This is a genomic window from Roseiflexus sp. RS-1 (genome assembly GCF_000016665.1).
GTDB lineage: Bacteria > Chloroflexota > Chloroflexia > Chloroflexales > Roseiflexaceae > Roseiflexus.
This window is the reverse complement of the sequence record NC_009523.1, coordinates 4846957-5077642: the sequence shown is the minus strand read 5'-3', so window position 1 is coordinate 5077642 and position 230686 is coordinate 4846957. Positions and strand designations below refer to the sequence as shown.

Genomic DNA, 230686 nt, shown 5'->3' with positions numbered 1-230686 from the left:
AAACAGGTACCGCGCGTCGTGCGGTCCCGGCGCCGCCTCAGGGTGGTACTGTACGCTGAAAGCCTGTTTGTCCGGCGCACGCAATCCTTCGACACATCCATCGTTCAGGTTGACATGGGTGATTTCAACACCATCGGGCAACGATGACGCATCGACGGCGAAGCCGTGGTTGTGGCTCGAAATTTCCACCCGCATGGTATCGCTGAAGCGCACCGGCTGGTTGCCGCCCCGGTGACCGAAGTGCAGTTTATAGGTTGTGCCGCCAAGCGCCAGACCGAGGATCTGATGACCGAGACAGATGCCGAACACCGGTGTTTTGCCCAGCAGGTCGCGCACAGCCTGCACGCCATACGTCACCGCTGCCGGGTCGCCTGGTCCATTCGAGAGAAAAACGCCGTCCGGTTCGAGCGCCAGCACGTCAGCAGCGGGCGTGGTGGCTGGCACAACGGTGACGCGACACCCATGTTCCGCCAGCAGGCGCAGAATGTTGCGCTTGATGCCGAAGTCGTAGGCGACGACGTGGAACGTCGGCTCGCCACGTTGCGCCGGTGTTTCGCCCCTACCCCACTCTCCCGGATTGCCCTCGACCCAGTGGTACGGTTCGGCGCAGGTGACATACGGCACCAGGTCGAGACCGTTCATCGACGGCGCAGCGCGCGCTGCTGCGATCAGGCGATCCGGTTCCGGGTCTTGGGACGAGATGACCGCGCGCATTGCGCCCTGGGTGCGGATATGCCGCACCAGCGCCCGCGTATCGACGCCGGTCATTGCCACGATGCCATGATCCGCCAGATACTCGTGGAGCGACTGCGCGGCGCGCCAGTTGGAGACGTATGGACTGGCAGCGCGCACAACGAACCCGGCAACCCACGGGTGACGGCTCTCCTCGTCTTCCCGGTTGACCCCAGTGTTGCCAATATGCGGCGCGGTCATCACCACGATCTGACCATAGTATGACGGATCGGTCAACACTTCCTGATAGCCGGTCATCGAGGTGTTGAACACCACTTCACCAGCCCGTTCGCCAATCGCGCCCAGCGCATATCCATGCCAGATCGTGCCATCTTCCAGCGCCAGCAGTGCGCGCGTCCGTGTCGTCATGAAGCAACCTCTTGATTGAGTGGAACTTGAAACGTTCAACATTCAACCTCTATCACCACCGCCGTCTCGTCACAGGCATGCTGGAGCGGGCAGATTGCACAGTCGCGCCAGACCTTTTCCGGGAAATCATCCTTCGATGTGATCCGGAAGCCCAATTTTTCAAAGAACGGAACCGCGCGCGTCAATGCGAACACTTTCGGAAATCCGCGCCGACGCGCCTCATCGACCAGCCCGCGCACGATGGTCTGTCCGATGCGCAACCCGCGATACTGCGGCAGAACCGCCAGCGAACGCACCTCGACCAGTGTTGGACTCATCTGCACCAGCGAGCCGATGCCCGCCACGGCGCCATCCACCTCTGCAACCAGCCACGACGAGAGGGTGGCGCGGATATTATCGGCGCTCCGCGGCAGCAGGTGCCCCTGGCGGGCATGTTCGGCGACAATAGCGACGATAGCAGCAACGTCGTCCTCTTCGGCGCAACGCACAATGATTTCGGGTGTGCGCGGCGGTACGACAAAAACCTGTGACTCGCGGACGTGGACGGTCATTCGTGTGGTTCCCTTTCCGTGATGATCGTTGTTCCCTGGTTCAGCAATCCCTCCAGATTGGTGATTCGCGCGGCATGTACGCCAGCGTCGAGTGCGGTGAGAGCAGCGCGCACTTTGGGGATCATGCCGCCGCTGATCGTGCCATCAGCGATTAACCGTTCGATCTCGCTGCGCGTCAAATAGCGCATGACATCGCCTTTGACCAGCACGCCAGGCACATTGGTGACGAATACTGCCTCGCTGACGCCAAGTGCTGCTGCAACGGCGCCGGCCGCTTCGTCGGCATTAACGTTGTACGGTCCATCGGGTCCGAGCGCAATGGGTGCAATCACCGGTATAACGCCGTGGTCAAGCAAGTCGCGCAGCACCTCGCCACGCACTGCGGTTGGGCGCCCGACGCGCCCCAGATCGCCTGCCGGATGCTCCTGTTTCACGACCCGGATCAGTCCGCGATCCACGCCGGAGATGCCGAGCGCATCAGCGCCAGCAGCAATGAGCGCCGCCACCAGGCGCGTGCTCACACTACCGCATAGAACCATCTCGGCCGCTGTGAGCGCAGTGGCATCGGTGTAACGCAACCCGCCAACGAAGCGTGGTGTGCTGCCCAGCGTCTCTTGCAGGATTCCGATCTCCTTGCCGCCGCCATGCACCAGGACGGGAAGTGGGCGAATCGCTGCCACGACACGCGCCAGTTCCGCAACGAATGTGGCGTCGTCGAGATCATTGCCGCCAACTTTGATGACCAGTGTCGGTCGATCATCGTGGTGTGCCGGGTCTGTCATCTCCTCTCTCCCCTGTATCGAGAACCGAGAACCGAGAACCAAGAACCAGGAACCAGGAACCAAGAACTGAGAACCGAGAACCAAGAACCGGGGTCAACGTTCAACGTTCAACGTTCAACGTTCAACCCATCAGCCCGGTCGTCTCCTCCAGATCGAACATCAGGTTCATGTTCTGGATCGCCTGCCCGGCTGCGCCTTTGACCATATTATCCTCGCTGGAGACCACGATGAGCAACCCGGGTCGCGCCAGGGTCAGTGAGATGGCGCAGACGTTGGTATGTGTCGTGTGCGCCAGGGTTGCCAGCGCGCCCGTCGGCAGCACCCGCACGAATGGCTCGTCAGCGTACTGTTCGCAGTACAGCGCCCGCACCCGATCTTCGCTCCAGTCGTCCGGTATGCGCAGGTAGATTGTGCTCAGAATGCCGCGACTCACTGGCAGAAGTTGTGGCGTGAAGACAATCTCCGGCGTTATGCCGCAGGCGATGCGCTGTGCTTCCTGCATCATTTCGCCGACGTGTCGGTGAACCTGACCGATGTTGTACGGCGCAAGGTTTTCGTTCACCTCGACGAAGTGCGTATTCTGTTTCGGCGCGCGGCCCGCTCCCGACACCCCTGACTTGGCATCGACGATGATCAGCGGATCGGTCAACGCGCCCATCATCAGCAGCGGCGCGATACCGAGCAGCACACCGGTCGGATAGCAGCCAGGATTGGCGATTAGCGGCGCGTTGCGCAGAGCGGCGCGATTGAGTTCCGGCAGACCATAAGGCGCTGGCAGCAACTCAGGCGCCGGGTGTTCATGCCCATACCAGCGCCGGTACGCTTCAGGCGTCGTCAGGCGAAAGTCGGCGGAGAAATCGATGACCCGCACCCCGGCGGCGCGTGCGCGTCGCGCCATCTTCCCGGCAGCGCCATGCGGTAGCGCAAGGAAAACCAGATCGACATCCGCCAGCGGCGCTTCATCGGGTGCAATCAATGGCGCGTCGAGCGGACCCGGCACAACATCGGCGAGCGACGCCCCGGCTGACGACTCGGACGCTGTGAACACCACGCGCGCTTCTGGATGGCGTCGCAGCCATCGCAGCAATTCGTAACCGGCATACCCGGTGGCGCCAAAAACACCGACGCGAATCATGCACCCTCCAAAGAAAAGCCCTTCGGACTGGTTTGTGTGTCCGAAGGGTGTATCATCACGCTGACGCTGTTTGCCCGATGCATTCGTGTGCTGCGCACGCGCGGCTAACCCTCCAGACCGGTGCATCCCGGACGACGGAAGCGACGCAATGTGCGCAGACTGTCAGGCATCTGATTCATAGCGAGGGTAATCATAGCGCCGATTATACGGGTTGTCAAGTAGTTCTTATTGTATCTCCCAGGGCGATTACATTGATTGCGCTGGAGCGCCAGATAGGGTAATGCCGCACTCAATGACACCTCCTTCGAACGTGTGCTCGGAATGGAAGATGCAATCGCCCTCATTGCCCTGGTTGCATAGCCCGATCGCATCCATTCAAAGGACCACACACTACGCGGTTGCGAACAACGGGCATCCAGTCCCCATTGACGTTGCGCAACGACAGGAGTCGCCGCGTATCCCGAATTGTACGTATGATATACTGGCAACTATTCTGGTGAAGGACAGAATGACGTATGGATGCGCTTCCCGAAGATCTTGATCTGATCACTCTCCGCCGCCGTATTGCAACCCGCATCATCGGCAATGTGCTGATGCGCTACGAGCGTGTCGCGTCAACAAACGACATCGCCAGAGAACGCGCGCGTAGCGGCGCTGCCGAAGGATTGATTGTTCTGGCGGAAGAACAATCGGCAGGGCGCGGGCGCCTGGGACGCAACTGGGTGGCATCTTACGGCGATGCGCTGCTGATGTCGGTGCTGCTGCGACCGGTGTGGCTGCCGCCTGGCGAAGCGTTTACCCTCACGATGCTGGCAGGTGTTGCGTTGTGTGAAGCAGTTGAGCAGGTTGCGGCGGTGCGCGCGCAGTTGAAATGGCCCAACGATCTCCTCCTGTTTGCCAATGGCGCATGGCGCAAAGGCGCCGGTATCCTGACCGAGATCAGCGTTGCCGGTGATGCTATCGAATGGGCGATCATCGGCATTGGACTGAACGTCAATCAGGCTCCAACCGGCGCTGTCAATGGGCGCAATCTCCAGCAGACGGCGACAAGTGTGAGCGCGGCGGCCGGTCAGCGTATTTCCCGCACTGCATTGCTGGAAACGCTGCTGACGAGCCTTGATGAACGCTACGCGCTCCTGCGATCAGGGGAGCGTGCGACACTGTTTGCCGACTGGCGCGCGCGTCTGGCGTACCTGGGAGAAACGGTGACGGTGACCCTGCCCAACGGCGAGTTGCGTGGCATTGCAGAGGACGTGGCAGCAGATGGCACATTGCTGCTGCGTGATGCTGCTGGCGTCCTCCATACGATTCACACCGGCGATGTGGGATTTTGAGCGCAAAACACCGGTTCTCCCTGGACGCACCTGTGGGAACAGCATGAACGATTGAAACGCCTGCTGCTGCTGCGGGTGCAGCCCTGACGAGAATCAATGAGGAGACAATCGCTCCGCAATCCTGGCGCTGTTTCCCCTATCGCCGTGATCATTCACCGGCGGCGCAACCGTTGCCTGCGGGATGCGCACCGCTGGAAGATGCGTCGGCACGGCGGCGATAGCGGTTCGTGCCGGGTACCGGCTCCATCACAACCCTCGGTCGTGGCTCGAAGAGGGTGTCGAGCGCCTCGCGGATCGTCAGATGATCGTGGGTCAGGGCATAGACTCTGGCGATCCGCAGCGCAGTTCGCTTGCTGGTCCGCTTCGTGCGCAAGACGCGCATATACGTGGCGTAGGGCAGACCAGCAAGCCGGCAAAACTCAACCGGCGTCGGAGCGACGGTTGCGATCCGCTCTGCAAAATCGGGACGCGGCGCATAGGTTTGTGCGAGTTCGTATGGGTATGGCATGGTTCCCACGCGCTCCTGATCAATGAAGACTAGCGATCCTGCACAACGAATTTATAGCCGAGGTTGCGTACAGTGATGATATAACGCGGCGCATCGATATCGGGTTCGATCTTGGCGCGCAATCGACGAATATAGACGGCGACCAGATTGCTTTCGCCTTCGTAGTCGTACCCCCATACCTTGCTGAGAATCTGACTGGCGCTCAACACGCGCCCGGTGTTCTGCATCAGGTAGTAGAGCAAACGAAACTCGATCGGGGTAAGGACGACGCTCCGCCCATCTTCAAACAGCACGGTATGTTCGATTGGATCGAGCGTCAACGGACCCTGCGAAATGCGCGTCACCGGGTTGACCAGGTCGCTGTTGCGTCGGCGCAACACTGCTTCGACGCGCGCCAGCAGTTCCGCCGGCTCGAAGGGCTTCACCAGATAATCGTCACCGCCGATCTGCAACCCGGTCACGCGATCCTGTAATTGACCGCTGCCGGTGACAAAAATGATCGGAACGTCCGATATGCGACGGATCTGGCGGCAGATGTCGAAGCCGCTCACCTTCGGCATACCCACATCGAGCAGCACCAGGTCGAGGGAACGCTGTTCCACCGCCTGCAACACGCCAGTGGCGTCGTATGCCTTAATGACCTTGTACCCGGCGTCTTCGAGCAGAAAGGACGTCAGTTTGACGCTCGCCAGATCATCGTCAGCCACCAGGATCTCCATCGGTTTCTCCCTTCCATTGTGCAATAATGGTCTCCCCAAATGAATAATCGCCGTATCGCGGTTCAGTATACGGCGGTCTATTACCAAAACATTACAAAGGATTCATAATCCAGGGAGCACCATACCATGGACGACGCAACAAAGGACGATGCAACCAGGGGGCGGACACGACGCAATAAACGGCAAACCGAAGATGAGCGTTTGCTGGCGCGTCCCCGCGCCAACACCGATTTCCTCAGCACCGACACCTGGCGGGTGCTGCGGATTATGGGGGAGTTTGTCGATGGCTTCGAGATGCTGGCGGATGTCGGTCCGGCGGTCACGATTTTCGGATCGGCGCGCGTCGGCGTTGATGACCCGATGTATCAGGCGGCAGTGGACGTGGCGCGGGCGCTCGGCGAGGCGGGTTTTGCGATTATTACCGGCGGCGGACCCGGCATTATGGAGGCGGGCAACCGTGGCGCGCGCGAAGCGGGAGCGCGGTCGGTCGGTCTCAATATCGAACTCCCCTTTGAACAACATCTCAATCCGTATGTCGATACATCGGTGACGTTCCGCTATTTTTTCGTGCGCAAGATGATGCTGGTCAAGTATGCTCAGGCGTTCGTGATCTTCCCTGGCGGATTCGGCACGCTCGATGAGTTGTTCGAGGCGTTGACGCTGGTGCAAACCGGGAAGGTGCGCAACTTTCCGATCATTTTGTTCAACAGCACGTACTGGAACGGGCTGCTGAACTGGATGCGCGAAACGGTGCTCCCGGCGCGCAAGATCGCCGCTGCCGACATCGATCTGTTGATTGTCAGCGACTCGGTCGATGAGGTGCGTGACCTGATTGTACGTTCGGCGTATGATACGCAGTGGCGCAGCGGCACAGAGGCGGCGGCGCATGAAGTGACCCGTCGCGTCCTCGGACGACGATCAGAGTAGCGGGACGGGCGCTCCTGCCGCTCCACGTGATCCGGGCGCCGCGGGCGGTCATTTCGCTTCTGCCTGCTTCTCCAGGGTGAGCAAGATGCCCAACCCGGCGTATATTTCCTGTGCCAGCGCCCAGGCTTTGGTTTCGATCACCAGGCAGTCGTCCAGTGTGTCGATCGCCATCTCGCGCAGCAGACGACGGTGTGGCGGCGGCAGCGGGTGCGCCGGAAGCACGATGCGTTCCCCGTCGCGTCGCGCCGTCAGGCGCGCCGGGGTCGCCCTGGCATACCCGTGTAGCAGCGCTTCAGTCTCGTCGATGGTGCGCAGCGTCGCGCCAGCGGCAACCAGCGCATAACGCGGGACGCCGCGCCCGCGCCGCCTCCGGATCACCTGTCCCTGGCGAATGACGCAACCGGCAATCCCGTCGCGCATCTCGACAGGGACAGGGGTCCAGTCGAGGTGTTGCGGATCGAACACGCTCCAGCGTTCGTCGTCCGGCAGTGGAAGCCAGAACGAAGATCCTGTTGGAAGCGGCGCCGGAAGCGGCGGAAGGCGACGGATGCGATCTTCAAGCGTCAGGACGCGAAATCCGCGCCCGCGCAACCGCGCCAGCAATCCCTCGCGGCGCCACGAGCGCAGCGTAAAGAATTGACCTTCCAGATCGCCCTCACGTTTCAGGATGGTATTTGCACGCGGGTCGCGCACGATAAACCGTCCCGGTGCAATCTCCTCGATATCGTATGGCTTGCCTTCACGTTCCATAGAACTGAGATGCTCACTCTCCTTCGTGCGAGCCGGTCACAACGATATCGGTCACTTCCGCTTCGCAATAGCGCCGATCGGCGGCGATCAGGTTATGACGGATCTGCGCCATTTCAACGAGATACGCACGTTCGTGCGATATAAGCCAGTTCGCCTGATGCAACAGATTGATCACTCCATACACCTCGTGGTCCCCTTCCCGATGCCACGCCGCGCTGGTCAATCCGCGCAGCAGGTTCAGGGTTTGCGCCCGCGTTGCGTGATAGGCTTCCATCACCCGGTCAATCGGTTGGTCACGATACACATCCGCCGATTCCAGGGTTGGAGGATGCGCTGGCGGAAGAACCGGTCGCACGGTCTCGAGCAGCAACCAGGCGCGCTGACGAAAGATTGCGTCCATATCGGCAAGATGCCCGATCACCTCTTTCAACGACGGTGTGGTTTCATTCAGGCGCCGGGAGAGCATCTCCTCGTCCAGCCCTGCCACCAGCGTTCGGATCGCCTCCTCCGTATGTTCCAGAAAGGTCATAATTGCGTGCGGACCAAGCGTTCCCATTGCTTCGATGGCGCGGAACGCTTTGTGCGCTTCAGGAACTGTGCCACAGCGCGGACACGCGCCTTCGAGCGCACCTTCGCGGATCTCGCCGCACGTGGTGCAGACGAAGAGATCACCCAGTTCGCCGGCGCGCAGATCGCGCCCTTCAGCCACGGCGCGCTGCGCCCGCGCCAGCAGTTCCCGCGCAAACGGCGTCACGCCGGTGATCCGGTCGGCAGGAATGTCGCCGATGCCTGCACCGGAAAAAGCGCTGGCAACATTCTCCGCCGTCGAACGCACAAGCCCCAGACGGCGGAAGGCGTTCCCGGCGCGCGCCAGACGCGCAGCGCTCAACGCCTCGAACAGACGCGCAATGTTGAAACAGCGATCCCGACGCGCCTGTTCCGCCCAGAGATGGTATGCGGCATGTCCCATGCTCGCAAGAGCGAACATCCGGGCAGCATCATTGGGAGTGTCGCTCATAGCACCAATCCGTATGTCTGGTGAAAACTCAACAATATCCATAGAAGCATCATACCACCATCCGCCGCCTGTCATCCCGACCGCAGGGATCGCACAGAGCAACTCTCTGTCGCATATATAATGCACCCTGTTGAGAAAAGCGAAAGATGAACCATGCGCGTTGCGATTATTCACGATTACCTGAACCAGTACGGCGGCGCCGAACGGGTACTTGAGGCGCTGCACGACCTGTTTCCCGAAGCGCCGGTGTATACGTCGATCTACGATCCCGCTGCGATGCCCGACGTCTACCGCACGTGGGATATTCGTCCGTCGTGGATGCAGCGTCTCCCCGCCTGGCGTCGCCTGTTTCGCGCGTATGTCCTGCTCTATCCGCTGGCGTTCGAGAGTTTTGACCTGAGCGCTTATGATCTTCTGATCAGCAGCAGCAGCGCCTTTGCCAAAGGCGTGATCCCGCAGCCGGATGCGATCCATGTGTGCTACTGCCACACACCGATGCGATTCGCCTGGCGCACCCCGGATTACCTGGCGCGCGAAGGATTCGGCGCTGCACGCCGCGCGGCGCTGACCCTGCCGCTTACGCTGCTGCGCCTGTGGGACGTCGTATCGACACAACGGGTGGATGCCTTCATCGCCAACTCGCACGCCGTTGCCCGACGTATCAGGCGCTACTACGGGCGCGAGGCGGTTGTCATTCCGCCGCCGGTCGATCTGCCGCCATTTTGCGACACGCCGCCTGGCGCTTACTTCCTGGCGGGTGGACGCTTGATCCCGTATAAACGGCTCGATCTTGCAGTTCAGGCATTCACGCGGCTGGGTTTGCCGCTCAAAATCTTTGGCGATGGGCGTGATCGCCCGCGCTTGCAGGCAATGGCGGGACCGAATATCACATTTTTGGGGCGCGTGAGCGAAGCAGAACGACGTGCGTTGTTCAGCGGTTGCCGCGCCTTCGTCTTTCCGGGTGAGGAAGATTTTGGCATTGCACCGCTTGAAGCGATGGCTGCCGGTCGTCCGGTGATTGCCTACGCCGCCGGAGGTGCGCTGGAAACGATGATTGAGGGAATAACTGGTCGTTTCTTCCGTGAACACACAGTCGAGGCGCTGATGGACGCAGTCGCCGCGATGCTGACGGAACGCCACGACCCACACGCCATCCGGCGCCACGCCGAGCGCTTCGGAAAGGAAGCGTTTCTTGCGCGAATGCGGTCGTTCGTTGCAGAGGCATATAACCGTTGAAGGTTGAAGGTTGAAGGTTGGGGGTTGAAGGTTGGAGGTTGAAGGTTGAAGGTTGGGGGTTGAAGGTTGTAAGGTTGAAGGTTGAAGGTTGTAAGGTTGAAGGTTGAAGGTTGAAGGTTGAAGGTTGAAGGTTGAACCCGGTTCTCGGTTCCTGGTTCTCGGTTCTTGGTTCTCAGTTCTTGGTTCTCGGTTCCTGGTTCCCGGTTCCCGGTTCTCTATGCCTGTTGCAACCTACATCTCCATTCTGCGGCATCGCTGGTTGCTGGTTCTCACTCCGGCGATCATCGCATCAGTGATCAGCCTGGGCGTGGCGTTTATCGAACCGCCGCGCTACCGGTCGTCCGCCGATCTCCTGATCACGCGCAGTGAGGATCGCCGTTTTGACACCGAAGACGCTCTGGCGTATGATCTACCTGCAATCATTAAGGGTGTGCCGTTCAGCATCGAGATCAGTAGCGCGTTAGCGCGCGCCGGTATCGTACTTTCGCCGGAACAGGCGCGCGCGGCGCTGGGTGCATCAAACCGGCGGCGTGTGGTGCAGATATGGGCGGAAACCGGGGATCCGGCGCTGTCGGAAGCACTGACCGTAGCAGCGGTCGAAGTGGTGCAGCGACGTGGACTGGCGCTGTGGGGCGATCCCTCGGCGACACCCGAACGCACCCTGGTCAACGTGGTTGTGCTCGAACCGCCCGGTCCGGCAGTGCGAACCAATGACTGGCGTGCAGGCGTCGTCTCGGCGGCATTGCGCGGATTGGCCGGGCTGGCAGTTGGCGCTCTGATCGCTCTCGGCGCGTACTGGCGGGAAATCGCGCACGCCTCGTCAGACCGGGCAACAGGAGGATGACATGCAATTGTCTGATTATCTTGCCGTGCTGCGGCGTCGCTGGTGGGTTATCCTGCTGACGATGGTGGTGGCAGTGGCAAGCGCGCTGATATTCAGTCGCCTCCAGGAGCGCATCTACCGCTCAGAGGCGAGTTACCTGGTCGTGCCAAACCGGATCGACAATGGGCTATCGATTGTGCTCCAGAACAGTATGAGCAGTTTCCGCGAGATGGCGCTGGCGCGACCGCAGTTGCAGAAGATCAGCGACGAACTCAAACTCGACCGGACGCCCGAATGGTTGCTGAAGCGTGTTGCGATCCAGCCGCGCCCGGACGAACGCAAGATGATTGTGCAGGTCGACTACCCCGATCCGGCAACGGCGCAGCGACTGGCGGACGCGATCGGCAACAATATGGTTGCGCTGGTCAGCGCACGGAACAACTTTCTTGAAGGAACGGATCGGATCAGCATGACGGTTCTGGAACCGGCAACGCCGCCGGTGCTCCACCGCCCGCAGACGCGCGTCAATATGCTTGCTGGCGCAGTGCTTGGTCTGGTGCTCGGCGTGCTGCTGGCATTTGTGCTGGAGGCGCTCGACGACACCATCAAAACGCCGTCTGATGTCGAACGGTATGTTCAACTGGCGACGCTCGGCGCTATTCCTGCAGTGAGCAGCGACTCCAGAGGAGCGACATTCACGGCGAGACGTGCGCGCAAAAATGAAGAGTTGGAAGTTGTTCCGTAGCAACAACGATTGCGTGCCGCAAGGATCGGCGTGCATTGTCGGTCTGACAGCGCAGCACTATGCGATGAGCGTTGTGGAAGCCAGGTTTCGTATGTTGCCCACATCAACGGGGCAAGACACAACGCAAGAAAGCGCTCAGGTTTCGGAAGAACGCCGCGTGCCCGGCGCACAGGCGACTGAAGTGCAGTGAACAGATGAATCACACCAACGGATACGCCGACTCTCCGCTGATCGCGCTGCGCGACCCGCGTTCGCCCGCAGCCGAAGCATATCGGACGCTGCGCACCAACATCCAGTTTTCCAGCCTCGACAAGCCGCTGCAAACCCTGCTGGCGACGAGTACTGCACCCGATGAAGGGAAATCGACTACGCTGGCGAACCTGGCGGTAACGATTGCTCAGGCGGAACAGCGGGTTATTCTGGTAGACTGCGATCTGCGCCGACCCTCGCTCCACACCCTGTTTGGGCTATCGAACGACATCGGGCTGACCAATATGATCCTGGCGCACAATGATGCGCCGCCGCCGCTCCAGGAAACAGGGGTGCCCGGGTTGAGCCTGCTGGCAAGCGGTCCTCTCCCGCCGCGCCCCGCCGATATCCTCGGATCACGTCGGATGGAAGCAATCATCCAGCGGTTGCGCGGGATGGCCGATATGGTCCTTTTCGACACACCGCCGGTCATCGCAGTCACCGATGCCGCTGTTTTGGCGACACGCGTCGATGGCGTGCTGCTGGTGCTCGAAGCCGGACGCACGCGCCGCGACCGGGCGCGACGGGCGCGGGAGATATTGGAGAAGGTCAAAGCCAACATTATTGGCGTGGTGTTGAACAGTGCGCGGTTTGACGGCGAATACGGCTACTATGCATGAGCCATACGGTTTCGGCATATTGCCCGACTCCGCGCCCTGTGATACAATAGCCGTACTGTCAATCGTGTGCGCCAGTTGTGAGACGAGAGTCGTTCGCGGTCGTGTTTTCGGCAGACTGGCGTTGCAATCCTGACGCAGAGCGATGGAGATCGCACCATGCCTGATTATTCAATCCGAAATCCGGCAGTTGTTCTGGTGGAGGATGAGCCTGATATTCTTATCATCCTTCATCGCCTGATGCGCGATCTCACCGGAGGATATGATATTGTAACGGTCAGCAGCGGCGCCGAAGCGCTGGCGCAAATCGCGCTGCGTCCGGTGCCCCTGGTTATCACCGACTATAATATGCCGGGGATGAATGGGTTGCAGTTAACCACTGCGATCAAAGAAACATCTCCCGATACGCGCGTCGTGCTCATTACGGCATACGCCACCCCCGAACTGGAGAAGCGCGCCCGTGAGCAGCGCGTCGATTATTACCTGCCCAAGCCCTTTCCCCTCGACCGGCTCGAACAGATTGTGCGCGACGTGCTGCACTGAGCGTCTGCTCGACGATCAGATGGCAGCGCATCGTTGCGAGCTCAGCAGTCTGATATGTTCACGTTGATGAGTTTGAAGAATTATAGCAGTTCTCATAGAGATTGAACCTCCTCGAACAAACACAGTCACGCTCACGCTCCCCGTGCGGCGACTGCCTTGCGTGGCGGTTGGAGAGAAGCCATCCGCCATCGTCCTTCGTCAGGCGCGCGACTCCGCTCGTGCGGGCTCAAACCCTCCCTGAGCGCATAGGAAGCCCTTGCGGGGCTGGCGTACCTGCCACCTTTCCCTATGCCGGGGGGCGCCGGGTTGATCCAGCCCGCAGGACCTACCCGACCTCAGCCAGGGCTTATGGTCTTTGAATAAATAATCCGATATAGCCCGCGCAGGCGGGCTTTGCCTTAGATAGCCGAGGGCTTCAGCCCCACGGCTAGCGCGGGATAGCGGAATAAATTCTCAATCTCCATTAAGCAGTTCTCACAGAGGTTCAACCCCGTGGACGAGGTTGAACTTTCCTGGAATCGCGCTCCCCACACGGTGACCGAAATGAATTTCGGTCTACGCTCTGCCGGAAGCGGGCGCCTCGCGCAACACGGCGGACCTGGACGATGGTCAACGTAATATATTGTTCTACGTTTCCGGTTCTCTCACCCGCTGCCGCCTCACCGCCGTTTGCGCTCCGCCAGGTAACTCTGGATCGCCAGGAACGAGGGGCGTGGACTCCAGTCGGGGTTCAGGATGCCAAACGACGCCTGCTCGTGATCCGGATTGCCCTGCGCTCCCCAGAGTACTGCGAAGTTCATATTCCACAGAAATGCAACCCCCACCCACGGCTTGCCGTCCGGCGCGCGATAGAGTTCATCGATGCGCTTCATTGCAGTAATGATATAGTCGCGCTGTTGTTCAAGCGATACATAGTTGCCGAACTCATAGCCGGGAGTATTGTTCGGCGTCGCCCATCCGAATTCGGTAATCCAGATTTGATGATCGCCAACCCCCTCCTCGACCATAAACTTGCGCACATTCTCGACATGGCGGAAGTAGTGCGTCGGATGGTCGTTCCAGCAGCGATCTGGCGCCGGTTTGCATCCCTGGATGTAACTCGGCTTTTCGGGCCAGAGGGTGTCGGGCGGATTGGCGGCGCCGCCGGGATGCACTGCCTGGGCATCGAAATAGTCCTTGATCAGCCCGCCTTTATATTCATACATCGCCCGGTAGTAACGCTCGTCGGAGACTGCCAGCGACGGCTCGTCAACGCCGCTTGACGAGGGTGCGCCCGACAGCACAAAAATGCGCGGCTCGACTGCTTTGATCCGCTTGTAGCATTCGACCAGGATTTCGACATAATGCCCGGCATCCTCGACAGTCACGCGGCCGCCGTTTTCGACCGCCAGATTCTGTTCGTTCCAGATCTCGATCGCCTTGATCTTTGTGCCATACCGTCGAACCATTGCCTCGACGAAGTTCCCCATAGTCACCGGATCACGCGGCAAGCCGTTCGTCGGATTGTAGAACGATGGCGCCTTGACGATGCTGATCAGCAGATTGAGGTTTCGCGCGGCAACGTCGTCGACGATGTTGTCGAGTTCGCCCCACTTGTAATCGCCCGGTTCCGGTCCTTCGATGTCCTTCCACTGGATCTGCTGGCGCACCCAGGTATACCCGGCAATTTCGGTGAGCGTCAACACCCGCTCACGATCGGTGTAGTAGAGGTGCGCCACGACTCCGTGTTCCGGCTGCGGCAAGCGGAGCGGGAATGTCAACTCAACCGGCGCTGCCGTGGGCGATGGAGGAACAGGCGTCGGCGCTGGATTATCTGAGGTTGCGGTGGGCACTGGAGAGATAGGATTGACCGTCGCCGCCACAGGCGGCAACGTTGGCGCATTGATAACCGCGGTCGGCAGCGTGGTTCCCTGTGATGCAGGCGCGCCGCCGCACGCGGCGAAGAGTGGCGTCAGCACGCCGAGCAGCGCAATAAGCGCTACCTGACGCCAGGAGAGAGGAATCTTCACTGCTTTGCTCCTTCGATCCAGACGAAAGACTGCCATTGAGCATCCTGCTGACTGTGCCGGCAACGGTGTCAGCAGACCGCCACTATTATAGTCGAGCGTGAGACATTTACCGATAGAAGCTGGCTGATACACGTGTGATTCATTGCTTGAGTCGTTCTGGAATGTTCCTGGCGCGCTGGAACAGCGCGCGTCTCTGCATCGCCTGGGTGAATGGGCGTCTCGCCCGCATGCAGCGATGCGACCGTGTCATGGGGGTGAGGGTATCGAATTTGGGAAGCCTCTGCGATCCTTCTCTCGTTTCAGTTATCAGGAAGCCCAAAATCCCCCTTCTCCCCTTGTGGGAGAAGGGGGTTGGGGGGATGAGGGGCAAAAACGCGCGAGAATGCAGAAAACCGCTCATCTCTTCCAGGAACTTCACCCTTGAGAGCCCACGCGGGCAGAATGCCCGCGCTCCCAGGTTCACAGCGCCATCCTGGGGATCAGACAAGACGCAGGATACAGGCGTGTCAGGACGAGGACAACCGGTCATGTCTTCACATGAGGTAAGAGACGTTCTCGCTTCCGCACGTATGGGAGCGATGCATCTCCTGAGTGAAACCGAATGCTGTCAGGCGGAAACATGTGTCGCCACCGCGTCGAGCAGGCGGCGCACCTGGGTCAACAGGGTATGGCGGCTGAACGGCTTCTGCAAGAAGGCGATGGTTGGATTGTCGACGCCATCCGGCAGTTGACGCGCATACCCGGACATGAACAAAATACTCGCGCCAGGATAGCGCGTTTGAAACCACGTTGCCAGTTCAACGCCGCTCATGCCGGGCATGACCAGATCGGTCAACAGCAAATGAACAGGTGCGCCAGCCAGCGTGGTAACAACCTGCTGCGCCTCGTGCCCGTTGCCCGCTTCGAACACGGTATAGCCATAATCACGCAGTATCCGCACCGCCAGTTGCCGTACCGTCGGTTCATCTTCGACAACCAGGATTGTTTCCAGTCCTCCTTCCGGTTGGGCATCGCTCTGGCTCTCGTCCACCTGTGTCGTCAGACCAGGAGCATAGGGGAGAAAGACCTCGAACCGACTACCCTCCCCTGGTTCGCTCTCGACGCGGATGAAGCCGGCATACTGCTGGACAATGCCCAGACAGGTCGCCAGACCAAGACCGGTACCCTGACCGGGGGCTTTCGTTGTGAAATACGGCTCAAAAATATGCGCCATGACCTCCGCATCCATGCCGACGCCGGTATCTTCAACCGTAATACAAACAAACGGCGTCTCTGCCGAATCTTCATCCCCGGCAGCCATCTCGGTGACGGATGTGGTGATCGTCAGTGCACCGCCATCCGGCATGGCATCGCGCGCATTGACAATCAGGTTCATCACCACCTGCTCGAATTGATGTGGATCGATAATGATTACGCAGGGATACGGCGCCGGGGCCCACACGAAGCGAATATCCTCGCCGATCAAGCGCCGCACGAGCGGGAGCATCCCTTCAATCACCTCGTTTGCATCAACCGTCTGGGGATGACCGGGCTGACGTCGGGCAAAGGCGAGCAACTGGCGCACCAGATTCGCAGCACGTCTGGCCCCCTGCTGGATCGTCTGCACATCTGCATATGCCGGAGAGTCGGGAGGCATCATTGCCAGCGCCAGGTCGGCGCTACCGCTGATGACCGTCAGGATATTGTTGAAATCGTGGGCGATGCCGCCCGCCAGCCGCCCCACGGACTCCAGACGTTGCGCCTGCATCAACTGCATCTGCAATTGCTCTCGTTCGGCTTCTTCCTGTTTGCGCGCGGTCATGTCGAAGAAGATCGTTGCGAACTGGTCTGGTCCAAGCGGTGAGACTGAGATGAAGAAGTGTTTCTGCATTGGCGCAAAATAAACCTCGAAATGCGCCGGTTGACCGGTCGCCGCCACAGCGCTGAACTCTGCCAGGTAGGGGGGTTCGGATGTGCCGTAGACGTCGGTTGCAAGGCGATGGACGACATCATCGCGGCGCAGATTGAGGATGCGCTCGTACTGATGGTTGACATCGATGATCTCATAATTGATGGCCCTGCCGCGCTCATCGTAGATCAGCCGGTGCAGCGCCACCCCTTCCAGCATATTGTCGAATAGCGAACGGAAGTACTGCTCACGCTGGCGAAGCGCCATTTCGGTGCGCTGGCGATGAATGGCACTGGCGATTAACTGGCCGGTCAACTGAAACGCCTCTATTGCGGCTTCAGAGAGCTCATATGCGTAGCTCATTGTGTCAAAGCCGATCCACCCGATGAACGTTGCACCAACAAACAGCGGAATAGCCGCCATCGTTTTGAGTTGGAGTGTATGGAGTGCCTGTCGCAGCACCTCATACTCAGGTGTTTCGGGAATATCGGCATACTGAAGCGCAACAACTTCGCCCCGCCGCAACTGTTCGACCCAGCGGGCGAACTTCGACAGGACAACCGGTTGCAACCGTTCATCGCTGTATGTCGCCGCCGGATGCAGCCACTCATAGGCAATGGTCGCGCGGTCGCCCTCTGGCGTAATCAGGGCGATATAACTGCGCTCGACGCCGGTGAAGACAGCGACTTTCTGCAGCATGGCGACGATCTGTTCGTCGATCTGCGTCACTTCGCAGCGCACGAAATCGTTGGCGGCGTGCTGGATCAACTGAATGAACCGCAACCGATCGCGGAGCAACGCCTGATTGCGCTTGCGCTGCGTGATATTGCGCCAGATCAGGAGCCGCCCGTTGATCCTGCCGCCGTCACCGACAAGCGGGCTGATTTTGACCTCGAAGAGCTGCCGGGTTGATCGGTCATATTCGACCTCTAACACCTGTTCGACCGGCTCGCGGCACGCCTGCTTCAGCACGGGCCACGGCGCCAGCAGCGTCTCGATCCGTTGACCGAAGAGTGAACTGCCATCAGGAGCGAAGAGGTGCTGCGCCGTCGGGTTCAGATCGATGATCCGGTTGCGCGCATTGACAACGATGACCGCATCGCTCATCATCTCGACAACATGCTCACGCGCAATCGGCGCCAGCGAAAAGAGCCGATAGCGAAACATACCCCACATAATCGCCAGCCCTGAACATGCAACAGCAAGCGGAGTGATGTCCAGCAGTATGAAGGGATGGAGTTCGAAGAGTTGCAGCAGATTGGCGATCCATGGCGCGAATGTGCTGATAGCAACCATGACGGAGCGTCCGCCCTGCAACGGCGACGTATCACGGGCTGCACGCCAGAACAGAACAGCGCCAAGTGCTATCGAGATGTAGCAATACAGAGCAAACACCCATAGCCACGCACCAGGCGTAACGCTGAGGAGCACAAGCGGTCCTTCGTTCACCAGTGTGACCTGCTGATAGTACAGACCATGGGCGCTATTCGTCCAGTTGAGCGCAATCGTGGCTATCGGAATGATGTACCAGGGTGCGCCACGCCAGCGCAGGAGCCATGTTGCGCGTTGAGTGTAGGCGATAATGAAGCGCAGGTAGAGAATGGGCAGAAATGCGACGCCAAGATACGCAATGCCGTTCCAGACCATTTTGATCGCCAGCGACGTGCTGACCAGTTCCAGACCATACGCCAGCGTCCAGATAATGGCCGCTGCCATCAGCGCCACCAGTTGCATCGCCCCGGCAGTCATGCGCTGACGCCAGGCGTACAGCGCAACTGCGGCTTCGATCAGGGCTGCGACAATGAGAAGCGAAACAAAAACCGGCAGCAACCAGACCATCGATGACCCCCAAACACAACAGGCCAAGACATTTGCCATTTCAGGCAAATATCTTGACCGCGTAGTCAGCGTACTGATCGCAGACCAGGCGATCAGCCGCTATTACACCTGATTGTATCACCAATACATAACCGGTGTGCACGTGACCATTTACACTGCCTCCAGCGCCTGCGCCAGATCAGCAATCAGGTCGTCTGGATGCTCGACGCCAACCGAGAGGCGGATCATTGCCGGGGTGATTCCCAGTTCCAGTCGCTCTTCCGGATCGACATCGGCGTGGGTCATTGTTGCCGGATGCTCTGCAAGCGACTCAGTGCCTCCCAGACTGACTGCCAGACGGATCAGTTTGAGCGCGTTCAGCAGTCGAAACGCCTCTGCTTCGCCACCGACGACCTCGAACGAGATCATACCGCCCGGAGCGCTGCACTGACGCTGGTACACCGCGTACTGCGGGTCGTCCCCGGTCAGATTGCCCAGGTAATAGACACGCGCCACCTTTGGATGGTCGGTCAGGAATGCGGCTACATGGCGTGCGGTTTTCATCTGCGCGGTCATGCGCAACTTGAGTGTTTCCAGGCTGCGCAGCAACAACCAGCCGGTATGCGGTCCGGCCATGGTGCCGAAGATGGTGCGCAGCACTTTGACCTGCGCCAGCAATTCGCGGCTTCCCAGGCAGACGCCGGCAATGACATCGCTGTGCCCGCCGATGTATTTGGTGGCGGAATAGAGCACCAGGTCGGCGCCGTACCTGAGTGGTTGTTGCCAGAGCGGACCCAGGAAGGTGTTATCCACGGCGGTGAGGATGCGGCGTGCACTGCTCAGTTGCCGCGCCAGCGCAGCGAAAGCAGCAATATCGACCAAGTCGTTCGTCGGGTTGGCGGGCGTTTCGATGAAGATCAGCGCCAGGCGTTCGATAAGCCCGAGGCGACGAAGGTGGAGTTCCACCTGTTCCGGCGGCGTACCGGCGCGAAATCCAACCACGCGGATGCCAAACTGCGGCAGAATGTGTTTGAAGAGGAAATCAGTGCCGCCGTACACCGGCTCGCTGTGGAGCAACACATCACCCGGACGCAGAAAGGTCAGCAGCGTGGTGGTGATCGCTGCCATGCCGCTGGCGAAGACTGCCGCAGCTTCTGCGTCGTCCCACAGGGTCAGGCGGTCTTCGAGAATTTCGAGATCGGGGTTGTTGAGGCGACTGTAGATCAGCCCCATCTGCTCCCCATCGCGTTGTGACCGCAGACCATACGCCAGTTCAAAGAACGCTTTGCCCTCTTCGGCAGACGTGAAGATAAATGTCGAGGTCTGGAAGATCGGGATCTTGGCGGCGCCTTCTGACCATTCGGGTCGGTAGCCATAACTCATCATCAGGCTTTCAGGGTGCAGCGGTCGTCCATTCAGGTATCCTTCCGGTTTGCGCTCTGCCATAGATGCCTCCTTGCAAACAGGCGAAACGTCGCTGTTCCGCCGCTATTCATGCCGTGGACCGAAACACCACTGCACAGCGCGCATTTCATCGGCTGCCACCCGTTGCCGCATGACCTCGGCATAGACAGCGTCGTGGTCGTAAGGAACGCTGCGCAACGAGACGGCGCCATCCTCGATGACGATATAGTGCGCCTCCCGATCCGGATCGTCCTGCCGACGGTAGGAAACGCTGCCGGGATTGAGCCAGACTTCGCGTTCGCCGAGGATCATCATACCCTGACGATGAGTATGCCCCAGGATCAGGCGATCAATCGCGCTGTCGGGAAAGCGGGTGCGGCAGAATGATCGATATGCGTGGCGACTCAGAATAAGATCGTAATTGCGGTAGAGATGGGTCATGCCATAGCGGATACCGTCGAGTTCAAACGTCACCGCTTCCGGCAGCGACATCAGAAAATCAACGTCGGATGCGCTCAATCGTCGGGCGTTGTGATGGCGCCACTGCAACGCGCTCTCAGGGACATGCCAGAGCGCCGGTTCCTGAAATGTCTCGGCGACCTGACGATCATGGTTGCCCTGCACGCACACGACATTGTGCGCGCGTATCCAGGCGAGCGTTTCGCGCGGATACACCCCGTAATCCACAAGGTCGCCAGCGCAGTAGATCGCGTCGGCATCGCCTTCGCGCGCCCAGATCGCTTCCAGTGCGATGACATTGCTGTGAACATCGGAAAGGATCAGTGCTTTCATCAAGATATAGGATACCAGAAGTTGGGGTAGTGTATGGTGAGAACCGAGAACCAAGAACCGAGAACCAAGAACTGAGAACCAAGAACCAAGAACCGAGAACCGAGAACCGAGAACTAAGAACCGAGAACTAAGAGCCTATCCGAACAACGGTAACCTTTTCGCCTGCGGCGTGATCGCCGTGCGCGCCGCCGGGTTCTTCGGATAGGCTCTAAGACGTGGAAGTCCGACGGGCTTGTCTACGGGCGAGCGGGATGCGCTCCCGCAAGCCCGCGCAGGCGGGCTTCCCGCCTGCCAGCCGCGACTTCAGTCGCCAGGCGGCGAGCGGAACCACCCTGTCGCACCAGGTTCGTCGTTCCGCCACGCGAAACCGTCATGCAACCCGGTGTGCTCAGCGCCTATCCGAACCACTGGAACCTTTTCGCCTGTGGCGTGATCGCCGTGCGTGCCGCCGGGTTATTCGGATAGGCTCTAAGAACCGAGAACCGAGAACCAAGAACCGAGAACCGAGAACCGAGAACCAGGAACCGAGAACTAAGAACCGAGAACCAGGAACCGAGAACCAGGAACCAGGAACCAGGAACCGGGAACGTACAGGCTCGGCGTTCGGGGCGCGATTGTCTCACCTGCTTCGATGAACGGCGACAGCGAGACATGGGAGTGCGGGAAATCCAGGAACTGAATGTTGGGTGTATGATAGAAGTGCACAGCAATGACAGAAAGTGGGATGTGCAATGATCCAGGAACAGGTAACGCCAGAGGAGTGGCGGACGCTTTGCGCAGCGCCGTGGGCGGTCGGATGGTATATGGCGACGGCGACTGGCGGCAAGGTGCAGGAAGTGCGTGAACTGCTGACGCTGCGCACGACGCTGCACCAGGCGCTGGAGCGCGATTGCGACGCGGCACCGCTGAACAACTCGAAGAAGAACCCCTCGACTGCCACAATCGAGTGCTGTGCGAGAACGCGCGCCAGCGCCGCAGCGAGCATCCCTATGCCAATAGCAGCCACCAGCGGGCGACGTCCAGCGCTGCGTTTCGCCGGTGGCAGACCCAGGTAGAACAGTATTCCCGGTGCGATAATCGTTCCCAGATACCCGAAGAAGATCAGGGGCGCCAGCGACTGGCTGATCGCCCATGCGCCTGCCCCAATTCCCCAGAGTGCGGCAGCAGCGCAGCCAGCGGCGATCAGCCGTGCGCGCAATGTCAGTGTGTGCATCCGGCGCCCCTTTCGTTCTACGTAGCAAACCGGCAGCCATAGGACGCGCCAATTGCCTCCAGGGTTTCATTGAGAGCGTGATCAAAGACTCGGGTCTGTGGTATTATGATGGTGAATATGGCTTTCTGATGCGGAGAAGCACATCCTTCCGAAACGTGAGCGTGCCTCTATCCGACGCAGGATGCGATTGATCTGACCGATGCGCAATGGGCTGCCATTGCGCCAATCGTCACAACTACCTCACCGAAGGGCGGCCGCCCCACCGGGATCGACAGTGCAACTGTAATCCATTGAGTTCGATACATGACATTTCTGGCTTTCAGTTGATTAAATCGAATACGGTATGTATGGTGTGACAGAAACCCGTGTAAGAGGGCGATCAGAAAACCGGATTTGTGGTATCATGATGGCGACCATGCCGTTCTGATGAGGAGCAATTTCGTATGCCACGACGTGCGCTTCGATCCTATCCAACCAAGGATGCGACCGATCTGACCGATGAACAGTGGGCCGCTATCGCGCCACTCGTCACCGCGCCGTCGCCCAACGGCGGGCGTCCGACCGAAATTGATCGCCGCGCGATCGTCAACGCGCTGCTCTCCAAAAATCGTACGGGCTGCCAATGGCGCATGCTTCCGAAAGATGTTCCGCCAATGAGTTCCGTTCGGTACTCTTTCGACAAATGGAATCGTGATGGAACATTCATCAAAATCAATGATACGCTGCGGAAACTGGCGCGACAGGCGTTGAATCGCGATCCGGAGCCGTCCATCAGCGTCCTGGACTCCCCATCCGTCACAACGACCGAAGCAGGCGGAGAACGCGGCGACGATGGGGGAAACAAAGGTCAACGGGCGCAAACGGCAATGCTGGGTTGATACAAATGGGTTCTTGTTGCGCGTGTTGGTCCATCCCGCCGATATTTCGGATACTGAAGGCGCCGAGTGGCTTCTCGCCGCGCATCATCACTCATTTCCCCGGATGCGCGAGATTCGCGTGGATGAGGGATACAAAAAAGGGTTAGATGAATGGCTGCAACAGAACACGGCGATACGCCTGAATGTTATTGAAAAACCGCCTGGACAAACGGGATTTGCGGTCATTCCGAAGCGATGGGTGGTGGAACGCTCGATTGCGTGGGCGGGACGCAATCGGTTGTTGCGGCGAATAATTATTCGCCGCAACAACCGCAACCCAGAATCAAGCGAAGCCTTTCTTTATCTCGGTTCTATTGCAATGCTCCTGAATCGGCTCTATCCGAGATGTTAGTTTTTGATCACGCTCTAAGCTGTGTAGCAATACAAATCAACAGTTTGTCAATGTGATGAGATATCAAGAGTGAGTGCATGGCGTTGCAAAAGGTGTCCCATCATGATAGATATTGGCAGCAGAATAAACAGGCCAAAATGTCACGTTAAAGATAAATCCCGTTGCGGTTCTAAACATCTCCGGTTCTACGAACTCACCTTGTTCTCTCAATACTTCATTACACTTTACCAGCTCATTACTCCACCTGACATGAAAAGCAAGACCGAGAGCAAAATAAACAATCAGAATAACAGAAAAGAAGGTAATCACATGTCTGATTTTCATTTGTGCCTCCATCGTCCAAACTGGCACAACATATGACCGTCCTGAGCAAATGCGCGTAGCTCACATGGAAAGGTGTCGCGAGGGGGGAGCAGGTCAAACACATTATCGGCTACGTCGTCTTGTAGAATATCGCCATTGACAAACACCGCTTCTACAGTAGACATCATCAAGATTTAGTGATATACTATTTTTGTACAATCTGAAAATGGAGAAAAACGATGTGTAAGTATCGATCCATTATCGAAAATCCGGAGAAATTACGCTCTATGACCGGACTGACCGTTGAAGAGTTCCACGCGCTGGTTCCGATCTTCCACGCCGCATTTGAAGCGTATATGAAACGTCGCACGATTGATGGCCGCGTCCGATATTGTCGTCGCTACGTCTCGTATGCAAACTCGCCGCTTCCGACAACAGAAGATAAATTGCTCTTTATTTTGACCTACTTAAAACAAAACCCAACGCAAGTGATGCACGGACACCTCTTTCAAATGAGCCAATCAAACGTAAGCAAATGGGTGCATCTTTTGCACGGAGCGCTGAACTATGCGCTTTCACAGCAAAATCTCCTGCCTGCGCGCACTGCCGACGACCTGGCGAGGCGATTGCAGGAAGAACCGTCGTGTGAAGAACCGTCGTGTGAAGAACCGTCGTGTGAAGAACCGTCGTGTGAAGAACCGTCGTGTGAAGAACCGTCGTGTGAAGAACCGTCGTGTGAAGAACCGTCGCATGCGACAAAAGCGCCCCCCTTTTTATCCATGACGGCGTAGAACGTCCCATTCGCCGTCCAAGCGACAAAGTCGACCGGGAGTTGTATTACAGCGGTAAGAAGAAACGACATACGCTTAAGAACGTTCTCATCATTGATGAGTTTGGCTCTATTCACTTTTTGAGTGACACCTACGAAGGAAGGGTCCACGATAAATGTATTGCGGATGAAGCGGGATACACCCTTCCAAACGCGAGCATTCTCTATCAAGACGCCGGATTTCAAGGATTTACCCTGCCTGGCGTCCAGATTATGCAGCCAAAGAAGAAGCCGCGCAATGGAACCCTCACGCCGCAGGAAAAGGAGGAAAACCGGCGTATCTCATCCGTTCGCGTTCGTATTGAACATGTTATCGGCGATATCAAGCGGTATCGAATCATTCACGACATTATCCGCTTCAGTTGTTCCGAATTTCGGGATATGGTCATGGAAACATGTTGCGGGCTGCATAACTTCCGAATTTGGCTGAAACGCAAAAAGCAGTCCAAAAATCAAAACGAATCTTGATGAAGTCTAGTGTGTATCCGGGCAGAGAGGCTAATGGTCTTTGAGTAATTACTCCGCTATAGCCCGCGCAGGCGGGCTTCGCATTCCATAGCCGAGGGCTGATGGTCTTTGAATAATTATTCCGGTATAGCCCGCGCAGGCGGGCTTCGCCCTGGCTAGCCGAGGGCTTCAGCCCCACGGCTAGCGCGGGATAGCGGATTTATTTCTCAATCTCCATTAGCCCGACGGCTAGCGCGATATAGCGGATTTATTTCTCAATCTCCATTAGCCGTACACAAGAGCAAAAGGCCCCGCGCTGCCAGTTCCATATGCATATTGGAGCATTTGCCCTGGCGAGGGGGGATCGCTCAGGTCATCGAATCCACCGCCCCCAACGGGATGCCATCCATCAGGAAGATGCGGATCTCGCTCGATGATCTGGCACATAAACATTCGCAGGAGTTGACCCGCTCCTTTCCAATCAGCACGTACTACGCCGCGACATGGTTCTCGCAACTGATGCCACAGAGTTGAGAGAACCACCTGCGCGAAATAGCGTCTCGGCCCTCCTACGCTGCATCGATACGCATCGCCGTCAGCAATGCTCCCCTGCGCCCCTCGATTACGCCGCCCCGCCCTGCCACGCTGCATCGATGCGCATCGCCGTCAGCAGCGCGCGGGACAGATCGGCGCCGGTGGCGTACCGGCGCGACAGAGGACCGGTCGCGCGGGCGATGACCTGCGCCAGCGCTGGCGGCGGCGCCGGGATAACGGCTGCCAGCGTCTTCCCGACAGCGTACAGGTCGTTGCCCGGCAGCACCAGTCCGCGCAACTGCTCCGGGCTGGCAAATTCCGGCGTGCAGGTGATCGCGCCCGGATCGTAGGGGATATGGATGCGCCGCGCCGAACCCCAATCAATGACCGCCAGCGAGCCGCCGGGTTCCAGGATCAGATTGGCGGGTTTGATATCCTGGTGCGCATACCCGGCGCGGTGCAGCACGTCGAGCGCCACACACATCCTCGCCAGCAGCCGGACGATCACCGGAGCGGAAAGCGTCCCGGTCGCCGACAGTTCCTCAACCGTGCGTCCCTCGATGTACGTCATCACCAGGGTGCTGCGCCCATCGCGCTCCTGGTAATCGATATAGCGCGGCGCCGGGATCGGCACACGCTCCAGTTCAAGCCAGACGAGCATTCCCGCCTCGCGTTTCAGATCACGATTTGCAACGCCGGGCAGCACCCGCTTGATGACCACGCGCTGCCCGGTATGTGCATTGCGCGCCATCAGCACCTCGTGCAGCGCTGTTCGGCGGAGATGCGTCATCTCACGGTACTCCGGCAAGCGACGCGACACGGACGCATGTTGGAGCGCCGCCTGCGACGCACGCCGGAAGAGGGGAACGGTCACTCCCTCCGACGCCTGATGGCGACCACGCTGCCTGAACGCGCACGGTGAAGGCGTTGAGCGACTCGACGCGCGCGTACAGACGTCAGACACCAGACAGGACGACACATTGCAGCGGATGCGGTCGGACAGTGCGACGATCCACTCGATCCCCAGCAGACCGAGACCGACCGCGAGCAGAAACGCGAAATCTGCTGCGCGCCGCGCCTCCTCGCCCAGCACCAGCACGATCAACGCCACCACTATCAACGCGAACGCAAATTGTCTCGCCAGGTCTTGCACAAATCGCTTCATGAGGACCTCCACAGGGCTGGAATGCGTTGTAACCGAGCGAGTTCCTCCTGCAACCGTCGAAATTGAGCAATGTTGCGCACCTCAACCGTTCGATCATCGCAGGTAAACGTGATGTGACCGTAATCCAGCAGGCGACCTGCCAGACTCTGCGTTGTCATCACGTCGGCGCGATAGAGGGCGATGCGTTCTTCCCGGCGGAGGATCCAACCAGACCGCAGCAACAGTGTGTCGCCCCGCACGATCAGGCATGTCGCCAGTTCCAGATACGCGATGCGCAGCGCCAGCGCCAGCGCGACGATCACTGCTGGCAGCGTCAGTACGGAAGCGTGAATGATGCCCGCCAGGAGCATGCCGCCGCCAATTCCCAGGAGCGCAACAATCTTGCTGGCGACAATGTGCGGATGTGGACGAAAGACCAGATCACGAGCGAAGGAATGTGCGGATGGTGTCATCGCAGCCCCCTCTCTGCCACCGGAACGGCGTTGCTCAACGAGCAATGCCCCCTGCGGTGACAGTTTCATTCTAGGTATGCTGCTGAGAAATGACTGAGATACGGACGAGAAATATCGGTGATCTCGAAAATTTAGAGATAAACAAAGATTTTCTAATGTTTCTAGAAGGAGGAGGGTAAGCGATCATCCCTGGACGGATCGGCAGCGCTGAAGCAGATGATTGTCCTGAAGACGCTGCGCAACATCCAGTACCAGGCGCACCATCTCTGGATCATCTTCATTCCGACTCAGAATAGCGTCTGCAATATTTGGAGCATGCTGCCTGGCGGAGAGGTCTGGCAGGCGCAGGTAAGACCTGAGCAGGAACTTCTCGATCTGCACCCGTTCACGCTCCCACCTTCGTTGTTCGTGATCAATGCGATAGTCAGGGGCGTCGTACTGCGGCAAATAATCGCCGTGGAAGAAACTGAGCGCTTCTTCGAGCGCCGCCACAGCCGCCTCAATCCGACCCTGCGCGATATCCTGTTGGGCGCTGTTGCTCAACGCCAGCACCTGATCGGTATCGGTCGTCCAGGACGGATGGCGTTTCAGCGTGACAGTTTCGGCAGTCACCTCCAGTGCATCGCCCATCCCCCAATGCTGCAAGGTTGTGCGCAATCCGGAGATGTAGTGCGATTCGTCCGGCAAATCATCTTCGTGTTTGCGTCCACGGCGATGCTCCAGCGCCACCTCGACCAGCACATCACGCCGAACGGGACGCCCTGTGTGAGCGACGAGATACATCAACATCCCCTGGAACATATGCCGCCCAATGCGCATACGCCGGTACTGCGCCGATGTTCCGTTGACCTGAACCTCGAAGCGTCCCAGCGTTGTTATGACCACCAGGGGCGGTTGCACATCGCTCAATGCGGCGTGCAGTTGCTGCACATCGCGCGCCTGCTCCTCGAGGCGGTGAATGCGCTGCGGGATGGTCACCGGCTCGGAGTGGGAGTGATCGATATATGCCGCCAGCAACATGCCGAGTGTACTGAGTTGCTCGCGCTCGCGGGGCGACCATTGCCCATAACCGGGACTGCTGAGCAACAGCGCGCCACGCTGCTTTCGAGCCACACGGAGCGGCAGCAGATAGGTGTAGTCAGCGCATTGATCGAACGGTTGCATCCGCACGGCGAGAAGATCGCTCTGTTTGGGCGCATATGACGGTGTATGCCCGTATGATGCAAGCAACCGCGCTTCGTCCTCTTCGAACCAGAACAACGCGCTGCGCGATACGTCGGCGACACAGGCGAGCGTTTGCAGACACTCCCGCACCACCTGATCGCACGGTTTTTCCGTGCCGATCTGTCTGGTGAAGGAACGCATCATACTGCGCAGCAGGCGCGACGACGGATCGAAACGCAACCAGTCGAGCGCATCCCGCAGTTGATCGAACCCGAAGTGGGTGGCAATGAGCACCGGCACAAGGATGATCCCTAACGCCAGCGCCTGTTCCGCTGTCAACACGCTCCGGGTTACGTAGTGAAAGGCAATCAGGATAAGCTCGTACACTGTCACAATACCCAGGCTGGCAAGTCCGCTGACCAGATAATCACGACCGCTGTTGCGCCCTGCGTGCCGACGCGTGTAGATGAGCGCCCCATACCCCAGCAGCGCAATGCCGCCACAGAGCATCCCTTCACCTGCCTGCACCAACATCCCGGCGATCTCCGACGGCGTTGATTGCAGCCACGCGACTGCTGCCAGCGTCACCACACTGATGCAGATGATTGTGGTCGCAACGAGCAACGTTCCGGCTGCCCGCTGCGCTGGCAGGATCGTTTCGCGTCGGTACAGTCGCCAGGTCCTGAACCAGACGCTCGCCAGCGTGACGGCGAGGTACCCGCCGATGATGATCACAGATGGCACAAGGGTGAGCGCAGCGATCAGCGCACATCCGACCGCCAGAGCAATAGAGATCCAGCGAGCCCGACGCTCTGCACGCGTTATGCCGCGCACGCCGATCACCCAGCCGTACCAGCATGCCAGCGCAACCAGCGCCAGCGCCAGTTGTATTTGTGCGAGGAGTTGGGCATGATGATCGGGAAAGGATTCAATCGCTCTGAGGAGGAAGTAGCAACCGGTGAGGACAAACGTCAGGCGCAACCATCGCGTCGAGGGATGATACGCGGTGCGATTACCCAGAAACAGACCGACCCAAAAACTGACGACACTTCCGCCAACATGGATCAATAACGGGATGTCCACGATGAGGCTCCTTCCATAGTGATGGGAGGATACGGACAACCTCGAACTTTACCCGTATCATGTTCGCCTCGTCGGAGAAAACCAGGAATTGAGCCGGAGTACTGTGCGCTTATCTACGCACTTCTATCGTATATCAGGGAAACACCAATGTCAAGTTGATATTTTTTAAAAAAACCGGATGAGATCGACGAGACGTTGTCCGCCTTCACACGTTCGCTGTAATTCCATTAACATCAGGATAGACGATGTTTCAAAAATGACTTCGCTGCAAACACGCACCGCTGAGACGCCGAGGGCACAGAGAACCCTCCAAACGAACCATGATGCAGGCCTGCGCAACATACGGGTGCGTGACTCGCGATGGAATCCGCCGCTGCGAACGCTGCGCCGCAGTGGTGACCTGCCCTTTTTGCAGTGGACGCAAAAATGAAAAAGCAGACAGGTGACCGCATTGCGTTCACCTGTCGGGGTACGAGGCGCCGCATCCCGGGAGCGCGGACGTCGCGCTCGCATAACGTCGATGCGCTATCAGCGGGAGCAGAACGAGCGGCAACGATCAGGAGACATTTTCCCAGACGCCATTCTGGAACACGCGAATAGTTCGTTCCCATCCATGGGTCTGCTCGTACAGCGTATCGATGATCGAGATCAGACTGGACTTCAGCACATCCCGATCGTGGTGCGAAAGGTCGTAGAGTTCCTGATACGAAAGCGTCTTCAATGCGGCGCTGATCGTGATCGTGGTGCGTTCAGACCTGCCGGCGATCACAACCGGCACCATCTGCACCCGGCTGGCGATCCGCCTGATCAGCACAACCGCCTCGTCGAGCGAACACCCATCGAGCACCAGCAGGGTATGATCATTCTTGAACCAGTATCCCCGCACACCGGGGAGAATCTGCTCAACCGCTTTTTGCACGTGACGCTGCGCCGCCAGCAGGAACGGTTCATCCCCTCGATCGTGATAACTGCGGCAGCGATCAATATCGAGCACTGCCAGGGTCACATACTGACGCGACATACGTTCCACAACCGCGCGTCCGCTGCCCGCCTCGCTCATTGCAGCAGCACGTTCCCAGATATGCTCGATCTGTTCCACACCCTCTTCGAACTCAGGACCGTGCAGATCCATCCCGTTGAACCAGCGGATGTACTCGGTCACATAGTCGTGCAGCAACGTATCGTGCTTGCGACGCAGACGGGTGAGCCACCAGCGCCCAAGCAACTCACTAAGGATATTGCTGAACACCAGCGCCACAAACGCCGTTTCACTCAGCAGAGGCGACGCAGGACGCCGCGACGCCAGGTAGAGCACGCCAAACGGATAGGTATCCCAGTGGGAGAGGAGCGGCACAGCCAGCGCCACTTTGCAATCCTCATGCTGAGCGCCGTACACGCGCTCGTCGTGCGCAGCATCACGCGTCAGAAACGGCTCACGCGTCAGAAATGCCCGACCGCTCAACCCCTCCCCTTCGCCGGAGAGACTGAGTCGCACACGGCGCGCGATCTCTTCGGAGTAGCCGGCATGCGCCAGGATCGAAAGGTGCGAGGGCTTGTACAGATCGTTGGGGAGCAGCAAACAAGCCATACTTGCGTCTGCATCGTCGCCGAAAATCAAGCTGCGCATGCGCTGCATCAGGCGATTCAGAGCATCGCGGGTGTGCGCCAGCCGATACCCGTCGGAGCGGTAACGATACCCGTGCGCATGGGTCGCCTGGCGAAATTCCGGGAAGATGATGCGACACATGCGCACCATCCAGTCGAGCAAATGGGCGCGTGCAGGGAGTGCGACATTGAGCGCTGGCGGAATGATTTCCGACTCAACCTGCTGAACTGCAAACACGACCGTCGTTTCAGGCGCCGACGGCGGACGATAGCAACAAAACGCCGTGTTGTCCGGCAGGGGAACGCTCCACGACTCGCGGCTGTAGAACAGCACAATGCTGCTTTCATCGTCAGACCATAGACTGTCGCCGCTTTCAGACTGTTCACCGACAATGGTCGCGCGATCCAGAGCGACGAGCATATCCCGGGCATCTGCCGCGAGTTCCCTGCCGATGCGGGTCACATCAGCGGTCGAAGCGGGATCGATGACCTGCTCGACGACAAACATCGCCGTAATTCCAGCTTTCGGCGCTCGCTCGCGCAGTTCGAGTTGGGCAGCAAAAATAACCTGACTCGCCAGGCGCGAAAGGAGAAAACCGTCGGTGATCGCATCCCCTTCACGACGCAGGACATCGGCGATGTTGCGCGTTGCTCCCCGGTCGATTAAGTGCGCACATGAACGTACAACCTCAGCTGCCTGCGCCGGGCGGTACCCCTGCTTCAGCAGTTCGGCAAACACCGCCAGCCGGCGGAGGTCAGCCAGCGAATAGGAGCGTGTCGCGCCGGCAGGGGTGGAGGTATCGCGCTCCTGCCTGTACAATTCTTCAAAGTAGCGAATCTGGGTGTCTTTGAGACCGGTCAGTTCCGTTGCGCGCCCGATGCTGACGGTCAGATGCTCGCGCCATGTTTCGACCATGGGAAGGACGCGATCAAGCAATGCGGCTACTTCCGGATCGGAGGAAACGATGTTTGGAAATGGAAGCGAACCGTTACGGTAGATTCCAGCGCCATTCTGACCTGTGCTGCGTGCCGGTCGATCAGCAAGCAGTTTTGTGGCCATCGGATCCTCCTGTCAAGTAAGGAACCCGTCCTGGCATGGTTGAAGACCGCGCCGGGACGGGTTGACCACAACCCGCGGTACCACCCCGCTTAGCAGAACACGGTCGCGTTCTGCTCACTCGAAACGCTTAACGCGCGTGAACGGCCAGGTTCGCCCTGCGAGGCAGGTTTTCCCTGGCGAGCATCACAGCCGAACACAGGCGCACAATGCACTTCGGCTTCCACCCTCCCGAAGTCGCTGTTGCACGTTTACGCCCTTTTGCTGTGACGATGCGCCTTTCCGGTTCTGAACGTCCCTTGCGTGAAAGGGAAACGTATCTGACACGGTCAGGCGCATCACACTTCTGTTCTATTTCCTCCGTAGTATACACCTGCTCTGCGCTCTTGTCAATATCTGCTCGAGAAATTGGATTATCTATCGGCATATCTTCGACATACGATAATAAAATGTATTCGATATATTCGACATAATTTGAGGTGATTGAGAAAAAAGGGTTGACACTTCCGGCAACCTCCGCCCTCAAACCCTGGTATCATCCAGAGTACAGGCTGAAGCGTATCCGAGTCGTAGATCGAATATGACTCCCGACCGGCGGGAGAGGTATAGTAGAACAGGAACATCCATGAACCAGAAACCTATCTGTCTCATCACCGGTGCGACGTCGGGCATTGGCGAAGTGACCGCGCGTGAACTGGCGCGCCGGGGAATGCATGTTGTCATCGTCGGGCGCAGCGCGGAGCGGGTTGCTGCGACGGTTGCGCGCATCAAACAGGCGACCGGCGTTGAGATCGAGACGCTGATCGCCGATCTGTCATCACAGGCTGGTGTCCGTTCGGTTGCGGAAGCATTTTTGCAACGGCATCGACGCCTTGATGTGCTGATCAATAATGCGGGCGGTTTTTTCGCCTCGCGCCAGGTCAGCGCCGATGGCATCGAACTGACATGGGCGCTGAATCATATGAGCTACTTTCTGTTGACCAATCTGTTGATCGACACTCTGCGCGCCAGCGCGCCAGCACGGGTGATCAACGTCTCATCAGACGCGCACCGCGGCGGCGTCATGCGCTGGGATGACCTCCTGTTCACCCGCGGCTACAATGGCTGGGCGGCTTATGCACAGTCAAAACTGGCGAATATCCTCTTCTCGAACGAACTGGCACGTCGTCTGGAAGGCACAGGCGTGACCTCGAACGCGCTCCATCCCGGATTTGTGGCCACCCGTTTCGCACATAACAATGGTATCATCTGGGGCGGGTTGATGGCGCTGATGCAGCGCCTGTTCGCTATCACTCCAGAAGAAGGTGCGCAAACGTCGATCTACCTGGCTACAGCGCCTGAGGTTGCGGCAATCAGCGGCAGGTATTTTGTCAAATCACGCGAGACTTCGCCCGCGCCGCAGGCGCAGGACATGGCAGCAGCGGCGCGTTTGTGGGAGATAAGCGAGCGCATGCTCGTCAACTCTGCGCCAGTTCTTCAAGGCGGCGCACATTCACCAGCGTAATGCTGGAGCGGTCGATTTCGAGAAGACGCGCATCGCGAAACTGGTTGATGACCTTGGTGACGGTTTCGCGGTAGGCGTTGATCATTTCCGCCAGCTGGCGATGACTATGGCGCGGCATGCTGGCAGCCTGCGGTCCGCCGTGGCGCCGGGCAAGATCGAGCAGCAATGAAGCCAGACGCGCTGGCACCGACTTGAACGCCACTTCGTCGAGGCGACGGCTGATCACGGCACGGTGCTGCGCCATATCTTCCACCAGCGCAATGCCCAGTTCTGGCGTGCGCGCCAGCAGGCTGGCAAGTTCGCTGCGCGGAATGCGGACGTAGCGCACCGGTGCGGTCGCTTCGGCAAATGTATCGTAGTGCGTGTCATCACCGGCGCCAGCATGCCCGAACAACTGCCCGGCTTCGACAATGCGCAGCGTCAATGCCCGCCCTTCGCCGGATCGCAGCTGCAGGCTGACAGCGCCCGATTGAAGCACATACAGATGATCGGCGACATAGTCAGGCGCGTAGATCAGCGCTCCGCGCTCCGCACGCTCAGTTGCGCGTCCATCGGTCAGGATCGCCCATGCGGTATCAGCATAAGAAGAGGGTGTCGCGCTCATGGTTGCTCCATCGAATGAGGATTGCGTTCTGGATCGTCGCTGCTGTTGACAACCTGCTGGCAAGGGACGCTGGCGAACAGTGGACTCATCGACAGGATACGTGCAATGTGTCACAATGATATTGTACCATATCTGGTTTCGTATCAGGCGCCATAGATGGTGCACGATGGCGAATGCTCCTGAGAAGTATGCGGTAGAATAGCGCCCGATCCGTCCCGGTGTTTGCGGACGAAGGTTCTACATCGGTATCTTCCGCCGGGTCTGCACAGTGAGGATACGTATGACAACCGTTGCAAAACCTGTTCCCGTCGTCACCACCTATCTCGAACTGCCAGACCGGGCGGCATTTCGTCCCTGGTGGACAACTGACCCGGATGTCACCGTTGTCGAGTCCCATATTCCGTTTCCGGCATTCTACCGCTTTCTCTATCGGGCGGTTGGCGAAACGTACCACTGGACGATGCGGCTCGATTGGAGCGATGAACAGTTGCACGACTATCTTTCCCGCCCGTCGGTCACCCTGCTGGTGATGTATGTCAAAGGCACACCTGCGGGGTACATCGAACTCAACGCGGAGTCGGAAGAACCGGATGTCGAGGTTGCCTATTTTGGGCTGGCGCCGATGTTCCACGGGCGTGGGTTGGGGAAACATCTGCTGTCGGTGGGAGCGCAGCGCGCGTTTGATGATGGTGCGCGGCGCGTATGGGTTCATACGTGCACCCTTGATGGTCGCTATGCGCTGGCAAACTACCAGGCGCGCGGGTTCCGTCCGTACAAAACCACGACTGAGACGGTGATGATACCGGTTGAAGGTTGAACGTTGAACGTTCAACGTTGGACGTTCAACGTTGAAGGTTGGATGTTGAAGGTTGACGGTGAAAGTTGAAGGTTGAAGGTTGGGACGGTGAAGGTTGAAGGTTGAAGGTGGGACGGTGAAAGTTGAAGGTTGAAGGTTGGGACGGTGAAGGTTGAAGGTTGAAGGTGGGACGGTGAAGGTTGAAGGTTGAAGGTGGGACGGTGAAGGTTGAAGGTTGAAGGTGGGACGGTGAAGGTTGAAGGTTGAAGGTGGGACGGTGAAAGTTGAAGGTTGAAGGTTGGGACGGTGAAAGTTGAAGGTTGAAGGTGGGACGGTGAAGGTTGAAGGTTGAAGGTGGGACGGTGAAAGTTGAAGGTTGAAGGTGGGACGGTGAAAGTTGAAGGTTGAAGGTGGGACGGTAAAGGTTGAAGGTTGAAGGTGGGACGGTGAAAGTTGAAGGTTGAAGGTGGGACGGTGAAGGTTGAAGGTTGAAGGTGGGACGGTGAAAGTTGAAGGTTGAAGGTTGGGACGGTGAAAGTTGAAGGTTGAAGGTGGGACGGTGAAAGTTGAAGGTTGAAGGTGGGACGGTAAAGGTTGAAGGTTGAAGGTGGGACGGTGAAAGTTGAAGGTTGAAGGTGGGACGGTGAAAGTTGAAGGTTGAAGGTGGGACGGTGAAAGTTGAAGGTTGAAGGTGGGAGATGTACCAGTTTCTTCTCCTGATACGCATTGCCTGTTTTGCTCTCTGGATGGGCGCTGTTGCTGCATCGCGGCTGGTCGTGTGCACGCTTGAGCTGCGACCGACGGGCTTGACAGGTGACGCAACGCCGGATGCCGGTCTTCTGCGTGCTGAGCGCCGATCCGAATCACCCGGCGGCACGGAGGGCGATCAAGCCACAGGCGAAGTGGAGAACGGCAGAATAGTGATCACGCGCCCTCGCCCCTGCGCCCCCGTCGCCGCACCCCTGCGCCTCGTCGCCCCCGCCCCCGCGCCCCTACCCCACCACATCAAACAGCCACACCCGCCCAGACACATCACCGCATACCAGCAGTTGACCATCGCCGGAAAGGGCCAGGCTGCGGATGGCAGCGTCGTTCCAGAAGAGTACGCACGACTCGCCGCTTTCCAGATTCCAGGCCCTGATCGTGTGGTCCCACGACCCGCTGACGATGGTGCGCCCGTCGGGGCTGACCGCCACCGCGTTCACTCCGCCCGTATGTCCTTCCAGGGAGCGCAGCAGGCGCCCGCTTTCCGCCTCCCACACCTTCACCGTGTTATCCCACGACCCGCTGACGATGGTGCGCCCGTCGGGGCTGACCGCCACGGCCCGCACCGAACCCGTATGGCCTTTCAGGGAGCGCAGCAGGCGCCCGCTTTCCGCCTCCCACACCTTCACCGTGTTATCCCACGACCCGCTGACGATGGTGCGCCCGTCGGGGCTGACCGCCACGGCCCGCACCCAATCCGTATGGCCTTCCAGGGAGCGCAGCAGGCGCCCGCTTTCCGCCTCCCACACCTTCACCGTGCGGTCATCCGAGCCGCTGACGATGGTGCGCCCGTCGGGGCTGACCGCCACGGCCAGCACCGAACCCGTATGGCCTTCCAGGGAGCGCAGCAGGCGCCCGCTTTCCGCCTCCCACACCTTCACCGTGCGGTCATCCGAGCCGCTGACGATGGTGCGCCCGTCGGGGCTGACCGCCACGGCCAGCACCGAACCCGTATGGCCTTCCAGGGAGCGCAGCAGGCGCCCGCTTTCCGCCTCCCACACCTTCACCGTGCGGTCATCCGAGCCGCTGACGATGGTGCGCCCGTCGGGGCTGACCGCCACCGCGTTCACTCCGCCCGTATGTCCTTCCAGGGAGCGCAGCAGGCGCCCGCTTTCCGCCTCCCACACCTTCACCGTGCGGTCATGAGAGCCGCTGACGATGGTGCGCCCGTCGGGGCTGACCGCCACGGCCAGCACCCAATCCGTATGGCCTTCCAGGGAGCGCAGCAGGCGCCCGCTTGCGGCGTCCCACACCTTCACCGTGCGGTCATGAGAGCCGCTGACGATGGTGCGCCCGTCGGGGCTGACCGCCACGGCCCGCACCGAACCCGTATGGCCTTCCAGGGAGCGCAGCAGGCGCCCGCTTTCCGCCTCCCACACCTTCACCGTGTTATCCCACGACCCGCTGACGATGGTGCGCCCGTCGGGGCTGACCGCCACGGCCCGCACCCAATCCGTATGGCCTTCCAGGGAGCGCAGCAGGCGCCCGCTTTCCGCCTCCCACACCTTCACCGTGCGGTCATGAGAGCCGCTGACGATGGTGCGCCCGTCGGGGCTGACCGCCACGGCCAGCACCGAACCCGTATGGCCTTCCAGGGAGCGCAGCAGGCGCCCGCTTTCCGCCTCCCACACCTTCACCGTGCGGTCACGCGACCCGCTGACGATGGTGCGCCCGTCGGGGCTGACCGCCACGGCCAGCACCCAATCCGTATGGCCTTCCAGGGAGCGCAGCAGGCGCCCGCTTTCCGCCTCCCACACCTTCACCGTGCGGTCATCCGAGCCGCTGACGATGGTGCGCCCGTCGGGGCTGACCGCCACGGCCCGCACCGAACCCGTATGGCCTTCCAGGGAGCGCAGCGGGCGCCCGCTTTCCGCCTCCCACACCTTCACCGTGTTATCCCACGACCCGCTGACGATGGTGCGCCCGTCGGGGCTGACCGCCACGGCCCGCACCGAACCCGTATGGCCTTCCAGGGAGCGCAGCAGGCGCCCGCTTTCCGCCTCCCACACCTTCACCGTGCGGTCATGAGAGCCGCTGACGATGGTGCGCCCGTCGGGGCTGACCGCCACGGCCAGCACCGAACCCGTATGGCCTTTCAGGGAGCGCAGCAGGCGCCCGCTTGCGGCGTCCCACACCTTCACCGTGCGGTCATGAGAGCCGCTGACGATGGTGCGCCCGTCGGGGCTGACCGCCACGGCCCGCACCGAACCCGTATGGCCTTCCAGGGAGCGCAGCAGGCGCCCGCTTTCCGCCTCCCACACCTTCACCGTGCGGTCATGAGAGCCGCTGACGATGGTGCGCCCGTCGGGGCTGACCGCCACGGCCCGCACCGAACCCGTATGGCCTTCCAGGGAGCGCAGCAGGCGCCCGCTTTCCGCCTCCCACACCTTCACCGTGCGGTCATGAGAGCCGCTGACGATGGTGCGCCCGTCGGGGCTGACCGCCACGGCCCGCACCGAACCCGTATGGCCTTCCAGGGAGCGCAGCAGGCGCCCGCTTTCCGCCTCCCACACCTTCACCGTGCGGTCATGAGAGCCGCTGACGATGGTGCGCCCGTCGGGGCTGACCGCCACGGCCAGCACCCAATGCGTATGGCCTTCCAGGGAGCGCAGCCAGAGCGGCGGTTCGGGCCGCGGGTCGAGGCGGGAGCGCAGGTAATTCGTGCGGTGGAATGCAGCGGTTTCGCACAGCCGATGCAGGGGACCACCATCCGGTGCATCTAGCCAGCGCAGATGGTTGTAGAGAGCGGGGAAGAACCATTCGGGCGCCTGGGCAATGCGCGAGGCTTCCAGGCGCAGGCGCTCCTCGAAAGCGGACAGCACCTCGCGCCGTGCGGTATCTTCCTGCGGCCAGGCGTTCAGCGCCAGTCGGTAATCGGCTTCCAGCTCGAAGACGGTCGTCGCCCGGCAGCGCGCTTCCAGGAAGTCGAAATCGGTCAGCAGGGCATAGATGGCGTCCCAGGCGCCAGCCTGTAGGTGATGATAGACCAGCCGATCCCACAGGTAGTTGGGTTGCGATGGCAGCCGATGCCAGGGCAGCCCTTCCAGCGTTTCACCGGAGGCGCCCAGGAAACTCCGGGCGCAGGCGAGCAGGAAGCGACGGTGCAGGACGGGCAGGTTCGCTCCCGCGCAGGCGCGCAGGTAGTCGTGCTGCAGGTCGTGCAGGCGCAGGCGTCCATCCTCGTCCCGACGCGCCAGCGAACGGTTCACAAAGGTCTCCGCCAGGTCGGCTACGTCATCTTCGTCCAGCCCCAGCGGCTGCCAGAAGGCGTGCAGGACGGGAAGCGGAATCGCGGCCTCTTCAGGGAAGACGGCCAGGTCCAGGTAGCGGGCGCGGTCGGTCGCTGCCATCGCCTCGACGCTCACCTCGAGCGCCGCCAGCAGGGTGGGGTGCTCGTAGCCGGGGAAGAGGCGACGGAGTTTCGCCAGGTCAGCGGTCTGCAGGCGGTGCAGCGCCCGCTCCCAGCTTTCGGGGTTCTGGCGAACGAAGGCGCCTACCATCGCCAGCGCCAGCGGCAGGTAGCCACACTCCCGCGCTACCTCGCAGGCTATCGATGGCAGATTCGCAACGGGTTGCCCGGTCCAATCGGCCAGCAGACTCAATGCCTGATCCGGGCTGAGTACGTCCAGCGAAACGGGGGGCGCGTTGAGCGTCTGCAAGACCTCGGCGTTACGGGTGGTGATCAGGTAACGGGTCGCCGAACCGGTCACCACGGGAAAGGCTTCGGCGTGGCTGGAGTCCCAGACGTCGTCCAGGATCACCAGGCAGGTCTTGCCCTCCAGTGCAACGCTCAAGAAGCTGCGGCCCTGGATCGCGTCGCGAAAGTTCTCGCGCTGACCGGTCAGAAAGAGGTAGAGTTCTTCCTGGCGGGCGGGCAGGTTTGGCTCGCGACCGATGGGCAGCCAGACGATGCCATCGGGAAAGGCGGCCTGCACGGCAAGATCACGGGCCAGGGCAGCAGCCAGCACCGACTTGCCAATGCCACCCATGCCCTTCACGCCGACAATGCCCAGGGCAACGGCGCCATTGTTCAGCAGCGCCTGCCGCAGCCGTTCCAGGTCTGCTTCACGCAGGACATAGTGCTCCGGCAGCGAGGGGAGGTTATAACGGCGGGTGGTCAGCAGGCGCTCCAGGTCGGTGCGCTGTTGGACATTCAGCACCTGAACGATATTGCCGTCGCCAGTAACGATGACCACGCTGTCGGCGCTGCTACCGAGAGCCACGGCGCGCTCGCCGGTCGCCAGAGCGACCTGACCATCGCGCAGCGCCTGCCGCAGGAGATCGAGGTCGGCTGCCGTTTGCCGGTTGTGCGCCAGCGCTTCTAGCGCCCGGCGAATGGCCCCGGTGTGTTCGGCAATGCGCTCCAGCGCACGGCTGTCGAAGAGGGGTTGCAGAGCGTCCTGGCGTGCCAGTTCGCCCTCCAGCCAGGTCAAAAAGTCGGCGGCGGCGCGGGTGGCATCACCCAGCCGTTCCCAGCGGTCGGGGTCGGGATGCCCGAGGTGTGCGGCGAACAGACGCGCCAGGTGCGCCGGGTCCGGTTGACCGCGGCGGGTGAGCAGTTCAGCCAGCAGCGGAACGACGGTTGGACTGGTGAGAAACGGTTGATCGAAGAGGGTTGTCGTCCATTCCGGGTAGTGGCGGGCGAAGACAGTGTATGCCCGTGCCAGCGCGGTCTGGAAGGCGCGGCGCGTTGGGTCAAGACCAAGGGTGGCGCGGATGCGCTCTGTCAGGGTGCTCTCCTGGAGCAGGTAGACAAAGACGGCTTCGGCGATAGCGGCGAAGAGCGGTTCCAGCAGCATGGTTGCCTCCCGTGGCACAGGATTCATGCTGTGCTGCCCGATGTGGTTATTGTCCGGTCATTATACCAATCGCCTGTTGAAAGGTTGAGTGTACCTTGCCGCCTCTTGCCAAAACCTCACTGCAATGCCGCCCCTTCGGACTACGCCTTCGCAACAAGTGCAGCAGGTTTCCACCACACGATCACGCAAATTATGACACGCTTTTGAGGTTTTGACGAGCCAGTTTGTCAGCGATAGCAAGGGACACTAGCTCGAAAACGGGGTGCCTCCGGCGCGAACGGCGACTATTCCTTCACCTGCCGCCCATTCGTGCAGGTCTTCCCGTTTGATGGCTGCAGCCATCAGACCGGGAAACTGATCAGGAGTGCAGGCAAAACAAGGGATGCCGAGTGCAACCAGTCTGGCGGCAATCTGGTGATGGAAAGAAGGGCGGCCCTCGTCGCTGAGAGCCAGCAGGGTGATGACCTGGACGCCAGCATTGACCAGTGAAGCTGCATGGCGCAGGAGACGATCAGGATGACCGCCTTCGTACAGGTCACTGATGAGGATCAAAATGGTGTCGTTCGGGACGTGGATAAGGCTCTGACAATAGGTCAAGGCTTGCCCGATATCTGTTCCACCCCCCAGCTGGGCGCCAAACAATACGTCCACCGGGTCGTGCAATTCAGGAGTCAGATCTATGACTGCTGTGTCGAACAATACCAATGAGGTCTTAATAGCCGGGAGCGAGGCCATGACTGCCGCATAGATCGAGGCATAAACCACTGAGGAAGCCATGGAGCCGCTCTGATCCACGCACAGAATGATGTCGCGCAATCTGGAGGCCGACTTTCGGCGCTCATAGCCAATGCGTCTTTCGGGGATGATGGTCTTGTAATTCGGTTGGTAGTGCTTCAAGTTGGCGCGGATGGTGCGATTCCAGTCCATGTCGGCGTAGCGCGGACGGCGATGATGAGCAGCGCGGTGGAGAGCGCCGCTAATAGCCTGGCGCAGGGGTCCTTCCAGTTTTTTCTCCAGTTGTTCGACCAGGGCGCGCACCAACTGACGGGCGGTGTGTCTGGTCTGTTCGGGGATAACTTTGCTGAGTGAAAGGATGGTTGAAACGAGATGAATATCGGGGGTGACGGCTTCCAGCATTTCGGGTTGGAGTAGCATTTGACGCAGGTTGAGCCGTTCCAGGGCGTCTTTTTGCATGATATGGACAACCGGGGCGGGAAAATACGTGCGAATATCTCCCAACCAGCGCGCCACGTGGGGAGCGGAAGCGCTTAATCCGCCTCGCCCCTTCTGTTCGGCGCGGGAATAGAGCGCGGCCAGCGCTTGATCCATACCCAGGTCGGTTTCGTTGCTCAGAGAAAAGCCGGTGCCATCCGCCTCGCCGCCCAGGATGAGACGCCAGCGGCGCAACCTTTCCTGAGCGGGATCAAAAGAAGACGGGTTATCGCTCCTCATCGTTCGTTGCTCCCAGAATCACATTGACCAGTGCCAGAGCTTTCTCTCCACGGACGGGGTCGAGTTTCATCTCGCTGGTCGAAAAGAGGCGGCTTCCTGCGTTTCTGGCGAGCTCACCTATCTGGCGACGTTCCGGATCAGAAAAGGCGCTGAAGGTACGGCGCAGGATCGGCAGAATGGTGATGAAGGAAGCCTCGGACAGAGATAATACCCACTCATCCAGCAATTGCCACAGGGCAGGATCGTGAATCAGAGCCTGACCGCCGCTATGGAGGAATCCCTGCAGCCAGGCGGCAGCGTCGGCAGCGGGTGCGCCAGGGGAGAGTGCCAGGCTCATGCGGATGATCGTCTCATCGTCAGCATGGGCATCGTAGAGGAGGCGGGAGGCAAGTCCACGAATAAGCCCGTGCCCGGCCGACAGTGTGGCCAGGGTCGTCAGGGTGCGCAGCCAGGCTTGTGTGTGATCGCCGTTCCCCATCCCCTCTATCAGATCAATACCCCGATTGATCGCTCTAATGCGCGCGAACATCTTCTGGGCGGCATCCTCATTGAGGGCAGAACAGGCAGCGGGCAGGCCAATGCAAACGCGAGTGATCAGTTCATCCACAATGTGACGAACCAGAGCGGTGTCGGTTTGGCGAACGTTGCCATAGCGACTGATGTTGATGAGTGGCGGGAGAGCATCCATCAGATGTGAGAGGTCGGTGCTGGAAGCAGCGAGGGATTGGGTGCGCTCCAGGAGGGGTGGGATCACTTCGGGCAGGTCAGCCAGCAGAGCGACCTCGACCAGGCGAGTGATCGCTGGCAACTCGGTGGCACGGCCAGCTTCGTCCTGGACTTTGTTGGTCGCGGCTTCAAGGAGGGTATTCCCCCACATACTGGCTTCGATGATGTTGACGGCAAATTCAGGCTTCCATTCAATGTGCCAGATCTCGTGGAAGGTGCCTTTGCCCCCAGACGCCGATTGTAATCTGCCCCAGGGAATGCCCAACAGGGTGAGCCGGTGCAAGAGGCGGGAACGTTCGAGCAGAAGCGGTTTGCGCAGATCGAGGTCAAGAGTTTGAGGTGTGGCGGAGGGTTCGAGACGGGTGCGTCTCTGGGCGGCGAAGAGGTCGCGCTGGAGGGGAACAGTGGGTGCAGCCAGTGGCACTTTGCCCATTCGCTGACCCACGATTAACTTCTCATACATGAGGCGCAAGGGAACATCGTCGCCAAAACAAAACACGGCCCGGATGGCTTCTTCCACTTCGGGCAAGCCGGGGAGAGGAAGATCGCGCAACGCAGCCAGCGTTTCGGCCAGGCGTGTCCCTTCGATGGCATGGGCAGGCGAGACCTCCAGCCCTTCCGCGCGCATCTGTTGCGCCACTTTGACCATCCAGCCTTCGACGATGTTGCTTTCACTCTGCCAGAGATGCTCGTACCAGCCGGGGGAATCTATCCCTGCGCCATACCCGGAGCGGCGGGCAAGGCGGTCATATGTCCAGGGAATGAGGCTTACCGCCGGCTGACCGGTGGATGAACCGGCCCGGCGATCGGGAACAATGGAACGAAGAAAATCAGCCAGGAGCGTCTCATCTGCCTGGTCCGTATCGAGATGGGTAAGAGCCGGAGCGTGCCAGGCCCCACAAACCACTGCAATGTTCTCGTAGCCTTCGACCTGGGCAGCACGGATGATGTTTCGCATCGCCGCTTCGCGGACAAGGTTCTGGGGTTCGTTCTGTCCCAAACTTTCCGCTTCGGCGCGCAGGGCGCTCATCAATTCGAGAATGCCGCTAAAAATGCCTTCCGTGGTGCGTCGCTGTTCGATGAAACGTTCCCACCAGCGTTCGCTGTCTGAATAGCCAGCGGCCTGAGCCAGGATTTGAAAAGGATCTGAAGACGGGAAAACAGGCGTCGGGGATTGTTCTGGATCAGGACGGTGAGCAACAAGGAGATGCCTTTGTTCCAGGTCCATGAACCTCACCGTGATCTTGTTTGCCAGGGCGTAGCGAATGGCTTGCCATTCGGGAGAAAATTCGGCGAAAGGGTAGAAAATGGCATATTGTGGGTTGTCTGGCAGGTAAATCAACAGAGCAAGCGGCGGAATCGCCTCCGGGTCGGCGAAAAGGGGCAGCAAGGCGTCAGCTTCGGGAGGTCCTTCGACCAGGACACAATCGGGACGCAGTTTCTCCAGCGCTGCGCGCACGCTTCTGGCAGAGCCAGGCCCGTGGTGACGAATGCCGAGAAGGGTGACCATAGAGGCTATTCCATCTCTTTGCAGGCTCGATACAGGTCCTTCCAGTCTTTTCTTTCTTTTGCCACCGTCTCCAAATATTCCTGCCAGACGATTCGGTCCTGGAGCGGGTCTTTGATAACAGCGCCGACCAGCCCGGCGGCCACGTCTCCGGCGCGAAGTTTCCCATCGCTAAAATGGGCCGCGAGGGCCAGGCCATTGATGACGACGGAGATGGCCTCGGCTGTGGAGAGCGTGCCACTTGGCGATTTGAGCCTGCTCTTCCCGTCTGCGGTCATTCCGGCGCGCAGTTCGCGGAAAATGGTCACGATGCGGCGAATTTCCTCCAGCGCGGGTGGCTCAGCCGGCAGTTCAAGAGCACGTCCAAGCGCCTCTGTACGGTAGCGAACGATTTCCACTTCCTCTTCCAGCGTGGCTGGCAGCGGCATGACCACGGTGTTGAAGCGCCGTCGCAGAGCAGAGGAAAGATCGTTCACCCCTTTATCACGGTTGTTGGCGGTGGCAATCAAGTTGAAGCCCTTAACTGCCTGCACTTCGCTCCCCAGTTCCGGAATGGGGAGGGTTTTCTCTGAAAGAACCGAAATCAGCGTGTCTTGCACCTCCGAGGGAATGCGCGTCAGTTCCTCGACACGCGCCAGTTTGCCCCTTTGCATGGCGATCATAATCGGGCTGGGAACAAGCGCTTTCTCGCTCGGACCTTCTGCGAGCAGGCGAGCATAGTTCCAGCCATAACGGATAGTTTCCTCTGTTGTGCCGGCTGTTCCTTGAATGAGCAGGGTTGAATCACCGGAAATGGCGGCTGCCAGGTGCTCGGAGACCCAGCTCTTGGCTGTGCCCGGTACGCCCAACAGCAACAGCGCCCGGTCGGTGGCCAGCGTGGCTACGGCCACCTCGATGATTCGACGGCTACCGATATACTTCGGCGTAATGGTAAAACCATTTTCCAGTTTACCTCCCAGGATGTAGGTGGTTACTGCCCACGGGGAGAGTTTCCAGTTTGGAGGACGCGGGCGCGTATCGACCTTTGCCAGTTCTGCCAGTTCTTCGGCAAATTGTTGTTCGGCATGTTCGCGTACAATCAGGTTCATGATGATTGTTCCTCCAGGCTGGATTTGATCTCGTTACGGAACTTCAGGATTTGCAAAAAGGACCCGATTTTCTTGTTCCAGCCGCTTCCAGGTTCATCTTCCCAACCCTGCGAAAATTCATCGGACAGTTCAGGAGGCATCCAGCGGGCAAAGCCGGGTAGCGCCTGGAGTAAGCGCTGATGGAAAACGGTGGATTGCTGCTGTACGCTCTTCACGACCCAGCGCGAGAGGTTTGCTGTCCATGGCCGATGGTACATTTCTAACAACGCGATTGCTCTTGTGCTGCGGGTATCGCTGACACCGGGTTCGATAGAGGTGACCCACCCCTCAATTTTTTCGGCGCGCAGGAGAGGAACCAGTGCCGAAAGCGCGTTCATATCCAGGAAAGATTGTGCCTCCTCCTGTGTCATCCATAGCAGGATCAGCGACTCGGCCCAGTCTGCATCTGCTGTTCCGATGGCAGCCATTTGCCAGCCGAGAAGGAGCGGCTCTTTCCATTCGCAGGTGAGCGCCATGGCGATCCATCGGTCAGGTGAACGGTTAAATTCACGGCTCCATAACACTGGCGGGGTCAGTGCGATCAGTTGCGCCAGTCTGCTGGCTTTTTCACCCATCTTTTTGGGCAACGCAAGCTCACCCACACCGTCCCGTTTTGCAGCGGAATCCAGTTCTTCGGGCAAAGTCACTTCCAACGTTCCCTTGTTTAGAAAAGAGGAGCGGACGCGAACGATCAGCTTGACCCGCGTCCACATCCGTTTCACGAAGCGTGATGTTTCCAGCCGCAGGAGCAATCTGCGCGCCGCCTGGCGCACTTCTTTGCGTTTGTCATCAAGGCAGGCTTCGAGAAAGGGTTCATCGTCCATGCTCAATCCGATCGCAAAGGTAGCCAGGAACGCGGCACGGTCTTCGGGTGAATCTGTTTCCCAACAGGTCTGTACCCATTCGCGCCCTCTGGCCGGGTCAGTGGTACGTATGCGTTCCAGGGCGAAGACCCGCTCGGCGCGAGTTCCGTTTTCCCAGGCTTCTAGTGGCTCACGTTTGCGAGCATAGTCCCAGGCTGGATTGTGCGCGGCCAGCCAGCTCCCGCGTTCACCGATGACGGGGAGGATCAGGGAATGCCATGCGTTTCTGCCAGGACTCAGGAGCGCAGGCAAGGTTTCGGGGGGAACGATATAGCCGCGTTCGGCGGCCCCTTGCAAAAACTCCGGTAGCAGTTCATCCATTTCTTCTTCCAGCATGCGTTTGAACAATCTCCCCGCTCTCTCCGGCATTCGCGGCCGGCTTTCTGTGCCACAGATTGCCCTTTCTCCTGTAAAAGCTACCGGGACATATCCTCCCAATTCAGCGATCCCCACACGGATCGCCGAAGCGAGCAGCGACTCGTCGGTCGAACCCAGCATGGCAGATTGAGCAAGGGACTTGAGGGTAGTCATAGGCGAACAAACCTTTCGTTCTCCCAGGCCGTCATGGGGAAAAATGAGAATCCGTCCCACAAGCCAAAAACGGTGAGAGGGTGACCGCCAGAAAGAGAAAGAAGTTCCCAACAGTGGGAACGGGAGGATACGGGGATTGCCTGATTCTCACCATCACACAAAAGCCAGTTTGTTTCCAACCTTTCAATGGTCACATGTTCCAACACGACAGGAAAATGCTCTAACCATGGGTTGAGGCCGAGCGCGGTAGAATACGCATCGAGAAAGGCGAGAAAATTCGGCAAGCCAGCAGGAACAAAAGTGGATTCCAGCCTCCGGTAGCTTTTGAAAACGGCTCGCAAGGGGTATGCGCTGGGGAAGTAAACCAGATCACCGCGCAAGGTCAGGCCAGGGAAAAGGTGATCTTCGAAGGGTCTGGTTCTGAAAGCGAAGAGGATAAGTTGAGCAGGTTTGCGGCTGGTTTTGCCCCACAACCAGTTGATTTGGGTGCGCAACCCACTTGTCTCGTCTTCCTCGAGGGTCTGAGCCACTACCAGCCAGTCATCGCTCAGGGCGGGAGAAGAGAGGATCAACTCCTTGCGATTGATAGTCCAGCCGAGCAGGGTGCGCACATCGGTGCGTGAGGGTTCGGGCAGGCTTTCCAGACGACGGTAGGCCTGGATGAGCAGGTGGAGTCGCGCCATTTTCAGGAGCAGAATTTCCGTCCAGTTGGGGGAGGCGCCGGGAATGTCCCGCATCTCGCGTACCATCCGCGCCGCACCAGGCAATTGGGCATCTACCAGGCGGGCAGATTGCTGTTCCCAAAACGAAGCCGGCGCACTCTGGGCGAAAGCCAGGCCCTGGCGGATCAGGTCTTTGAGCCAGAGGTCGAGCGTTTCGAGACCCGCAGCAACCAGTTTTTCACGTCTGGCGGCGCGGCGTGCAGCGTCTTTCTGACGCGACTGCGACGAAGCAGTGTCGGGTTCAGCCTGTCCCGCGTGATCCGACGTCTGGTCGGTGCGTTTTTCCAGCCATTCAGAGACCCAGGCAGGGGGTGTGGCATCTTTCAATATGGTTGGCGAAGCCGATGCCAGCAGCATCAATCCCAGGACATGTTTACAGGGAGATTTGCGACTTGGACAGGTGCAGGCAAAGCCGCGATTGGACAGATCTACCTGCACCTTGTATGGCTTTTGTGCACTGCCCTTGCATTCACCCCACAAGGCTGCTTCGTTGGCGCCCAGGCTGACCCAATGACAAATATCTGCCAGTTCCTGAGCGGCTTTAAGCGAAGCCAGGTCAGGGGCAAGGGCTTTGGCTTCTTCGGCAGTGATGGACGACATACATCAATTATACTATTGATACTGACCCACTTTGATGGAAAGAAAGCGATGTGAGGTCATGTCAGCAACCCGCGTTGCGTGTGGCTTTCCGCCCCCACTGCTTGTGAGTCGTGAGCATTTCTTCATCACAGCCCTTTCGGCAGCCCCACCTTCTATCAAATCGGGGCAATATGAGAGGGTGTAAACGCAGCAGGACGTCTACACTCCCCCTTCTCCCGTGTGGAAGAAGGGGGTCGAGGGAATGAGGGACGCGCTTACTCCCCCACCCATTCGATCCGCTGTTCACCGGCGTACACATTCAGCGACGCGCCACGCAGGAACCCGATCAGGGTCATATTGAAACGCTGCGCCAGTGTGACCGCCAGTGTCGAGGGCGCGCCCACCGCAGCCACCACCGGTATGCGCGCCGTCAACGCTTTCTGCATGATCTCGAACCCGGCGCGTCCGCTGACCAGCAGAATCGCCTGCGTGAGCGCCGATAGACGTCCCTCCAGCAGATGCGCGCCGATCAGTTTGTCCACGGCGTTGTGCCGTCCAATATCCTCGCGCAGCGCCAGCAGCGCGCCGTCGGCGTCGAACAGCGCAGCCGCGTGGAGACCGCCGGTTTTGTGGAAGAGCGCCTGCGCCTGTCGGAGCGCAGCGTCGATGCCTGTGAGCGCCGGCAGCCCGACGCGCAGCGTATCATCGGACAGCGGGGCGCAACCGCGCGCAAGCAGCGTCTCCAGCGACGCTTTGCCGCAGACGCCGCACGAAGATGAGACGTAGAACATGCGTTGAGCGCCGGTCAGGTCGGGGTGGGCATCGGGGTGAAGATCAACGGTAATGGTGTTGAACCTCGCTTCATCGCTGATCGTCGCATCGTTGCAGTAGCGAATCGTCGCAATCTCGCGCCGTTCGCGCACAATCCCTTCGCCAAACAGAAACCCGGCGGCGAGTTCGAAGTCTTCGCCCGGCGTGCGCATGATCGTGGTCAGCGGGATGGTCTGGCGACCATCGGCGACGGAGACCGTCAGGCGGATCTCCAGCGGTTCCTCAACGACCAGCGCGTCCTTCTCACGGCGCCACCGTTTGTCGCGCACTTTGACGATGGTGCGCCGTTGCACGTTTGGCTGCGTCAACAAGGGTTCTTCCTTTCTGTCGTTGCCGATCCGCTCTTCCCCGCGCCGCTGCGTTTCACTGTTCCCTGTGCGATTCCGCGTCTCCGGCGCTCGCGCCCTGCGGTCCAGCAACGATGGGTGTGGTCTGGTTCGCAATGCGGATCGGGTGCAGCGTGACGACCGCTTTGTACGCCGGTACGCCGGAACCCGGATCGCGGCGACGAGGGGCGATCAGCACATTCCCTTCGGGCCAGTGAACCTGCACATTGCGTGGCTTCATCGGCGCGTACTTCACCCGCGCCCGCATTTCCCCTGCCTCCGACCGGATGAGCACCGGATCGCCTTCGCGCACACCGAGCGCAGCCGCATCGTCCGGGTTGATGAGGAGATCATCACGTCGCGCCCCGTTGAGCGGATCGCGCTCGCTGTGGATGAGCGAGTTGAACTGTTTCCCGCGACGGGTTCTGAGCACGAATGCTCCATCGGGCAACGTCGGGTCTGGCGGCGTGAGCGGCGTCATTACCGCGCGACCGTCGGGTGTGGCGAAGATGCCGTTGCGACACAGGATGCGCCCGCCCCACTGCATATGGTCGCCGGTGCGATGCAGCCGCTGGATGCCGTCGTATTCCGGCACGATGCGCGCTATTTCTTCCCGGATCTGCTGCCCGCTCACATAGTGGATAAGAGGTGCGCGATCCGGCGCCGCCCGTTCCGCCACGCGCATGAAGATTTCCCATTCGCTGAGCGCTTCCGCAGGCGGCGGTACAATTTCTGGTGAGAAGATGACTTCGCGCTCGGTGCTGGTCTCGGTTCCGCCATCGCGCTGCTCGTAGCGGGTGGCAGCGGGCAGCAGAAGCACGGTATCCGCCGGATCAACCAGCATCTGTGAAGAAAGGATGATGTCCTGGTGCACCCGCAACGCCGGACGCTCCAGTGCGGTGCGGATGTACTCCGGATCGGGCAGCGTGTCGAGAAAGTTGCCGCCTGCGGCATAGAACACGTCGATCTCCCCGGCATATGCTGCGTCGAGCATGTCGCCGCAGGTAAGTCCTTTCCACGCCGGTACATCGAAGCCCCACTGCTCGCTCAACCAGCGCGCGTGCTCAACAGTGATCGGACGACCGCCGGGGAAGGTAGTGGCGGTGCATCCCATCTCGCCGCCCCCCTGAACGCCGCTGTGCCCGCGGATGGGCATAACGCCGCAGAACTCGCGCCCGATGAACCCGCGTGCCAGCGCCAGGTTCAGGATTGTCTTGACATTCTCGACGCCATACTCGTGCTGGGTGATCCCCATGCTCCAGACGAAGACGGCGCTTTTCGCCTGCGCCAGAATTTCTGCAAATGTGCGCATCTCTTCGCGGCTTGCACCGCTGGCGTGTTCCAGCATATCCCACGATTGCGTCTCCAGATGCGCCTTCGTCTCTGGAAAGCCATTCGTATGCGCCGCAACGAACGCGCGGTCGATCCAGTCATTTTCGATCAGATGTTTGAGCGTTCCATTGAGAAAGGCAATGTCGCCTCCGGTATGTATCTGGAAGAAGCGGTCGGCGAGTCGGGTGCCGAACAGCGCGCTTTCAAAGACGCTCGGCACCCAGTAGCGTTCCAACCCTGGCTCGCGGTACGGATTGATGACGAAAATGCGCGTGCCCTTCTGCTTCGCATAGTAGAGATACTTCGTCGTCACCGGTTGATTGTTCGGCGTGTCGCTGCCGATAAAGACCAGCGCATCGGTTCCGATCCAGTCGCGGTAACTGCACGTGGATGCCGCCACGCCGAGCGTCTGCTTCATCGCCGTCGTGCTGGGAGCATGGCACAATCGCGCGGCGTTGTCCACATTGTTCGTACCGAGAAAACGCGCCGCCTTCTGCGCCACGTAGTAGGTCTCATTCGTGATCCCCCGCGACGTCAGGTAAAACGCAATACGTCGCGGATCGGTTGCGCGAATGCGGGCAGCAATCAGGTCGAGCGCCTCGTTCCACGAGATGCGCCGGAATCCGGCGTCGCCGCGTCGTCGCAGCATCGGATAGGGCAACCGACCGAGGGCGCGCAATTGTCGGCTGTTCAGGGAACGCAACCGGGAAACATCGTCGAGGTGGCGCAGATCGAGCGGCGGCATGGTATTGAGCCGGAGCAGGTTCAGGCGCACCGTACAGAGGTGGATGCCGTCCATCGTAAAATCGCGCAGTCCGGTTGTGCCGAGGGCGCACCCATCGCACACGCCATCGCGCAGGATCCGCCACGCCGTGCCCAGGTTGTCGCGGTTCTCCCAGATGGTGCGCACGATCTCCCAGTAATGGTTCGGCTTCACGTGCCCCAGCCCATTGGGAACCAGGCTGACCCACGTTGCGGAGTTGAAGCCGCGTAGTTTCATAGCGCCTCCTTTGCGGTTCGGGGAACATGAGGGTGATAATCTGATTATACCCACAGACGCTGCCGGTTGTCATTTCCTGCATTCCGGTAGAGCGATCTTGACAGCCGTTGGAGCGAGTATTATAATTAGTATCTTTATCATAATTGATAATAAGGGGGTGCCATGTATGAACAAAAGTTCGATGCCATCAACCATCCGGTACGGATGCGCATCTTCCAGTTGCTGTACGGCAATCAACTGTCCATCCATCAGATCGCCGACCTGCTGACCGACGTGCCCAGGCCCTCCCTGTACCGCCACGTCAGAAAGTTGCAGGAATCAGGACTGATCCGTGTAGCCGCGACCCGGCGTATCAATGGCATCGAGGAGCGCTTTTATACATCCGTTGAAGGATTGATCGATCCGGCTGAACTTGAAAAGCCAGGCGGCATAGAAAAGTTCGCCGCGCACGTGAGCACGTATGGCGCAGTGGTTGCGCAGGCGCTGGCGCAGTATGTGATCCGGCGCGGTGTTCCTGATCTGACCAACATTGCAGCGCGCGATTATATTTTCTATGCCACCGAGGAGGAGTTTACCCGTTTGCGCAAGGCAATCTACGCTTTGCTGCAGGAGATGGAACAACAACCGCCTGCGCCGGGACGCACGCAACGGCGCATGTTCGTTATTGCTCATCCAATGTTGACCACGACAATGAACCAGGAAAGTGAGCATGGAGATGTCGAACCCGTTTCTTGAACTTGCCGCCACGGGCAAAAACGCCTGGTGGCGCTATGTACTGGGAGTGCTGCTGGTGCTGATGATGTGGATGATTGGCACGGCGATCATCCTCATCCCGGTGACGCTCCAGATCGTCAGTGAAGCATCGCCCTTTGGTCTGGCGCTTGCGCTGCTGACGTTCGCGCCGATGTTGTTGGGACCGATGCTGGTGACCCGCTGGCTTCATGGACGCCCGGTTGCGACGCTGGTGGGTCCGGAGCGGCGCCTCAACTGGCGACGCATTGGTGTCGGCGCGTTGCTCTGGCTTGTGCTGGCGGGGTTGGCAACCCTGGTTGATGCCCTCCTCCGTCCCGGGCAATACATGTTGAACCCGGCTTTCTTCCAGAATCTGTCATTGCTCCTGGTGGGGCTGTTCCTGATCCCCCTTCAGACCAGTGCTGAAGAGGTATTCTTTCGCGGGTATCTGTTGCAGGCCACCGGTCGTCTGACGCGCAACGTGTGGATGTTGAGCGTCATCAACGGCGTGGTGTTCACCCTGCCGCACCTCGCCAATCCAGAGGCGGAAAGCAATGCTGTGCTGGCAGGTCTGAACTGGTTTGTCTTCGGCTTTTTTGCTACACTCATCACGCTGCGCAGCGGAAGTCTCGATTACGCGCTGGGCATTCATGCTGTCAATAATCTGTTTGGTCTGATCATTGCCGGGTATGAGGGCGGGGCATTACCGGCGCTGGCATTGTTCGTCGCTTCTGAACTGGACGCAGCGTATGCGCTTCTTTCGCTGCTGGTCGCCGCGCTGGCAGCCTCCCTGTTCCTCAACCGTCTGGAGGCGCCGGGGGTTCCAACGGCTTCGAGACAGGAACAGCGATATGGATGACCGGATGGTACGTCTTCGGTCTCGATGTTTCTGCCCGACAGAGGCGGCGCCTGACGTTGAATTGTGAGGCATCAACCGTTCCGTCTGCGGCGAAGCGCTTTCGGCTGAGGAGGCGGGGTGCGATTCCCCCGCCTCTTCGCGTTATTCCCGGTGTGTCGTTTGGTGGTTCGCACGTCACGCGAAATGTGTTCGTATTCGTGCAGGTACGAGCAATGGGTCGCACGCACGGGCAACATGCGTGTCTGACCTTCAGGAAGAAGCGCACGCCGATATGCTATAATGCAGCACGCGCCGTCGGATAGCGGATAGGAGGGCGCAATGAATCTGATCGATATTCTGTTTTTGCTTGGCGTGCTCGGCGGTCTTGCCCTTGGATTCTTCCAGGGAACCATCAGGCTGGCAATAGCCATTATTTCGTTCTATATCAGCATTATCCTGGCAAGTCTCTACTTCCAGTCACTCGGGCGTTTCTTTCGCGAGCGTTTTGGCACAACATTCGATGTAGCGCAGATTGTTGCGTTCGGCATTATTTTGCTGGTTGCCTTTTTGTTGATAACAACTGCCGGTCTCTATACATTTCGTTATGCAAAAATGCCCGCCAGTCTCGATTTCGTCGATAAAATCGTCGGAACATTGCTTGGTCTGGTGCTTGGGGCGCTCTTTTTAGGAATGCTTGCGATTCTGCTCGAACAACTGTTTGTCTTCCGCGATACTGCGGGCACGGTGACATTTCCGATTGTAAAAGCATTTCAGAGCGGTGTGCGCGGCTCAACGCTGGTGAGTTTCTTCGCCAATAATATTCTGCCGTTGATCTACGCAACGGTGAAGCCAGTTTTGCCGCGTGAAACCGAGATCATCTTTCTCATCCGATAAATAATCCCGGCGGAACGTTTCCTGCCGGCACGGTTGAGGTCATTTCCGTGGCTATCGCTCTCCAGACGCTCGAAACCCTCGAGTTTCCCAAAGTGCGCCTGCAACTCGCGCGGTACACGGCGTTCTCCGCTTCACGTGAACTCGCACTCAATCTGACGCCGTCGGTCGATCCCTTCGAGGTGCGTCGTCGTCTGCGCCTGACCGATGAGGCGCGTCGGCTGCTCGACGCGATGCCTGATGTGAGTATTGGCGGGGCGCGAGATGTGCGTCCAGCGGTTGGTCTGGCGCGACGCGGCGGGGTGTGTGATCCGGAGGCGCTGATCGAAATCGCCGCCACACTTGCAAGCGCCCGCCGTCTGCGCGCCACGTTGCGGAAACTCGACGCAGCATCCTTCCCGCTGCTGCACGAGACTGCCGTCGATCTGCCGCTGCTGCCGGAGGTTGAGGATGCCGTCGCCCGCGCAATTGGCGAGGACGGTCAGGTGCTCGACAGCGCCAGTCCGAAACTGGCGCGATTGCGCTCTGAGGTGCGCACGGCGTTCAACCGCCTCCAGGAAAAACTGCACAACCTGATCATGACGCACGGTGATGTGTTGCAGGAACCGATCATCACTGTGCGCAACGGGCGATATGTTGTGCCGGTGAAAGCCACACACCGCCGCGCCATTCGCGGTCTGGTGCACGACCAGTCGGCCAGCGGCGCGACGCTGTACATCGAGCCGCTGACGATCGTGGAACTGAACAATGCCTGGCGGGAACTGCAACTCGCCGAACAGGCAGAGGTCGAACGCATTCTGGCGGAACTTTCTGCGCTCGTCGGCGATCATGCCGGTGCGATCACTGCTGGCGTCGAGGCGCTGGCGACGCTCGATCTGGCGTTCGCAATGGCGCAGTATGCGGCGGCGATGCGCTGCGTAATGCCGGAGATTGTCGATCCGCCGCTGCCGCCTGATGAACCGTTGCTGCTGCTGACCGCTGCGCGCCATCCGCTCCTCGATCCGCAAAAGGTCGTCCCGATCGATATGCGCCTCGGCGGTCGGTTTCGCCTGCTGCTGATCACCGGTCCCAATACCGGCGGCAAGACCGTGGCGCTGAAAACAACCGGTCTGCTGGCGCTAATGGCGCAGGCGGGGATGCACATCCCTGCATCCCAACCGTCGCGCCTGCCGGTGTTCGCGCAAATCTTCGCCGACATTGGCGATGAGCAGAGCATCGAGCAGAGCCTTTCGACCTTCTCGTCGCATATGACGAATATCATCCGCATTCTGCGTGCGCTTGAAGACGCACCGGACGTGGCGCCTGCCGAAACATCCGTCTCCGGCTCAACCCAAACAATGCCTCCTGACACGCAGCGCTTGGGGCGCATGCCAGCGCTGGTGCTGCTCGATGAACTCGGCGCCGGCACCGATCCGGTCGAGGGTGCGGCGCTGGCGCGCGCGATCATCGAGCGACTGCTCGAACTCGGTGTGCTGGGTGTGGCAACGACGCACTACGCTGAATTGAAGGCGTTCGCCTATGCCACACCCGGCGTTGAGAATGCGTCGGTCGAGTTCGACGTCGAAACACTTGCACCAACCTACAAACTGACGATCGGTTTACCAGGGCGCTCGAATGCACTGGCGATTGCGGCGCGCCTGGGACTCGCCCCCGACCTGGTTGAGCGCGCCCGTGCAACAATGGCGCGAGAGGATGTGCAGGTCGAAGATCTGCTGGCGGGTATCCATCGTGAGCGCGATGCTGCGGCGGCAGAGTTGCAGCGAGCAATGGAAGTGCGCGCCGATGCCGAGAAGTATCGTGACCGACTTGCCGCTGAGTTGCGCGCATTTGAGGAGCAGCGTGATGAGGCCTGGCAGGCTGCGCGTGAAGCGATCGAGGCAGAACTGCGCCAGGTGCGCAACGAGGTGCGCCGGTTGCGCGACGAGTCTCGCTCGGTAGCGGCGTCGCGCCGATGGCTCGAAGAGGCGGAACGGCGTTTGCAGGAAGCGCGTGCAAGCCTGCCTGCTGTTCCGCCCGGTAAACCCGCCGGACACCCGGCGCCCGCTGCTGAACAGGTCGCGCGTCTGCAACCCGGTGATGTCGTCCGCGTGCGATCGGTCGGGTTAACCGGAGAAATCCTCTCGATCAACGAAGAAGATCAGACAGCCGAGGTGCAGGTTGGAGGCTTTCGGATGCAGGCCGATCTCGCCGAACTGACGCGCGAAAAGCGTGCGGCCGGGAACGGTGGCGGTCAACCTGCCCGTCCCGCCTATGAGTCGCGTGGCACATCGCTTCCGGCGCCGCGTGACGTGTCGCTCGAACTCGATATGCGGGGATGGCGCGCGGCTGATGTCGGCGAACGACTCGACCGGTATTTGAACGACGCTTACCTGGCTGGCCTGCCGTGGGTTCGTATCATTCACGGTAAAGGCACCGGCGCGCTGCGTCAGGCAGTACGCGATACGCTCAAAGACCACAAACTGGTCGCGTCGTTCAGCAGCGCAAGCGCCACAGAAGGCGGTGAGGGCGTTACGATTGTGCGCCTGCAGGAACGGTGACCTGAATGCCACAGTGGATGCTGTTTGCGCTGATCGTTGTTGCGCTTATCCTGCCATTCATTGGCGCAATTGCGCTACGGTTAACACGGCAACGCCTGGAGGAGCGGGAGCGTCTCGCGCTGGCAATCATTGTGTTCGGTGCAGCGTTCGGTGCAGTGTTCGTCCTGGCGCGCAGCGATATATCCAGCCTGCGTATTGCCGGTCTGACGGTTATGCAACCGATCGCACCGCCTGTCGCCCCCGCGTCGCAACCGCCGGCAATCGCCCCGACGGTGAATGTTCCACCGGTGACTCCAACCGCGACGCTGGAACCGACAGTGACGCTGGAATCGACAGTGACGCCGGAACCGACAGCAACGCTGGAACCGACGGCAACGCTGGAACCGACGGTGACGCCGGAACCGACAGTGACGCCGGAACCGACGGTGACGCCAGAACCGACCGCGACGCTGGCGCCACAGTCGGGTTCACGACGGTATGTGGTGCAACCGGGAGACACGTTGCGCGCAATCGCCGAGCGCAACGGCGTGACAGTTGAGGCGCTTCTGCGCGCCAACAATCTGACGCCAGCCGCTGCCGATAATCTGCGTGTTGGACAGGAGTTGATCATTCCATGACGGCGACGACTGCAAGCAGTTTCACGCTGAACTATACCCACACGCTGGACGAACAACTCCATGCGTGCCGGCTCTACCAGCGTTCGACCCGTAAGCATCTGATCTACCGCAGTATCGGTTTTCTGGCGATTTTTGGCGGCGTCTGGATTGCAATAACGTCCGGCGTTAACCCGCAAGCGCTGTTGCTGCTGGCACTGGGGTTGTTCACCTGGTTCGATCCTGTGCCGCTGCTCATCGTCTGGTCCACGTTCCGCAGCAGCCCGCCCCTGCGCCAGACCGTTGAAGCCATGTTCGACCAGCGCGGCGCCCACTTTCGTTTCGGTACGGAGCGCGTCAGTCGCCCGTGGGATCGATACCTGTCGTTTGTCGAGAGTGATCGCGTCTTTGTTCTGATCCACGGTCGCTGGGCGTATTCAGTCGTGCCGAAGCGCGCCTTTGCCAGTCCGCAGGCAATCGACGCATTTCGGGAACTTCTGCGGGCGAAGATTCGTCCATCGACGCAGAACAGGTAAAAGACGCGCGCGACTGCGCTGCTGGCAACGCTTGCCTGCGCCGGTGAAGAAACATCCGCGCGCAGCGCAACCATGGACGGGGGAATGGAAAAGAACAGTACAAGCCTTCCACTCATTCTTCTCACCCTGCTGACAGGTATTGCGCTGGGATGGTTGCTCAACGACCTGATGCGGCAACCGCCAGCGCCGCTGGCGGTTGCCCCGACGCAAGCGCCGACGGCGACCGCTCGTGCAACATCTGTACTAACCGCACCGGTTCCATCGTCAACAATCGCACCCCAATCGCCGGTCCCTTCACCGCCACCTGCGGCGACGCCTCTGCTGGCGACCGCCATCCCGCCAATTCCTACCGCATCCCCCCAACCGCAGGTCATTGGCTACGTGGGGCATCGCGCTGCTGCTGGTGAAACCCTGGAACAGATCGCAGCGCGCTACCGCACCTCCCCGGCACTGATCAAAGCGTACAATATGATCAATGCGCCGCTGCGCACCGGGAGAGAACTCGTCGTGCCGCTGATCGAACCGGGCGATGCTGGCGAAGCGCTGCTGGTCCAGCGTGGCAATCCGATGCGCCCGTGGGTTGCGCTGACCCTCGACGCTGGCGCAGGTGCAGCGCCAACGCCGCGCATCCTTGATGCGTTGCGCGTGCGCGGGATCACTATCACCTTCTTCCTGACCGGGCGCTGGATACGTGACAATCCCGGTCTGGTTCGCCGCATGGTGGCAGATGGGCACGAACTCGCCAACCATACGATGAACCATCCTGATCTGACAACCCTGGACGACGAGGCGATTCGCCGCGAACTGAGCGAAACCGAGGCGATCCTGCACGACATCGCGCCGGATGCCGTCATACGCCCCTTCTTTCGACCGCCGTATGGCGCGTACAACGAGCGGGTCCTGCGTGTGGCGCTATCAGAAGGATACCTGCCGGTCTACTGGTCGCTCGATAGTCTGGATTCGGTTGGGGAACCGAAGACGCCAGAGTTCCTCATCGCGCGGGTGACGCAAAAACTCAGCCCCGACGACCTGCGCGGCGCAATTATTCTGGCGCACTGCGGCAGTGATGCAACCGCCGATGCGCTGCCGGACATCCTGGACCGCTTTGCGGCGATGGGCTTCGAGGTGCGAAAACTCTCGGACGTCATGCAGTGATGCGATGGCGAAACGAATAATGACTTCGCTGCAAAAACGCACCGCTGAGACGCCGGGGGCGCAGAGAACCCTAAAAACGAACCGTGATGAATGGATGGCGAAGCATGCGTGTGCGTGACTCGCTCTGGAGTCCGCCTCTGCGAACGCTGCGCCTCAGTGGTGACCTGCCCTTTTTGCAGTGGACTCATAATATCAAACGTGATCGATAGGATACATTCCTGCCAGGACGCCCCATGGTCGTTCTGGAATGTTCCTGGCGCGCTGGAACGATGCGCGTCCCCGAACCGCCTGTGTGCGCGAGCGTCGCGCGTGCGAGCCGCGCTGCGCCTCATCACAGAAGCAAGGGGCGGAAGTGCGCGTTCCTGCACCACCTGTGTGCGCGAGCGTCGCGCGTGCGAGCCGCGCTGTGACGCATCACAGGAGCAAGGCATCACGCCCTCAACAACAGGGACGCGGCACGCCGCGTCCCTGTTGTGATCTCTCCTGCTGCTGGTTGTGGGGAGCGTGTCACTTATTGTAGGCGTAGTTGGTGTACCCGGCTTCGTTCACCTTGTTCCACTCATAGATGGCCTCGCGGAACGCCTTCCACTCCTCGTAGATTTCCTTGAAGTCGGCGTCTTTCGCGGCGAACTCATCGTACAGTTCGAAGGCGGCTTTCTCGGCTGCGGCAAGGATTTCCTTGCTGTACGGGCGCAGTTGCGCGCCGCCGTCCACCAGGCGCTTGAGCGCTTCACGGTTGCGCGCATCGTACCGCGCCAGCATCGTGATATTCGCCTCGGCGGATGCGGTCTTAATCGCCTCCTGGTAGACTTTTGGCAGTTCGTTCCACCTGTCGAGGTTGACCTGCACCTCGAGTGTAGGACCCGGCTCCCACCAGCCCGGATAGTAGTAGAACTTCGCCGCCTTGTTCAGTCCGAGTTTCTCATCGTCATACGGCCCGACCCATTCCGCCGCGTCGACCGCGCCGGTCTGCAACGCCTGGAAGATCTCACCACCCGGAATGACCTGAACGGTGACTCCCAGTTTGGTCAACACCTGCCCGCCGAGACCGGGGATGCGCATCTTGAGACCCTGAAGGTCGGCGACGGTGTTGATCTCCTTGCGGAACCACCCACCCATCTGGACGCCGGTATTGCCCGCCGGGAACTGAATAACATTGAACAGTTTGGCGTACACCGCCTGCAATTTTTCCAGCCCGCCGCCGTCGTACAACCAGGCATTTTGCTGCTGTGCGTTGAGACCGAAGGGCACCGTAGTGCCAAACGCGGTCACCGGACTCTTGCCGACATAGTAGTACGATGCGGTGTGACCGATCGGCACGGCATCCTGCTGCACCACATCAAGCACCTGCAAGGCAGGCGCCAGTTCGCCCGCAGCGCGTGGCGTGATTTTAAACTTACCGTCTGTCAATGCCGCCACACGGTCAGCAACTGTCTTCGCTCCGCCGAAAATCGTGTCGAGCGCCACGGGCCAGCTGGTAGCCATATCCCACTCAAGAGAGGGCATCTCGCTCGTTTGCGCTGGCGCCTGCGGTTGTGGCGCAGTGGCGACCGGCGCCTGCGTTGCCTGCTGTACCGGGGCGGTCGTCGCCTGCTGTGCCGGGGCGGTCGTCGCCTGCTGAACTGGCGTCTGCGGCGCCTGACCACACGCTGCCAGTGTGGCTGCTGTCAGGGCTGCGCTGCCCGCCGCGACGCTGCGAAGAAACACTCGTCGTCGCATGCTTTCGTTGCTCCTTGCTTCAGAACCATCTGTTGACCATTAAGAGGGGGATGTGAGAAGTATACTTGATAACGTTTAGATATGCAAGTGTGGCGCAGGAAATGGAGAGGGAGCGGGAAGGTTGCAGGTTGCAGGTTGGAGGTTGTACGTTACAGGTTGCAGGTTGCAGGTTGCACGTTACAGGTTGCAGGTTGCACGTTACAGGTTGCAGGTTGCAGGTTGCAGGTTGCAGGTTGCAGGTTGCAGGTTGCTTATGTCTCCCTTTTCCGGGGGCATGATTGCCGAAGCCGGGGACAATCGTATTCCATACCGGCTGGTACATTTCGATGAGCAACGTCTCGGCCAGCGGAATCCAGATATCATCAACAACCAGATATCGACATCGGAAGTCTGTCAGATCGAGGTCTTGCGCCTGTTCAATTGAGAGAGCGTGCTCTCTCAGGCGATTGAAGAGAACAGCACCCGGTGGAGTGTTAAGCCCATATCCGCCGATCCTGGCGCCAGGGGGCACGGCTTTTCCTACATAGATGGGTTTCTCTTCCTTTCCAGAAGATAGAGCCAGAGATGCATACAAGTCATGACTTCCACTATAGTATAGGGCATATACTCCCGCTCCTTCAAAGATAGGAGGCGGTAGCGGATGGATATTCTGTGACAAAAGTTCTTGTACGATGCTTTTTGCAAGATTTATTTTTTCGAGAGGATTAAGATACGGAGGTGATGTGATAACGATATCAATGCTCGAATCAGGCAGTATATGACGCACCTGTCGTGAGTCGTCGTTGATGACCTTTCCCTCGGGAAACGGTTGAAATTGCATCATGTCGCGGCGATAGACGATAATATCGTGTTCCATGTCGTAAAGCCGGGCGCTGAGCAGACCGGCCACGTCTGCGTTCAGGACATCAGCTTTCCCAACGGCAGAGCGTGATCCGAGACTCGGCTCGTATGAGTAGTTCGATACGTGAACCAGGATGGAACCGAATGCAAGCAGCATCAGATCACGCACCTGCGGATCGGGTACGGCGTGAATGAGATCGAGACAATGCAGGACTTTGCGTTCGACTGCCGGACTGAAGAAGGGAACACGGGATCGAAAAGCGGCCGGTGGACGGGACGCAGGCGCAGGGAGAAGCCGTGCGAGGTCATCGCCGCACGCCCACGCTTGATCAATCGCTTCTGTTATGCGCCTGGCGCGCTGTTCAAATGCCACGATATGCGCTCGTACCGACGCGGGATCGAGCAGAAACGCTGTGCATTTCACGCGAGCGGCAAGCGCTGCGAAGGGGTTAATCTCGAATCCAATCGCGTTGTGTCCGTGACGGATGCTTTCGACCAGGGTTGTTCCTACTCCAGCGAATGGATCGAGGACGCACGTGTTTCTTCCGGCTCCATCCGGAAGATAGCGCCGCAAGGCATCGACGACGAAATCAGCGGAAAACCCGGCAATCCACGGAACCCAACGATGAATGGCATGCCGCTTGTTCTGCTCGAATGCCGGATCACGGAAGATCACGACATCCTCCTGGTCTTCGAAGATGAAAGAATGTTGTATCATATGTTCTGCATGCACCGATCATGAACGGATAGCAGGCGACTGTACCCGGCCATCATACGTTGAGTCTCCCGGACGTGCAACCCCATGCGGCTCGCGCGTGACAAAACTCCTTTGCAAATGATGATGCCGGCGAATGCCTCGCCGGCACAGTGTGCATTCGTGGTCAGAACTGTGCGACTCAACTATCCTTCACCGCGTTCTTCAACGTGCTGCTGGCGCTGAAGCCAGGGGTTTTGGTCGCCGGGATCTGGATTTTTGAGCGGGTCTGCGGGTTCACCCCTTCGCGCGCCTGACGCTGCCGCACTTCGAATGTGCCGAAGCCGGTCAGGGTGACTTTCTCGCCGCGCTTCAGCGCTTCGGTGATGACTTCCAGCGCCGCATCGACGATCTCCTTGGTTTCCTTCTGCGACCGGTTCGCCCGCTCGGCGACCGCTTTGATGAAGTCAGTCTTTTGCATACCGGTTCTATCCTTTCCTCCAGAGGATGATGAAGCGTTTTCCTCTTCAATATGCAGTATACTGCGTTTGTCAAGTGGGGTTCCTCATCAGGACGCTGCAAAATGCCTCTGAACTTTTTCACGTCGAGTTTAAGGCGTGCTGATGCGATCTTTTCTGACGCCCGCGCAGGTATTCGGCGGCAGCCAGCACCCGCGGACGCGCCGCATAGAGACGCGATAGCCAGCGTTGACGTTCCAGTCGGTCGGCGATACAACCGGGATGCGCAAGGATGTGCTGCCGTTGAACGTGCCTGATCCGCTCCCACCGCCGCAGAAGTCGCTGCCAGTCGGCGTCGCTGAGGTGCGCCAGTTCATTGGCGGCAGTTGCGCCTGTACCGGCATCGTAGACGACGCGCGCAATGAACCGGTCCGCCGGATCGGCGTCGTCGGGCAGAACGTCGCGCCACGCCGGTCCCTGGTATGGCGGCGGCGACTCGTCGTGCACAGCGGGCCAGGGGAGCGGTTGCATCGAAAAAGGTCCGGCCACCACGCCCCGGCAGCGCAGGACGGCGTACTGATGGTCGTTCGGCGGTTGCCCGCTCAGATCGGCGGCGGTGAGACCGCTGGCGCCGTAGGCGCGCGCATAGATGCTGGCATCGGGTTCCTGGGTTTGCAGCATGATGCGGTTCCCGGCATTGATCAGCATCAGGTCGCGGAGATCACCCAACTGCGCCAGCGCCTGATGGGCGTAGATCGTCGGAATGCCGAGCGACCGCAGGCGCGTGATGGCAGTCGCTATATCGGTTGTGTCGCTGTTGCCGATCAGCACCTGGAGTTCATCGATGATCAACGGATAATCGTGGCGGGTGCGGTCGCTGCCGCTACGGCTGAAGGCGGCACGCACAAATGCCTGGGCGATCAGCATGCCGACCGCGCCTGCCAGCCCGCCAAGCGCCACATCGGGAAGCGGAACCAGCACGATCATCCGGTCGGCAATCATCTGCGCCAGATCGAGCGTGGGGCGTGCCTGCGCCACCAGATAGCGCGTCGTTTCAGCGGTCAACAGCGCATCGAAACGCCTCAACAGCGCGTCGCAACTGGATCGCTGCCCCTCACCCAGGCGCGGGTATGTCTCAAGCCAGAAACTGGCGACCTCGATGTTCCGCGCCGACCGGAGCAGTTCCTGGCGGTACGCTTCGTCGATCAGCGCCTGTTTGACGTGCGCCAGTGTGGGATGCGTTTCGCCCTCCAGCACCAGCAGCGCTGCCATACGCGCGAACTGCTGCATGCCCGGCGATCGCGCCCACGTATCAGGATCGATGCGCGCGAAGGTTGCCAGGATTTGCCCCAGCGCCAGATCGGCGCCGCCCGGTTGCGTGACATCGGCGCCCGCGAGCGGGTTCAGTCCGATGGGCCATGCCGTGTCGAGCGGATCGAGCAGGATGAACCGTCCTTCGTCCACCGTCGGAATCAGTTGACGCACGACATCAACCAGACTACCGCCACGATCATCGCCTTTGCCGTCGATGAGCATGAATCCGTGTGGGATCAGTTGCTGACACAGGTTCGCCAGCAAACGACTCTTTCCGGCGCCCATACCGGCGGTCAGGTGCAGAATCTGACGCAGATCGCGCAGCGTCGGTCCAACCGGTGCGCTGTGTCCATCGGTATGCGCGGCGTATCCGACGATGATACGCTCCGGATCGTCGGCGCAGAAGGCGTGAGGCGGCGCTGCAATCCGGCGGCACGGATCACAGCGCATCAATCCGTTCGACTGAGGATTGGAAAGATTCCACAGATACCCCACTTCTCCGGCGCTCAAAATGTCCGGTCCACGCCAGAGACGGAACGGCAGTAGCAGCGTGGGGGGATGTGAGACCGGCGGCGTGCGCAGGTGCGATACGATCTGCATCTCCTGACCCACGGTTATCTGACGGACCGACGCACGGGCAAGCGGGACGAGACGCTGCAAGCGGCTTGCGGTGCGTTGCTGGAATGCGCCAAGCGCATCACCGATGGCGCGGAGCGCAGTGATTGCGTCATCACGCTGCCCGGCGACGGCGGTTGCCACGATGGTCGCCTCGAATGCGGCATCGCCCAGTTTTGCCTCGATGGCGGCAATATCCGGCGCAAGCGCATAATCCTGGCGCTGTTCAAGCGTCAGTTTCAACGCCATCGCACGTGCGCGCCATTGCCTCCCCAGCGCCCATCCGGTCATGCCACCCTGCGGGCGCAGGGCGATCTCCAGCCCGGCGTGCACTACGCTGCCGTGGGGTCGGACTGCCGCCAGCAATACTCCTGCCAGTTCATGTTCAACAACGAGCGCCGGTGTATGGAGCGGATAGGCTGGCGGCAGCGCCAGACCGAAGCGCTGCCAGGCGATCCAGCGTCCAGGAGTTGCCGCTGCAATGAGCGGATCATCGGTGGCATCGATCTGTGCGCCCGGAGCGCTGCTGCGTACTGCGCCGTCCAGCACACCCATAGCGCGTTGTTGATCGTCTGGCGTGCCGCTGATCAGCGCCCCCAGTTCTGCGGGGAGATCTGGCGCGCCGCTGATGATCAGGGTATACGGTGGAGCAGGATGCATCCAGAAACGCTTCGCCATGCCGCCATGAATCATACGCATAAGCGCGCCTGGTCTGGCGACCGATGCGCTCGTCCCGGCGAGGGTATGCGCGGGGCGAACCCGCAGGCAGATCGTCGAGCGCGTAGCGCGACGTGCAGCGTGGCGCGCCAGGATCGCCGCGATCAGCGCCACGCTGAGTTCCCCCGCAAGGATGCACAGCGACGCCACTGCCACGGCGCTGATCATCGGGAACAGCGGCGGCTCGAATGCACGCCGCAGCAATGCTGGCGCAACGACTCCTGGCTCGTGCAAGACACGGGGTAACAGGATCGCCTGGAATGAAGGCGAGTCGGCAACCTGCGGCAGCGCCAGCGGTTGGACAAGCGCCAGCACAATGCAGATCAACGCCAGCGCGCGCACGAGATGGAACGGCAGGTCGGGACGCGGCGGACGGGTCGCCGGCGGCGGGTTTGAAGGCGAGGGACGGAGTGCAACGCGGCTCATTGGTCCTCCATGCGGCTCGAACGCACCTGCGCTACGATCCAGTCACAGTCGTCCCGGCAAAACGGGCGCGGCTCCCGCCAGCGCAACGCTTCGGCGCGTGGCTCAACCAGCACTCCGGCGCGGTCGAGCGCTTCCATCACCGTCCCGGCGTAGCGCCGTTCATCTGGCGGTAACAGCGCTGCGATGCGCCCTTTGGTGACACCGGGCGGAACGACTGCCACAATCGATGGCGCCGTTGCCAGCATTGTAGCAATCGCCGCCAGCCGCTCGACCGATAAGGTTTGAGGAACATTTTTGGGTGCGCCGGTGCTGTCATCGTCTGGCGGGTCACTCGCGGATGCCGGTTCCAGCGCGCGCAGCAGCGCAGCAATCAACGAATCGGACGTCTCACTGCTGGCAGATCTCATTGGTCTTCCCCTGTTTCTGGCGAACTGTTTGACGCGGAACTCAGAAGCGGACAGGCGCCGTTCCTTGCGGAGAGCAGGATAGCATGCATCCCCCTGCCATAAAAGAGGTCATTGTATCCAATTGCAGCGCGTCAAACGGGTGGGAGGCGCATGGGACTGAAGGGACAGGGCGAGGCGAATCTGTGACATGTTCGGACGCTTTTCACTCCGGCACGCGCCGTTTTACAAAGAGCGAAAAAGATGGTATATCATGCAAAATCCGCAAACAGATTCTCCAGAGGACAGGAAAGGACGTGAGCCATGAAACGTGCGCTCGGATGGCTGCTTGTTATTCCGCTGTTGCTGGCAGCATGCGGTCAGCAGGCAGCACAGACGGGGCAACCCGTCGAAGTCACCCGCATTGTCGAAGTCACCCGCGTCGTTGAAGTCACCCCTGCAGGCGGAGCGGCTCTGGTTCAACCGGCAGCAACCCCCGCTCCCGCTCCGGCGCCTGCCGCGCCAGCCGGTTTCGGTGAGACGCTCAAGGCGATCCAGGCGCGCGGCAAACTGATCTGCGGCGTCAACAGCCAGGTGCCCGGTTTTGGTTTCGTTGACCCGACCGGTGCGTTTAGCGGGTTCGACATCGACTACTGCAAGGCGCTGGCAGCAGCGATCTTCAACGATGTCAGCAAAGTGGAGTATCGCCCGCTGACTGCCGAGCAGCGTTTTGCCGCACTCCAGAGCGGTGAAATCGATGTGCTCATCCGCAACACCACCTGGACGCTCACCCGTGATACCGATAACGGCGGCAACTTTGTCGCTACCACGTTCTACGATGGTCAGGGCATCATGGTACCGAAAGCCTCGAACATCACGAAACTCGAAGATCTGAACGGTGCGACCATCTGTGTGCAGAAGGGGACCACGACAGAGTTGAACCTGGCGGATCAGATGGCGGCGCGTAAACTTCAGTACACCCCTGCCGTCTTTGAAGACGCCAACAGCACCTTCGCCGCATATGCAGAAGAGCGCTGCGATGCGGTGACAACCGATAAATCCGGTCTGGTATCGCGCCGGTCGGTGCTGCCGAACCCGGATGATCACGTCATCCTCGATGTCACCCTGTCGAAGGAGCCGCTCGGTCCAATGGTGCGCCAGGGTGATGATCAATGGTTCGACATTGTGCAGTGGACGGTGTTTGCCACCTTCGCCGCCGAGGAGTTCGGCATCACGTCACGGAATGTCGATCAGGCGAAGGAGAGCGATACGCGCCCCGAAGTGCGGCGGTTGCTCGGCGCCGATCCGAATGTGGACCTGGGCGCCAAACTGGGCTTGAGCAAGGATTGGGCTGCGAATGTGATCAAGTCGGTCGGCAACTATGCCGAAATCTACGACCGCAACCTGGGACCGAATACGAAGACGGCGATTCCGCGCGGTATTAATAACCTGTACACGCAGGGCGGGTTGCTCTACGCGCCGCCGTTCCGGTAAGCCGAACGATGCGATCTCGCAGGTTTTTCCTGCCTGCGAGATCGTCTTCCAGCACATACACACAGAGCCATGGAACACCCTCCGCGTTCGACATCCCCAATGCGGTTGAGTCGCGCTTTCTGGCGTGATGAGCGCGTCATCCAGGTCGCTGCCCAGATCCTGTTTCTGGCGCTGGTTATCTGGGTGGGATCGATTGCGCTGCGCAACATGCTGACGTCGTTGCAGCAGCAGGGTTTGGTGCTGGGGTTCGACTTTTTGAACAGCGGCGCCGGGTTCGATATCAGTGATGCTCCAATCCCGTACAGCAGCACCGATACGTTCGCTCGCGCCCTTCAGGTCGGGTTACTCAACACGATCCTGGTGAGTGTGCTCGGCATCGTTCTGTCAACGCTGCTCGGCATTGTGGTTGGGGTGGCGCGTCTTTCGAGCAACTGGCTCGTCAACCGCATGGCGTGGGTGTTTGTCGAGGTGATGCGCAATGTGCCGCTGCTGGTGCTGCTCGTGTTCATTTACACGGCATTCTTTCTGAAACTTCCCCGCGCGCGGCAGGCGGTGAGCCTCGGTCCGATCTACCTGAGCAATCGTGGGGTGGCGATACCCTGGGGCGAGCCGACCGACACCTGGTCGCTCTATGTTTCGGTTCTGATCGGCGCCCTGATCGCCGGTGCAGTGGTGGGTCTGGCAATGCGCTGGTGGCAGAACCGGAGTGGTCGTCCGCGTCCGCAGGTTGTGCCATCACTGCTGACGATGACGCTGATTGCGCTGATCGGATGGTTCGCCCTGCCGCAACCGCCGCTTGCGCTTTCACTGCCGGAGATCGCCGGCTTCAACTTTCGCGGTGGTCAGGTGCTCTCACCCGAATTTATGGCGCTCCTGATCGGTCTCGTTATCTACACCGCAGCATTTATCGGCGAAGTGGTGCGAGCCGGCATTCAGGCGGTGCCGAAAGGTCAGGTCGAAGCGGCGCGGGCGCTGGGTCTCAACCCATCGCGCACGCTGCGGCTGGTCGTGTTTCCGCAGGCGTTGCGCGTGATCATTCCGCCGGTCACCAATCAGTACCTGAACCTCACCAAAAACTCGACGCTGGCGGTCGCCATCGGATACCCTGATCTGTTCGCAATATCGGGAACGATCATCAATCAGACCGGGCGCGCTGTTGAGATGATTGCAGTGGTCATGGCGGTGTATCTCATGCTGAGTCTGATCACGTCGCTGGTGATGAACTGGTACAACCGTCGTGTACGTCTGGTGGAGCGTTGATGCATGGGTGCCAATACGCCAACAGTTTCTAAAACGGCGGAGGCGCTGCCGCCGCCAACCGAACGCTCCAGCATTGTTCGCTGGCTGCACAAGAACCTGTTCAGCACCTGGTACAACGCGCTGCTGACGGTGGTGATGCTGTTTCTGGCGGCGCTGATCGTGCGTGGCGTGCTGGAGTGGGCATTCACCCAGGCGCGCTGGGAGGTGATCACCGCCAACCTGCGCCTGTTTATGGTCGGGCAGTATCCGGTTGCGGCGCTCTGGCGCATCTGGGCATGTGTTGCGCTGCTGGCGCTGCTGATCGGGATGTCGTGGAGTATCTGGGGCGGAGCGCAGCGCGGCGGGGCGATTGCGTTTGGGGCGCTGCCGTTTATCCTGGCAATCATCACGTCCGACGAAACAGCGCGCCTGGCGCTGCTGATCACCGGGATTGCCGGTGTCGTCGGGTATGCGCTGAGCTGGCGATGGAGCGCCGCACTGCGACGGATCAGCATCGTCGGCTGGATCCTCTACTTTCCCATACTCTTCGTGCTGGTCAGCGGGGTCGGCGCCGACGATAGCCCCATTCCACCGGTACCGACCAATCTGTGGGGCGGATTGTTGCTCACGCTGTTGCTCTCGGTAGTTGGCATCGTCTTCTCCTTTCCGCTTGGCGTCCTGCTGGCACTGGGGCGGCAGTCGAGTCTGCCGGTGGTGCGATGGCTCTGCGTGGCGTACATCGAACTCATTCGCGGAGTGCCGTTCATCAGCGTCCTGTTCATGGCGCAGTTGATGCTGCCACTCTTTCTTCCCGGCATCACCATCGACCGGGTCGTGCGCGCGATGGCGGGCGTGGTCATTTTCAGCGCCGCCTATCTCGCCGAGAATGTGCGCGGCGGCTTGCAGTCGATCCCGCGCGGTCAGTACGAAGCGGCGCGCGCGCTGGGGTTGAACCCGTGGAAGATGACACTGCTCATCATTCTGCCACAGGCGCTCCGAGCGGTCATTCCCATCCTGGTCGGGCAGTTCATCGCGCTCTTTAAGGATACCTCGCTGGTGGTGATCGTTGGTCTGCTCGACCTCATGGGCATTGCCAGAACTGTCCTGGCACAGCCCGATTTCCTTGGATTGCAGGCGGAAGTGTACACATTCGTCGCATTCATCTATGGCATCTTCTGTTACCTGATGTCGGCGTTCAGTCAGCGCCTGGAAGCAAAACTGCACACCGGACGCTGAAGCGCGAAGCGAGCGTATGGGCACGAACGTACCGTCAACAGCCGACCCAATAATTATCTGTCGCGATGTTCACAAATGGTACGGCAACTACCACGCCCTGCGCGGGATCACCATGGAAGTGCGTCGCGGCGAAGTCGTGGTTGTGTTTGGTCCATCCGGATCGGGGAAATCGACCTTTATCCGCACCATCAATCGCCTGGAAGATCATCAGCGCGGACAGATCATCGTCGATGGCATCGAACTGACCCATGATGTGCGCAACATCGAACGCATCCGCATGGAGACCGGCATGGTCTTTCAGCAGTTCAATCTCTTCCCACATCTGACGGTGATCGACAATATCACGCTTGCACCAATCTGGGTGCGTGGATGGACGAAAGCGCAGGCGGAAGAAGTGGCGATGCAGTTGCTGAAGCGAGTGGGCATCCCCGAACAGGCGCGCAAATATCCGGGGCAGTTGAGCGGCGGTCAACAGCAGCGCGTCGCCATTGCGCGCGCCCTGGCGATGCAGCCGAAGATCATGCTCTTCGACGAACCGACATCCGCCCTCGACCCGGAGATGATCAAAGAAGTGCTGGATGTGATGGTCGAACTGGCTGAGAGCGGCATGACCATGATCGTCGTGACGCACGAAATGGGGTTTGCGCGCGCCGTCGCCGATACAATGTACTTTTTCGATCAGGGACAAATCGTTGAGAGCGGAACACCAGAGCAGATCTTCGGCGATCCACGTGAAGCGCGCACGAAACTTTTCCTGTCACAGGTGCTGTCGCACTGACCGCGTGCTGCTCGTGAGGAAAGCGGCGATCAGCGCGGTGATGCCAGTGCATTGCGCACGGCAGGTTCTTCGGCAACTGCGGCGGGCGCTGGCGGCAGCGCGGTACAGAGGTGCAGGCGCCGGTCGCGCAGTTCGGCGCAGGTATGCTGTGCGCTGGCGCTGAACATGCCGCCGATGGCGAGCAAAATCCCCATCGTCGGGTTCCGCAAACGCACGAATTCCGCCAGGTCCTGCACATCGGCAGAACCGATCAACGGACGCGCCTGCGCCAGCACAAGCACTGGGTGACCATCCCCGTCCACCAGCGTGACTAACCAGCGATTGCTGCGGAGGCGCTCGATCTCCACAACTCGATATCCGGCATCACGCGCCATCCGTTCAAAATCGGGCATTTTGGGGCGATGTTCCACGGGTGGCCTCCTGGCGAGTGCGACGCCAGCACAACTGGCAGGCTGATGCCGCAGAGACGGTGCGAGCGTGGCGTAGTCGGGATAGTGTCGTGGGATACTGCTTGCTCACAGTATATCACACGTGTGAAAAGTAAACAAATCGTGAATGACCCGCCCCATCCGCCCGGACCGCCGCACCCGCCCGAAGCGGCGACCGGCGCAACGATCCGGATCAACGTCACGCAGGCGCCCGATGCCTCTGCACCCGCCGATGAACCGGCGCAGGCGACGGCGCCTGAGCAGGCTGCGCCGTCCTCCGGTGCGACGCTCGAAGATCAGCGCGCCGCCATTCTGCGCATGGTCGCCGATGGGCGGATCACGCCAGAGGAAGCCGATCTGCTGCTCGAAGCGCTGGGGACGGATCAGGAGCGCCCGTTCCGGAGTGATGATCGCACCGGCATGTGAGGAGCATGCTGCCACATCCCGACGCCCTTTTTCCCTCATCCCCCCTCCCCCCTTCTCCCCTTGTGGGAGAAGGGGGGAGTTTGAGCGTTCTGATGGCTGAAACGGGAGATGGCGCGCAGGGGCTTGCCAAAACATCTACCCCTGAGAGATCCCCCGACCCCCTTCCTCCTGCGCGCGGGAGAAGGGGGGAATTGGGCTTCCTGATGCTCCACATAAGGAGTGCGAGACCAGAAGGCGCCAGAAAACGCTCTATCTGTGAGCCTGGCGCCCCGTCGTCATCCTAACAGCGAAGGCGCAGCGCACTCCTCCACGCTCCCCGGCGGGAGTGCGCTCACCACGCACCGGCAGGCGAACGGCATCGGAACGCGCACATGCGCCCGGCAGCCGAACAGCGCATCGTTCATCAGCAGCGCCGCGCGCCGCTTCCCCGTTGCCCCATCCTGCGCAGGGAGGTCTCGCCATGCACAGCCGCCAAAATGAATGATGTGAACGCGCGTCAGGGATGGGCTGCACACGAGAGAACAGGCGCATTCCTGACTCCTTGACAGATGGCAATTCTTGTGTTGTAACATGGTGGAGTATTGTGCGTATGGATGAGCATAGCCGTTGCCAGGGGTTACGATACAGGATGATCTCTGCACATGCACCCCTGGAGGCGGATGATACGGAATCTGTGTAAGGCGCCCTGGAGGGGAGAAAGCGGAATCTGTATAAAGTTGGGCGCAGCGTCAAGAAGGGGCAAACGCATGAGTGTCTATGATATGACTGTAACCAAGATTCGTCAGTTGCCCGAATCGCTTATCCAGGAAGTGAGCGATTTCGTAGATTTCTTACTGATGAGACAAGACGCTACTCGCTGGCAACTGTGGAATCAGTTTACGGAAGCACTGGAACTTTCCGAGTCGGGTTTCTCCGATTACCTGGCCGGACTTGAAGACTATGAAAATCGTCTGGCACGCGGAGAAATTGAATGGTAACCGTAACTGAAAAGGCAAGAAGGCGCCGGGTTTCAGCCACCATGTCAACCTTTTCAGGCAGGGCAGGTTTATTCTCCCACGAACGGGCCAGCGAGCACACGCATCAAGCCGACCCGCAACGCTCGCACCGCTTGTCCGGCGCGGTTGAAGCGCAAGCTGTTAGCCAGCGCATTGTGTGATATGTCTTCGCAAATTAAGGAGAGAAACATGGCGCATACAACAATTGCCGACATGACTGTGGACGACTTGAGAAAGCTCATCCGCGAAACAGTTATTCAGACATTGTCTGAAATGCTGGGCGATCCTGACGAAGGTCTCGAACTCAGAGATGAGTTTAAGCTCGAACTTCAACGTGCTCTGGCTACAAATGAAGCAGGTAAAACAATTTCTGCTCAGGAGGTTGCCGCCAGACTTGGTCTGACGTGGTGAAACATGGCTCAGGTAGAGTTTACGGAATCGGCGCAAAGTGATCTGGCCCGCCTTGACAAGCCTATAGCGCAACGAGTGCTGAAAAAGTTGCGTTGGTTGGCGGAAAATCTTGAAGTTGTCACCCCGGAAGCACTCATAGGTCAGTGGCAAGGCGTATTCAAATTGCGTGTTGGAGATTATCGAGTGCTGTACACCAGCGATTTGGAGAAGCAAAAGATTATTGTGCGCTTTGTCAGGCATCGTCGTGAAGTTTATAAGAGCCGATCCGAATAACCCGGCGGCACGCAAGGCGATCACGCTACAGACGAAGCGAAGGAAGGCAAGATACTGCCTGGGTTTCTTCTTCCAGCGCACCAGCAAGCGGCGAAACCGATTGAGCCAGCTCTGACCGCGCCTGACCACCCGACGCTGTGCGTGCGATCTCCCCGGCTTCCTCGTTGCGACTGTGCATGGGCGCGGTACAGCCACATTCGCGCAAGGTTGCACGCACGTCTTTATCATCGTAGCCTTTGTCCAGGCACATACCCTGCGCACTGCATCGGTAGGGGCGGGTTCCAAACCCGCCTGCCAGGACGTTCTGATGCTGCTCGAAATGTATATCGCACATGTTTTCTGTCCACTCTTGAAGACATCGAGGTGAGACTCGTAGAGACGGAGATCTGACCGAGGTGGGTGTGGATTCACATCGTACCCGCTATACGGCATGACAACTGTTCGTACACTCGTAGAGACGGGGGACCTGACCAAGGTGGGTGTGGAGGCGTTGGAGGAACTCCTGGTCGTCGGGCAGGCAGGTCAGGCAGTCGCAGTTGAACCTGGTGTCGCAGACAGTGATGAGGGAGTTCTCGAAGTCGAAGTCCTGGATACGCAGGCGCAGTGCTTCGAGCAGCAGGCCGCTGCCGCAGAGAAGGCAGGTGACAAGGTAAAGCGCGCTGCCAGGTTTAGCGAGGACGTACAAGCATTCGTCATGGCTGTAGAAGCAGACGAAGTGCACGCACCGGTAGAAAGAGGCTTTCTCAGTGCGGATGGAATAGCCGCGCAGGCAGACGTTTTTGCAGAGGCGATCGGTGATTTTCTCCTGCGCATATTGCTATTGCTCTCCCCTTGCTGACAATGTTTTTTTGTGGTACAATATCCGTAAAGGTTAGAGATTTAAGTATATATTAAGCCTAAAGTGGCTGATTCTCGGAACGTTTTTCTTGACATGTGTGTAAAAAAGTTTCTGTAGTCTCTCCAGAAAGTATTGTTGAGAAAACGAAAGAAGTCCTTGACTGGTATACCAGAGACCCGATAAGCCGGAGTGACTTAATGCCGAGCGGTATACATCTGCCCGTTGTACAAGAAGCCGTCGAGTCTAATGAAAAACGTCATTCCAAAGCTCTTTCGCTGGCAACCTTCCCGTGAGACGCTTATAGTACTGGTTGCTGGGGCGGTTGTTGTTGGTTTGTCAGCAGCAATGCTACTTTTCGAGAACTGGCCCTGGGTAAGGATTGCGATTCGCGATGTCGGGCAGATCTTCCTCGTGGGTATTCTTCTCCCTCTAGCATACATTCAACGTTCTGGCAAAGACTGGGCCGAGTTTGGCTTTAGCTCAAAGAAGTGGCCTGTCTTTCTTCTAATCAACCTTGTCCTTGGAGTGCTTTTGTTCTTCTCGTTTCTGTCTGGGAGTCCGCCTCCGGCAGATTTCCGTCTCAGTGCGTCAACTGTATGGTCAGCAGCTTACGTCATGCTGGCCTTATGTTTTGAATTGGTTTTCTTCTACGCTTTTCTGCGGACTTTCTTCGAGCAAGCTTTTGGCATCGTGCCTGCGATTATCATGACGGCGTTGTTTTACGCTTTTCATCATATAGGATTCCAACCAGAATATGGCAAATTGATTTTCGTTGGTTTGCTTTACGCTACCACATATCGGCTAGGTAACAGCGCTTTGTTGATTTTTCCGTTTTTTCTGGGAGTTGGTGGAACCTATGATGTTCTTATCCAATCGCAAGAGGTTTCACCTATTTTGTACCCGGAAATACGCACCTTGTATCTTGCGGTTGCCATTTTAGCAACGGTGGTTTGGGTCTGGCGAAAGGTGAAAGGAGAGAAGCCGTGTATGAACGGCCCGGTTGCGTGACCGCCTATGCTATCCTTCTTGGCATCGCCGCCGTAGTAAGTTGCATGGCTGGCTTTTTTTTACTTGCCAACAGCAGGGACGGGATACAGGGTTTGTCCTCCATAGTGTTCGCCGCCGTGATAGCCGCCTTGTATTTCGTGATTGCCAGAGGACTCTGGTTGCTGAGAAACTGGGCGCGCATCGTCGTCATTGTTCTGCAAGTCTTAAGCGTATTGGGCATTCTGTCCCAGCTACCCAATAACTCCTCGGGACTTGTTCTTATCGTGGCAGTATTTGGATTAGCAATAGCAGCCTACATTCTGTACTGGTTTGCATCTCACGGTGAGTATTTTGAGTAAGCTGCCCAACATCGGGTGAGACCGACGTCGCTATTGTGACCCTGGATTGGTGTGGGTTTCATTGTCGTAATGTGTCTTGAGGCGAGGGAGGTTCAGCCAGGTCGCAGCGCAGCTTGCCGAGCCGCCGGACTGCAACTCCCCTTCCTGCCTTTCTACGCTTCTCCTTAGCCCTGTTCAGGTGTTGACGAAATGCCCCCGGCTGTTCGACAAGTTTGTCAGTGCGTGTTTACGGGGTCAGATAAGCCGTCCAACCTTTTGCCGCAGCGGACGCCGTTTCGCTGCGCCTGGCGCGGGTGATGCGCAAGCCATTGAGCGGCGGTGCGGAAACCCATTGCGTCAGTAGGGAGAGTTTACAGAAGTGGCGCAAAGTGATCTGGTCTGCCTGGACAGGTCTCGCTCACCCTGACCTTCTCCTCACCAGCCTTACCGACCCTGACCCATTAATCCGTGACGCAGGCGTGGAGGCGCTGGGTGCTCTCGGCGATGCCCGTGCCTTTGAAGCAGTACTCAGTTGCCTCATCGACCTTGACACCCTGACAAAGAGTGTTCCCTCACCCGTCAAGCGCCGTCTGACACTGCATCCGCCCGACGCAGCTTCCGCCTCGCAATTCCGGCGAGTCCTGGTCGCATCGATGCTGGCAGAGCAGGCGACTCGACCTTGACCCGTCGCGCGGGTCATGCTCACGTTGGGGCATTGATCACACACGGTTGTCGCGACCAAAGCAGGACATCGTTTCTGACACATATGCTGTCGCATTCTTATTCTGTATGGTATGATCAACGTGACTGGCCAGATAGGACCCGTAGAAAGGAAGCGCGACAATGGCCATCCATATCGCGCGTCGGCAGTTCACGGTTGATGACTATCATCGGATGCGGGAAGCGGGCATCCTGACCGAAGATGACCGGGTGGAACTGATCGACGGAGAGGTGCGGCGTATGAGTCCTGTTGTCCCATTGCATGCCGCGATCGTGAAACGCCTCAACACCTTGTTGATGCCCCATATGGGCACCTTGATGCTGATCAGTGTCCAGGATCCGATCCAACTCAATGACGTTAGTGAACCCGAACCGGACATTGCGATTCTGCGGTACGACGCGAGTTATTACGCGCAGCACCATCCCACGCCAGAGGCGGTCCTCTTCGTGATAGAAGTGGCAGATACGTCGCTTGACTATGATCGGGACGAAAAACTCCCACGGTATGCGGAGGCCGGTATTCGCGAAGCCTGGATCGTGGATGTGGAAGCGGAAATCGTCGTACAATACACGCAGGCGATAGGGTGCCAGTATCTGACCAGGCGGGAATATCGACGGGGCGACAGCATCACGTCTGTGGCAGCGCCCGGTATTACCCTCCAGGTCACCCACATTTTCGGATAACGAATGTCCCACGTCGTGTTTAAAAGCCCTGCGCGTATCGCTGCATACCCTGCGCCCTGCAGGTGAACGTGGTATAATGCACTTTGCAGCATCACATCGCAGGAGCGTGGTATGGATTCACCCACACCAGACGACATCAGCGCCGAGCTGGAGCGTTTGGCTGAAGAGCAGATCACCGACCTCGACTCTGACGCGACGGATCGTGTTCGTCGAGGACGGCAGCGTCGCGCTCGCGTGGCAACGTTGTACGCTCAGGGGAAACTCCAGAGTTCGCGCGACTTCTACCACGCGGCGCTGGTGATGCTCTACGGCGAAGAACTGGCGCATTGGGAACTGGCGCGTACCCTTGCCCGTCGCGCTGCCAGTCTGGGAGACCCGCGCGCCTGGTCGATCATCGCTGCGGCGTGGGATCGTGCGCTGCTTGCGCGTGGCTTGCCGCAACGTTTCGGCACACAGTTTGTGCGCGAAAACGGGCGCTGGACGGTCGGAGCTGTGGATCCGAATGTTACCGATGCCGAACGCGCTTTCTACGGCATACCGCCGCTCTGGGTTCAGCGTCAGAGCGCCGAACAACTCCAGCGCCGCGAAGAGAACCGGTGAGGGTCTTCCCACGCCGCCGTTCCTCTCCCCAATCTTTAGCGACGCTTTGCGCCGTCCACCTGTGCAATAAACATTGTTGCCTGCTCCTCGTACCGCTCCGGCGTCACAACATCGATCGACGTCAGCACATCTACCAATTCAGCGCGCGTGTACCCCTGCGACTCAACCCGGAGCGCATAGCGCGCCTGGTATGGTGAAAGATCGACAATCGCCCGGTAGCGCCATTGGAGACCGGGATGCAGCACGACAGCGTAGTTTTTCACAATAATCCGTTCTTCATCAGGGTCATCGGACGTTCTGTCCGCCTGCGCATCGGACAACGGGACCAATCTGACCGTTAATCGACGCCCCGGCGCATGGTAGAGCGCCACGTACCCTCCGGCTGTCTCCCCATCGCGCACCAAAACTGCCTCGACCGTACCGGGTGGCGGATCGGGCAACAGGATGGACGAGCCGATCGCATCATCAAGCGGAATGACCGATTCGGACGGGATCAGCGGGATATGCGGCGTGGCAATGTCGTCCAGGCTGAGAAAGGTTCCCTGACCATTCCAGGCAAATGCGATGCCAAACGTTCGCGTCTCTTCACGTGGATCGACTTCACGCCCGCCATCGAATGCCCAGACGGTGCGACTCACCTGTTCGCCTTCGACGGGACCGATCAACTCACGAATTTCGCGCAGCAGTCCGGTCGCACTATCGATGGCGAGAAGGATCGTGGCATCGGCGTCGCCTGCATCCGGCGCATCGGGTGGAAAGCCAGGCAGGCTGACACCGCGAAACCCAACAACTTCCACCTGTGTTCCATCATCCATCTGGCGTTGTCCCCAACTTTGCAATTCGGCAGCACGTGCCTGTGCCAGGTAACGTCGGGGCAACGCCCATGCCCCGCTTTCCAGTCGCGCCTTTAGCAAACGATGTCGCCGATCGGCATCAGCAGGAAAGCGAACCCCGGACACATCCTCACGATCAAGCGGAACTCCTATTGTCGCGCTATAGGCGGGCGTTATCGCATACCAGGCCTGGCCACGCCGATCAGCAAGTTGAAACTCGTAGGGACCGCCTCCCTGCTGATGCACGAACTGGATACGATGCTGACCATTCTCCCGATCGATCCAGAGATCACCCCGTAGATTCGCATAGGTCTGATCAGCGAAGGTCCAGCGAATAAGGTAGCTTCCCCGCCAGACGCCTTCACCCGGCGGGGGAGTGTACAGGGTTTCTCCGGCACGCTCGACCAGTTCGCGGAGCGAGTAGGGCGAGACGGCTGGCGGCGGAGGTTCGTCGCGCGCGCGGGGCCAGACGATCAGCATCGTCAGAAGCAGCACCGCCAGCGGCAGAATCGCGCGATGCGTCCATTGACTCTCCATCAGGCGACGCAGCGGCGGTCGTGTATCCGGGTGCGCTGCTGCAACTGTTTGCGCTGCAACGTCCGCTGGCAGACGTACCGGGCGCAACGCATCGCGCAGCACCTCGTTCACCTGCACCGTCAGGCGGCGCCACTCGCGCAGCGCAGCACGGCATGTTTCGCAGAGCGCCAGATGCCCGCGCACATCGGAACTGGTCTGTGCGACGGTCGGATCGAGAAGCAACGCCATCCGCGCCATACGACACTCCTCCGGCGCCTGATCCGGATCGAACAATGTCGGATCAAGGTCGGGATCGAGAACTGGCAACAGCGCCCTGATCGCGTCTCGCACCCGAACACGCCACTCCTGCCCGATCGGCGCCAGATTGTCGGTCGTGAAAGCGTGCAGCGCTGCCAGCCCCAACGCCAACCGCTGCGCGCGCGGCAGGCGTGCGATCGCTGTAACCAGCGGCGCATCTTCGGTTCGCACCATTCCTGCCGTCACCCAGGCAGGAACGCCTCTTCGCCTGAACAGACCGCGTTCCACAGGCAATTGCTCGTACAGCGCGATTGCAATCGTGAGCACATCTGCAGCGACGTGATTGCGAAACTGCCGGGCAGTACGCACCAGCAGCGCATTCGCTGCCGCCTGATCGGGGGACAACAACACCGCCAGACGGTACAGGTCATCACCGTACTGTTCCAGCGCTTGCTCGAAGGAGGTTGCAGACATTGGAAAGACCTTTGCCGGTTACGCCACCATCCTCAACGCTGTTCGACTCGAACCAGATGATCGGCGTACCCCACGTTCCCTGCGCTATCGCGCGCCGTCAGACGAACATGGTACTCGCCCGGCGCGAGATTGTCGAGAAATACTGTCTGTCCCGTTCCTACCGATACGCCATTGACCTGCCAGGCAGGATCGTCGAGCGCGCCATCATCGCGATCCGACGCCCTTCCATAGAGCAGCAGCGGCGCACCAACCGGCAGCGTCGCAGGACCATCGATCCACGCCTGTGGTTGGGCGTCATCGGCAGCCGCCGGTGTTCCGTCAACAACGATGATGCCACGGCTGTCAGCCAGAACGATCTCGAACCTGCCATGCCCGCCGCCGGGAAGCATCTGCGGATTGAGCGACAGACGTCCGCCGACCAGATCGACTCCCAGCGTCGTCCAGCGTCTGCCGTCGTGGGTGTAACGCACCAGCGCCGGAACAGATGTATTCGACCAGGAGAGCGTCCATGTCGCATTGTTACGGGCGATGGTTGCGGAGGCTGCGACTGCTGGCGGCACAGCGTCAGTTGCCCGTTCCGCAATGACCACCCCATTGCGGATCAAACGGAAACTGGCAACCGGTCCAGCAGGCGTCGGCACAACTGTGGTAATGCGACGATAGATATGCCCATGATCATGATCATGTGCGACAGACTCTTCGCCATAGCGGTATGGTCCTTCCGCTTCGACAGCAGCGACCGTATGGGAAGCGAGCAACGCTCCGGCAGCGTCCCGCAGTTCGACCGTGTATTCGCCGCGCTGTGGAGCATCCGGCGTCACGCCATCGAGCGCATACACCGGTTCCAGTGTGGTGCCGTCGTCCGTCAGCACGGCGCGCACCAGATACCCGGCGCCGCTCTGCATCACGCTGGCGCCATAGATGCGCTGATTATTCAGCAATCCCTGATACGTAAAATCCGAAACCCACTGCGGTTGACAATAACTCATCAGGTCCTTCGTATTGTCCGGTGCAACCGGACTCCAGACGCGCGCCCGGCTGATGTCGAGACCATAGACATCCGGACCGATCGAAGCATTCGAGTATGGAAAAGGTTGACGTGGATCGCCACTGACGCCGCACGGCGCATGGAAGCGACCCAGATTGTGCCCGATCTCATGGGCGGCAAGGCGACCGGCGGCATCGGTGGAACCCGTCAGATCCAACCCCACCGATGCACGCAACCCGACCCACCCGATCCCGGCGATCCCGCTGCTGAACCAGCGATCACTCCCATTTGCGATCGGTATCAAGCCGTAGTAGACCCGCGAAGACGGTGCACCGTCGCTCAATTTGACATCCGTTATCAGATCGAGCAGACGTTCCCATTCATTGCCGCTCCGCAAATCACCGGTGAAGGAAATCGGCGCACGCAGTCGAACGTTGATGCCAGGGATGGGATAGGCGCGCATCACCCAATCGCTCACAGTGTCGCGGGTCGGCGCCGGGTAGGTGCGCCCGTTGGGGGTGTGGGTGTACTGAACCGGCACAATCGTGAGATCGAGGCGCGGTACGGCGAGAAACTCCAGCGTCTGCGTCAGACTATTGTTGGTCTCGTTCACTTCGGTGATCCGATTGTCGGGATCAACGACGATGCTGAGTCGCACATTGCCCGACAACCATTCAGCGGGCAAAGCCAGGTTGAAACTGCTGGCATAGTTTCCACGCGACACACCGGTTGTCACCGTGCGTGGATCCGAGCGGCGCGGCGAGCCGGGCAGGGGAATGCCGTTGCGCGATGCTGAAGCTTCAACAATCACGTTAGACGCTTCCGTAACGCCGGATACGGTTACATACACGCGCGCTACTGTTGGACGACCCGCAACCATCGGCACAGTGTTGCTGCTATTCTGCACCGACTGGGTTATCTCGACCTGATTGAGAACGAGATCGATCGTCGCAGGGCGCGTAATCAGCGGCAGATAGACTCGCCTGTCCGACGAAGGAGACGACAGATCGGCGCGCGCTGCCGGATAGTCGTGCGTTGCCAGGAATACGGGCAGCAGCACCAGGATCAGCGCCAGCATAGTATGGTGATGCATGGTATTTGCTCCTTACGGATAGTGTGCCGCTTCTCTCAGTATCACAACGTTCAACGTTCAACGTTCAACGCCCAACATTACAACGTTCAACGTTCAACGTTCAACGTTCAACGCCCAACATTACAACGTTCAACGTTCAACGTTCAACGTTCAACGCCCAACCTCCTCCCCCCCGCCACACCTGCCGCCAGCGCCGTACTGACCAGCAACCCGGCGACAGCCAGCGCACGAATGAAACCGATCTCGCTGCGCAGCAGATACCCGATCCACAGGTCGGTCGTGTGGCGAACGGTTGGAACGAAATACCACCCCCAGCGGTAGCGCGGACTTGCCGGCGGCGGTTCGATGGCTGCATCAGAGAGCGGCAATCGAATGCCACGGTCATCGACGGCGGTGATCGCATCGATCCGCAACCCGACCATTCGCTGCCGCTCCGTTCCCGGTATCGTCTGCACAAACGGCTGCGCCCGCAGTACCAGCAGTGCGCCCGGCGGTGCAAGCACATAGAACAGGCTTCCCTGGCCATCACGCAACGCAACCTGACGACCGGCGATGTCGAGCGTCGGGTTACCCGGCGGCGCGCCGGTCGGACGATCATCGTTGATGCGGAGTGTGAGCAGTGTCGGTCTGTCGCTCCGGCAGGATAGTGTTCCGTATGCGCCGGTCATGCGCGGCAGTAGCGCATCGCGCATCTCCGGGAAGTAAAACCCGTCGCCGATCACGCATTGCCCGCCGCCATACCGCGCCTGCCAGCGTTCCGCCGCAATGCGCCAGTGCGCCAGCAATGGCGAGTGTGCCGCCTCGAAATAGATCCGGCGGTGCGGAATCTCCATATTGAGGTAGATCGCCGGGTTGACGAGAACGCCTGCCAGTGCATTGATTGTTCCAAACACCAGGATCGCGCTGACGATAAGGCGTATCCCGATGCCGCCACCTGCGGCTGCGCGCTCGAACACCGGCGTTGCCAGCACCGCCAACAACGGCACGATCGGCAGCAGCAATCGGGGTCCCCAAACCCCGCCGCCATCCCAGGCATGCCAGCGCGCATACAGCACCACATGCACAATGACCAGCAGCAGCAGCAGCGCTGTTTCCAGACGCCAGCGCTGCCACAGCAACGGCGCGCCCGCCAGCGCCAGCGCCGCAACCGGCGCGTACAGGAACAGGCTTTTGCCAGGACTGAGCAACAACCCGGTCAATCCAGTCAGCAGCGGTGTGGTAAAAGCGCTCGCTTCATCGCCATAGCCGCTCGCCAGCGGTACACCAAAGCGCGCCAGATTGTAGCCGATAACCAGCGCCACACCGGGAACCAACCCCAAACTCCACAGACCCAGGTGCGCCGCCATCACACGGAGTCGCTCCACCATTCCACGCGACGCACCCGGGCAGGAAACCGTTGCTGCCGCCACATACAACATCAAAAACGGCACAGCAACCAGCGCAGCGATGCGCGTGACGAGCAGCAAACCGGTCGCAACGCCGGAGATCAGCAGCGCTCGTCGGTTGTGACGCACGGACGCGCTGTACGCCCGTTCGACCGCCAGGATCAGCAGGAGTCCCGCCAGTGGCTCGGAGAAGAAGGTGCGGGCATAGGGCCACGCCAGGCTCGCCACGCCGAACGCACCCGCTGCCAGCCATGCTGCCCGCCTGCCATACCCCAGAGATACCACACATGAGAACAGAACCGCACCGGTAGCAGCAGTCACCGGTGCATTCAGCAGACTGACCGTGAAACGGGTGAGGTACTCGTAGACCTCGACCGACGCACCGCCAGCCAGCAGCGCGCCGAGGGCGAAGAATGGCAACGCCGCCAGCGAAGGAAGGATGCCATACGGCGAAACCATGCGTCCATCGCGCCCTTCCCGCAACGGCATCGGCACGAGATCGTCCCCCTCGATAGCGATGTCGCCGCGTGTCGCCAGTCCGCGTGTCACATAGTACATCGCCTCTTCGTCGGGCGAATAGAGATGACCGCTCGCCGTCAGCAGGTAGAGCGCGAGCAGAAACAAAAAAGCGGCGAGCGGCGTGCGCCGATGCGCCGCTCTCTCCGCAATCCGTGAGGTATCCGGCGAAAAGGTCGATTGCATCTGATCATTCACGACGGGCATGATACTGCATGATGTACTGCTGAACCGCCCGATACGCCGGGCGCGGCGAGTAATCGGCGTTGATGATGCTGAACGACGCCTGTTCGTGCCAGGGTTCGCCGTTGCGCGCACGCAGGGGAGCGAAGTTCAGGTTCCACAGAAACATGGCATCGACCCACGGGTACCGTTCGGCAGTCCATTCCATCGCTCCGACGATATACTGCGCCTGCTGCTCATATGATACCTGATTGCCGAACTCGAATCCGGGCGTATTGTTGCGCGTCGCCCAACCGAACTCCGTAATCCACACCGGCAGGTCCGCCAGACCATACTCCTCCATCAACCGACGAATACGTTCCACATTGCGGAAGTAGAACGTTGGATGGTCGGTCCACCCCTGCGCCGGACTCGGCGCGTCGGGCCAGAATGTCTCCGGCGGGTTGGCGGAGCCGCCAGGATGCACGCCAAGCGCATCGACATAGTTGCGAATGATGCCGTTCTCATAGGAGAACATTGCACTGTAGTAGCGAATGTCGGAAATGGCAATCCCAGGACTGTCAACCGCTGTTGATGCTGGCGCGCCGCTCACAACGATGATCGTCGGATCGATCGCTTTGATACGGGTGTACGCCACTTTGAGGATTTCGACATAGCGCTGTGCGTCTTCGGTTGAGACATATCCGCCATTCTCATACGCCAGGTTCTGCTCGTTCCAGATCTGAATGGCGTGAATGCGCCCCTTGTACCGCTGCGCCAGCGCCGCCACGAAGTTCCCCAGCGTTTCGGGATTCTCCGGCAACCCATCGCTGCCGCCGCGCCCGTAGAAGTGCGGCGACCGGACGACCGAGATCATCAGTTTCAGCCCGTACGCATTGACATCGGCAATCAGCGCGTCGAGTTCCGCGCCCCAGGCATAGAAGCCAGGAGGACCCTCCTGGTCCTTCCAGTGGATCTGCTGGCGAATCCAGCCAAACCCTGCATCCCGCGCCAGGCGCAACGGCGTAGCGCGATCAGTCCAGAATAGATGGGCATGAACGCCGAACTGCAACCGACGGACGCGCAACGGATGCGGCAGACCGCCCGGACCAAGCGGTTGCATGGTTGGCGGAATGGGTGTTGGGAGCGTCGTGGGAACCGGTTGCAGCGTTGGTGATGGAGTCACATTTGCTTGCGAAAACGCTGGCATGCCAGCAGGCGTCACCTGCAACGACGCGAGCGTCGGCGCACGCACAGCCGCAGTCGGCATTGCACCATCTGGCGGCGGCGCCGTCACAAACGCCGGGGTTGCGACACATGCCGCCAGCAGTGATGAGATCAGGATTGCAATGATGGTGAAGCGCGTACCCATGCCACTCCTCCTGCGCACACGAAACGATGAACGACTACTGTCACTGTAATCTCTCATCAGTGTGCGGACAATCCCCGCAGATAACGCAACCGTTACGCAAACATGGCAGATGCCTGAGACGTGCGTGATACAATGAGCGCCAATGGTTCCGTACTGAAATGTGGGGAGAGACAGGCGTATGGATCAGCGTGAACGTGTTGGATTCATTGGTCTCGGCATCATGGGGCGCGGCATGGCGCGCAATATCTTGAAGGCAGGGTTCCCATTGCGGGTATGGAATCGCACTGCCAGCCGCATGGACGAACTGGCGGCGGAAGGGGCAGGACCCGCCAGCAGTCCCGGCGATCTGGCATTCCACAGCGACATCATTATCACCTGCGTCAGCGATACTCCCGATGTCGAACAGGTGCTTCTCGGCGAAGGCGGCGTCATTCATGGCGCACGCCCCGGTTCGCTGGTGATCGACATGAGCACGATCAGCCCGCGGGCGACACAGCGGATCGCGGCGCACCTGGCAGAACGTCACATTCATATGCTCGATGCGCCGGTGAGCGGTGGATCGGAGGGCGCGGCACGCGGGACCCTCAGCATTATGGTCGGCGGCGATGTCACCCAGTTTGAGCGGGCGCTGCCGGTTTTCCAGGCAATGGGAACAACCATCACGCACCTCGGACCGATTGGCGCCGGACAGACAACCAAACTGGTCAATCAGATTCTGGTGGTGGGGCACGCACTGGCGATGAGCGAGGCGCTGCTGTTCGCTCAGGCTGGCGGCGTTGATCTGCGCAAAGCGCTGGAAGCAGTGTCGGGCGGAGCGGCGGGCAGCTGGATGTTGAGCAACCGCGGACCGCAGATCCTGGTGCGCGACTGGCGCCCCGGCTTTACCATCGACCTTCAGCAGAAAGACCTCCGTCTGGTGTTGCAGGAAGCCGACCGCCTCGGCGTACCGTTGCCGGGAACAGCGCTGATCCACCAACTCTACCGCACATTGCAGGCGCGTGGTCTTGGTCACGAAGGGAACCATGCCCTGATCAAGGCGTTGGAAAACCTGGCAGGAATCGAAATCGGCGTATGGGACGAAGGGGGGTAGCAAGCGCCGTCACAGGCTCACCAGCAGGCAGCGCGGTCACTCTATGCGTCGGCGCTGCGCGTCGCTCCACCCTGTGCTATACTGTGCAGTACCGGGAACATCATTCGAGACGTGGTATTACGCCGAAGCAGGCATTCGTCAGTCGTGGAAAAATTTATTGCCGTCCGCAAGCGAACACGAACCGCAGCATTTGCGCTGCACAATGTCGCAACTGCGGAAAAGCGCTCGGAGATCATGCGCGATGCGCAGACATCGCGCCGCATGATGGAGTTGATCCGTCTCGGATTAAGGCCCCACCTGCCGGGTCAGCGGAAACCGGTCGGTCATGGGTTCGAGCGGCTGGGACACGTGAGTTGTTACATCGTCAACGCGCCAACCGATCGACAGGCTGAACAGGCGCGCGAGATACTCGCAGACGACTACCTGATCGTTCCCGATGTGCCGCTCTCACTGCCGGTTGCGCGCACCGGCGCCGAAACCAGGTTTCGCCGTCCGCGCGCACCGGAGTGGCCCGACGTGAGCGGGATCCAGGAAGCGCATCGCAGAGGGATTACCGGCGAACAGGTGATTGTCGGCATACTCGATACCGGTTGTGACGCCGACCACAACGAGTTTGCCGGGAAACGGATCGAGTTCCGGTATGTGCCATTCGTGCCAACGCCCGAAAGTATGCGCGCAGTCAACGGGTTCGACACCCATGGTCACGGCACCCACGTGTGCGGCATTATCGCCGGGCGCAACGTCGGCGTCGCGCCGGGTGTCGAACTGCTGGCAGCGGCGGTGATCGAAAGCGAGACGGTCAAAACCAGTCTGGAACGGATCGTCGTCGCGCTGGACTGGATGCTGTCCCATTTCAGTCTGGCGGAAAACCAGCACAAACCGATGATCATCAGCATGTCGCTCGGTTTCCGCCCGGAATGGATCAGCGCACCGGCGTTCAAAACGGTGACCGATGGGATGCGACTGTTGCTGCGCACGCTGGTGGAGGATTTCGACGTGCTGCCGATCGTCGCCATTGGCAACGACGGTCCCGGCGTCATTCGCGCACCCGGATCGTATGCCGAAGCGCTGGGGGTCGGCGCAGTCGATTTCGATCTCAACCCCTGGCCCGGCAGCAGCAGCGGGCAGACGCCCGACGGACGCCACAAGCCGGATATTGTCGGTTTTGGCGTCAACATTCTGTCGAGCCTGGAACGAGATCTTCAACGTCGCAGTCTATACGCCAGGATGAGCGGCACGAGCATGGCAGCGCCATACGTGGCGGGCATCGCAGCGCTGATTGCTTCGGCAAATCCCGGATTGCAGGGAGCGGCGCTGCGTCAGCGATTGCTGGAAACGGCGCTGCCGTTATCGGCGCCCGCCGAACGGGTCGGCGCCGGGCTGGCGAGGTTTGTTGTATGAGTGAGCAACAGAATAACAAGAAGTCTGAGCCGGAACTGAAGAATCGACTGAAGCGCCTCGTCCGTTCGGTTGTGACCATCGAGCGCCCGGATGCCAAAGCGCTGGCGCATTGCAATCGCGCAGAGAAATATCGCCGGTTGCGGGAACATAACGGGCAGATGCGCACCCAACTCCTGAACTGGATCGACGAGCACGGTCTCAGTGAAGAAGTGCTCCAGGTGAGCGAGCCGACCGCATTCAACACGCTCTTTGTTGTCGCCACCCGACACGCCCTCGACGAACTCTCCCAGGCGCCCGGCGTTGTCCAGGTCGCCGAAGATGGCGACATCACCACCGATCTGCCACGACCGGAAGCGGCGGAGTGAGACAGACACACAATGCTGCGCTTGCCGGGTAAGGAGAGCCAGGGTATGGCATCCGTCAAAATACCCGTCGCCTTACTGATCTTGATCGGCGGCAGGCAGACGCCAAATGTGCTCAGCGCCCAGTTCCTGCGCCCCGACATTATTGCGCCGATTGCTTCACGCGAGGCGATGCGTCCAGGCGAAGCATGGGAGAAGGTCAGGCGCGTCCTTGAGCAACTCAGTCCACGGGTGCTTGACCCGCACACCGTCGATGCGTTCGATCTGAACGATATTCGCGAGCAATGCGCTGCGGCGATGGATCGCTTTCCCGATGTCCGTTGGGTGTGCAATATCACCTGCGCCACCACGATCATGAGCATTGGCGCATATGAGGTGGGACGGATGCGCAACGCCAGCGTCTGGTATTTCGACACAGCCGGAAGGCGCGTTGTGACGCTGGCCGGTCAACCGCCGGACGGCGATCCATACCGGCTTTCGGTGGAGAACTATCTCCAGATATACAATCGTGCGGCTCAACCGACGCCACCTCCACCGGTGTCGTGGGTGGCACTTGCACGACAGATGGCGCAGGCGCCTGATGACGCGATTGAATTTCGTGAGATACTACGCCGTGCGAACGCCGACGCCAGATTCACACAACCGCGCCGTCTTGCAGTGCTCTCCCTGACGCCGACAATGGTTCAGTGGTGCGAACAGGCGCAGGCTGCCGGTTTCATCTCCGCCATACACCAGCACTCGAACCATCACGAGATACTTCAGGCAGATGGCGCATTCTGGGATTTCGTCAACGGCGCATGGCTGGAGATCTACGCCTGGGATGCAGCGCAACGCGCCGGTTGCTTCGATGACTGTTGTCCTGGCATCGAAATACCTGCGCAGGGCGGGCTTTCGCCGATGAATCAGATCGATCTCGCGGCCACCCATGCCGCCTCGCTCCTGATCGCCGAATGCAAGACAGAGGCGCGACCGTTTCGCACCGAGCATCTCGATCAACTGCGCGCGATCACCAGCATGATTGGTGGCTCATTCGTGGGCGCATTGTTCATCACAGCGCGCAGCCAGCACAAAGCTGATGCACAGGCGCTCGCTGCCTTCCGTGCGCAGGCACAGGCGCGCCAGATTGTGGTGGTCACAGGCGATCAACTGAATCAGTTGCCGGATATTTTGACGCGCGAGGCGACCAGGCCGACATTTCCGCGAGGTTAAGTCACACGACCTGCCCTGTCCGCTTCCTCCCCCGCCTCAGCCTGCGTCACATCACACACGGCGATATACCCCGCCACCTCGCGTCCCAGCGCATGCTCAACATCTTCCAGCCGCACGGTCAGCGGGCCGCCGAAGGGTGCAACGGCGACGACGGTCACATCAACACCGGGGCGCAGCCCCAACTCGGCGAAATAGCGCAGCATCGCCGGGTCGTGGTCGCTCACTTCGGCAACCGTTGCCGACTGGCCGGTTTGCAGATCGCTCAGGCGGGTGGCATGTGGCGGCGGCAGCGCGCCGTCGCGCGTCGGGATCGGCGCCCCGTGCGGATCGGTCGTCGGGTAGCCAAGCACTGCATCGATCCGGTCCTCCAGGTCTTCTGACAACACATGTTCCCACTTTTCCGCCTCATCGTGCACCCGGTCCCACGGGACACCCAGCGCCTCCGCCAGGTAACGCTCGATCAGGCGGTGGTGGCGGATGACTTCCAGCGCGATCTTCTCGCCGGCTGGCGTCAGCACCGCTCCCTGGTAGGGTTCGTAGTCGATCAGGTTGAGTGAAGCGAGTTTTTTGAGCATACCGGTGACCGAAGCCGGCGAATTCCTCAAACGCTCGGCAAGCACCGTGGTGGAAACCCGCCCCTGCTCGCGCTGGATGTCAAAGATGGTTTTCAGGTAGTCCTGGACGGACTCGGTGTGCTCTGAAAGTGGCATGGTTCAGATAATTTAGGTAGACCTAAAACCATTGACATTATACCCGCCCGGCAACGAGCGCGTCAAGGAAATGGTACAATACGCGCTATGAACAGGCAAGTCACCATTCTGGCAATCGAGACGTCCTGCGACGAGACGGCAGCGGCGGTTATTCGCGGCGGGCGCACGATCATCTCCAATGTCGTGGCATCGCAGATCGATGAGCATCGGCGCTACGGCGGCATCGTCCCTGAAGTCGCGTCACGCCAGCACATCCTGACGATTGATGCTGTGCTGCACGAAGCGTTACGCCCGCTGCCCAGCGGATGGAACGACATCCATGCGGTCGCGGCGACGTATGGACCGGGGCTGGCAGGCGCGCTGATGACCGGGCTGAATGTCGCCAAGGCAATCGCCTGGATCCGCGAATTACCGTTTGTCGGAGTCAACCATATCGAGGCGCACATCTACGCAAACTGGTTGTTGACCGATGCACAACCAGAAGCGCCAGCGCCGCAATTCCCCGTCGTTGCGCTGGTGGTCAGCGGCGGGCATACGCTGCTGGCGCTGCTCGAAGGGCACGGACGCTACCGGTTGCTCGGACAGACGCGCGATGATGCTGCTGGCGAGGCGTTCGACAAAGTTGCGCGTTTGCTGGGGCTTGGCTTTCCTGGCGGACCTGCCATTCAGCGTGCGGCGGAAGGCGCACCGGGCGGGGTGGTGCTGCCGCGCGCCTGGTTGCGCGACAGTTACGATTTTTCGTTCAGTGGGCTGAAGACGGCGGTCCTCCATCAGATCCGCGACTATCAGGCGCGTGAAGCAGCGTTGCAACCCGGCACGGGGAAGAGCGCTGGCAAACGCGGCGTCGGCGCCCCCAGCACGCCGCCTGAAGCGACCGCTACGCCCCACCTGCCGCCAACAGTCGTGGCGCGTCTTGCCCGCGCCTTCCAGGAGTCCGTCGTCGATGTGCTGGTCACGAAGACGGTCGAAGCAGCGCGCGCATTCGGCGCTGCCGAGATTCTGCTGGCCGGGGGCGTGGCGGCAAATCTTCGCCTGCGCGAGGAACTCAACCGGCGCGCCCCGGTTCCTGTGCGCGTCCCACCGGTCGCCCTGTGTACCGATAATGCTGCGATGATCGGCGCTGCCGCCTTCTATCGCTTCGATGCCGGCATTCAGCACGGATGGGACCTGGATGTCCAGCCGAACCTTGCCCTGGATGGGTAGATACCTCGCGCCATCTCTCCCCGACTGACAGTCGTCATCAGAGGAACTGCTTCCCATACTGCCAGGGATGCTTTCCCCTTATGCAATGTATATCTTTGGGTGTACATTGCCTGGCGAAAGATCCAGATCGCGTTGCCAGCCCGTTTCAAAAGAGCAATATATGAGCCTGCAAACGAACAAGCGTCAATGGGAAGATCTCGGTCAGGTTGATCCGTTCTGGGGCATGACCGGCACAAACCGGTTCGGCGGATGGGATGTTGAAGCCTTTCTCCAGACAGGAGAGGAGCAGGTTGCTCAGGTCATGCAGCAGATTGAGCACTGGGATCGACCATCGCACTGGTCAACGGTGCTCGATTTCGGCTGCGGCGTCGGTCGGCTCGCCGCAGCGTTCCGCAGGCGATTCGAACACTATGTCGGTCTGGACATCTCGGAAAGCCTGATTGTCAAAGCCCGCCAGATTCACGCGACGCTCACATGCGCCGATTTTATCGTCAGCGCCAGTGATACGCTTCCCATCGCATCAAACAGTTGCGATATGGTCTATTGCTGGGGCGTGCTCCAGCATGTCCGGAATCGCGCACGAGCGCTACGCTACATCGCCGAATTTGTTCGGGTAATGAAGCCAGATGGTCTCCTGATCTTCAGCACGCTGGACACGATCAAGCCGTTGTACCGTTTGCAGCCACGTCGTCGAGCCTACGCACTGCTGCGCACTGTTGGCGTCCCGCCCGCAATCCTGTACCATCGCCTCAAGCTCTATCCTCACGAAGTGCATGCCCTGCCTGAAACATACGTTCTTGAGCGTATGCAGGACTCTGGAGCGCGCATTCTGCACGTCCAGAAGGACTCACCGCCATCCGCCCCCCACCAGTGGCAGACATACTATGTAACAAAGTAGCGCGCAACCAGCATTGCGCAGATAATAACGCCCTCCCGCAGCATCGTTCGCCGCGAGAGGGCAGAGATCAACCGGAATGCGAAGCGGCACAGCAGCTACGCCGCTGGCGCTTCCGCGCCTGGCGGAGCGCTCCGGCGGAACCAGCGGCTCCACTCGCGGTTCTCCCACACCACAAGCAACTGCGCCGCGTTGAAGATCGACGAGTAGGTGCCACTGACCAGCCCGATCAGCAGGATCAGCACCAGATTGCGGATCGACTCGCCACCAAAGAGGATCAGCGCCATCAGTGTAAAGAATGTCGTCAACTGCGTATTGACCGAACGCGGCAGTGTTTGAACAATACTGTGATTGACAATATCGTCGAAGGTTTCGGTTGGGCGGCGATTTACCAGATTCTCGCGGATGCGGTCAAACACCACGATCGTGTCGTGCACCGAGAAACTGATCACCGTCAGGAGCGCCGTCAGAAACAGCGCATCCACCTCCATGCCGATCACCACCCCCAGGATCGACGCAACACCCAGCACCAGCAGCACATCGTGGATCATCGCCAGGATGGCGCAGATGCCATAACGCACCGGATGCGGCGCGCGGCGGAAAGCCAGCGTCAGATAGACCAGAATCGCCACACACGCTGCGATCACCGCAATCACTGCACTGCGGGTCGATTCGGCGCTCACCGTAGCACCGACAGATTGCAGCGCCTGCTGATTGACCGTCCCATACTCTGCGCTGAGCGCACTGAGCACGCGCTGCCGCTGCGTTTCCGGATCGGTTTCGCTCAGCGAACGGGTGCGCACCACAGCGCTGGCGACCGTACGCCCATCAACCTGCGACTCGGTCAACTGCACCAGGGCGCCCTCGAACCCTTGCGCTGCAAAGATGGCGCGAATCCGCTCAGTATCGAGTTGACCCGGCGCGCGTTCGACGAACTGGATATCCCATAACGCGCCTCCACTGAAATCGATGCCCAGGCGCAACCCGAAGATCGCCAGCGACACCAATCCAGGAATAATAATCACCAGCGAGAGCGCAAACCACCAGTAGCGGAGTTTGACGAGTTTATCCATACGTTTCTCTTGATTATGCCGCCTCGCGCGCGTGACGCATCCCCGGCGCATCCCTCAGTTCGTACAGCCAGGGGTTCTGCGCAAACGGCAATGGGTTGATCACATGCAGGAATGTGCGCGTAACGACCATCGCTGTAAACAGGCTCAGCAAAATGCCAAGCCCAAGCGTCAGCGCGAACCCCTTGATCAGGCTCACGCCAAAGGTATTGCCGAACATGAACAGGATGGTGCAGGTGATCAACGTTGCCACGCTCGAGTCGCGGATGGCGGGCCATGCTTCCACGAAAGCAGCGTCAATCGACGCATTCAGCGATCTGCCGTGCCGCAACTCTTCTTTCAGTCGCGCAAAAATGAGCACATTCGCATCAACCGCCACCCCGATCGACAGAATGAAACCGGCAATACCTGGTAGCGTCAGCGTCACCGGGATCAACTGATACAGCGCAAAACTGATCACCGTATAGAGCAGAAGCGCCACAGTCGCCAGAAAACCGGGCAGGCGATAGAACAGGATCATGAACAACGCCACTGTGAGCAACCCGACCAGACCCGCCACAATGCTGGCATCGACCGACCCCTGCCCAAGCGACGCCGAGACCGTCCGGCTCGATTCGACCTGCAACGGAACTGGCAGTGCGCCATACTTGAGCTGGGTGTAGATCTGCTCTGCGTCCTGGCGCGTGCTGGTCGTAATTTCGCCGCGCCCGCCGATCAGCGCCGCCTGAACAACCGGACAACTGAAGACCTGATTGTCGAGCACGATACACATCGGGCGCTGAATGTTGGCGGCGGTGAACTGCTCCAGACGACGCGCCGATTCTCCGGTAAAGGCGAACGGCACAGCAAACTGGTTCGTCAGACTCTGACCGGCGATCTGCGGCGGTTGCACCGCGTTCAGATCCAGATCTTTGCCGTCGGTAATGCTCTCGTAGATCGGACCCTCCGGCACGGTCGGCGTTATCTCCTCTGTGCCGGTCACCGTGGCGGTAGGACGCAGCGCAACCGGATTGGGGCTGCCGGTTGTGCGCACAATCGTGCCTGGCGCCAGAAACTCGCCTTTGGTGTCGATGAACTCCAGTTTACCGGTGCCGCGCAGGGTTTCAATCGCCTGTTCGGGGTTATCAATACCGGGTATCTCGACGATGATCCGGTCATTCCCCGACAGCTGAACCACCGACTCGGCAACCCCTAAACCGTTGATACGGCGCTCGATGACACCAGCTGCTGTTTGCATCACGCTGCGTTCAACCGGCTCTGCAGCGCGCAGCAGCACCTGGATGCCGCCACGCAAGTCCAGCCCCAGGCGAACGCTGACGTCGCGGTTGAACAACCAGCGCCCTTCCGGGGCGAAGACGATTGACAGCGCAATGCCAGCAATCAGCAGAATGAAGATCAACGAGTAAATATCTCGACTACGCACGACGCCATCTCTCTTTATTCGTGCAACGATAATCTATGATGATGCAGGACGAATATCCGCATCGACGCAGCAGGCGCGTCAGACTGTGGCATTATAGCCATGCGGCAAAGGGCTGTCAATGAGTGCCTGCTCGAACAACCCGGCGGCGCACAGGGCAATCACGCTGCAGGTGACACGGAGAAAGGTACGAGCATGCTCAGGCTTCCAAATTCAGCCAGCGCTGGCTGCACACGACCACCCGGCGCCGTGTGCAATCTCCCCGGCTTTCTCTCCCTCTCAAGGGTAGATTTCTCAGGAGAGATGAGAGATTCTCTGCATTCTCGCGTGCCTTTGCCTCTCATCCCCCCAACCCCCTTCTCCCCTTGTGGGAGAAGGGGGAGTTTGGGCATCCTGATGCCTGAAACAGGAGATGACGCACAGGAGTTTTCCAAAAAAACCCACCCCTGCAATGACCCTACTGCCCCGCAAGCGCTCGATCCACCGCCTGGCGCATACGCACGTAGATCTCCTCCACACTGCTCGCACCGGTCGTATCGACCAGTTGCCCATTCACGGCAAACGACGGAGTGCCAGGGATGCGCAGCGCATCGCCGGATGCCTTCGCCTGATTGATCGCATCACGGAAGCGGTTGCTGGTGTAGCAACGCTCGAAGGCAGCAGTATCGAGACCGATCTGCCGCGCATAGGCGACGAACTGCGCCTGCGGATTGGGTTGACCGCTCCACTGACGCTGGTTGGTGAAGAGATAGTCGTGCATCGCCCAGTAGTTATCCGCCCCCTGTTCACCTGCACAACGCGCGGCGATTGCAGCCGGCACGCCGTTGATATGCCCGTTCAAGGGGTACTCGTGGTAGACAAACCGGACCTTGCCGGTCGCAACGTACTCCTGCTCAAACTGCGCCGCCAGTATCGTCGCGTAGTAGGCGCATCCAGGACACTGATAATCCGAAAACTCGGTGACGGTTACCGGCGCATCGGCATTCCCTTTGAAGAAGAAACCATCGGCGCCGACCCCTGTCGCAACTCCGGTTGCCGGTCGCGCGGGGTCGCGCCCCGGTGTGGCAGTAGCGGCGGACTGCCGGTTTTGCAGCGCAATCGTTGCGGCAACTGCAATGACCAGCAGCACAGCAGCGCCCATCACCAGATAGAGTGCGCGGGAAGCGCCGCCGCTCTTCTTTGTCTGAACCGCTCGACCGCGCTGCGAACGTGTACTCATAGCGTGCTCCTGTCAGGCGACTGTCTGGTTCAACTATTCCCCCATTATACCAAAAGCGCATGGTATAATCCTCACAATGCACCCGTCTTCACAGAAATCCTGCGCTCCCGGCAACAGGCGCCTCAGGAACACGACGAACCGGGCGCCGGTGCGGAATAGCATGTATCGATACTAGATATGCACATATGTGGAATATTCTCTCGGCTGACATATTGGACATCGATCACATTCTGCTATCGACCTCACAAACGGTTGTTCAACAGGGTCGGCGTTATTACGAACGAGGGCAGGTGGAAGTCGAGCGCGTCGATACCGATAGCGCGCTGATCAATGTCTTCGAATCGCCGGGAGTGGCGCATCAGGTCGTTCTTCGTCTGCACAACCGCCAGATCTTCGTCAGTTGCACCTGCCCGCAGCGGCATTACTGGACGTTCTGCCGTCATCGCGTCGCTGCGATTCTGGCGCTCCGTGATTACCTGATAGCCCATCCCCCCAGCATCTGGCGCGCCGTGATCGGCGAGGCGGTCAGAGCGCAACCCCAACGCAAGCCGACTGCGCAGCCAGCATGCATCGTCTTCAGTCTGCAATACGCTTCGACCGCCTGGACAATCGTTCCATATGCGATCCCGCTGCGGCGCCTGCCACCGGAAGCCCTGGGTGATCAGGAAGAACTCGCCGCTGCCATTGCTGCGCTGAACCTGTCGCACGAGGCGCGCCTGATCCGCTCACGCATCTCCCGGCAGACGTATCCCCACGCATCCTTCGAGACGATTATCGCCGTCAATATGGCGCTCGCCACTGCTGAAGGGTTCCTGTACCACTATACCAGCGATGATGAGTCAGGTGCAGTGTACGATCCGCTGTTACTGCTCCTTGCGGGGCAACTGGCGTACCTTGGCGATGAGGGCGATCCGTTGCAACATCGCATCCGCATCATGACCGATCCGGCGTCGGTCGAACTCCGGATCGAGCAGAACGACCGGGATGCGATCCGTATGCGACTGCACCTGAACGTCGCCGGTGAATCGATCCCGCTCGATCCGCGCACAACCTATGTATTCAGCAACAGTCCGCTCTGGCTGATAGTGGATGACCGATTGATCCCGGTGAGCGACCCTCACGGCGTCGCCGCTCTGCTTATCAATCACCCCGACCTGACGATCCCTGCGCATGAGCAGGACGAGTTCTTCGATCAGTATCTGCTGCCGCTGGCTGAGCGGATGACGCTCTGTGGCGATCTGTTGCGCTGGGAAGAGATCGATGTCTCGCCAACCCCGCGCCTGTATCTGAGCGAAACGAACGGCGCGCTTCTGGCAGACCTGCGCTTTGCCTACGGCGAGTTCGAAGTACCGGCTGAAGTGAACCCGCCGCCGTATGTCGTTCGCCGGCAGGCAAACACGTTCACCCTGATACGCATCCGGCGCCGCCCTGAAGAAGAAGCCGCATTGCTGCGCGACATCGGCAGTCCGACATATGGTTTGAAGAAAGGCGCAGAGATCGGTCGGTTCGAACTGCGCAAGGCGGTGCATCCGCTCGATTTTCTGATCCATCGCATTCCGATGCTCACCCGGCAGGGTGTAGAGGTCTTTGGCGAGGATCAGATCAAAGCGGCGCGGGTCAACCGCAACCAACCGCAGATCTCGTTCCGTGTTAGTTCCGGCATCGACTGGTTCGACCTGGAAGCGGTGGTTCGCTTTGGCGATCTCGAAGCGTCGCTCAAAGAGGTGCGCCGCGCCATTCGCCGCCGCCAGAACTATGTGCGCCTGGCGGATGGCGCGATCGGCGTCATTCCCGATGAGTGGATCGAACGCTACCGTCACCTGTTTGAACTGGGGGAAGATACCGAAACGGGTGTCCGCCTGACCAGAGGGCACCTGACATTGCTCGACCAACTCCTCGCCGAATCCGACCATGTCCAGACCGATGAGGAGTTTGAGCGCCAGCGGGAGCGCCTGCGATCCTTTGAGCGCATCCAGGATCAACCGCTGCCGCGCGGATTCCGCGGCGAACTGCGTCATTACCAGCGCGCAGCGTACAACTGGCTCCACTTCCTCAACGAATACGGCTTTGGCGGATGCCTGGCGGACGACATGGGCACCGGCAAGACGGTCTGCACCCTGGCGTTCCTGCAATCGCTCGAAGAGCGCGATCCCGACGGTCCTGCCAGTCTGATCGTTATGCCGCGCTCGCTGCTGTTCAACTGGGAACGTGAAGCTGCGACCTTCACGCCCGATCTGCGCGTTGCCGTCCATCACAGCGCCGTGCGGTCCCTCAACCCGGCGCAGTTCGACAGGTACGACCTGGTGTTGACGACCTACGGCACGATGCTGCGCGACATCGAACTGCTGCGTCGTTATCGCTTTCGCTACGTCATCCTCGACGAATCGCAGGCGATCAAGAATCCGCTGGCGGAAACTGCAAAAGCGGCGCGCCTGCTGAACGCCCAACGCCGCCTGGCGCTCACCGGCACCCCGGTCGAAAACTCGACGCTCGAACTCTGGAGCCAGTTCGCCTTTCTCAATCCCGGACTGCTCGGCAACCTGGATTATTTTCGTGAAACGTTCGTGACTCCCATCGAAAAGAAGCAGAGCGCCGATGCCGCCCAGTTCCTGCGCAAACTGGTCTACCCGTTTATTCTGCGCCGCACGAAAGACCAGGTGGCGCCGGAATTGCCGCCGCGCAGCGAACGGGTGATCGAAGTCGAGATGGAACCGGCGCAGCGCCGCCTGTACATCAAACAGCGCGACTACTATCGCGCACTGCTGCTGGGGCTGATCGATAACGCCGGGATCGACAACGCTCGCATGCAGGTGCTCGAAGGATTGCTGCGCCTGCGCCAGATCTGCAACCATCCCCGCCTCATCGAGCCAGATTTTCGCGGATCGTCGGGCAAGTTCGAACTGCTCATCGAAACGCTCGAAACGCTGGCTGCCGAAGGGCGCAAGGCGCTGGTCTTCTCCCAGTTCGTTCAGATGCTCACCCTCATCCGCGAGGCGCTCGACGCACGCCGCATTCCGTATGCCTATCTCGACGGGCAGACCCGCCAGCGTCAGCAGGAGGTCGACCGCTTCCAGAGCGATGAAACCCTCCCTTTCTTTCTGATCAGCCTGAAAGCTGGCGGCGTCGGGCTGAATCTGACCGCTGCCGATTATGTCATCCACGTCGATCCCTGGTGGAACCCGGCAGTCGAGATGCAGGCAACCGACCGCACCCACCGCATCGGTCAGGAAAAACCGGTCTTTGTCTATAAACTCGTGACCCGCGACTCGGTTGAAGAGAAGATTCTGCATCTCCAGAATCGCAAACGTGAACTTGTTGAACAACTCATCACTGCGGACGCCAGCATGCTCAAAGCGCTCACACGCGAAGATGTCGAGGCGCTGTTTGGGTGAGGTGAGAAGAGTGGGAAGGTTGAAAGTCGCAGGTGGGAGAGACACGTGGACCGCGCACCCACGGGCGCGTCCGCGGTATGCAGCCGTGCAACCCGACCACCCACAGGCGCGTTGGGCTTCTCAGCGTCAGCGCAACCGCAGCGCCTGATGAAATTATAGCAGTTCTCAGACACGCTGACCCTTGCCTGGCTGGAGCGTTCCATCGCCATGCATCTCTGACGGGCTGATGGAGATTGAGAATTTATTCCGCTATACCGCGCTAGCCGTGGGGCTGAAGCCCTCGGCTAACCAGGGCAAAGCCCGCCTGCGCGGGCTATACCGGAGTAATTGTTCAAAGACCATAAGCCCTATCTGAGGTCAGGCAAGCCCTGCGGGCTGGATCAACCCGGCGCCCCCCGGCAGAGGGAAGGGTGACGGATACGCCAGCCCCGCAGGGGCTTCCGTGCGCTCAGGGAGGGCTTGAGCCCGCACGAGCGGAGTCGCGCGCCTGACGACGGACGATTGCGGATGGCTTCTTTCCGACCGCCACGCAAGGCGGTCGCCGCACTGGGAGCGTGAGCGTGACTGCGTTTGTCCGAGGAGGTTTAATCTCTATGAGAACTGCTATAAACGCAGCGCATCCTCAAAAGTCTCGCGGAAAGAAACGTTACAAACGTGAAGATGCAATCGCGCATCTCTCTGTGTCTTCTGCGGCTCTGTGGTAGGATAGCAGGTGCGAAGGCGGCAAGGTGCAAAGGTGAAAGGCGGCAGGTGCACATCGCCGGATGCCTGCACCGCCACAGGCGTGAGCATGCAGCGAGGTGCAAAGGTGAAAGGCGGCAGGCGCCAGGGCGTCCAGGGTTTCAGGCGCTTCTTCCGAGCAGCGCAGCAAGATGCAAACGTGAAAGGAGGCAGGTGCGAAGGTGGCAAGTGCGAAGGTAGCAGGCGCAAAAGCGCAAATACAAAACCACCTTCAACCTTCAACCTTATAACCTTCAACCTTCAACCCCTGATCCTCCTGATCCTGTTTCTACTCCTCGCAGCGCCGCTCCATGCTGCACCCTCACGCCAATCGACCGTGCAGGACCTCACGATTGGTCTCTCCACCCAGGGGCGCCCGATCACCGCGCTGCGCATCGGCGACGGACCGATGAAACTGGTGATTGTCGGCAACACCCACGGCGCCCCAGAAGCCAACACCTACACCCTGGCTGCCATGCTCGCCGACCATTTTCGCGCCAATCCGCACGAGGTTCCATCCGCCGTGCGCCTCTATATCATCCCCACGATCAACCCCGATGGACTGGCGCTTGGCACACGCTTCAACGCACGCGGCATCGATCTCAACCGCAACATGAATACCAACCTTGACGTTTGCCCCGAAAATGACTGGCGCACCAGGGTGTTCGGCGCATACGGCATCATTTCCGACACCGGCGGACCATACCCCGACTCAGAGGTCGAAAGTCGGGTGCTGCGCAGTTTCCTGCTCGATGCCTGGGGTGCTATGTTCCTGCACTCTGCCGCTGGCAACGTTTTCCCCGCTTTCTGTGAACACGCGCCATCGATAGAACTGGCGCAGACGTATGCGACCGGCGCAGGCTATCGCTACACGCGCTTCTGGGACGCATACACCATTACCGGCGGCATGCACGATTGGGCGGCGAGTCTGGGGATTGCCGCGATCGTCCCCGAACTGGTCACCGGCGACGAACCGGAGTTCGACGAAAATCTGGCAGGCATCCGGGCAGTGCTGGCAGCCGCAGAGGAACTCCTGCCAGCCCCGGAAGACCGGCGCGAAAACGAGGTGGTTGTACCGGCGCTCCTCTGGCGTTACTGGAAGATGCATGGCGGGAACGATCTGTTCGGCGCGCCGCTGGCGCCAGCGGTTGTCGAGGGGGGCATCACGCGCCAGGTCTTCGAGCGTGCGGTACTGGAACTCCACCCCGATCAGGCGGACACGCCCTACCTGGTGCAGGTGGCGCCGCTTGGACGTACCTGGACGCCGCCGGGCGGCGCAGCGCCAACCGACGACTGCGCTCCGCCTGGATGTCGTCGTTTCGCAGAAACGCCCCACGCCATCCGTGGATCATTCGCCGCCTTCTGGGAACGCAACGGCGGATTGCAGACCTTTGGCTTCCCGATCAGCGACGAGTTTGCCGCCGCCGGTGAACGACGGCGTATGCGTCAGGTTTTCGAACGCGCAGTATTCACCCAAAACGACGACGGCAGCATCGCGCTCGAACCGCTGGGCTGGGCATTCCTGGTGCGCGAACGGTCACTTGCGCCGACGGCGGCGCATCAGGTGAGATGAGTTCACGAGAATAATCTGAATTCATCAACCACAAATGTGCGCAGCCATTCTTTCCAATGGGAAACCAGCCCGGCGTTGACTGGCGAGCACGTCCTGGCGCCGATCCTGCGCCCTGGTCATATCGTGATCATAGACAACCTGAGCGCTCATCACAGCAAGCGGGTGGAGCAACCGATCACGGGCCTGCGTCTGCACGCTCCGTTTTCTGCCAGGCTATTCGCCGGCCTTCCCGCCGATTGAACCGGCTTTCGCCAGGTTGAAGCGTGGCTGGCGCAAAGCCGGAGCGCGCAGCGTCGAGGAACTGGACGAGGTTGTGAGCGTCTCGTTGTCCAGCATCACCATCGCTGACGCCCGCAGCTTTTTTGTCAACTGTGGCTTCCGGTGCGTCTGGCATCGAATCAACCTTTACGAGAAACGCTCGAGCGCGGCGGAAGTTGACCAGAGGCTTCGAGTAGCGGCACGATTTCGCCGGGGTTTTCGATAATGGCATCAGGATGAATGTCTGGCGGGAGCGGAAATTCGGGACTGCGCACCCAGAAGGCGCGCATACCTGCCTGTTGTGCGCCGCGAATGTCTTCTTTGGGGCTATCGCCGACGAAGATGGCTTCTGCCGGACTGACGCCGAAATGTTCGAGGACATGGAGGAAAATCTGGGGGCGGGGCTTCCAGATGCCCAGGTCGCCCGAAAAAACGGCGTACTCGATGGATGACCACAGCCCCAGCGCCATCAGGTCTTCGCGGTGCAGGTCGCCGGGCCAGATGGTGTTGGAGATCAGACCGGTATGAATGCCGCGCGCGCGCAACTCCGCCAGCGCCATTGCCGCCCCGGGCATAGCGGAGACGCCATCGCGTAAGGGGCGGGCATAGTGGTGGACTGCCTCGATCAGTGTGCTCTCCGGAAGATCCAGGTCGTGATCGGCCGCTCCGGCCGCAATCCAGTCAACCGCGCGCAGGTTGATATGTCCGCCGGTCGCCTGTTCCCATCCCTGCGCCAGGCGCTCGAACATACGCGCCACGAACGCTTCTTCTCCGTCGGCGATTGGATGTCCCTGCGCTACCAGGTAGCGGTACAGTCCGCGAATGCCGCGTTCCTCGAACTCGCGCCAGGCGCCGTTTCCAGGGCGCGGGTATTGCAGCAGTGTTCCACCCATATCGAAAATGACTGCCCGTATCATTGCTTCCTCCCCGCCGCTTCGATGATCTGACGTAACCAGTCCTGCCATACGCGCCGGTTTTCGATGACGATCTGCCGTACCCGTTCCAGGTCGCCATCCATCGCCGCCTGGTGCGAGCGTGCCAGCGATTCCTGGAACGCACGCGCCATATCGGCGACGGCGCGACGCATCTCAGCGTTCAGGGCGCGCTGTCGTTCCAGTTCGGATTGCAGGTAGGCAATCAGGCGGCGCGCCTCATCGAGTGTCAGGTTCTCGTCCGGTTCCATCGTCCTTACCCTATGGCATGCCGTCGCCAGAGTGCGTACAGCAGCGGCATGCCCACCTGATCGTATGCTGGCAGATAGCGGGTTGTGATGCCGCCAAATCCCTTTTTGAAGCGATAGACGCCGTACAATGGGTCGTGCTGCGCTGCTGCGTCGAGGCGCGCGCGCGCGGCTGGATCGGCAGTTCCAGCAGCCTGCCCGATAGCGTCGGGGATGCCCCAGAAGTCGTACCGTGCGGCGCCGCGCGCGCGCGCCCACTGGATCGCGCGCCACTGAATGGCATGCTGGGCGCCGCATTGTAACCCGTCGGTCGTTGAACCGCTGTACAGGTAGATCGCCATCGCGCCCCATACCGCCGTCATCGCAGTCGCCACCGGTGCACCGCGATATTCCGCCAGCCATAAACGCACTGCATCGCCAAAGAGTTCCAGGACAGCCGCATAGTAGGCGGGCGAGTGAATGGCAAACCCGGCGCGTGCGCTCGTTGCCTGCATGATGGCATAGAACGCATCGAGATCGGCGGGTGTGCCGCCTTCGCGCACCTCGACCCCTTCGCGCAGTGCGCGTTTGATGTCAGCGCGATGCCCTTTGCTCATTCCCGCCAGGAGACGTTCAGGTTCCGGCGTCAGGTCGAGATGGATGGTGCTGCGCGGTTGAATGGGAGGCGTCGGTTGCAGCGCGCGGTCTAGCAGGAAGGAATGCAGTGTAGCGGCGCGCGGGTCGTCTTCTGTGATGTTTGGCTCGATGCGCACGAAGACCGCGCGGCGACGCCGTCCCAACCGGATCATATCGTCGAGCAGCAGCGCATCGATGGACGGGTCGCCGCTGAAGAGCGGACCGCGCGGGACGTACAATGCGCTCAACGCGAGTCGCTGTTTTTCCAGCGCCAGCGCGCCAGCCTGAATAGTTTCGCCAGCAACGACTGCGCGCAGGTGCGGTTTCCAGCCAAACCGTCCCTTGAGCGCTCCCCACCGCGACGATTGCAGCAGATGACCGTCGGGATGCGCCGCCACGAAAGCATCCCAGGCTGCCGGATCAGGAGTGACAACCGTCATCGCAACGGTTAGGGATACGCGTTCTGGATGTCGCTCGATCACGCAATCCGCCATATGCGTTCAGCATACCCATCGCGTTCCTGCGCCAGCATCGCGTGGTATGCAGCGATTGCCGCTTCCATTGCCACAGTTCCTCCGAACAGCGCCTCCATCTGGCTGCGATAGGCGGCGATTGCCGCAATTTTCTTCTGGAATGAGGATGCACCAAACGCCAGATATTCGGCGACAAGGGTCGGTCCGATCTCCGCCAACCGCTGTTCAACAGCCCCAGGCAACAGGGCATAGTTGATATCTTCGTAGAACGCAAGGCGATCAGGCGGAAAGGCGACCGCGCTCTCGAAGACCGCCAGGTGGTCGACGTGATGACCGACGCCAAGTGGCACGTAGATCGTCGCCTGCGGTGCGTGCGCGATCAGCAGGGCAAGCAGGTCGCGCACCTGCGGCAGCAACGGGTCGTCGGACAGCGGATGGCGATAGAGGGTGGCGCGACTGTGGTACGCCTCGGGCATGCGGTAGATAGCGTCGAGCCAGTCGGCATAGACATAATCGACGCCGAGGATGGTCATTGCTTCAGCATCCTCCGCCCGCCGAACGCGCAGCACCTCATCAGGCGCCAGCCCCCACTCAGCGTGAAACTCGACCGCTACCGCATTGAAGTTTGTTTCAGAGGGGGGCGCTGTGCACAGCGTGATGACCAGCGCCCGGTCTGGCGACGCAGCAATCGTTCCGCCGCACGAGAGCGCCGCATCATCGAGGTGCGGCGAGAGATACACCCGCGTATAGCGTGCCAGATCGACGCGGTTCACAAGATCGGTTGGACGGGTGTTCATCTGGTTCTAGTTGTTCCGCCATTCGCTCTCGAAGAAGCCCTCTTCGAGCGTCAATTCGTCGAGCGCCTCGGCGGCTGCCTGACTGCGCGCTTCGTCTTCGCTGCCGCTGATATGTTGCAGGGTGCGCCGCGCCGTTTCGCCGCCGATCTGGCCGAGCGCCCAGATCGCTGCCAGCGCCACTTCAGTATCCGCATCGCTGCACAGGCGCACAACGCGCGCCACCAGCGAGCGCGCGATATCCGCCATTTCGCCGGCTGCGCGCGCCGCTTCGTAGCGAAGCGCCGGGGACGGACTCTCAAGTTCACGGCTGACGATGGGCAGCCAGCGCGGCAACATCGAGCGCCCCATGGCAACCAGCGCACTTTCGCGCATCAACTGATCACTACTGGCATATGCCAGTTCGATCTGTCGCTGCACATCGTTGCTGGCGGCAAAATAGCCAGCGCTCTCGATAGCGCGACGGCGCACTTCCGTCGGTTGCGACGCATCGTGAATGAGCGTCAGCAACGCATCGTGCACCTGTCGCCCGTATTCCTCATCGAGTTCATCGATCTCCGCCATATAGGCGAAGCGACCGAGCGCCATAGCAGCGGCGGCGCGCACCTGATCGGCGGGATCGCACAGGAGCGCCAGCAACCGCCGCATGACCGGCACGTCCGTACACTCCCACAATCCTTCCACGGCGCTGGCGCGAACCTCCGGGTCGGCATCATCAAGCAGCCACCGAAACATCATCGTGAAATCGAGGTCGATATTGTCTTCGGCGAGTTCGACCATCGCATGTGCGATTTCGGTGCGCCGCCTGACGGGGATGCGCTGCCATGTTTCCCACAGCGCATCGTAGGCGTCAGGACCAAGCCCGGAGAGCGGGCGCAATTCACGCATCGAAAGATGCTCGCGCGACGCAAGGGCGCGCAGGTGAGCAGCAAGATCCATCGTTATCGTCTCTCACTCCTCGTCGTCGAAATCTTCTTCGTCCGTCTTGTCGTCCTCGTCTTCCTTCGCCAGCGACGGCGGCGGCGTGTAGCGCCACCATCCCGGACGACCCTCATCGGGAGTGAAGTTGTCGCCGTCGGTCAGGAGGTGGGTCAGATACTCGCGCGACACCGGGCGCAAGACATTCATTGCGACGAACAGGGCATCGAAGGGCGCTGCATACTGTGGCTCGGTGCGCGTGCCGACCGGCGTGCCGATCACCTCGAAGACATGTTCGAGCATCAGGTCGGCTTTGCGTCGTTCATTCATCGGGAAGGCTTTGAGATTGCGCAGACGCCCGTACTGCTGCTGGTTCACCAGCATATCGGTATCGACGACGCAGGCGAACGAGATATTGGCGAAGGTGAATTTCGGCGTCTTCTTGGTTTCGTCGAGCACCAGCAGGCGATCCTGCGTTTCCGCCTGTTCTTCGTAGGTAATGGCGAACGTGCGTGGATCATCGGTGCGCATCAGCGTGATCAGCGCGCCGGGAACCAGGTAATCGTGGAACAGTGTCTCAAGCCCCTGCAACCACCCGCCGCGGTTCCCTGTCGGATAGCGCAGTTCGACCAGCGCACTCACATAGTGCTGCGGCAGCTCGAAGCGCAACACGGCGCTGCGTTGATCGGCGAGCAGCGGTTGCGGCAGAAGCGCCGACAGCGCGCGGGTCAGCGGCAGGATGCCGTACTCCCACTCAAAGAATGTCAAGACGTGGTTGACCTGCCCGGTCTTGCGGATCGCCTCGACGCTCTGTTCCGCCAGGCTATCGTCGAACCCTTCTTCGATATACCCGGCGAGTTGCCCCATCTCGCTCGCCTTGACGCGCCTGGTGCCGATAGCCGGCAGGTTCCGCACCGACCAGAGGCGCGCGCCTTCCACACCGACGAACTCGAAATCCTTTTCGCGGCTCAACCGATAGTTGAGCGCGAAGCGGAAGATTTCGTAATCGCTCTGGCGCGGATTGTGGTAGAAGATGTCGGCAATGATCTGCGTATCGAGGAGCGGCTCACCCACCTCCTTGATATAGTCGCTGATCCGCCGCAGGTCATTTTTGCCGAAACTCACCAGCGCCGCTTCGGGGAAGGCCTGATTGCCGAACAGCACCAGTCGGCGGAGCGGATCATTCTCGATTGCTGCGCGCAATTGCGACATAAGCGTCTGACCGTGTTGTGCCATCAACTCTTCGACCGGACGGCGCAGATCGATCTGCAGACCATTGGGCAGGACGATCACCGTATTGACCTGGGCAGGCCCGGTTGGCGGAACAACCGGCGGAGCGGTGACCTGCTCTTCCCCGGCGACGGGCCCCGATGCGACCGGTTCTTCCACCGGCGGCGTCTCATCGACGGCGGTCGCCGGAGTTTCGACGGGCGCCTCGACGGTCACCGGGATCAACCCGGCCTGTTGCTGCCAGTACTCAGAGATGAACACCGGCTCGACCGTCGTCAGCGCAGGGCGCGTCGTCGTCACCACGACGCTGATATCGTCCACAGGAAGCGGATTCTCAGGCTCGTGCAGACGTTGCTTGAACGTATGAACGGTATCGACCTGCGGTGGAACGTATCGTCCGCGCCGTGACGTTATGAAAATGACATCGCCGTTGTTTTCCTGGCGCGTGAACACCTGACTGTTCACGCGCAGCGCCTCGTCGATCAGGCGTGCTGCTTCCTCAGGGTCGATCTGCCGCTGTCGGGCATAAAAATCCGCCAGGTTGCGCAACGTCTGATGAATAGGCGTATCGAGCGCGAACAGCCGCCCCTGCGCCGTCATCAGGTGAAAGATCTCTTCTGCCAGCGATCGCTGCTCTTCGTTGCCGGTAAACGTCGGACGCTCGATCATGCCTGTTGTTCTCCTGCGAGCACCAGCTCGCGCAGAATCTCAAGATAACGTTCCGTCAGGCTTTGCAGGTCTTGCGGTTGCCCGGTGGCGCGCACCTGCTGCGCCAGTTTGTCCATCGCGGTTTCCCCGTAGATGATGTTCTTTCCATCCATCATGCCGTCGATCCTGACTGTTTGAGATCGAAACACGCAATGCGCAGCCCGACGTAAGCGCCGATGCTGCGCTGAATGAGCATTATACCACAATCATGCGCGGTGCATCGCGCGCAAGAGAAGGGTGAAAAGATGGTTTGGCACGGTTTGACTTTTACGGTTGTTTGTGCGACAATGACCGCGTCCGGTACACGAACAGATCGTCACTCGCCACTGGTCGTGCGCTCGTTAGAAGAACAAACGCAAGCACCGCGCTTCGGTCGATAACGACCGCAAGCGCATTGTGTTGCGCAAGCGATACGCATATCGAATGCCATCAGAACGTCCAATCTACCCGTTTAGCGCGCTGGTCGGTCAGGAACGTCTCAAACGCGCGCTCATCTTGAATGCGATCAACCCGCGGATCGGCGGCGTTCTGATCCGTGGTGAAAAGGGCACTGCGAAATCGACCGCAGTGCGCGGGCTTGCCCGCCTCCTGCCGCACATTACCGTCGTTGCCGATTGCCCGTACAGTTGTCCGCCGGATCGCCCGGCAATGATGTGTGAGACGTGTAGTGCGCGATTGCGCCGTGGCGAGGAGTTGCCGGTTGAAGAACGTCCAACGCGCCTGGTTGAGTTGCCGGTCGCCGCATCGGAAGATCGCGTGGTCGGTTCGCTCGACCTTGAGCATGCGTTGACCGAAGGGCAGCGCCGTTTTGAACCAGGATTGCTCGCCCAGGCGAATCGCGGGCTGCTGTATGTGGACGAAGTGAATCTGCTCGATGATCACCTGGTCGATGTGTTGCTCGATGCTGCTGCAATGGGGGTCAACACGGTCGAACGCGAGGGCATCAGCGTCTCGCATCCGGCGCGCTTCATTCTGGTTGGCACCATGAACCCCGAAGAGGGGGAATTGCGCCCGCAGCTGCTCGACCGTTTCGGGTTGGTGGTCGAAATCAGCGGGCTGACCGATATTGCCGGGCGGGTGGAGGTCATCGAGCGTCGTCTGGCGTATGAGAGCGACCCCGACGCCTTTGTGACGCAGTGGCAGCATGAAGAAGATGCGCTGGCGCAACGTATCATTGCGGCGCGCGCCCTGCTGCCGGCAGTCACAATCTCGCGCGGCGATATGGCGGCGGTGGCGGCGCTGGCGCTCGAATTGGGCGTCGATGGACATCGCGCCGATCTTGCGATCCTTGAAACGGCACGCACGCACGCTGCCTGGGCGGGGCGCACCCGTCTGACGGTCGAGGATATCCGATTGGCGGCGGAACTGGCGCTGCCTCACCGGATGCGCCGCCAACCGTTTACCGAGGTCAAACTCGACGAAGCGCGCGTCGGGCAGATCCTGGAGCGTGTGAAGGGCGAGATGGGCGATGAAGCGCCATCCGCCGGGAACGTAAAAAAAAAGTTGACAGCCTGAACAACGGTCAACCGGATGGCGAGCGTCGGTCTGGCGAGGAGAGCGATGCACCACCTGCAATGCCTGCATCGACCGATGCTGACGCTGCTTCCGGTGGCGGTGACAGGGGGCAGGGCGGCAAGACATTCGCAAACGACCCGATGTTCCAGCCGCACAGGATCGAAGGCGCACGCGACCGATTGCAGCGCCGGTCGCCCGGCAGGCGTACACGCACCCGTACAACACGCAAGCAGGGACGCTACATCACCAGTCGTCCGGCGGATCGCATTACCGACCTGGCGCTGGATGCAACCCTGCGCCAGGCGGCGCCACATCAACGTCGTCGGCGGGAGGAGCGCAGCGCTGCGGAGCGCAAACGACGCATTATTGTCCATCGGAGCGACCTGCGCCAGAAGGTGCGGGTGCGGAAGACGCGCAACGCGGTCTGTTTCGTGGTCGATGCCAGCTGGAGCATGGCGGCGGAAGAGCGGATGCGCGCAACCAAAGCGGCAGTCCTGTCACTGTTGCGCGATGCCTATCAGCGGCGCGACCGGGTCGGTCTGGTCTCGTTCCAGCGTGATTATGCCACGCTGCTGCTGCCGCTGACCAACAGCGTCGAACTGGCGCAGCGCCGGTTGCAGCAGATGCCGACCGGCGGCAAAACGCCGCTCTCGCGCGGTCTGTTGATGGGGTACGAAGTGCTGGAGCGTGCGCGCCGTCAGGACCCGGAAGTGATGCCGCTGCTGGTGTTGCTGACCGATGGGCAGGCGAATGTAGCGATGGGCGACCTGCCGCCGCAGGCGGAAAGTTATGCGCTCGCCGATTTCATTGCAGCTCAGTCGATACCGGCGGTCGTGATCGATACCGAGCATCCGATCTTCGAGCGCGGGCTGGCGCGCCAGCTGGCGCATCACCTGAAGGGCAGGTACTACCGGCTCGAAGATGTGCAGGAACGCGGTCTCGCCGATCTGGTTCGAGCGGAGTTACGTGACCACGCGCGATAGTGTGTGGTTGAGATAAGGTAAAGTACAGGCAACTAAACCAGGAGGACGGTTGGTCATGACCGATCAGGAGCGCCCCGTCGAAGAGCGAAATGAACTGCCGGGGGATCTGCCGGCTGCTGCACCAGGCGTGGCAGTGGTTGAGGCAGAAGCGCCTCCTCAGCAGCAAGCAATAGAATCGCCATCGCCCCCGACCGCCGAAACGACAGGTGACGCCGGGGGGCGCAAAGCGGACGGAGGTGTCGCGTCATCGCCCCCAACTGCCGAAACAGCAGGTGACGCCGGGGGGCATGCAGCGGATGAAGGCGTCGCATCGTCTGACGGCAGCGAAGGGGAGGAGACCGATCACGCTGACGCCTCGCCGGTGACGGACGACGCCGGGTCTGCAAGCGCGGCGGCGCCTCCCGCCGAAGAAGCGAGTTATCAGGCGCCGGCTGAGGAAACTCCGGGGCGACCACGACGGGTGAAAGACCTGGCGCCGGGTATGGAACTGGAAGGACGGGTGACGTCTATTGCATTGTATGGCATTTTTGTGGATATTGGCGTCGGGCGAGACGGTCTGGTGCATATTTCAGAAATGAGCGATACGCGGATCGAGTCACCCAGCGACCTGGTCAAGATTGGCGATACGGTCAAAGTACGGGTCAAAAGTGTTGAACCCGACGGGCGCCGTATCAGTCTGACGATGCGCACAAAAGAGCGCAGCGCCGAACCGCGCAGCGGCCGCGGCAAGAAGAAGCCGGAAGTCGATTACGAGAAGCTGGCTGCGCTGCGAGTCGGTGACAATGTTGAAGGGACGGTGACCGGGATGGCGCCGTTTGGCGTGTTCGTCGATATCGGCGTCGGCAAAGACGGTCTGGTGCATGTCTCGGAGCTGGCGGAAGGGCGTGTCGAAAAGGCGGAAGATGTGGTTCAGGTCGGGCAGACCTACACCTTCAAGGTGCTGGAAGTCGATGCAGCCGGCGCGCGGATCAGCCTGAGCCTGCGGCGGGCGCAGCGCGGGCAGAAACTCCAGCAACTGGAGAAGGGGCAGATTCTGGAAGGGACAATCAGCGGTCTGGCGCCGTTTGGTGCGTTCGTCGATATTGGCGTCGGGCGCGACGGTCTGGTGCACATCTCTGAACTGTCGAACACGCACGTGGCGCGGGTGGAGGATGTCGTCAAGGTTGGCGACAGGGTGCAGGTGCGGGTGCTCGACGTCGATCCGCAGAGCAAGCGCATCAGCCTGAGTCTGCGGTTGGAGGATACGCCGCGTGAGTTGCCGCCCCGCGAGGAACGTCCCCGCGAGGAGCGTCCCCGCGAGGAACGTCCCCGTGAGGAGCGTCCACGCGGGGAGCGTCCACGTGGGGAAGGGCGTCCGCCGCGTGAAGAACGCCAGTCGCGGCGCACTGGGGAACGCCTGCCTGAAACATACCGCTCGGCTGATAATGAAGACGATTTCAGCGGGAATGCAACCATCGAGGATTTGATGTCGAAGTTCGGCGGATCACGGCGCAACGAACGCCGTCGTCGCCAGGAAGATGACGATGATATGGACGATCGTCACCTTCGCCGTCAGCGCGATGCCATCCGGCGCACGTTGCAGCAACTCGATGATGAGTAGGATTCTTGAGTCCGCTGCAAATAAGGGCAGGTCACCGCTGCGGTGCAGCGTTTGCAGCGGCGACTTTCATCGCGAGTCACGCACCCGCATGCTGCGCCGTGCATCCATCATGGTTCGTTTGGAGAGTTCTCTGTGCCCTCGGCGTCTCAGCGGTGCGTGTTTGCAGCGAAGTCATTCTTGACATGCCATTTCCTGAGCGGGTATAATTGCCAGGACCGGCGCGGCATTGCCGCGCCGGTCAAGTGTTGCGCCGCATGCTGCGCGGCAGTAGCGTATGACAGGAAATGCGGTATGCCTGATCGATGCGCATACTGCGGTTGTATTGTGTGAGGTTGATACCGATGCCCAAACGAACATGGCAACCCAAACGCATTCCGCGCCGCCGAAAGCACGGCTTTCTGGCGCGCATGGCAACCAAAGATGGTCGTGCAGTGCTCCGCCGCCGCCGCTTGCAGGGGCGCTACCGCCTGACTGTCAGCGATGAGCGTCGTCAGATCCGTCGCGGGCATCGGTAGTCCCGTCGATCTGTGGGCAGCGGGTATGACCCCGTCTCTCCAAATCACTCGCCCACAGCCTGTGATGAAACGCGCCTATCGCCTTCGCACGCCGGAACAGTATCAGCGGGTACGCCGCGATGGTCGCACCTGGGACGCGGGGATGCTGATGCTTAATGCCGCTCCAAACCGGCGTCGCCTGTCACGCTGCGGTTTCGTGACGCCCAAACGACTGGGGGGCGCAGTGACACGCAACCGGATCCGTCGTCGGGTGCGTGAAGCGGTGCGCCTCCTGTATCCGCAGATCGTTCCAGGCTGGGATATTGTCTTCATCGCACGCTCACCCGCGCTTGCAGAGATAGCCTTTCCGCAACTCCAGGCGCTGGTGCAGCAGGCGCTTCAGCGCGCTGGCGTGTTGCAGGCGTCCGATAGCGGTCAGTCCGACATGGGATGACATGCGCGCCCACTACTGACAGACCTTCAAAAATGCGCTAGAATACACACGTTACGTGCAGTTGCGTGTGGTAAGGATACATCGCTATGCCGATCTGGCTTGCATTCGTCGAATTCCTTCAGCAGGTGCTGCTGACCTTCTATCGCTGGACGGGCAGCGCCGGGTTTGCCATCATTCTGTTCACGATTGTTGCGCGCATCGTCATTCTGCCGCTGACGATTAAGTCGCTCCAGTCGTCGCGCAAAATGCAGGAACTGCAGCCGCATATGAAGGAGCTGCAGCGCAAGTATGGCAAAGATCCCCAGAAACTCCAGGAAGAGACCATGCGTCTCTACCGCGAGTATAAGGTCAACCCGGTCGGCGGGTGTTTGCCGATGCTGCTGCAACTGCCTATCTTCCTGGGAGTTTATCAGGCAGTCATCAACCTGACGCGCGTCTCGCCCGCCGAACATGCCGGCAGCGCCATGCTGCGCGTGCTCAATGAGCAGGGGATTGCAGTGGGTGTCGCCAGTGCAACCCTCGGTCAACCGCAACTGGCGGGCAGTTTCCTCTGGTTGCCCGACCTGGGGAAGACCGACCCGTACTACATCCTGCCGATCCTGTCGGTCATCTTTCAACTCATTGTGCAGTTGATGGCGACGCCGCGGGTGCAGGATCCGCAACAGAAGGCGATGATGCAGTCGATGCTGATCCTGCCGATTGTGTTCGGGTATATTGGGTTCATCTTCCCAAGTGGCGCCGTGCTCTACTGGGTGGTCGGCAGCATCCTGTCGATCATTCAGCAGTACGTTATTTCTGGTTGGGGATCGCTCGCCAATTATCTCAAGTTCCTGCCAACCGACGGCGGTCTCTTTCCGCCTGTTCCGCCGCCGTCGGTGCAGGCGGCAGCGTCCTCAACCGGCAGTGGAAGCGCATCTGCGACAGATGAGCCAGCGCAAAAAGTCGACTTTTGGGAAGTTCTCCGTCCGCTGACCGAGCCGCGCAGCGGGGCAGGTGAGTCACCAGCGCAATCGACTGAAAGCGCTGCACCATCGGAGGTGCGACAGGCGGCGCCGCGACGCCGGAGAGTGCGCAAATAGTATTCGATCCGTCGGATCGCATTGGCGCGCGGATGCCATACTCCAACCGAGGGTTCCATGAAACGTATCGAAATCAGCGCACGCACAGTAGCGGAAGCAATTCGTCTCGCCCTGGCGCAACTTGGCAAAGATCGCGATGAGGTGGCTATCGAGGTGCTCGAACCGGGCGGCAATGGCGATGAGGCGCTCGTGCGCGTGACCGTCGTCGAAGACGAAGCCGATGAGGCGCCGGCAGCGTCGCGTGGAGCGTCAACCGGTCCGGTTGATCAGATCGCCCGCCAGATTCTGGAGGACATTCTTGAACGCATGGATATCCATGCCTACGTCACGGCGGTCGTCAGCACTGTTCCCGATCAGCACGGTGAACCTGAAGAAACGATTACGCTCCACATCGAGGGCGCCGATGAGGAGGCGATGAGCCTGCTCATCGGGCGGCGCGGCGAGACGCTGCGGTCGCTGCAATTCATGGTCAATCTCCTGGTCAGTCGTCGGGTGCAAAAATGGCCGCAGATCGTTGTTGATGTGGGGAATTATCGTCAGCGTCGCCAGGAGTCGCTCGAAGGGCTGGCGCGGCGCATGGCGGAACGGGTGCGACAGAGTGGACGCCCGTTGATGCTCGAACCAATGGGCGCTTATGAGCGACGTATTGTTCATCTTGCGCTGCGTTCCGACCCGACGGTGTATACCGAGAGCAGTGGCGAGGGGGAGAACCGCAAGGTTGTGATCTATCCGGCAAAACGGTCGTGACAGTGACACGGTAGCGAGGAGCGGGAGCGAGCGCCGGTTTCAGCGCCGGTTGCGCTTTCCCGCTTTTTTTCTTTCCATGCAAACGCCAGACTATCTCCTGATCGGGCATATGACCCGCGACCTGCTGCCTGATGGCGGGTTTGCGCCGGGTGGCACCGCGCTCTACGCCGCCCTCACGGCGCATCGGTTGGGGCGGCGGGTGGGTGTCGTCTCGGCGCAGGCGACGATCCCCGGCGATTGGGATGGCGGTATCGAGGTGGCGTTCGTTCCGACGATGGAAACGCCGGTGTTCGAGAATCGCTACACCCCGCAGGGGCGAGTGCAGACGCTGCACGCCGTCTCCAGCGTGCTGACGATCGAGCACGTGCCGCCTGCCTGGCGTGCGGCGCGCATTGTGCATCTTGCGCCGATCCTGGCGGAGACTCCCGAACCACTGGTGGATGCGTTCCCTGGTGCGCTCCTGGGCATGACGCCGCAGGGCATGATGCGCGCCTGGCGTGCGCCGCTTCCGGCGCGCATTACGTACCGACCCTGGACGCCGTCGCCGCGTCTGCTCGAGCGGATCGATGCGTTGATCATGAGCATCGAAGATCTCCAGTTCGACGAGGAACGCGCACGCGCCTATGCGCGCCACTGCCGGCTGGTGGCGCTGACCCGCGGCGCGGCAGGGGCGACGCTGTTTCTCAATGGTCAGCCGCACCACATCGAGGCGTGCCCGGCGATTGAGCGCGATCCAACCGGCGCCGGTGATGTTTTCGCCGCTGCGCTGCTGGTGCGCCTGGATGAAACCGGCGATCCACTCGAAGCGGCGCATTTCGCCGCATGCATCGCCGCACGGAGCGTCGAAGGGGTCGGACCGGGCGCGATCCCCTGGCGGAAGGAGATTGACCGATGAGGGGTGTTGCGGGGTCCTTGCAGACGATGAGTCCACCTATGCGCGAGGTTCTCACCACCACCGCGAACGCGACGGCGTGGATGGGTGGGTTGATCCGGCGTCGATCCACAGTGAGCGGCGTGGGGTTTGTCCAGGTTTGGGCGCCGTCGTGCTACAATGGAATGCAGTAGTATTGCGAGATGCAAAAAGGGCGTGTTGTGGGCAAGGGTGTTTTGGATTGATTGGTCGTTGTGTCCAAATTTGCGTCAACCGACGATCATAAGCTGGCAGCACTGGTGGCAGCAGTCGAAGTCGAGATCAATGAGGGTAAAGTAGTGCCAATGTTCGACGAACAGGGGAACTTCATCGAACATTCATGAAATCGCAAACCACCCTCTCATTCTGGCAACATTACCAGGCTTTGCCGCCAAAAATCTGCCAGCGGGCACGGCAGGTTTACAAAGCCGCCCAACATATGCTGCCAACCGACCGCTTCGCTCACTTCGCCGGCTCGCGGCTGAAGTGCGGGCTGATGAAGATTGAGAAATAAATCCGCTATACTGTGCTGGCCGTGGGGCTGAAGCCCTCGGCTAGCCAGGGCGAAGCCCGCCTGCGCGGGCTATAGCGGAATAATTACTCAAAGACCCCCCCGCCCCCCGCGTGCGCTCTCAAGGGCAGCGTTCTTGGGCGCGATGCGCGGTTTGCTGCATTCCCGCGCGCTTTTGCCCCTCATCCCCCCTGCCCCCTTCTCCCACGCGGGGAGAAGGGGGAGTCTGGGCGTCCTGCTGCCTGAAACGGGAGATGGCACACAGGGGCGTGCCAAAACATCTACCCCCTTCTTCCACAAGGGGAGAAGGGAGGGTTGGGCGTCCTGAAGCCCAAAACGAGAGAAGGAACGCAGGGGCTTCTCAAACAACCTGTTCCTGAAGGGATTTCACACTGTGCCGATGGACAGCCAGCGCTGCCACAACACCGGCCAATCACAGCACTGCGCCAGCGCGATCCCGACGCTCCACCTCGCCAGCACACACCATCGCGGCGCGCTCGAGCTGCGGATCTGCGTTGACACGTATTCCTGCCATTGCGATAATAATCCAGGAAGGAGGAGCGGCATCGGTTCTCCTGCCGACGATTGGTAGCGGAGCCGCATCGGAGCAGAAGCCGGTTGTATCTTCAACAACGCCTGACACCGATGCCTGAGCGCCCGACAAATGAGAGCGCCGCCGCGCCCCGCCCTTACCGGTTTCTTCCGCAGGCTTTTCTTGTGTGAGCGCCAGATGCCGCTGTACCACAGCACGGAGGAAAGCAATTGAACGCGAAAGCACGCTCTACCAATCGCATCCGCGATCTTCTGGTCAGACTGGTTGTGCTTGTCATTGGATCAGGTTTCCTGTTCCTGGGAACGTATGTGTATAACTCGACCCAGAACCAGATCGCCGCAATGCTTCTAACGGAGGGCAGGGTAGTCGACTTTATCGCACGTACTGAAACCTCAGATGACGATAACGAAGAAGAAACGATCTACTACCCGGTCGTGGAGTTTCGCACGTTCAGAGGAGACGTTATTCGCTTCGAGGGCAGGTCTGGCGGCAATCCGCCGATACACCGCATCGGTGATGTCGTCAAGGTACGTTACGACCCGCAAACGCCACAGCTGGCATTGATCGATTCGTGGGAAGCATGGGTGGTACCATATGCCTTACTTGGATTTGGAGGCTTTTTTACGATGCTCGGCGCTATGGGCTTTATCTACACGCTGGCAGCGATGCTGAAATAGCCCGGCATTCTCCTGCTGCGGCGGAGACGATCGTAGCACGTTCTTATGCCAGATCTGGATGCCATCTCGCATCTATAGCAGTTCCCATAGAGGTTGAGTCAATTAGATGAGGTTGAACGCTCCCAGAATCGCGCCCCCCACACGGCGACCGAAATGAATTTCGGTCTACTCTCTATTCCCCCAGCATCCTGCCTGAATTGCCAGGGTGCGCGGGTTTCCAGCCCACATCGGGCACGACTGGCGGGCTGCTCGCCAGAGCCAGGGTGCGCGGGCTTTCAGCCCGCATTCGACGCAACCGGCGGGCTGCTCAACCAGGAAGAGGCGATGGACGCCACTCCGGGGCCCGCATGATGATGTGGTTTTCTGCATTCCCGCGCCTTTTGCCCCTCATCCCCCCTGCCCCTTCTCTCACACAGGGAGAAGGAGGTTTTTAGCGTCCTGATGCCTGAAACGTGAGATGGCACGCAGGGGCAAAACATCTATTCCTGTGAGCGGGGCGCCCCGATGCCGGTTTCCCACTATCGCCCAAGTGTTCTATTCGCCCTCAAATGACGCCTGGAGATGGTGAGCGCAGCGTGAATTGCAGGATACTGATCGGTCAGGTGCTGCAAAAAGGCGTAGGTGATCGGTGAGAGGGGCCACTCTTTGTTCCAGATCAGTTTCAACTGACGCTGCAACTCGCAATCGGTCAGCGGCAACAGACGCAGCACCCCCAGGTCTACTTCGTGACGCACCACATAGGCGGGCAGGATGGCAAATGCGCTTCCCGCAAGGAGCGCGCGTTTGATCGTCTCCGGATTGTCGAACTCACCCACGTATCGCAGGCGAATATGGCGCTCCTTCAGCAGTTTATCGAGCCACGCCCGACTCTGGCTGCCGATCTGCCGCAGGATCACCGGCTGATCATGGAGCGCCTGAATGCTCAGCGATGAGACCGTCCACCACGGGTGCGCCTGACCGACGACAATGTACTGCTGCACTGTATCCAGCACCAGCGCCCCGAAGCGCGACGGCAGACGAATGCCGTCCAGTTCGCCTTCGATAAAACTCGCCTCGCACTGGCTTTCGGTCAGGAGATTGATCACCTCAGCAGTCGTACCCGTCTTGATCGACACCGTAAACTGAGGATAACGGACGCGGAACTGTTCCACACACTCCGGCAGCACATAAATGCCAACGCCAGGCGTTGCCGCCAGCGCCAGACTGCCGCTGCTCAATTGTGACACATTGGTGATCGCCAGTTTCGCCTCTGCCACTAACCTGAAGATCTCCTGCGCATACTGGAGGAGCGTTTCTCCGGCGGGAGTGAGCGTAACTCCCCGATGCTTTCGGATCAGCAATTGTTCGCCAAATCCGGCTTCCAGATCCTGAATATGCTGGCTCACGTTCGGCTGTGACATCAGGAAATGGTCGGCTGCCTTACTGATGCTCCCTGCCTGTGCCACATAGACAAAGAGTTCGAGTTTCTGCAATGTCAACATGGGCTACCTGACGAAATACGAAGCTGCGGAGAAGAGAAAGGCGCGCCTCGTCGTTGAAGGTAAGGATGCGTTGCGGCGCACGCATACGCGGCAATCCGCGCGATAGTCGTTGCACAGGCAAATCATAACTTTAACCTATGCAAACAATAATAAGAAAAGTATACCAGAGATAGCGCCCGTTCTGTATACTAAACACGCTGCTCTCCGCACAGAATGCCAGACATAGAACGATGAACACAGACAACGGCGAGGCGATCCGGCGAACGAAGACGATCAGAACCCGGCGCCGTCAGAACCTGTCGCCCTTGCGACGATGACGGCATCGCGCGCCCGGCGGACACCTGCGTGTCAGAGTGTCGCCGGTGCGCTGCACTGCAACCGGCGAGGCTGCTGGCCTCACCAGACCATGCAAAGGAGCACCGGAGCGATGAAAACCCTGACCAGCCACACACAACGCGCTACAGCGCCGTCGGGCAACGGTCATACCTCGACACCGAATGGCGAGGGAACGACTGAGTTGCTCACACTCATCCTGGACCGACTTGAACGTATGGAGCAACGCTTCGACCACTACGAAGCGCTCGTTCAGCAGACGTTGCCCATGGTGGGCATGATGACCGACACCGTCGATGGATGGATGCACGAGTTGACGCGATCCGGTATCAATATCGACGAGCGGACGAAAGAGACGCTCCGGCTCCTCGCCGAACTGACTGCGCCGCAATCGATGGAGACGCTCCATACGCTGGTGGAGATGCTGCCCACGTTGGGTGCGCTTGTCCGGCAGGCGCCGGGCGCTGTCGCCGCAATGGTGGACACCGGCGACGAACTGGTGATGCGTCTGCGTGAAGCGGGCATCGATATCGAGCATTTGGGACGAAGAGGATTGCACGCGGCAAAGGCGCTGATCGACTCGAACGTCCTCGAAGACGCGGCAGTTGCAGTTATCAGCAACGCTGCCCAATCGCTGGAAGAGAGCGTCTGTACTGCTCGACCCACTTCGCTCTTTGGGTTGATTCGCGCTATGGGCGATCCGGACGTCCAGCGCGCCCTCGGCTTTTTCCTTGCTTTTGCGAAGTCGTTTGGAAGCCGTTGCAAAACCAGTGTCTGAGGAGGTCCCCGATGCCATCCCATTACCCCATCGTGATTGCTGGCGGCGGCACAGCAGGATTGACCGTCGCCGCCCACCTGGTCAGTGCGATTGACCCATCCCGGATTGCCCTTATCGAGCCGAGCGCGCACCATTTCTACCAGCCGCTCTGGACACTCGTTCGGTGGCGGGGTTTTCCCCAAGGAAGAGTCGATGCGTCAGGAAGCGGACTACATTCCGGCTGGCGTGACGTGGATCCAGGAGTACGTCACTGCGTTTGATCCGGATCAGAACCAGGTCGTTCTCAAGAATGGCGACACCATCACCTACGATTACCTGGTGGCGGCGCTCGGCATCCAGATCGATTGGGACAGAGTGAAGGGCTTGCGCGAGGCGCTGGCGGAGCGCAACGGCGTGTGCAGCAACTACTCCTACGAAACGGTGGATCGCACCTGGGACAACATTCGCTCGTTCAGGGGAGGCGTTGCGGTCTTCACCCAACCATCGACGCCAATCAAGTGCGGCGGCGCGCCCCAGAAGATCGCATACCTCGCCGATGATCACTTCCGCCGCGCTGGCGTGCGCAACAAAAGCACTATCAAGTTCTACTCCGGAACCGGCGGCATCTTCTCGGTCAAAAAATATGCCGACGCCCTCTCTGCCGTATGCCGCCGCAAAGGGATCGAAACGCACTTCCAGCACGAGCTGGTCGAGATCGATCATCGCCGGAAGGAAGCGGTCTTCCAGAATCTGGCGAGCGGCGATCACACCGTAGTGCGCTATGATATGATCCACGTCACGCCGCCGATGAGCAGCCCGGATGTTATCAAGCAGAGCAAACTCGCCGCTTCGACCGGTTGGGTCGAGGTTGATCAATTCTCGTTGCAGCACGTGCGTTATCCCAATGTTTTCGCGCTTGGCGATTGCAGCAACCTGCCAACATCGAAGACTGGCGCTGCTATTCGCAAACAGGCGCCGGTGCTGGTGGAAAATCTGCTCGCAGCAATGGATGGGCGACCACTCGAGGCTGTCTACGATGGATACACCTCCTGCCCGCTGGTGACCGGCTATGGCAGCCTGATCCTTGCCGAGTTCGACTACCAGTTGACGCCGAAGGAGTCGTTCCCGTTCGATCAGTCGAAGGAACGCTATAGCATGTATGCGCTGAAAGCCTATGGTTTACCGGCTATGTATTGGAACGGCATGCTGCGCGGGCGCATGTGAGACATCAAGGAGGATGCCATGATCTTTCGTCAGTTCCTCAACGAGTCGATCTCGGCGGCGTCGTACCTGATCGGGTGCATTCAAAGCGGCGAGTGTGCGATCGTCGATCCGGGGTTGCCGCCTGAAGAGTATCTGGTAGCAGCCGCCGACCGGGGACTCCGCATTACCGCGATTATCGAGACGCACTTCCACGCCGATTATTTTTCGACCGGGCGGGCGCTGGCGGCATTGACCGGCGCGCTGATCTATGCGCCGAGCCGCGACGACATTGAGAACGACATCACCGGCGCTTCAGTCCACTACCCGCACACGCGCGTGCGCGACGGCGATGAGATCCGGATCGGCAACATTATTATCCGGGCGATCCATACGCCGGGGCATACACCAGAGCATATGGCGTATGCGGTGATCGATACACCGCGCGCCAGTGAACCCTGGATGGTGTTGACCGGCGACTCGCTGTTCATCAACGATGTGGCGCGCACCGACCTGGTGAACCTGCCGCTTGCAGGACCGGAGGTGATCTACACCAGCATTCAGCGGTTGCTCGAACTGCCCGACTACTGCGAGATCTATCCGGCGCACTACGGCGGCTCGGCGTGCGGCGGCAAGCAGATGAGCGGCAAGCCGGTCAGCACCATCGGGTTCGAGCGTCGCTTCAACTGGATGTTGCAGGCGCGCGATGTGCACGAGTTCATATCTCTCAGCGGCGTTGTGCCGCGTGAAGCGGTCGAGTCGGTCCTGATCCACCGCAATACGAATCGTGGTGTGTTGCCTCTTCCTGAGGAGATTGCGACCGGTGATCGGCGTCACCGTCTTCGCCAGTTTACCGAAGTTCCGGCGCTCTCGCTCCAGCAGGCATTCGAGGCGGCGCAGCGCGGCGCATTCATTGTCGATCTACGACCGGCGCTTGCATTCGCCGCAGGGCATCCAGCCGGTGCGATCAATCTCATGTTCAACAAGAGTAACCTGGTGGAGCGCGCCAGAAAACTGTTTGCTCCTGATGACTCGCTGATCATTATCGGTGATATTCCGCTGATTGCGCAGGAAGCGGCGCAGATGCTGGTTGAGGAAGGAATAACCGTCGCCGGGTATGTTCAGGAACCGGTCAGCGCCTGGCTGTCGAGCGGGTTGCCAGTCGAACAGATTGCAACTGGCGATCTGGACACGCTCCATCGCTACGTCCAAGACCACAATGCGGTCATCCTGGACGTGCGTGAGCCGTTCGAGTGGGAAAAAGGCGTAATTCCGAACGGCAGCACCGACGTCCGCCTGATTGCGCTGAGCGAGATCAAACAGCGCTGGCGTGAACTGCCCGCCGATCGCACTATCGTGGCAGTGTGTGAGAGCGGCACACGCGCCAGCGCTGTCGTCAGTTTCCTGAAACGGTTGGGGTATTCCGATCTTGTCAACATCGCTCCCCAGGGAATGAGCGACTACTCCAAAAAGTACGAAACGGTTCGTCCGGAATTGACGGCGACGATCTGATCACATCCTGAAGCCTTTCTCTCACTCCATTCCCCCTCTCCAGCAGTGCTCGAGAGGGGGAATGTTCGTCGTTCCGATACTCGAAACAGTGATGCGACTCGGTGTGCTAAGACGTGAAAGCCCGGCGGGCTTGTCTATCGGCGAACGGGATGCGCCCCCTGAAGCCCGCGCAGGCGGGCTTCCTGCCTGCCAGCCGCGACTTCAGTCGCCCGGCGGCCAGCTCGCCCGTATTCCTACGGCGCACCGCCGGGCGGGGTCGGCAGGATGATGTCGGGGTTGACCGGAACCTGAGCCGCAGTTTCAGGCGGTACGCTCAGAAGCGCAGCGCTCACCCATCCAGCCGCCCCACGCGCGGAAGCCCGGCGGGCTTATCTATCGGCGAACGGGATGCGCCCCCTGAAGCCCGCGCAGGCGGGCTTCCTGCCTGCCAGCCGCGACTTCAGTCGCCCGGCGGCCTCAGGAGCGCGGCGCTCACCCATCCAGCCGCCCCACGCGCGGAAGCCCGGCGGGCTTATCTATCGGCGAACGGAATGCGCCCCCTGAAGCCCGCGCAGGCGGGCTTCCTGCCTGCCAGCCGCGACTTCAGTCGCCCGGCTGAGCCGCAGTTTCAGGCGGTACGCTTAGAAGCGCAGCGCTCACCCATCCAGCCGCCCCACGCGCGGAAGCCCGGCGGGCTTGCATATCGGCGAACGGGATGCGCCCCCTAAAGCTCGCGCAGGCGGGCTTCCTGCCTGCCAGCCGCGACTTCAGTCGCCCGGCTGAGCCGCAGTTTCAGGCGGTACGCTTAGAAGCGCAGCGCTCACCCATCCAGCCGCCCCACGCGCGGAAGCCCGGCGGGCTTATCTATCGGCGAACGGGATGCGCCCCCTGAAGCCCGCGCAGGCGGGCTTCCTGCCTGCCAGCCGCGACTTCAGTCGCCAGGCGGCCTCGCCCGTATTCCTACGGCGCACCGCCGGGCGGGGTTGGCAGGATGATGTCGGGGTTGACCGGAACCTGAGCCGCAGTTTCAGGCGGTACGCTCAGAAGCGCAGCGCTCACCCAACCGGCCACCCCGCGTACCGTCAGCACCAGATACCAGCGTCCATTGTCGCTGCGTCCAAGAAGCTGCACCTCTTCACCCTGGTTCACCCGATCAACGGGTGACGCGCTCACATTCGGATCGGCGCGCACATTGCCAGGATTTGTCACCGTGCCACGCAGCGACGACACGATCGGCACCGGCGGGTAGGTGGGGGTCGCCGTGGAGGTTGGTGATACATCGGGGGTTGGCGGGGAAACAGGCGTCATAGTCGGCGTCGGGCTTGGCGTTGGTGTGGCAGTTGGCGGCGCTGCGGTCGGCAATCCAGGGATCGGCGACGGTTGCAGATAGAGCGGCTCTTCCGTCGGACCAGCGGTGGCAGTGGGCATCATGTCGGTCGCCATCGGCGAAGGCAGGGGTGTGACGGTGTCCGCAACAGGTTCGGCGACTGTCGGCGAGAGTTGCGCTGCAACCGGCGTTGCTTCGGCGGTGGGCGTCGTTTCCGGCGAGGGTTGCGCTGCAACCGGCGTTGCTTCGGCGGTGGGCGTCGTTTCCGGCGAGGGTTGCGCTGCAACCGGCGTCACCTCGATGGCAGGCGTGTCGGTCAGGGGAAGAGTCGGTAGTGGTTCAACCGTAGGGAGCGCGCCGCCGATCCCCGGCAGCGGCAACCCGGCACATCCCGTCAACGCCAGGAGAAGAGCAGAGATCCAGATAATGGGTCGTATGTTCCGCATCGATCTTGTTTTCAAGAACCAAGAACTAAGAACCAAGAACTAAGAACCAAGAACTAAGAACCAAGAACTAAGAACCGAGAACCGAGAACTGAGAACCGGGAACTGAGAACCAGGAACCGGGAACCGAGAACCAAGAACTGAGAACCAAGAACTGAGAACCAAGAACTGCGAACCAAGAACTGAGAACCAAGGACTGAGAACCAAGGACTGAGAACCGAGAACCGGGAACTGAGAACCGGGAACCAGGAACTGATTTTCCACCTGTACCATACAACGCGCAATGCCTGCCAAACCCGCAACTTTCAACCCGCAACCTTCCAACCTCTAACCTTCCAACCTTCAACCCTCTCACCCAAACACCATCCCGCAGATCGACACAACTGATGTTCCCTCGTCATCAGCCGGGCACTGCGCATAGCCCGCCAGTTCACCTTCGACCGCGCCCATCAACCGAAGCGCCACATAGGTCGGCGGCAACCCGCAGATATTCTGACGATCGCCCGTATCGGCGATGACCCGGAAGAAACCGGCGGCATCACCGGCGCGCATGCGGTCGATCACCTGTTCATCCGAGCGACGGAGCGCCGCTTTATCGGACTCGCTCAGCGGCGCGCCGCCGAATGCCGGACCGACGTGCGACATATCGCCGGAGATCACCACCAGCGTGCGGCGTGTATCCATAACCTGTCGCAGTGCTGTCATCAACGCTTCGAGACGCCGATCGGTCGCCGGGTCTTCGCCGCCGATGTAGCGCGCGAAGGAACCGACAAGAATGGGAATGACCGGGCAGGGCGGATTGCCGCGCACATACTGCAACCATACCGCCGCCAGTTCGAGCGAATGTTCGACACGATGGTATAACTCGCCCGCAAACGCTGCCTCTTCACCGAGCGCATGCGCCAGCGCGTCAACGATTGCAGCATCGGTCGGCAACACACCAAACGGAGTTGCATAGCGCTGGCGTGTGAGCGTGATCGGTTCAGGGCTGTAGTGATCCGTGCCGATCAGGATCACAATCTCGGCGGCGCGCACCATCTCTGCTGCCCGCTGCCAGACCTGCGCATACACCCGCCCGCCACGTTCATAGTCGATGTGCGGACTGAGCACGCCGCGACCGGTCGGCGGCGCTGGCGTCACCTGACCAACCGCAGCGACATAGCCATCGAGCAGGCGCCGGAGGTCCGCCGGATTGGCGGGGTACGACTGTCCGGCGAGCGCCGGTTGGCGAAACGGCGCGGCGCGATAGGCAGCCAGCGCGCGCGCCTGCGCCGTCTTGAAGCGCAGGTTATCCAACAGCAACGCCTCGTCGAGCGCATCGACCAGATTGTTCACCAGCGACACATCGACCGGCAGACCAAAGACAGAGCGCAACTTACCGGCAATCGCCGCACGGTTGTGCTTTCCATCGCAGAACAACAGCGCCGGACCGAGACCGTGTGAGATCACCAGGAAGCGATCCGAAATCTGGAGCGGATCGCGCAGCAACAGCGACGGTTGACCGTCGTGCATCACCTGGCGAATATCGATGGCGCGCAGTTTCGGATACTGATCAGAGGGAAGCAGCATAGTGCAGTTCATCCCGATGATCGCGGATTTTGATCACCGCAGCGACGACATCTTCCATCTCGTGCGGATCGGCAAGCAGCAGCCACTGCGGCAGCCAGATCGCCTCACGACACGCCTGTTCGGCATTCGGGCAATGAGTGGCGCGCGCAAACTCCGCTCCCAGCGATTGTTGCCGGTAGAGCGGAAAGGGATACCCCGTCGAACACGGAATACCCTCGGCTTCCAGCGCCTGTTCGAACAGATCGCGCGGCACGCCAAAGGCATGTTCATCGTAGCGCACCATGTACAGATGAAAGGCGTGCCGGTCCGCGCGTTCGTCCCAGCGCATCGGCTGAATGCCCTCAACTTCGGCGAAGAACGCATTCAGACGGCGCGCACATGCCATGCGCCGGTCGGTCTGTTCATCGAGACGCTCCAGTTGCGCCAGGAGCACAGCCGCCTGCCAGGCAGACAGACGCATATTCGTGCCCAGATTCGGGTGCTCATACCAGGCGCCGCCAATCGCGCGCCCCTGGTTGACCCGGCTGCGGATGGCATCGGCGAGCGCCCGGTTGTTCGTTGTCAGCGCCCCACCCTCGCCAGCGGTCATATTCTTGCTGCTCTGGAAACTGAACGAACCGACATCGCCAAGCGATCCGCACATCCGACCGCGCCAGGATGCGCCGTGCGCGTGGGCGGCATCCTCGATCAGGATCAGACCGTGACGCTGCGCCAGCGCCGTCAGGCGATCCATATCCGCCGCCTGACCGGCGAAGTGGACCGGAATGATCGCCCGTGTGCGCGAGGTTATTGCAGCTTCCGCCGCAGCCGGATCGAGATTGTAGGTATCCGCCTCGATATCGGCAAAGACCGGCGTTGCGCCGACCAGACGCACCGCTGATGCTGTGGCGATGAAGGTGTACGGCGGCACGATCACCTCATCGCCGCGACCGATGCCGACCGCCATGAGCGCCGCTACGAGGGTCTGCGTACCGTTGACAGCCGCAATGCCGAAGGTGGCGCCGTGGTGCTGCGCGAACGCGCGCTCGAACTCCTCAACCACCGGCGCGAACCCGCCCCAATCGTCGCTGCGGAGCACATCGAGCACTCGCTGCTCTTCCCGCGCATCCCACTGCGGCCAGCGGGGCCAGGGACGGGTGCGCACCGGTGCGCCTCCGTTGATTGCAAGTTTCGCCATACCGCCCTTCCAGATACCGTCAGAATGCGATGAAACGCCAGTGCAAAGTAGCATAGCAACAACGAATTGTCAATAGACTTTATCAGTACGCTTTCGTTGTGCGGGAGCGCAGCGTGTGGTATGATTGCGAGGAAGCGCAGCGATCGACGCAAATCTTTCCGTGCGCATGCAATCATTGCGCAGGAGATCGCCTCATTCCTGGCGGAGCGCACAATGACAGGCGAAGGCAGCGCCTTCGCCTGTCCATCACCTTACGCCCCTATCTGGCAACGCTTACGAGCACGACACGGGTATGGCTATGGCTGGTTCGTACCCCAGCGCCCGTAGCTGACCGGCAATGACCGCATGACCGGCTGCATTCGGGTGATAGCCATCGAATGAGAGGTACAGTGCTGGCTGCCGGGGAGCGTCATAACTGCCATTGAATGCTGCGTAGACATTGGCGACTCTGACACCGCATCCGGTCGCACGAATGATGTCGTTCGTCTGCCGGAGATAAGGCAGCAACACCGGGAGACGACCGCTGGCAGCGTCCTGGGCAACAAACGGGTAGTACAGATCCATCGTGCGATAGACTGTCGGGCGCCCGCCGCGCAACGTCGCAATCTCACGCACAATAGCGCGCCAGTTGCTCCTGAAGGTTGTCACTGCCTCACGCAGGCACTCCTGGTTGTCCAGACCGCCGCACGTACCGGCGATGTACCGATCGCGGGCGCGCAACAGGTCATTCCCGCCGATGTCCCACGTCACCACCTGCGCCGACATGACTGACAGACGAAATGTCCAGCGATTGCGCAGCGCATTCAACAGGTCGCTGCTCGTCCATCCAGGCACGCTGAGATTGATCAACGAAACGGTCGCGCCGGTGTCGGCAGCCAGTGCTGCCCCATACCGATACACGTACCCTCCACGACTGAAATCCCATAGTCCGAACCCGAGCGAGTTGCCAAGCGCAACATACGTGATCCGGGGTGATGAGGCAGTCGTGGTCGCCTGTGCGGGAGTCGTCGGCATGAACATCGTGAGAGCGACGACCACGAGCAGCAACAGAACCATGCGAGCAACGGGTCTCATCAGTCCCTCCTTTCGATTGAGGCGACGTCGAGGAGGCGAGGCAGTGATGCGAAGAGGAATGCGCCCATTTCTATCATAGTATGGATCATCCTGGTGTGATCTTACGGTTTTGTCATCGACGGAACGACCGATATGCTTACAAAGGCGCAAAGACGAATTCGAGCGTCAAACGTGCAACATCACCGCAACGCCCGAATTTGCGGCACGGCGACAAAAATCGCTCCTGCGACACCCAGCACCGCCAGCGCCCCACTGATCACTGCCGCCGGTTCTCCCACCCGCTCGGCAACCACCCCGACCCACAACGCCCCTACCGGCATCATGCCGAAGAAAACCATGCTGTACACCGCCATCACCCGACCGCGCAACGCATCAGGGGTCAACGTCTGCACCAGCGCATTCGCCAGATTCATGATCAGGATGACCGCCAGACCGGAAGCGACCAGGATCGCCAGAGTCAGCCACAACCGGTTGGTGAAGGTCATCAGGATCAGCAGGAGTGGAAAGGCGAACGTGCCGACCGTGAGCAGGCGCCCTTTGAACTGAAAGCGACCAAGCGATGCAATCAGCAACGCGCCCATCAGCGCGCCCAGACCGCGCGCCGATTGCAACAGCCCGGTCGTTGTTGCGTCGCCGCCTAAAATGCGCACCGCCCACGCCGGGAAGAGGGTCGCAAACGAAATACCGAAGCAACTCGTCGCCCCAACCAGCACGATCAGCGTCCGCACCACCGGCTCGTGCAGGATGTAACTCAGACCCTCCCGGAGATCGCGCCACGCGGAGGCATTGCGCGGCGCAACCGGACCAGACGCGATTCGCATCCGCCAGAGTGCGCCGATGACCGCCAGAAACGAGATACCGTTGAGCATGAAACACCACGCCGGTCCGACCAGGTTGTACATGACGCCCGCCATTGCCGGTCCGGTCGTGGTCGCCAGGTTGAACATTGTCGCATTGAGTGCAATACCGTTCGTCAGATCCTCCTTATCGACCAGTTCGCGCACGAACGCCAGGCGCGCCGGGGCGTCGAAGGCGTTGGCGACCCCCAGCAACAGCGACAGAACGATAATGTGCCAGGGTTGAACAATGCCGCTGAAGACCAGCCCTGCCAGAATGAACGCCAGCGCCATCTGCGCTATCTGCGTCACAATCAGGAGCGTCCGCCGCGGCACACGGTCGGCAACCACGCCGCCATACAGGGTCAACGCCCAGGCGGGCACGCCAGCAGCAAAGCCGACGTATCCCAGGTACGCCGGCGAACCGGTCAACTGGAACACCAGGAATCCCTGGGCAGTGGTCTGCATCCAGGAGCCGAAGAGCGACACCATCTGACCAAAGAACCAGAGACGATAGTTACGGTAGCGTAACGCCGCGAACGTCCTTGCGGCAAATGTGCTGCGCTGCAACGATGGAATGGTCATTTATTGCGGAAAGATGCTCAGATCGTTCTTCAGTGTCAGGGCAGGACGGTATGGTTCGATCATCTCAGCCGGTATGCCGAGACCTTCTATCAGCATATGGTAGCGCTCGCGTACTGCGGAGCTTGCGCCTGCCGCCAGCGTCGCATCGAGCAAATTCAGCGCCAGGCAGCGGCGTTGCGCGTGGTTGAGCCGTTCACGCGCTTCGCGCAGAAAATCATCGAGCGGAACATGCCTCAATGAGCGCTCGACCCGTTCGATCAGATCGTTGTCCAGCGCCAGTCCACGACCGGCATCCGGCACAAAACGCATCAGCGCGCCTGTACTGTCGTAGATGCTCGTCGCGCCGTGCAGGTGTGCAAGCGCCGCCACAAACGCCGCACCGGGGGTCAGCGCGCCAGGCGGATACGCTGCATCCAGTTCCGACCACGCACCCATCGCCGAACCTCCTTTCCGTTCACTCCTCCCGGACAGGAAGCGCCATTATACCACGCTGTAACCATTGCACCTTGCGCTGCATCGTACCTTAACCAGACAGGGCATTCACAGGAAAGGGGCGAGCCATGTCATACGATGTCATGGTCATCTCCGCACACCCCGACGATGCAGAAGTGCAGATGGGAGGCACGATTGCGCTGCTCACCGGACAGGGGAAACGGGTGTTGCTGGTGGATCTCTGCGACGGCGAACCGAGCGATTTTGCGCTGCCGGGAGTGCGTGTCGATCAGGCGCGACGGGCGGCAGCGCATCTGGGGGCGGATCGCATCTTTCTCGACGGGCAGGATCGACTGATCACCGACACGCTTCACCTGCGGTTCGAAGTCGCCCGCCTGATCCGCATCCATCGTCCGTCACTCGTCTTTGCCACAACCGACGCCTGCATCCACCCTGATCACGCTGCCGTTGGGAGTCTGGTCAGCGCAGCCGTCTTCTATGCGCGTCTCGATCACTGGGAGCGTGTGCCGGGTGGTGACGTGCTCGGCGATACGGCGCCGTGGGCAATTGATCGACTCTTCTACCCGCACTGCAAGATGGAACCGCCGTGGGGGCGCGACTTCGCCTTTGCAGTGGATGTCAGCGCCACCTACGACCGCAAACGCGCTGCGCTGGCGGAGTACGGTTCGATCTTCAAGGTCGAAGGGCATGACCGGTTGTTGACTCTCTACGAAGCGGAAGACGCCTACATCGGCAGACTTTTCGGCGTGGCGTATGCCGAGGCGTTCAAGAGTCACAGCCCATTGCTCGTTTCCAGCCCAACCGTGTTCCTGCCAGCGTTGCACGGGTGATGTAACGTTTCCTGCGCCCGTTGCATCATACCCGCAGAACAAATCGGCATCTATAAAAAGGAGACAGGCATCATGGCGCTCTTGAACGATAAAGATCGGAAGATCGTGCGCGAGCAGCTGGACGAAGGATTGAAGCGACCGGTGACGATGGCGTTTTTCAGCAGCAAGAACAACTGCGAACTGTGCGATGTCACCAGCGAGCTGGTGGAAGAAGTCGCCAGCATTCACCCGCTGCTGCGCGTAGCGACCTATGATCTGGAGGCGGACGCTGCGCGCGCGGCGGAACTGGGGGTCGATAAGGCGCCGGCGATTGTTGTGCTTGGCGGCGAGGATCAGCAGAACTACGGCGTGCGGTTCTACGGCATTCCCAGCGGCTACGAATTCGTGACCCTGCTCGAAGCCCTGCGCATGGTCGGCAGCGACTCGGTGGAACTGCAAGCGGCGACGCGCGCGTTCCTGAACGAACTGAAGCAACCGATGCACCTCCAGGTCTTTGTCACACCTGGCTGCCCCTACTGCCCGCGCGCTGGCGTGCTGGCGCACCGCCTGGCGTATGCCAGCCCGCTGATCACCGCCGATGTCATCGAGGTCACCGAGTTCCCGGAACTCGGCGAGCGCTACGAAGTGATGGGAGTTCCCCGCACTGTCATCGACGATGTGGTGCACATCGAAGGCGCGGCGCCGGAAGGGATGCTGCTCGGCAAACTGCGCGAGGCGCTGGCGGCAGCGTAATCCTGCGACTCATCTGGCACGCTCCCCTCATCCCCACTTGCCCCCTTCTCCCACACGTGGAGAAGGGGGAGTTTGGGCGTCCTGATGGACGAAACGGGAGATGGCACGCAGGGGCGTGCCAGAAAATCTATCCCTGTGAACATTCCCCTGCCCCCTTCCGCCACACTTTCAATCCCCTGCTGCGTCGATGCGCCAGATTTCGACCGCCTTCCGCGCCATCTCTTTCTGACGACGTTCGAGCAGGGCTGGTGTCCACTCTTCAGGGGCCATATCGGGAATCTGACGAGTCAGCGTACAGGCGCTCTGGCTGTACACGGCACGCTTTTCGTGATAGGGCGCATTCCCCACCCGACGGTTGTCCGAGGGGGCAAGGAGCGTCAGATTGCCGAGGCGGTAAACAGCCGCTTCCCACTGCGTGTGCGGAAACGATGATTCCCATTCCTGGGTTGGATTTTCGGGCAAAATATGCTCGATTGACGCCGGATCGGTTTCAGGATCGCAAAACCGACCTGATAGCTGACTTTCGAGTCTGGTCAGGATATATTTGACGATCTTCTTTCGTTGTCCACCGGTGGGAATGGCAAGAGTGGCAAAATCGTTCTGGAATTTCTGATCGGCGACATAGATTGGCTTCAAAAGGGTAAAGATGTCGGATGGCGTCGTTGCCCGATGTTCAGTGGATTGTCGGTCTCGTTAAGCGTCAGCCGACTGCTCTCAATCAGTGAGGCTGGATCACGCTCGCCAATGAACCGATTGCGCAGCTCGCGCATGCGTTCGCGATTGCGATCCGGATCGATCCCCTGGTGCACGCGCTCGTTGAGCAGGGCAATGATGGCCAGCGCCAGAATACTCAGGGTGGCCATGCGTTGTTGACCATCAATAATCAGCAGATCGCGATCACTCTCCTCCTGAACAACCAGCGCACCCATGTAGTGGCAGCTGTCGGGCTTGTTGTGCAGGTCGATAATATCGTTCCAGAGATCGTCCCACTGCTCCTCATTCCACGAATAGTCGCGCTGGTACGGCGGCACGCGGTAGCGTTTCCCGTTACCGATCAGTTCAAGATAACTGATCGTGCGTGTGTTCAACATTGTGCCCAGGCTCATAGGGTGATCCTGTCGGTTATCCTGATGTGAAAACAGGCTGGGAAGGCTGGAAGCGCGGGCATCTTGCCTGTGTAGACGCGACAAGTGTGGGCCGCCCGCGCTCCCGGTCCGTTTTCATCGGGCGTTGTAGAATGTGTCCTGAGATGAAAAACATTTGTAGCGGCATGGCGGCGCTGCGCCCTTGCCTTCATCTTGCGCCGCTGCGTTTCATGGCAGCGCAACGCACCCTGGGTATACAAACGTCTTCGCCCTTCGCGTCACAGGCGGGTCAGAGACCCGCGCACCCGGCATCTCGGCGGAACGTGGAAACAGCGCTGCCCTATTGTACCTCATACGCGGGAACAGATCACCCCCCTCTGCCCATCTCCACCCAGCGCCGGAACAGTTCGACGGTGTAGCGCCACTGCCCATCGTGATCGTGCACCACATCGTGGCGGCGCAGTGTCTGGAGCGCCTGATCGACCGTGCGCTCCGGCAACCCGCTGATCTCGCACAGCCGGGCATGCGGCAGTCCATCGGGGTGCGGCGCCAGGCAACGCAGGATGGTGTGCTGCTCCGGCGCGCCATGCTGCGCCTGCCCCCACACACCGGTGAAGTAGTAGCGCGCCTGGTGATAGAAATCGGTGGTGATCACTGCTTCGACATCGGCGCGCCGGAAGCGTGGCTCCTGCGCCTTGCCCTGCTCGAAGGAGAGTGTGTTGAACCGGCTGACCAGCCGATGCCCGATCAGTTGCACCAGGTACGGCTGCCCGCCGGTCAGTTCCCAGATATGGTCAAGCGCCTCACGCTCGTAATCCAGCGCAAACTCCGGGTCGGGCGGGTTCGCCAGCACCTGATCGACCGCGCCACGACTCAGGAAGCTGACCTTGACCGGAATGACACTGGCGAAGAACGGCTGAAAATAGTCGCTGCTCATCTCTTCAAGGGTGTGCAGCCCGGCAAAGGCGAACGCAATCCGTTCGTCCATCTGGATGTAGCCGCGCAACGTCTTCAGGATGTCGGTCGGCAGTCTGTCGTTGGTGATCCACTCTTCCAGTTGCTCAAACTCGTCGAGCGCGATGATCAGGCGCTGCTCGTTTAGTATTGCGCTGACCTGCTTCAGGTAGCGTTCAAACGCCAGTTCGGGCCGCTGCTCAAACGCCGCGTCGTCAATCGGGGGCGCAGGTAACTGTTTGTGCTGGAGGGTATCGGCGATGCTGTCAGCCAGTTTCACAAACAGATCAGCAGCGCCGTTGCGCAGATCGCCGAGCAACAGAAGATTGACATACGCAACATGCACCCGGCTCCCCAACCGCCCATCCAGGTTGCGCAGGATCGACGTTTTCCCCATGCGCCGGTGCCCGAAGATCACCACCGACGGCGGGTTGGCGCTGCCGTACCAGAGTTCTTCAAGCCAGCGCAACACATCGTCGCGCCCTACCAGTCTATTTCCGGGCACCGGATCACCGATGATATAGGGGTTGCGCACCGGCTGCGTCGGCGTCGCCTGCCCAACCTCGGCGGTTGTATGGAGCAACAGGTCGCGCCAGGTCGTGGCAATCGCGCGCACCAGTTCCCGTTCCGCCCGTGGGATCTGTTCGATTCCGGTCAGAACCTCGTTCACCTCAGCCAGCGCCCGGTTCAGCGCCTGCGAACGCACCACCCGCGACACGCTCGTCTGCACCGTGTGCGCCTCTTGCGCTGCCCGCCGCAGGCGCTCGAGTGCGGGCCACGTCTCACGCTGCGCCAGCGGATCGCCGTCCGGCGGTTGGGTGGCGGTCAGGAATGATTCGTCTACGCCCAGTGCTGCCAGATCACCGAAACTGCTGCACCGCTGCGCCAGCGCCAGCGCACGTGCCAGCCGGTAACAGGCTTCACCGCCCGCCAGATCGCGCACCACGGCAAACGCCTGCGCCGCCCGCTGCGCGTCCTTCTGCGCAAGATGCCAGAACCCTGCGCAGACCGCCCGCGCCGGGGTGTCCAGCGCTGGGGTCAGCGAGAAACGATCCATCCAGCGCTGTTTGATCCGAGAAGGCAGTAAAACAAAGCCATCAATTGTTTCACGCCAGAGCGCACGACGCAGTGGAACGGCGCCGAACCGCACCAGATCCCAATCAAAAGGATCGCGGGCCAGCTCGGCGGCTGCCGGGATGATCTGCGCTGCCGGCAAGCGGACCATGGCCCGATTGACCGCCGCTGCCGCCGGGATGAACTGAAGGCTGTACGCCAGAATCTGGTTGATATTGTGGATGCCGACGCTCCAGTCGCGTATCAGCCAGCGCTCCAGGCGCGCCCGCAGACCGGGGATCGGGATGACCGTCACCCGCGGCAGCCACGGTCGCGGTGATACGGTGTGCCGTGACCAGATGAACCACGTCGGCAGCGCCAGCAGCAGGTAATCGGGCAGGCGCAGTACCGCCACGCCGACCGCCACGCCGCCCGCCACGCCGACCGCCACGCCGCCCGCCACGCCGCCCGCCACGCCGACCGCCACGCCGACCGCCACGCCGACCGCCACGCCGCCCGCCACGCCGCCCGCCACGCCGACCGCCACGCCGACCGCCACGCCGACCGCCACGCCGCCCGCCACGCCGACCGCCACGCCGACCGCCACGCCGCCCGCCACGCCGCCCGCCACGCCGCCCGCCACGCCGACCGCCACGCCGCCCGCCACGCCGACCGCCACGCCGCCCGCCACGCCGACCGCCACGCCGCCCGCCACGCCGCCCGCCACGCCGACCGCCACGCCGACCGCCACGCCGCCCGCCACGCCGCCCGCCACGCCGCCCGCCACGCCGCCCGCCACGCTGAACCAGGATATCGACACGCCCATCCCTTGCAGCGCAGTCGCGACTGCCGGTGGGATGAACAGGGTCAGAAACAGCCCCATTAGCGCCAGATCGCGCCGTACCGAATCACGCTGGATGACCATCCATACCTCGCGTCCGGTTACGTCACGGTGCTGCGGATCGGCGAAGGTCTGCTCATACCAGCGCAGCGCCTGCGGGAAGAAGAAGATCCAATACAACAGCCGCAGGTAATCGAGCGGGTTCCAGGGTTGCAGTCGGCGCCGGAGGCGGGGCGCCAGGTCGAGACGGGGCACAGGTTCGCTCATACGTCACCACTTGTTTTCGTCCGGTACAGGTTGAAGGCGGACTGCATCAGGCGCAACGGCAGGCCATTGCTGCTGCGCACCAGAAGCTCGATCTCACCATCGCTGAAGTGCACCGGCGTGCCACTCAGCCGCTGCTGAATGAACGTCCGCGCAGTAGCATTATTCCAGGGCTTCACATTGATCTGCTGGCAGATACCGGCCAGCGGCGAGGTGTTCAGTTCGCTATCGGGGAAGAGCCGGTCGAGCGGCGAGCGGGCCACCAGCACCAGTTTGAAGGGCGCACACTCGCCTTCAGCCAGCCCGCGCAGTTCGGCGCGCAGATTGTGACTGAAGCCGTCCCAGGTCATCTTTTCGATTTCGTCGAGTAAGAGCAACAGGCGTCGCCCGCGCAGCGCACGTTCTAACTTCCAGCCACCTTTCACCGTAGCGATCCCTGCCTCTTCGCAGAGCGCCTGGTAATAGTCATCTTCGCTGTGCAATTTCTGCATATCGAGCAGGATCGGTGTTCGCCCCAGTTCGGTTTCGGCGCGCTCTTTCAGCAGCGTCAACAGCGACGACTTACCGACGCCGCTGTCGCCGATGAAGGCAACGCTGCTCCCCGATCTGAGATAGTCGAGCGCCTGCTGCACTTCGCGCTGGCGGCCGAAGATGCGCGTGGGATCGGTGATCCGCCCGCTGAGCGGCGTAAAGGGGTTGGGCGGGTAAACTGCTGGCGGGTTTGGCGGTGATGCGGTCAGTTCACGGGCAACGGTCGCGGCATGACCTTGAAGGATGATAATCCGATTGTGGTCGCCGGTCACGATCACCGCGCCATCGGCGCTGCCGCCCAGGCTCACCGCCCGCTCGCCGGTTGCAATGGCGATCTGACCGGCACGCAACGCTTCGCGCAGCAGGTCGAGATCGGCAGGGGTGTAGACGCCGGATATGAAGCGCTCGATCACCCCGGCGAGTGATGGCTTGGGGGTGGCAGGTAACGCGGGCAACGCAGCCAGCGCCGCCTGCAATAACCGCAACGCCTCAGCGAAATCGCGGCGGAGCGCGGTTATCTCAGCGGCAATCGTATCGGTGTTGTCCTTCACTGCCGCAATATCGCGACTCTCGCTCAGCGCCCGCAGTTCCGGTCGCGCATCCAGTTCTGCCTCCAGCATGCGCAGGAAGTCGGCGGCGACGGTCGCGGCTTGGGCGTGGTGCGTCGGGTCGGCGCGGTGCAGTTGCGCTGCCCACAATGCAGCCATGCGCGCCGGATCGGGTTGCCCCCGCCGGGCGAGCAGCCGGGACAGCAGTTCAACGACCTCCGGTTGGGTCAAAAAGTGCTGATCGAACAGCGCGGCAGCCCATGCCGGATGTTGCTGCGTGAAATCGGTACAGGCGCGAGCCAGCGCGATCTGAAATCCATGCCGTTCGGGATCGATGCGCAGAACCGCGCGCACCCGTTCGGTCAGCCCGCTCTCCTGGAGCAGGAGGTTGAATACGGCTTCAGCGACGGCAGCGAAGAGCGTGTCGAACATGCAAAGACCTTACCGATCAATCGCTGTGATGAACGGATGCGCTGTGTGCGCATGCATAGAATCTACCACAAAAAGGTCATGTTACGTGATTGCTCGCGTCTCTCCTGGGAACGCGAGCGGCTCGACCACGCTCTCAGGGGCGCGGCGGGGCACGGCAGACCGTGCCCGTACGGGTCGCCCGCGCGCTCTGGGGGGTGGCGGGGCACGGCAGACCGTGCCCGTACGGGTCGCCCGCGCGCTCTGGGGGGTGGCGGGGCACGGCAGACCGTGCCCGGAGGGGTTGCCCGTGCTCCCAGGGGCGCGGCGGGGCACGGCAGACCGTGCCCGTACGGGTCGCCTGCACTCCCCGGGGGGTGGTGGGGCACGGCAGACCGTGCCCGTACGGGTCGCCCGCGCGCTCCGGGGGGTGGCGGGGCACGGCAGACCGTGCCCGGAGGGGTCGCCTGCGCGCTCCGGGGGGTGGCGGGGCACGGCAGACCGTGCCCGGAGGGGTCGCCTGCGCGCTCCGGGGGGTGGCGGGGCACGGCAGACCGTGCGCGGAGGGGTCGCCCGCGCGCTCCGGGGCGTGGTGGGGCACGGCAGACCGTGCCCGTACGGGTCGCCCGCGCGCTCCGGGGGGTGGCGGGGCACGGCAGACCGTGCCCGTACGGGTCGCCCGCGCGCTCTGGGGGGTGGCGGGGCACGGCAGACCGTGCCCGTACGGGTCGCCCGCGCGCTCTGGGGGGTGGCGGGGCACGGCAGACCGTGCCCGGAGGGGTTGCCCGTGCTCCCAGGGGCGCGGCGGGGCACGGCATGCCGTGCCCGTACGGGTCGCCTGCACTCCCCGGGGGGTGGTGGGGCACGGCATGCCGTGCCCGGAGGGGTCGCCTGCGCGCTCCGGGGGGTGGCGGGGCACGGCAGACCGTGCCCGGAGGGGTCGCCTGCGCGCTCCGGGGGGTGGCGGGGCACGGCAGACCGTGCGCGGAGGGGTCGCCCGCGCGCTCCGGGGCGCGGCGGGGCACGGCAGACCGTGCCCGTACGGGTCGCCCGCGCGCTCTGGGGGGTGGCGGGGCACGGCAGACCGTGCCCGTACGGGTCGCCCGCGCGCTCTGGGGGTGGCGGGGCACGGCAGACCGTGCCCGGAGGGGTTGCCCGTGCTCCCAGGGGCGCGGCGGGGCACGGCATGCCGTGCCCGTACGGGTCGCCTGCACTCCCCGGGGGGTGGTGGGGCACGGCATGCCGTGCCCGTACGGGTCGCCCGCGCGCTCCGGGGCGTGGTGGGGCACGGCAGACCGTGCCCGGAGGGGTCGCCTGCGCGCTCCGGGGGGTGGCGGGGCACGGCAGACCGTGCGCGGAGGGGTCGCCCGCGCGCTCCGGGGCGTGGTGGGGCACGGCAGACCGTGCCCGTACGGGTCGCCCGCGCGCTCCGGGGGGTGGCGGGGCACGGCAGACCGTGCGCGGAGGGGTCGCCTGCGCGCTCCGGGGGGTGGCGGGGCACGGCAGACCGTGCGCGGAGGGGTCGCCCGCGCGCTCCGGGGGGTGGCGGGGCATGGTCTGCCGTGCGCGGAGGGGTCGCCCGCGCGCTCCGGGGGGTGGCGGGGCACGGCATGCCGTGCGCGGAGGGGTCGCCCGCGCGCTCCGGGGGGTGGCGGGGCACGGCAGACCGTGCCCAGAGGGGTCGCCTGCGCTCCCTGGGGGGCGGCGGGGCACGGCATGCCGTGCCCGTACGGGTCGCCTGCACTCCCCGGGGGGTGGTGGGGCACGGCATGCCGTGCGCGGAGGGGTCGCCTGCGCGCTCCGGGGGGCGGCGGGGCACGGCAGACCGTGTCCGGAGGGGTCGCCCGCGCTCCCCGGGGCGTGGTGGGGCACGGCATGCCGTGCCCGGAGGGGTCGCCTGCGCGCTCCGGGGGGTGTGCTGTTCCAACGCTCAACGCTCCACAACCTGTGCTATACTATTTCGCGCCAGACGACATTGCCTCCAGGGTTTCTGTTGATCGATTGCTGAACGTTCTGACCGTGGGGTTGGTGAAGGTTGAGTTCGTGCGGGCTGAAGCCCTTGCTGAGGGTGTGAAAGTCATCCGCGCGTGCGGGCTGAAGCCCTTGCTGAGGGTGTGAAAGCCCCTGCGGGGCTGGGGCATGCGCCGTGCGTTGCCCGCGCGTGCGGGCTGAAGTGCGGGCTGAAGCCCTTGCTAAGGGTGTGAAAGCCCCTGCGGGGCTGGGGCATGCGCCGTGCGTTGCCTGCGCGTGCGGGCTGAAGCCCTTGCTGAGGGCGTGAAAGCCCCTGCGGGGCTGGGGCATGCGCCGTGCGTTGCCCGCGCGTGCGGGCTGAAGCCCTTGCTGAGGGTGTGAAATCCCCTGCGGGGCTGGGGCATTTGTTATGCGTCACTTGCAGCAGGTGCGTCGGGTTGATCGAGCCCGCAGGGCTTGCCCGATCTCAGGCAGGGCTTCAGCCCGCCTGAGATGTTGAATCTGATTTCGGAACTCACCAACATCCGTGCCAATCCGTGTTCTATTTCAGCTATCCAGGGCAACTCGTCGCATCCGTGCCGATCCGTGTTCTATTTCGGCTATCCAAAAAGATGAAAAGGAGGAGCGCGATGGCAACAATCGGTCGCGAGACGACGATCAGCTGGCTTGGACATGGCACGTTTCACATTCTGACTCCCGGAGGAAAGAAGGTGCTCATTGACGCCTGGGTTGACGGCAACCCGTCCTGCCCCGACGAGTGGAAACAGCGCGTGCGGAGCGAAGGTCTCGATGTTATCTTCCTGACCCACGGGCATTTCGATCACATTGCCGATATTCTGGCGCTGGCAAACGAAACGAGCGCAACCATCGTCGGGCAGTTCGACATTACTTCCTGGATCGCATCGAAGGGTGTCAGCCAGGATCGCCTGGTCGGGTTCAACAAAGGCGGCACCGTCGAGGTGGCCGGTATCCGCGCCACGATGACCCACGCGACCCATAGCAGCACGTTTACTGACAATGGCGTGATCGTGCCGATGGGCACCGAAGCGGGGTACGTGCTGCGGATGGAGAATGGGTTCACCATCTACCACACCGGTGATACTGCCGTGACCATGGATATGCAGATCATCGGCGACCTGTACCATCCCGAACTGGTCATCCTGCCGATTGGCGATCATTTCACCATGGATCCCATGCAGGCGGCGTATGCGCTGAAATTGATCCGTCCAACATTCGCGATTCCCGAACACTACGGCACCTTCCCGATCCTGCGCGGGACGCCGGATCAACTGCGCGAGCAGTGCAATGCCTTCGGCGTGAACGTCACCGTCATCGATTTGAAGCCCGGCGAATCGGTCAGTTGATGACCGTGGCTCGCCCGTTTGTGAGGTTTGCATGAAATTGCTTATTCCGCAGGCGCTCGCTCCTCTGCTCGAACCACGCCTGGCGGAGATCGCGCCTGACCTGTCGGTGGTGCGTTTTGATGATCAGGGCGAACCGGATGGCGACATCAGCGATGCGACCATCCTGGTTCGCTGGTGGACGCCGATGAGTGTTCTGCGCACGACGCTTGCGGCAGCCCCCGGATTGCGCTGGATCCATACGCCGAGCGCTGGCGTTGAGCATCTGCTCATTCCCGAAATCCTGGAACGCGACATTGTCCTGACGAACTCGGCAGGCGCCCAGGCCATCCCGATCGCTGAGTTCGTCATGATGTACATGCTGAACCATGTCAAACGCGCGTTCGACCTCAGGGCGCTGGCGCCCGATGAGTGGGAGCGTGGCGAAGCCATTCCGTGCGATGAGTTGTTCGAGCGCACGCTGCTGATCATCGGCTATGGGCATATCGGCGCGGAGATTGCAAAACGGGCGCGCAGTTTCGGTATGCGGGTGCTTGCCAGTCGTCGCCGCCCTCAACCAACCACCGATGTCGATCTGATCGTCGGTGAGCACGGCTGGCGCGATCTGCTCCCGCAGGCGGATTTCGTCGTGCTCGCTACACCGTTGACTGCTGCGACCCGTGGTATGTTCGACGCCGACGCTTTCGCGCGGATGAAACCGGACGCCTACCTGATCAATATCGCGCGCGGTCAGATTGTCGATACCGATGCGCTGCTGGACGCGCTCCACAGTGGCCGCATCGCCGGCGCGGCGCTCGACGCGCTGCCCATCGAGCCGCTCCCGCCTGACCATCCGCTCTGGAAGGCGCCCAACACCTGGATTACGCCGCATATCTCGTATGCGTCACCGCGTACCCGCGAACGCATCATCAACATATTCTGTGAGAACCTGCACCGCTATCTGCGCGGCGAACCGCTGCTGAATGTGGTGGATAAACAGGCGGGATACTGAGGTTGCACCGTTTATCTCTCAATGCGACAGGAGCCGATGATGCTCACTCCAACGCCAACGCGCGGCGATACGTCGTGGTTCGTCCGTGATCGCTTCGGCATGTTCATTCACTGGGGATTGTATGCGCTTGCAGCACGCCATGAGTGGGTCAAAAGCCGCGAGAAGATCGACGACGAAACGTATCAGCGCTACTTCGACCATTTCGATCCCGATCTCTACGATCCGCGCGTGTGGGCGCGCGCCGCGCGCGAGGCGGGGATGAAGTATGTGGTGATCACGACCAGGCACCACGAGGGGTTCTGCCTGTGGGATACGCACTATACGGCGTATAAGGCGCCCAATACCCCGGCAAAACGCGATCTGCTGAAACCGTTCGTCGAGGCGTTCCGCGCCGAAGGATTGCGCATCGGCTTTTACTACTCCCTCATCGACTGGCATCATCCCGATTTTCCGATCGATATCTACCATCCCCTCCGCGACCACCCCAATGTCGCCGAATTGAATGCCGGTCGTGACATTCGACGATATGCCGCATATATGCGCAATCAGGTGCGCGAACTTCTTACCGGCTACGGACCGGTGGACATCATCTGGTTCGACTTCTCCTACCCCAACCGCGCGTACAACGGTCTGCCGGGCAAAGGACGCGCCGATTGGGAGAGTGAGGCGCTGTTGCGGCTGGTGCGCGAACTGGCGCCGGATATTATTGTCAATAATCGTCTCGATCTGCCAACCGAGTTCGCCGATGTGCATACCCCTGAACAGTTTCAACCGCGTGAATGGGTGCATGTCAACGGCGAACCGGTGGTGTGGGAGACGTGCCAGACATTCAGCGGCTCGTGGGGCTACCACCGCGACGAGATGACCTGGAAAAGCCCGGAACAACTCATTCAGATGCTGATCAACTCGGTGGCTTGCGGCGGAAACCTGTTGATGAATGTTGGTCCCACCGCGCGCGGCACGTTCGACGACCGGGCAATGGCCGCGCTCAAGGTCTATGCCGACTGGATGCGCCTGCATAACCGCTCGATCTATGGCTGCACGCAGAGCGAGTTCGCCGCACCGACCGACTGCCGCCTGACGCAAAATGGGAAACGGCTCTACCTGCACATCTTTTCCTGGCCCTTCCGCCATGTGCATCTTGACAGCATGGCAGGCAGGGTGGAATATGCGCAACTCCTCCACGATGCCAGCGAGGTGAAACTGCTCGAGCCGGGCAGGCACAGTGAATGGAGCATCGCTGAAACTGCCGCCGATACGCTGACACTGGAATTGCCGGTGGCCAAACCCAGGGTAACGGTGCCGGTGGTAGAATTGTTCCTCCGTTGAGGCGGTTGTTTCCGCAGGGAAGGGTGTATGCGCCACGGGTACGTTCTGGGCATTGATGCTGGCGGTTCCAAAACCCACGCACTGATTGCCGATCTGGAAGGGCGTGTCGTCGGTTGGGGGCAGAGCGGACCCGGCAACTGGGAGGGTGTGGGTCTCGACGGCGCTGCAGCGGCGTATGCACAGGCAGTCGATGCGGCGCTGGAGGTGGCGGGCATTTCCCGCGATGCGCTGATCGCTGCCGGATATGCGCTGGCAGGTCTCGACTGGGAGAGTGATCATGATCGTCTCACGCCGGTGGTGACGCGCCTGGGCGTACCCGGTCCGTTCATCCTGGTGAATGATGCGTTTGGCGCCCTGCGCGCCGGTTCTGCCGATGGATGCGGCGTTGTCGTCATCGTGGGCACGGGTTCGACCGTCGCCGGACGAAATCGTCGCGGCGATACCTTTCGCACCTTCGGTTTGGGAATGGTGTGGGGCGACTTTCACGGCGCCACCGGGCTGGTGTGGGAAGCAACCCGCGCCATCGGGCACGCCTGGATCGGACGCGGACCGGCGACGGCGCTGACCGATGCTTTTGTCCAGGCGTATGGCGCTGCCGGTCTGCTCGATCTGGTTGAACGGGTCTCGCGCGGCGCGGCGCCGCACCCCGATGGACGACTCGCGCCGCTGATCTTCGCAACCGCAGATGCAGGGGACGAGGTTGCCTGTCGGATCGTTCGTCAGGCGGGTGAGGACCTGGGACAGACGGCGGCAGCGGTCGTGCGTAAACTCGGTCTCGGCGCTGAACCATTCGACCTGGTGCTCGCCGGCGGCGTCTTTCGTTCGCGGAATACGCTCCTGATCGAAACGCTTGCCAGCCAGGTGCGCCTGGAGTCTCCGGCGGTACGTGTTGTGCTGCTCGAAGCGCCGCCTGTGGCGGGAAGCGTCCTGCTGGCGTTCGATGCTGCCGGTCTGCCAACGCCGCCTGCGCTCCGTGAGCGGTTGCTGGCGGAAGCGCATCACCGGTTCGATATGCTTCAGAGAGGAATACCGCAATGACCGTCATTGCACTGATCGGCACGGGAAGAATGGCAACCGGACTGGGAACCGGCTGGGCGCGCGCCGGTCATCAGATCGTGTTCGGCTCACGCACACCCGCCGAAAAACAGCACCTGACCGCAGATCTTCCCGGCGCCCGGGTGACTGACTACGCCGGGGCGTTGGAGGACGCAACGGTTGTCGTGATCACGCTGCCCTACCGTGAAGTGGCGCCGTTTTGTCGCAGCCACGCTGCGATGCTGCGTGAACGGTTGGTGATCGACATTTCCAACCCGTTTGACAATCTGCCCGACAATCGCATTGCCGGCGCTGAAATCACCCGCGACGCCATCGGTCCTGGCGCACGGGTCGTGGCGGCATTCAAAACCAATTTTTCGACCACGCTGCTGACGCCCTTCAACGCCGATGGCATCCAGCGCGATGTGTTCTACGCCGGCGATGATGAAGCAGACAAACGAATCGTCGCCGGTCTGATCGCCGACCTTGGATTCCGACCGGTCGATTGCGGCGGATTGCACAACGCGCGCATCCTCGACGGCATGGTTCCCCTGATCATCGAACTCGACAACCGGTACGGTGGCGCGTGGCAGACGACATGGAAACTCCTGCCCTGACCATCCGCCGGTATGCCTGTGCGCTGGCGATCATGCTGCTGGCGGCATGCAGTCAACCCGGTGCAGCGCCGCCAACACCGGCGCCTGCTCCAACGGTTGCGCCGACAACGCCGGCAACGCCGCTGCCTTCGCCGACCGCTCCACCGACCGCAACGCCGCCACCCACACCCACTCCGGCGCCCGAACCGCTGACGGTGTGGGTGGCGGCTGACGAAGCGCACCGCGACGCACTGACCCGCCTGCTCACCGACGCCGCTGCCGAAACCGGCGTTCCGGTCCGCATCATGAGCGGCAGCCCCGACGCCATGATCGCCCGGTTGCGCGTTGATCAACTCGACGGGCGCCCGCCGCCAGACCTGATCTGGGGGAACGGCAATGACCTGGCAATCCTGCGCACGATGGGGCTGATTCAGGCGACGCGTCGGACGGCTTCTCCCAACGACACGCTGCCCGCTGTCATCACCGGCGCCACTACCGACGGTCAACAGTGGGGTGAGCCGGTTGCGGCGCAGGGATTCTTGCTGCTGCTCTACAATCGGAAACTCGTGGAACATCCGCCGCGCACCGTCGATTCACTGATCGCCACTGCGCGTGCCAACACTGGCGGCAATCGGGTCGGACTGGTCGCCGGATGGACCGAAGCGCGCTGGTTTGCGTTGTGGCTGGATATGACCGGTGGAACGATGCTTGATGCTGATGGGATGCCGCTACTCGACACACCCGCAGTTATCGCAGCGCTCGATCTGCTGCGCACCATGCGACGGTATGGACCGACATCCCCCTCGACCTATGACGAAGGCGCACGGTTGTTCCGTCGCGGCAGGGCAGCGCTGGCAATCGACGGCGACTGGGCGCTGGAGAGTTATCGCGGATTGACCGAGACGCTGGAGTTGGGCATTGCGCCGCTGCCGTTGACCAGCCGCGGAACGCCAGCGACAGCGCCGCTGACCGGCGTCTACCTGATGTACGGCGCCGCGCTCGACGCCTCACGCCTGGCACAGGCGGAAGCGCTTGCACAGACCCTGCGCGAACCGGCATGGCAGGCGCGCATTGCCCGCGACACAGGGATGCTCCCGGCTTCCATCGCTGCACTGAGCGACCCGGCGGTCACTGACGATCCGGCGCTTGCCGCCGCAGCGCAGTACGCCAGAAACGCACCCGGCATCCCGCCCGACCGCCCGATCCGCTGCGCCTGGGATGCTATCGAAGCGGCGCTCTCCCCGTTTTTGCTTGGCAAACGCACCGCCGCCGAAACCGCATCAGCGATGCAACAGCGCGCCGACGCCTGTGCACGTCAGTAGTCACTGCTCGACCTGCACATTGACCCCGCCATCCGAAATGACCTCCACCCCGGCGCGGGTCGCGCGGAAATCCACCCGCCGCTCGCCGACCCGCAGGTTCCGCACCTCGACCATCGAGAGCCAGGGGGGCAGGTGCGGCGCAAGCCGCAGCGTATTTGCGAACGCATCGACCTCCAGCCCCAATATGCTCTGCACAATCAGCAAGCCTGTGCCAGCAGCCCACGCCTGGGGACGGCAACTGACCGGATATGGAACAGGGCTATCGAACATGCCTGGCTCGCGGTCATACCCGCACATCAACTCAGGCAGGCGGCACAGATGAACATGGGATGCAGCCTCAAGCAGACGACCGGCAATCTCGTTCGCCTGGTCACGGAACCCGCTGCGCGCCAGACCCCACAGGATCAGGGAATTGTCGTGGGGCCAGACACTGCCGTTGTGATAACTCATCGGATTGTAATTCGGGTCTGCCGCACTGCGCGTGCGCACCCCCCAACTCGACAGCATATCGGGCGCAACCAGGCGCGCTGCAACCTGCGCGGCGCGTTCCGGCGTCAGAATGCCGCACAGCAACGCATGACCCGGATTGCTGGTCACCTCGCGGACAGGACCCTTGCCGACCTCGATTGCCTGGGCATAGAAGCCTTCTTCAGCCAGCCAGAAATCGACGTTGAAGCGCTCTTTCAGGGTGGCGGCGCCGGCGCGCACCTCCGCCGCGCGATTGTGATCTCCCATCAGTTCCAGCAGATCGGCCATCCACGTTCTGGCAGCATACGCATATGCCTGCACCTCCACCAGCGCCAGCGGCGGCGTTGCGAGCGTCCCATCCGGGTGCACCACCGAGTCGCGCGAGTCCTTCCACCCCTGGATGCGCAACCCGGCTGATGAGCGTGGCTCGAATGCGATGTATCCATCCCCATCCGCATCGGCATAGAGGTCCATCCAGTCGAGTGCAAGCAGCGCAGCCGGCAGCAGATCATGGTACAGCGCTTGATCGCCGGTCCAGCGCACGGTCGTGGCGAAGAGCATCAAAAAGAGCAGTGTCGAATCGATACTGCCGTAGTACGGATTGAACGGCGCACTATTGGTATTGGCAAGCTCACCGAAGCGCATCTCGTGGAGAATCTTGCCAGGTTGCTCATCGCGCCAGGGGTTATCCTGTGTCCCCTGATGCTCTGCCAGGTAACGCAACGTTCCCCGCGCAAGATCAGGGTGAAACCAGAGTGTCTGGAGACTGGTAATCAGCGAGTCGCGTCCAAAGGGCACGGCAAACCAGGGAATGCCGGCAACCGGCAGGAGAACATCGCCAAAACGGGCGGTCAGCGCACGGAGGTCATAACTGCTGCGCCGCAACAACCGGTTGAGCGTCGGATGATCGGTCATCACCATCGCCGTGGCATCGTCCCACGCCTGGTACGAAGCACGCACCTCGTCCAGCGCCTGCTCAAATGTCAGATCACGTTCACTTCCCGGATGTCCGGTTGCGTGGATCGAAGGCGTCATCGTCAGTGTCACGCTCCACGTGGCGTGGGGCGCCAGTTCGACCCGCCAGTGCACCTGTGCGCGCGCCGGCGTCGGCAACTGACGCAGACGCCGCGATCCTTCACCCTGCGGACCACGCGAAGGCGGCGGCGCCTCAGCACCGAGGATGTCCACCGTATCGGGGATCGCGCTCAGGTCAATATCAGTGACGCGCACAACCTCATCGGCGCCGCGATAGACGAACCTTAACCGATCACCCTGATAATCGACCGGTTCAATCGTTCCGCGAGGACCGCCGGCAAAGCCGCGCACCAGGAAGATGTCGGCGAAATCGACCGCCATCTCGATAGTCAGATCAAACGCAACCGGCGTGCGGTTGTAGTTGGTGAGCGTGAGCCGCTCGAACACCGCATCGCGCACCACCCGCTCGCGTCGCACCGCTATCGTCTGACGGTCAATGCCGCCTTCTGCGCTTCGCAGTGCGCCGTTCGTCAGCAAACAGACCGCGTGATAGACATGCTCATCGTTCCAGGATAGCAACTCGAGCGGTTGACCGTCGAGGCGCACCTGGAGCGCGCTGAGATGGCGCGTATCGTAGAAATAGAGACCCAACGGCGTATCCTCGACAGGAATATCGCCATCGTGACGGCTGATGATGAACGTGTGATTGTCCGAAACGACAAGGTATTCCACAGCGCCTCCGCTGTGCACGACACCATAAGCACAGGCGCCCTCCGAATATCGCACCGTCAGCGACGAAGGAATGCGCGTGTGCAATCGCAGAAACAAAAAAAGCCTCTTCAACGAGGCAAGAGTATATATGGGTGTGGGGTGCCTGATGGGTCTCGAACCCACAACCTCCTGAGCCACAGTCAGGCGCTCTGCCGTTGAGCTACAGGCACCACAGCGCTTGTAGTATAGCACAGCGTGCACAAAGCGTCAAACCAGTCCCAATTGGTGATAGTTGCGTTGTTTCAACCCGTCGTTGTTGAACATCCCACATACACGGTTTCATACAGGCGGTATAAGAGAAGCAAGCGATCGGGCGTCTCTGCGGCACGGTGGTAGCGCCCGGTCGCATCAACGTTGCGCGCGTTCCATGGAGGTCATATGAACCCCGCATCCCATCAGACGCAGTCGCTCTGTCCTGTCTGTGGCGCGCCTCAGCCGGGCGCCGCCCGATTCTGCTCACGCTGCGGTCATCCGCTGACCCAACCGCCTCAGACATTCGAGATGCTGGTTACCCAGAACAACGCCCCACCGATGCGCGTACCCATCCCCGCCGCAACCGTTACCATCGGTCGGGCGCACGACAGCACCATCCTGATCAGCGATCCAAAGGTTTCACGACGCCATCTGCAACTGACCTGGAACGGCGCGGCGTTCGTCGCTGAAGATGTCGGCAGCAGCGGCGGGACGCTTCTGAACGGCATGCCGTTGCGCAGCCCGACGATCCTGCGTCCGGGAGACACGCTTTCGATTGGAGATACCATCCTGCGGTTGGAGATCGCGTCAGGCACAGCAACCGTGCTGGCGCCTCCGCGTGAACAGGCGCCCTCTGTGCCGCAGACGCCGACCACGCCCGCCCATCTCCAGCCACCTGCATCTGCATCTGCGCAACCTGCTGCACTGCCGCCCTATCAACCGCCTGCATCTGCGCAACCTGCTGCACCGCCACCTTATCAACCACCCGCATATGGGCAACCTATCACACCGCCGCCCTATCAGCCGCCTGCATCTGCACAACCTGGTGCACCGCCATCTTATCAACCACCCGCATATGGGCAACCTGTCACACCGCCACCCTATCAATCGCCTGCGTCTGGGCAACCTGGTGCGCTGCCGCCCTATCAGTCGCCTGCACCTGCATCTGCGCAACCTGCCGCGCCGCCTTACCAGCCGCCGTATCGTCAGGAACCGGTTGGCTTTCCGCCGCCTCCAGCGACACCTGCCGCGCCGCCATATCCGGGAATGGCGCAGATCCCGGTGTCGCCGCCGCCCCGTCGTTCATCACACATCGGCATCATCCTCGGCATTGTGGCGGTGTTTCTGCTGATCGGAGGAGGCGCAGCCGTGGTGATCCTCGGTCCGTGGCGCAGCCCCCTTGGACCCGTCGCGCCCCCATCTTCTGATCAAGAACAGCCGGCGCCGCTGACCATGACCCTCACGCCGCAGGAACAGACTATCGTTGCTCCCGATGGTCAACCGCACACCGACAGTCATGGCGCCAGCCTGATCGTGCCATCTGACATCCTCGAGGAAGCGGCGCATGTCGAACTGATCGCAAGCAGCGCCCAGGGAACGCTCGCTGATGCGCTGAGCCAGGACTTTACCATCGAAACGCCTTTCTACGCCATCGTTGCCGACAACGACGGGCGCGGGCGCGCGTCGCTGACACTGCCAGCCGCCAGTCCTGATTCGCGTGTCGCGGTTGTGATCGATACCACCTATCTGGCGATCCTCGATACGCAGCCGGTCAACGGCGTACTGCACGTCGAAGCCGCTGTGACACCCAAAACGTTGCCCGATACACCGGCGCCCGGCACAACGCGCGATGGCTCGATCCACTACGTCGTTCTCCGCGCAAAGTCTGGCAGTGCTGCATCGCCTGCCGGCACGGGCAGCGCACTGGGGCTGAACCTTGCGCCGCGCCGCGCCTATGCTGCTGAAGCGTCCCAGACAAACACATATATACCTTGATTGCTAGTTCATGTTCGTACAGATGAGTGCAATGAGCGTTGCGTGCACCTTCAGTTCAAACCCGGCATTGGCGCCTGCCGTCAAGCGTCCAGCGCCCATCTTCTCCAGTTGACTGTTGACCGTTCGTCATCTCGATGCCACGACGATGCGCGCGCAATTCGATGTCGTCCATAAACCAGGCGTGCGGACGCATGTTCGCCCGGCGCACTGGAACCAGGCGCACCCCCGTCTCCGCCAGGATGCTCGCCGCATCAGCGGCGCTGTTGCGGCGAATAATTATTCGCCGCTACGCCCAACCGCCGCGCCCCAGCGGGCAGGCCATACGCCAGTTCATGCACGGGTGTCAGGTCATGCACCCCTGCGGGCAGCATCTGAACGCGCACGGGCACGCCATCCGGGCGGCAGACCAGATGCACACGCCATCCAAAGAACTTCTCCCGTTTCGCCGCGCACTACCCGCAGCATTCGCGCCCCGGCGCCTTCCGACCGCGCCGGGCGCGCACACGACGGCAGACTGGCAGGGGGAGGCTATCGATGATGAACACGTCGCCCGTGGTGAACACCTCCCCCAACACGTCCGGAATCCAGACCATCCAATCAGCGAGCTGATGGAGGCGACGATTGAAGCGCGCGACGCTGATCCGCCCCGACAGATAGCCGCACCCGTGCATGATCTGCACCGCCCGTTCGTGATGATTGCCAACATACTTGGCGGCGACGACGGCAATCGTCAGAATCTCGGAGTCGGGGACCTGCGCCCGCACATCACTGCGATGCCCCAGGCGTTCCATCAACGTGTCAATCACGACAAAAGCGGCTATTATCGGGCGAGCGTCCATCGGCTCCTCCTGGCGATGATGTTGGTTGGGCAACCGCGATCGTGCCAGAGGTGTCGGTGGTCGTCAACTAGCAATCAAGGTATATATGTCATGCCTGGCGCTCTTCACCCGCAGCAGTCAACGCTGCCGCACAGATGGCAGGGTCTACGTGATGTGGCTGGGCGAAGCGCTTTTGGAAACAACCCACGTTGATGCGATCATTGCCCAGACGAGCGGAATCATGAAAGCGTATGCAGACAAAGGATTCACTGCCGCCGGGTCGAACGCCTCTCTCTGGATCGTTGTGGATCGGTCCGTTTCAGCCCCCCAGTACAGTATCAGGAGCGAGGTCATTTATCTTCCGCTGGATAGCGCTACTTCGATCACCGGCGATAAAGCGCGACGTGAACTGGCGCATGAACTGTTCCACTGGATTCAGGACGAAGCATATGCCATGACCGCTGCCGCACTTTCCGGCGCGAAGACGTGGTGGTTGGAGACGACCGCCGAAAATGGTGTCTTCCTGATCGACAACGGGGCGCTGGAGTACAACCTGCACCACTACGGTCAGACGACTGTCAATGGGGCAATGCTTGGATTTCAGGCGGCACCGTTCACCTGGGGGCGGAACGATGAGGCGCGCTACATTCATGCCCAGCTACTCAGGGTGAATATGTGCGAGTACAGCTGCCCGATCAGCGAGAGGGACATGATCTGGGCGATCAATCGGGGAAGATACCCATTGGACAATGCGGACACTCAGGCAAAAATCCGCGCCAATCTGGACGATTACGCGCGCTACCTGCTCGGCGCGGCGCCTGAACGGACGAACACCTCCATCCCGCTCCACGAAACCGTCCGTGTTGGCGATGCGTTTGGCGACATCATTCAGATTTCGCGCACGCCGGAAAGCGAATTCTCGCTGAGCACCAGTTCGAGCGCGCCGCAGATCGTGCAGGAAACGCCCGACGGTCGCCCCCCTGAATACCACATCAATGCTGCTATTGAACAGGGAGGGGTTTATCCGCTCCAGGTCATCAGTGGTCAAAGTGTTCAGCGCGGACACCCCGGCTGGCCCGTGATGCTCTTGATCGAACCGGGCATCGAGTTATTCTACCGTCAGGGTGACGAGCCGGTGAAGCATCACGACGGACAGGATCAACTCATTCTGGGTCCCATCCACCGAACAATGGGCTACCCGATAGTGCGAGTCGTGGCGCTTGGACGCAATGAGTCGAACACCTTCAAAGCAACCGTGCGCATCGTCGATCTTCAGGGGGATTGGGTGTTGATCCCGGGCAAGATGATCAGGAACGCGGTGGTCTGCACCCCCGACGGCGGCTCTCCCACGAGCGATACATCGGGAACTCCCGATGCCTTTCTCGCTGCCACAGGAGTGTATGAGTGGGATGGACCCAATAAACTGATCTTTACGATGGACCCCTCCACCCTTCCCCCGGAATACACAACCGTACCCTTCGAACTGGAAGGGTCGGTGGTAATCGGTCCCGACAACATTCGGGGCAGGCAGCGCCTTGCCATTCATGATCCGGCAGTGAGCGGCGCACACCCGGCGACGGCGGCACTGGCGTTTCCACTGATCGGGGCGCTGGTGTGGAGTTCGCGCCGGCGCATCATCCTGGCGCTGGTTCTGCTGCTGACCGGCGCCCTGCTTGCCGGGTGCGTCGGTATCGGCGTCACCGGCAGCGTCGAGACCGACTACACGCTCACAAAGCTCGAATACATCGGCAAGGGTGATGTACCGGGCGAGCCGATCTGGCGCATCAGCGGGGGAACAGCAACAACCAGCATCGATCTGACCATTACCACCAAGGTAGCAGACCCTTTCAGCGATAAGCCGCCGGAAGAGCAGGTGATACAGTGTAAAGGGCAGGTAGAGACCGAAACGGTCATCGAAATCTACAAAGACGGCGTGTTCACCCCGTCGGACATAAGCGGGGCATCAGGGCAGGAGTATCGGCACGGACGCCTGTTGTTGGAGCAACAACCTCGCAGGAGCGCTGTGATCCATCGACGCACATGATTGCGCGTATTGGGGAACGCAGCAGCGTCGCACAAACATTGCGCGGCATGCTACAATCGAAGTGCGTGGTTATCAGTAGCACAGCGAGGAAGGCATCGTGTCACTGTCTGCAACCTGCATCCACTGCGGTGCGCCGTTGAGCCGTCCCGGTGCAAAGTTTTGCACCCGCTGCGGTAAACCGCAGGAGACGGCCGCTCCGGTCACGTCAACATCGGCGATTGGGGCTTCTTCACCTGACAGCGCCTCCCAGAAAACCCAGATATTCACGAGCCAGGGATCGACGTCTGCGCCGCCTGCCTACGCTACGAGCGGCGAAGGCGCATCGCAGGGCGGCGCACCGCTCTCAGGACCGCTCCTGATCGTTCAGGATGTCGGACAAACGTTCGAGGTCGCACTTGGTCAGCAACCGCTCTCCATCGGGCGCGCACCCGATAATGATATTGTCATCACCTCGCGGTTCGTCTCCGGTCGTCACGCGCGGATCGAACCGCATGGCATCGCCCACCAGATCGTCGATATTGGCAGCACCAATGGTTTACTCTTTGAGGGAAAGCGACTTCCCGCCAATACGCCACATGTGCTGGCTGACAGTGATGTCCTGCGGATTGGCGATCCGGCGACCGGTAATTTCGTCACCCTGACCTACCGCAACCCCCAGGCGCCGAAAGTGCAGCAGGCTGCCGCCGTGGCGCGCAGTTACCGCCTCGACCCGACCGACCCGCAGATTACGATTGGTCGTGAAGGATGCGAGATTCTGCTCGACAACCCGCAGGTGTCGCGTAAACATGCGGTCATCGACCGTGTGAACGGAAAACACGTTCTGCGCGATGTGGGGAGCACTAACGGCACGTTCGTCAACGGGCGACGCATTACCGAGCATACACTGGTCAAAGGCGACATCATTCAGATCGGTGCATTCAAACTGGTCTACACCGGTGAAAGCCTCGATCAGTACGACCAGCGCGGCGCGTTGCGCATCGACGCGCGCAACCTGTGGCGCGAAGTGTCGCGCGACGGCAAAACCCGCATGATTCTGAAGGATGTATCGCTTTCGATTGCACCGCGTGAGTTCGTTGCGCTCGTCGGCGGCAGCGGCACCGGCAAGAGCACCCTCCTCAACGCCCTGTCCGGCTTCGTGCAGGCAACCCACGGCAGCGTCCTGGTCAACGGCGACGATTACTACCGCAATTTCGACGCCTACCGCGCGGTGCTTGGCTACGTGCCGCAGGACGACATCCTCCACCGCACGCTGCCAGTCGAACGCGCGCTCGGGTACGCAGCCGAACTCCGCCTGCCCGCCGATACAGCGCCAGCAGAAATCCGTCAGCGCATCGACCGGGTGCTCGACGACGTCGAAATGACGCCGCACCGCGAAAAACCGATTGAAAATCTGTCGGGCGGGCAGCGCAAACGGGTCAGTATTGGCGCCGAACTGCTGGCTGATCCTTCGCTCTTCTTCCTGGACGAACCCACCTCCGGTCTCGACCCCGGTCTCGAAAAGAAGATGATGTACACCCTGCGTCGCCTGGCGGATAGCGGTCGAACGATTATCCTGGTGACCCACGCAACTGCCAATATCAATGTCTGCGACCACGTCGCCTTCATGTCGGACGGGCGCATGGTGTTTTTCGGTCCGCCAGCCGAGGCGCTCAAGTTCTTCGGTGTGGCAAGCGGCGATTTTGCCGACATCTACACCCGCATCGACGGGCTGGCTGACCCGAATGACCCCGAACGGTGGGCGATTGTGCAACGCGACCTCCAGGCGGAGTATGCCGCCTGGCAGCACCATCATCAGCAGACATCAGGCAACAGCAAACCGACGGTTCCGACGCTCGCGGAATTGTGGGAAATGAAGTTCCGCGCCTCGCCGCAGTATGCCACGTATGTGACTGGACGACTGGCGGAGGCGCCGGCGGGTCCAGTTTCCGGCAGCGCCGGGGACGATGGCGCCACCAAACGACCGGGCGTCTCATCACTGCGACAATTTGGCATCCTGGTGCGCCGGTACTTCGACCTGACCCTGCAAGACCGGCGCAATCTGGCGATCCTGCTGCTCCAGGCGCCGATTATCGGTCTTCTGCTGATGCTCGTCGCCAAAGCGGATGCTATCGTTGGCGAGAACGCCTTTGCGAACGAAGCCAAAAAGGTGCTTTTCATGCTGGCAACAGTCGGCGTCTGGTTCGGCATCATCAATGCTGCGCGCGAGATCACCAAAGAAGCGCCGATATACCGGCGTGAACGTCTGGCAAATCTGCGCATCGGTCCGTATGTCCTGTCGAAGGTGGTAGTGCTGCTCCTGCTGGTGATTCTCCAGAGCGCCGTGCTGCTCGCACTGGTCGGCTTGAAGGTGCAATTCCCTGAGCAGGGGGTGATGCTGCCGATCCAGCTGGAACTGTTCATCACCGCTGTATTGACGTCGCTGGCTGGAATGGCGATGGGGCTGGCAATCTCGGCATTCGCGGCAACGCCGGATCGCGCGATTTCGCTGGTGCCGCTGGCGCTCATCCCGCAGATCATTTTTGCTGGGGTCATTTTCAGTCTTGGGGATGGCATCACGGTTCAGCGCGTCCTCTCGTGGTTGACGATCAGCCGCTGGGCGATGGATGCCTATGGCACCTCGGTCAATATCAACAGCCTGCCGCTGCAACCGGGGATGCTGCGCCTGCCCAATCCACCAGAGGAGTACACCTTCACTCCAACCCATCTGCTCTCACGCTGGGGCATCCTCCTGGGCTACATGGTTGTGTGTCTGGCACTCACCGCCTGGCAACTGCACCAGCGCGACCGGCAACGGTAGTACGGGCGCAGCGCGGTTGCGTCCCTCCGTCGCGCCTCACCCTCGCGCTTGCCCCCGCTGCCGGTCCGGGCGCAGCGCGGCTGCGCCCCTCCGTCGCCCCTTGCCCCCTCCCACCTGCAACCTTCAACGTGCAACGACCTTCCCACTTTCAACCTTCAACCTTCAACGTGCAACGACCTTCCCACTTTCAACCTTCAACCCTCTCGCCTCGCCCCTCTCGCCCCTTGCCTCTATTCTGTGGTACTATACAGAATACTGTATCCGCCTGTCATGCTTTTGAGGAGATAACGATGCGTCTGGTGACCTACCGCGATAGCGAGAGCGTTCACCTGGGTGCATTACGCGGCGACGAGGTCGTGTCGCTTGCCGATGTAGCGCCCGATATGCTGAGTCTGATCGATGCCGGTCCTGCCGGGTTGGAAGCTGCGCGCGCAGCAGTGGAACGCGGTGCAGGCGTACCGCTGAGCGCTGTCACCCTCCTTGCCCCCATCCCGCGTCCGCGGCAGAATGTCATCTGTCTGGGCATGAACTACGTCGCGCACACCATCGAGTCGTACCGCGCACGCGGGCGAGAGCCGAAAATGCCGGAGTACCCGGTTTTCTTCACCAAAGCGGCGCACACCGTGTGTGGACCAGACGACGATATTCCGCTCGATCCGAAAGTGACAAACGAACTGGATTACGAAGTCGAACTGGCATTCATCATCGGTAAAGCCGGGATGAACGTCCCGCGCGATGAGGCAATGGAGTACGTCTTCGGATACACGATCGTCAACGACATTTCGGCGCGTGATCTGCAAAGCCGGCATCAGCAGTTCTTCAAAGGCAAGAGTCTCTATCGCGCCTGCCCGATGGGACCGTGCATCGTGACGACCGATGAGATCCCTAACCCTGCCGGACTCGGCATACGACTGCGGTTGAACGGAGAGACACGCCAGGACTCGCACACCGGAGACCTGATTTTCGATATTCCGGCGATCATCGAGCATCTGTCACTCGGTATGCCGCTGGAACCGGGCATGATCGTTGCAACCGGCACCCCCGCCGGTGTCGGACTCGGTCGCACACCGCCGGAGTACATGCGCCCTGGCGATGTGATGGAAGCAGAGATCGATTCGATCGGCATCCTGCGCAATCGGATTGTTGGCGTCGCATAGGAAAGCCATGTATGTGGTGATTGTCGCCAATGCTCCGTCATTATCGCTCGATCCCTACCGTTCGCTGATCACCGATGCTGATGTGGTGATTGCCGCCGATGGCGGTGCAAACGCGCTGGTAGAAGCACACCTTCGCCCATCGCTGGTGATCGGCGATCTCGACTCGCTCGACGATGCGCGGCTGGCAGCGCTGGCGGCGGACGGCGTCGAACTGCGCCGCTTCCCGCGCGAAAAGGACGAGACCGACCTGGAACTGGCGTTGCTGCACGCTGCTGCCATCGGTGCAGAGCGGATCGACGTTCTCGGTGCCCTTGGCGGGCGCTGGGACCATACCTTCGCCAATGTCGCCATGCTGGCAATGCCAGAACTGTGCGGGCGACAGGTGCGCCTGATCGACGAGCGGCAACGCCTCTTCCTGGTGCGCGATCAGGCGACGCTCGACGGTTCCCCCGGCGACACCCTCTCGCTCCTGCCACTAACGCCAGTGGTACACGGGATCACAACACGCGGTTTGTTCTACGCGCTCCACGATGCGACACTGCACTTCGAACGCGCGCGTGGCGTCAGCAACATCTTGATCGATCCGCCCGGATTTGTTTCACTGCGCGAAGGACTGCTCCTGGTCGTGCAGCACGATGATCGCGGCGCATTGCAGTGGAACGTCGGGCGTTGAGTAGACCGAAATTGATGGTCTTTGAAAAATAACCCGCTATAGCCCGCGCAGGCGGGCTTCGCCTCGCATAGCCGAGGGCTTTAGCCCGACGGCTCGTGCGGGATAGCGGATTTATTTCTCAATCTTTCGGTCGCCGCGTGCCGCGCGCGATAGTGATTGCGGTCATCCGTGGGAAGATAGATACACCGGCGCCGATCCTGTCCACGCTGCACAGCATGTGGCGGATGACCCGGCGATCTGCGAGAGCGCGTCCATTTACGCCGCGAACATGCTCCGCACCCGCGCCACATATTCCTCAATGACCGCGCGTATATCGGCGATATTTTCACGGATCTGCGCTCTGGGGTCGATCTCCTGACTATCCTCGGCTGGCACAAGGATCCACATTGCCAGGTACAATAGCGTGCCAAACCCGTTCAGCAGTGCGAGAAACAGAAAACCCAGACGTACAAACACCGGATCGATGTTCATCGCGCGCGCCACACCGGCGGCGACGCCGCCGAAAATGCGCTCACTGCGTATGCGTCGAAGTGGTCGAGTTTCCATCATCCATCACCACGCAGTACGGTACAATTTCCATGCTCGAACCGTAGCCTGCGCGCTCCTTTCCGCTCATTACGACGCGACTGAGACGGTGAATGTTGCATGGCGACCCATCTCGCCATCCTGCGCGAACCCTACCTGAGCCGCATTCTGATGGGTGTCAAGACCATCGAGTCGCGGTTTTTGCGAATGCGCACCGCTCCGTATGGTCGTGTCGCTGTTGACGATCGGTTGCTTCTGAAGCGTTCCGGTGGACCGATTACAGCGACTGCGCGGGTGGCGAAGGTGGCGCTCTACGATAACCTGACGCCAGCGCGCGTCGCGGCACTGATCGATCAGCATGCCGCCGGACTGTGCCTGGATGACGATGTGCTTGACCGGGTGCAGCACAGTCGCTATGCCGTGCTCATCTGGTTGAGCGACGTTGCGCCGATTGAGCATCCGCCGATCCTGAACAAGCGTGATCGCCGCGCCTGGGTGGTGCTCGAAAGTTGACGCAGTGCAGCGAAAATGCTACCATTCTGCGCAAGTCACGCACGAGCAGGGAGAGGAACAGGCGATGAAGCTGCACGAGTATCAGGCACGCGACATCCTGGCGCGCTACGGCATACCGGTGACCGGTGGCGGTGTCGCCACAACACCGGCGGAAGCGCGCACAATTGCGGAGCAGATTGGCGGTCGGGTGGTTGTCAAAGCGCAGGTATTTGTAGGAGGGCGCGGCAAGGCGGGCGGCGTCAAACTCGCCGATACCCCGGAACAGGCGGAACAGGTCGCCAGCCAGATCCTGGGTATGAACATCAAAGGATTGACCGTTGAGAAAGTGCTGGTTGCCGAAGCCATCACCTACGAGCGCGAGATCTATCTGGGCGCGATTATGGATCGCGCCTCACGACGAATTGTGATGATGGCATCAGCTGAAGGCGGTGTTGAAATCGAAGAAGTCGCCAGGACCAACCCGGAAGCGATCGTCAAAGTGGCGGCGCACCCGATGATGGGGTTGCTCGACTTTCAGGCGCGCGACCTTGCGTATGGCATTGGATTGACTGACGGCAGGCAGGCGCGCCAGTTTGCTCAGATTGCGACGGCGCTCTACCGTGCCTACATGGATGTCGATGCGTCTCTGGCGGAGATCAACCCGCTGGTTGTGCGCGCCGACGGTTCGCTTCAGGCGCTCGACTCGAAGATTGTGCTGGACGATAGCGGGTTGTTTCGCCATCCCGATCTCGAAGCGATGCGCGACTCGTCGGATGAACCGGAAGCCGAGCAGCGCGCCCGCGAGGCTGGCATTACCTACATCAAACTCGACGGCAATATCGGCTGCATGGTGAACGGCGCCGGTCTGGCGATGGCGACGATGGATGTGGTCAAACTGTATGGCGGTGAACCCGCCAACTTCCTCGACATCGGCGGCGGCGCAGGCAAAGAGAAGGTCAAAACCGCCCTCCAGATCATCCTCTCCGATCCGAACGTCAAAGCGGTGATGTTCAACATCTTCGGCGGTATCACCCGTGTCGATGAAGTGGCAAAAGGCATTATCGCCGCCCTCGAAGAAGTCAACACCGACGTTCCCATGATTGCACGACTGGTCGGCACGAACGAGGAAGAAGGTCGGCGCATTCTGGCAGAATCGGCGCTGATACCGGCTGCGACGCTGGCGGAAGCGGCGGAGAAGGCGGTTCAGGCGGCGCAATCACGGTAATTCGGGGTTGTCTTGCGGTCGAGACGTGATATGCCACGTCTCGACCGGATCACGTCGGTGACGGGCGCACATCCATCTGCGGCAACCGCCAGATTGCTGTCGCCAGACGCGCCATCCGCCGCTGACGTTCCGCCAGACGATCAACGGTCCAGTTCTCGTTCTGCTCCGCCACCTCGCGCGTTAACTGAATGGCGCTCTGCATATACACCGGTTTCTTCTCAGCGAAGGGTTTATTTCCTGCCTGGCGGTTGAGGGATGTTTCCAGCAGGGTCAGATTGCCGAGACGGTAGATCCATTCGTCAATCGATTCATCGTCGAAATGTTCCCACCCATCCGACGAATTTTCCGGCAAAATGTGCTCTAACGAGTATGCAGGATTATCCATATCATAGTGATTGTTTGATATTTGTTCTTCAAGCATAAAAAGAATATAGCGCGCCACCTGTCGATTACGCGAAGAAGTTGTTCGTAGCACCTTGTTGGCGAAAGCGTTACGGAATGTTTCATCATCGACATACACCGGTGCGAGAGCGCGTATGACATCGGAAGATTGCTTCAATTCCCCATTGCTTATTCGCTGAGCAATATCGTTGTATACTCGCTCCTGCTCATGGGTCAACATATTGCCAATGACGTTGTAACGAAACGAAACAATACTGACAGCACGCAGGATGCTGGTAAAATCTCCTTCATCGAACACGCGATATGCGGCAAGCAGGAGCGACCATGGCTGGCGAACACTGAACATTCGGAGTTCTCGCACATATCGGCGCTGTGGATCAGTCCATAGACGATCTTCCGGGTTTGCAAGCGCAGCGTAGACAGGTGCGTCAACTTCCATACGCCGCACAAGATCAAACACCTGACCCCTATCCGGCGTTACCGAGCGAATGACTTTGAAGAGTTCTGACTCGCGCACGAGACGCTCACGACTGTTCCAGTGCGTTCGTAAAAAGGCAGGAAAGCTCTCACTTCCCAGTTGGTCGATCATTCGGTTCCAGCGCCGTTCCAGTGCTTCTATCTCCGTTTCGTGCGCTCCACTCTGGTAGATCACTGAAAAGAGATAGTTTTTGAGAAGATCGGTGGGTGAGAGGCGAACACCACGTGCATTGAGTGTTTCAAAAACCTTGAAGGCGTTGAGTTCATCATTGACAGTGATAACTGTGAAGAAAAGTTTGTCGGCTACATCGCTCAAAAACTTTGCCAGAAGAGCACCATCTTGCCGTGTAGCATATTCATCAGTGATCTTCCCGTAGAACCACTCAAAACCTCGCCGCAATAGATGCTCCGACGAGCGTAATCCACGTTGTGGCAATGGTTGTAGAGGAACCAGTCGATCACGGTAGAATGCATCGTTGTTCCGATTGAGCGTCAATTTAGTCTGCGGAACGAGCGTAACCGGGTCAAGATAGCCGATGAAACTGTTCCTCAACTGTTCTGCACGACGACGGTTATCCTCCGGCTGAATGTTGCGTCGCGCCAGATCATCGAGACATTTCAGCACTGCAAGCGCCAGCAGGCTCAACGTTGTCAGGCGCTGCTGTCCATCGATGATATTGAAACGCTTCTGATCCTGCGTTTGCAGCACCAGGTATCCCATGTAGTGCGCCGGTTCTGTGCCATTCAGGGTGTTGAGAATATCCTGCCACAGGTCTTCCCATTCGTCCTGCGTCCAGCTATAATCGCGCTGAAAGAGCGGCACATGGTAGGTCAGGCCGTTTCCCAGCAACTGCCGCAGCGTCATATTGGCGGTGTTGAAGTTAATAACTGACATCGTTGTTCTTCCCGTCGGCGCAGAGGGCGGGATGTGGTATCATACACGCCCAGGTCACGTGGTGTATCCAGACGCTCGCCACGTGATCCATGCTGTGGTTATGTATCGCATCGTTAGTGTACCATACGAGGCTCGTTCATGGCGCGTAAGCGTGCTCTCATTACCGGCATCACCGGGCAAGACGGGTCGTACCTGGCGGAGTTCCTGCTCGAACAGGGGTACGACGTCATTGGCATGATCCGGCGTTCCAGCACGGTCAACTTCGAGCGCATCCGACATATCCAGGATCGGGTGACACTGACTCCGGGCGATCTGCTCGATGAAGTCTCGCTCATCCATATGCTGCGCGAGCATCGCCCCACCGAAGTCTACAACCTGGCTGCCCAGAGTTTTGTCCAGACATCATTCTCACAACCGGTCTTTACCGGTGAAGTGACGGCGCTCGGGGTCACGCGCCTGCTCGATGCTATTCGGATTGTCGATCCTGACATACGCTTCTACCAGGCCAGTTCTTCCGAGATGTTCGGTAAAGTCGTCGAGACGCCGCAGCGTGAGACAACGCCGTTCTACCCGCGTTCGCCGTATGGTGTCGCGAAGGTCTACGGGCACTGGATCACGGTCAACTACCGCGAAAGTTATGGCATGCACGCCAGCAGCGGCATTCTGTTCAACCACGAATCGCCGCGTCGCGGTCTCGAATTCGTGACGCGCAAAATCTCGCATGGCGTCGCACGTATCGCCCTCGGTCTCGACCGGGAACTGCGCCTGGGCAACCTTGATGCGCAGCGCGACTGGGGATACGCTGGCGATTATGTGCGCGCTATGTGGTTGATGCTCCAGCAGGATCAACCCGGCGATTACGTTGTGGCGACCGGACAGACGCACTCGGTGCGGCGGTTCTGTGAACTGGCGTTCGCGTATGCGGGGTTGGATTATCGCGATTATGTTGTCGTCGATGAGCGGTTTTTCCGTCCCGCCGAGGTCGATCTGCTGGTCGGCGACCCATCCCGCGCCCGCGAGAAACTGGGATGGAAGCCGGAAGTCTCCTTCGAGCAACTGGTTGAGATGATGGTCGAGGCTGACCTCCGCATGTTGCGCAGCTTGAAGGAATAGGGCGCTGCGGTCGAGGGCAACGAGTGGCGCTGTGCGGCTACCTCTCGCTCGTTGCGCCCTATTTCTTTGTGTGCTTCAACTGATCGGCATAGATCCGATCAAGCCGGTTCATCTCACGCACGGCGATTGTCTCGATGAAGCGCGGCATATCGCGTACCGGCAAGACCGCCTTGTAGCCAACGCGAAGGAACCGGTGAATGTCGCTCATGCCCAGCATATCTGCAAGCCCGCGCGTGCGGTCTAGCGCGATGCCCATCAGTGGGTTGCGCGTCAGGCGCGCGACGTTGTAGAGCGACTGGCGCACCAGCTCGATCTGGCGGACCCGATCAGCATAATTGTCCGCCAGACGATAGGCGCGTTCATACGTCTCCATATCGAAATCCAGCGGCGCCCCGATGGCGATCAACTGCTCAACAACCTCTTCGTCCAGGCGGTTTGTCAGGTCGAGCAGTTCGAGCACCTGCTCGACATCACGAATAACCACACCAGGGAAACCCTGGACGAGCAGGTGAAGACGGCGCGCCTGCGCATCGCGCGCACTGAAATCGCGTGGACCGTACAGTTCGGTAAAAAAGAACTCGCCAACCAACCGATACTGCGGTTCGGAGGCGAGATCCGCGTAATCGCGGCGGAGTCGGTCGGATTGCAATGCCTGAAGCGCAACCCGATACGGTGCACGGTGTGGCATGGTACCAGATGTTCGCGGAGCAGAACTCCACGCCTTGCTAAGACGCCAGCGCTTCCTCGAAGATGCGCACGGCGTCGCGAATCTGATGTTCCTCGACGATTAACGGCGGAATGAAACGGATGACGTTGTCGTATGGTCCGCAGGTCAACAGGAGCAACCCCCGATCGCGGCATGCCGCCACAGTGCGTTTCGCCAGCGCAGTATCGGGTGTGCCATCCGCCGCCGTCAGTTCGACGCCAACCATCAACCCTATTCCGCGTACATCGCCAATCGATGGAGACTGCGCCTTGATCCGCAACAGTTCTGTTTTCAACAGCACGCCCTGACGCGATGCGTTTTCGACCATGCGCTCTTCACGCATCGCCCGAATCGTGGCGACCGCAGCAGCACACGCGACTGCATTGCCGCCGTAGGTGCCGCCATGCGATCCTGGCTGCCAGCGTTCCATGATGGCGCGCCGTGCAATAATACCAGAAAGCGGAAGTCCTGATGCAATCCCTTTGGCAACCGTCATTATGTCGGGAACGATACCGAAGTGTTCGATAGCGAAGAAACGACCGGTGCGCCCAAATCCGCTCTGCACTTCGTCCACGATCAGGAGTATTCCGTAGCGGTCGCAGATGCGCCGCAACCCCTGAAGAAATGAGACCGGCGGAACGATATAGCCGCCCTCGCCGAGCACCGGTTCCACCAGGATTGCTGCCACGTCCTCCGGTGTCGTTTGGGTATGCAGCAGGTGTTCGATCTGATGCAGCGGATTGCCGCAGCACCCCAGGTCGTCGGGCGCTGCGCCGGAGATCGCTGCCGTGTCGGCGCCGGCTGCGCGGGCAATGGCGCAGCGGTAGCATGCAGCATACGGCGCGAAATGCACCCCTGCAGGCAATGGTGCGACCCGATGGCGATATTTTCCCTTGCTGCTGGTGAGCGCCATCGCGCCTGCGGTGCGCCCGTGGAAGCCGCCATCGAACGCGATGATGTCGCTGCGTCCCGTCGCCTGACGCGCCAGTTTGACCGCGCCCTCGACCGCCTCTGCGCCGCTGTTGCTGAAAAAGAAACTGTCGAGTTCTGAAGGAACGATGGTGCGCAGTTCGGCGACCAGTTCGAGCATCGGGCGGTGATAGACGATGTTTGCCTGCCCATGCAGCAGCAGACCAGCCTGGTCGCGGATCGCCTGCACCACGCGCGGATGGCAGTGCCCGGTGTTCGTTACACCGATGCCGCAGGTGAAATCCAGGTATCGTCGCCCTTCGACATCGTACAGATAGACCCCTTCGCCGCGCTCAACGAGTATATCGCTGTAGCGCGCCCAGACAGGTGACAGATACGCTGTCTGTTCGAGTAGCGCCATTGCAGGTATGGTTGTCATTCAGGACTCCTTTGTCTAGCGGTCACTCATTCGCGCCAGCGCTGCGCGCGCTTCGCCCGCCCAGGGCGTATCGTCACTCTGATTGGCGACCGTCTCGAATGACCGGATTGCTGCGTTCAAATCTCCGAGTTGTTCTTCTGCCAGTCCCTGATAATACCGCGCTTCGGGATATGCGCCGCCCTGCCGGTTGACCGCTTCGCGGAACCGGTTGAGCGCCGCCTGAATGTTGCGTTGCGCAAAATAGACCCGTCCCAACCAGTAATGCGCCTCGGCAAAGTTGGGGTCGAGGCGGGTTGCGACTTCGAGTTCTTCGCGCGCTTCGTTCAACCGATCGGCGCGGATGAGCAGAAGCGCGCGGCGGTAGTGCGGCTCCGCCAGGCGTGGGTTGATATCGATCGCCCGTTTATAGGCTTCGAGCGCACGCATACTGTACCCCTGCCGTTCATAGATCTTTCCCAGCAGCAACGCCGCTTCGGCGTAGCGTGGTCGCAATTCCAGCGCGCGGGTGGCATTGCGCAGCGCATCCTCGATGCGTCCTGCGCCATACTCCGCCTGCGCCAGCCCGAAATATGCTTCCGGAAAATTGTCGCGCAGGTGCAGCGCCTCGCTGTATGCCGCAATAGCGCCATCAATATCGGCGGTACGCAGCCGCGCCTCGCCAAGCCAGAGCAGGGCATCGGGTGATTGCGGTTCACCCTGCACTGCATTCAGGAAATGCCCCGCTGCAATCGACCAGTTGCCGCCGGTCGCCGCCACTCGACCAAGCCCGATGTGCGCTGCCGCCAGCGATGGGTTCTGCTGCAACGCCGCGCGATACTGCTGTTCGGCTTCCGCCAGTTTGCCGCGTTGCAGTGCGATGTCCCCCAGCAATGCCAGCGCCTCCGGATAGACATTGCGCCGCTCGAGCGCTCGCCGCGCCGACTCATACGCGGCATCGAGGCGCCCCACGCCCAGATATGCCAGCGCCGCGCCATAGCGGAGCGTTGCGCTCGCCGGTTGCTGTGCAATCGCACGCTCATACGCCATCACTGCGGCATTGTACTCACGAAGTTCGAGCAGCGTCATCCCTATCTGTTCCAGCACGGCAGGATCGCTTGCGCCAGCGTCAAGCGCCGCTTCGTAACGCCGCGCAGCCGCGCGGTCATTCCCTGCGCGTCGGGCGAGTTGCGCCAGCGCCAGGTGCGCAGGCACGTGACGCGGGTTTGAATTGACCGCCGCTTCGAACTGGCGCTCAGCCAGCGGGACGTCCCCCAGTTCGAGCAGCACCTGTCCGAGTTCGTGCGAAAGGTCGGCGAATGCTGGCGCGCTGCGCGCAGTATTCTGGCGCCCCTGCTCCAGCACGCTGCGTGCTGCATCGTTTCGCCCGGCAGCCCGGTAAAGCCGGCTCATTTCGATGATGGCATCCGCATCGTTGCGCTCCACCAGCGGCAAAAGCGTCTGTTCAGCTTCAGCGTACCCTTCCGGTCCGCTGAGACGAAGCGTGCGCGCCAGCGCCAGCGCCTCATCATCGCCGGGGTGATGTTCAGCCAGCCAGCGACGATGCCCAAGCGCTTCCTGCCAGCGTTGATCTTCTTCCGCCAGTTCCGCCAGGCGGATGCGTGCCGGGAAGTAGTTCGGATCGCGATCCAGCGCCATGGCGAGCAGTTGTCGCGCCTGCTCACGGTTCTGCGGCACGATCAGCAACGCCTGATGGAACAGCGGCTCCGGTCGGTCGGGCGCCAGTCGCGCCGCCGTCTCGAACGCTGTGCGCGCTTCATCCAAACGATCATTCACCACCAGTGATTTTCCGCGCAGAAGGGTCAGTTCGGCGCTGCCTGGCTGTGTCTTTTCAAGGATGTCGATCTGTCGAAGCGCATCGGTAGCCGGCGACCAGGTGCGCGTCAGACCTGCCCAGATTGCCGCAACGCCCGTCGGTGGTCGCGTATCGCGCAACCGCGCGAGTTCGACTTCGACCGCAGCCAGCCAGAAACGATGCTGCCGCAGCACGAGATCGGCGCGGCGCGCCTGATGGATGGCGATGCTGCTATCGACCCGCCGTTGTTCGGTATCGGCGGTTGCGGCACGTTTATTCCACTCCTGGTTGAGCGTTGTCGCTTCACGCAGCGCCAGCGAAAGGTCGCCGAGAATAGCTTCCAGTTCTGTCTCTGGGGACGGCGTTGTTTTATCTTGCGTCCAGGGCGGAGGGGTGACATCGAGTTCCCACAGGAGCGGACCGCGCGCATCGACCAGTTGCGCCAGACGCAAAAGCGCACGCTCACCCTGGACTGACGCGCGCAGGCGTGCACTCACAAGCGGACGAAGATCGGAGGGAACATTGCGATCATCGGCGTCGATCTGGCGGGCAGCGGCGTTGAGTATCTCTGCCGCTGCTTCCAGTTGCCCATCGAGACGGTATGCTCTGGCAAGCGTCACCAACAGCGGCGTGGATGGCGGCAATAACCGGCGCGCCTGTTCGAGCGACACAGCCGCATCCGCCGGATCGCCAGCCCGCAGTTCCTCCAGCGCCAGACTGTACCGCAGTACGCCGAGATCCTGGTCTTGCAGCAGCGCAATCGCCCGATTGAACGACTCACGGGAAGCCGGGTCGCCCATGTCGTACTGAACTGCGCCGAGCGAGGCGTACAATCGTGCCAGTTCGGCAGGCGACGCATCGGGCATGGCAGCGATTGCCCGCTGGAACTCCCCGACCGACTGCTCATAGTCACCGCGCGCCCACCAGATCACAGCGCGCAGTGTCCGCAGCAATCCGGGGCGCAACGCCGGGTAATCGCGCTCGAGTTCGTCGAACGTGGCGATGGCGTTGCTGTACGCTCCGCGTTTGTAATCCGCCAGCGCGCGCACCAGTCGCGGAATGACGACACGCCCATTGATCGGTTGCGTCGCAAGCGGATAGACCGATGGAAATGCGAAGCGCCCGACAAAACCGTCGAGACTGTACGACGCCTGTATCCCTTCCGGCGCATAGATGACGATAGGGGTCAGCGTTGGGGCATCGATCATCCCGCCGGTGGTTATCTCTCCCCAAACGAGGAGATCGGCACGGTATGTTTGTAGGAGCGCCTGCGCTGCGGCAAGATCGTCGGGTGCAACGTCAACTGATCGAACCGTAACGCCCGGACCAGAAGTCGTCGCCAGCAGATCCGCCAGTTCAACCGCCGCCCTGCGTCCTGTTGCGCCCGAAACGCCGCCGGTTTCATGGAACGGCGCCACCAGCACCGTCAGTTCATCAGCGCGGGTTTCGGGGAGCAGACGAGGCAGTACCAGCAGAATCGACACCACCAGAAGGATACCGGCGCCAACGACACGAAGGCGTGTATCGAACAACGACTCGCGTATTCGTCCAGTCCAGGGCATATCGGCAAGCACAGCATCAGGTAGTTCAATCTCCTCGCCGGAACTGCTGATAACCGTTGCACTGCGCGCCAGCCTGGCACGTCTTCGAACAGACGCCCAGAACTGCCGCAACCAGAATTGCAACCGCGCGCGCACCGGTGCGATCAGGAGAACCGCCGCACCAATGGCGGCGAGGAGCGCCAGACTGATGACTGCGACCTGCATACGCTACGATGCCTTTTGCGACAGGCTACGCACTTCGACGATCTTCGCGTGCAACTGTTCCTGATCGAGCGGTAGCGAGAGGATGTGCCTGACTGTGCCCGGAGCGACGATGCCGGAACTGTCTCCATCGGCGAGCGCAATGATCGGTAGTTTCGGTTGATGGGTGGCCAGGTTGCGACAGAACTCGCGCAACTGTTTCCCCATCCGCATATCGACGATCACCAGGGCTGTTTCGGGATGGTAGGCAAGCAACCGTTCGGCATCGAGTACGGTCGGCGCATCAAGCGCACGCAGATCAGCTTTGTCGATCATCGGGACGATGACGCTGCGCAGCATGACATCGGCGGAAACAATGAGCGCCGGTGGAAGTGGCATACCACGGCGATCACGTTCAACAACCTGCTCATCGGTGCTGCGACTGTCAACCGCATAGGTGCTGCCGGGCAACTGCTTGGCATACTGCTTCATCTCCGCCGCCACGCGACTGATCTCTTCGTAATCGGTAAAATGCCGGCGGCGGTTGGTCACCACCCCTATCGAAATCGTCGTGATCGGGAAATTGCGCGGCACCCCCTGCCGATCAACGCCACGCAAATAGCCGCGCGCCAGGTCTTCCGGGTCGTAGAGGTCGCGCACCCGCATATCAAACAGGGCAATAATGCCCTGGCAGATTTCATCGAGGCGTTCGGGCGACGTGAGCACTGCAAAGTCGTCGCCGCCGATATGCCCGATGAAATCGCTGGCGGCGCCCTTCTCCTGAATCACATCCGTAAGCACCCCGGCAACCAGTTTGATCAACCGATCACCGCGCGCCGGTCCGTAGGTGTCGTTGAATGCCTTGAAGTTATCGAGATCGACGTACAACAGGGCAAATGGTGCATCATTCTTCAAGCGGTACTTCAACTCTTCGGTCAGGAGCACATTCCCCGCCAGACCGGTGAGCGGATTGTGCACCGGAGTCTGCGCTGCGCGACGCAGATGTGCTCGAATGCGGGCAAGCAACTCGGGGATATTGAACGGCTTGGTCACATAATCATCGGCGCCGGTATCGAACCCGGTCACCACATCCTCGGCAGTTGAGCGAGCGGTGAGGATGAGCATCGGCACGTGGGCGGTGCGGGTATCGTTGCGCAGTTGGCGGATCGCCTCATACCCGTCCATTTGCGGCATCATCAGATCGATAATCACCAGGTCCGGAATCCACTCCTGCGCCGTGCGAACGAGTTGATCGCCGTTCTGGGTCGCCACCACCTCATACCCCTGAGAACGCAACACCAGTTCAAGCAGCTGGCGCACTGCCGGTTCATCATCTGCTATCAGGATGCGTTTGGTCATGGAATATGCTGCATACCACAGGCCGCGCAGGCAGTCGCTACCGTGACGCCTGTTGATCGAAACACCCGCATCAAATCACGAGTTGGGCGTACAGGATTTCCAGCGTGAGATCCTGGCGCACCGTATCAGGCGATCCAAGCGTCAACGTTGCAGCGCTTACTCCCAGGCGCACTGCTTCGTCGATCGGAATATCGTGTAACAGCGCATACACCACCGTCGCCGTGAGCGCATCGCCAGCGCCGGTAGGATCAACGATTTCAACGTTAATCGCCGGAATATGACCGCTCGATGAAGGTGTTGCGTAGACCAACCCCTGCTCCGCGAGGGTCACAATTGCGATTCCGACCCCTTCGGCGGTGAGGCGGCGAGCGGCAGTGATTGCCTGTGCGATATCCGTCACCTGCACGCCGGACAATGCTTCCGCTTCGATAGCGTTGGGCGTGACCATAAAGAACGAGCCGATGAATGGTCGGTAGCGCAGCGCCGGTTCGTATGCCACCGGATCGAGCACGACCGGCACATCGGCTGCGGCGCAGATGTCGAGCAAGGTTTTCGCACTTTCGACCGGAACATTGGCGTCCATCACCACCATTGGCGCATGCTGGAACAGCGCCCGGTGCGTGGTGATCACCGCTGGCGTCAGCGCCTCGACCGCTTCGGTATCATCGACGCCGGTGATCAACTGTCCCTCCGGTGAGAGCAACGCCACATACGCTGGCGAGTGATGCGTACACACCCTGATGATATGGTCGGTATTGACCCCGGCGCGCGCCGTTTGCTGCACAATCGCCTGACCGAAATCATCGTCGCACACCACGGTGACCAGCGTCGTCGGATAGCCGAGACGCGCCAGGTTTTCGGCGACATTACGCGCGCATCCTCCTACACTGATGCGCACATCCGCCGAATTCGACGTGCTGGCGAGCACATCGCCGCGCAGCCGACATTTGATGTCCAGACACGCCGCGCCGACGACAACCACAGGTTCGCCCGAATTGTCATGGTTTGTTTGCATGTCCCGGTTTCTTCTCTCCATCCTTCGACGCATCGCCTGATGGTTTCGAATCCGCAGGCGATGGAAGCAGAGCATCGGTTTCGGGCCATTCCTGAAGCAGAATCGCGTTGACGATTTCGGGCGACACCTCGATGCCTTCCTCGCGCAATACCCGCACAATACGACGAATGCGCTCGGCTTCCGCCTGCGCTTCCGCTTCACTCATCATTCGGATGCGTTTCGCTTCACGTTCGGCTTCGATCTCGCGCATTCGCGTTTCCCGTTCAATTGCGGCATCGGGGTTGGCGGAACGGAAGCGATCCTCCGGCACATTGAAATAATCGATATCGACCCGGGTGACAACCACGCCCCAGCGATGCGTCAGTTCGTTCAGGCGTCGAAACACTTCGCGTGAGATGCGTTGTCGCTCCTGATACGCGACTACTGCGCTCTTGGTTTCGGCAAAGATCACCTCGCGGACGATGTCATCGACCTCGTGGTGCAACTGACGCGCCAGCAGTTTCTCCCAGAACGCCACGTCAAGGCGCGCCTGTTCCAGGTCGCGTCCCATCTCGCGCGCCACCTCGTTCTGGATCTGTCCGCGATTGGGGATGTTCGCCAGCGCGAACTCGGGGTTCTGCACCCGATAGCGCAGATGCACTTCTACTTCATCGATGCTGTGCGATCCACCAGTGTTGATCTTGACAACTCTGACATCATGGCTCAGTTCGTAGAGCGGAATGGTCGCCACCCGTCGTTCCAGCAGCGGGATCAGCGGCGGCGCCAGCGGCGGTTGAAGGCGGTAGAGCGAACCGCTGTAGAACCGCGCAACCATAATGGCGTGATCCTCCGGCACCACGACGGTGTGCTGCGAGATCCAGCGGAAGATGTAGAGTAACACGGCGATCCAACCTATCGGAAACACAACGCTGCCGACATCGCCGAGCACGTCGCGTCCCAGAAAATACGCCGCCATCAGGGATGTCACCGTTGCCAGCGCCGCCATCATGCCGATCTCGTTCCAGTCGCCGTTGAGTGCGATGATCAGGCTGACCGCCATGATGACGACGCAGAGAAAGGTGACCGTATCGCTCTGCGGCACCGTCAGATAGATCACGACGAGCGACACGAACATCAACCCGAGCGCCAGTGAAGCGGCAGCGTAGCGAGCCGATTGATCGTTCCGTCCAAAGAGGTTCTTTGACGCCATCTACACCTCCAGCAACACCTTCAATCGACCCGCTGCGGCGGCAAAGGCGCGTATGCCGTCATACAGGGGAAACCGCGCTGCGATCAGCGGCGCCGTGGTGATCAACCCGCCGTCCAGGGTGCGGAGCGCGGCTGCGAACGGACCGCAGCGCGAACCGATCAACCGGACCTCATCGACGACCAGCATCGTCAGGTTGCACTCCGATTCGGCAGCGAATGTGCTCTTCATCACCAGGCGCCCGCGAGGACGGACTAACCGGCGCGCCACGCCGAAGCCGTGCGGGTGACCGGTGCAATCGATGACGACATCGAAACCGGCGATATGCGCCTCATCCAGTTCATTCACATGCATGGCGTGGATCGCCAGACCATCCAGAAACTCCCAGCGCTCTGGATGCCGCCCAACCAGGGTCACATCGCATCCTGGCAATCGCGCCGCCTGAACGCAGAGCAGCCCAAGTTTCCCGTCTCCCACGACTGCCACCCGATCCGTCGGGTGCAGGTGTATCTGCTGAAGGATTTCAAGCGCTGCCGCAACCGGTTCGGTGAAGACGGCAACCGCATCTGGCATACGATCCGGCACGCGATGCAGGCAGGCGATCGGCAGGCTGAACAGTTCCGCCATCGCGCCGTCGCGCCGATCAATGCCGAGCGTTGTGCGATTGGGGCAGTGACTTTCATCACCGCGTCGGCAGACGGCGCACGAACGGCATGCGGCGTTGATCTCGCCAACCACGCGCTGGCCGATCCAGGCGGCGTCTTCGCACGCAACCACGACACCAACAAACTCGTGCCCCAGAACGCCACGAAAATTCATGTAGCCGCGCGTAATCTCGATATCGGTGTTGCAGATACCGACAAGAGAGGGACGTATGAGCGCCTCGCCAGCACGCAGGACTGGTCGAGGATAGTCGTCGACCTGACGCAGTTTGCCATCGTACACAATGGCGTGCATTGGCGACTCGCACTCTGTCATGCACGCGGCATCAGGCTCTTTGATCAGGAATATCCCGTGCCGCACTGGTGTCACATTGCTGTATTATACTACACTGGTCATGAACCGTGCAATACAGGCAAATCGCGGCGTGCGCCGTCGCATTCGAATATCAGACAGGTGATCCATGCCGTTGCGGATCGTGTTTCTTGGCAGTCCAGCGTTTGCCGTCGCCCCGCTCGAACGTCTGGTTGCAGATGCGCGCTACCAGGTGGTGGGCGTTGTGACGCAACCTGATCGTCCGGCAGGACGGGGGAGGGCGTCGGTTGCAACACCGGTCAAACAGGCGGCGCTTCGTCTGGGAGTGCCGGTGCTCACACCCGAAACGCTGCGTGATCCGGCTGCCGTGGCCGAACTGGCAGCACTGCGCCCTGATGTTGGCGTCGTTGCCGCGTATGGCGAAATCCTGCGGCGCGATGTGCTCGCCATCCCGCCGCTTGGCTACGTCAATATCCATCCGTCGCTTCTGCCGCTCTACCGCGGTCCGTCGCCGGTTGCAGGCGCGATCCTCAACGGTGACGCCGAAACCGGCGTAACAATCATGCTGATCGACGCAAAGATGGACTCTGGTCCTATCCTGGCGCAGCGTACTGTTCCGCTGCCTCCCGATGCGCGCACCGGTCCTCTGACGCAGGAACTCTTCACGATCGGCGCCGATGTGCTGGTTGAAACGCTCGATGCGTATGCCAGGGGCGCCATAACGCCGCAACCGCAGGATCATGCGCGCGCGACGTTCACGAAACTCCTCACCCGCGATGATGGAATCATCGACTGGACTCAACCCGCCGTCCGGATCGAGCGTATGACCCGCGCCTACGATCCCTGGCCCGGCGCAACGACGATGTGGCGCGGTGCGCCGCTCAAAATCATTGCGGCGCGGGTTATTGCCGACCGGTGCGCTGATGTGCCGCCCGGTACACTCATCGATACCGCTGATGGACCGGCAGTGGCGACCGGTAACGGATTGCTGGCGCTGATCACCGTGCAACCGGCGGGCAAACGCCCGCTGCCGGCCGCCGACTGGCGCCGTGGTCTGCGGTTGAGCGGCGGAGAGCGGTTGGGGGATGCTTCCGCACGTTTGAGCGGTGGGGAAGCGGTGCATTGACAGGAGACTCAATTTTCGGTCTACGTTCAGAGATGCGGGTGTCTCTGCCCATGTGCGCACTGAAAACCCGGTGTACCTGGAACATCGTTCAAACGCCTGAACCTTCAGCCTTCCCACGTTCAAACACCCACCGCGCCTCGCGCTGCACCGCCTGTGCAAAGCGGCTATCACGCGGGATGCGCAGCCACTCATCGAGGGTGTAGACCATGAGGTCTGCCGGTACGGGGAGCGTATCAACATGCCACGCGGCGGCGCGCTGCTCGAAGGGCAGGTCCGACTGCACGACGATCAGCAGCACGTCAAGATCGCTGCCGACGCCCCAGTCGCCGCGCGCATAGGAGCCAATGTACCCGACGCGCAATATCTCCGGGTGGTGGTTCGCCTGCGCATGCGCCCATTCTCGCAGCGCGCGATCGACTGCCTGAGCATCAGGCCATTTCATGACGGACGAATGTAATGATTTCACGGGCATAGGCGATTGCCTGATCGCTCTGAAGTGCGCCGTAGTGCTCATAAGGCGCGCCTTCCGGATGACTGTTCGGATAACGGGTCGGAATGTAGAAATTGTCGAGCACCCGCGCCTTATCGACAAGATCGGCAGCAACATTGATCGGCAGGTCGGTCAGCAGACGTGCAATGATATGTCCCCACGCCTCCTGTTTATGATGCAGGTGCAGCGCCTTCACCGCCTTCTCCGCCGCCTGATGAGCGGCGAAGCATGCCCATTCATGCCGACCGGCGCGTTGCGAGTCGAGCGCCTGATCGAGGTCGCGTTCCGCCTGTTTGAGCCAATCCAGCGACCGATCGGGCATGGCGAAAGCCTCACCGGAGCGCCTGTTCGCGCTCGAAGACCCACTGCACCTGGTGCGACAGGCGCGACCACTCGTTGAGGGTGTAGACGTTCAGCTTCCCTGGAACGGGCGGTGTATCCGCTTCCCACACAGCGGCGCGCTGATCGAAGGGCAGGTCCGACTGCGCGACAATCAGCAGAACTTCCAGATGTCCATTGTTATGTCCATTGTTATTGTTATTGTTATCGCCATCTGCCGGATTGCTGACATACCCGACGCGCAGCACCTCCGGGTAGCGTTCCGTCACCGTCTGCGCCCATTCGCGCACGACCTGCCTGGCCGGTTCGGTCGTTCGTTCAGCATCAGACTGCTCTTCAGCAGACGCTGCCGGGTGTCGTCGGGTGCGGTGCAGCATGCCGGGAACATCCGCAGGCGACACGGGGCGAAAGGCGAAGATCACTTCATCCGGCACCGGGTCGTACCCGCCCTGCGCCCATGGATGGCAGCGCAGGATGCGACGAATGCCGAGATAGGTTCCTTTCAACGCACCATGCTTTGCAATCGCCTGATAGGTATACTTCGAGCAACTCGGCTCGTAAATACAACTCGGCGGAAGCGCGGGCGAGATGAACAGTTGATAGAAACGGATGAGTTTGAGCAGTATCCAGCGGATCACGTTATGCCTCAAACGCGACGGGTGTCGCGCCTATCGAATGGTTTCCCATACCAGATGCGCGAGTTCCGGCACAATGAGTTTCTCCATCGCCAGGCGCACAGCGGCAGGTGAACCGGGCAGGCAGAAGATCAGCGAGCGTTGGAACACGCCTGCGGTTGCACGCGAGAGCATGGCAGCCGGACCGATATCCTGGTACGACAGCACGCGAAAGATCTCGCCGAAGCCGGGCATGCGTTTTTCGAGCAACGCATCAATTGCCTCGAAGGTGCTATCACGCTTTGCGATGCCGGTGCCGCCGCTGGTGATAATGACCTGGCACCCGGCGTCGGCAAACTCGCGCACATGCGCGACGATCTGATCCGGTTCGTCTTTGACGACAATGTAACGCGCGACCTGATGCCCCGCACCCTCCAGCATTGTGCGAATCAGGGCGCCGCCTGTATCAGTTTCCGGGGTGCGTGTGTCGCTGATTGTGATAATGCCGCACGTGACCGACGGGACTGCGGATCGCGCAATCTGTTCGTGAACAGTGTGACTCATAGGCGTTGCATTGATCCAGGACGAACTGCTGTCATTATACCATTTCGCGCCCTGCGGCGCAGTGGGAGAAAAAGCACAACGTCGCTGCGCCAATGCAGGGGGTACGCGAATGCAAAAGGAGTATGTCACCGCAGAGACGCGGTATTCGCAGAGGAAGATTCTCTCGCGCATCGCGCACACGCATGCTGCGCCATGCATCCATCGTGGTTCGTTTTCAGGGTTCTTTGCGCCCCCGGCGTCTCTGCGGTACGCTTTTGCAGCAAAGTCAAAACCTGAATTAATCCTGAACCCGCTCAGCAATCAAATGCAGCAGACTCAGCAACACCCGTTTGACGCTGCTGCGATCACTTGCCACGCACGGCAGCACCGGCACGTCTTCCGGAACACCCAGGCGACGGCGAATATATGCCGGTGGCAATGCCGTCTCATCATCCTGTTTGTTTGCCGCCACGACAAACGGCACGTCAGTGATCGACGCGAATCGATCCATCAACCGCTGTGTTTCGGCAAAGTGCGCCGGGCGGCAACTATCGACCATGACCACATACCCAAGCGCGCCAAACGCCAGGTGTTCCCACATAAAATCGAAGCGTTCCTGCCCTGGCGTGCCGAACAGGTACAGACTCAGATGCTCGTTGATCGCAATGACGCCAAAATCGAGCGCGACAGTCGTTTCGTGCTTGAGTGCGCGCTCCTCCTCCGTCGTGACGGCGTAGTCGGTCGATACCGGTTCGATATCGCTGATGGTGCGAATGAACCGGGTTTTACCCGCCGCATATCCGCCGGTGATAACGATCTTCACGATCTGCATGCCGCGCGCTCCCTCCGCTACAGTGCGCGCACACGACGCATCACTGCGTCGATCAGGCTGCGCCGGACCGGCATTCGGCGTTCGTGGGCGACCGGTTGGGCATGGCTGCCCGGTTGCATCATCAACTGCGGGATTGCCGCCTGTTCTTCGGTCTCGGTTGCAAACATCTCGCGACGATGCGCAGAGGGCGATGCCGGTCGCCTGGTGGGAACGATCTCGATCAGACCGATGGCCATGAGTTCCAGCACCAGGCGGATCGTCTGGTCAGGGGGGATGCCGGTCGCAGCACTGATGGCGCGGACAGTCGGACAATGCGGGATCTGGCTCAGCAGCCGCCACTGATCCACGCTGAGAATCACATTGCTTTCGCGCCCGGAAGTCAATGGTGATAGTTGCAAAGATGTATCGAGCGTGATGTGGTGGTACGGAAGCGCTGCCTGAAGGTTCTGACGACGCTTCATACTTTCCAGAATGAGGTGCTCGGCATCGTGTCGAATGCGTACCGGACGTTGTGCGACTGCTGGATCGTGGCGGAAGACGAAGGTTGCGTCATCCCAGAGCAACATCTGGATCACCGCCTCATCCTGAGCAGCGACCACCACACGATCAGGGAGACGCACCACTGCTGCGTCGATCAAGGTTCCAGCGGCGACATACACAATGGCGCGCGAACTGGCACTTGCCAGGAGGAGCACACCGGTTTTTGGTCCCATCCGAAAGACGTGAAAGAGATCGCTGAGTGACATGTCGCGGAGGGTTCCTTCGAGCGCCATTGCTGTCCCCTTATTGTGCTGCGTTTCTATTCTTCAGAGAGCAATCGCCGTGCCAGTCGTTCATTTCCGACCGTGTCGGCAAGGATCTGAATCTGGCGATCTTCGTATGCCTGATTGAACACTGCCACATCGAGCGCGATCACCTTGCGCACTGCTGCCATCGCCGCGTCCGGCTGCGGATGGGTGCGCGCAACGGCTTCGGCATGCGCCATCGCCACATCGAGCATGGCAATGGGATAGCGCACCGGCAGCCCGATCCTGACATGCACCCTGCCGATAGTAATGCGACGCCGGGCATAGGTTTCGTCGTAGACCCCATTAAACAATTCAACAAACCAGTTCTGAAGCGTCTCATACATGTGCTTCATATTGATATTGCTGAAATACTCAGCGGTCTGCGGATGTGCGAGCAGTCGTTTGTAGAAATCCTCGCGCATTGCTGGCGCCTGCTTCTGCGCCGCATCGTGCAGCGACTTGAGAATTGCGGCTTCATCGGCGCTGAGGTTCATCAACTGGACGAGTTCAGCCAGTACCGCTTCGTCTTTGATCTGCCAGCTCGATCGATCGACAGACATAGTGATCCCTCCTGATGTCGGATGATAAACAGCGAGTGCGAGCCAGAATGCTCGCGTGTGGCGATGAACCGCGAGACGGGGCGACGGCGCTATTTTCGGCGGGGAAGCGAGCCACGAAACGAAGTGGGGGCATCGCCATCAACGTGGATGGGGTGTTCCGTGAGCGTCAATTTGGGGAGTATACCATGGTGAGGATTTGACCGATTGAGCGCGCGGCATCACGAGCCTCCAGGCGCACCAATCCCAGATTGGCGTCCTGCCGCAGGCTGATGGCGAGCAGGCTCTGGTCGCCAGCAGGCAACACCATAAACAACCCTTTGTTGGCCTTAATGATAATCTCTTCAGCAAAACCAATTCGTAACTCATTGCCAACCCGTCGCGTAACGCCCATGATGGTGGCGGCCACGGCTGCCAGTCGCTCATTGCTGACTTCCGATGACATGCGCGAAGCGAGTGCGATGCCATCGAGCCCCACAGCGGCAGCGCCGACGACATCGGTTCCGGTGTTGGTCATCAACTGGTCGATGATGGCTGTGATCTGTTCTTGCCGGGAAGCCATAGTGGGCGGTTCCTTTCCTGACAACTTAATATTGTACCTGCCATGATAATACTGATGACGTGCAGGAATGATACGATTTCGTAACAATTTGTAACCGATTTCGCAATATTTGCGTCGCCGGAGTGCGGGTGGGCGCCCGCAACCCTATCAGGGCTCTCAAGAGTAGAGTTATCAGGAGCAATGCGCGGTTTGCTGCATTCGCGCGCCTTTTGCCCCTCATCCCCCCAACCCCCTTCTCCCACAAGGGGAGAAGGGGGAGTTTGGGCATCCTGATGCCTGAAACGGAAGATGGCACGCAGGGGCTTCCCCAAAAACCTGCCCATGTCAGCCTATCAGGGTGCTGCCTCGACCGCCACTGCCACGGCTTCGCCCCCACCCAGGCAGAGTGCAGCAATGCCGCGCCCGCCGCCGCGACGCAGCAGGGCGTAGATGAGCGTCACCAGAATGCGCGCACCGCTGGCGCCGATCGGGTGCCCCAGGGCAATTGCGCCGCCGTGCACATTCAACCGGTCGGTATCGAGGTTCAGGGCGCGGATGTTCTGAACGATCTGCGCCGCGAATGCTTCGTTGATCTCGAACAGGTCGTAATGGTCGAGGGTGGTCGCGGTTTGCGCCAGCAGGCGACGGATAGCATAAACCGGCGCGGTGAAGACCTCGCGTGGCGCGACTGCCGCCTGCGCCACGCCGGTCAGCCGCGCCAGCGGGCGCACGCCGAGTTCGGCAGCACGTCGGGCGCTGGTGACGACCAGCGCAGCCGCGCCGTCGGTCAGACCGGGGGCATTGCCAGCGGTTACGGTTCCATCCGGTGAGAAGGCAGGCAAAAGTTTGCTGAGCGTGGCGAGACTCACGCCGCGACGGGGCGGTTCGTCAGTGGTCAGGATGTCACCGCTTTGCAACCTGAACGGCGCGATTTCGTCGGTAAACGCCCCGGCATCCTGCGCCGCAACGGCGCGCGCCTGCGACTCGGCGGCGTAGCTGTCCTGCTGCTCACGGGCAATCCCGTAGGTTTGCGCCGTCCAGTCGGCGGCATGCCCCATATGGTGGTGCTCGAATGCGCACCATAGCCCGTCATGGATGAGCGAGTCGATCAGTTCAGCGTTTCCCAGGCGATACCCGCTCCGCGCCTGGGGCAGCAGGTAGGGTGCGCGCGACATGCTTTCCATCCCGCCAGCAACGATGAGCGACGCTTCACCGGAGCGGATGAGCGCGGCAGCCAGCGTCACCGCCTTGAGACCGCTGCCGCAGACCTTGTTGATCGTCAGCGCGCCGACCGATTCCGGGAGACCGCCGCGCAGCGCCGCCTGACGGGCAGGCGCCTGCCCAAGCCCGGCGCTGACCACATTTCCCAGAATGCACTCATCGACCTGCGACGGGTCAATCGCTGCGCGCGCAACGGCTTCCCGAACGACGTGTGCACCCAGGTCGGTGGCGGAGATGGCGCGAAACATACCCTGGAATTTCCCGATCGGTGTGCGCGCCGCGCCGATGATCACAATGTCGTTTGTGTCAGGCATCATGCTCCTCCCTTACTTGCAGAACGGGTTGTACGGCAGCCCTTCGACGTATTCGCTCCATTCGGATTCCGACAGTGTTCGCCCGGCAGCGCGGCAGGCGACTTCCAGCAGTTCAACGCTCTCTTGCGGCAGTGTTTTCAGCGCATACAGCGGCGCATCGAGATTCCAGACACGCGCCATGCCGTCGGCGCCGACCGTCAACATCAGGGAGGTGCGCGCCGGTATCGCCACATCGTTCACCGGGCCATCATGACCGCGCATGATCAGCGGGTTCACACCAGGATCGGCTGCGGTCAGGTTCCACAGCGCAATCCGCCCATCGGCGCCAGCGGTTGCCAGGCGACTGGCGTTGCCGTTCAATGCCAGTCCGGTGATCCTGGCAGTTTGACCGCGCAGCACCACACGGGCGCGGTTGTCGCTCCGCGCTTCAAGATCCCAGATACATGTCGTCCCATCGGCGCTGCCCGCAATGATGAGCCTGTCGCCGGGGGCAATGCGCACGTCGGTCACTTCGGCTGTCAATCCGAGCAGGACATAGGCTGAGTCAAACTGTGCTCCGCTTAAGCGCCAGAGGCGCACCTGTCCATCGGCGCTGCCATAGACAATCCAGCGACCGTTGTTACTGAAGGTGATCGAGGTCAGTGCGCCGCGTGTGCGTTCGCGCGTGTACGATCCAGAGCCGGACGCCAGATTGTACAACCGCGCCTGACTATCCGCGTTGCCGGTTGCCAGCAGTTGACCATCGGGGCTGAATGCCAGCGAGCGAACGGCGCTGCGCCCGCCGAGACCGCTGAGGCGCTGCGGCGTCGCTGACGGGTTGGTCAGGTCGTACACAAGGACAACGCCCTGATCATCGCCAATCGCCAGTTGACGACCATTGTCGCTGATGGCGAGCGCAGTATTGATGCCGCCTGGCGCAGCCAGTTCGCGTGCGACCGGCATTGTTCCCGAAAGATCCCACAGACGGACGCTCGTCGGATCGGCGCCAGTGGTTGCCAGGCGCGCGCCATCGCGTGAGAGGACGAGCAGCGTTGGTGATCCGGGCGTGTTGACGACCCGTGGCGGCAAGCCAGGATCGGTCAGATTCCAGATGCTGAGGGTTCCATTTGCGGTCATTGCTACAGCAACCCTGCCGTCGTCGCTGGTTGCCGCAGCGACCACCGGCTCACCGATCAATAGCCCGATGCCGCCGATGCGCGTGAGTGAGTCGCGCAACGCTGCGTCAGCCACCGGAACCGGCGCTTCGCCTTTCTGAAGGGTGATATGCACCGCCTCAATCGCCAGGAGGAGGCTAAGGATCGGTCGTTCGTCGCGTTTCGCCTGCGCCAGTGCCGCGAGTTGACCGGCGCGCGCCTGGCGTGCCTGCCGTTCGAGCGCCGGAACCAGCGCCTCGGCAGTCTGGCGCGCCTGAGATTCCTGCGCTGCTGCCAGCGCCGCCTGGGTGCCACGCAACAGCGCCAGGCTTTCGGCAGCCTGCGAGGTTGCAGCGGCTGCCTGCGCGTTCGCCGCTGCAATTCGAGCGGTTGCAGCCGCCTGGTCGGAAATACTTACCTGCGTCGCCAGTTCAAAGGTGCGTTCCTGGATCTGTGATTGCTGCTGAAGGAGCAGAATGCCCGACATGATCGCGCCGATCAGGGCGACTGTCAGCGTCGCCACAATCAGACGCAGCCGACGCGCCGAGCGCGCCTCGGCTTCGGCGCGCTTTCCCTGCTCGATTGCCAGTTTTTCGTTCTGTTCTGCCTGAAGGCGACGCGCCTCCGCCAGCGCCTGCGCCTGTTCGAGTTCGCGACGACGCTGATCCTCCTGTGCGTGGCGCGCCTGATCGATGGCTGTGCGGCTGGCGATCACCAGATCGAGCAGCGCTTCGTCGAATCCCAGGTAGGCAGCCTCGGCGCTGTTCAACCAGCGTTCGGCTTCTGCCAGTTGCACCTCGTCAAGCAGACCCGCTGCGCCGCCGCCAAGCCGTACCCATTCCGCCGCTTTTGCTTCCAGGCGCCGACGTGTTGCGATGGCCGCGCGTTCGTCTTCGAGCCAGCCAACCAGCGTGGGCCAGTTGCGCACAAGCGCTTCATGGGCGATTTCCACCTGTGCGCTGCCGGGAGTATCGCCGGGGGTAAGCCGCACCAGGCGTGCAGCAACCAGGCGTTCAAGCACCCGATCAACACGATCACGCGCCTCGCCTGCGCGATAGAGTTGATCGCGTCGAATGCGATTGCTGGTGATCTCCAACCCCTCGCCTGGACGCACCATGCGGAGCAGAATGCGGCGCGCCGTCACCTGATCTTCCGGGATCAGGCTGTTGTAGAGCGCATCGGCGCTGCGCGCCAGCGCCTGTCGCCCGCCGCCGATCTGCTGGTACGCCTGCCAGGTCACCCGATTGCGGTCGCGCGCGTCCCACAGTTTGAGCAACGAAAATTGGAGCAGCGGCAACGCTGCCGGTTCGCCGAGCGTATCGTGCAGGAGCGCTTCGACGACGCCCGGTTCGAACTTGAGACCGACCAGTTCCGCCGGGCGTTCGATCGCTTCACGCATTTCACCGGCGCTGAGCGGCAGCAACTGAACGCGCGCCTGTTCCATCCACTGTTGCAACGCCGGTTCGAGCGCAATAAAACTCTCGAAGTCGCTGCGCAGCGTCGTGATGACCGTATGCCGGGGTGATGGGTGCTCGACCAGCGCCACCATCGCCGCCACGAATGCGCGACGCTCCGATTCGTCGTCGGTGAGGGTGAACAATTCCTCCATTTGATCGACCACCAGCACTACCGCCTCAGTCCCGTCGAATGCAGCGACCACCTGCTGCGGATCGCGGAACCGTTCCGCAAGTTCTTCACTCTGCGCCTGGTCGTCGGGTTGACCATTCAACCGGCGCCACGCATGCGCCAGGTGGAACAGGGGTTGTTCGCCAGGCGTAATGATGGGTATGTATCGCCAGGCGCTGCTGCCAGGAATAGCATTCTGCTTCAGCGCCGGAATGAGACCGGCGCGCACGACGGATGATTTGCCGGAACCAGAAGGACCGACCAGCGCCAGCATGCGGTGTTCGGTCAGGCGAGCGACGAGGAACTCGACCAGGCGGCGTCTGCCGAAGAAGCGCGCTGCATCCTCTTCACGGAATGGATCCAGCCCGACGTAAGGGCATTGTGAGTCGTCCAATTCCGGCGCGAGGGAAGGATCGAACTCATCGAGAGTGGCGTCGGGAGGCTCATATCCCTTACGGATAAGGATTGTCGCCCAATAATCGAGCAAACTCTGCGCAGCGGTGCGTTCGTCTTCATCGTCGAGGATCACGCCGGTGGCGCTGCCGCGCGCAATCATCTCAGCCGCCCGACTCAGCAGTGCAGTCGTCAATCCCTCTTCGTGGAGGCGACGCAGCATCTCGGCGTGCGCTGCACGCAGCGCTGCAAATGAAGGAAATGCCAGCACTTCGTGGTCGCGCGACGGTTCTGGCGGCGGATGATCGGTCATACTCATACAGTCAGTACCTTAAGGACAGACGTCAGCGACTCGCCGATCAGTCGTAATTCGTCACACACGCGCTTAAGTTCAATATCGACGCGGAAAAAGCGTTCACCCGCCTGCCGGCGAAAACGGCGAAAGAACTGCCGCACGCGCGTCGGATCGGCTGCTTCCAGCGCGCTGGTCAGTTTGTCAGCGTCGTTCTTCAATGCAGCGCCCCATGGCTCAGCGTTCTCCAGGTAGAATGGCGCCACTCGCTGGTGAACCTCGGGCCACGAGAGTTCCAGTTCGGTGATGTCCTGATCGATGAACTGCTCGATGCGCCGCAGTTCGAGGTCGATGATCTGCCAGCGATCATGATCATCGACCAGACTGGCCAGGCTGGCGCTGAGCGTGGCAAGCGCCGTAACGCCAAGTTCAATCTGGCTGACTCTGGCGGCGTCGTACCCCGTGCTGGCGAGCCGGTCGCGCACCGCAGTCATACCCTCGACGAGCGAAGCAAGTCGCAGGGTACGCGCTGTGGTGCTGAGTCGGGCATTGATCAGTGATGGTTGAGTAGTCAGCGCCCGGTTGAGCAGACGAACCGCCTTTTTCAACAGTTTCAGATCGCCAGCATCGATTGATCCAGCAATGTCCACCTGTGCGCTTTGCACGTCGTTCACCCACGATAATTCGCTTGCCGGCAATCTGCCGCGCCTGACGATCTGATCCAGGTCGCGCACGATGCTTTGCAGGGTCACATCGTAATTGGCGATGCTCTCCCATGCCAGGTCGTCGTCGGGCAGACGACGCATATCGATGACAATCGGGTTATAGCAGTGGAACTGAAGCGAATGGAGTTGATCGTGCACATCTTTGTAATCCGCCAGCATGTCGATCTGGCGCGCGACCGCATGGAGATCGGCGCGAAACGCGATCACCGCTTCGCGCACATCGCTGCCAGCCTGAATGAGATGCTCCAGCGCCTGCATGCCGGTTCCGACGGAACGAGCCGTTACCGCCGCCACCGAAGATGGTGGCGGCGCAGTGGGCGGGTTGAACAGACGCCCATCTTCAGTGCGGGTATAGATCACCGGAATACCCCAGTCGGCGCGCCCAAGACCGGTGATGTTCATCACCGCACGCCGCCCTTCGGTAACGCAAAAATCGATCGGGAAAGCGTCCGCCAGCGCGTGGTAGAATGCTCTGGCAAATGCGCAGGTGGCTTCTTCCGGGACCTGAAATTGCATGGCGACGACCGCCGGAATCTGGGCGCGTATCAGGGCTGGGGCAATACTGCGCATCGGGTCGGTTGCCAGTTGCCCGGTTGAGCAGGCGTCCAGCACGACCAACCGCAGGTTGCTGCGATCGAGCATAATGCCGAGTTGCAGCGCGCTGACCGGTTCCGGATCGCCGAGGTCGTCCTCGAACAGCAGACACGCAGTGGCGCCGTCGGATGTAAAGCCGCCATGACCGACGAAATGCCAGATATGGTACCCTTCGCGCAAACGGTTCTGCAAAATGGTCGCAGTCAAATGCGGTTCGACTGTTGTTGCCACCTGATCGCCGAAGCGTTCGAGCGCCGACTGGACTGCCGTCAATTCACGTTCGACCGCAGTCGGCGGCGGCGTCTGCGCGGCGGTCAGCAACACACGCAGCGGCAATGGCGCCGTCAGTGGCGGGATGCGATCCGGTTGCGGCAGATGACGCACGACCGGCGCATCAAGCAGACTCAACGGTCCGCGATCCGGGTCGTAGAGGAATTCCCATGGGAGGAGCGCTGCTGATACAGCCGAAGGAGGGATATTGAGCCGCAGACGCAGCCCTTCATCGCTGGCGAGTGCACCGCGGCAGCGCACATAGACATCACGCACTGCCCCGTTGAAGAGCGCGTCGAACAGCGCACGCCCCAACTGCACGAGCGTCGCCTCATCGACATCCAGCAGACGCAAACGTGTCAATAACGCCTGGATCTGCGGATCGGCGTCGGGCAGCAGTAATTCGCCGTCGCCTTCCTCGCCGCGCGGACCGCGCGCTTTCAGGAAGAAACGACCACTTTCCGCCGGAGTAAGGGCAATTTCGAAGTCAACATATGATTTCATGTCGATATTATTGTAGTATACCATAGCTCATGCTTTGCCGATGAGTATGGAGTATGATACACTCCCGCAGCGTATGCGTCAGTATATGAGAACCGCAGCAGGCGGTAAGACGGCTATGCAATCATTGGCTGCCCTGATGTGGGCAGTGCGCGCGATTGCGGCATCGCTGGCGGGCATGGCGCTGGTGATGATCCTTTGCCAGATACCGGTTACACATCATATCGATGTTGGACGGTTCGATGCTGCGTATGTGCGTGGATTTTATGATCCGGAGCGTCTCGATCTGCCGCAGGCGCGCGCCTACCTGCATGGCTCTGACGGCAGTGCACGCTGGACACGCGCCGAGTCCTATCTGTTGTTGCCGCAGGCGGGTCTTCCTGCGGAGGTGACGATCCGTTTGCGCGGGTGGCGCGCTGGTGGTACGCTGCCAGACTTCGCTATTCTGGTCGATGGGCATGAGATGTACGCTGGCGCAACCACCGGTGAGTGGCAGGAGGTTCGGATCCCACTCCGCCGTGTGTCGCTGAAGCCGGAAGATGTGCTGATTACCGTTCGGTCGGATGTGGCGCCGATAAGCGCTGGCGATCCGCGCCTGGCTGGCGTACTTGTTGATACAGTAGTCTATCGCACTGCTCAACCTCCGTTGCAGCCGTACCCGGCGCAGATGGCGTGGGGGGCGCTTGCCGGGGGATTGCTCTTTCTGGCGCTGACGGGGGTGCGTGGCGGTGGAACGGTTCGATGGCTGCGCTTCGTTGCCCCGTTGCGCGCCTGGCTTGTCGGTATGCTCCTGATCGGGGTGCTGTATCTGTTCTTCTATCGGTTGCAACTGGCGTATCCCTATCCACTGCGCGGCTTGCTGCCTGGAGTCTGCGCTCTGCTTGGCGCAATTGTGACATTGCGGTACAGTCCGGCGCTTGCCGCGCGCCTGCCCGTGCTGCCGGATGTTCTGGCAGTGAGTGGCATTGCCGTGTGGACGATGGCAGTCCTGCTGGCGGCGCAGGATCACGTCACCCTGTCGGTTCCAGGGGTCGAGAAAGATTTTCGCGTCTTTGCGACGCGCGCCGTCGATCTGGCGCTGGTTCTGCGTGCCGATGGCTTCTACAACCTGGGGTACCCGTTTCTGATCTGGCTGTTCGCGCCGCTGACCGCTGGGAATCCGTTTCTCGCGGCGCGGTTGATCGCTGCGCTCGCGGGGATGCTTATGCTCGGCGCAACGTGGTGGCTGGCGCGTTGTCTGCTGGGGCGCGGTCCGGCGCTGGCTGCGCTCGTGGTGCTGGGGCTGAACCCGTTTGTGGTGCAATATGCGCTGTATGTCGGCAGCGATATGCCCTTCGCCGCACTCTGCACGCTGGCGCTGGCGCTACTGGCGAGTCACCGGATACGGGGGAGTCTCTGGCTGGCTGCGCTCGCCGGGGGTGTTGCCGGTTGCGCGTTTCTGGTGCGACACCCCGGCATTCTGCTGCTGCCCTTCGGCGTGTTCGCCTTGCTGTGGATGCGGCGCGAGGCGCGAGAGGCGAGAGGCAAACCTTCAACCTTCCACGCCCTTGTTTTTGCTTTCGCCTTTTCGATTGCTGCCGCGCCGCAGGTGGTCGTCAACCTGCGCGACACAGGTCACCCGCTCTACAATCAGCAGGCGAAGAATGTCTGGCTGGCGGTCTACGGCGACAGTGACTGGGGGCGCTGGAATGAGGTGAGCAATGATGTATCGCTCACCGACGTCATCCTGGAGGATCCTGGTCGCTTTGTCGGCGCGTGGTGGACGCATCTGCGCGCATTCATCGGCAGCGGCGCCGAGACCGCCGATGACGCTGGTCGGGCGTCACAGTTGCGCCTGCTGGCGTTCCCGGCGAACTGGCTGGCGGTGATCGGACTCGCCGGCTGGCTGGTAATACTCGTCTATCATGGGAGGAAGGCGCTCTTCCGGTCACACGGCGTTGAGGAATTTCCGCCAGCGTTGCCACTGTTCGCCATTCCACTCCTCATATGGGTGACGCTGCACACCCTTGCGCTGGCCGTTGGTCTGCCGTTGCAGCGTTTCTTCCTGCCGCTCGCGCCGGTCTATGCGGTTGCCGCAGCCTGGACGCTGCTCATAACCGTCCGTGCGCTGGCGCGTCAGCGGGCGCTGACCCCAGTGCGGCTTCAGATCGGCGTGATTCTGATCCTGTTGCTGGTCTTGCAGTCCGGCTTCGCTCTCGGTGTGCGCGACGTGATCGACCGGCAACCCGCCGATGAGGTGGCAGCGGTGCGACTGGTGCAACAAACGTTGCCGCCGGAAGAGTCGTTGCGTGTTGTGCTGGCGCCGGGCGATCCGGTCGGAAAGTACTCTGCGATTGCCCATCGCGTTGCGCCGCCGGATCGGGCGACGCGCTATCTGCTGCACAGCGCCGAAGCCGGAGCGATCCCTGATGGTGCGGTGATAGCAATTGCCGGTAAATATGCCCTCGTACAGGTCAGACCATGAAATGGCATCAGATAGTGGCGCGGCGTTTCGATCCACGCGCCTGGATGATAACCCGCGAGTTAACCAATATGGCGGGATCACGTGTATCGCCGATCACAGCGACATACGCGACTCTGGCGCTCCTTGTCGTTGCGAGTATTGCTCTCCGCCTGTGGTTCATCAGCGTCAACCCGCTCGATCCGCGTTACTCCAATGCCGACGATGGCGATTACTACCGTCGCGCGCTCCGATTCGCCGTGACGGGTGCATATGTTGATGATGCCTGGCTCATCCGCCCGCCGCTGCATGTCTTCTTTTTTGCGTTCTGGCTACGGGTGGCGTTGATCCTGGGCGTTCCGCAACTCGGACTGTTGTTCATTCAACTGGCGCAGACGGCGCTGGCGGCGGTTATGACGCTCATTGGGTTCGGGCTGGCGCGACGGTTGTTTGCCAGTATGCGTGCAGGATTGTTGTTTGCCGGCTTTCTGGCGCTCTGGTATCCGCTGATCGAACAGACGACCGTGCTGTTCAGCGAACATCTGTATCTGTTTTTCTTCCTGCTTCACCTGTGGTTGCTGGTGCGCTACGACCAGGAGGAGCGACTGCGTGATCTGGCGCTGGCGGGCGCTGCGCTCGGCGCTGCGGCGCTGACACGCTCACCGGCGCTGTACGCCGTCGTGTTCGTGGTGGGATGGCTGGTCGTCCGCGCGGCGACGTCCGGCGCGGCGTCGCGCTGGCAGGCGACGAAAGGGGCGCTGAAACCGGCGCTGCTCGTCGTGGCGGCGTGTCTGGCGATAGTTGCACCGTGGACGGCGCGCAACTACCTGACCTACGGACATCTGATCCCGGTCGATACGCTGGGGCAGATCAATCTGTGGCTCGATCTGGATGATATGGCGCGCCGGAATGCGAATATCGATACGCTGCAACTTCTGCCGCAGTCGGAGCGCCACATCTACGCTCTCGAACGCGCGCGCGAAATCCTGGCTGCGGATCCGCTGCGTCCGTTTCGCTCGATGTGGGACACCTTCCGTCACATCTGGAAAGCGCAGTTCATCGAGGATTACTTCGTCAAGCGAGGTTTTTTCACCCGACCGCTGCGTGAAACAGCGCCTCTTGGTCTAATCGGTGATCTCATGTGGCTGGCATGTACCGTTACCGGATTTGTCGGGCTGGCAGGGCGTGTGCGTGAGGGGATTCATTTCCGGCTCTTTTTCCTGGCATGGATCGGCTATTCGTTGCTGACCGTGCTCATCTTCCATGTCGAACCACGGTATCTGTTGCCGCTGTGGATGATGATTGCTCTGTACGGCGCCGGCATGCTCGGGGCGCCGTGGAATAGGGTGCGATGGACGCCGCACCTTGCAGTGCAGGTCGTTGTGGTTGCAGCATTCTTCTGGTTGCTGCTGACCTACCGCGATTACCCGGCGATTATCGCCAGCGGCATCGCGCGCGAACGTGCCATGATCACCGGCATGTCCGCCTACCGGTCGGGTGACTATAGCGCTGCCGAACGCGCATTTCGCGTTGCGCTCACCGCTCAGCCAAACTTTGTCGATGCTCAGGTGCATCTGGCGCTGGCGCTGAAGGCACAGGGGCGTTATGAAGAGGCGCTGGCCAGCTTGCAGCGTAAAAGTTCACGGCGTGCTGAACTGGTTTTCGGCGTGCTGTTGCGCGAAATCGGTATTCCGATGCAGGCGGCGCCCATCCTGACCTATATCGAAATGACGGCAGGAGAGGCTATTCAGCAGTGGGCGCTGGAGTGGCTCCGTCCGCCGCCGGTGGATATCCTGGTAGTCGGAAATGGTCTCGACATAGGATACCTTGCCGGTTTCTCCCCTGCCGAGCAGGGCGCAATCGGCGGTTTTCGCTGGCTCGAAGGGCAGGGGGTTCTCGTTCTGCCGCTGGCGGAACCGCTGCGTGACGACGCGGTTCTGCTTCTCTCAATGACCGGCGGCGAAGCGGAGGCGACAACGCCGCTGACCGTGCGCATCGGAGATGGCGCCGCCTGGAGTGTACCGGTGGTGCGCGGGGAGTGGCGTCGGTATCATCTGCTCGTGCCATCGGAGCACGTGACGGATCAACGGATTGTGATCGAACTGAGCGCGCCGACCTTCGTTCCGGCGCGGCTCGATCCGGCGAGCAACGATGCGCGCGCGCTGAGTCTGCGACTCTCACGGGTGCAGGTGCGCTAACACGCAGGCAGGATGGTGGATCCCTCTCAAGAGTTGTTGGGAGAGAAGCGGCTTTCTACATTCCTGTACGTTTTTGCCCCTCATCCCCCCAACCCCCTTCTCCCACAAGGGGAGAAGGGGGAGTCTGGGCATCCTGAAGCCCAAAACGAGAGAAAGAACGCAGGGGCTCCCCAAAAAACCGACCCCTGTGAGCTTCTCCCACAAGGAGAGAAGGGGGAGTCTGGGCGTCCTGAAGCCCAAAACGAGAGAAGGAACGCAGGGGCTCCCTAAAAAACCTACCTCTATAAGATAAGCGGGTGGGTCCTGACGCGGTTCGCCCAGCGCCGTGCCATAACGGGCGTATGGATGTGAGGAATGTAGGAGATGATCATCTGCATAGATTGCGACAGGTCAAGAGTTAGTGTATACTGAGAATATATACTTGCACAGTGAGGTACAGTCAATGGACACCGCCAGGATTTTCCGGAATGGTCAGAGCCAGGCCATCCGTCTGCCGAAAGAGTATCGGTTCCGCGGCGACAGAGTCTATCTCAAGCGCATGGGCAATGCAGTCGTGCTTCTTCCCGAGTACGACTCATGGCAAACGCTCATCGAGAGTCTGTCCATGTTCTCCGACGACTTTATGGCTGAACGCGATCAGCCTCCCATCCAGGTACGTGAACATCTGTTTGAATGAAATATCTGCTGGACACAAACATCTGTATCCTGCTTATTCGACAAAAGTCGCAGGCCGTCTTACAGAGACTTACACGGCTGCCCCTGACCGATGTGGCCGTCTCAGCGATTACAGTCGCTGAACTCCGGTATGGCGTTGCGAAGAGCAGATATGTTGCCCAAAACCAACAGGCGCTTGATTACTTTCTGTTGCCCTTGACGATCTTGCCTTTTGATGAGAAGTCTGCGATGACCTATGGAGAGATACGCGCCTTTCTTGAAGCGCAAGGAACACCGATAGGCGCGATTGATACCTTGCTCGCGGCTCAGGCGGTCAGCTGCAGGCTCATTCTGGTGACCAACAATGTGCGGGAATTCGCGCGTGTGCCGGGGTTGACGGTCGAGGATTGGTCACAGCCGTGATACGGAAAACCCGACGGCACAGGTTGTGGCGGAGCGCTGATCGCAAGAGTGTTCTTCAAACACATATGGAGGAAACTCTATGAGCCTTACTTCATTTCTGGAGAGAAAGGATGTCAGGGATCGGTTTCGTCAAGAATTCGCCATGCCCGGAATGAAAGTGAAAAGGGAACTGCTTGCCCCTCCTCTCTCGAACCGCTACTCCCTGGTAGGGACCGCTTTCGATTATCTGGTCCGCTTTTATGTGGAAAGACTGAATCCTCATGCCATAACCAGAAGATGGATTGCTGAGCAGGTCTTGCTCGACCTTTCGTGGATGCCAATCTGGAGACACAATAGCCAGAGCGATACGACGGTCTATGGTTTTTCATGGATGCCGCAGGAAGACTATACACATCACGCAGGAACCGGCGTGTCGTCTGCCGCAACGACCGGCGTATGCGCCAGCACGTCGAGATACCACCACCATTCCCCCGGCGGCGCACCTTCGTGCTGACGCCACACTTCCAGATCAGCGATGCGCTGGATCGACGCGTAGAAATGACGCGCCTGCAACGCCAGAACGCGATCCGCAGCTGCGAGACGACGACGTTGCTCTACGGTGAGAAGTTGCTCACGATCAGCTTGCGCAATCTCGCTTCGCTTCAGGAGCATGTCCAGCAACTCCATGCCGCTTGCCTCAGGGAATCGCACATCGGTTTCGTAAGCCGTCAGTAGGCGTTCAATTTCCTCATGAATCATCGTAGAATCTCTTCCAATACGCCTGTTTCCTGGAATTGTGGTCGCATAAGATAGCGCTCAGGGCGATCAATCACAAAAGCGCTTTCCAGTGAACCACTCTCATCGAGCATGACCAGCCAGTGCTCACCACCGATGACGCTCACGACCGTTGGATAGGCGCGTTGGTCGTGCCAGTAGACGAATACACGCGCTTGAGGATCGTGCACAATCGTCGTGATGATCTGTTCATAGGCTGCCAGTGTTGCGTTCGCGGGTAACTGCCGACGAGCCTTGCGTTTCACCAGGTGTTGTGCTGCGCTGTCGTGTCGCCATCGAATCCCGGACTGTACACTCTTGATAGCACGTTTGACGAGGGAGCGCATGTCGTTCATGAAAACCTCACTTTTCAGTATACCATAGCCGACTGCCAGAACAATCTCTGGAACATTCGGCTCACAGAAGAGCACTGAAATCCGGCAAAGCCTGTGTATGCAGCAGCGTATCATCGCAATCCCATCCTTTTCGCGCCAATGTGCGCCGTGCAGCATTCGGTCTTCGCCATGTAGTCCCCCGCCAGCGGGCTTGTAGGGGTAGGTTTTTTGAAGCTCCTGCGTGCCATCTCCCGTTTCAGGCATCAGGACGCCCAAACTCCCCCTTCTCCCCTTGTGGGAGAAGGGGGCAGGGGGGATGAGGGGCAAAAGCACAGCAATGTGGTCATTCTTAATCTTCATCCACCGCGGCGCCACAGAAGGGGATCACCCTGCCAATCATCGGCTTCTCCTGTCATTCTGACGCCGACGCGCGCAGGTCATGGTACAATCCTGTGTGTCTCACGTATCACGAGGTGATATGACGCAACCAACTATTCTCACCACCGATCTGGAAGGCGTCCTGGTTCCAGAGATCTGGATCGCGGTCGCCGAGCGAACCGGCATCGAACGACTGCGGTTGACAACGCGCGACATTCCCGATTACGACGAGTTGATGCGCGGGCGGCTGGCAATCCTGCGCGAGCATCGCCTGACGCTGGCGGATATTCAGCGCGTCATCGGCGCCATCGACCCGTTGCCCGGCGCAGTCGAGGCGCTGGGGCAGTTGCGTCAGCAGGTGCAGGTGATCATCCTTTCGGATACGTACTATGAATTTGCCATGCCGTTGATGGCGAAACTTGGCTGGCCGACGCTCTTCTGCCATTCGCTCGATGTTGACGACCAGGGTATGATCACCGCCTACCGCCTGCGTATGCCGGACAGCAAGACGGCTGCGGTGCGCGCGCTGCGCGATATTCATTTTCGGGTGCTGGCGGTCGGCGATTCGTACAACGATGTTGGCATGCTGGCAGCGGCAGATGCAGGCGCGCTCTTCGATCCGCCGCAGAATGTCGTCGCTGATTTTCCGCACTTCCCGGTGCTGCGTGGCTACGATGACCTTCTGGCGTTCGTCGAGCGGGAAACAGAGAGGGAGTAGTGAGAGCGCATGTGCGGATCGAGTATAAGCGCTCAAAAGGCATGCGCAGGATGTGTCGCTCAATCGATCAGGTGAAGCATGCGGATGCTGCGCAACCTGCAACCTGCAAACCTGCAACCCTTAAACCTGCAACCTTCAAACTTTCAACCGCTATGACTGCTGAGCTGCTCTCAATTCCCGATACCGATGCGGAACCCGACGCCCCGCGCCACTGGCCCTTCAGCATCAGCGTCGTCATTCCGGCGTTCAACGAAGGTCCGCGGGTCGGAAGCGTCGTGCGCGCAGTGCGTGCGCAGGTTCCCGATGCGGAGATCATCGTCGTCGATGATGCGTCGTCCGACGATACGGCGGCGCAGGCGGCTTCAGCCGGGGCGCGGGTCATCAGCCGACCGCACAACCTGGGCAATGGCGCAGGGGTGCGCACCGGCATTCGCGCAGCGAGCGGCGATGTTGTGATTGTGATCGATGCCGATGGGCAGCACAACCCGGCCGATATTCCACGGTTGCTGCGCCACCTTGATCGGTACGATATGGTGATCGCCACACGACCCGACCGGGACAGTCACGAGAACCTGGTGCGCTGGTTTGGCAACAGCGTCCTGAATGCGCTTGGCACCTATCTTTCTGGCTTTCCGATGCGGGATCTGACGTCGGGGTTTCGCGCGATGCGGCGTGAGGTGATGCTGGAGTTTCTGCACCTGTTGCCGAATACATTCGGCTGGCCCATGACGAGTGCGATGGCATTTGCCAAAGCGGGGTATCACATCCGCTTCGAGCCGGTGATGATGAACAAACGCCAGGGTGGACGCAGCAGCCAGAAATTGTTCAAAAACGGCGTGCGCAATATTCTCATCATGCTGCGCATGGTCTCGATGTTTGCGCCGCTGCGCGTCTACTTTCCGGTGGCGCTGGCAATGTTTGCGCTGAGCCTTCTCTCGTTCGCCATCAGTTATTTCATCACCGACATCGGGCGTTTCCGTGTGCCCAACTCTTCTGTCGGGCTGTTCGTCGGCGCGATCGTCGTTTTCATGTTCGGCTTGCTGGCTGAGCAGATTGCCGGGCTTCGTTTTCAACGGCGCGACCTGTGAAACACTCCCTCCGCTGGCTGCTTCGTCTGATCGGTCCTGCGCTCCTGATCTTCTTCCTCTGGCGCAGCGACCCGGCTGCGCTGGTTGCGGCGCTGGTCGGTATCGATCCCGGTCCGGCGATCCTCTCGCTGGCGCTGATGCCCGTGTTCATCTGGGTCAAAGCATGGCGCTGGAGTATCATCGTGCGTGAGCAGGGGCACACGCCGCCGTCGCTGAACGATCTGGCGGCGCTGTACGCAATCGGGTTATACGCTGGCGGCATCACGCCCGGTCAGTCGGGCGATTTCATCAAAGCCTGGTATCTGCGCGAACGCGGCGTGCCGCTGGCGCCCGGTCTGCTGAGCATCCTGCTCGACCGCCTGTTTGATTTTGTGATCTGGGCAGTGATGGCAGTGCTGAGCCTGGCGGCGTTCATCGATGTTTTTCCTGCTGAAACGCGCGGCGTCGTGCAACTGGCGACCGTCGGCTTTGCGGCTGCGGTGTTGATCGCCACGCCAGGATTGATGGCGCGGGCGCCGCGCGAGTGGGCGCTGGGTCTGGCGATCCCGCTGGCGCCCGCGCGGTTGCGTGCGGCGCTCGAACGCCTGCGCGACCAGTTCGCGCCGCTCAGTCTGCGCTTCACGCCGCTGTTGCTGCTCCTGATCAGCACGATTGGTTCGGCAACTTCGACATTCGTGCGGATCTACCTGATGTATCTGGCGCTGCGGCTGGGTGATATTCCGCTGCTCGAAATCCTGGCAGCCACCGGGTTGATCGCCATTCTCCAGGCGCTGCCGATCAGTTTTGCAGGCGTCGGGGTGCGTGATGCCGTGTTGATCGCCATGCTGCAGCGCCATGGACACGCTGCGGAGATCGCGCTGAGCCTGTCAGCGTTGTTCCTGCTCATCAATATCCAGCACATTCTGATCGGATTCCTGGTCTCGCTGCGCTATCCGCTCGGTGAAGCGCCATCGGACGTGACGAAAACCGGTGGAGGCGATGTTGAAGGTTGAAGGTTGGAAGGTTGAAGGTTGAAGGTTGAAGGTTGTAACGTTGAAGGTTGAAGGTTGGAAGGTTGGAAGGTTGAAGGTTGGAAGGTTGAAGGTTCAACATACAGAGACATGAAATCGCCGCACCACGTCACGCCAGTTCATGCCGGATGCGTCTTCTGGCTTGCATTCTGGCGGGCATCCGCACGTGCGATCATCTTCATCGCCCTTGCTGCCTGTGGCGCCGCGCCGACCATCGTCGAGCATCGTGTGGTCGATGGGTTGACGATCTCGCTCGAACGACCGGCGCAACCGATTGCACTGCGCGACTATGCGTTCGTGGCGACGATTACCGACGCTGGCGATCAACCGGTCGAAGCGACGCTGGTCTATTTCGATTTTACGATGCCGCAGATGGAAATGGGGGTGCATCAGCCCATCGCCGACCGGCTTGGTCCCGGAAAATACGGGGTTCGCACATTGTATTCGATGGAAGGAGACTGGCGCATTACGGTAGTTGCCACGATTGACGGGCGCGATATACGCGCGTGGTTCGATCATCCAGTGCTTCCGCCATAACATCCAGGAAAGAAGGAATCGTATGACCCACCAACCCGTTCGCTGGGGCATTCTCAGCACAGGACGTATTGCAGGCGTGTTCGCCGAGGCGCTCCAGTCTATCGATGACGCGCACCTGGTTGCAGTCGGGTCGCGCAGCGCCGATAGCGCCGCCGCCTTTGGCGACCGCTTCGATGTTCCGCGCCGCTACGCATCGTATGAGGAACTCGCCGCCGATCCCGATGTTGACATTATCTATAATGCGACGCCGCACGCGCTGCACTATGAGAACTGTTTGCTCTGCCTGAACCACGGAAAAGCGGTGCTGTGCGAGAAACCGTTTACAATCAACGCGCGCCAGGCGGCTGAGGTCGTTGCTGTTGCCCGTGAACGCGGCTTGTTTCTCATGGAGGCGATGTGGACGCGCTTTCTGCCAGCAATCGTGCGGTTGCGAGAATTGCTGGCGCAGGGCGTGATCGGCGAGGTGCGCATGATCGCTTCCGACTTTGGCTTTCGCGCCGGCGTCGATCCGCAGAGCCGCCTGTTCGATCCGGCGCTCGGCGGCGGGAGTCTGCTTGATGTGGGAGTCTATACCGTTTCACTGGCATCGATGGTGCTGGGTGGTGAACCGGAGCGTCTGGCGACTCTCGCCGATCTCGGATCTACCGGCGTCGATGAGCAGGCGGCGATGATCCTGGGGTACAGCGGTGGGCGGATGGCAGTGCTGTGGAGCGCCATTCGCACCGAGACGCCGCACGAGACGACAATCATGGGAACCGGAGGCATGATCCGCATTCATCCGCAGTGGTGGCGCGCCACCTCGCTGACGGTGCATCGCAGCGGGCAGGGTGACGAGGCGATCCATCTCCCCTTTAACGGGAATGGCTATCAGTTCGAGGCGCTGGAAGCCATGCGCTGCCTGCGCGCCGGTCTCAGTGAGAGCCAGGTCATGCCGCTCGACGAAACGCTTGGAATCATGCGCACAATGGATGCCATCCGCGCACAGTGGGGACTGAAGTATCCAATGGAATAGGACCACAGAGGAGCACGACAATGCTGTACGGCCACGTTCCTGGCATCGATAAACCGGTGTCGCGCCTGGTTCAGGGATCGGTCATGGTCTCGACGCGCGATCTGGAAGGGAGTTTCCGGTTGCTCGACGCCATCTTCGCTCTGGGATGCAATACGTTCGACACCGCGCATGTGTACGGGCAGGGAGACAATGAGCGTGCAATGGGGCGCTGGGTGCATGAACGCGGTATTCGTGATCAGGTGGTGATCATCGGTAAGGGCGCCCACCACAACGCCGATCGCAAACGGGTCACCCCGTTCGACATCACTGCCGATCTGTTCGACTCACTGGCGCGCTTCAAGTTCGATTACATCGATCTCTATCTGCTGCACCGCGACGATCCATCGGTTCCGGTCGGTCCAATTGTCGAGGTGCTGAACGAGCACCTGGCTGCCGGTCGTATTCGAGCGTTCGGCGGGTCGAACTGGAGCCATCGACGCATTGCGGAAGCCAACGAGTATGCTGCGGCTCACGGTTTGACGCCGTTCGTCGCCAGCAGCCCGAATTTCAGTCTGGCGGAGCAGTACCGTGAACCGTGGGAGGGATGCATCAGCATCAGCGGACCGCAGAACGAAGAAGCGCGCGCCTGGTACGCGGAACAGCGCATGCCGCTCTTCACCTGGTCGAGTCTGGCAGGCGGGTTCTTTTCAGGTCGTCTGCGACGCGACAATCTTGACACCTTCGAGGATTATCTCGACAAACTCGCGGTCTATTCCTACGCTGGCGAAGAGAACTTTCGCCGTCTGGAGCGCGTGCAGCACCTGGCTGAAGAGAAAGGGTTGAGCATCCCGCAGATCGCGCTGGCCTACGTTATGAGCCAGCCGCTCGACATCTATGCGCTGGTTGGATGCCGCACGCCAGAGGAATTCGCCGCCAACCTGGTTGCGCTGGAAGTGCGTCTGACGCCGGAGGAGTGCGCCTGGCTCGATCTGCGACTGGAGGAGCGAGGGGGCGTGGTTGAGAATTGAAGCATGATCCGTCGGGTGCGCGGGCGTCCCGCCTGCCTGGGTGCGCGGGCATTCCGCCTGCCTGGGTGCGCGGGCGTCCCGCCTGCCTGGGTGCGCGGGCATTCCGCCTGCCTGCCCGCTCAAGGAAGACCGGCGCCACGCTGTTCGATGCCCTGGATGGGCGGGGATCGGCGAGGCGCCGGTTCAGTGCTGGAGGTTCAACGCTTCCCACGAGAATATCGCCGCTGCTCCCCATGAAACATCGGTGCGCTGTTCGTTGGCAATGACGACGGCGTGATCGGGGTGTGCTTCGATATGCAGACAGATCGGCGTGCCGCGCCAGTGCAGGCGCACCCCGTACATACGCCCGGCGAAGCGCCAGGCAGGCGGCAGGTTCGGACGCACAACGAGCCGTTCGCGCTCCGGGGTGATGCCGATCAACACGTGGAGCAACAGGTGAGTGGTGAATGCCCCCCATCCATATCCTTCGCCGCCGCAACGCCCATCGGGGGGCCAGTATTCACACGCTATCCCCGGCAGCGTGCGGTCGGGATGCGCCTGGTGCGCGTCCCAAAACGTGTAGGCGCGGTCAATGACAGCTGCGGCAAGTCCGGCGGCGTGATCGTTCAACCCGACGCGCAATGCTGCCTCGATTGCTGTCCAGGCAAACATGGGCCATGTCAGCGTGGCAGGATCGATCTGCTCGATCTCCTGGCGCAGCGCCTCCCCCCGCCCCGGTCGGGCAACACCCAGCGCAACCGGCGCCAGCAACATCACATCGTTCACCGTGGTCGGTTTTCCGGAACGTGTATCAAAATCGGCGTACCGGTTGAGATCATCCTGCCACAAGGCATCGGTGCGCGCCACATACTCCTCACCCAGCGCCAGCCATTCGTGGGAATCGGCGGCGCGTCCAAGGTCGCGCGCAATGTCGCTCATCACCAGACAGGCGTGGGCAAAAGCAGCCTGGAGATCGACCGGGCGCACGTGGCGCACCGGGTGCCCGCCGCCAAGCGGTTGATCCCCAAAACGCGGCGAGTCGTCCTGCCCCGATTCCCAACTGCACGCATAGACCAGCCAGCCATCCGGGTCGCGTCGGTTTTCCAGCCACCAGTGCAGGTAGGCGGTCAGCGCAGGATAGAGAGTTGCCAGCCACTCGCGGTTGGGATGCAGGCTGGCAAGCCAGTCGATGACCAGCCAGGGGTAGCCCCATTCAGGGGCAGTGCCGCACACGGTTCCATCGGCGGCAACCATATTGTAACTGCCATCTTCGCGTGAGCAGGGTACGTTTGGTTCAGGAGCATCAACGAATGTGCCCAACAAAAGGTGTTGCGCCAGCGACGGATCGGCATAGGCAAGCAGGAGCGCATCGATTGCCGCTTCGGCAAGCACCACGCGCGGCGCCTGGATCTGCATGGCGTCCCAGATATGGCGATAGATGCCGGCGGGCGCGCGCACCATCATCCGCAGCGTCTCCAGGTCGTACACCAACCCGCGCCGCCAGTGGGGGAACCAGTCGCCTTCCAGGATCGGTGCGCGCGCCCAGAACGCATCATCCTCCGCCTGCTTGCGCGCGCGATCCGCTGCCGCTGTGCGTCGGACGGCGCGCTGCCGGTGTTGCGCCATACGCAACGTCTTGCCCCGCGTCATATACAGGTCGAGTTGTTCACATGGCATTCCGAACCCAAGGGTGGCGAAGAGCGCGACGGTGTCACCCCGCCGACCGGTGACCGTCACGAAGCCCTCGCCCGGCAGTCCAGGCGCCTGTGACGATGCCCAGACAGCTGCCTGCGCTGGATCGGTTGTGATGCCGAGATCGGTGAAGGGGCGCGTTGCATGCACCACAAACGCCTCACCATCCTCGAAACTCTGCACCACCAGGTCGCCATCGACAATCCGCCCAACCAGCCCGGACTCGCCCCATTCGCCGCAGGCAGCGATGGTGCGCGTATACTCGACGATCACTGCAAGGCGCGCTTCGCCCTGAATGGTTGCCGAAGCGCACAGGGCATGTTCACCGACCAGGTGGAAGGTCGCGTGAAGGGTCGCGCCGCCGTGGGAAAGATCGAGAGAAAAAAGGTTCATCGAGTGGTACGGACTGGAAACCACATCGAACTCGCTCAATTCGAGCGCCCCACCCAGCGCAAAGCGAAAGCCAGCGCGGTAGGTTTCGCGCCGACCGCCATACATGCCAGCATGCGCCGGGTAATGCCAGCGAAAGCCTGCACCATGCGAGCGCAGCACACCTCGCGGCGAAAGATTGCGCGTATGCGTTGGAGTATTCAGATAGCCATGCGGCGTGTAGTCATCGATTGGGAATGGCATGGCGAAAGTATAGCACAAGGATTGACAAACGCTCCACTGTATGGCACTGTGGGATCGTTCGGTCTCCCGGTTCGTGGCGAGGCAAGATGACGTCCCTTCACAATCCCGGTGCGCGGGCGTCTCGCCGGTGCGCGGGCATCTTGCCCGCAGGCAGCAGGGTGACCGGGTACGGGAGCGAGGGCATAGTGCGCGGGCGTCTCGCCGGTGCGCAGGCATCTTGCCCGCAGGCAGCAGGGTGACCAGGTACGGGAGTGAGGGCATAGTGCGCGGGCGTCTCGCCGGTGCGCAGGCATCTTGCCCGCAGGCAGCAGGGTGACCGGGTACGGGAGCGAGGGCATGGTGCGCGGGCGTCTCGCCGGTGCGCGGGCATCTTGCCCGCAGGCAGCAGTGCGACAGATTACAGGAGTGAGGGCATAGTGCGCGGGTGTCTCGCCGGTGCGCGGGCATCTTGCCCGCAGGCAGCAGGGTGACCGGGTACGGGAGCGAGGGCATTTTGAAGATTGAGAACTATAGTAGTTCTCACAGAGGTTGAACCCAATGGACGAGGTTAAACACTCCCGGAATCGCGCCCCCCATGCGGCGCCCGAAATGAATTTCAGTCTACATTCCGCCAGCAGCGGGCGCCTCGCGCAACACGACGGATAGGAACAACGGTCAATAGGGTTCTACCAGATTTGATATATGCGCGGTACAACGACCTTTTTGCAGGAAACGCAGATGACCGTCTCACGAACGCAGGGAGACTGAAAAAGGTTACCAGAGGCGAGGTCGGCGCTTCTTGAACAACGATGCCGCAATGAGTGCGATAATGAGGGGCGCCCAGAACAGTCTGCGGCTGAAGAAAAATCCGACGGCGACCGCCAGGGCTGCGGCTGCAACCATTCTGCGTACCGCGATGCTGCGCAAGACGCTGAGCAACAGTCCAACAACGCCAACAGCGATGATAATGAACGTCATGAATCGCGGGAGCGAGACCATCGCTACCGCAGCGGTGATCAGCAGCAGCGGAATCATCAGGTCGTCGTACCATTCGGTCTGCGACGGCGTCGGCGGCTGCGGTGCAGGAACAGGGACAGGCGCAGAGTCAGAAGGGCGCGCTGGCAGTTGCACCGTCGGTCCGGTCGCAGGCGGCGCCTGCTCGATGACCAGGTTGTCAATTGGCGCGCCGCAATCAATGCAGTACCGGGCGTCAGCAGGGACGCTGGCACGGCAATGCGGACAAACAACGGTTGTTTCGGTCATGGGTTTGTCCCTTTCAGGCGTCCGACGCGCAGATGTGTGCCACATATCGCTTCTGTTATGATACGCATGCGGTGCGCGTAAAGTTGCAATACTTCACTTTCGTGCATAACAATGAGCATATCGAACAAACTTTTTCGGCGACAGATGATTGAAGCGGTACGGTCGGGAGCGCCAGTTTTGCCGCGTTGCTTGCACGCCCCGCCGACCGGTCAGTGTGGCGGATGCGCATTCCAGGATCGTGAGTATCCGGTGCAGGTGGCAGCAAAGCGCACGGCGCTTCGTCATCTCTGGGAAGGCGATCTACCGGAAACGCTCCTCACCACGCTTGATGTCGTCGCTTCGCCCAATCCCTTCGCTTATCGCACGCGCATGGACTTTGTGGCGAGCAAGGAACGTTTTGGTCTGCGACGCAGCGGCAGGTTCAACTATATTATCGACCTGAAGGAATGCCATCTCATACCGGCGCGCGCATTCGCTGCCGCGCGCGCAATGTACGATCACGCGATGCGTCTGGGTTTGCCCGACTACGACCTGCGCGCGCATGCCGGTTTTCTGCGGTACGTGGCAGTGCGGCGCAGCCCTGACGACGAAGTGCTGCTGGCGCTGATCACTGCCGCTCCCGACGAGGCGGGGACGTATGCCGGGAAGGTGGAACAGGTGGCGCAGGCGGCGCTCGAGTACGATGGCGTGGTCGGCGTTCACTGGTTGATCAACCCCACCCGTACTGATATATCGTTTGGGGAAACGGCGCGTTTCTGGGGGCGCGCAACGTTGCCGATGCGTGTGGGGGCGCATACGCTCGACATCGGACCGAACACCTTCTTTCAGAATAATGTCTGGTTGCTTATGCCCCTGCTCGAGGCGGTGCGTGATGCGGTTGCCGGGGAAGGCGAACGTGCGCGTGCGCTTGCCGATCTGTATGGCGGGGTTGGCACAATAGCGCTGTTTGTCGCCGATCTTGCCGATCAGATTGTCTGTGTCGAATCGGTTGAGGAAAGTGTGCGTCTGGCGCGAGAAAACATTGCGCGCGCCGGCTTTGAGCATATCGCCATTGTTAAGGCGGATGTCGCCGATGCGCTCCGCGAACGAACACGGGGCGCGTTCGATATCGTTATCGCCGATCCGCCGCGCACCGGTTTGGGTCCCGACGTATGCCGCGAATTGCTGCGGCTGCGCCCGCAACGCATTGTGTATATCTCGTGCAACCCGCTCACCCAGCGCGACGATGTGCGTATGCTGACGGAGGCGTATCGCCTGACATCGCTGCGAGGGTACGATATGTTTCCCCATACGCCGCATCTCGAGTCGCTGGCAGTACTGGACGTTATCCGCTGATCGCCACTTCTCAATCCCCGCAACTCTTACCCGCTCTGGTGCGTAGTACGTAACGGATAGATCAGTTGCCGTTTCCGCGCAGGTGTGCTACCCTACCAGTGAGGCGCCAATGATGCCTGTCGCATCCAGTGCAGGTCCGCCTATGACCGACGTACAGCAGATCCTCTGCCCCAAGTGTCACAAGCCGAACCTCCGTCGCGCCCGGTTCTGCCAGCATTGCGGTCACGATGTTATTTTGAACAACGCCGGACCGCGCTATTACATCACGCGCGTCATCAAAGAAGGCGGGCAGGGGGCGGTCTTCGAGGCAATCGGTGATGATGGGCGCATCTATGCGATCAAGCAGATGCTTGATCGGTTCACCGATCCACGTGAACGTGACGAGGCGATTGCGCGCTTCGAGGCGGAGGCGAAAATACTGGAGCGCCTGCGGCATCCGCGTATTCCGCGTGTCTATGCCGATTTCAAAGACGAAGGGTATCACTACCTGGCGATGGACTTCGTGCGCGGATCCGACCTTGAAGACATCATCCGGCGCGAGCGGTACATTCCCGAAGAGCGTGCGCTGCAATGGGCGGATCAGATCTGCGATGTGCTGGAGTATCTCCATCAACAGAAGCCGCCAATTATCTTCCGCGACATGAAACCGTCGAACATCATGATCGAGCCGGATGGCAACGTCAAACTGATCGATTTCGGCATCGCTAAAGTGCTTCAGCCATCGCAGCGCGGCACCCAGATCGGCACGCCCGGCTACGCGCCGCCAGAACAGTACCAGGGCATTGCCACTCCGGAGTCGGACATCTTTTCGCTCGGCGCTACGTTGCACCACATGCTTACCGGGCGCGATCCGCGCGACGAGCCACCCTTTTCGTTCCCGCCGGTCTATGCCCTGCGCCCCAATATCTCGAAGCGCACATCCGACGCAATCCAGAAAGCGTTGCAGATGAAACCGGAGGAGCGCTACAAAAGCGTGGCGGAGTTTCGGCGCGCGCTGTTGCCGGAACGCGCGCCAGCGCAGGTGCGGGTCGTACCGGCGACTCAGGCGATCCCGGCACAGGTGGCTGCGTCGGCGCCATCCCAACCGGTCGCAACAACCGCCGCGCCTTCCGGTTCGGTTGCGCCATCGTCGAAGCGCGTGACCCCCGTTGTTCCGCCGCCGCCAGCATCCGTTCCTGCGGCGAAGCCGGGCGCTCAACCGCAAGCGCCGCCGAAGGCGCGTCGCTCACGTGGTTTCGGAAATGTTGTGTTTGTCCTTATCGTTCTTGCACTGCTGACGGCGACGTTGGCGCTGGCGTTTCCCAACCTTACGATGCGGGTTCTTCAGAGTATTCCCGCGCTGGCGACACCGACGCCTCAGCGCCTGATCCAGCAACCCTTCACCGTCGAAAACATCGAGGTGATCGTTCCGCCAGGCGGTGATGTCCGGCAGGCATTCGTCGCCGCGTATACGCGCATCGTGCAGGAACAGTTCGGTCCGGAAGCGCGCATCCACACAAGTGTGCCGTTATCGTACATTGGCGGTGAACCGGTGAAGATTGGCGAGGATGCCAATGGGGTCAAGTATCGTGCCTCGGTGACCGGGTTCGTCCTGGTTCCGGCGCCGACCACGCCGTAGCCAGCAACCTTCGCGCATACAGGTTACCGGTGCGCGAGGCATACGCCGGTTGCAGCGGCTGGTTATCAGGGAAACACAGCGCGTTCGTGCGCTATCGTTTGCGCTCAACGATATTGATGGCGATCGCGGCGACGATCGCGGCGATCAGGACAATGATCAGGGCGATCGTGACGACGCTCCAACCGGTTTGCCAGGCATTCACGAAGAGCGCGCTCAGCGCAACGATGCCAATGCCAATGCACCCGCGCGTCACGCGTCGTTCAGGCTGATCGGACATGGAACCTCGTTTGTGACAATCACGCTTCCTGCTATGATACAGGATGCATCGGGAGGAAGACAATGGGTTTTCTGGATGAACTGAGCCGCAAGCTTGCCGAAGGGGTTGATCGCGCCAGGTTCGAAGCCGAAAAGTTCCAACGCGTCACTGCCATTCAGGGTGAGATCAGCACGCTGCGGCGACAGATCGATGGCAAGCGATTGGAGTTTGGTGATCGGGCGCTCGAACTGTTCAAAGCTGGCGCCATCCAGTCGCCAACGCTGGCGACAATTCTGCGAGAGATCGAAGCATTGCAGGCCAGCCTGACATTGAAAGAAGAAGAGTTGCGTCATGTTCAGGGACAGGTTTTTATCGAGCCGACGACAACACGCGCGCAGAACGTTCCGATAAGCGTCGAACCGCCCCGTCCGCCAGCGCCGGCGCCGCCGCCGCCAGCGCCGCCCGTTGCCGGGAGCAAAACCTGCCCTTCGTGCGGCTTCCAGATGCCGCAGACCGCCGTCTTTTGCCCGAACTGCGGTCTGCGGATTGGGTGAACCGTAAGCGTTTTACCGACGTGTCAATGCGCGTGTGTCATTATCGGGCAACCAGTGGATGGTGACATCATCGCGCGCATCCCACTCATCGTCAGGATGGTCGTCTTCTTCGTCGGGATGAATGACAATCGGACCCTGGTTGTACACCCATGCTATCAGGTCATCGATCGAGTACCATCCGGCGCGGTATGACTCCTGATCGACCGGATTGAGCCAGAACTTGATCTCACCGTCCATCCACTGCCAGCGTTCAAGCGAGCGCCATTCGCGGTGATGCTCGGCGAGGATGGCTTTTGTTTCCTCGAAGAGACGCAACAGTTCGGGCAGCGTTAACCCTTTCGTGCGCCGCTTCAGCAGAATGCGGCGATTAATGGCATCGCGCAGACGTTCGAGTTCCGGAACATCGAGCGCGTCCAGGTCGATATCGATGGGCGTTCCCATAGCGATGCGTCCTTTCCAGGAGCGGTCGCGCACTTCGCGTTTATCGGCGCCATGCATCATTGCGAGACGACATCCGCCCTTCTCATGTTGTGGCAGATGCCTGCCACAACGGTTGATATACCACTGGCGCGTGGGTCGCTTCCCGGCGAACCCACCCTCATGATAGCAGGGATTGTTACCACCAACGTGAACGATTGTGTGACAGTATATTCACAATTCGATGATATCCTGTCATCGAGCCAGTGCATGCCTCATACTACGCAATGACCGGAAGAGCTGGATGGTACAATGTTGTCGGTCATCAGGCACGCTGGAGCCGTCGCGCTCCCGTTGCGCGAGTCTCCCGGCTTCGTGGCAGTCGATTTAAGTTACGCCTGGCAAGGGACAACCGGAAAATCTCCAGGCAGGTTATGCCACTGCCTGGCGTTGCAGCGTCGTCGCCTTCGTGCGCTCTTGCAGGTGTACGGCGCACGTTCTGTGTGCTGGCGGAATGAGCGTGGGCTGACAGGTTCTTTGCCAGCGCCACGCAGAATGATGGAGGCGACGACCGGATTCGAACCGGTGAATGGGGGTTTTGCAGACCCCTGCCTTACCACTTGGCTACGTCGCCGTCTATGCCGATTCTAGCATAGCCGACGTTTGCTGTCAAAGGGTTGGTCAGGCGCGGTCACACGTCACCGACCTCGTCGTGCACCTGCGCCAGCAGCGCGCGTTCCACCGGCGGCATACCGTCCCACGAACGCGCCATCCAGGCGACTGCGGCGAGAAACGCCTGCGCGCGATCAGTATCAGGGCAGACGCTGCGGAGGAGACGCCAGAATGCTGGCGAATGGTTGGGATGGAAGGCATGCGCGATTTCGTGGGCGGCAACCGCTTCGAGCACCCAGCGCGGCATGCGCAGGAGCGTCGCGTTCAAGCGCACTGTGCCGGTAGCGGCGCTGTAACTCCCCCAGCGCGCTTCGGTGAGGGTAAACGTTGCGTGCTCGATGACCGGCGGGTTGGGAAAGCGCGCGGCAACCTGGCGTACCAGCGCCAGCGCATCTTCTTCGTTGTTGATCTGCCGCTTATGAACGCGCTGAATCAGGCGGCGCGCGAGTTCGATGATTGCCCGATCAAGCGCCGTATCGTCGACTGCGTGCGGTGCGCTGATGTGCAGCGTTGTATCACGGAGACGGGCATTGATGTTCTTGACCGCTTTGCGTTCGATAAGCACTGTCAGCGTTGTCCCTGCGATGGTGATCTGGCGCCGATCTGCCATTGTGATCTCCTCATGCAGTTTGCACCGCGCGTGGACGCTCGGAAGTGACGCCAACGCCTAACCATACAAAAAGGATCGCGCCAGCAAGACGGAATGCAGCTCCGGTGAGCAGCGCCGGCGTGTATCCGAACAGGTCTGCCAGGAGAGTGCCGACCAGTGGCGCCACCAGCGTTGCGATGTAGGTCGTCAACTGGTACAGCGCGATATATGCCGCTGTGCGCTCAGGCGGCGCGGTGGAAAGTGAAATATCGAACAACACCAGGTTTAACCCCGCGCCGAAGATGCCCGCCAGCGCCGCGTAGAACACCAGCGGTTCGACTCGCGGCGTCAGCGCAGTCAACAGCGGATACAGCACCAGTCCGAACACACAGATTCGGAGCGCCAGCACGTTCCCCTTGCGGCGGGTGAGCGCCGTCCAGATAAAATAGGCGACCAGCAACACGCCGTTGTTGGTCGTATTGATCAAGCCGATCCAGAAATCGGAGGCGTTGAGCTGGCGCACCCAGTAGAGCGGAAAGAGCGGCAGCGCCATCATCATGCCCAGGTTGAACACGAATGCACTGATGACAAACCGGCTGAACGGCGATGGTTCACGCAACACTGCCAGCATATCGCTGAGATACGCGCCTAACGATTGCTGGACAACATCACGTTGGGGCGGCGGATTGTCCGGAATCGTCAATCGTCGGGAGAAAAAGAAACTCAGCGCCCCGCCGACAAACGATGCGATAAAGACGATCTGGTAGTTGAGCGGGAATGGGACGTTGTCGAGAAACGCGCCGATCGCAGCGACAGTGATCGCCGTAGTTGCGCCAAGCACCGACCAGCGGCGACTCATCAGATACTGACGTCGGCGGGGTCCTGCAACCGCGCCCATAACCACGGTGAAAGTAATATTGACAATCGTCTGCGGGATCGTGACCAGCGCCCAGATGACAATGACAGCATACACCGTGATCTGCTGGCTGACGAAGAAGGGAATCAACCCCATCAAAACGAACGATCCCTGCACCATTGCGCGGGGCCACGAGTACCAGGGCGCCATGTTGCGCTGGCGTTCAAGGAACCGCCCGGCAGGAATGGCGAGGAGCATGCCGGTCAGCGCGGGGAGTGCGGTGAGCAGTCCGACCAGGAACGGAGATGCGCCCAGGCGGGTCAGGAAGACGCTGAGGAAGGTTGAAACGCCGGTGACGATGCCGACCCCCAGGCCATCGATCAGGACGCTCCGTTCATTCTGCTTCTGGATGTCTGCTGGCTGAGCATGTCCGGTGCGCCAGCGGGACAGCGTGGGCATGTCTGATGCGCCTCCAGATCGAGGGGCGAATGAGAGTGGTATTATATCATTATTGAGGCGAGCGGGGCGCGTAGGGGCGCCGCAGCGCTGCGCCCGTACCGGCAGCGGCGAGCGGGGCGAGTAGGGGTGCGTAGGGGCGCCGCAGCGCTGCGCCCGTAGCGGCGGCAGCGGCGGGAGGGCGCGATAGGGGCGCAGCAGCGCTGCGCCCGTACCGGCAGCGGCGGCAGCGGGAGAGGCGCGGAGGTGCGCAGCAGCGCTGCGCCCGTAGCGGCGGCGGCGGCGGGAGGGGCGCGGAGGGGCGCAGCAGCGCTGCGCCCGTACCGGCAGCGGTGGCAGCGGGAGGGGCGCGTAGGGGTGCAGCAGCGCTGCGCCCGTAGCGGCGGCGGCGGCGGGAGGGGCGCGGAGGGGCGCAGCAGCGCTGCGCCCGTAGCGGCGGCAGCGGCGGGAGGGCGCGATAGGGGCGCAGCAGCGCTGCGCCCGTACCGGCAGCGGCGGCGGCGGGAGGGGCGCGTAGGGGCGCAGCAGCGCTGCGCCCGTAGCGGCGGCAGCGGCGGGAGGGGCGCGGAGGGGCGCGTAGGGGCGCCGCAGCGCTGCGCCCGTAGCGGCGGCAGCGGCGGGAGGGCGCGATAGGGGCGCAGCAGCGCTGCGCCCGTACCGGCAGCGGTGGCAGCGGGAGGGGCGCGTAGGGGTGCAGCAGCGCTGCGCCCGTACCGGCAGCGGGGGGAATGGCGGCGGCAGGCGGTTGCCGCCGAAGAAAAACATTGGAAAGGGTGAAGCGTATGTTCATGCATCGGGTAACGCGCGGCTATATGGTGTTGATCGCTGGCCTGATAGCGTTCTTTGGTCGTCGATTGCTGGCAGGGGACGCGCTGTGGTCTCCGGGGATGCTGGATGCTGAGATTCTGAGCGAAACAGAGATGTGGATTGTCATCTCGACGGCGTTGCTGATCGGTCCGGCGGTGGCGCTTGGGCGTCTGCGCGCCATGCTGATCGCGCTTCCCTTCTCTCTGCCGCCGGTGATGCTGTACCTGACGTTCTATCCGCTGCTGATCGTCTTTCTGCTGCTGGCGATGGTTCCCTGGCTCGTGCATGCTGCGTTGAGCGCATGGATGCCCGAACAGCGGCGGGAAACGTGAGTCGCGCATTCCCTCAGTCGTGTTTACCGGCAGAGCGTGCGACCAGCACTGCCATGGCGCATGCAGCCAGGACGCTCTGCGGGTTGCCGCTGGGTTCGGGCAGCGCCACCGGTACACGCCCGCCAACCACAATGCCAGCCGACTGTGCGTTCGCCAGACGGTCGAGTTGCTGCACCAGCATTGTTCCTGCTTCCAGGTCTGGCGCAACGAGAATGTCGGCCTGCCCGGCGACCGGTGAGGTCAGTTTCGCCTGACGCACCGCTTCGGGCGAGACGGCGTTCTCGAAGGTCAGCGGACCATCCACCAGACCGCCGACGATCTGCCCGCGGTCGACCATTTTGCACAGCGCGGCTGCATCGAGCGTTGAGCGCAATCTGGGGTTGATCGTTTCCACCGCTGCGAGAATGGCGACTTTTGGCTGTTCCACGCCGAGCGCCAGCGCCAGGTCTATGGCGTTCTGCACGATTGCCCGCTTTTCTTCGAGGGTCGGGTCGGTATTCATACCTGCGTCGGTGATGAACAGCAGACGCGGATAATTGGGCACGTCCATAGCATAGACGTGGCTCAATCGTCGATGATCGACGATGCCGGTTTCGTGAGCGACCAGTTCGTGCAACAGCCCGTAATAGCGCACTCCAGGATCGACGATTGCCTCAACTTTGCCGGTGCGCGCCATGGCGACAGCGCGTGCGGCTGCGGTGCGTCCATCGCTGGTTGGTTCAAGATGGAAGGCGTCGAGGTTGATATCCAGCGTTTCTGCAACACGACGCAGCGGCATCTCCGGACCAATGATGATCGGGTCGATCAGGTTTGCCTGAGTTGCCTCAACGATGCCGTGGAACGCAATCGGCTCCGAGGGAAACACAACCGCCGCCCGCACCGGTCCGAGCGATGATGCGCGTTTGATAATCGCTTCGTAGTTCGCCCCTGGTTTGTGCAGCAGCACCTCTGGCAGGCTGACACGCTGACGCTTGACTTTCTCGGTTGGCGCGAGCACTTCAGCGTTACCGCTGATCACAACTTCGCCGTGCTGGTTGATGCACTGGCAGTCGAGGGTCACGCGGCGTTTCTCCGGGTCTTTTGCCGTTACGGTCACTGCCACTGTGATTGTGTCGCCGATGGTCACCGGACGACGGAAGCGCAAGGTCTGGCTCAGGTAGATCGTGCCTGGACCGGGGAGCATCGTGCCGAGAACCGTCGAAATCAGGGCGCCGCCCCACATGCCGTGGGCGATGATCTTGTGGAAGATGTCGCTGCGCGCGTATTCCTCGTCCAGATGTGCCGGATTGACGTCGCCCGACATAACCGCGAACAGTTCGATATCGGCTTTGGTCAGGGTGCGCGTCAGCGACGCCCGATCGCCAATCTTGATTTCGTCGAAGGTGCGATTTTCGATGTATTCCGTCATTGCACAGCCTCCCTTCCGCATGTTCAGCATACGTGTGAGAGTTACAGCAGGCATCCCCGGCATGTACGACAGTGGATGCTGAATCCGGGAATGCTACAAAATTGTTGCCAGATCGTATCGATTTTGTGTGTATTTCCCATCGTATTCCGGTTATAATATGGGCGAAAAGCATGACATCGTGCATTGTGTTCATGGATCGTTTGCGCCGTTTCTTTCTGATACTCATCCTGATGTATGCTGTCATGCCGGTGATGTCGGCAGGTGCGCAGCAGGAGCCCTCTCCACCAGGCGCTGGCGACAATGCCGACGTAGGAGAGACCTCTTCGGTAGCGCCGGTTGATGCCTCCGATCAGGCAATGACTGTCGATACGCAGTCGTCAACATACCTTGCTTTTCTCCCGTTCATCAGCATACCGACGCCACCCAGCCCTTTTGGTTTCGATGTGCGCACCTATGCGCCGGATAGCGTCATGCCGCTGGTGGCGGAAGCCAGTCCACGCTGGTCGCGCGCAGGTGATGTGCTGTGGGCGCTGGTGGAGCCGGTGCGTGGCGGCGGGTATCGCTGGGAGGCAATTGCTGATGTCGAGCGCAATGTGCGGCGCCTGCGCGCAAGGGGGATCGAGCCAACGCTGGTCGTTCAGTGGTCGCCCTCGTGGGCGCAGAGCATCCCCGGCAAATTGTGCAGTGCGCCGCGTCCAGACGCCATCCCTGAATTTGCGGCATTCATGCGGGCGGCCGCTCAGCGATTCTCCAGCGGCGATCTGCGTGTGGATCACTGGGAGATCTGGAACGAACCTGATTTTCGTCCAGACGAGGTGGTCGGCAATGAGGGGTTTGGCTGCTGGGCGACGTATAACGCTCCGTACTACGGCGGCGACTACTACGGTCAGGTGCTGCGTGCGGTCTATCCTGCGGTCAAGGCGGGCAATCCAAATGCGCAGGTGTGGGGCGGGGCGTTGATGCATCGCTGGCCCGATGACACGCACACGCTCGGATTCGTGCGTGGTATGCTGGCGGCCGGTGCGGCACAGTCATTCGATGCGCTCAGTTTCCACGCCTATGGCGAGTGGGGCGCCGGTGATCGTCTCCTGTTCAAGTACTGGCGCCTGCGACGCCTGCTCGATGAGCATGGGCTGCGTGCAAAACCGATGGTGGCGACCGAAATTGCTGCGACCTGCCCTGCTCCATCGCAGTGCCCGCCGGATTTTCTCCGCCGCCAGGCAAACTACGCGGCGCGGATCTATGCACAGGCGCTGGCGCTCAACCTGCTGGGGGCGTTCTGGTATCCGATTTCGTTCCGCGGCGAAGGCTTTCTGCAGAGCCACCTGGTTGATGAAACCGACAATGGATTGGTGCCGCGCCCATCGTTCTATGCCTTCCGCAATTCGGCGCGTTTGCTCGCCGGGGCGCGCTACATCGGTTCGCCGCCGGTTGAACCGCCTCCCGATCAGATCAGGAGTGTTCAGGTGCTGACGTTCGAGAAGGGGCGCAACCGGTTGTACGTTCTCTGGGTGCCGCGCGCCGACTTCCCGGTACTCTACAATCTCCAGGTTCCACCGGGTGCAACGGCTATCTGCACTGACCAGTTAAACCTGACACGACCGGCGACATACTACTGCTCCGATGACAATCGCGATGGTTTCATTCCGCGTGCTGTGAATGAGTTGCCGCAGTATGTCGAAGTGGTGATGCCATAGGCGCAGCGGAGGAGGCGGTTTCGCCCCTCATCCCCCCAACCCCCTTCTTCCGCGAAGGGAGAAGGGGGGTCGGGTGTCCTGATGCCTGAAACGGGAGTAGGTCATAGCGCTGTGTGCGGGCGGGACGCCCGCGCACCCAGGCGGTGCGTACCTTTGTGCTGCTGCGTGCGGGTGGGACGCCCGCGCACCCAGGCGGTGCGTACCTTTGTGCTACTGCATGCGGGCGGGGCGCTCGCGCACCCAGGCAGTGCGTACCTTTGTGCTACTGCATGCGGGCGGGACGCCCGCGCACCCAGGCAGTGCGCTCTCAAGTGTAGAGTGTTTGGGAGAGATGAGCGATGTTCTGCATTCCCGTGCGCTGTTGCTCCTCATCCCCCCAACCCCCTTCTCCCACAGGGGGAGAAGGGGGAGTGTGGGCGTTCTGATGCCTGAAATGGGAGATGGCACGCAGGGGCTTGCCAAAAAATCCATCCCTGTGAGCAGGTAGTGCGGGGTCGCGTACCGTTCCAGTGTGCCAGGAACGTTCTATGAACGACCATCCCGCACTCAAGGCAAACCTTCAACCCCGGACTGTCTCCTGCTCCAATCCTGCTGCGCCTGCGCGTATGCCGCCGGTGTGCCGATATCGAGCAGGTAGCCGCGCAGCGGGCGACCATACACCGGCGCGCCAGCGCGCAGCATGGCAGGAATAATGTCGTGCCCGAAGTCGCTGAATCCGGGCGGCGTCCAGTCTACAACTTCGGGTTCGCAGACGTAGACGCCAGCATTTGCCGTATCGCCGCCATCCCACACGACCGGTTTTTCGACGAAGCGCACCACACGACCGGTGGCGTCAACTTCGATCATCCCCTGGGATTGGGGATGGTCGGTACGTTTGAGCGCCAGGGTCATGAGGGCGCGACGCTGTCGGTGAAACCGGATCAGATCGTCGAGGTCGATGTCGAGCAGCAGGTCGCCGTAGATCACGAGAAAGGGTTGGTCGAAAAAACCGGGGAAATTGTGCAGTGCGCCAGCTGTGCCGCGCAACTCTGTTTCTACGGCGTAGTGGAGCCGCATGCCAAAGCGAGAGCCGTCTCCCAGCCCTTCGCGCACAACATCCGGCAGATGGTGGAGATTCAGCGCCACGTCGGTAACACCGTAGCGCCGCAACCATTCCAGCGTCCAGGCAAGGAGCGGTCTCCCGGCAATTGGCGCCATCGGCTTGGGGCAGGTATCGGTGAGCGGGCGGAGGCGTGTGCCGGCGCCTGCCGCCAGGATCAACGCTTTCATCAACGTTCGTTCTCCATTGCGCAGCCTGTTGCCCGGCGGTTTGCCCCTTCCTGCTGCGGGTTCTCATTCGGCGGGCTTCACGCCGTGCATCCGTCATCGCCATTATGTGCCCCCCTGATGACATCTCGATGAATCACCTGCGCCATGTTTTTTTCAAAACACGCACCCAGTTTTCGTGCGCCAGTTTGCGCAGCGATGCTTCATCGAACCCGTGACGGCGCAATGTCTCCAGCAGGCGTGGCAGTCCGGCGACGTCTCCCAACTCGTGCGGCATCAGCGCGCCGTCGAAATCCGAGCCGAAACCGACCCGATCAATTCCCAACCGTTCGACCAGGTAGATGACGTGCTCTGCTACAGCATCCAGCGGCGTCGCAGCATCGCGCCTGCCATCGCGACGAAGAAAGCCGACGTGGAAATTGACGCCGACCATCCCGTCCGACTCGCGGATCGCGTCGAGCTGGCGGTCGGTCAGGTTGCGCGGCGAGGGACAGAGGGCATATGCGTTCGAGTGGGTTGCGACCAGCGGTGCGCTGCTCAGGCGCGCCACATCCCAGAAGCCGGCTTCGTTCAGATGCGACAGATCGATCATGATGCCGAGGCGGTTGCATATTCGCACCAGTTCGTGTCCGGCTTCGGTCAGACCAGGACCAATATCGGGATCGTGCGGGAAACGAAACGGTACGCCCCATCCGAATGCGTTCGGGCGACTCCAGACGATCCCCAGGGAGCGGAGACCAGCCCGGTAGAGCACTTCGAGTGTGTGAAACTCAGGATCGATCGCGTCGGCGCCCTCGAAATGCAGGATCGCGCTCAGCGTATTGGTTCGGATGCCGTGCTCGATGTCATCAACCGTGCGTGCGACCCGCACCTGACCAGCGGATTGCGCTTCGATCCGGAAGAGCAGGGCGGTCATTGCCAGCGCTGTTTCGAGCGCATAGGCGAACGGTAATCGCTCAGGAAGGTCGTCGTCGTTCGCTGGCTGTTCACCTGGCGCAGGAGGAACAAAGACCGCGAAGAAGCCGCCAGCAAAACCGCCAGCGCGGGCGCGCGCCAGGTCGATGTGCCCCTGGGACGACTCAAAGAACGAATCATTGTGTTTCGATGCGAAGAGACGCAGAAGGGTATCGTTATGACCGTCGAAGATCGGAATGTGAAGGTTCACAAAAGCTCGCTTTCTTGTGCGTATGCGTTCAGCAGGTGCGAATGTGAGTCTCCTGCAAAAAAGTCATGTCACCGCAGAGTAACTGTGTTGCTTGTCAAGGGGCGCTCGTATGCACAGCCGGATCCCAGGGCTTTTGCTGACGCAATATTGCGCCGAGAATAGTCAGCAGCTTGCGCATCGCAGCGACGATGGCGACCTTGCGCGGCTTGCCAGCTTGACACAGGCGCTGATCGAAGGCGCGCCTGACCAGACGGCGCCGCGTGGCCGCCAGGGTCGCCATGTACAACACGCTGCGCCCATCCCTCCTGCCGCCGGAGATATGCCGGGGTTTGTGCTGTGCGCCGCTCTGATTGGCATACGGCGCAACGCCCACAAAGGCCGCCGCTTCCTTGCGATTGATGGTCCCCAGTTCGGGCAGGCGGAGCAGCAGGTTCAGTGCGGTGATCGCGCCGATGCCGGGCACGCTTTCGAGCAGCTCCCGTTTCCGGCGCACCTCGTCGGTGCGCTCCGCCTCGTTGTCGCGTTCCTGCTCAAGCGCACGGATCTCCTGATCCAGCCAATCAATATGCTGCTGGATGCCCGGGCGGAGGTTCGGCGCGGCAGCCGTCAACCGATTGATCTCAGCCGTCCGCATCTGAATCACCTGCTCCCGCCGGACCAGCAGGTCGCGCAAGGATGCGCGCTGCTCGTCCGTCGCTTGGTGGTGCGGCGGGCGCACCCGTTCGGCAAAGCGGGCGAGCAACCGGGCATCCAGGCGGTCGGTCTTCGCCTGGCGTCCTTCCGCGTGCGCCAGGGCGCGCACGCGGCGTGGCTGCACCCGCGCCGTCGGCACGCCAGCCTGGAGCAGTTGGGCGAACACCATGCGCTCCAGCCCGCCGGTCGCCTCCAGCACAATCAGGGTCGGCTGCAGGCGCTGGAGTCGCGTGACCAGGAGCTGGACACCTTCGTCGGTAGACGGTATCGTCTCGCGTGGCGCGTGCGGGTCGGCGCCAAACGCCACATCCAGCGTCTGTTTGGAGACATCAATGCCGATAAAGAGCGACTCACGGGAAGCCATACACAGAACCTCCTGAGGAAAACGGCGCCAGCCTTGCTAGCATATGCGGGTTTGAGGGCCCAGATAACTGTTCGGCTTGGTCGCGTTGAAGGACACGGCTACCCAACACTCCGCGGCGATCTCGTGAACCTGGCGCAGAACGGTATACCGTGTCCCGTTAGATTATACTAGGCGCAGTGGACGCAGAGAGCGATTGATGGAAACCTCTGCGCTCTTTGCGTCTCGACGGTGCGTTTTTGCAGTGGGGTCATTTCATGTTTATTGTACAATACCGAATATGAGTGATTATGTGTTACGCTGGTTGCTAGTTATAAAGCGGGAGACGACCGCAGAGCGCAGTGGCGGCGATGGCGATGGCGTCGGTCCGGTGTGTATCGCCGAGGTCGAAGGATTGATCCGCGCGCAGATTATCCGCTCCTACCTGGAGGATGCCGGTATTCCGGCGCACCTTGCGGGTGAAGCGGTCGCTGGCGTCTATGGTCTGATCCAGGGACCGCTCAGTATGGTGAAGGTGTATGTTCTGGCGGCGCTGGCAACCGATGCGCGCGAACTGCTGGCGGATCTCGATTTCGACGATGAGCGTTAATCGCAAGCAGATGCTGGCGAGCGAACCATCATGCCGCGCCTGCCTGCCACACGGAATGCGCTGACGGACATTGAGAGTTTATAGCAGTTCTCAGATACATTGACCCCTGGTCGGGTCTGCCGTGTCGCGCGAGGCGCCCGTTTCCGGCAGAGCGTAGACCGAAATTCATTTCGGTCACCGTGTTGGTAGCACGATACTGGGAGTGTTCAACCCCGTCCAATTGGTTCAACCTCTATGGGAACTGCTATAAATGTTCAATCTCCATAATTTCGGCGTACTTCTCTCGTAGACCGGAATTTATAGCAGTTCTCAGATACGTTGACCCCTGTCCAGGTCTGCCGTGTCGTGCGAGACGCCCGTTTCCGGCAGAGCGTAGACCGAAATTTATTTCGGTCACCGTGTTTGGTAGCGCGATTCTGGGAGTGTTCAAACCCGTCCAATTGGTTCAACCTCTATGGGAACTGCTATATTTCGGTCATCGCGTGGGGCGCGCTATTCCCAGAAGTATTCAACCCTGTTCATCAGGTTCAATCTTTGTGAGAACTGCTATAATCCGCTAGCCCGCCCGAGCCGTCGGGCTAATGGACTTTGAATAAATATTCCGTTATACTAATATTCATCCGTGTCAAGCCTTTCTCAGGAGGTTGCGATGCCGGCACGCCGGACCCTTCACGTGTCCGTCGAGGAGCGGGAGGCCCTCGAAGACCTGCGCGATCACGCCCCCAAGCCCTATGTGCGCGAACGGGCGGCGGCATTACTGCTCATCGCGTCTGGCGTACCGCCTGCCGTCGTGGCCCGCGAACGCTTGCTGCGTCCGCGCCATCCGGAAACCGTCTATCTCTGGCTGAATCGCTGGGAAGCCGAGGGCATCGATAGCCTCCCCATCCGGGACGGACGCGGGCGCACGCCCGCTTTTTCCCCCTGACCACCATGACCCTGAGACGGCGGCTACTGCGGGAGAGCATCTGGTCCGCCGTGACCCGCGGCAGTGCGGGCTGACCCAGACGCGCTGGACCCTGGACGCCATCCGCAGCCAGTTGGCGTGGGGGCGCGACGCCTCGCTGCGCGGGATCGCCCGTATTCTGGATCGGTTGGGCATCACCTGGCAGCGCGCCCGCAGTCATGTGCATCGCCCTGATCCCCACGATCAGGCCAAACTGCAGGAGATCGCAGACGTGGTGGAGGATGCCCGCGCGCACCCCAACCAGGTGGTGACCGTGTATCTGGATGAAGTCACGGTCACCCGGCAACCGACCCTGGCCAACGGGTATGGGCGGGCGGGCGCCGATCAGGTGCGGGCGGAACGGAGTCTGGCGACCGATTGCGAACTGCGCATCGTGGGCAGTTTGGACGTTGTGACGGGCCAGGTGGTCACCCGGCGGGCGAAGACGATTGGCCTGGCGACGCTGGCGCCGTGCTTCCCGGACCGGCGCGCTGCCTATCCTGAGGCTGAGCGCATCTATGTCATTCTGGATAATTGGCCGGTCCATTTTCATCCGGATGTCCTGGTGGCGCTTGAGCCGCAAACAACCCGCTGGGCGTTTTCCCGTCCTGGCAATTGGCCGGCCACCCCCAGTGTGCGGGCCGTGCGCCGGGCTGGAGATGTCCGCCTGCCCATCCAACTGATGCCGTTGCCGACGTATGCGTCGTGGTGTAACCCGATCGAGAAGCTGTGGCGGTGGATGCGTCAGGAGGTCACCCGCGTGCATCGCTGGGCGACGGATCTCGATCAGTTGCGCAACCACCTGGATGCCTTCTTCGCGTCGTTTGCAACCGGCTCGTCAAAGCTTTTACAGTATGTCGGTCTCGGATAGCGGATTATTTATTCAAAGACCATAAGCCCTCGGCTATGCAAGGCGAAGCCCGCCAGCGCGGGCTATAGCGGAATAATTACTCAAAGACCATAAGACATGCACCTACGATCGGCGCCACAGCGTCAATCCCTGCGCAAAGAGAGCAATCTGCGCCAGCGCAAACCAGAGCGCCAGGATCGCCAGCATTATCCGCGCGATGCCGAACCATACCGGCAGCGCAGCACGCAGCGCCGTCAGATCGGTGCGCAGATCGGTCACCAGCGTCTGGTACTGATCGATCACCCGGCGCGCATCGCGAAAACTGGCGTTGATCCGGGCAATCTGCTCAGCCACCTCTTCAGTATTCGCACCGATGCGGCGCAGGTTCGCGCCGGTGACTGTCAGGCGATCCCGCACGCTGCTGAGCGACGCTGGCAGCGGGCTGAGACTGTCGGAGACCTGCTGAATCGCCTGGTTGAGCGGCACTTCCGGGTTGTAGACATTGCCGAGCAGTCCGGTGCGGCTGATGGCGCCGAGGATGGCATCGGCGACACGCGCTGTTTCGCGCGCCGACTCCAGCGTCTGTCGGGTTGAGCGGATCGTGCGTGGGATGTCTTCGCCGATCAGGATGCCAATCCGATCAATGGTCGGCAGGGTATCGCTGATAGCCTGACCGGAACTGCGAACGGTTGTTTCGATGGCGGTGATGGTTCCTGCGGTGCCGGACAGCGAATCGTCAGCGATGCGAAGCCCGTCTGCCGCAGCACTCAATGCATGGTCGAGATCGGTCAACCGCCGATCCAGCGTCTGTTCGGCGGCGCCCAACGCTGGCAGCCCGACAATCAATCCCGCCAGGCTGAGACCCAATCCGATGATACCGGCGATGATCAGGAGAGCGCCTGCCAGGCGCGACACAAGGCGTCTCATGCGATGCCTGCTTTCTGATGTTCGTTCCCGATCTGCGCTGTTTGCCACGGCGCCAGAGTATTCCACCTGCGCACCCGGTGCGGGCAAGACGCCCGCGCTCCCAGGACGGCAGCGCACCTGCGCACCCGGTGCGGGCAAGACGCCCGCGCCCCCAGGACGGCACTCGATGCACCGCTGCCTGCGGGCGGGACGCCCGCACACCCAGGGTCGCACCGTCTACGTCACGCGGGCGCGACGCCCGCGCACCCAGGACGGCAGCGCACCTGCGCACCCGGTGCGGGCGGGACGCCCGCGCACCCAGGACGGCACTCGATGCACCGCTGCCTGCGGGCGGGACGCCCGCGCACCCAGGACGGCACTCGATGCACCGCTGCCTGCGGGCGGGACGCTCGCACTCCCAGGACGGCACTCGATGCACCGCTGCCTGCGGGTGGGACGCCCGCGCACCCAGGACGGCAGCGCACCTGCGCACCCGGTGCGGGCGGGACGCTCGCACTCCCAGGACGGTACTCGATGCACCGCTGCCTGCGGGCGGGACGCCCGCGCCCCCAGGGTCGCACCGTCTACGTCACGCGGGCGGGACGCCCGCGCATCCAGGGTCGCACCGTCTACGTCACGCGGGCGGGACGCCCGCGCACCCAGGAAGGCATCGTGTCAGTCGGAATTTGGTATTACTCTGTCTCGCGATCGAGCATTGCGGTCGCTTCCGCCGGTTCGAGCGCGTGTGCGAACAGCCATCCCTGCCCATACGCACACGACATCGAGCGGAGGCGGAGCAACTGCTCCTCGGTTTCGGTTCCCTCGGCGATGACCGCCATTCCCAGCGAGCGCGCCAGCGAGATGATGGAGCGGACAATTTCGGTGTTCTCGTGGCTGCGATGAATCTGACTGACGAAGGAACGATCTATTTTGATTGTTGCAATCGGGAAGCGGTGAAGATAACTGAGCGACGAATAGCCGGTGCCAAAGTCATCGATGCAGATCTGCACCCCCAGCGCACGCAGCTGCTGCAACACCCGACCGGCGGCATCCCCATGTTCGATGATCGCCGTCTCGGTAATTTCGAGGCGCAGCGCATCCGCATCGAGGCGATACTCATCGATCAGCGCTGCGGTACGATGAACCAGATCAGGATCGGCAATCTGACGGGGCGACAGGTTGATGTTCATCGCCAGTGTTCGTTCAGGATGCCGCTGCTTCCACGCACTCAGTTGACGACATGCTTCACGCAGCACCATCTGACCGATGGGCACGATCAGTCCCGTCTCCTCGGCGATGGCGATGAACTCCGCAGGGGTCACAATGCCGCGTTGTGGATGCCGCCATCGCAGGAGCGCCTCAAAGCCAACCGTTCGCTGGGTGCTGAGTTCGACGATCGGCTGGTAGACGACGAAGAACTCGTTGCGTTCGATGCCGCGACGCAGATCGATCTCGATTTGCAGGCGGGGGCGCGCGCGGTCATGCATGGTCGGATGGAAAACGGCATAGCGTGCCCGCCCTTCCATTTTCGCATGGTGCATTGCCGTATCGGCGTCGCGTAGCATATCGGATGGTGAGTGGTAGCGCAGATTGTCGCTGAGCGCAATCCCGATGCTGGCGCTGCTGAACACCTCGTGCTCGTTCAAATGAAACGGTTCTTCGAACAGATGCAGGATGCGTTCTGCAACATTCACAGCGGCATGCGGCTCGCTCAGATCTTCGAGCAGCACGGCGAACTCATCGCCACCGAGGTGCGCCAGGGTATCGCCCGGTCGCAGGCTTTGCTCAAGACGACGGGCGATGGCGATCAGCAGTTGATCGCCGACGAGATGCCCCAGGCTGTCATTGATCAGTTTGAACCGGTCGAGATCGAGGATCAGAACGGCATAGGGGGGGGACGCGCTGCGTCGCGCGCGCGCAATCACATGCCCCAGACGATCCATGAAGCGCGCACGGTTGGCAAGACCGGTCAGGCTATCGTGGAAGGCGTTGTACCACAGACGTTGTTCCGCCAGTTTGCGATCGGTTATATCGGTTTGCGAGCCGACAATATGCGCCGCATTTCCGTCAGCATCCCAGATCGCAATGCCCCGACAGCGCATCCAGCGGTAGGCGCCGTCACGGTGCAATATGCGATATTCATGCTCGAAACTGGTGATCAGCCGTCGGAGATAGGCGGTCAGGCGCACATCCAGCCCATCGCGATCATCGGGATGCACCCGGTTGAACCATTCTGAAGGAAGGTTTCCGATTTCTTGATCCTGAAAGCCCAGCATTTCCTTCCAACGCCGGGAGAATGTCATTATTCCGGTGCGCAGTTCCCATTCCCATACGCCGTCGCCGGTTGCCTGCACGGTCAGCGTGTACCGTTCTTCGCTGGCGCGTAATGCCTGCGCCATCTGAAACGATACGGTGATGTCGCGGAAGATGGCAACTGATCCAATTATGTCGCCATTGCTGTCGCGCAGCGGACGGGCAGTTGCCCTGATGCGACGCACAGCATCAGGATCGACCGAAGCCAGCAGAAACTCGCTGCTATCGACCTCCACGCCACGCAGCGCAATGGCAAGCGGCAGTTGATCGGTCGCACACGGAACGCCATCCGTGTCGAGCAGCGCTGGTGCGGTTGCCTGGGGCGTTACATCGAGAAGACGGTCGCCAAAGAGAGTATGCGCTACCGGGTTGGCGTGCACCAGATTTCCTTCACGATCGATCACGACGACAGCATCGCTGAGGCTCTCCAGGATCGCGTGGAGCGTGATCGTCTGTTGCCGGAGCGCGAGCGCAGTGTCCTCAACAGTCGCACTATATTCCGCGATCCGTGTTTCGAGCGCCTGGAGTTCGGTGGTGATGCGGCGTTGATCGCGCCAGGCGCGCCCCAGAGCATCGAGCAGCGCGAACCATAGACCGCCAGCAGACGGTGCAACCTCTGCCGCTGCGTCAGCGGGCGCACGCGGCGATTCCTCCGGCAACGCGCGCTGGCGGTCGCGCCACGCCTTTCGTTCGAGCAGAGCATGGACACGCGCACGCAGCAACGTCTCGTTGAACGGTTTGAGCAGATAATCATCTGCGCCAAGTTCAATGCATCGCGTAATCAGATCGAGATTGCCAGCGTCGGCGATGACTGCCACCGGTATGCTGTGAACCGTCGCGTACTGGCAGAGTTGTCGCAGCGTCTCGACCTCGCGCATATCTGGATCGGCGGCGTCAAGGTCGAGCAGGATCAGATCGAACACCTGACGGGAAAGGAGTTCCAGTGCTTCTTGCCCGTCGACGGCAACCGCCACCTGTTGCCCCTGGCTCTGCAAGAGGCGAATGAGCAGCGCCCGATTGTCATCATCGTCGGTAATAACCAGAATGTGTGGTGGCATGAATGTCCGGGTTGTCTGTGCATCGCAATCATTGTGTCGCTGGGGTCAGCACGAAAGACGTTTTCAGGAAGCGGCTTCGCGCTGTTCATACGTCCCTGTCAGGAGTCGCGCAATCTTTTGGAGCAACCGGTCAAAATCGATCGGCTTGGCTTCGAAGTCGTCGCAACCGATGTTCATCGCCCGATACCGATCTTCGTTCAGTGCATATGCGGTAAGGGCAATGATCGGAATATGGCGCGTTTCAGGACGCTTTTTGATCCGTTCGGTCGCCTGCCATCCATTCAGGATCGGCAATCCCATATCCATGAGGATCAGATCGGGTGCAGCCTGAACCGATGCCAGCAGTGCGCGGACGCCATCTTCAGCGAACACGGTTTCGTATCCAGCCATGCTTAACCGGCGCGCCAGCATGTCACGAATGGCGGTATCATCTTCAACAATCAGAATACGTGGCATGTGCTCAAACCTCCAGGGGGTATAACTGTGCATACGTGGCAATGGCTGCGCGCACCTCGCGCGCGAATTCGTGGCAGTGAAAGGAACCCTTGTAGAGAATGCGGGTGACTGAGTGACAGAGACGCTCGCGTTCATCAGCGGTCAGATCCTGGGCAGTGACAACGATAATTGGCGTCGAACATCCATTGGGAAGCGCGCGCAATGCTTCGATGAACTGTAAGCCATCGATACCGGGGATCATAAGGTCGAGCACAATAACGTCCGGCATGGCGGTTGTGCAACGTTCAAGCGCCGTCTGACCGTCGGCGACTTCCATGATAATCCAGTCTTCACATTCGCGCTCCAGAGTGCGGCGGAGATACTGGCGCACTGTCTCATCATCCTCAACGATCAAAATCTGCTGGTTACCGGCTTCCACCTGTGCCGATCGCCCCCGGGTTAATGCACGAATGCGCTGATCAAGCCGATCAAGGTCTGCCGGTTTATGGATCATTTCGGCAGCTCCCAGAAGCATCCCGTGTTCTCTGTCGTCTGCTATCGTAAGTAGTATAACAGGGATGGCAGCGGTTTCGTTCGACGCCTTCAACTCACGGAGCACGGTCCACCCGTCCATCTCCGGCATCAGGATGTCCAGAATAATCAGGTCGGGCATGAGCAGGCGCGCCAGTTCCAGCCCGCTCGTTCCGTCCGCAGCAGTCTCGATATGGAGATCGGGGCGTTCCAGCATGCGCGGCAGCAGATCGCGCACAGCAGGATCATCGTCGATCAACAGCACCAGACGCCTGGTGTCCTCACTGTATTCAGGAGCAGGCGGCGTGTCTGATGCAGGCGCTGCATCGACCGGCGCTGGCTCGGATGCAGTTGCAGACGCCAGATGTTCGGGAAGTGTGACCACAAATGTCGTTCCAACGCCCGGCTGACTGGTGACCGTGATCTTACCGCCAAGCAGATGAGTCAGGCGCCGACACAGCGCAAGCCCCAGTCCAGTTCCGCCGTATTTGCGCGTTGTTGATGAGTCTGCCTGGGTAAACTCACGGAACAGACCGGCGATCTGATCGGCGGTCATCCCGATGCCGGTATCGCTGATAGTAAACACGAGGAGTGCGGCGTGATCATGGTCACTCACCGTGCGGGCGATATCGAGAGTCACGGCGCCATCTTCAGTAAATTTACACGCATTGTGCACCAGGTTGTACAGGATCTGCCGCACGCGCACGTCATCGGAGTGCATCATCTCGACGGTCGGGTCGATATTCAAGGTGAGATCATTGTTCCGTTTCTGCGCAAATACGCGCATGCTGGCAATCACTTCTTCTGCAAGCGCACGCACCGAAAATCGCTCGCTGTGGATTTCCATCCGTCCGGCTTCGATTTTCGACAGATCGAGCAGATCGTTGATAATCGCCAGCAGGTGTTTTCCTGCATCTCGTACCCGCGCAATATCGCTGGCAACCTGATCGAATTCCCCGCTGTGCACAGAGATCGTAATCAGGTCGGCATACCCGATAATCGTCGTCAGTGGTGTGCGGAGTTCGTGGCTCATATTCGCCAGGAAGCGACTTTTTGTGCGGTTTGCCTCTTCCGCCCATTCTTTTGCCTGTCGCAGCGCCTCCTCAGTTTGCTTCCGCACCGTGATGTTGTGCGCAACGATCTGCCACGCGGGTTTACCTTCAGCCAGGAACGGGGCTGCGACAAGTTCAAGGGATATGCCTGTTCCGTCAGCGATGGTAAGATCGCGCTCATACCGCATGACTCCCTCTGCTGTTTCCAGGTGCAGTGCGGGTGGCAAAAAGGGTGTGGCGTCAGCGCCGATCAACTGCGATGGGTCGGTGTGACCAACCAGGCGCGCACCTGCCTGGTTGGTGTAGATGATCCGTTTGCCGTCGTGGACGATGATCGCTTCAGGGGATATTTCGACCAGTTGCCGGTAGCGCGCTTCACTTTCCGCCAGGCGTCGGGCAGCCTGTGCAATGTCGTCGAGCATGGCGTTGATCGCTCTGCCGAGCTGCGCCACCTCATCGTTACCGATCACCGCCAGGCGCGCCTGCACGTCGCCAGTGCGCCCGATCCGCCCTGCCTGGAGACTGAGGGCGATGATGCGCGACAGGACGTTGCGTTCCAGGAGCAGGATCATGACGGCGGCGAATGCGCCAATGACCAGCAGCATGATCAGCATGTACAGGCGTGATGAAGACTGCCCATACTGAACAATATCGCGCGGGGCGTTGATGCGGAGGATGATACCCTCGCCGCCGCGCAGATCGTTGATCTGTGCGTATGCGTACACCCGGTCGTCGGAGAATGACATCGGGCGCACAATGATCGGCGTGTCAGGAGTCATCAACCGGTATGCCAGATCGAAATCTGGCGCAACTGCGGCGTTCGCGGTCAGCGTGAACGAGACCGGGAAACCGGTGAGATCGCTGAGATGATCCAGTTCATCGTCGTTGAAGTCGCGTCCCAGGATCAGCACGCCGCGCGGTTCGCTCGCACCCGTGCTGCGCAGGATTGGATGGGCTGCAATGAGCATTGGTTGCCCATCCGCCACGACCACGCCGCTGATGCCTTCGGTCTGCGCTGCGGTGCGCAAAAACACCGCATTGTCGCCGTCAAACGAAGCAAATTCCGCTGGCGTCGGCAGATCACGACCGTCGCGCAGATCGAAGCGACGGGTATAGATGATCTCGCCGGCAGGAGTGGCGAACGCAACATACGATACGCGAATGGCGAGCAACGCTTCCGTCGTCATGTGAACATCAACATACCCGGCAACATCACGTTGTTCGATGAACTCGTAGGTGGGATCCCAGACAGCATAGTCTTTCGCATTGCCGTACAGCACATTGATCTCGTTCTGGAGCGTTTTGAGCGTTTGCTGCATGGCGCTGCGGGTGCTGCGTTCTTCGAGTTCGTAGAAACTGCGCCCGATGATGAACTCGGAAACGGTGATCTGCAACGCCAGCAGGATGACCAGCGCGATAGCAATAATCTTGAGCGTTGTAACGCGCAAGGATTCGGAGTGGGCGGAGAACAAGACAGAGATCGCTTTCCAGATACTATGCTGATCAATCACTCGCTCCAGTCTACCTGAAGATCGTTACCAGAGCGAGTCGGTTCGAGCGAGTGATGTGCCCGGTGCGATACTGGATCGTACCCCTGACCAATGAATCTGTGTCGTACACGCGCGCCCCGTCTCCGTGCCAGATCATAGGGTGATGCTACAATGAGAATATAACGTGACGATGATCGAGTGATACTATCGTGATGAGCAATAATCAACCCGGCGCAGACGTGCGCCACCTGTACATCCATATTCCGTTCTGTCATCGCCGCTGTGCGTACTGTGATTTTAACACGTATGCGAATATGGAAGACCGCATGGAGGCGTATGTGACAGCGCTCTGCGCCGAACTGCGCTCACACGCGCCGCTGAGCCGCGCCGTCGCTCCGCCGCTTCCGATGACTGCCGATCTGACCCGCGCGATGCTGCGTCCGACGATCTTCCTCGGCGGCGGCACACCCAGTATGCTGCCGGACGCATTGATGGCGCGCATACTGTCCGCTGCCGACGCGATTGTGCCGCTGGACAGCGCCGAGGTGACGGTCGAATGCAATCCGGGAACGGTGCTGGCGCGCGATTATCTGCGCGCCCTGCGGGATCTGGGGGTGAACCGGATCAGCCTGGGGGTTCAAAGTCTCCACGATCCGACGTTGCGTGTGCTGGGACGCATCCATACTGCGGCTGAGGCGTATGCCTCGTTCAACGATGCGCGCGCTGCCGGGTTCGAGAGTATTAATCTGGATTTCATCTTCGGATTGCCGGGGCAGACGGTGGAGCAGTGGGAGGAGACGCTGCGCGAGATCGTGACCTGGGGAGCCGATCATTTCGCTCTCTATGCGCTGATTCTGGAGGAGCGCACGCCACTCTACGCGCAGGTGATCAGTGGGCGGGTCACGGTTCCTGACGATGATGTCACGGCGGTGATGTACGAATGCGCGCTTGAGCATTTTGCCGCTGCCGGATATGTGCAGTACGAGATCAGCAACTGGGCGCGCACCGATGATCCGTCGTCGCCTGTGCCGACGCACGCCTGTCACCATAATCTGGCATACTGGCTCAACGCCGATTATCTGGCAGCTGGCGCTGGCGCTCACGGGCATCGCTACCCGCAGCGGTATGTCAACGTGATGGGGATCGACGACTATATTGCGCGCGTGTCCGCCGGTGAGTCGCCGGTGGCGGAGATCACGGCGTTGACACCGCGCGATCTGGCGGCAGAGACGATGTTCATGGGGTTGCGGTTGAATGTTGGGGTGAGCGCGACCCATTTTCGTGATCGCTGCGGGGTGGAGATGGATGCCGTGTTTGGGGCGGAACTGGCGGAACTGGCGGAACTGGGGTTGATCGAGCGCGACGAACGCGGCGTGCGCCTGACCAGCCGCGGACGGATGATCGGCAATCGGGTATTTGAGCGGTTTGTGTAATGGCATGGCTGAGAAGATGTCAGGCGTTGTCGCATAAGCTCCGTGCGCTTTTGCTCCTCATCCCCCCAATCTCCTTCCTTTGCCCCTCATCCCCCTGCCCCCTTCTCCCACACGGGGAGAAGGGGGAGTTTGGGCGTCCTGATGCCTGAAACGGGAGATGGAGCGCACTGCTTCCTTCAGGCGGTGCGGTCGTGATCGTTCCGTAACAGAACTGGCATGAAACTGTCAATGTTCTGACACATTTGCGAGCGTGGTTTGAAGTATGCTGGCGGTAGCGAAAACGCACCGCTGAGACGCTGAGGACGCAGTCGGCGGTGAACAAAGAAACGCACCGCAGAGACGCCGGGGGCACGGAGTAAAAATCCTTTCTGCGCACTCTGCGCCCCGACGGTGAGAAAAATAAACGTACCGCAGAGCCGCCGAGTAACTGTGTTGCTTGTCAAGGGGCGCTCGTATGCACAGCCGGATCCCAGGGCTTTTGCTGACGCAATATTGCGCCGAGAATAGTCAGCAGCTTGCGCATCGCAGCGACGATGGCGACCTTGCGCGGCTTGCCAGCTTGACACAGGCGCTGATCGAAGGCGCGCCTGACCAGACGGCGCCGCGTGGCCGCCAGGGTCGCCATGTACAACACGCTGCGCACATCCCTCCTGCCGCCGGAGCTATGCCGGGGTTTGTGCTGTGCGCCGCTCTGATTGGCATACGGCGCAACGCCCACAACGGCCGCCGCTTCCTTGCGATTGATGGTCCCCAGTTCGGGCAGGCGGAGCAGCAGGTTCAGTGCGGTGATCGCGCCGATGCCGGGCACGCTTTCGCGCAGCTCCCGTTTCCGGCGCACCTCGTCGGTGCGCTCCGCCTCGTTGTCGCGTTCCTGCTCAAGCGCACGGATCTCCTGATCCAGCCAATCAATATGCTGCTGGATGCCCGGGCGGAGGTTCGGCGCGGCAGCCGTCAACCGATTGATCTCAGCCGTCCGCATCTGAATCACCTGCTCCCGCCGGACCAGCAGGTCGCGCAAGGATGCGCGCTGCTCGTCCGTCGCTTGGTGGTGCGGCGGGCGCACCCGTTCGGCAAAGCGGGCGAGCAACCGGGCATCCAGGCGGTCGGTCTTCGCCTGGCGTCCTTCCGCGTGCGCCAGGGCGCGCACGCGGCGTGGCTGCACCCGCGCCGTCGGCAAGCCAGCCTGGAGCAGTTGGGCGAACACCATGCGCTCCAGCCCGCCGGTCGCCTCCAGCACAATCAGGGTCGGCTGCAGGCGCTGGAGTCGCGTGACCAGGAGCTGGACACCTTCGTCGGTAGACGGTATCGTCTCGCGTGGCGCGTGCGGGTCGGCGCCAAACGCCACATCCAGCGTCTGTTTGGAGACATCAATGCCGATAAAGAGCGACTCACGGGAAGCCATACACAGAACCTCCTGAGGAAAACGGCGCCAGCCTTGCTAGCATATGCGGGTTTGAGGGCCCAGATAACTGTTCGGCTTGGTCGCGTTGAAGGACACGGCTACCCAACACTCCGCGGCGATCTCGTGAACCTGGCGCAGAACGGTATACCGTGTCCCGTTAGATTATACTAGGGCGCAGAGAGAAGGAGCACAGCGCTCACAAGACCAGTTGGACGGGGCTGCACCTGTCGCCGCAAGCGGGCGCCTCGCGCAATGCGGCAGACCGACAGGGGTTCAACATATCTGAGAACTGCTATCATCTTCAATCTTCATCAACCCCACGGCTCGACGGTGCACACCTGTACCCCAACCTGACGATGATGTTATGTTATGACCCGTGCTCTTTCATTGACGCCGTGATATGCGTGGGGTATACTCGCCGCAGTGTCTCTTCCTGGGGATACGCATCGTCATTGCCTGTATACGGAGCCTGGATCATGCACATACCAGACACCGCAACCCGTTCGTTTTCGGCGATACGCCTCTTTCTTACCGGAATAGCAATGGGGATCGCCGATCTGATTCCCGGTGTGTCGGGCGGAACAATGGCTTTCATTCTGGGCATCTATGAGCATCTCCTGTCGGCAATCAAGTCGTTCAATGTGCAGGTGCTCCGTCTGCTCGGTCAGGGGCGCTGGCGTGCAGCGTTGACCAGCATCCCCTGGGGATTTCTCATCCCGCTGGGATTTGGAATCGGTGCGGCGGTGATTTCGATGGCGCGGGTGATGCGCTACCTGCTCGAAAACCACCCGGTGTACCTCTTCGCTTTCTTTTTCGGTCTCATCGTCGCGTCCATCATCGCCGTCGGCGTTGCGGTTCGCTGGACTCCCGGCGCCGTGGTTGCCCTGGCAGGCGGTACTGTGGCTGCCTACGTGATTGTGGGGCTGGTTCCCCTGACCATGCCCCATGATCCGGTCACACTCTTCTTCAGCGGCGCCGTGGCGATTATGGCGATGATCCTGCCCGGCATTTCAGGGTCGTTCATTTTGCTCATCCTGGGGCAGTATGCCTACGTGCTCGACGCTGTGGCCGACCTGAACCTGCTGGCGATTATTCCGGTCGCTCTGGGGGCGGTGGTGGGTCTGGTCGGCTTTGTGCGCCTGTTGAGCTGGCTGCTGCGGCATTACCATAATGTGATGGTGGCGGTGCTGATGGGTTTTATGGTCGGCTCATTGCGCAAAATCTGGCCCTGGAAAGAAGTCGTCGAGACGATGCTTGATCGTCACGGGGAGCCGATGCCGATCCGTGAGCGCAACATTCTGCCTGATTTCGCGGCAACAGAATTCTGGGCAGCCCTGGCGATCGCGGTGGCGGGATTTATCCTGTTGAGCGTCATTGACCATCTGCAGACCGGCGCAAATCCGTTGGTGCGCCTCTTCGTGCGGGTGCGACAGAGGCGCCAGGAGCAGGATTGGCCCGTGACAGGGTAGGTTTGCCCGGAAGAAACGATCCGCCGGGCGACGCGATGGGGTCGGTCCGAGACCCCATCTCTCTGGTTTCGCCTTTCGACCAGCAATGTCCCTGGCGCATCGGACCCGCCTGGGTGCGCGGGCGTCCCCGCCCGCCTGGGTGCGCGGGCGCCTGGGTGCGCGGGCGTCCCCGCCCGCCTGGGTGCGCGGGCGCCTGGGTGCGCGGGCGTCCCCGCCCGCCTGGGTGCGCGGGCGTCCCCGCCCGCA

191 protein-coding genes, 2 tRNA genes and 4 pseudogenes (1 of these 197 cut by a window edge) are annotated in these 230686 nt (G+C 60.8%); 91 read left to right on the top strand and 106 right to left on the bottom strand.

Annotated elements, in window-relative coordinates; translation table 11 throughout:
* From carA to argC, 4 genes are all read right to left on the bottom strand, one after another.
* Positions 1-1101 carry the 5' portion of a glutamine-hydrolyzing carbamoyl-phosphate synthase small subunit gene (carA, locus tag ROSERS_RS20895; protein WP_011958738.1) on the bottom strand. The gene continues 60 nt to the left of window position 1, outside the view, so only the first 1101 of its 1161 coding nucleotides appear in the window; it begins with the start codon at positions 1099-1101; its stop codon lies beyond the left edge, outside the window.
* Positions 1102-1136: 35 nt separating this feature from the next.
* Positions 1137-1652 (bottom strand): GNAT family N-acetyltransferase, encoded by a 516-nt coding sequence (locus ROSERS_RS20890; protein WP_011958737.1) that lies wholly within the window; start codon positions 1650-1652, stop codon positions 1137-1139.
* Entirely contained in the window at positions 1649-2434 is a 786-nt protein-coding gene (gene argB / locus ROSERS_RS20885) for an acetylglutamate kinase (protein ID WP_011958736.1), read from the bottom strand. Before argB ends, ROSERS_RS20890 begins: the two co-directional genes overlap by 4 nt.
* Positions 2435-2555: 121 nt before the next feature.
* On the bottom strand, positions 2556-3569 hold the full coding sequence (gene argC, locus ROSERS_RS20880; RefSeq protein ID WP_011958735.1) for an N-acetyl-gamma-glutamyl-phosphate reductase: 1014 nt from the start codon (positions 3567-3569) through the stop codon (positions 2556-2558).
* 515 nt (positions 3570-4084) lie between these two features.
* On the opposite strand from argC, the gene ROSERS_RS20875 reads away from it, so the two are divergent.
* Positions 4085-4903 carry a biotin--[acetyl-CoA-carboxylase] ligase gene (locus ROSERS_RS20875; RefSeq protein WP_011958734.1) on the top strand — a complete coding sequence of 273 codons (819 nt, stop codon included), beginning with the start codon at positions 4085-4087 and terminating at the stop codon, positions 4901-4903.
* A gap of 148 nt (positions 4904-5051) precedes the next feature.
* On the opposite strand, the gene ROSERS_RS20870 is transcribed toward ROSERS_RS20875, so the two are convergent.
* Together ROSERS_RS20870 and ROSERS_RS20865 are read right to left on the bottom strand one after the other, a co-directional pair.
* The gene (locus ROSERS_RS20870) at positions 5052-5411 is read right to left on the bottom strand and encodes a hypothetical protein (RefSeq protein ID WP_011958733.1); all 360 of its coding nucleotides are present in this window, start codon (positions 5409-5411) and stop codon (positions 5052-5054) included.
* Between the two features lie 29 nt (positions 5412-5440).
* Positions 5441-6130: a response regulator transcription factor gene (locus ROSERS_RS20865; protein ID WP_011958732.1), complete on the bottom strand. Its 690-nt coding sequence runs from the start codon at positions 6128-6130 to the stop codon at positions 5441-5443.
* 126 nt (positions 6131-6256) lie between these two features.
* Here ROSERS_RS20865 and ROSERS_RS20860 point away from each other — a divergent pair, with 126 nt between their 5' ends.
* Complete coding sequence (locus tag ROSERS_RS20860) at positions 6257-7057, top strand: TIGR00730 family Rossman fold protein (RefSeq protein ID WP_011958731.1); 801 nt, start codon at positions 6257-6259, stop codon at positions 7055-7057.
* Positions 7058-7105: 48 nt separating this feature from the next.
* Here ROSERS_RS20860 and ROSERS_RS20855 read toward each other — a convergent pair whose 3' ends face one another.
* Entirely contained in the window at positions 7106-7807 is a 702-nt protein-coding gene (locus ROSERS_RS20855) for a hypothetical protein (protein ID WP_011958730.1), read from the bottom strand.
* Positions 7808-7820: 13 nt separating this feature from the next.
* Positions 7821-8825 (bottom strand): DinB family protein, encoded by a 1005-nt coding sequence (locus ROSERS_RS20850; RefSeq protein ID WP_232282698.1) that lies wholly within the window; start codon positions 8823-8825, stop codon positions 7821-7823.
* A 153-nt stretch (positions 8826-8978) separates the two neighbouring features.
* Here ROSERS_RS20850 and ROSERS_RS20845 point away from each other — a divergent pair, with 153 nt between their 5' ends.
* From ROSERS_RS20845 to ROSERS_RS20825, 5 genes are all read left to right on the top strand, one after another.
* Complete coding sequence (locus ROSERS_RS20845; protein WP_011958728.1) at positions 8979-10061, top strand: glycosyltransferase; 1083 nt, start codon at positions 8979-8981, stop codon at positions 10059-10061.
* A gap of 217 nt (positions 10062-10278) precedes the next feature.
* Positions 10279-10905: a hypothetical protein gene (locus ROSERS_RS20840; protein ID WP_011958727.1), complete on the top strand. Its 627-nt coding sequence runs from the start codon at positions 10279-10281 to the stop codon at positions 10903-10905.
* Between the two features lies 1 nt (position 10906).
* Positions 10907-11629 carry a YveK family protein gene (locus tag ROSERS_RS20835; RefSeq protein ID WP_011958726.1) on the top strand — a complete coding sequence of 241 codons (723 nt, stop codon included), beginning with the start codon at positions 10907-10909 and terminating at the stop codon, positions 11627-11629.
* Positions 11630-11823: 194 nt separating this feature from the next.
* The gene (locus tag ROSERS_RS20830; RefSeq protein ID WP_011958725.1) at positions 11824-12498 is read left to right on the top strand and encodes a CpsD/CapB family tyrosine-protein kinase; all 675 of its coding nucleotides are present in this window, start codon (positions 11824-11826) and stop codon (positions 12496-12498) included.
* Between the two features lie 156 nt (positions 12499-12654).
* On the top strand, positions 12655-13038 hold the full coding sequence (locus tag ROSERS_RS20825) for a response regulator (RefSeq protein ID WP_011958724.1): 384 nt from the start codon (positions 12655-12657) through the stop codon (positions 13036-13038).
* 659 nt (positions 13039-13697) lie between these two features.
* Here ROSERS_RS20825 and ROSERS_RS20820 read toward each other — a convergent pair.
* The 6 genes from ROSERS_RS20820 to ROSERS_RS20795 all read right to left on the bottom strand — a co-directional run bounded on the left by ROSERS_RS20820 (position 13698) and on the right by ROSERS_RS20795 (position 22162).
* Positions 13698-15047: a hypothetical protein gene (locus tag ROSERS_RS20820; protein WP_049767553.1), complete on the bottom strand. Its 1350-nt coding sequence runs from the start codon at positions 15045-15047 to the stop codon at positions 13698-13700.
* A gap of 607 nt (positions 15048-15654) precedes the next feature.
* Positions 15655-18774: a histidine kinase N-terminal 7TM domain-containing protein gene (locus tag ROSERS_RS20810; protein WP_011958722.1), complete on the bottom strand. Its 3120-nt coding sequence runs from the start codon at positions 18772-18774 to the stop codon at positions 15655-15657.
* A gap of 150 nt (positions 18775-18924) precedes the next feature.
* Positions 18925-20199, bottom strand: coding sequence for a cystathionine gamma-synthase family protein (locus ROSERS_RS20805; protein ID WP_011958721.1), 1275 nt, complete (start codon positions 20197-20199; stop codon positions 18925-18927).
* A gap of 42 nt (positions 20200-20241) precedes the next feature.
* Positions 20242-20949, bottom strand: a complete 708-nt coding sequence (locus ROSERS_RS20800) for a metallophosphoesterase family protein (RefSeq protein WP_011958720.1) — start codon at positions 20947-20949, stop codon at positions 20242-20244.
* Between the two features lie 236 nt (positions 20950-21185).
* On the bottom strand, positions 21186-21323 hold the full coding sequence (locus ROSERS_RS26275; protein WP_157040978.1) for a hypothetical protein: 138 nt from the start codon (positions 21321-21323) through the stop codon (positions 21186-21188).
* Positions 21324-21568: 245 nt separating this feature from the next.
* Positions 21569-22162 carry a hypothetical protein gene (locus ROSERS_RS20795; protein ID WP_041334234.1) on the bottom strand — a complete coding sequence of 198 codons (594 nt, stop codon included), beginning with the start codon at positions 22160-22162 and terminating at the stop codon, positions 21569-21571.
* A gap of 443 nt (positions 22163-22605) precedes the next feature.
* Between ROSERS_RS20795 and ROSERS_RS27450 the strand changes: the two are divergent.
* Positions 22606-23431: pseudogene (locus ROSERS_RS27450) on the top strand (IS5 family transposase).
* 63 nt (positions 23432-23494) lie between these two features.
* On the opposite strand, the gene ROSERS_RS26270 reads toward ROSERS_RS27450, so the two are convergent.
* On the bottom strand, positions 23495-23755 hold the full coding sequence (locus ROSERS_RS26270; protein WP_157041177.1) for a hypothetical protein: 261 nt from the start codon (positions 23753-23755) through the stop codon (positions 23495-23497).
* A gap of 218 nt (positions 23756-23973) precedes the next feature.
* Here ROSERS_RS26270 and ROSERS_RS25330 point away from each other — a divergent pair.
* Positions 23974-25031, top strand: a protein-coding gene (locus ROSERS_RS25330) for an IS5-like element ISRfsp3 family transposase (protein WP_085979421.1) whose coding sequence is annotated in 2 segments (ribosomal slippage) — positions 23974-24505 and positions 24505-25031 — 1059 coding nt in all. Because the reading frame shifts where the segments join, the coding sequence is not laid out codon by codon here.
* A gap of 601 nt (positions 25032-25632) precedes the next feature.
* On the opposite strand, the gene ROSERS_RS20775 is transcribed toward ROSERS_RS25330, so the two are convergent.
* The 4 genes from ROSERS_RS20775 to ROSERS_RS20760 all read right to left on the bottom strand — a co-directional run bounded on the left by ROSERS_RS20775 (position 25633) and on the right by ROSERS_RS20760 (position 32073).
* On the bottom strand, positions 25633-26709 hold the full coding sequence (locus ROSERS_RS20775) for a protein kinase domain-containing protein (protein WP_011958717.1): 1077 nt from the start codon (positions 26707-26709) through the stop codon (positions 25633-25635).
* Entirely contained in the window at positions 26706-27161 is a 456-nt protein-coding gene (locus ROSERS_RS20770; RefSeq protein WP_011958716.1) for a PH domain-containing protein, read from the bottom strand. Before ROSERS_RS20770 ends, ROSERS_RS20775 begins: the two co-directional genes overlap by 4 nt.
* A gap of 183 nt (positions 27162-27344) precedes the next feature.
* Complete coding sequence (locus ROSERS_RS20765; protein WP_011958715.1) at positions 27345-29408, bottom strand: BTAD domain-containing putative transcriptional regulator; 2064 nt, start codon at positions 29406-29408, stop codon at positions 27345-27347.
* Positions 29409-29964: 556 nt separating this feature from the next.
* Entirely contained in the window at positions 29965-32073 is a 2109-nt protein-coding gene (locus tag ROSERS_RS20760) for a GAF domain-containing protein (RefSeq protein ID WP_011958714.1), read from the bottom strand.
* A 622-nt stretch (positions 32074-32695) separates the two neighbouring features.
* On the opposite strand from ROSERS_RS20760, the gene ROSERS_RS20755 reads away from it, so the two are divergent.
* Positions 32696-33574: an SDR family oxidoreductase gene (locus ROSERS_RS20755; protein ID WP_011958713.1), complete on the top strand. Its 879-nt coding sequence runs from the start codon at positions 32696-32698 to the stop codon at positions 33572-33574.
* On the opposite strand, the gene ROSERS_RS20750 is transcribed toward ROSERS_RS20755, so the two are convergent.
* Positions 33528-34178 carry a Crp/Fnr family transcriptional regulator gene (locus ROSERS_RS20750; RefSeq protein ID WP_011958712.1) on the bottom strand — a complete coding sequence of 217 codons (651 nt, stop codon included), beginning with the start codon at positions 34176-34178 and terminating at the stop codon, positions 33528-33530. The genes ROSERS_RS20755 and ROSERS_RS20750 overlap by 47 nt on opposite strands.
* A 280-nt stretch (positions 34179-34458) precedes the next feature.
* Between ROSERS_RS20750 and ROSERS_RS20745 the strand changes: the two genes are divergently transcribed.
* Positions 34459-34995 carry a GNAT family N-acetyltransferase gene (locus ROSERS_RS20745; protein ID WP_011958711.1) on the top strand — a complete coding sequence of 179 codons (537 nt, stop codon included), beginning with the start codon at positions 34459-34461 and terminating at the stop codon, positions 34993-34995.
* A gap of 25 nt (positions 34996-35020) precedes the next feature.
* Here the strand turns inward: ROSERS_RS20745 and ROSERS_RS26265 are convergent, their stop codons facing one another.
* From ROSERS_RS26265 to ROSERS_RS20705, 9 genes are all read right to left on the bottom strand, one after another.
* Positions 35021-35701: a hypothetical protein gene (locus ROSERS_RS26265; RefSeq protein ID WP_157041176.1), complete on the bottom strand. Its 681-nt coding sequence runs from the start codon at positions 35699-35701 to the stop codon at positions 35021-35023.
* A 265-nt stretch (positions 35702-35966) separates the two neighbouring features.
* A complete protein-coding gene (locus ROSERS_RS20740; RefSeq protein WP_011958710.1) occupies positions 35967-40538 on the bottom strand; it encodes an NB-ARC domain-containing protein in 4572 nt (1523 codons plus the stop codon).
* Between the two features lie 246 nt (positions 40539-40784).
* Entirely contained in the window at positions 40785-41990 is a 1206-nt protein-coding gene (locus ROSERS_RS20735; protein ID WP_011958709.1) for a VWA domain-containing protein, read from the bottom strand.
* A complete protein-coding gene (locus ROSERS_RS20730) occupies positions 41977-44226 on the bottom strand; it encodes a DUF5682 family protein (protein WP_011958708.1) in 2250 nt (749 codons plus the stop codon). Before ROSERS_RS20730 ends, ROSERS_RS20735 begins: the two co-directional genes overlap by 14 nt.
* A gap of 5 nt (positions 44227-44231) precedes the next feature.
* The gene (locus tag ROSERS_RS20725) at positions 44232-45311 is read right to left on the bottom strand and encodes an ATP-binding protein (RefSeq protein ID WP_011958707.1); all 1080 of its coding nucleotides are present in this window, start codon (positions 45309-45311) and stop codon (positions 44232-44234) included.
* Positions 45308-46744, bottom strand: a complete 1437-nt coding sequence (locus ROSERS_RS24420) for a DUF5691 domain-containing protein (RefSeq protein ID WP_011958706.1) — start codon at positions 46742-46744, stop codon at positions 45308-45310. Before ROSERS_RS24420 ends, ROSERS_RS20725 begins: the two co-directional genes overlap by 4 nt.
* A complete protein-coding gene (locus tag ROSERS_RS20715; RefSeq protein WP_011958705.1) occupies positions 46741-48066 on the bottom strand; it encodes an SWIM zinc finger family protein in 1326 nt (441 codons plus the stop codon). The genes ROSERS_RS24420 and ROSERS_RS20715 overlap by 4 nt, the downstream gene beginning before the upstream one ends.
* 254 nt (positions 48067-48320) lie before the next feature.
* Positions 48321-49187: a formate dehydrogenase accessory sulfurtransferase FdhD gene (gene fdhD / locus ROSERS_RS20710; RefSeq protein ID WP_011958704.1), complete on the bottom strand. Its 867-nt coding sequence runs from the start codon at positions 49185-49187 to the stop codon at positions 48321-48323.
* Between the two features lie 52 nt (positions 49188-49239).
* The gene (locus tag ROSERS_RS20705) at positions 49240-51534 is read right to left on the bottom strand and encodes an FdhF/YdeP family oxidoreductase (RefSeq protein WP_011958703.1); all 2295 of its coding nucleotides are present in this window, start codon (positions 51532-51534) and stop codon (positions 49240-49242) included.
* Positions 51535-51696: 162 nt separating this feature from the next.
* Between ROSERS_RS20705 and ROSERS_RS20700 the strand changes: the two genes are divergently transcribed.
* From ROSERS_RS20700 to ROSERS_RS20670, 7 genes are all read left to right on the top strand, one after another.
* On the top strand, positions 51697-52269 hold the full coding sequence (locus tag ROSERS_RS20700; RefSeq protein WP_011958702.1) for a helix-turn-helix domain-containing protein: 573 nt from the start codon (positions 51697-51699) through the stop codon (positions 52267-52269).
* Positions 52244-53125, top strand: a complete 882-nt coding sequence (locus ROSERS_RS20695; RefSeq protein ID WP_011958701.1) for a CPBP family intramembrane glutamic endopeptidase — start codon at positions 52244-52246, stop codon at positions 53123-53125. The genes ROSERS_RS20700 and ROSERS_RS20695 overlap by 26 nt, the downstream gene beginning before the upstream one ends.
* 318 nt (positions 53126-53443) lie before the next feature.
* The gene (locus ROSERS_RS20690; protein WP_011958700.1) at positions 53444-53998 is read left to right on the top strand and encodes a CvpA family protein; all 555 of its coding nucleotides are present in this window, start codon (positions 53444-53446) and stop codon (positions 53996-53998) included.
* A gap of 47 nt (positions 53999-54045) precedes the next feature.
* Positions 54046-56532: an endonuclease MutS2 gene (locus ROSERS_RS20685; protein ID WP_011958699.1), complete on the top strand. Its 2487-nt coding sequence runs from the start codon at positions 54046-54048 to the stop codon at positions 56530-56532.
* Positions 56533-56537: 5 nt separating this feature from the next.
* Entirely contained in the window at positions 56538-57149 is a 612-nt protein-coding gene (locus ROSERS_RS20680; RefSeq protein ID WP_011958698.1) for a LysM peptidoglycan-binding domain-containing protein, read from the top strand.
* Positions 57146-57661, top strand: a complete 516-nt coding sequence (locus ROSERS_RS20675; RefSeq protein WP_011958697.1) for a YcxB family protein — start codon at positions 57146-57148, stop codon at positions 57659-57661. Before ROSERS_RS20680 ends, ROSERS_RS20675 begins: the two co-directional genes overlap by 4 nt.
* Positions 57662-57745: 84 nt before the next feature.
* Entirely contained in the window at positions 57746-58816 is a 1071-nt protein-coding gene (locus tag ROSERS_RS20670; RefSeq protein WP_157041175.1) for a polysaccharide deacetylase family protein, read from the top strand.
* 507 nt (positions 58817-59323) lie between these two features.
* Here ROSERS_RS20670 and dctP read toward each other — a convergent pair.
* The 5 genes from dctP to ROSERS_RS20645 form a co-directional block, all read right to left on the bottom strand.
* Positions 59324-60535 (bottom strand): TRAP transporter substrate-binding protein, encoded by a 1212-nt coding sequence (gene dctP, locus ROSERS_RS20665; protein WP_011958695.1) that lies wholly within the window; start codon positions 60533-60535, stop codon positions 59324-59326.
* A 19-nt stretch (positions 60536-60554) separates the two neighbouring features.
* On the bottom strand, positions 60555-62051 hold the full coding sequence (locus ROSERS_RS25315) for an Eco29kI family restriction endonuclease (RefSeq protein ID WP_198136329.1): 1497 nt from the start codon (positions 62049-62051) through the stop codon (positions 60555-60557).
* Positions 62052-62271: 220 nt separating this feature from the next.
* The gene (locus ROSERS_RS20655; RefSeq protein WP_011958693.1) at positions 62272-62550 is read right to left on the bottom strand and encodes an HU family DNA-binding protein; all 279 of its coding nucleotides are present in this window, start codon (positions 62548-62550) and stop codon (positions 62272-62274) included.
* A gap of 118 nt (positions 62551-62668) precedes the next feature.
* A complete protein-coding gene (locus ROSERS_RS20650; protein WP_011958692.1) occupies positions 62669-65599 on the bottom strand; it encodes a type IV secretory system conjugative DNA transfer family protein in 2931 nt (976 codons plus the stop codon).
* Positions 65596-66006, bottom strand: coding sequence for a hypothetical protein (locus tag ROSERS_RS20645; RefSeq protein WP_011958691.1), 411 nt, complete (start codon positions 66004-66006; stop codon positions 65596-65598). The genes ROSERS_RS20650 and ROSERS_RS20645 overlap by 4 nt, the downstream gene beginning before the upstream one ends.
* A gap of 300 nt (positions 66007-66306) precedes the next feature.
* Between ROSERS_RS20645 and ROSERS_RS20640 the strand changes: the two genes are divergently transcribed.
* The 4 genes from ROSERS_RS20640 (at position 66307) to ROSERS_RS20625 (ending at position 70729) form a co-directional block, all read left to right on the top strand.
* Positions 66307-67476 carry an amino acid ABC transporter substrate-binding protein gene (locus tag ROSERS_RS20640; RefSeq protein ID WP_011958690.1) on the top strand — a complete coding sequence of 390 codons (1170 nt, stop codon included), beginning with the start codon at positions 66307-66309 and terminating at the stop codon, positions 67474-67476.
* A 69-nt stretch (positions 67477-67545) separates the two neighbouring features.
* Positions 67546-68736 carry an amino acid ABC transporter permease gene (locus tag ROSERS_RS20635; RefSeq protein WP_011958689.1) on the top strand — a complete coding sequence of 397 codons (1191 nt, stop codon included), beginning with the start codon at positions 67546-67548 and terminating at the stop codon, positions 68734-68736.
* 3 nt (positions 68737-68739) lie between these two features.
* Positions 68740-69951, top strand: coding sequence for an amino acid ABC transporter permease (locus ROSERS_RS20630; protein ID WP_011958688.1), 1212 nt, complete (start codon positions 68740-68742; stop codon positions 69949-69951).
* Between the two features lie 16 nt (positions 69952-69967).
* Positions 69968-70729, top strand: coding sequence for an amino acid ABC transporter ATP-binding protein (locus tag ROSERS_RS20625; RefSeq protein WP_011958687.1), 762 nt, complete (start codon positions 69968-69970; stop codon positions 70727-70729).
* A 29-nt stretch (positions 70730-70758) separates the two neighbouring features.
* Here the strand turns inward: ROSERS_RS20625 and ROSERS_RS20620 are convergent, their stop codons facing one another.
* Positions 70759-71139 carry a hypothetical protein gene (locus ROSERS_RS20620; RefSeq protein ID WP_157041174.1) on the bottom strand — a complete coding sequence of 127 codons (381 nt, stop codon included), beginning with the start codon at positions 71137-71139 and terminating at the stop codon, positions 70759-70761.
* Between the two features lie 123 nt (positions 71140-71262).
* Here ROSERS_RS20620 and ROSERS_RS20615 point away from each other — a divergent pair, with 123 nt between their 5' ends.
* The 4 genes from ROSERS_RS20615 to ROSERS_RS20595 all read left to right on the top strand — a co-directional run bounded on the left by ROSERS_RS20615 (position 71263) and on the right by ROSERS_RS20595 (position 73262).
* Positions 71263-71583 (top strand): SHOCT-like domain-containing protein, encoded by a 321-nt coding sequence (locus ROSERS_RS20615; RefSeq protein ID WP_232282696.1) that lies wholly within the window; start codon positions 71263-71265, stop codon positions 71581-71583.
* Positions 71584-72329: 746 nt separating this feature from the next.
* Positions 72330-72560: a DUF2281 domain-containing protein gene (locus tag ROSERS_RS20605; RefSeq protein ID WP_041334220.1), complete on the top strand. Its 231-nt coding sequence runs from the start codon at positions 72330-72332 to the stop codon at positions 72558-72560.
* 207 nt (positions 72561-72767) lie between these two features.
* Positions 72768-72989, top strand: coding sequence for a hypothetical protein (locus ROSERS_RS20600; protein WP_041334217.1), 222 nt, complete (start codon positions 72768-72770; stop codon positions 72987-72989).
* A gap of 3 nt (positions 72990-72992) precedes the next feature.
* On the top strand, positions 72993-73262 hold the full coding sequence (locus tag ROSERS_RS20595) for a type II toxin-antitoxin system RelE family toxin (protein WP_041334214.1): 270 nt from the start codon (positions 72993-72995) through the stop codon (positions 73260-73262).
* Here the strand turns inward: ROSERS_RS20595 and ROSERS_RS27010 are convergent.
* Positions 73260-73536: pseudogene (locus ROSERS_RS27010) on the bottom strand (IS5/IS1182 family transposase); the annotation flags it as partial. The gene ROSERS_RS20595 and the pseudogene ROSERS_RS27010 overlap by 3 nt on opposite strands.
* A 156-nt stretch (positions 73537-73692) precedes the next feature.
* Between ROSERS_RS27010 and ROSERS_RS20585 the strand changes: the two are divergent.
* The 5 genes from ROSERS_RS20585 to ROSERS_RS20560 all read left to right on the top strand — a co-directional run bounded on the left by ROSERS_RS20585 (position 73693) and on the right by ROSERS_RS20560 (position 77429).
* A complete protein-coding gene (locus ROSERS_RS20585; RefSeq protein ID WP_041334207.1) occupies positions 73693-74100 on the top strand; it encodes a hypothetical protein in 408 nt (135 codons plus the stop codon).
* 246 nt (positions 74101-74346) lie between these two features.
* A complete protein-coding gene (locus tag ROSERS_RS20580) occupies positions 74347-75108 on the top strand; it encodes a hypothetical protein (RefSeq protein ID WP_041334204.1) in 762 nt (253 codons plus the stop codon).
* The gene (locus ROSERS_RS20575) at positions 75084-75446 is read left to right on the top strand and encodes a hypothetical protein (protein WP_157041173.1); all 363 of its coding nucleotides are present in this window, start codon (positions 75084-75086) and stop codon (positions 75444-75446) included. The genes ROSERS_RS20580 and ROSERS_RS20575 overlap by 25 nt, the downstream gene beginning before the upstream one ends.
* A gap of 822 nt (positions 75447-76268) precedes the next feature.
* Positions 76269-76829: a Uma2 family endonuclease gene (locus ROSERS_RS20565; protein WP_011958683.1), complete on the top strand. Its 561-nt coding sequence runs from the start codon at positions 76269-76271 to the stop codon at positions 76827-76829.
* A gap of 111 nt (positions 76830-76940) precedes the next feature.
* Positions 76941-77429 carry a hypothetical protein gene (locus ROSERS_RS20560; protein ID WP_011958682.1) on the top strand — a complete coding sequence of 163 codons (489 nt, stop codon included), beginning with the start codon at positions 76941-76943 and terminating at the stop codon, positions 77427-77429.
* A gap of 35 nt (positions 77430-77464) precedes the next feature.
* Here ROSERS_RS20560 and ROSERS_RS20555 read toward each other — a convergent pair whose 3' ends face one another.
* The 4 genes from ROSERS_RS20555 to ROSERS_RS20540 form a co-directional block, all read right to left on the bottom strand.
* Complete coding sequence (locus ROSERS_RS20555; protein ID WP_011958681.1) at positions 77465-79510, bottom strand: hypothetical protein; 2046 nt, start codon at positions 79508-79510, stop codon at positions 77465-77467.
* A 32-nt stretch (positions 79511-79542) separates the two neighbouring features.
* Complete coding sequence (locus ROSERS_RS20550; RefSeq protein ID WP_011958680.1) at positions 79543-81591, bottom strand: M66 family metalloprotease; 2049 nt, start codon at positions 81589-81591, stop codon at positions 79543-79545.
* A 143-nt stretch (positions 81592-81734) separates the two neighbouring features.
* Entirely contained in the window at positions 81735-83699 is a 1965-nt protein-coding gene (locus tag ROSERS_RS20545; protein WP_198136328.1) for a hypothetical protein, read from the bottom strand.
* Complete coding sequence (locus tag ROSERS_RS20540) at positions 83683-85026, bottom strand: endo-1,4-beta-xylanase (RefSeq protein ID WP_011958678.1); 1344 nt, start codon at positions 85024-85026, stop codon at positions 83683-83685. Before ROSERS_RS20540 ends, ROSERS_RS20545 begins: the two co-directional genes overlap by 17 nt.
* Positions 85027-85204: 178 nt before the next feature.
* Between ROSERS_RS20540 and ROSERS_RS20535 the strand changes: the two genes are divergently transcribed.
* The 4 genes from ROSERS_RS20535 (at position 85205) to ROSERS_RS20520 (ending at position 89088) form a co-directional block, all read left to right on the top strand.
* Positions 85205-86116 (top strand): NAD(P)-dependent oxidoreductase, encoded by a 912-nt coding sequence (locus ROSERS_RS20535; RefSeq protein WP_011958677.1) that lies wholly within the window; start codon positions 85205-85207, stop codon positions 86114-86116.
* A gap of 144 nt (positions 86117-86260) precedes the next feature.
* Entirely contained in the window at positions 86261-87517 is a 1257-nt protein-coding gene (locus ROSERS_RS20530) for a S8 family peptidase (protein ID WP_232282695.1), read from the top strand.
* Positions 87514-87882 (top strand): hypothetical protein, encoded by a 369-nt coding sequence (locus tag ROSERS_RS20525; RefSeq protein WP_011958675.1) that lies wholly within the window; start codon positions 87514-87516, stop codon positions 87880-87882. Before ROSERS_RS20530 ends, ROSERS_RS20525 begins: the two co-directional genes overlap by 4 nt.
* Before the next feature lie 45 nt (positions 87883-87927).
* Positions 87928-89088 (top strand): Card1-like endonuclease domain-containing protein, encoded by a 1161-nt coding sequence (locus ROSERS_RS20520; protein ID WP_011958674.1) that lies wholly within the window; start codon positions 87928-87930, stop codon positions 89086-89088.
* Here the strand turns inward: ROSERS_RS20520 and ROSERS_RS20515 are convergent.
* Positions 89085-89798: a metal-dependent transcriptional regulator gene (locus ROSERS_RS20515; RefSeq protein ID WP_011958673.1), complete on the bottom strand. Its 714-nt coding sequence runs from the start codon at positions 89796-89798 to the stop codon at positions 89085-89087. The two genes, ROSERS_RS20520 and ROSERS_RS20515, sit on opposite strands and share 4 nt — an antisense overlap.
* 87 nt (positions 89799-89885) lie before the next feature.
* Between ROSERS_RS20515 and tsaD the strand changes: the two genes are divergently transcribed.
* Positions 89886-91001 (top strand): tRNA (adenosine(37)-N6)-threonylcarbamoyltransferase complex transferase subunit TsaD, encoded by a 1116-nt coding sequence (tsaD, locus tag ROSERS_RS20510; protein ID WP_011958672.1) that lies wholly within the window; start codon positions 89886-89888, stop codon positions 90999-91001.
* 160 nt (positions 91002-91161) lie between these two features.
* On the top strand, positions 91162-91899 hold the full coding sequence (locus ROSERS_RS20505; RefSeq protein WP_011958671.1) for a class I SAM-dependent methyltransferase: 738 nt from the start codon (positions 91162-91164) through the stop codon (positions 91897-91899).
* A gap of 95 nt (positions 91900-91994) precedes the next feature.
* Here the strand turns inward: ROSERS_RS20505 and secF are convergent, their stop codons facing one another.
* The 3 genes from secF to ROSERS_RS20490 all read right to left on the bottom strand — a co-directional run bounded on the left by secF (position 91995) and on the right by ROSERS_RS20490 (position 95605).
* Positions 91995-92969 carry a protein translocase subunit SecF gene (secF, locus tag ROSERS_RS20500; protein ID WP_011958670.1) on the bottom strand — a complete coding sequence of 325 codons (975 nt, stop codon included), beginning with the start codon at positions 92967-92969 and terminating at the stop codon, positions 91995-91997.
* Between the two features lie 13 nt (positions 92970-92982).
* A complete protein-coding gene (gene secD, locus ROSERS_RS20495) occupies positions 92983-94389 on the bottom strand; it encodes a protein translocase subunit SecD (RefSeq protein ID WP_011958669.1) in 1407 nt (468 codons plus the stop codon).
* A gap of 454 nt (positions 94390-94843) precedes the next feature.
* Entirely contained in the window at positions 94844-95605 is a 762-nt protein-coding gene (locus tag ROSERS_RS20490) for a DsbA family protein (protein WP_011958668.1), read from the bottom strand.
* A gap of 185 nt (positions 95606-95790) precedes the next feature.
* Between ROSERS_RS20490 and ROSERS_RS20485 the strand changes: the two genes are divergently transcribed.
* On the top strand, positions 95791-98997 hold the full coding sequence (locus ROSERS_RS20485; protein WP_011958667.1) for a DEAD/DEAH box helicase: 3207 nt from the start codon (positions 95791-95793) through the stop codon (positions 98995-98997).
* Between the two features lie 1057 nt (positions 98998-100054).
* Positions 100055-101290, top strand: a complete 1236-nt coding sequence (locus tag ROSERS_RS20480) for a M14 family metallopeptidase (RefSeq protein WP_232282694.1) — start codon at positions 100055-100057, stop codon at positions 101288-101290.
* Between the two features lie 213 nt (positions 101291-101503).
* Here ROSERS_RS20480 and ROSERS_RS27445 read toward each other — a convergent pair whose 3' ends face one another.
* From ROSERS_RS27445 to ROSERS_RS25605, 8 genes are read right to left on the bottom strand one after another with little or no spacing between them, the layout of a single operon-like run.
* The gene (locus ROSERS_RS27445) at positions 101504-101659 is read right to left on the bottom strand and encodes a hypothetical protein (protein WP_157041172.1); all 156 of its coding nucleotides are present in this window, start codon (positions 101657-101659) and stop codon (positions 101504-101506) included.
* Between the two features lie 29 nt (positions 101660-101688).
* Positions 101689-102465 carry an HAD family hydrolase gene (locus tag ROSERS_RS20475; protein WP_011958665.1) on the bottom strand — a complete coding sequence of 259 codons (777 nt, stop codon included), beginning with the start codon at positions 102463-102465 and terminating at the stop codon, positions 101689-101691.
* Positions 102462-102731: a DUF2203 family protein gene (locus tag ROSERS_RS20470; protein WP_011958664.1), complete on the bottom strand. Its 270-nt coding sequence runs from the start codon at positions 102729-102731 to the stop codon at positions 102462-102464. The genes ROSERS_RS20475 and ROSERS_RS20470 overlap by 4 nt, the downstream gene beginning before the upstream one ends.
* Positions 102732-102736: 5 nt before the next feature.
* Positions 102737-103837: a lipid II:glycine glycyltransferase FemX gene (locus tag ROSERS_RS20465; RefSeq protein WP_011958663.1), complete on the bottom strand. Its 1101-nt coding sequence runs from the start codon at positions 103835-103837 to the stop codon at positions 102737-102739.
* Positions 103822-104613 carry a PIG-L deacetylase family protein gene (locus ROSERS_RS20460; RefSeq protein WP_011958662.1) on the bottom strand — a complete coding sequence of 264 codons (792 nt, stop codon included), beginning with the start codon at positions 104611-104613 and terminating at the stop codon, positions 103822-103824. Before ROSERS_RS20460 ends, ROSERS_RS20465 begins: the two co-directional genes overlap by 16 nt.
* 6 nt (positions 104614-104619) lie before the next feature.
* Positions 104620-105549, bottom strand: coding sequence for a HEAT repeat domain-containing protein (locus tag ROSERS_RS20455; RefSeq protein WP_011958661.1), 930 nt, complete (start codon positions 105547-105549; stop codon positions 104620-104622).
* 12 nt (positions 105550-105561) lie between these two features.
* Positions 105562-107427: a hypothetical protein gene (locus ROSERS_RS20450; protein ID WP_011958660.1), complete on the bottom strand. Its 1866-nt coding sequence runs from the start codon at positions 107425-107427 to the stop codon at positions 105562-105564.
* Positions 107424-107582: a hypothetical protein gene (locus ROSERS_RS25605; RefSeq protein WP_011958659.1), complete on the bottom strand. Its 159-nt coding sequence runs from the start codon at positions 107580-107582 to the stop codon at positions 107424-107426. The genes ROSERS_RS20450 and ROSERS_RS25605 overlap by 4 nt, the downstream gene beginning before the upstream one ends.
* 307 nt (positions 107583-107889) lie before the next feature.
* Here ROSERS_RS25605 and ROSERS_RS27000 point away from each other — a divergent pair, with 307 nt between their 5' ends.
* From ROSERS_RS27000 to ROSERS_RS20410, 12 genes are all read left to right on the top strand, one after another.
* Positions 107890-108981 carry an ATP-binding protein gene (locus ROSERS_RS27000; RefSeq protein WP_232282693.1) on the top strand — a complete coding sequence of 364 codons (1092 nt, stop codon included), beginning with the start codon at positions 107890-107892 and terminating at the stop codon, positions 108979-108981.
* Positions 108982-109040: 59 nt separating this feature from the next.
* Positions 109041-109964, top strand: coding sequence for a vWA domain-containing protein (locus tag ROSERS_RS26995; RefSeq protein ID WP_232282692.1), 924 nt, complete (start codon positions 109041-109043; stop codon positions 109962-109964).
* Positions 109965-110019: 55 nt separating this feature from the next.
* Positions 110020-111564: a S1 RNA-binding domain-containing protein gene (locus ROSERS_RS20440; RefSeq protein WP_011958658.1), complete on the top strand. Its 1545-nt coding sequence runs from the start codon at positions 110020-110022 to the stop codon at positions 111562-111564.
* Between the two features lie 341 nt (positions 111565-111905).
* Positions 111906-112079, top strand: coding sequence for a 50S ribosomal protein L34 (rpmH, locus tag ROSERS_RS20435; RefSeq protein ID WP_011958657.1), 174 nt, complete (start codon positions 111906-111908; stop codon positions 112077-112079).
* Between the two features lie 25 nt (positions 112080-112104).
* Positions 112105-112512 carry a ribonuclease P protein component gene (gene rnpA / locus ROSERS_RS20430; RefSeq protein ID WP_232282691.1) on the top strand — a complete coding sequence of 136 codons (408 nt, stop codon included), beginning with the start codon at positions 112105-112107 and terminating at the stop codon, positions 112510-112512.
* A gap of 86 nt (positions 112513-112598) precedes the next feature.
* Complete coding sequence (locus ROSERS_RS20425) at positions 112599-113591, top strand: YidC/Oxa1 family membrane protein insertase (protein ID WP_011958655.1); 993 nt, start codon at positions 112599-112601, stop codon at positions 113589-113591.
* A gap of 57 nt (positions 113592-113648) precedes the next feature.
* Positions 113649-114338, top strand: a complete 690-nt coding sequence (jag, locus tag ROSERS_RS20420) for an RNA-binding cell elongation regulator Jag/EloR (RefSeq protein ID WP_011958654.1) — start codon at positions 113649-113651, stop codon at positions 114336-114338.
* Between the two features lie 76 nt (positions 114339-114414).
* Positions 114415-115233, top strand: a complete 819-nt coding sequence (locus ROSERS_RS20415) for a PfkB family carbohydrate kinase (protein ID WP_011958653.1) — start codon at positions 114415-114417, stop codon at positions 115231-115233.
* A 38-nt stretch (positions 115234-115271) separates the two neighbouring features.
* Positions 115272-115403, top strand: coding sequence for a hypothetical protein (locus ROSERS_RS27210; RefSeq protein ID WP_269626447.1), 132 nt, complete (start codon positions 115272-115274; stop codon positions 115401-115403).
* 60 nt (positions 115404-115463) lie between these two features.
* A complete protein-coding gene (locus tag ROSERS_RS27205) occupies positions 115464-115592 on the top strand; it encodes a hypothetical protein (RefSeq protein WP_269626445.1) in 129 nt (42 codons plus the stop codon).
* Positions 115589-115762, top strand: coding sequence for a hypothetical protein (locus tag ROSERS_RS26255; RefSeq protein WP_157041171.1), 174 nt, complete (start codon positions 115589-115591; stop codon positions 115760-115762). The genes ROSERS_RS27205 and ROSERS_RS26255 overlap by 4 nt, the downstream gene beginning before the upstream one ends.
* Positions 115763-116521: 759 nt before the next feature.
* A complete protein-coding gene (locus ROSERS_RS20410) occupies positions 116522-116989 on the top strand; it encodes a DUF3592 domain-containing protein (RefSeq protein ID WP_011958651.1) in 468 nt (155 codons plus the stop codon).
* A gap of 518 nt (positions 116990-117507) precedes the next feature.
* Here ROSERS_RS20410 and ROSERS_RS20405 read toward each other — a convergent pair.
* Positions 117508-118470, bottom strand: coding sequence for a LysR family transcriptional regulator (locus ROSERS_RS20405; RefSeq protein ID WP_011958650.1), 963 nt, complete (start codon positions 118468-118470; stop codon positions 117508-117510).
* Positions 118471-118897: 427 nt separating this feature from the next.
* On the opposite strand from ROSERS_RS20405, the gene ROSERS_RS20400 reads away from it, so the two are divergent.
* The 3 genes and pseudogenes from ROSERS_RS20400 to ROSERS_RS20390 all read left to right on the top strand — a co-directional run bounded on the left by ROSERS_RS20400 (position 118898) and on the right by ROSERS_RS20390 (position 122272).
* Complete coding sequence (locus tag ROSERS_RS20400) at positions 118898-119581, top strand: DUF1641 domain-containing protein (RefSeq protein ID WP_011958649.1); 684 nt, start codon at positions 118898-118900, stop codon at positions 119579-119581.
* 11 nt (positions 119582-119592) lie between these two features.
* Positions 119593-120784 (top strand): annotated as a pseudogene (locus ROSERS_RS20395) (FAD/NAD(P)-binding oxidoreductase).
* A gap of 18 nt (positions 120785-120802) precedes the next feature.
* Positions 120803-122272, top strand: coding sequence for an MBL fold metallo-hydrolase (locus ROSERS_RS20390; RefSeq protein ID WP_011958647.1), 1470 nt, complete (start codon positions 120803-120805; stop codon positions 122270-122272).
* A 939-nt stretch (positions 122273-123211) separates the two neighbouring features.
* On the opposite strand, the gene ROSERS_RS20385 is transcribed toward ROSERS_RS20390, so the two are convergent.
* From ROSERS_RS20385 to ROSERS_RS20360, 6 genes are all read right to left on the bottom strand, one after another.
* Positions 123212-124024, bottom strand: coding sequence for an SH3 domain-containing protein (locus tag ROSERS_RS20385; protein ID WP_011958646.1), 813 nt, complete (start codon positions 124022-124024; stop codon positions 123212-123214).
* Positions 124025-124372: 348 nt separating this feature from the next.
* Entirely contained in the window at positions 124373-125590 is a 1218-nt protein-coding gene (gene amrB, locus ROSERS_RS20380; protein ID WP_011958645.1) for an AmmeMemoRadiSam system protein B, read from the bottom strand.
* Entirely contained in the window at positions 125574-126767 is a 1194-nt protein-coding gene (locus ROSERS_RS20375; protein WP_011958644.1) for a DegT/DnrJ/EryC1/StrS family aminotransferase, read from the bottom strand. Before ROSERS_RS20375 ends, amrB begins: the two co-directional genes overlap by 17 nt.
* A gap of 273 nt (positions 126768-127040) precedes the next feature.
* A complete protein-coding gene (locus ROSERS_RS20370) occupies positions 127041-127841 on the bottom strand; it encodes an SGNH/GDSL hydrolase family protein (RefSeq protein ID WP_011958643.1) in 801 nt (266 codons plus the stop codon).
* Between the two features lie 179 nt (positions 127842-128020).
* Positions 128021-129262 (bottom strand): MFS transporter, encoded by a 1242-nt coding sequence (locus ROSERS_RS20365; RefSeq protein WP_011958642.1) that lies wholly within the window; start codon positions 129260-129262, stop codon positions 128021-128023.
* Positions 129263-129697, bottom strand: a complete 435-nt coding sequence (locus ROSERS_RS20360) for a hypothetical protein (RefSeq protein ID WP_011958641.1) — start codon at positions 129695-129697, stop codon at positions 129263-129265.
* A 125-nt stretch (positions 129698-129822) separates the two neighbouring features.
* Here ROSERS_RS20360 and ROSERS_RS20355 point away from each other — a divergent pair, with 125 nt between their 5' ends.
* Positions 129823-130545 (top strand): PIG-L family deacetylase, encoded by a 723-nt coding sequence (locus ROSERS_RS20355; protein WP_011958640.1) that lies wholly within the window; start codon positions 129823-129825, stop codon positions 130543-130545.
* A gap of 72 nt (positions 130546-130617) precedes the next feature.
* On the top strand, positions 130618-131277 hold the full coding sequence (gene pdo, locus ROSERS_RS20350; protein WP_011958639.1) for a protein disulfide oxidoreductase: 660 nt from the start codon (positions 130618-130620) through the stop codon (positions 131275-131277).
* A gap of 168 nt (positions 131278-131445) precedes the next feature.
* Here the strand turns inward: pdo and ROSERS_RS26520 are convergent, their stop codons facing one another.
* From ROSERS_RS26520 to ROSERS_RS24415, 4 genes are all read right to left on the bottom strand, one after another.
* Positions 131446-131913: an HNH endonuclease family protein gene (locus ROSERS_RS26520; protein ID WP_041334192.1), complete on the bottom strand. Its 468-nt coding sequence runs from the start codon at positions 131911-131913 to the stop codon at positions 131446-131448.
* Entirely contained in the window at positions 131910-132383 is a 474-nt protein-coding gene (locus ROSERS_RS26515) for a DUF262 domain-containing protein (RefSeq protein WP_041334189.1), read from the bottom strand. The genes ROSERS_RS26520 and ROSERS_RS26515 overlap by 4 nt, the downstream gene beginning before the upstream one ends.
* 346 nt (positions 132384-132729) lie before the next feature.
* Complete coding sequence (locus ROSERS_RS26245; RefSeq protein WP_011958638.1) at positions 132730-135477, bottom strand: AAA family ATPase; 2748 nt, start codon at positions 135475-135477, stop codon at positions 132730-132732.
* On the bottom strand, positions 135474-136985 hold the full coding sequence (locus tag ROSERS_RS24415) for an AAA family ATPase (protein ID WP_049767549.1): 1512 nt from the start codon (positions 136983-136985) through the stop codon (positions 135474-135476). Before ROSERS_RS24415 ends, ROSERS_RS26245 begins: the two co-directional genes overlap by 4 nt.
* Positions 136986-139561: 2576 nt before the next feature.
* Between ROSERS_RS24415 and ROSERS_RS20325 the strand changes: the two genes are divergently transcribed.
* Genes ROSERS_RS20325 through ROSERS_RS20300 form a run of 6 tightly spaced genes read left to right on the top strand, consistent with a single transcriptional unit; the run spans position 139562 to position 145566 of the window.
* Positions 139562-140296 (top strand): metal-dependent hydrolase, encoded by a 735-nt coding sequence (locus ROSERS_RS20325; protein WP_011958637.1) that lies wholly within the window; start codon positions 139562-139564, stop codon positions 140294-140296.
* Positions 140297-140327: 31 nt separating this feature from the next.
* A complete protein-coding gene (locus ROSERS_RS20320) occupies positions 140328-141284 on the top strand; it encodes a D-2-hydroxyacid dehydrogenase (protein ID WP_011958636.1) in 957 nt (318 codons plus the stop codon).
* Positions 141285-141323: 39 nt separating this feature from the next.
* The gene (locus tag ROSERS_RS20315) at positions 141324-142613 is read left to right on the top strand and encodes an alpha-L-fucosidase (protein ID WP_011958635.1); all 1290 of its coding nucleotides are present in this window, start codon (positions 141324-141326) and stop codon (positions 142611-142613) included.
* Positions 142614-142640: 27 nt separating this feature from the next.
* Positions 142641-143651, top strand: a complete 1011-nt coding sequence (locus ROSERS_RS20310; RefSeq protein ID WP_011958634.1) for an N-acetylglucosamine kinase — start codon at positions 142641-142643, stop codon at positions 143649-143651.
* Positions 143648-144265, top strand: a complete 618-nt coding sequence (locus ROSERS_RS20305; protein ID WP_011958633.1) for an NADPH-dependent F420 reductase — start codon at positions 143648-143650, stop codon at positions 144263-144265. Before ROSERS_RS20310 ends, ROSERS_RS20305 begins: the two co-directional genes overlap by 4 nt.
* Complete coding sequence (locus ROSERS_RS20300) at positions 144247-145566, top strand: sugar ABC transporter substrate-binding protein (RefSeq protein WP_011958632.1); 1320 nt, start codon at positions 144247-144249, stop codon at positions 145564-145566. Before ROSERS_RS20305 ends, ROSERS_RS20300 begins: the two co-directional genes overlap by 19 nt.
* On the opposite strand, the gene ROSERS_RS20295 is transcribed toward ROSERS_RS20300, so the two are convergent.
* Together ROSERS_RS20295 and ROSERS_RS20290 are read right to left on the bottom strand one after the other, a co-directional pair.
* Entirely contained in the window at positions 145567-147741 is a 2175-nt protein-coding gene (locus ROSERS_RS20295) for an amylo-alpha-1,6-glucosidase (RefSeq protein WP_011958631.1), read from the bottom strand.
* A 134-nt stretch (positions 147742-147875) separates the two neighbouring features.
* A tRNA-His gene (locus ROSERS_RS20290) sits at positions 147876-147950 on the bottom strand.
* 208 nt (positions 147951-148158) lie between these two features.
* On the opposite strand from ROSERS_RS20290, the gene ROSERS_RS20285 reads away from it, so the two are divergent.
* Positions 148159-149748, top strand: a complete 1590-nt coding sequence (locus ROSERS_RS20285) for an FHA domain-containing protein (protein ID WP_011958630.1) — start codon at positions 148159-148161, stop codon at positions 149746-149748.
* Positions 149749-149803: 55 nt separating this feature from the next.
* Here ROSERS_RS20285 and ROSERS_RS26240 read toward each other — a convergent pair whose 3' ends face one another.
* From ROSERS_RS26240 to ROSERS_RS20280, 3 genes are read right to left on the bottom strand one after another with little or no spacing between them, the layout of a single operon-like run.
* Positions 149804-149971, bottom strand: a complete 168-nt coding sequence (locus ROSERS_RS26240; RefSeq protein ID WP_157041170.1) for a hypothetical protein — start codon at positions 149969-149971, stop codon at positions 149804-149806.
* Positions 149972-149999: 28 nt separating this feature from the next.
* Positions 150000-150164: a hypothetical protein gene (locus ROSERS_RS26235; RefSeq protein WP_157041114.1), complete on the bottom strand. Its 165-nt coding sequence runs from the start codon at positions 150162-150164 to the stop codon at positions 150000-150002.
* Between the two features lie 36 nt (positions 150165-150200).
* Complete coding sequence (locus ROSERS_RS20280) at positions 150201-150587, bottom strand: hypothetical protein (RefSeq protein WP_041334175.1); 387 nt, start codon at positions 150585-150587, stop codon at positions 150201-150203.
* 85 nt (positions 150588-150672) lie between these two features.
* Between ROSERS_RS20280 and ROSERS_RS20275 the strand changes: the two genes are divergently transcribed.
* The 4 genes from ROSERS_RS20275 (at position 150673) to ROSERS_RS20260 (ending at position 157237) form a co-directional block, all read left to right on the top strand.
* Positions 150673-152610 carry a hypothetical protein gene (locus tag ROSERS_RS20275; protein ID WP_011958629.1) on the top strand — a complete coding sequence of 646 codons (1938 nt, stop codon included), beginning with the start codon at positions 150673-150675 and terminating at the stop codon, positions 152608-152610.
* Positions 152611-152707: 97 nt separating this feature from the next.
* Positions 152708-155407, top strand: coding sequence for an FHA domain-containing protein (locus tag ROSERS_RS20270; RefSeq protein WP_011958628.1), 2700 nt, complete (start codon positions 152708-152710; stop codon positions 155405-155407).
* A 290-nt stretch (positions 155408-155697) separates the two neighbouring features.
* Positions 155698-156564 (top strand): fumarylacetoacetate hydrolase family protein, encoded by an 867-nt coding sequence (locus ROSERS_RS20265; protein ID WP_011958627.1) that lies wholly within the window; start codon positions 155698-155700, stop codon positions 156562-156564.
* A 7-nt stretch (positions 156565-156571) separates the two neighbouring features.
* Positions 156572-157237: a thiamine diphosphokinase gene (locus tag ROSERS_RS20260; RefSeq protein WP_011958626.1), complete on the top strand. Its 666-nt coding sequence runs from the start codon at positions 156572-156574 to the stop codon at positions 157235-157237.
* A gap of 255 nt (positions 157238-157492) precedes the next feature.
* Here ROSERS_RS20260 and ROSERS_RS20255 read toward each other — a convergent pair whose 3' ends face one another.
* Complete coding sequence (locus tag ROSERS_RS20255; protein WP_232282688.1) at positions 157493-157786, bottom strand: PspC domain-containing protein; 294 nt, start codon at positions 157784-157786, stop codon at positions 157493-157495.
* Between the two features lie 96 nt (positions 157787-157882).
* Between ROSERS_RS20255 and ROSERS_RS20250 the strand changes: the two genes are divergently transcribed.
* Both ROSERS_RS20250 and sucC read left to right on the top strand, forming a co-directional pair.
* Positions 157883-158275 carry an ASCH domain-containing protein gene (locus tag ROSERS_RS20250; protein ID WP_011958624.1) on the top strand — a complete coding sequence of 131 codons (393 nt, stop codon included), beginning with the start codon at positions 157883-157885 and terminating at the stop codon, positions 158273-158275.
* A 64-nt stretch (positions 158276-158339) separates the two neighbouring features.
* Positions 158340-159479, top strand: coding sequence for an ADP-forming succinate--CoA ligase subunit beta (gene sucC / locus ROSERS_RS20245; RefSeq protein ID WP_011958623.1), 1140 nt, complete (start codon positions 158340-158342; stop codon positions 159477-159479).
* Between the two features lie 49 nt (positions 159480-159528).
* Here sucC and ROSERS_RS20240 read toward each other — a convergent pair whose 3' ends face one another.
* A complete protein-coding gene (locus ROSERS_RS20240; RefSeq protein WP_011958622.1) occupies positions 159529-161253 on the bottom strand; it encodes a DUF262 domain-containing protein in 1725 nt (574 codons plus the stop codon).
* Between the two features lie 138 nt (positions 161254-161391).
* Between ROSERS_RS20240 and gmd the strand changes: the two genes are divergently transcribed.
* Entirely contained in the window at positions 161392-162366 is a 975-nt protein-coding gene (gene gmd / locus ROSERS_RS20235) for a GDP-mannose 4,6-dehydratase (RefSeq protein ID WP_011958621.1), read from the top strand.
* A 58-nt stretch (positions 162367-162424) separates the two neighbouring features.
* Here the strand turns inward: gmd and ROSERS_RS20230 are convergent, their stop codons facing one another.
* The 7 genes from ROSERS_RS20230 to ROSERS_RS20200 all read right to left on the bottom strand — a co-directional run bounded on the left by ROSERS_RS20230 (position 162425) and on the right by ROSERS_RS20200 (position 172471).
* Positions 162425-163054 carry an FFLEELY motif protein gene (locus tag ROSERS_RS20230; RefSeq protein WP_011958620.1) on the bottom strand — a complete coding sequence of 210 codons (630 nt, stop codon included), beginning with the start codon at positions 163052-163054 and terminating at the stop codon, positions 162425-162427.
* 37 nt (positions 163055-163091) lie between these two features.
* Positions 163092-164420 carry an aspartate aminotransferase family protein gene (locus ROSERS_RS20225; RefSeq protein WP_011958619.1) on the bottom strand — a complete coding sequence of 443 codons (1329 nt, stop codon included), beginning with the start codon at positions 164418-164420 and terminating at the stop codon, positions 163092-163094.
* A gap of 15 nt (positions 164421-164435) precedes the next feature.
* On the bottom strand, positions 164436-167978 hold the full coding sequence (locus ROSERS_RS20220; protein ID WP_011958618.1) for a tetratricopeptide repeat protein: 3543 nt from the start codon (positions 167976-167978) through the stop codon (positions 164436-164438).
* A 3-nt stretch (positions 167979-167981) separates the two neighbouring features.
* Positions 167982-169313, bottom strand: a complete 1332-nt coding sequence (locus ROSERS_RS20215) for a response regulator (protein WP_011958617.1) — start codon at positions 169311-169313, stop codon at positions 167982-167984.
* Between the two features lie 70 nt (positions 169314-169383).
* On the bottom strand, positions 169384-170328 hold the full coding sequence (locus tag ROSERS_RS20210) for a carbohydrate kinase family protein (RefSeq protein WP_011958616.1): 945 nt from the start codon (positions 170326-170328) through the stop codon (positions 169384-169386).
* Positions 170312-171517: an SPFH domain-containing protein gene (locus ROSERS_RS20205; RefSeq protein WP_011958615.1), complete on the bottom strand. Its 1206-nt coding sequence runs from the start codon at positions 171515-171517 to the stop codon at positions 170312-170314. The genes ROSERS_RS20210 and ROSERS_RS20205 overlap by 17 nt, the downstream gene beginning before the upstream one ends.
* Positions 171518-172471: an MDR/zinc-dependent alcohol dehydrogenase-like family protein gene (locus ROSERS_RS20200; protein ID WP_011958614.1), complete on the bottom strand. Its 954-nt coding sequence runs from the start codon at positions 172469-172471 to the stop codon at positions 171518-171520. It abuts the gene before it with no gap.
* A 172-nt stretch (positions 172472-172643) separates the two neighbouring features.
* Between ROSERS_RS20200 and fmt the strand changes: the two genes are divergently transcribed.
* On the top strand, positions 172644-173615 hold the full coding sequence (gene fmt, locus ROSERS_RS20195) for a methionyl-tRNA formyltransferase (protein WP_049767614.1): 972 nt from the start codon (positions 172644-172646) through the stop codon (positions 173613-173615).
* Between the two features lie 88 nt (positions 173616-173703).
* On the opposite strand, the gene ROSERS_RS20190 is transcribed toward fmt, so the two are convergent.
* The 11 genes and pseudogenes from ROSERS_RS20190 to ROSERS_RS20140 all read right to left on the bottom strand — a co-directional run bounded on the left by ROSERS_RS20190 (position 173704) and on the right by ROSERS_RS20140 (position 185391).
* On the bottom strand, positions 173704-174057 hold the full coding sequence (locus tag ROSERS_RS20190; RefSeq protein WP_011958612.1) for a nucleotidyltransferase domain-containing protein: 354 nt from the start codon (positions 174055-174057) through the stop codon (positions 173704-173706).
* Positions 174044-174427, bottom strand: coding sequence for a HEPN domain-containing protein (locus ROSERS_RS20185; protein WP_011958611.1), 384 nt, complete (start codon positions 174425-174427; stop codon positions 174044-174046). The genes ROSERS_RS20190 and ROSERS_RS20185 overlap by 14 nt, the downstream gene beginning before the upstream one ends.
* 445 nt (positions 174428-174872) lie before the next feature.
* A pseudogene (yidD, locus tag ROSERS_RS26990) lies at positions 174873-175082 on the bottom strand (membrane protein insertion efficiency factor YidD); the annotation flags it as partial.
* A 30-nt stretch (positions 175083-175112) separates the two neighbouring features.
* Entirely contained in the window at positions 175113-175622 is a 510-nt protein-coding gene (locus ROSERS_RS20175) for a MogA/MoaB family molybdenum cofactor biosynthesis protein (protein WP_011958609.1), read from the bottom strand.
* A 277-nt stretch (positions 175623-175899) separates the two neighbouring features.
* Entirely contained in the window at positions 175900-176433 is a 534-nt protein-coding gene (locus ROSERS_RS20170) for a GTP-binding protein (protein ID WP_011958608.1), read from the bottom strand.
* 17 nt (positions 176434-176450) lie between these two features.
* Positions 176451-177206: a DUF4388 domain-containing protein gene (locus ROSERS_RS20165; protein WP_011958607.1), complete on the bottom strand. Its 756-nt coding sequence runs from the start codon at positions 177204-177206 to the stop codon at positions 176451-176453.
* 26 nt (positions 177207-177232) lie between these two features.
* Entirely contained in the window at positions 177233-177781 is a 549-nt protein-coding gene (locus tag ROSERS_RS20160; protein WP_011958606.1) for a protoglobin domain-containing protein, read from the bottom strand.
* 166 nt (positions 177782-177947) lie between these two features.
* Positions 177948-178340: a roadblock/LC7 domain-containing protein gene (locus ROSERS_RS20155; RefSeq protein ID WP_011958605.1), complete on the bottom strand. Its 393-nt coding sequence runs from the start codon at positions 178338-178340 to the stop codon at positions 177948-177950.
* Between the two features lie 332 nt (positions 178341-178672).
* Positions 178673-179854 (bottom strand): thiolase family protein, encoded by a 1182-nt coding sequence (locus ROSERS_RS20150; protein WP_011958604.1) that lies wholly within the window; start codon positions 179852-179854, stop codon positions 178673-178675.
* Between the two features lie 12 nt (positions 179855-179866).
* On the bottom strand, positions 179867-183325 hold the full coding sequence (locus tag ROSERS_RS20145) for an nSTAND1 domain-containing NTPase (protein WP_011958603.1): 3459 nt from the start codon (positions 183323-183325) through the stop codon (positions 179867-179869).
* A complete protein-coding gene (locus ROSERS_RS20140) occupies positions 183322-185391 on the bottom strand; it encodes a CHAT domain-containing protein (protein ID WP_157041169.1) in 2070 nt (689 codons plus the stop codon). The genes ROSERS_RS20145 and ROSERS_RS20140 overlap by 4 nt, the downstream gene beginning before the upstream one ends.
* Before the next feature lie 115 nt (positions 185392-185506).
* Between ROSERS_RS20140 and ROSERS_RS20135 the strand changes: the two genes are divergently transcribed.
* The 4 genes from ROSERS_RS20135 to vapC all read left to right on the top strand — a co-directional run bounded on the left by ROSERS_RS20135 (position 185507) and on the right by vapC (position 191103).
* Complete coding sequence (locus ROSERS_RS20135; RefSeq protein ID WP_049767548.1) at positions 185507-187852, top strand: glycosyltransferase family 39 protein; 2346 nt, start codon at positions 185507-185509, stop codon at positions 187850-187852.
* Positions 187849-190026: a tetratricopeptide repeat protein gene (locus tag ROSERS_RS20130; protein WP_011958600.1), complete on the top strand. Its 2178-nt coding sequence runs from the start codon at positions 187849-187851 to the stop codon at positions 190024-190026. The genes ROSERS_RS20135 and ROSERS_RS20130 overlap by 4 nt, the downstream gene beginning before the upstream one ends.
* A 442-nt stretch (positions 190027-190468) precedes the next feature.
* Positions 190469-190702, top strand: a complete 234-nt coding sequence (gene vapB, locus ROSERS_RS20125) for a type II toxin-antitoxin system antitoxin VapB (protein ID WP_011958599.1) — start codon at positions 190469-190471, stop codon at positions 190700-190702.
* A complete protein-coding gene (vapC, locus tag ROSERS_RS20120) occupies positions 190699-191103 on the top strand; it encodes a type II toxin-antitoxin system tRNA(fMet)-specific endonuclease VapC (protein WP_011958598.1) in 405 nt (134 codons plus the stop codon). Before vapB ends, vapC begins: the two co-directional genes overlap by 4 nt.
* 393 nt (positions 191104-191496) lie before the next feature.
* On the opposite strand, the gene ROSERS_RS20115 is transcribed toward vapC, so the two are convergent.
* Both ROSERS_RS20115 and ROSERS_RS20110 read right to left on the bottom strand, forming a co-directional pair.
* The gene (locus ROSERS_RS20115) at positions 191497-191841 is read right to left on the bottom strand and encodes a hypothetical protein (protein ID WP_011958597.1); all 345 of its coding nucleotides are present in this window, start codon (positions 191839-191841) and stop codon (positions 191497-191499) included.
* Positions 191838-192467: a hypothetical protein gene (locus ROSERS_RS20110; RefSeq protein ID WP_157041168.1), complete on the bottom strand. Its 630-nt coding sequence runs from the start codon at positions 192465-192467 to the stop codon at positions 191838-191840. Before ROSERS_RS20110 ends, ROSERS_RS20115 begins: the two co-directional genes overlap by 4 nt.
* A gap of 202 nt (positions 192468-192669) precedes the next feature.
* Between ROSERS_RS20110 and thrH the strand changes: the two genes are divergently transcribed.
* From thrH to ROSERS_RS20080, 6 genes are all read left to right on the top strand, one after another.
* A complete protein-coding gene (gene thrH / locus ROSERS_RS20105) occupies positions 192670-193287 on the top strand; it encodes a bifunctional phosphoserine phosphatase/homoserine phosphotransferase ThrH (protein ID WP_011958595.1) in 618 nt (205 codons plus the stop codon).
* A 152-nt stretch (positions 193288-193439) separates the two neighbouring features.
* On the top strand, positions 193440-194375 hold the full coding sequence (locus ROSERS_RS20100) for a glycosyltransferase family 2 protein (protein ID WP_011958594.1): 936 nt from the start codon (positions 193440-193442) through the stop codon (positions 194373-194375).
* Positions 194372-195367 carry a lysylphosphatidylglycerol synthase transmembrane domain-containing protein gene (locus ROSERS_RS20095; RefSeq protein ID WP_011958593.1) on the top strand — a complete coding sequence of 332 codons (996 nt, stop codon included), beginning with the start codon at positions 194372-194374 and terminating at the stop codon, positions 195365-195367. The genes ROSERS_RS20100 and ROSERS_RS20095 overlap by 4 nt, the downstream gene beginning before the upstream one ends.
* 108 nt (positions 195368-195475) lie before the next feature.
* Positions 195476-195922 (top strand): FixH family protein, encoded by a 447-nt coding sequence (locus ROSERS_RS20090; protein WP_011958592.1) that lies wholly within the window; start codon positions 195476-195478, stop codon positions 195920-195922.
* Between the two features lie 22 nt (positions 195923-195944).
* Entirely contained in the window at positions 195945-196934 is a 990-nt protein-coding gene (locus ROSERS_RS20085; protein ID WP_011958591.1) for a Gfo/Idh/MocA family protein, read from the top strand.
* Positions 196935-196954: 20 nt separating this feature from the next.
* Entirely contained in the window at positions 196955-197941 is a 987-nt protein-coding gene (locus ROSERS_RS20080) for an aldo/keto reductase (protein ID WP_011958590.1), read from the top strand.
* Positions 197942-198124: 183 nt separating this feature from the next.
* Here the strand turns inward: ROSERS_RS20080 and ROSERS_RS20075 are convergent, their stop codons facing one another.
* A complete protein-coding gene (locus ROSERS_RS20075; protein ID WP_198136327.1) occupies positions 198125-200245 on the bottom strand; it encodes an MGH1-like glycoside hydrolase domain-containing protein in 2121 nt (706 codons plus the stop codon).
* A gap of 753 nt (positions 200246-200998) precedes the next feature.
* Positions 200999-201487: a zinc ribbon domain-containing protein gene (locus ROSERS_RS20070; RefSeq protein WP_011958588.1), complete on the bottom strand. Its 489-nt coding sequence runs from the start codon at positions 201485-201487 to the stop codon at positions 200999-201001.
* 111 nt (positions 201488-201598) lie between these two features.
* Between ROSERS_RS20070 and rlmD the strand changes: the two genes are divergently transcribed.
* Both rlmD and ROSERS_RS20060 read left to right on the top strand, forming a co-directional pair.
* Positions 201599-202822 (top strand): 23S rRNA (uracil(1939)-C(5))-methyltransferase RlmD, encoded by a 1224-nt coding sequence (gene rlmD, locus ROSERS_RS20065; RefSeq protein WP_011958587.1) that lies wholly within the window; start codon positions 201599-201601, stop codon positions 202820-202822.
* Between the two features lie 142 nt (positions 202823-202964).
* A complete protein-coding gene (locus ROSERS_RS20060) occupies positions 202965-204440 on the top strand; it encodes a serine/threonine-protein kinase (RefSeq protein ID WP_041335875.1) in 1476 nt (491 codons plus the stop codon).
* Between the two features lie 91 nt (positions 204441-204531).
* Here the strand turns inward: ROSERS_RS20060 and ROSERS_RS20055 are convergent, their stop codons facing one another.
* The gene (locus tag ROSERS_RS20055) at positions 204532-204717 is read right to left on the bottom strand and encodes a hypothetical protein (protein ID WP_041334164.1); all 186 of its coding nucleotides are present in this window, start codon (positions 204715-204717) and stop codon (positions 204532-204534) included.
* A 62-nt stretch (positions 204718-204779) separates the two neighbouring features.
* Between ROSERS_RS20055 and ROSERS_RS20050 the strand changes: the two genes are divergently transcribed.
* Positions 204780-205250 (top strand): zinc ribbon domain-containing protein, encoded by a 471-nt coding sequence (locus ROSERS_RS20050; RefSeq protein WP_011958584.1) that lies wholly within the window; start codon positions 204780-204782, stop codon positions 205248-205250.
* A gap of 12 nt (positions 205251-205262) precedes the next feature.
* On the opposite strand, the gene ROSERS_RS20045 is transcribed toward ROSERS_RS20050, so the two are convergent.
* The 4 genes from ROSERS_RS20045 to ROSERS_RS26985 form a co-directional block, all read right to left on the bottom strand.
* Positions 205263-205691, bottom strand: coding sequence for a hypothetical protein (locus ROSERS_RS20045; protein WP_041335872.1), 429 nt, complete (start codon positions 205689-205691; stop codon positions 205263-205265).
* A 535-nt stretch (positions 205692-206226) separates the two neighbouring features.
* Positions 206227-206301 (bottom strand) — tRNA-Cys (locus ROSERS_RS20040).
* Positions 206302-206358: 57 nt separating this feature from the next.
* Positions 206359-206949 carry a M48 family metallopeptidase gene (locus tag ROSERS_RS20035; RefSeq protein ID WP_011958582.1) on the bottom strand — a complete coding sequence of 197 codons (591 nt, stop codon included), beginning with the start codon at positions 206947-206949 and terminating at the stop codon, positions 206359-206361.
* A gap of 10 nt (positions 206950-206959) precedes the next feature.
* Positions 206960-209005, bottom strand: coding sequence for an MFS transporter (locus ROSERS_RS26985; RefSeq protein ID WP_232282686.1), 2046 nt, complete (start codon positions 209003-209005; stop codon positions 206960-206962).
* Between the two features lie 17 nt (positions 209006-209022).
* On the opposite strand from ROSERS_RS26985, the gene ROSERS_RS20025 reads away from it, so the two are divergent.
* Complete coding sequence (locus tag ROSERS_RS20025) at positions 209023-209379, top strand: hypothetical protein (protein WP_011958580.1); 357 nt, start codon at positions 209023-209025, stop codon at positions 209377-209379.
* A gap of 13 nt (positions 209380-209392) precedes the next feature.
* On the opposite strand, the gene ROSERS_RS20020 is transcribed toward ROSERS_RS20025, so the two are convergent.
* A complete protein-coding gene (locus tag ROSERS_RS20020) occupies positions 209393-210787 on the bottom strand; it encodes a bifunctional enoyl-CoA hydratase/phosphate acetyltransferase (protein ID WP_011958579.1) in 1395 nt (464 codons plus the stop codon).
* Positions 210788-210957: 170 nt separating this feature from the next.
* On the opposite strand from ROSERS_RS20020, the gene ROSERS_RS20015 reads away from it, so the two are divergent.
* The gene (locus ROSERS_RS20015; protein ID WP_011958578.1) at positions 210958-212484 is read left to right on the top strand and encodes a hypothetical protein; all 1527 of its coding nucleotides are present in this window, start codon (positions 210958-210960) and stop codon (positions 212482-212484) included.
* 546 nt (positions 212485-213030) lie between these two features.
* On the opposite strand, the gene ROSERS_RS20010 is transcribed toward ROSERS_RS20015, so the two are convergent.
* The 3 genes from ROSERS_RS20010 to ROSERS_RS20000 all read right to left on the bottom strand — a co-directional run bounded on the left by ROSERS_RS20010 (position 213031) and on the right by ROSERS_RS20000 (position 215972).
* Complete coding sequence (locus ROSERS_RS20010) at positions 213031-213753, bottom strand: nucleotidyltransferase family protein (protein WP_011958577.1); 723 nt, start codon at positions 213751-213753, stop codon at positions 213031-213033.
* A 133-nt stretch (positions 213754-213886) separates the two neighbouring features.
* Positions 213887-214915: a dipeptidase gene (locus tag ROSERS_RS20005; RefSeq protein ID WP_011958576.1), complete on the bottom strand. Its 1029-nt coding sequence runs from the start codon at positions 214913-214915 to the stop codon at positions 213887-213889.
* Between the two features lie 94 nt (positions 214916-215009).
* Positions 215010-215972, bottom strand: coding sequence for an IS110-like element ISRfsp2 family transposase (locus tag ROSERS_RS20000; protein WP_011958575.1), 963 nt, complete (start codon positions 215970-215972; stop codon positions 215010-215012).
* A gap of 277 nt (positions 215973-216249) precedes the next feature.
* Here ROSERS_RS20000 and ROSERS_RS19995 point away from each other — a divergent pair, with 277 nt between their 5' ends.
* The 3 genes from ROSERS_RS19995 (at position 216250) to ROSERS_RS19985 (ending at position 218372) form a co-directional block, all read left to right on the top strand.
* A complete protein-coding gene (locus tag ROSERS_RS19995; RefSeq protein WP_041334161.1) occupies positions 216250-216558 on the top strand; it encodes a putative signal transducing protein in 309 nt (102 codons plus the stop codon).
* A 649-nt stretch (positions 216559-217207) separates the two neighbouring features.
* A complete protein-coding gene (locus ROSERS_RS26980) occupies positions 217208-217483 on the top strand; it encodes a helix-turn-helix domain-containing protein (protein WP_041334159.1) in 276 nt (91 codons plus the stop codon).
* The gene (locus tag ROSERS_RS19985; protein ID WP_332249101.1) at positions 217407-218372 is read left to right on the top strand and encodes an IS630 family transposase; all 966 of its coding nucleotides are present in this window, start codon (positions 217407-217409) and stop codon (positions 218370-218372) included. The genes ROSERS_RS26980 and ROSERS_RS19985 overlap by 77 nt, the downstream gene beginning before the upstream one ends.
* A 102-nt stretch (positions 218373-218474) precedes the next feature.
* On the opposite strand, the gene ROSERS_RS19980 is transcribed toward ROSERS_RS19985, so the two are convergent.
* The 4 genes from ROSERS_RS19980 to ROSERS_RS19965 all read right to left on the bottom strand — a co-directional run bounded on the left by ROSERS_RS19980 (position 218475) and on the right by ROSERS_RS19965 (position 226157).
* Entirely contained in the window at positions 218475-219278 is an 804-nt protein-coding gene (locus ROSERS_RS19980; RefSeq protein ID WP_157041167.1) for a hypothetical protein, read from the bottom strand.
* 671 nt (positions 219279-219949) lie between these two features.
* Positions 219950-222628, bottom strand: coding sequence for a two-component system response regulator (locus ROSERS_RS19975; RefSeq protein ID WP_011958571.1), 2679 nt, complete (start codon positions 222626-222628; stop codon positions 219950-219952).
* Positions 222629-222691: 63 nt separating this feature from the next.
* Positions 222692-223084, bottom strand: a complete 393-nt coding sequence (locus ROSERS_RS19970; RefSeq protein WP_011958570.1) for a response regulator — start codon at positions 223082-223084, stop codon at positions 222692-222694.
* 4 nt (positions 223085-223088) lie between these two features.
* Positions 223089-226157, bottom strand: a complete 3069-nt coding sequence (locus ROSERS_RS19965) for a response regulator (protein WP_011958569.1) — start codon at positions 226155-226157, stop codon at positions 223089-223091.
* 191 nt (positions 226158-226348) lie between these two features.
* On the opposite strand from ROSERS_RS19965, the gene hemW reads away from it, so the two are divergent.
* Positions 226349-227569 carry a radical SAM family heme chaperone HemW gene (gene hemW / locus ROSERS_RS19960; protein WP_011958568.1) on the top strand — a complete coding sequence of 407 codons (1221 nt, stop codon included), beginning with the start codon at positions 226349-226351 and terminating at the stop codon, positions 227567-227569.
* A gap of 439 nt (positions 227570-228008) precedes the next feature.
* On the opposite strand, the gene ROSERS_RS19955 is transcribed toward hemW, so the two are convergent.
* The gene (locus ROSERS_RS19955; RefSeq protein ID WP_011958567.1) at positions 228009-228971 is read right to left on the bottom strand and encodes an IS110-like element ISRfsp2 family transposase; all 963 of its coding nucleotides are present in this window, start codon (positions 228969-228971) and stop codon (positions 228009-228011) included.
* Positions 228972-229447: 476 nt separating this feature from the next.
* Between ROSERS_RS19955 and ROSERS_RS19950 the strand changes: the two genes are divergently transcribed.
* Positions 229448-230440, top strand: coding sequence for a DUF368 domain-containing protein (locus ROSERS_RS19950; protein WP_011958566.1), 993 nt, complete (start codon positions 229448-229450; stop codon positions 230438-230440).
* Positions 230441-230686: the final 246 nt, after the last annotated feature.

Coding starts and splice junctions, on each gene's coding strand:
- ROSERS_RS20055 (WP_041334164.1), bottom strand. CDS start 204,717: ATGTCCGATCAGCCTGAACGACGCGTGACGCGCGGGTGCATTGGCATT.
- tsaD (WP_011958672.1), top strand. CDS start 89,886: ATGAACAGGCAAGTCACCATTCTGGCAATCGAGACGTCCTGCGACGAG.
- ROSERS_RS20285 (WP_011958630.1), top strand. CDS start 148,159: ATGAACCCCGCATCCCATCAGACGCAGTCGCTCTGTCCTGTCTGTGGC.
- ROSERS_RS20375 (WP_011958644.1), bottom strand. CDS start 126,767: ATGGCGAAACTTGCAATCAACGGAGGCGCACCGGTGCGCACCCGTCCC.
- ROSERS_RS20200 (WP_011958614.1), bottom strand. CDS start 172,471: ATGCACGCCATTGTGTACGATGGCAAACTGCGTCAGGTCGACGACTAT.
- ROSERS_RS20250 (WP_011958624.1), top strand. CDS start 157,883: ATGGCGACCCATCTCGCCATCCTGCGCGAACCCTACCTGAGCCGCATT.
- ROSERS_RS20525 (WP_011958675.1), top strand. CDS start 87,514: ATGAGTGAGCAACAGAATAACAAGAAGTCTGAGCCGGAACTGAAGAAT.
- vapB (WP_011958599.1), top strand. CDS start 190,469: ATGGACACCGCCAGGATTTTCCGGAATGGTCAGAGCCAGGCCATCCGT.
- ROSERS_RS20465 (WP_011958663.1), bottom strand. CDS start 103,837: ATGGCGGATTGCGTGATCGAGCGACATCCAGAACGCGTATCCCTAACC.
- ROSERS_RS19950 (WP_011958566.1), top strand. CDS start 229,448: ATGCACATACCAGACACCGCAACCCGTTCGTTTTCGGCGATACGCCTC.
- ROSERS_RS20890 (WP_011958737.1), bottom strand. CDS start 1,652: ATGACCGTCCACGTCCGCGAGTCACAGGTTTTTGTCGTACCGCCGCGC.
- ROSERS_RS20265 (WP_011958627.1), top strand. CDS start 155,698: ATGCGTCTGGTGACCTACCGCGATAGCGAGAGCGTTCACCTGGGTGCA.
- ROSERS_RS20655 (WP_011958693.1), bottom strand. CDS start 62,550: ATGCAAAAGACTGACTTCATCAAAGCGGTCGCCGAGCGGGCGAACCGG.
- ROSERS_RS20735 (WP_011958709.1), bottom strand. CDS start 41,990: ATGAGGAGCGATAACCCGTCTTCTTTTGATCCCGCTCAGGAAAGGTTG.
- ROSERS_RS20870 (WP_011958733.1), bottom strand. CDS start 5,411: ATGCCATACCCATACGAACTCGCACAAACCTATGCGCCGCGTCCCGAT.
- argB (WP_011958736.1), bottom strand. CDS start 2,434: ATGACAGACCCGGCACACCACGATGATCGACCGACACTGGTCATCAAA.
- ROSERS_RS20645 (WP_011958691.1), bottom strand. CDS start 66,006: ATGAGATCTGCCAGCAGTGAGACGTCCGATTCGTTGATTGCTGCGCTG.
- ROSERS_RS20300 (WP_011958632.1), top strand. CDS start 144,247: ATGGAAACTCCTGCCCTGACCATCCGCCGGTATGCCTGTGCGCTGGCG.
- vapC (WP_011958598.1), top strand. CDS start 190,699: ATGAAATATCTGCTGGACACAAACATCTGTATCCTGCTTATTCGACAA.
- ROSERS_RS20365 (WP_011958642.1), bottom strand. CDS start 129,262: ATGACCATTCCATCGTTGCAGCGCAGCACATTTGCCGCAAGGACGTTC.
- ROSERS_RS20405 (WP_011958650.1), bottom strand. CDS start 118,470: ATGTTGACATTGCAGAAACTCGAACTCTTTGTCTATGTGGCACAGGCA.
- ROSERS_RS20450 (WP_011958660.1), bottom strand. CDS start 107,427: ATGATCGAGCGTCCGACGTTTACCGGCAACGAAGAGCAGCGATCGCTG.
- ROSERS_RS20045 (WP_041335872.1), bottom strand. CDS start 205,691: ATGGGAACGCCCATCGATATCGACCTGGACGCGCTCGATGTTCCGGAA.
- ROSERS_RS20260 (WP_011958626.1), top strand. CDS start 156,572: ATGTATGTGGTGATTGTCGCCAATGCTCCGTCATTATCGCTCGATCCC.
- ROSERS_RS27000 (WP_232282693.1), top strand. CDS start 107,890: ATGCCATCAGAACGTCCAATCTACCCGTTTAGCGCGCTGGTCGGTCAG.
- ROSERS_RS20130 (WP_011958600.1), top strand. CDS start 187,849: ATGAAATGGCATCAGATAGTGGCGCGGCGTTTCGATCCACGCGCCTGG.
- ROSERS_RS20020 (WP_011958579.1), bottom strand. CDS start 210,787: ATGACGGAATACATCGAAAATCGCACCTTCGACGAAATCAAGATTGGC.
- ROSERS_RS20460 (WP_011958662.1), bottom strand. CDS start 104,613: ATGAACACCCGTCCAACCGATCTTGTGAACCGCGTCGATCTGGCACGC.
- ROSERS_RS20010 (WP_011958577.1), bottom strand. CDS start 213,753: ATGAAAGCGTTGATCCTGGCGGCAGGCGCCGGCACACGCCTCCGCCCG.
- ROSERS_RS20485 (WP_011958667.1), top strand. CDS start 95,791: ATGTGGAATATTCTCTCGGCTGACATATTGGACATCGATCACATTCTG.
- ROSERS_RS20230 (WP_011958620.1), bottom strand. CDS start 163,054: ATGCCACACCGTGCACCGTATCGGGTTGCGCTTCAGGCATTGCAATCC.
- ROSERS_RS20595 (WP_041334214.1), top strand. CDS start 72,993: ATGGCTCAGGTAGAGTTTACGGAATCGGCGCAAAGTGATCTGGCCCGC.
- ROSERS_RS20360 (WP_011958641.1), bottom strand. CDS start 129,697: ATGGGTGCGTGGTCGGAACTGGATGCAGCGTATCCGCCTGGCGCGCTG.
- ROSERS_RS20755 (WP_011958713.1), top strand. CDS start 32,696: ATGAACCAGAAACCTATCTGTCTCATCACCGGTGCGACGTCGGGCATT.
- ROSERS_RS26985 (WP_232282686.1), bottom strand. CDS start 209,005: ATGTTTTTCTTCGGCGGCAACCGCCTGCCGCCGCCATTCCCCCCGCTG.
- ROSERS_RS20470 (WP_011958664.1), bottom strand. CDS start 102,731: ATGGAACCGGACGAGAACCTGACACTCGATGAGGCGCGCCGCCTGATT.
- ROSERS_RS20225 (WP_011958619.1), bottom strand. CDS start 164,420: ATGACAACCATACCTGCAATGGCGCTACTCGAACAGACAGCGTATCTG.
- ROSERS_RS20855 (WP_011958730.1), bottom strand. CDS start 7,807: ATGGAACGTGAAGGCAAGCCATACGATATCGAGGAGATTGCACCGGGA.
- ROSERS_RS20560 (WP_011958682.1), top strand. CDS start 76,941: ATGGATTCACCCACACCAGACGACATCAGCGCCGAGCTGGAGCGTTTG.
- ROSERS_RS20515 (WP_011958673.1), bottom strand. CDS start 89,798: ATGCCACTTTCAGAGCACACCGAGTCCGTCCAGGACTACCTGAAAACC.
- sucC (WP_011958623.1), top strand. CDS start 158,340: ATGAAGCTGCACGAGTATCAGGCACGCGACATCCTGGCGCGCTACGGC.
- ROSERS_RS20745 (WP_011958711.1), top strand. CDS start 34,459: ATGACAACCGTTGCAAAACCTGTTCCCGTCGTCACCACCTATCTCGAA.
- ROSERS_RS20070 (WP_011958588.1), bottom strand. CDS start 201,487: ATGACCGAAACAACCGTTGTTTGTCCGCATTGCCGTGCCAGCGTCCCT.
- jag (WP_011958654.1), top strand. CDS start 113,649: ATGAAACGTATCGAAATCAGCGCACGCACAGTAGCGGAAGCAATTCGT.
- ROSERS_RS20770 (WP_011958716.1), bottom strand. CDS start 27,161: ATGACACCATCCGCACATTCCTTCGCTCGTGATCTGGTCTTTCGTCCA.
- ROSERS_RS26275 (WP_157040978.1), bottom strand. CDS start 21,323: ATGACGGTTTCGCGTGGCGGAACGACGAACCTGGTGCGACAGGGTGGT.
- ROSERS_RS20730 (WP_011958708.1), bottom strand. CDS start 44,226: ATGGTCACCCTTCTCGGCATTCGTCACCACGGGCCTGGCTCTGCCAGA.
- ROSERS_RS19975 (WP_011958571.1), bottom strand. CDS start 222,628: ATGCCACCACACATTCTGGTTATTACCGACGATGATGACAATCGGGCG.
- ROSERS_RS20860 (WP_011958731.1), top strand. CDS start 6,257: ATGGACGACGCAACAAAGGACGATGCAACCAGGGGGCGGACACGACGC.
- ROSERS_RS20100 (WP_011958594.1), top strand. CDS start 193,440: ATGACTGCTGAGCTGCTCTCAATTCCCGATACCGATGCGGAACCCGAC.
- ROSERS_RS25605 (WP_011958659.1), bottom strand. CDS start 107,582: ATGATGGATGGAAAGAACATCATCTACGGGGAAACCGCGATGGACAAA.
- ROSERS_RS20805 (WP_011958721.1), bottom strand. CDS start 20,199: ATGGCAGAGCGCAAACCGGAAGGATACCTGAATGGACGACCGCTGCAC.
- ROSERS_RS20080 (WP_011958590.1), top strand. CDS start 196,955: ATGCTGTACGGCCACGTTCCTGGCATCGATAAACCGGTGTCGCGCCTG.
- ROSERS_RS20240 (WP_011958622.1), bottom strand. CDS start 161,253: ATGTCAGTTATTAACTTCAACACCGCCAATATGACGCTGCGGCAGTTG.
- rpmH (WP_011958657.1), top strand. CDS start 111,906: ATGCCCAAACGAACATGGCAACCCAAACGCATTCCGCGCCGCCGAAAG.
- ROSERS_RS20715 (WP_011958705.1), bottom strand. CDS start 48,066: ATGTCGTCCATCACTGCCGAAGAAGCCAAAGCCCTTGCCCCTGACCTG.
- ROSERS_RS20840 (WP_011958727.1), top strand. CDS start 10,279: ATGCCTGTTGCAACCTACATCTCCATTCTGCGGCATCGCTGGTTGCTG.
- ROSERS_RS24420 (WP_011958706.1), bottom strand. CDS start 46,744: ATGACTACCCTCAAGTCCCTTGCTCAATCTGCCATGCTGGGTTCGACC.
- ROSERS_RS20015 (WP_011958578.1), top strand. CDS start 210,958: ATGACATCGTGCATTGTGTTCATGGATCGTTTGCGCCGTTTCTTTCTG.
- ROSERS_RS20305 (WP_011958633.1), top strand. CDS start 143,648: ATGACCGTCATTGCACTGATCGGCACGGGAAGAATGGCAACCGGACTG.
- ROSERS_RS20165 (WP_011958607.1), bottom strand. CDS start 177,206: ATGGCGCTCGAAGGAACCCTCCGCGACATGTCACTCAGCGATCTCTTT.
- ROSERS_RS20025 (WP_011958580.1), top strand. CDS start 209,023: ATGTTCATGCATCGGGTAACGCGCGGCTATATGGTGTTGATCGCTGGC.
- rnpA (WP_232282691.1), top strand. CDS start 112,105: ATGACCCCGTCTCTCCAAATCACTCGCCCACAGCCTGTGATGAAACGC.
- thrH (WP_011958595.1), top strand. CDS start 192,670: ATGACGCAACCAACTATTCTCACCACCGATCTGGAAGGCGTCCTGGTT.
- pdo (WP_011958639.1), top strand. CDS start 130,618: ATGGCGCTCTTGAACGATAAAGATCGGAAGATCGTGCGCGAGCAGCTG.
- ROSERS_RS20810 (WP_011958722.1), bottom strand. CDS start 18,774: ATGGTCTGGTTGCTGCCGGTTTTTGTTTCGCTTCTCATTGTCGCAGCC.
- ROSERS_RS20060 (WP_041335875.1), top strand. CDS start 202,965: ATGACCGACGTACAGCAGATCCTCTGCCCCAAGTGTCACAAGCCGAAC.
- ROSERS_RS20850 (WP_232282698.1), bottom strand. CDS start 8,825: ATGAGCGACACTCCCAATGATGCTGCCCGGATGTTCGCTCTTGCGAGC.
- ROSERS_RS20475 (WP_011958665.1), bottom strand. CDS start 102,465: ATGATACGGGCAGTCATTTTCGATATGGGTGGAACACTGCTGCAATAC.
- ROSERS_RS20170 (WP_011958608.1), bottom strand. CDS start 176,433: ATGCAGATCGTGAAGATCGTTATCACCGGCGGATATGCGGCGGGTAAA.
- ROSERS_RS20825 (WP_011958724.1), top strand. CDS start 12,655: ATGCCTGATTATTCAATCCGAAATCCGGCAGTTGTTCTGGTGGAGGAT.
- ROSERS_RS20455 (WP_011958661.1), bottom strand. CDS start 105,549: ATGGATCTTGCTGCTCACCTGCGCGCCCTTGCGTCGCGCGAGCATCTT.
- ROSERS_RS20215 (WP_011958617.1), bottom strand. CDS start 169,313: ATGACCAAACGCATCCTGATAGCAGATGATGAACCGGCAGTGCGCCAG.
- ROSERS_RS20800 (WP_011958720.1), bottom strand. CDS start 20,949: ATGAAAGCACTGATCCTTTCCGATGTTCACAGCAATGTCATCGCACTG.
- ROSERS_RS20505 (WP_011958671.1), top strand. CDS start 91,162: ATGAGCCTGCAAACGAACAAGCGTCAATGGGAAGATCTCGGTCAGGTT.
- ROSERS_RS20875 (WP_011958734.1), top strand. CDS start 4,085: ATGGATGCGCTTCCCGAAGATCTTGATCTGATCACTCTCCGCCGCCGT.
- ROSERS_RS20135 (WP_049767548.1), top strand. CDS start 185,507: ATGCAATCATTGGCTGCCCTGATGTGGGCAGTGCGCGCGATTGCGGCA.
- ROSERS_RS20085 (WP_011958591.1), top strand. CDS start 195,945: ATGACCCACCAACCCGTTCGCTGGGGCATTCTCAGCACAGGACGTATT.
- ROSERS_RS20725 (WP_011958707.1), bottom strand. CDS start 45,311: ATGAACCTGATTGTACGCGAACATGCCGAACAACAATTTGCCGAAGAA.
- secF (WP_011958670.1), bottom strand. CDS start 92,969: ATGGATAAACTCGTCAAACTCCGCTACTGGTGGTTTGCGCTCTCGCTG.
- ROSERS_RS20690 (WP_011958700.1), top strand. CDS start 53,444: ATGAATCTGATCGATATTCTGTTTTTGCTTGGCGTGCTCGGCGGTCTT.
- ROSERS_RS20315 (WP_011958635.1), top strand. CDS start 141,324: ATGCTCACTCCAACGCCAACGCGCGGCGATACGTCGTGGTTCGTCCGT.
- ROSERS_RS20750 (WP_011958712.1), bottom strand. CDS start 34,178: ATGAGCGCGACACCCTCTTCTTATGCTGATACCGCATGGGCGATCCTG.
- ROSERS_RS20050 (WP_011958584.1), top strand. CDS start 204,780: ATGGGTTTTCTGGATGAACTGAGCCGCAAGCTTGCCGAAGGGGTTGAT.
- ROSERS_RS20425 (WP_011958655.1), top strand. CDS start 112,599: ATGCCGATCTGGCTTGCATTCGTCGAATTCCTTCAGCAGGTGCTGCTG.
- ROSERS_RS26515 (WP_041334189.1), bottom strand. CDS start 132,383: ATGAGCCTGGGCACAATGTTGAACACACGCACGATCAGTTATCTTGAA.
- ROSERS_RS19970 (WP_011958570.1), bottom strand. CDS start 223,084: ATGCCACGTATTCTGATTGTTGAAGATGATACCGCCATTCGTGACATG.
- ROSERS_RS20635 (WP_011958689.1), top strand. CDS start 67,546: ATGGAACACCCTCCGCGTTCGACATCCCCAATGCGGTTGAGTCGCGCT.
- ROSERS_RS20640 (WP_011958690.1), top strand. CDS start 66,307: ATGAAACGTGCGCTCGGATGGCTGCTTGTTATTCCGCTGTTGCTGGCA.
- ROSERS_RS27210 (WP_269626447.1), top strand. CDS start 115,272: ATGCGCGAGGTTCTCACCACCACCGCGAACGCGACGGCGTGGATGGGT.
- ROSERS_RS20400 (WP_011958649.1), top strand. CDS start 118,898: ATGAAAACCCTGACCAGCCACACACAACGCGCTACAGCGCCGTCGGGC.
- ROSERS_RS20140 (WP_157041169.1), bottom strand. CDS start 185,391: ATGAAATCATATGTTGACTTCGAAATTGCCCTTACTCCGGCGGAAAGT.
- ROSERS_RS20520 (WP_011958674.1), top strand. CDS start 87,928: ATGGCATCCGTCAAAATACCCGTCGCCTTACTGATCTTGATCGGCGGC.
- rlmD (WP_011958587.1), top strand. CDS start 201,599: ATGAGCATATCGAACAAACTTTTTCGGCGACAGATGATTGAAGCGGTA.
- ROSERS_RS20695 (WP_011958701.1), top strand. CDS start 52,244: ATGGAGATGTCGAACCCGTTTCTTGAACTTGCCGCCACGGGCAAAAAC.
- dctP (WP_011958695.1), bottom strand. CDS start 60,535: ATGCGACGACGAGTGTTTCTTCGCAGCGTCGCGGCGGGCAGCGCAGCC.
- ROSERS_RS20835 (WP_011958726.1), top strand. CDS start 10,907: ATGCAATTGTCTGATTATCTTGCCGTGCTGCGGCGTCGCTGGTGGGTT.
- ROSERS_RS20210 (WP_011958616.1), bottom strand. CDS start 170,328: ATGCAAACAAACCATGACAATTCGGGCGAACCTGTGGTTGTCGTCGGC.
- ROSERS_RS20650 (WP_011958692.1), bottom strand. CDS start 65,599: ATGAGCCGCGTTGCACTCCGTCCCTCGCCTTCAAACCCGCCGCCGGCG.
- ROSERS_RS20075 (WP_198136327.1), bottom strand. CDS start 200,245: ATGCCATTCCCAATCGATGACTACACGCCGCATGGCTATCTGAATACT.
- ROSERS_RS20220 (WP_011958618.1), bottom strand. CDS start 167,978: ATGCAGGTCGCAGTCATCAGTCTGGCGCTCCTCGCCGCCATTGGTGCG.
- ROSERS_RS20205 (WP_011958615.1), bottom strand. CDS start 171,517: ATGGCGTCAAAGAACCTCTTTGGACGGAACGATCAATCGGCTCGCTAC.
- ROSERS_RS20035 (WP_011958582.1), bottom strand. CDS start 206,949: ATGGCAGATCGGCGCCAGATCACCATCGCAGGGACAACGCTGACAGTG.
- ROSERS_RS26270 (WP_157041177.1), bottom strand. CDS start 23,755: ATGAAAATCAGACATGTGATTACCTTCTTTTCTGTTATTCTGATTGTT.
- ROSERS_RS26995 (WP_232282692.1), top strand. CDS start 109,041: ATGCCTGCATCGACCGATGCTGACGCTGCTTCCGGTGGCGGTGACAGG.
- ROSERS_RS20740 (WP_011958710.1), bottom strand. CDS start 40,538: ATGCTGCTGGAACCGCTCTTCGCCGCTATCGCCGAAGCCGTCTTTGTC.
- ROSERS_RS20150 (WP_011958604.1), bottom strand. CDS start 179,854: ATGCCTGACACAAACGACATTGTGATCATCGGCGCGGCGCGCACACCG.
- ROSERS_RS20550 (WP_011958680.1), bottom strand. CDS start 81,591: ATGCATCACCATACTATGCTGGCGCTGATCCTGGTGCTGCTGCCCGTA.
- ROSERS_RS20490 (WP_011958668.1), bottom strand. CDS start 95,605: ATGAGTACACGTTCGCAGCGCGGTCGAGCGGTTCAGACAAAGAAGAGC.
- ROSERS_RS20535 (WP_011958677.1), top strand. CDS start 85,205: ATGGATCAGCGTGAACGTGTTGGATTCATTGGTCTCGGCATCATGGGG.
- ROSERS_RS20390 (WP_011958647.1), top strand. CDS start 120,803: ATGATCTTTCGTCAGTTCCTCAACGAGTCGATCTCGGCGGCGTCGTAC.
- ROSERS_RS20115 (WP_011958597.1), bottom strand. CDS start 191,841: ATGATTCATGAGGAAATTGAACGCCTACTGACGGCTTACGAAACCGAT.
- ROSERS_RS20175 (WP_011958609.1), bottom strand. CDS start 175,622: ATGAGTCACACTGTTCACGAACAGATTGCGCGATCCGCAGTCCCGTCG.
- ROSERS_RS19980 (WP_157041167.1), bottom strand. CDS start 219,278: ATGAGACGCCTTGTGTCGCGCCTGGCAGGCGCTCTCCTGATCATCGCC.
- ROSERS_RS20000 (WP_011958575.1), bottom strand. CDS start 215,972: ATGGCTTCCCGTGAGTCGCTCTTTATCGGCATTGATGTCTCCAAACAG.
- ROSERS_RS20280 (WP_041334175.1), bottom strand. CDS start 150,587: ATGGACGCTCGCCCGATAATAGCCGCTTTTGTCGTGATTGACACGTTG.
- ROSERS_RS20320 (WP_011958636.1), top strand. CDS start 140,328: ATGAAATTGCTTATTCCGCAGGCGCTCGCTCCTCTGCTCGAACCACGC.
- ROSERS_RS20675 (WP_011958697.1), top strand. CDS start 57,146: ATGACGGCGACGACTGCAAGCAGTTTCACGCTGAACTATACCCACACG.
- ROSERS_RS20760 (WP_011958714.1), bottom strand. CDS start 32,073: ATGGCCACAAAACTGCTTGCTGATCGACCGGCACGCAGCACAGGTCAG.
- ROSERS_RS20845 (WP_011958728.1), top strand. CDS start 8,979: ATGCGCGTTGCGATTATTCACGATTACCTGAACCAGTACGGCGGCGCC.
- ROSERS_RS20275 (WP_011958629.1), top strand. CDS start 150,673: ATGTCATGCCTGGCGCTCTTCACCCGCAGCAGTCAACGCTGCCGCACA.
- ROSERS_RS20565 (WP_011958683.1), top strand. CDS start 76,269: ATGGCCATCCATATCGCGCGTCGGCAGTTCACGGTTGATGACTATCAT.
- hemW (WP_011958568.1), top strand. CDS start 226,349: ATGAGCAATAATCAACCCGGCGCAGACGTGCGCCACCTGTACATCCAT.
- ROSERS_RS20700 (WP_011958702.1), top strand. CDS start 51,697: ATGTATGAACAAAAGTTCGATGCCATCAACCATCCGGTACGGATGCGC.
- ROSERS_RS20255 (WP_232282688.1), bottom strand. CDS start 157,786: ATGATGGAAACTCGACCACTTCGACGCATACGCAGTGAGCGCATTTTC.
- ROSERS_RS26265 (WP_157041176.1), bottom strand. CDS start 35,701: ATGCGTATCAGGAGAAGAAACTGGTACATCTCCCACCTTCAACCTTCA.
- ROSERS_RS20670 (WP_157041175.1), top strand. CDS start 57,746: ATGGAAAAGAACAGTACAAGCCTTCCACTCATTCTTCTCACCCTGCTG.
- ROSERS_RS20605 (WP_041334220.1), top strand. CDS start 72,330: ATGAGTGTCTATGATATGACTGTAACCAAGATTCGTCAGTTGCCCGAA.
- ROSERS_RS20310 (WP_011958634.1), top strand. CDS start 142,641: ATGCGCCACGGGTACGTTCTGGGCATTGATGCTGGCGGTTCCAAAACC.
- ROSERS_RS20145 (WP_011958603.1), bottom strand. CDS start 183,325: ATGAGTATGACCGATCATCCGCCGCCAGAACCGTCGCGCGACCACGAA.
- ROSERS_RS20865 (WP_011958732.1), bottom strand. CDS start 6,130: ATGGAGATCCTGGTGGCTGACGATGATCTGGCGAGCGTCAAACTGACG.
- ROSERS_RS20370 (WP_011958643.1), bottom strand. CDS start 127,841: ATGAGACCCGTTGCTCGCATGGTTCTGTTGCTGCTCGTGGTCGTCGCT.
- ROSERS_RS20580 (WP_041334204.1), top strand. CDS start 74,347: ATGAAAAACGTCATTCCAAAGCTCTTTCGCTGGCAACCTTCCCGTGAG.
- argC (WP_011958735.1), bottom strand. CDS start 3,569: ATGATTCGCGTCGGTGTTTTTGGCGCCACCGGGTATGCCGGTTACGAA.
- gmd (WP_011958621.1), top strand. CDS start 161,392: ATGGCGCGTAAGCGTGCTCTCATTACCGGCATCACCGGGCAAGACGGG.
- ROSERS_RS20440 (WP_011958658.1), top strand. CDS start 110,020: ATGACCGATCAGGAGCGCCCCGTCGAAGAGCGAAATGAACTGCCGGGG.
- ROSERS_RS26245 (WP_011958638.1), bottom strand. CDS start 135,477: ATGAGCGAACCTGTGCCCCGTCTCGACCTGGCGCCCCGCCTCCGGCGC.
- ROSERS_RS19995 (WP_041334161.1), top strand. CDS start 216,250: ATGAGTGATTATGTGTTACGCTGGTTGCTAGTTATAAAGCGGGAGACG.
- ROSERS_RS20155 (WP_011958605.1), bottom strand. CDS start 178,340: ATGGCTTCCCGGCAAGAACAGATCACAGCCATCATCGACCAGTTGATG.
- ROSERS_RS20680 (WP_011958698.1), top strand. CDS start 56,538: ATGCCACAGTGGATGCTGTTTGCGCTGATCGTTGTTGCGCTTATCCTG.
- ROSERS_RS20775 (WP_011958717.1), bottom strand. CDS start 26,709: ATGAAGCGATTTGTGCAAGACCTGGCGAGACAATTTGCGTTCGCGTTG.
- ROSERS_RS20160 (WP_011958606.1), bottom strand. CDS start 177,781: ATGTCTGTCGATCGATCGAGCTGGCAGATCAAAGACGAAGCGGTACTG.
- ROSERS_RS26980 (WP_041334159.1), top strand. CDS start 217,208: ATGCCGGCACGCCGGACCCTTCACGTGTCCGTCGAGGAGCGGGAGGCC.
- ROSERS_RS26255 (WP_157041171.1), top strand. CDS start 115,589: ATGAAATCGCAAACCACCCTCTCATTCTGGCAACATTACCAGGCTTTG.
- ROSERS_RS20585 (WP_041334207.1), top strand. CDS start 73,693: ATGACAACTGTTCGTACACTCGTAGAGACGGGGGACCTGACCAAGGTG.
- ROSERS_RS20830 (WP_011958725.1), top strand. CDS start 11,824: ATGAATCACACCAACGGATACGCCGACTCTCCGCTGATCGCGCTGCGC.
- ROSERS_RS20630 (WP_011958688.1), top strand. CDS start 68,740: ATGGGTGCCAATACGCCAACAGTTTCTAAAACGGCGGAGGCGCTGCCG.
- amrB (WP_011958645.1), bottom strand. CDS start 125,590: ATGCTGCTTCCCTCTGATCAGTATCCGAAACTGCGCGCCATCGATATT.
- ROSERS_RS20190 (WP_011958612.1), bottom strand. CDS start 174,057: ATGAAATGGCCTGATGCTCAGGCAGTCGATCGCGCGCTGCGAGAATGG.
- ROSERS_RS20545 (WP_198136328.1), bottom strand. CDS start 83,699: ATGCCCGTCGTGAATGATCAGATGCAATCGACCTTTTCGCCGGATACC.
- ROSERS_RS20325 (WP_011958637.1), top strand. CDS start 139,562: ATGGCAACAATCGGTCGCGAGACGACGATCAGCTGGCTTGGACATGGC.
- ROSERS_RS20555 (WP_011958681.1), bottom strand. CDS start 79,510: ATGTCTGCAACCTCCTTCGAGCAAGCGCTGGAACAGTACGGTGATGAC.
- ROSERS_RS20705 (WP_011958703.1), bottom strand. CDS start 51,534: ATGAAACTACGCGGCTTCAACTCCGCAACGTGGGTCAGCCTGGTTCCC.
- ROSERS_RS20795 (WP_041334234.1), bottom strand. CDS start 22,162: ATGCACACACTGACATTGCGCGCACGGCTGATCGCCGCTGGCTGCGCT.
- ROSERS_RS20540 (WP_011958678.1), bottom strand. CDS start 85,026: ATGGGTACGCGCTTCACCATCATTGCAATCCTGATCTCATCACTGCTG.
- ROSERS_RS20600 (WP_041334217.1), top strand. CDS start 72,768: ATGGCGCATACAACAATTGCCGACATGACTGTGGACGACTTGAGAAAG.
- ROSERS_RS19955 (WP_011958567.1), bottom strand. CDS start 228,971: ATGGCTTCCCGTGAGTCGCTCTTTATCGGCATTGATGTCTCCAAACAG.
- ROSERS_RS20625 (WP_011958687.1), top strand. CDS start 69,968: ATGGGCACGAACGTACCGTCAACAGCCGACCCAATAATTATCTGTCGC.
- ROSERS_RS20090 (WP_011958592.1), top strand. CDS start 195,476: ATGAAATCGCCGCACCACGTCACGCCAGTTCATGCCGGATGCGTCTTC.
- ROSERS_RS20185 (WP_011958611.1), bottom strand. CDS start 174,427: ATGCCCGATCGGTCGCTGGATTGGCTCAAACAGGCGGAACGCGACCTC.
- ROSERS_RS20355 (WP_011958640.1), top strand. CDS start 129,823: ATGTCATACGATGTCATGGTCATCTCCGCACACCCCGACGATGCAGAA.
- ROSERS_RS20385 (WP_011958646.1), bottom strand. CDS start 124,024: ATGCGGAACATACGACCCATTATCTGGATCTCTGCTCTTCTCCTGGCG.
- ROSERS_RS20415 (WP_011958653.1), top strand. CDS start 114,415: ATGCAAACGCCAGACTATCTCCTGATCGGGCATATGACCCGCGACCTG.
- ROSERS_RS24415 (WP_049767549.1), bottom strand. CDS start 136,985: ATGTTCGACACGCTCTTCGCTGCCGTCGCTGAAGCCGTATTCAACCTC.